At 71.4% G+C, this 228,523-nt stretch carries 208 protein-coding genes, 1 tRNA gene and 14 pseudogenes; 119 read left to right on the forward strand and 104 right to left on the reverse strand.

All coding sequences use genetic code 11. From position 1 onward, the window contains the following. Positions 1-554: 554 nt before the first annotated feature. A complete protein-coding gene (locus tag IE217_RS07940) occupies positions 555-1,919 on the forward strand; it encodes a Fic family protein (RefSeq protein WP_190177040.1) in 1,365 nt (454 codons plus the stop codon). A gap of 31 nt (positions 1,920-1,950) precedes the next feature. Here IE217_RS07940 and IE217_RS07945 read toward each other — a convergent pair whose 3' ends face one another. Then, a complete protein-coding gene (locus IE217_RS07945) occupies positions 1,951-2,091 on the reverse strand; it encodes a hypothetical protein (protein WP_190177041.1) in 141 nt (46 codons plus the stop codon). Between the two features lie 95 nt (positions 2,092-2,186). Then, positions 2,187-2,375, reverse strand: a pseudogene (locus IE217_RS35325) (Tn3 family transposase); the annotation flags it as partial. A 242-nt stretch (positions 2,376-2,617) separates the two neighbouring features. Here IE217_RS35325 and IE217_RS07950 point away from each other — a divergent pair. After that, the gene (locus IE217_RS07950) at positions 2,618-3,091 is read left to right on the forward strand and encodes a hypothetical protein (protein WP_190177042.1); all 474 of its coding nucleotides are present in this window, start codon (positions 2,618-2,620) and stop codon (positions 3,089-3,091) included. A 105-nt stretch (positions 3,092-3,196) separates the two neighbouring features. Here IE217_RS07950 and IE217_RS07955 read toward each other — a convergent pair whose 3' ends face one another. Both IE217_RS07955 and IE217_RS07960 read right to left on the reverse strand, forming a co-directional pair. Further along, positions 3,197-3,574: a fic family toxin-antitoxin system, toxin component gene (locus tag IE217_RS07955; RefSeq protein WP_190177043.1), complete on the reverse strand. Its 378-nt coding sequence runs from the start codon at positions 3,572-3,574 to the stop codon at positions 3,197-3,199. Beyond that, the gene (locus tag IE217_RS07960; RefSeq protein ID WP_190177044.1) at positions 3,574-3,813 is read right to left on the reverse strand and encodes a hypothetical protein; all 240 of its coding nucleotides are present in this window, start codon (positions 3,811-3,813) and stop codon (positions 3,574-3,576) included. The genes IE217_RS07955 and IE217_RS07960 overlap by 1 nt, the downstream gene beginning before the upstream one ends. Before the next feature lie 230 nt (positions 3,814-4,043). On the opposite strand from IE217_RS07960, the gene IE217_RS07965 reads away from it, so the two are divergent. After that, positions 4,044-4,460 carry a phage holin family protein gene (locus tag IE217_RS07965; RefSeq protein ID WP_190177045.1) on the forward strand — a complete coding sequence of 139 codons (417 nt, stop codon included), beginning with the start codon at positions 4,044-4,046 and terminating at the stop codon, positions 4,458-4,460. Then, positions 4,436-5,101, forward strand: coding sequence for a DUF3618 domain-containing protein (locus IE217_RS07970; RefSeq protein WP_190177046.1), 666 nt, complete (start codon positions 4,436-4,438; stop codon positions 5,099-5,101). The genes IE217_RS07965 and IE217_RS07970 overlap by 25 nt, the downstream gene beginning before the upstream one ends. Positions 5,102-5,895: 794 nt before the next feature. Here the strand turns inward: IE217_RS07970 and IE217_RS07975 are convergent. Beyond that, positions 5,896-7,116 carry a metal-dependent hydrolase family protein gene (locus IE217_RS07975; RefSeq protein WP_190177047.1) on the reverse strand — a complete coding sequence of 407 codons (1,221 nt, stop codon included), beginning with the start codon at positions 7,114-7,116 and terminating at the stop codon, positions 5,896-5,898. A gap of 62 nt (positions 7,117-7,178) precedes the next feature. On the opposite strand from IE217_RS07975, the gene IE217_RS07980 reads away from it, so the two are divergent. Next, positions 7,179-7,799, forward strand: coding sequence for a TetR/AcrR family transcriptional regulator (locus IE217_RS07980; RefSeq protein WP_190177048.1), 621 nt, complete (start codon positions 7,179-7,181; stop codon positions 7,797-7,799). Between the two features lie 337 nt (positions 7,800-8,136). On the opposite strand, the pseudogene IE217_RS35070 reads toward IE217_RS07980, so the two are convergent. From IE217_RS35070 to IE217_RS08010, 7 genes and pseudogenes are all read right to left on the reverse strand, one after another. Then, positions 8,137-8,456, reverse strand: a pseudogene (locus IE217_RS35070) (AAA family ATPase); the annotation flags it as partial. Continuing rightward, complete coding sequence (locus IE217_RS07985; protein WP_190177049.1) at positions 8,441-8,731, reverse strand: hypothetical protein; 291 nt, start codon at positions 8,729-8,731, stop codon at positions 8,441-8,443. The pseudogene IE217_RS35070 and the gene IE217_RS07985, both read right to left, overlap by 16 nt. Before the next feature lie 151 nt (positions 8,732-8,882). Further along, positions 8,883-9,611, reverse strand: coding sequence for a sulfite exporter TauE/SafE family protein (locus IE217_RS07990; protein ID WP_190177050.1), 729 nt, complete (start codon positions 9,609-9,611; stop codon positions 8,883-8,885). Beyond that, positions 9,608-10,099 (reverse strand): MaoC family dehydratase, encoded by a 492-nt coding sequence (locus tag IE217_RS07995; protein WP_190177051.1) that lies wholly within the window; start codon positions 10,097-10,099, stop codon positions 9,608-9,610. The genes IE217_RS07990 and IE217_RS07995 overlap by 4 nt, the downstream gene beginning before the upstream one ends. A 59-nt stretch (positions 10,100-10,158) precedes the next feature. Continuing rightward, entirely contained in the window at positions 10,159-10,428 is a 270-nt protein-coding gene (locus IE217_RS08000) for a YciI family protein (protein WP_190177052.1), read from the reverse strand. Between the two features lie 206 nt (positions 10,429-10,634). Then, on the reverse strand, positions 10,635-11,273 hold the full coding sequence (locus tag IE217_RS08005; RefSeq protein ID WP_190177053.1) for a DJ-1/PfpI family protein: 639 nt from the start codon (positions 11,271-11,273) through the stop codon (positions 10,635-10,637). After that, positions 11,273-12,244 (reverse strand): GlxA family transcriptional regulator, encoded by a 972-nt coding sequence (locus IE217_RS08010; RefSeq protein WP_190177054.1) that lies wholly within the window; start codon positions 12,242-12,244, stop codon positions 11,273-11,275. Before IE217_RS08010 ends, IE217_RS08005 begins: the two co-directional genes overlap by 1 nt. On the opposite strand from IE217_RS08010, the gene IE217_RS35330 reads away from it, so the two are divergent. Both IE217_RS35330 and IE217_RS08015 read left to right on the forward strand, forming a co-directional pair. Next, on the forward strand, positions 12,243-12,638 hold the full coding sequence (locus tag IE217_RS35330; RefSeq protein WP_373297989.1) for a transposase: 396 nt from the start codon (positions 12,243-12,245) through the stop codon (positions 12,636-12,638). The genes IE217_RS08010 and IE217_RS35330 overlap by 2 nt on opposite strands. A 774-nt stretch (positions 12,639-13,412) precedes the next feature. Further along, entirely contained in the window at positions 13,413-14,087 is a 675-nt protein-coding gene (locus IE217_RS08015; protein ID WP_229865178.1) for a polysaccharide deacetylase family protein, read from the forward strand. A 268-nt stretch (positions 14,088-14,355) separates the two neighbouring features. Here the strand turns inward: IE217_RS08015 and IE217_RS08020 are convergent. Further along, positions 14,356-14,754, reverse strand: a pseudogene (locus tag IE217_RS08020) (D-alanyl-D-alanine carboxypeptidase family protein); the annotation flags it as partial. A 215-nt stretch (positions 14,755-14,969) separates the two neighbouring features. On the opposite strand from IE217_RS08020, the gene gad reads away from it, so the two are divergent. After that, the gene (gene gad, locus IE217_RS08025; RefSeq protein WP_373297969.1) at positions 14,970-16,397 is read left to right on the forward strand and encodes a glutamate decarboxylase; all 1,428 of its coding nucleotides are present in this window, start codon (positions 14,970-14,972) and stop codon (positions 16,395-16,397) included. Between the two features lie 92 nt (positions 16,398-16,489). Beyond that, the gene (locus tag IE217_RS08030) at positions 16,490-17,359 is read left to right on the forward strand and encodes a class II glutamine amidotransferase (RefSeq protein WP_190177056.1); all 870 of its coding nucleotides are present in this window, start codon (positions 16,490-16,492) and stop codon (positions 17,357-17,359) included. A gap of 16 nt (positions 17,360-17,375) precedes the next feature. Here the strand turns inward: IE217_RS08030 and IE217_RS08035 are convergent. Continuing rightward, positions 17,376-17,567 (reverse strand): annotated as a pseudogene (locus IE217_RS08035) (transposase); the annotation flags it as partial. Positions 17,568-18,049: 482 nt separating this feature from the next. Here IE217_RS08035 and IE217_RS08040 point away from each other — a divergent pair. Next, entirely contained in the window at positions 18,050-18,604 is a 555-nt protein-coding gene (locus IE217_RS08040) for a DMT family protein (RefSeq protein WP_190177058.1), read from the forward strand. A 538-nt stretch (positions 18,605-19,142) separates the two neighbouring features. Here the strand turns inward: IE217_RS08040 and IE217_RS08045 are convergent. Then, the gene (locus IE217_RS08045) at positions 19,143-19,379 is read right to left on the reverse strand and encodes a hypothetical protein (protein ID WP_190177059.1); all 237 of its coding nucleotides are present in this window, start codon (positions 19,377-19,379) and stop codon (positions 19,143-19,145) included. After that, on the reverse strand, positions 19,376-19,756 hold the full coding sequence (locus tag IE217_RS08050) for a TraR/DksA family transcriptional regulator (RefSeq protein ID WP_190177060.1): 381 nt from the start codon (positions 19,754-19,756) through the stop codon (positions 19,376-19,378). Before IE217_RS08050 ends, IE217_RS08045 begins: the two co-directional genes overlap by 4 nt. Before the next feature lie 3 nt (positions 19,757-19,759). Here IE217_RS08050 and IE217_RS08055 point away from each other — a divergent pair, with 3 nt between their 5' ends. Continuing rightward, positions 19,760-20,086: a hypothetical protein gene (locus IE217_RS08055; RefSeq protein WP_190177061.1), complete on the forward strand. Its 327-nt coding sequence runs from the start codon at positions 19,760-19,762 to the stop codon at positions 20,084-20,086. On the opposite strand, the pseudogene IE217_RS34530 reads toward IE217_RS08055, so the two are convergent. The 3 genes and pseudogenes from IE217_RS34530 to IE217_RS08060 all read right to left on the reverse strand — a co-directional run. Then, positions 20,065-20,292: pseudogene (locus tag IE217_RS34530) on the reverse strand (transcriptional regulator); the annotation flags it as partial. The gene IE217_RS08055 and the pseudogene IE217_RS34530 overlap by 22 nt on opposite strands. Further along, entirely contained in the window at positions 20,181-20,603 is a 423-nt protein-coding gene (locus tag IE217_RS35335; RefSeq protein ID WP_373297970.1) for a DUF6009 family protein, read from the reverse strand. The pseudogene IE217_RS34530 and the gene IE217_RS35335, both read right to left, overlap by 112 nt. Positions 20,604-20,917: 314 nt before the next feature. After that, positions 20,918-21,091, reverse strand: a complete 174-nt coding sequence (locus IE217_RS08060) for a hypothetical protein (protein ID WP_190177062.1) — start codon at positions 21,089-21,091, stop codon at positions 20,918-20,920. 354 nt (positions 21,092-21,445) lie between these two features. On the opposite strand from IE217_RS08060, the gene IE217_RS08065 reads away from it, so the two are divergent. Continuing rightward, positions 21,446-22,162, forward strand: a complete 717-nt coding sequence (locus IE217_RS08065; RefSeq protein ID WP_229865105.1) for a class I SAM-dependent methyltransferase — start codon at positions 21,446-21,448, stop codon at positions 22,160-22,162. Between the two features lie 294 nt (positions 22,163-22,456). Here the strand turns inward: IE217_RS08065 and IE217_RS08070 are convergent, their stop codons facing one another. Further along, a complete protein-coding gene (locus IE217_RS08070) occupies positions 22,457-23,845 on the reverse strand; it encodes an MFS transporter (protein ID WP_268249134.1) in 1,389 nt (462 codons plus the stop codon). Positions 23,846-23,952: 107 nt separating this feature from the next. Here IE217_RS08070 and IE217_RS08075 point away from each other — a divergent pair, with 107 nt between their 5' ends. From IE217_RS08075 to IE217_RS08120, 10 genes and pseudogenes are all read left to right on the forward strand, one after another. Further along, a complete protein-coding gene (locus IE217_RS08075; protein ID WP_190177063.1) occupies positions 23,953-24,597 on the forward strand; it encodes a helix-turn-helix domain-containing protein in 645 nt (214 codons plus the stop codon). Between the two features lie 163 nt (positions 24,598-24,760). Beyond that, positions 24,761-27,358: a lantibiotic dehydratase gene (locus tag IE217_RS08080; protein ID WP_190177064.1), complete on the forward strand. Its 2,598-nt coding sequence runs from the start codon at positions 24,761-24,763 to the stop codon at positions 27,356-27,358. A 192-nt stretch (positions 27,359-27,550) separates the two neighbouring features. After that, positions 27,551-28,747 carry a B12-binding domain-containing radical SAM protein gene (locus IE217_RS08085; protein WP_190177065.1) on the forward strand — a complete coding sequence of 399 codons (1,197 nt, stop codon included), beginning with the start codon at positions 27,551-27,553 and terminating at the stop codon, positions 28,745-28,747. Between the two features lies 1 nt (position 28,748). Next, positions 28,749-29,843 carry an arginase family protein gene (locus IE217_RS08090; RefSeq protein WP_190177066.1) on the forward strand — a complete coding sequence of 365 codons (1,095 nt, stop codon included), beginning with the start codon at positions 28,749-28,751 and terminating at the stop codon, positions 29,841-29,843. Next, complete coding sequence (locus IE217_RS08095) at positions 29,840-30,892, forward strand: hypothetical protein (protein WP_190177067.1); 1,053 nt, start codon at positions 29,840-29,842, stop codon at positions 30,890-30,892. The genes IE217_RS08090 and IE217_RS08095 overlap by 4 nt, the downstream gene beginning before the upstream one ends. 8 nt (positions 30,893-30,900) lie before the next feature. After that, positions 30,901-31,827, forward strand: coding sequence for a PHP domain-containing protein (locus IE217_RS08100; RefSeq protein WP_190177068.1), 927 nt, complete (start codon positions 30,901-30,903; stop codon positions 31,825-31,827). Further along, a complete protein-coding gene (locus IE217_RS08105) occupies positions 31,824-34,409 on the forward strand; it encodes a lantibiotic dehydratase (protein WP_190177069.1) in 2,586 nt (861 codons plus the stop codon). The genes IE217_RS08100 and IE217_RS08105 overlap by 4 nt, the downstream gene beginning before the upstream one ends. Beyond that, positions 34,406-35,650 carry an MFS transporter gene (locus IE217_RS08110; protein WP_190177070.1) on the forward strand — a complete coding sequence of 415 codons (1,245 nt, stop codon included), beginning with the start codon at positions 34,406-34,408 and terminating at the stop codon, positions 35,648-35,650. Before IE217_RS08105 ends, IE217_RS08110 begins: the two co-directional genes overlap by 4 nt. Beyond that, a complete protein-coding gene (locus IE217_RS08115; RefSeq protein ID WP_190177071.1) occupies positions 35,643-36,551 on the forward strand; it encodes a phosphotransferase family protein in 909 nt (302 codons plus the stop codon). Before IE217_RS08110 ends, IE217_RS08115 begins: the two co-directional genes overlap by 8 nt. Before the next feature lie 35 nt (positions 36,552-36,586). After that, positions 36,587-36,712 (forward strand): annotated as a pseudogene (locus IE217_RS08120) (cobalamin adenosyltransferase family protein); the annotation flags it as partial. A 59-nt stretch (positions 36,713-36,771) separates the two neighbouring features. Here IE217_RS08120 and IE217_RS08125 read toward each other — a convergent pair. Beyond that, positions 36,772-37,482, reverse strand: a complete 711-nt coding sequence (locus tag IE217_RS08125; RefSeq protein WP_190177073.1) for a hypothetical protein — start codon at positions 37,480-37,482, stop codon at positions 36,772-36,774. 395 nt (positions 37,483-37,877) lie between these two features. Next, positions 37,878-38,128, reverse strand: a pseudogene (locus tag IE217_RS08130) (helix-turn-helix domain-containing protein); the annotation flags it as partial. A 470-nt stretch (positions 38,129-38,598) separates the two neighbouring features. Here IE217_RS08130 and IE217_RS08135 point away from each other — a divergent pair. Both IE217_RS08135 and IE217_RS08140 read left to right on the forward strand, forming a co-directional pair. Next, a complete protein-coding gene (locus tag IE217_RS08135; RefSeq protein WP_190177074.1) occupies positions 38,599-38,769 on the forward strand; it encodes a hydrophobic protein in 171 nt (56 codons plus the stop codon). Between the two features lie 573 nt (positions 38,770-39,342). After that, entirely contained in the window at positions 39,343-41,502 is a 2,160-nt protein-coding gene (locus IE217_RS08140; RefSeq protein ID WP_190177075.1) for an AMP-binding protein, read from the forward strand. Here the strand turns inward: IE217_RS08140 and IE217_RS35200 are convergent. Next, positions 41,397-43,199 carry a GNAT family N-acetyltransferase gene (locus IE217_RS35200; protein WP_308432696.1) on the reverse strand — a complete coding sequence of 601 codons (1,803 nt, stop codon included), beginning with the start codon at positions 43,197-43,199 and terminating at the stop codon, positions 41,397-41,399. The genes IE217_RS08140 and IE217_RS35200 overlap by 106 nt on opposite strands. A gap of 253 nt (positions 43,200-43,452) precedes the next feature. Here IE217_RS35200 and IE217_RS08150 point away from each other — a divergent pair, with 253 nt between their 5' ends. Next, positions 43,453-43,893: a DUF3761 domain-containing protein gene (locus IE217_RS08150; RefSeq protein WP_190177076.1), complete on the forward strand. Its 441-nt coding sequence runs from the start codon at positions 43,453-43,455 to the stop codon at positions 43,891-43,893. A 532-nt stretch (positions 43,894-44,425) separates the two neighbouring features. After that, a complete protein-coding gene (locus IE217_RS08155; RefSeq protein ID WP_229865108.1) occupies positions 44,426-45,991 on the forward strand; it encodes a TerD family protein in 1,566 nt (521 codons plus the stop codon). A 199-nt stretch (positions 45,992-46,190) separates the two neighbouring features. On the opposite strand, the gene IE217_RS08160 is transcribed toward IE217_RS08155, so the two are convergent. Further along, positions 46,191-46,646, reverse strand: a complete 456-nt coding sequence (locus IE217_RS08160) for an Lrp/AsnC family transcriptional regulator (protein ID WP_190177401.1) — start codon at positions 46,644-46,646, stop codon at positions 46,191-46,193. 76 nt (positions 46,647-46,722) lie between these two features. On the opposite strand from IE217_RS08160, the gene IE217_RS08165 reads away from it, so the two are divergent. Together IE217_RS08165 and IE217_RS08170 are read left to right on the forward strand one after the other, a co-directional pair. Then, positions 46,723-47,652 carry an SMP-30/gluconolactonase/LRE family protein gene (locus IE217_RS08165; RefSeq protein ID WP_190177078.1) on the forward strand — a complete coding sequence of 310 codons (930 nt, stop codon included), beginning with the start codon at positions 46,723-46,725 and terminating at the stop codon, positions 47,650-47,652. Between the two features lie 253 nt (positions 47,653-47,905). Next, positions 47,906-48,664: a MerR family transcriptional regulator gene (locus IE217_RS08170; RefSeq protein WP_190177079.1), complete on the forward strand. Its 759-nt coding sequence runs from the start codon at positions 47,906-47,908 to the stop codon at positions 48,662-48,664. Positions 48,665-48,857: 193 nt separating this feature from the next. Here IE217_RS08170 and IE217_RS08175 read toward each other — a convergent pair whose 3' ends face one another. Beyond that, the gene (locus IE217_RS08175) at positions 48,858-49,022 is read right to left on the reverse strand and encodes a NucA/NucB deoxyribonuclease domain-containing protein (protein WP_190177080.1); all 165 of its coding nucleotides are present in this window, start codon (positions 49,020-49,022) and stop codon (positions 48,858-48,860) included. 214 nt (positions 49,023-49,236) lie between these two features. Between IE217_RS08175 and IE217_RS08180 the strand changes: the two genes are divergently transcribed. Continuing rightward, entirely contained in the window at positions 49,237-49,944 is a 708-nt protein-coding gene (locus tag IE217_RS08180) for a DUF4232 domain-containing protein (protein ID WP_190177081.1), read from the forward strand. A gap of 599 nt (positions 49,945-50,543) precedes the next feature. Here IE217_RS08180 and rox read toward each other — a convergent pair. The 4 genes from rox to IE217_RS08200 form a co-directional block, all read right to left on the reverse strand. Next, positions 50,544-51,971, reverse strand: coding sequence for a rifampin monooxygenase (rox, locus tag IE217_RS08185; RefSeq protein WP_190177082.1), 1,428 nt, complete (start codon positions 51,969-51,971; stop codon positions 50,544-50,546). Positions 51,972-52,534: 563 nt separating this feature from the next. After that, a complete protein-coding gene (locus IE217_RS08190; RefSeq protein WP_190177083.1) occupies positions 52,535-53,248 on the reverse strand; it encodes an SAVMC3_10250 family protein in 714 nt (237 codons plus the stop codon). Between the two features lie 388 nt (positions 53,249-53,636). Next, positions 53,637-54,461: a restriction endonuclease gene (locus IE217_RS08195; protein ID WP_190177402.1), complete on the reverse strand. Its 825-nt coding sequence runs from the start codon at positions 54,459-54,461 to the stop codon at positions 53,637-53,639. A 639-nt stretch (positions 54,462-55,100) separates the two neighbouring features. Next, positions 55,101-55,778 carry an ArsR/SmtB family transcription factor gene (locus IE217_RS08200; protein ID WP_190177084.1) on the reverse strand — a complete coding sequence of 226 codons (678 nt, stop codon included), beginning with the start codon at positions 55,776-55,778 and terminating at the stop codon, positions 55,101-55,103. Positions 55,779-55,866: 88 nt separating this feature from the next. Here IE217_RS08200 and IE217_RS08205 point away from each other — a divergent pair, with 88 nt between their 5' ends. The 5 genes from IE217_RS08205 to IE217_RS08225 all read left to right on the forward strand — a co-directional run bounded on the left by IE217_RS08205 (position 55,867) and on the right by IE217_RS08225 (position 61,744). Next, entirely contained in the window at positions 55,867-56,085 is a 219-nt protein-coding gene (locus tag IE217_RS08205; protein WP_190177085.1) for a rhodanese-like domain-containing protein, read from the forward strand. After that, positions 56,082-57,329, forward strand: coding sequence for an MFS transporter (locus IE217_RS08210; protein ID WP_190177086.1), 1,248 nt, complete (start codon positions 56,082-56,084; stop codon positions 57,327-57,329). Before IE217_RS08205 ends, IE217_RS08210 begins: the two co-directional genes overlap by 4 nt. Before the next feature lie 459 nt (positions 57,330-57,788). Continuing rightward, entirely contained in the window at positions 57,789-59,957 is a 2,169-nt protein-coding gene (locus tag IE217_RS08215) for an ATP-binding SpoIIE family protein phosphatase (protein WP_190177087.1), read from the forward strand. Positions 59,958-60,330: 373 nt separating this feature from the next. After that, positions 60,331-61,044, forward strand: coding sequence for a class I SAM-dependent methyltransferase (locus tag IE217_RS08220; RefSeq protein ID WP_308432697.1), 714 nt, complete (start codon positions 60,331-60,333; stop codon positions 61,042-61,044). A gap of 22 nt (positions 61,045-61,066) precedes the next feature. Further along, positions 61,067-61,744 carry a class I SAM-dependent methyltransferase gene (locus tag IE217_RS08225; RefSeq protein WP_229865109.1) on the forward strand — a complete coding sequence of 226 codons (678 nt, stop codon included), beginning with the start codon at positions 61,067-61,069 and terminating at the stop codon, positions 61,742-61,744. 402 nt (positions 61,745-62,146) lie between these two features. On the opposite strand, the gene IE217_RS08230 is transcribed toward IE217_RS08225, so the two are convergent. The 3 genes from IE217_RS08230 to IE217_RS08240 all read right to left on the reverse strand — a co-directional run bounded on the left by IE217_RS08230 (position 62,147) and on the right by IE217_RS08240 (position 63,931). Next, positions 62,147-62,722 (reverse strand): rhodanese-like domain-containing protein, encoded by a 576-nt coding sequence (locus tag IE217_RS08230; protein WP_190177088.1) that lies wholly within the window; start codon positions 62,720-62,722, stop codon positions 62,147-62,149. 97 nt (positions 62,723-62,819) lie between these two features. Then, complete coding sequence (locus IE217_RS08235; RefSeq protein ID WP_190177089.1) at positions 62,820-63,569, reverse strand: sulfite exporter TauE/SafE family protein; 750 nt, start codon at positions 63,567-63,569, stop codon at positions 62,820-62,822. After that, positions 63,566-63,931: a rhodanese-like domain-containing protein gene (locus tag IE217_RS08240; RefSeq protein ID WP_190177090.1), complete on the reverse strand. Its 366-nt coding sequence runs from the start codon at positions 63,929-63,931 to the stop codon at positions 63,566-63,568. The genes IE217_RS08235 and IE217_RS08240 overlap by 4 nt, the downstream gene beginning before the upstream one ends. Before the next feature lie 484 nt (positions 63,932-64,415). Here IE217_RS08240 and IE217_RS08245 point away from each other — a divergent pair, with 484 nt between their 5' ends. From IE217_RS08245 to IE217_RS08250, 3 genes are all read left to right on the forward strand, one after another. Beyond that, positions 64,416-65,789 (forward strand): MBL fold metallo-hydrolase, encoded by a 1,374-nt coding sequence (locus IE217_RS08245; protein ID WP_190177091.1) that lies wholly within the window; start codon positions 64,416-64,418, stop codon positions 65,787-65,789. A 123-nt stretch (positions 65,790-65,912) separates the two neighbouring features. Next, positions 65,913-66,068 (forward strand): DUF8730 family Cys-rich protein, encoded by a 156-nt coding sequence (locus IE217_RS35575; protein ID WP_506004905.1) that lies wholly within the window; start codon positions 65,913-65,915, stop codon positions 66,066-66,068. A gap of 106 nt (positions 66,069-66,174) precedes the next feature. Further along, complete coding sequence (locus IE217_RS08250) at positions 66,175-66,462, forward strand: metal-sensitive transcriptional regulator (protein WP_190177092.1); 288 nt, start codon at positions 66,175-66,177, stop codon at positions 66,460-66,462. Between the two features lie 197 nt (positions 66,463-66,659). Here IE217_RS08250 and IE217_RS08255 read toward each other — a convergent pair whose 3' ends face one another. After that, positions 66,660-68,846, reverse strand: a complete 2,187-nt coding sequence (locus tag IE217_RS08255; protein ID WP_190177093.1) for a SpoIIE family protein phosphatase — start codon at positions 68,844-68,846, stop codon at positions 66,660-66,662. Positions 68,847-69,013: 167 nt separating this feature from the next. On the opposite strand from IE217_RS08255, the gene IE217_RS08260 reads away from it, so the two are divergent. Then, positions 69,014-69,541, forward strand: coding sequence for a DinB family protein (locus tag IE217_RS08260; RefSeq protein ID WP_190177094.1), 528 nt, complete (start codon positions 69,014-69,016; stop codon positions 69,539-69,541). Positions 69,542-69,640: 99 nt separating this feature from the next. Here IE217_RS08260 and IE217_RS08265 read toward each other — a convergent pair whose 3' ends face one another. Beyond that, on the reverse strand, positions 69,641-70,540 hold the full coding sequence (locus IE217_RS08265; protein WP_190177095.1) for a LysR family transcriptional regulator: 900 nt from the start codon (positions 70,538-70,540) through the stop codon (positions 69,641-69,643). A 248-nt stretch (positions 70,541-70,788) separates the two neighbouring features. On the opposite strand from IE217_RS08265, the gene IE217_RS08270 reads away from it, so the two are divergent. The 20 genes from IE217_RS08270 to IE217_RS08365 all read left to right on the forward strand — a co-directional run bounded on the left by IE217_RS08270 (position 70,789) and on the right by IE217_RS08365 (position 90,880). Beyond that, positions 70,789-71,682, forward strand: coding sequence for a ketopantoate reductase family protein (locus IE217_RS08270; RefSeq protein WP_229865110.1), 894 nt, complete (start codon positions 70,789-70,791; stop codon positions 71,680-71,682). Continuing rightward, entirely contained in the window at positions 71,682-72,632 is a 951-nt protein-coding gene (locus IE217_RS34540) for a VOC family protein (protein WP_229865111.1), read from the forward strand. The genes IE217_RS08270 and IE217_RS34540 overlap by 1 nt, the downstream gene beginning before the upstream one ends. A gap of 134 nt (positions 72,633-72,766) precedes the next feature. Then, the gene (locus IE217_RS08280; RefSeq protein ID WP_190177096.1) at positions 72,767-73,744 is read left to right on the forward strand and encodes an asparaginase; all 978 of its coding nucleotides are present in this window, start codon (positions 72,767-72,769) and stop codon (positions 73,742-73,744) included. Between the two features lie 314 nt (positions 73,745-74,058). Continuing rightward, positions 74,059-74,280, forward strand: a complete 222-nt coding sequence (locus IE217_RS08285; protein ID WP_190177097.1) for a hypothetical protein — start codon at positions 74,059-74,061, stop codon at positions 74,278-74,280. Positions 74,281-74,642: 362 nt separating this feature from the next. Then, positions 74,643-75,305 (forward strand): nitroreductase family protein, encoded by a 663-nt coding sequence (locus IE217_RS08290; protein ID WP_268249139.1) that lies wholly within the window; start codon positions 74,643-74,645, stop codon positions 75,303-75,305. Positions 75,306-75,566: 261 nt separating this feature from the next. Next, a complete protein-coding gene (locus IE217_RS08295; RefSeq protein ID WP_229865114.1) occupies positions 75,567-76,637 on the forward strand; it encodes an RNA polymerase sigma factor in 1,071 nt (356 codons plus the stop codon). A gap of 109 nt (positions 76,638-76,746) precedes the next feature. Further along, on the forward strand, positions 76,747-77,676 hold the full coding sequence (locus IE217_RS08300; protein WP_190177099.1) for an ABC transporter ATP-binding protein: 930 nt from the start codon (positions 76,747-76,749) through the stop codon (positions 77,674-77,676). Next, positions 77,673-78,443, forward strand: a complete 771-nt coding sequence (locus tag IE217_RS08305; RefSeq protein WP_190177100.1) for an MlaE family ABC transporter permease — start codon at positions 77,673-77,675, stop codon at positions 78,441-78,443. The genes IE217_RS08300 and IE217_RS08305 overlap by 4 nt, the downstream gene beginning before the upstream one ends. A 3-nt stretch (positions 78,444-78,446) precedes the next feature. Further along, a complete protein-coding gene (locus IE217_RS08310; RefSeq protein WP_190177101.1) occupies positions 78,447-79,271 on the forward strand; it encodes an MlaE family ABC transporter permease in 825 nt (274 codons plus the stop codon). Positions 79,272-79,282: 11 nt separating this feature from the next. Beyond that, on the forward strand, positions 79,283-80,536 hold the full coding sequence (locus IE217_RS08315; protein WP_190177102.1) for an MCE family protein: 1,254 nt from the start codon (positions 79,283-79,285) through the stop codon (positions 80,534-80,536). Next, positions 80,533-81,573, forward strand: a complete 1,041-nt coding sequence (locus IE217_RS08320) for an MCE family protein (RefSeq protein ID WP_190177103.1) — start codon at positions 80,533-80,535, stop codon at positions 81,571-81,573. Before IE217_RS08315 ends, IE217_RS08320 begins: the two co-directional genes overlap by 4 nt. After that, on the forward strand, positions 81,570-82,769 hold the full coding sequence (locus IE217_RS08325) for an MCE family protein (protein ID WP_229865115.1): 1,200 nt from the start codon (positions 81,570-81,572) through the stop codon (positions 82,767-82,769). Before IE217_RS08320 ends, IE217_RS08325 begins: the two co-directional genes overlap by 4 nt. Next, positions 82,766-83,875 carry an MCE family protein gene (locus IE217_RS08330; RefSeq protein WP_190177104.1) on the forward strand — a complete coding sequence of 370 codons (1,110 nt, stop codon included), beginning with the start codon at positions 82,766-82,768 and terminating at the stop codon, positions 83,873-83,875. Before IE217_RS08325 ends, IE217_RS08330 begins: the two co-directional genes overlap by 4 nt. After that, positions 83,872-85,173, forward strand: a complete 1,302-nt coding sequence (locus IE217_RS08335; protein WP_190177105.1) for an MCE family protein — start codon at positions 83,872-83,874, stop codon at positions 85,171-85,173. Before IE217_RS08330 ends, IE217_RS08335 begins: the two co-directional genes overlap by 4 nt. After that, entirely contained in the window at positions 85,170-86,444 is a 1,275-nt protein-coding gene (locus IE217_RS08340) for an MCE family protein (RefSeq protein ID WP_190177106.1), read from the forward strand. Before IE217_RS08335 ends, IE217_RS08340 begins: the two co-directional genes overlap by 4 nt. An 11-nt stretch (positions 86,445-86,455) precedes the next feature. Next, positions 86,456-86,929 carry an Rv1363c family protein gene (locus IE217_RS08345; RefSeq protein WP_229865116.1) on the forward strand — a complete coding sequence of 158 codons (474 nt, stop codon included), beginning with the start codon at positions 86,456-86,458 and terminating at the stop codon, positions 86,927-86,929. Positions 86,930-86,948: 19 nt separating this feature from the next. Beyond that, a complete protein-coding gene (locus IE217_RS08350; protein WP_373297972.1) occupies positions 86,949-87,743 on the forward strand; it encodes an Rv1363c family protein in 795 nt (264 codons plus the stop codon). A 206-nt stretch (positions 87,744-87,949) separates the two neighbouring features. Continuing rightward, positions 87,950-89,755 carry a sialidase family protein gene (locus tag IE217_RS08355; RefSeq protein ID WP_190177108.1) on the forward strand — a complete coding sequence of 602 codons (1,806 nt, stop codon included), beginning with the start codon at positions 87,950-87,952 and terminating at the stop codon, positions 89,753-89,755. A gap of 12 nt (positions 89,756-89,767) precedes the next feature. After that, positions 89,768-90,271: a hypothetical protein gene (locus IE217_RS08360; RefSeq protein ID WP_190177109.1), complete on the forward strand. Its 504-nt coding sequence runs from the start codon at positions 89,768-89,770 to the stop codon at positions 90,269-90,271. A 168-nt stretch (positions 90,272-90,439) separates the two neighbouring features. Next, entirely contained in the window at positions 90,440-90,880 is a 441-nt protein-coding gene (locus IE217_RS08365; protein WP_190177409.1) for an ATP-binding protein, read from the forward strand. Here IE217_RS08365 and IE217_RS34545 read toward each other — a convergent pair. The 4 genes from IE217_RS34545 to IE217_RS08380 all read right to left on the reverse strand — a co-directional run bounded on the left by IE217_RS34545 (position 90,852) and on the right by IE217_RS08380 (position 93,855). Then, positions 90,852-91,184, reverse strand: coding sequence for an FG-GAP repeat protein (locus IE217_RS34545; RefSeq protein WP_308432699.1), 333 nt, complete (start codon positions 91,182-91,184; stop codon positions 90,852-90,854). The genes IE217_RS08365 and IE217_RS34545 overlap by 29 nt on opposite strands. 113 nt (positions 91,185-91,297) lie before the next feature. Next, positions 91,298-91,834 (reverse strand): hypothetical protein, encoded by a 537-nt coding sequence (locus IE217_RS34550; protein WP_229865118.1) that lies wholly within the window; start codon positions 91,832-91,834, stop codon positions 91,298-91,300. 539 nt (positions 91,835-92,373) lie between these two features. Then, positions 92,374-92,733 (reverse strand): hypothetical protein, encoded by a 360-nt coding sequence (locus IE217_RS08375; protein ID WP_190177110.1) that lies wholly within the window; start codon positions 92,731-92,733, stop codon positions 92,374-92,376. 450 nt (positions 92,734-93,183) lie between these two features. After that, positions 93,184-93,855: a formylglycine-generating enzyme family protein gene (locus IE217_RS08380; RefSeq protein WP_190177111.1), complete on the reverse strand. Its 672-nt coding sequence runs from the start codon at positions 93,853-93,855 to the stop codon at positions 93,184-93,186. Positions 93,856-94,203: 348 nt separating this feature from the next. Between IE217_RS08380 and IE217_RS08385 the strand changes: the two genes are divergently transcribed. Together IE217_RS08385 and IE217_RS08390 are read left to right on the forward strand one after the other, a co-directional pair. Then, positions 94,204-94,623: a peptidase inhibitor family I36 protein gene (locus IE217_RS08385; protein WP_190177112.1), complete on the forward strand. Its 420-nt coding sequence runs from the start codon at positions 94,204-94,206 to the stop codon at positions 94,621-94,623. Between the two features lie 388 nt (positions 94,624-95,011). Then, a complete protein-coding gene (locus IE217_RS08390; protein ID WP_190177113.1) occupies positions 95,012-95,236 on the forward strand; it encodes a hypothetical protein in 225 nt (74 codons plus the stop codon). Positions 95,237-95,406: 170 nt separating this feature from the next. Here IE217_RS08390 and IE217_RS08395 read toward each other — a convergent pair whose 3' ends face one another. Continuing rightward, complete coding sequence (locus IE217_RS08395; RefSeq protein WP_229865119.1) at positions 95,407-96,783, reverse strand: hypothetical protein; 1,377 nt, start codon at positions 96,781-96,783, stop codon at positions 95,407-95,409. 224 nt (positions 96,784-97,007) lie between these two features. Further along, positions 97,008-97,136: a hypothetical protein gene (locus IE217_RS35075; RefSeq protein WP_268249135.1), complete on the reverse strand. Its 129-nt coding sequence runs from the start codon at positions 97,134-97,136 to the stop codon at positions 97,008-97,010. 434 nt (positions 97,137-97,570) lie between these two features. Between IE217_RS35075 and IE217_RS08400 the strand changes: the two genes are divergently transcribed. Together IE217_RS08400 and IE217_RS08405 are read left to right on the forward strand one after the other, a co-directional pair. Continuing rightward, positions 97,571-98,965 carry an FtsW/RodA/SpoVE family cell cycle protein gene (locus IE217_RS08400; RefSeq protein WP_190177114.1) on the forward strand — a complete coding sequence of 465 codons (1,395 nt, stop codon included), beginning with the start codon at positions 97,571-97,573 and terminating at the stop codon, positions 98,963-98,965. Positions 98,966-99,046: 81 nt separating this feature from the next. Beyond that, positions 99,047-100,165, forward strand: coding sequence for a PP2C family protein-serine/threonine phosphatase (locus IE217_RS08405; RefSeq protein WP_190177115.1), 1,119 nt, complete (start codon positions 99,047-99,049; stop codon positions 100,163-100,165). A gap of 253 nt (positions 100,166-100,418) precedes the next feature. Here the strand turns inward: IE217_RS08405 and IE217_RS08410 are convergent, their stop codons facing one another. Next, positions 100,419-101,294, reverse strand: a complete 876-nt coding sequence (locus IE217_RS08410) for an alpha/beta fold hydrolase (protein WP_190177116.1) — start codon at positions 101,292-101,294, stop codon at positions 100,419-100,421. Positions 101,295-101,668: 374 nt separating this feature from the next. Continuing rightward, on the reverse strand, positions 101,669-102,049 hold the full coding sequence (locus IE217_RS08415; RefSeq protein ID WP_190177117.1) for a YybH family protein: 381 nt from the start codon (positions 102,047-102,049) through the stop codon (positions 101,669-101,671). A gap of 148 nt (positions 102,050-102,197) precedes the next feature. On the opposite strand from IE217_RS08415, the gene IE217_RS08420 reads away from it, so the two are divergent. After that, entirely contained in the window at positions 102,198-103,097 is a 900-nt protein-coding gene (locus IE217_RS08420) for an AraC family transcriptional regulator (protein WP_190177118.1), read from the forward strand. Positions 103,098-103,162: 65 nt separating this feature from the next. Here IE217_RS08420 and IE217_RS08425 read toward each other — a convergent pair whose 3' ends face one another. The 4 genes and pseudogenes from IE217_RS08425 to IE217_RS35080 form a co-directional block, all read right to left on the reverse strand. After that, positions 103,163-103,642: a hypothetical protein gene (locus IE217_RS08425; RefSeq protein ID WP_229865121.1), complete on the reverse strand. Its 480-nt coding sequence runs from the start codon at positions 103,640-103,642 to the stop codon at positions 103,163-103,165. 214 nt (positions 103,643-103,856) lie between these two features. Beyond that, positions 103,857-106,028, reverse strand: coding sequence for a TerD family protein (locus tag IE217_RS08430; RefSeq protein ID WP_190177119.1), 2,172 nt, complete (start codon positions 106,026-106,028; stop codon positions 103,857-103,859). 107 nt (positions 106,029-106,135) lie between these two features. Further along, the gene (locus IE217_RS08435) at positions 106,136-106,432 is read right to left on the reverse strand and encodes an Lrp/AsnC family transcriptional regulator (protein WP_229865122.1); all 297 of its coding nucleotides are present in this window, start codon (positions 106,430-106,432) and stop codon (positions 106,136-106,138) included. Continuing rightward, a pseudogene (locus IE217_RS35080) lies at positions 106,433-106,546 on the reverse strand (AsnC family transcriptional regulator); the annotation flags it as partial. Positions 106,547-106,713: 167 nt separating this feature from the next. On the opposite strand from IE217_RS35080, the gene IE217_RS08440 reads away from it, so the two are divergent. After that, positions 106,714-107,514, forward strand: a complete 801-nt coding sequence (locus tag IE217_RS08440; protein ID WP_190177120.1) for an inositol monophosphatase family protein — start codon at positions 106,714-106,716, stop codon at positions 107,512-107,514. On the opposite strand, the gene IE217_RS08445 is transcribed toward IE217_RS08440, so the two are convergent. Both IE217_RS08445 and IE217_RS08450 read right to left on the reverse strand, forming a co-directional pair. Further along, a complete protein-coding gene (locus IE217_RS08445; RefSeq protein ID WP_190177121.1) occupies positions 107,511-108,191 on the reverse strand; it encodes a maleylpyruvate isomerase N-terminal domain-containing protein in 681 nt (226 codons plus the stop codon). The genes IE217_RS08440 and IE217_RS08445 overlap by 4 nt on opposite strands. A gap of 120 nt (positions 108,192-108,311) precedes the next feature. Next, positions 108,312-109,415 carry an alcohol dehydrogenase catalytic domain-containing protein gene (locus IE217_RS08450; RefSeq protein ID WP_190177122.1) on the reverse strand — a complete coding sequence of 368 codons (1,104 nt, stop codon included), beginning with the start codon at positions 109,413-109,415 and terminating at the stop codon, positions 108,312-108,314. Positions 109,416-109,516: 101 nt separating this feature from the next. Between IE217_RS08450 and IE217_RS08455 the strand changes: the two genes are divergently transcribed. The 3 genes from IE217_RS08455 to IE217_RS08465 all read left to right on the forward strand — a co-directional run bounded on the left by IE217_RS08455 (position 109,517) and on the right by IE217_RS08465 (position 112,226). After that, positions 109,517-110,410: a LysR family transcriptional regulator gene (locus tag IE217_RS08455; RefSeq protein WP_190177123.1), complete on the forward strand. Its 894-nt coding sequence runs from the start codon at positions 109,517-109,519 to the stop codon at positions 110,408-110,410. 137 nt (positions 110,411-110,547) lie between these two features. Continuing rightward, a complete protein-coding gene (locus IE217_RS08460) occupies positions 110,548-111,360 on the forward strand; it encodes a class I SAM-dependent methyltransferase (protein WP_190177124.1) in 813 nt (270 codons plus the stop codon). 32 nt (positions 111,361-111,392) lie between these two features. After that, a complete protein-coding gene (locus IE217_RS08465) occupies positions 111,393-112,226 on the forward strand; it encodes a class I SAM-dependent methyltransferase (protein WP_229865180.1) in 834 nt (277 codons plus the stop codon). Positions 112,227-112,249: 23 nt separating this feature from the next. On the opposite strand, the gene IE217_RS08470 is transcribed toward IE217_RS08465, so the two are convergent. Then, positions 112,250-112,690, reverse strand: coding sequence for a MarR family winged helix-turn-helix transcriptional regulator (locus tag IE217_RS08470; RefSeq protein WP_190177126.1), 441 nt, complete (start codon positions 112,688-112,690; stop codon positions 112,250-112,252). Between the two features lie 99 nt (positions 112,691-112,789). Here IE217_RS08470 and IE217_RS08475 point away from each other — a divergent pair, with 99 nt between their 5' ends. From IE217_RS08475 to IE217_RS08495, 5 genes are all read left to right on the forward strand, one after another. After that, positions 112,790-113,713, forward strand: a complete 924-nt coding sequence (locus IE217_RS08475; protein ID WP_190177413.1) for a quinone oxidoreductase family protein — start codon at positions 112,790-112,792, stop codon at positions 113,711-113,713. A gap of 230 nt (positions 113,714-113,943) precedes the next feature. Beyond that, positions 113,944-115,581, forward strand: coding sequence for a carbohydrate binding domain-containing protein (locus IE217_RS08480; protein ID WP_229865123.1), 1,638 nt, complete (start codon positions 113,944-113,946; stop codon positions 115,579-115,581). A gap of 76 nt (positions 115,582-115,657) precedes the next feature. Then, positions 115,658-117,007, forward strand: a complete 1,350-nt coding sequence (locus IE217_RS08485; protein WP_190177127.1) for a chitinase — start codon at positions 115,658-115,660, stop codon at positions 117,005-117,007. A 132-nt stretch (positions 117,008-117,139) separates the two neighbouring features. Beyond that, complete coding sequence (locus IE217_RS08490; RefSeq protein ID WP_190177128.1) at positions 117,140-118,138, forward strand: DUF1259 domain-containing protein; 999 nt, start codon at positions 117,140-117,142, stop codon at positions 118,136-118,138. After that, entirely contained in the window at positions 118,138-119,343 is a 1,206-nt protein-coding gene (locus IE217_RS08495; RefSeq protein ID WP_190177129.1) for a cytochrome P450, read from the forward strand. The genes IE217_RS08490 and IE217_RS08495 overlap by 1 nt, the downstream gene beginning before the upstream one ends. Positions 119,344-119,436: 93 nt before the next feature. Here the strand turns inward: IE217_RS08495 and IE217_RS08500 are convergent, their stop codons facing one another. Continuing rightward, on the reverse strand, positions 119,437-120,273 hold the full coding sequence (locus tag IE217_RS08500) for a PIG-L family deacetylase (RefSeq protein WP_190177130.1): 837 nt from the start codon (positions 120,271-120,273) through the stop codon (positions 119,437-119,439). Between the two features lie 695 nt (positions 120,274-120,968). Here IE217_RS08500 and IE217_RS08505 point away from each other — a divergent pair. The 3 genes from IE217_RS08505 (at position 120,969) to IE217_RS08515 (ending at position 124,935) form a co-directional block, all read left to right on the forward strand. Continuing rightward, on the forward strand, positions 120,969-123,260 hold the full coding sequence (locus IE217_RS08505; RefSeq protein WP_190177131.1) for a glycosyl hydrolase family 18 protein: 2,292 nt from the start codon (positions 120,969-120,971) through the stop codon (positions 123,258-123,260). A gap of 218 nt (positions 123,261-123,478) precedes the next feature. Beyond that, positions 123,479-123,952 (forward strand): carboxymuconolactone decarboxylase family protein, encoded by a 474-nt coding sequence (locus tag IE217_RS08510; protein ID WP_190177132.1) that lies wholly within the window; start codon positions 123,479-123,481, stop codon positions 123,950-123,952. A 59-nt stretch (positions 123,953-124,011) separates the two neighbouring features. Further along, positions 124,012-124,935, forward strand: a complete 924-nt coding sequence (locus IE217_RS08515) for an RNA polymerase sigma-70 factor (RefSeq protein WP_190177133.1) — start codon at positions 124,012-124,014, stop codon at positions 124,933-124,935. Between the two features lie 57 nt (positions 124,936-124,992). Here IE217_RS08515 and IE217_RS08520 read toward each other — a convergent pair whose 3' ends face one another. Further along, the gene (locus tag IE217_RS08520; protein ID WP_229865124.1) at positions 124,993-125,265 is read right to left on the reverse strand and encodes a hypothetical protein; all 273 of its coding nucleotides are present in this window, start codon (positions 125,263-125,265) and stop codon (positions 124,993-124,995) included. A gap of 431 nt (positions 125,266-125,696) precedes the next feature. On the opposite strand from IE217_RS08520, the gene IE217_RS08525 reads away from it, so the two are divergent. From IE217_RS08525 to IE217_RS08545, 5 genes are all read left to right on the forward strand, one after another. Continuing rightward, positions 125,697-126,503: a polysaccharide deacetylase family protein gene (locus IE217_RS08525; RefSeq protein ID WP_190177135.1), complete on the forward strand. Its 807-nt coding sequence runs from the start codon at positions 125,697-125,699 to the stop codon at positions 126,501-126,503. A 213-nt stretch (positions 126,504-126,716) separates the two neighbouring features. After that, complete coding sequence (locus tag IE217_RS08530; protein ID WP_190177136.1) at positions 126,717-128,270, forward strand: FMN-binding glutamate synthase family protein; 1,554 nt, start codon at positions 126,717-126,719, stop codon at positions 128,268-128,270. 214 nt (positions 128,271-128,484) lie between these two features. After that, complete coding sequence (locus tag IE217_RS08535; RefSeq protein ID WP_190177137.1) at positions 128,485-129,246, forward strand: SDR family oxidoreductase; 762 nt, start codon at positions 128,485-128,487, stop codon at positions 129,244-129,246. 102 nt (positions 129,247-129,348) lie between these two features. Further along, positions 129,349-129,564, forward strand: coding sequence for a 4-oxalocrotonate tautomerase family protein (locus tag IE217_RS08540; protein ID WP_190177138.1), 216 nt, complete (start codon positions 129,349-129,351; stop codon positions 129,562-129,564). Between the two features lie 295 nt (positions 129,565-129,859). Continuing rightward, positions 129,860-129,930, forward strand: a tRNA-Cys gene (locus IE217_RS08545). Between the two features lie 17 nt (positions 129,931-129,947). Here the strand turns inward: IE217_RS08545 and IE217_RS08550 are convergent. Both IE217_RS08550 and IE217_RS35340 read right to left on the reverse strand, forming a co-directional pair. After that, positions 129,948-130,196, reverse strand: a complete 249-nt coding sequence (locus IE217_RS08550; protein ID WP_190177139.1) for a hypothetical protein — start codon at positions 130,194-130,196, stop codon at positions 129,948-129,950. A 526-nt stretch (positions 130,197-130,722) separates the two neighbouring features. Beyond that, positions 130,723-130,902, reverse strand: a pseudogene (locus IE217_RS35340) (helix-turn-helix domain-containing protein); the annotation flags it as partial. Between the two features lie 112 nt (positions 130,903-131,014). On the opposite strand from IE217_RS35340, the gene IE217_RS08560 reads away from it, so the two are divergent. The 3 genes from IE217_RS08560 to trxB all read left to right on the forward strand — a co-directional run bounded on the left by IE217_RS08560 (position 131,015) and on the right by trxB (position 133,735). Further along, positions 131,015-131,305, forward strand: a complete 291-nt coding sequence (locus tag IE217_RS08560) for a thioredoxin family protein (protein ID WP_190177140.1) — start codon at positions 131,015-131,017, stop codon at positions 131,303-131,305. A gap of 136 nt (positions 131,306-131,441) precedes the next feature. Further along, complete coding sequence (locus IE217_RS08565) at positions 131,442-132,767, forward strand: S8 family peptidase (RefSeq protein ID WP_190177141.1); 1,326 nt, start codon at positions 131,442-131,444, stop codon at positions 132,765-132,767. Beyond that, positions 132,764-133,735 carry a thioredoxin-disulfide reductase gene (gene trxB / locus IE217_RS08570; RefSeq protein ID WP_190177142.1) on the forward strand — a complete coding sequence of 324 codons (972 nt, stop codon included), beginning with the start codon at positions 132,764-132,766 and terminating at the stop codon, positions 133,733-133,735. Before IE217_RS08565 ends, trxB begins: the two co-directional genes overlap by 4 nt. 242 nt (positions 133,736-133,977) lie before the next feature. Here trxB and IE217_RS08575 read toward each other — a convergent pair whose 3' ends face one another. Further along, a complete protein-coding gene (locus IE217_RS08575; protein WP_190177143.1) occupies positions 133,978-134,961 on the reverse strand; it encodes a helix-turn-helix transcriptional regulator in 984 nt (327 codons plus the stop codon). Between the two features lie 142 nt (positions 134,962-135,103). On the opposite strand from IE217_RS08575, the gene IE217_RS08580 reads away from it, so the two are divergent. Beyond that, positions 135,104-135,526 (forward strand): VOC family protein, encoded by a 423-nt coding sequence (locus tag IE217_RS08580; RefSeq protein ID WP_190177144.1) that lies wholly within the window; start codon positions 135,104-135,106, stop codon positions 135,524-135,526. A gap of 62 nt (positions 135,527-135,588) precedes the next feature. Here the strand turns inward: IE217_RS08580 and IE217_RS08585 are convergent, their stop codons facing one another. Continuing rightward, the gene (locus tag IE217_RS08585) at positions 135,589-136,548 is read right to left on the reverse strand and encodes an NADP-dependent oxidoreductase (protein ID WP_190177145.1); all 960 of its coding nucleotides are present in this window, start codon (positions 136,546-136,548) and stop codon (positions 135,589-135,591) included. 57 nt (positions 136,549-136,605) lie between these two features. Between IE217_RS08585 and IE217_RS08590 the strand changes: the two genes are divergently transcribed. After that, a complete protein-coding gene (locus IE217_RS08590; protein WP_190177146.1) occupies positions 136,606-137,214 on the forward strand; it encodes a TetR/AcrR family transcriptional regulator in 609 nt (202 codons plus the stop codon). Between the two features lie 21 nt (positions 137,215-137,235). Here IE217_RS08590 and IE217_RS08595 read toward each other — a convergent pair whose 3' ends face one another. From IE217_RS08595 to IE217_RS08605, 3 genes are all read right to left on the reverse strand, one after another. Next, on the reverse strand, positions 137,236-137,781 hold the full coding sequence (locus IE217_RS08595) for a cysteine dioxygenase family protein (RefSeq protein WP_190177147.1): 546 nt from the start codon (positions 137,779-137,781) through the stop codon (positions 137,236-137,238). A 104-nt stretch (positions 137,782-137,885) separates the two neighbouring features. Next, positions 137,886-138,791: a LysR family transcriptional regulator gene (locus tag IE217_RS08600; protein ID WP_190177148.1), complete on the reverse strand. Its 906-nt coding sequence runs from the start codon at positions 138,789-138,791 to the stop codon at positions 137,886-137,888. A 141-nt stretch (positions 138,792-138,932) separates the two neighbouring features. After that, the gene (locus IE217_RS08605; RefSeq protein WP_190177149.1) at positions 138,933-142,478 is read right to left on the reverse strand and encodes an indolepyruvate ferredoxin oxidoreductase family protein; all 3,546 of its coding nucleotides are present in this window, start codon (positions 142,476-142,478) and stop codon (positions 138,933-138,935) included. A 1,301-nt stretch (positions 142,479-143,779) separates the two neighbouring features. Here IE217_RS08605 and IE217_RS08610 point away from each other — a divergent pair. From IE217_RS08610 to IE217_RS08635, 6 genes and pseudogenes are all read left to right on the forward strand, one after another. Then, complete coding sequence (locus IE217_RS08610) at positions 143,780-144,250, forward strand: hypothetical protein (protein ID WP_190177150.1); 471 nt, start codon at positions 143,780-143,782, stop codon at positions 144,248-144,250. A gap of 40 nt (positions 144,251-144,290) precedes the next feature. Beyond that, entirely contained in the window at positions 144,291-144,983 is a 693-nt protein-coding gene (locus IE217_RS08615) for a hypothetical protein (RefSeq protein WP_190177151.1), read from the forward strand. A 77-nt stretch (positions 144,984-145,060) separates the two neighbouring features. After that, entirely contained in the window at positions 145,061-145,516 is a 456-nt protein-coding gene (locus tag IE217_RS08620; protein ID WP_190177152.1) for a hypothetical protein, read from the forward strand. 276 nt (positions 145,517-145,792) lie between these two features. Further along, positions 145,793-146,392: pseudogene (locus IE217_RS08625) on the forward strand (transposase family protein); the annotation flags it as partial. A gap of 45 nt (positions 146,393-146,437) precedes the next feature. Beyond that, positions 146,438-146,569, forward strand: a pseudogene (locus IE217_RS08630) (IS5/IS1182 family transposase); the annotation flags it as partial. 561 nt (positions 146,570-147,130) lie between these two features. Beyond that, positions 147,131-148,549, forward strand: a complete 1,419-nt coding sequence (locus tag IE217_RS08635; protein ID WP_190177153.1) for a M1 family metallopeptidase — start codon at positions 147,131-147,133, stop codon at positions 148,547-148,549. 294 nt (positions 148,550-148,843) lie between these two features. Here the strand turns inward: IE217_RS08635 and IE217_RS08640 are convergent, their stop codons facing one another. From IE217_RS08640 to IE217_RS08655, 4 genes are all read right to left on the reverse strand, one after another. Then, on the reverse strand, positions 148,844-149,845 hold the full coding sequence (locus IE217_RS08640) for an alpha/beta fold hydrolase (RefSeq protein WP_190177154.1): 1,002 nt from the start codon (positions 149,843-149,845) through the stop codon (positions 148,844-148,846). A 237-nt stretch (positions 149,846-150,082) separates the two neighbouring features. Next, positions 150,083-152,632, reverse strand: coding sequence for an ABC transporter permease (locus IE217_RS08645; protein WP_190177155.1), 2,550 nt, complete (start codon positions 152,630-152,632; stop codon positions 150,083-150,085). 3 nt (positions 152,633-152,635) lie between these two features. Continuing rightward, positions 152,636-153,424, reverse strand: coding sequence for an ABC transporter ATP-binding protein (locus IE217_RS08650; RefSeq protein ID WP_190177156.1), 789 nt, complete (start codon positions 153,422-153,424; stop codon positions 152,636-152,638). Next, a complete protein-coding gene (locus IE217_RS08655) occupies positions 153,421-153,672 on the reverse strand; it encodes a hypothetical protein (protein ID WP_190177457.1) in 252 nt (83 codons plus the stop codon). The genes IE217_RS08650 and IE217_RS08655 overlap by 4 nt, the downstream gene beginning before the upstream one ends. Positions 153,673-153,866: 194 nt before the next feature. On the opposite strand from IE217_RS08655, the gene IE217_RS08660 reads away from it, so the two are divergent. Both IE217_RS08660 and IE217_RS08665 read left to right on the forward strand, forming a co-directional pair. Further along, complete coding sequence (locus IE217_RS08660; RefSeq protein WP_190177157.1) at positions 153,867-155,165, forward strand: sensor histidine kinase; 1,299 nt, start codon at positions 153,867-153,869, stop codon at positions 155,163-155,165. Further along, positions 155,153-155,809, forward strand: a complete 657-nt coding sequence (locus tag IE217_RS08665) for a response regulator transcription factor (RefSeq protein ID WP_190177158.1) — start codon at positions 155,153-155,155, stop codon at positions 155,807-155,809. The genes IE217_RS08660 and IE217_RS08665 overlap by 13 nt, the downstream gene beginning before the upstream one ends. A 116-nt stretch (positions 155,810-155,925) precedes the next feature. Here the strand turns inward: IE217_RS08665 and IE217_RS08670 are convergent, their stop codons facing one another. Continuing rightward, entirely contained in the window at positions 155,926-157,044 is a 1,119-nt protein-coding gene (locus IE217_RS08670; protein ID WP_190177159.1) for a YeiH family protein, read from the reverse strand. 107 nt (positions 157,045-157,151) lie between these two features. Here IE217_RS08670 and IE217_RS08675 point away from each other — a divergent pair, with 107 nt between their 5' ends. Beyond that, positions 157,152-158,123 carry a LysR family transcriptional regulator gene (locus tag IE217_RS08675; protein WP_190177160.1) on the forward strand — a complete coding sequence of 324 codons (972 nt, stop codon included), beginning with the start codon at positions 157,152-157,154 and terminating at the stop codon, positions 158,121-158,123. 129 nt (positions 158,124-158,252) lie between these two features. Here the strand turns inward: IE217_RS08675 and IE217_RS08680 are convergent, their stop codons facing one another. From IE217_RS08680 to cuyA, 3 genes are read right to left on the reverse strand one after another with little or no spacing between them, the layout of a single operon-like run. Beyond that, complete coding sequence (locus IE217_RS08680) at positions 158,253-158,918, reverse strand: hypothetical protein (RefSeq protein WP_190177161.1); 666 nt, start codon at positions 158,916-158,918, stop codon at positions 158,253-158,255. Between the two features lie 40 nt (positions 158,919-158,958). After that, complete coding sequence (gene cuyB / locus IE217_RS08685) at positions 158,959-159,702, reverse strand: cysteate racemase (RefSeq protein ID WP_190177162.1); 744 nt, start codon at positions 159,700-159,702, stop codon at positions 158,959-158,961. After that, complete coding sequence (gene cuyA / locus IE217_RS08690) at positions 159,699-160,706, reverse strand: D-cysteate sulfo-lyase (protein WP_190177163.1); 1,008 nt, start codon at positions 160,704-160,706, stop codon at positions 159,699-159,701. The genes cuyB and cuyA overlap by 4 nt, the downstream gene beginning before the upstream one ends. A 168-nt stretch (positions 160,707-160,874) precedes the next feature. Here cuyA and IE217_RS08695 point away from each other — a divergent pair, with 168 nt between their 5' ends. Continuing rightward, positions 160,875-161,804: a GNAT family N-acetyltransferase gene (locus IE217_RS08695; protein WP_229865125.1), complete on the forward strand. Its 930-nt coding sequence runs from the start codon at positions 160,875-160,877 to the stop codon at positions 161,802-161,804. Positions 161,805-161,834: 30 nt separating this feature from the next. Here IE217_RS08695 and IE217_RS08700 read toward each other — a convergent pair whose 3' ends face one another. From IE217_RS08700 to IE217_RS08730, 7 genes are read right to left on the reverse strand one after another with little or no spacing between them, the layout of a single operon-like run. Further along, positions 161,835-162,506, reverse strand: coding sequence for a DUF4328 domain-containing protein (locus IE217_RS08700; RefSeq protein WP_190177164.1), 672 nt, complete (start codon positions 162,504-162,506; stop codon positions 161,835-161,837). A 52-nt stretch (positions 162,507-162,558) separates the two neighbouring features. After that, positions 162,559-163,620 carry a CU044_5270 family protein gene (locus IE217_RS08705; protein WP_190177165.1) on the reverse strand — a complete coding sequence of 354 codons (1,062 nt, stop codon included), beginning with the start codon at positions 163,618-163,620 and terminating at the stop codon, positions 162,559-162,561. Continuing rightward, positions 163,617-164,348, reverse strand: a complete 732-nt coding sequence (locus tag IE217_RS08710) for an RNA polymerase sigma factor (protein WP_190177166.1) — start codon at positions 164,346-164,348, stop codon at positions 163,617-163,619. Before IE217_RS08710 ends, IE217_RS08705 begins: the two co-directional genes overlap by 4 nt. Positions 164,349-164,392: 44 nt before the next feature. Continuing rightward, positions 164,393-165,142 carry a type 1 glutamine amidotransferase gene (locus IE217_RS08715; protein ID WP_190177167.1) on the reverse strand — a complete coding sequence of 250 codons (750 nt, stop codon included), beginning with the start codon at positions 165,140-165,142 and terminating at the stop codon, positions 164,393-164,395. Continuing rightward, positions 165,139-165,882, reverse strand: a complete 744-nt coding sequence (locus IE217_RS08720; RefSeq protein WP_190177168.1) for an amino acid ABC transporter ATP-binding protein — start codon at positions 165,880-165,882, stop codon at positions 165,139-165,141. The genes IE217_RS08715 and IE217_RS08720 overlap by 4 nt, the downstream gene beginning before the upstream one ends. A 1-nt stretch (position 165,883) precedes the next feature. Then, a complete protein-coding gene (locus IE217_RS08725) occupies positions 165,884-166,987 on the reverse strand; it encodes an amino acid ABC transporter permease (protein ID WP_229865126.1) in 1,104 nt (367 codons plus the stop codon). Further along, positions 166,984-167,886 (reverse strand): ABC transporter substrate-binding protein, encoded by a 903-nt coding sequence (locus tag IE217_RS08730; RefSeq protein ID WP_190177169.1) that lies wholly within the window; start codon positions 167,884-167,886, stop codon positions 166,984-166,986. The genes IE217_RS08725 and IE217_RS08730 overlap by 4 nt, the downstream gene beginning before the upstream one ends. 194 nt (positions 167,887-168,080) lie before the next feature. Between IE217_RS08730 and IE217_RS08735 the strand changes: the two genes are divergently transcribed. Continuing rightward, complete coding sequence (locus tag IE217_RS08735; protein WP_190177170.1) at positions 168,081-169,124, forward strand: LacI family DNA-binding transcriptional regulator; 1,044 nt, start codon at positions 168,081-168,083, stop codon at positions 169,122-169,124. A 239-nt stretch (positions 169,125-169,363) separates the two neighbouring features. Here the strand turns inward: IE217_RS08735 and IE217_RS08740 are convergent, their stop codons facing one another. Further along, on the reverse strand, positions 169,364-170,488 hold the full coding sequence (locus tag IE217_RS08740) for a serine hydrolase domain-containing protein (protein ID WP_229865128.1): 1,125 nt from the start codon (positions 170,486-170,488) through the stop codon (positions 169,364-169,366). A 315-nt stretch (positions 170,489-170,803) separates the two neighbouring features. Between IE217_RS08740 and IE217_RS08745 the strand changes: the two genes are divergently transcribed. Beyond that, entirely contained in the window at positions 170,804-171,703 is a 900-nt protein-coding gene (locus tag IE217_RS08745; protein WP_190177171.1) for a LysR substrate-binding domain-containing protein, read from the forward strand. Here IE217_RS08745 and IE217_RS08750 read toward each other — a convergent pair. The 4 genes and pseudogenes from IE217_RS08750 to IE217_RS08760 form a co-directional block, all read right to left on the reverse strand. Beyond that, positions 171,650-172,381 carry a TetR/AcrR family transcriptional regulator gene (locus IE217_RS08750; protein ID WP_190177172.1) on the reverse strand — a complete coding sequence of 244 codons (732 nt, stop codon included), beginning with the start codon at positions 172,379-172,381 and terminating at the stop codon, positions 171,650-171,652. The genes IE217_RS08745 and IE217_RS08750 overlap by 54 nt on opposite strands. A gap of 363 nt (positions 172,382-172,744) precedes the next feature. Beyond that, entirely contained in the window at positions 172,745-173,374 is a 630-nt protein-coding gene (locus tag IE217_RS34560; protein WP_229865129.1) for a class I SAM-dependent methyltransferase, read from the reverse strand. Between the two features lie 106 nt (positions 173,375-173,480). After that, a pseudogene (locus IE217_RS35205) lies at positions 173,481-173,972 on the reverse strand (type 1 glutamine amidotransferase); the annotation flags it as partial. Between the two features lie 10 nt (positions 173,973-173,982). After that, a complete protein-coding gene (locus tag IE217_RS08760; protein WP_190177173.1) occupies positions 173,983-174,468 on the reverse strand; it encodes a molybdopterin-dependent oxidoreductase in 486 nt (161 codons plus the stop codon). A 300-nt stretch (positions 174,469-174,768) separates the two neighbouring features. Here IE217_RS08760 and IE217_RS08765 point away from each other — a divergent pair, with 300 nt between their 5' ends. The 6 genes from IE217_RS08765 (at position 174,769) to IE217_RS08790 (ending at position 181,936) form a co-directional block, all read left to right on the forward strand. Next, positions 174,769-176,514 (forward strand): ABC transporter substrate-binding protein, encoded by a 1,746-nt coding sequence (locus IE217_RS08765; RefSeq protein ID WP_190177174.1) that lies wholly within the window; start codon positions 174,769-174,771, stop codon positions 176,512-176,514. A gap of 29 nt (positions 176,515-176,543) precedes the next feature. After that, the gene (locus tag IE217_RS08770) at positions 176,544-177,521 is read left to right on the forward strand and encodes an ABC transporter permease (protein ID WP_190177175.1); all 978 of its coding nucleotides are present in this window, start codon (positions 176,544-176,546) and stop codon (positions 177,519-177,521) included. Further along, positions 177,518-178,504, forward strand: a complete 987-nt coding sequence (locus tag IE217_RS08775) for an ABC transporter permease (RefSeq protein WP_190177176.1) — start codon at positions 177,518-177,520, stop codon at positions 178,502-178,504. Before IE217_RS08770 ends, IE217_RS08775 begins: the two co-directional genes overlap by 4 nt. 2 nt (positions 178,505-178,506) lie before the next feature. After that, on the forward strand, positions 178,507-179,565 hold the full coding sequence (locus IE217_RS08780) for an ABC transporter ATP-binding protein (protein WP_190177177.1): 1,059 nt from the start codon (positions 178,507-178,509) through the stop codon (positions 179,563-179,565). After that, the gene (locus IE217_RS08785) at positions 179,562-180,575 is read left to right on the forward strand and encodes an ABC transporter ATP-binding protein (protein WP_190177178.1); all 1,014 of its coding nucleotides are present in this window, start codon (positions 179,562-179,564) and stop codon (positions 180,573-180,575) included. The genes IE217_RS08780 and IE217_RS08785 overlap by 4 nt, the downstream gene beginning before the upstream one ends. 125 nt (positions 180,576-180,700) lie before the next feature. Further along, positions 180,701-181,936 (forward strand): S1 family peptidase, encoded by a 1,236-nt coding sequence (locus tag IE217_RS08790; RefSeq protein ID WP_190177179.1) that lies wholly within the window; start codon positions 180,701-180,703, stop codon positions 181,934-181,936. A gap of 81 nt (positions 181,937-182,017) precedes the next feature. On the opposite strand, the gene IE217_RS08795 is transcribed toward IE217_RS08790, so the two are convergent. The 12 genes from IE217_RS08795 to IE217_RS08850 form a co-directional block, all read right to left on the reverse strand. After that, positions 182,018-182,950 carry an ornithine cyclodeaminase family protein gene (locus tag IE217_RS08795; RefSeq protein WP_190177180.1) on the reverse strand — a complete coding sequence of 311 codons (933 nt, stop codon included), beginning with the start codon at positions 182,948-182,950 and terminating at the stop codon, positions 182,018-182,020. Next, on the reverse strand, positions 182,947-183,990 hold the full coding sequence (locus IE217_RS08800; protein ID WP_190177181.1) for a proline racemase family protein: 1,044 nt from the start codon (positions 183,988-183,990) through the stop codon (positions 182,947-182,949). Before IE217_RS08800 ends, IE217_RS08795 begins: the two co-directional genes overlap by 4 nt. A gap of 4 nt (positions 183,991-183,994) precedes the next feature. After that, positions 183,995-184,708: an ABC transporter ATP-binding protein gene (locus IE217_RS08805; RefSeq protein ID WP_190177182.1), complete on the reverse strand. Its 714-nt coding sequence runs from the start codon at positions 184,706-184,708 to the stop codon at positions 183,995-183,997. After that, positions 184,705-185,544: an ABC transporter ATP-binding protein gene (locus tag IE217_RS08810; RefSeq protein ID WP_190177183.1), complete on the reverse strand. Its 840-nt coding sequence runs from the start codon at positions 185,542-185,544 to the stop codon at positions 184,705-184,707. The genes IE217_RS08805 and IE217_RS08810 overlap by 4 nt, the downstream gene beginning before the upstream one ends. Beyond that, positions 185,541-186,644, reverse strand: a complete 1,104-nt coding sequence (locus IE217_RS08815) for a branched-chain amino acid ABC transporter permease (protein ID WP_190177184.1) — start codon at positions 186,642-186,644, stop codon at positions 185,541-185,543. Before IE217_RS08815 ends, IE217_RS08810 begins: the two co-directional genes overlap by 4 nt. Then, on the reverse strand, positions 186,644-187,543 hold the full coding sequence (locus IE217_RS08820; RefSeq protein WP_190177185.1) for a branched-chain amino acid ABC transporter permease: 900 nt from the start codon (positions 187,541-187,543) through the stop codon (positions 186,644-186,646). Before IE217_RS08820 ends, IE217_RS08815 begins: the two co-directional genes overlap by 1 nt. 74 nt (positions 187,544-187,617) lie before the next feature. Then, entirely contained in the window at positions 187,618-188,772 is a 1,155-nt protein-coding gene (locus IE217_RS08825; protein ID WP_190177186.1) for a branched-chain amino acid ABC transporter substrate-binding protein, read from the reverse strand. 302 nt (positions 188,773-189,074) lie between these two features. After that, positions 189,075-190,076 carry a proline racemase family protein gene (locus IE217_RS08830; RefSeq protein ID WP_190177187.1) on the reverse strand — a complete coding sequence of 334 codons (1,002 nt, stop codon included), beginning with the start codon at positions 190,074-190,076 and terminating at the stop codon, positions 189,075-189,077. A gap of 2 nt (positions 190,077-190,078) precedes the next feature. Next, positions 190,079-190,975 carry a dihydrodipicolinate synthase family protein gene (locus IE217_RS08835; RefSeq protein WP_190177188.1) on the reverse strand — a complete coding sequence of 299 codons (897 nt, stop codon included), beginning with the start codon at positions 190,973-190,975 and terminating at the stop codon, positions 190,079-190,081. Between the two features lie 85 nt (positions 190,976-191,060). Next, complete coding sequence (locus tag IE217_RS08840; protein WP_190177189.1) at positions 191,061-192,518, reverse strand: FAD-dependent oxidoreductase; 1,458 nt, start codon at positions 192,516-192,518, stop codon at positions 191,061-191,063. Further along, a complete protein-coding gene (locus tag IE217_RS08845) occupies positions 192,511-192,828 on the reverse strand; it encodes a (2Fe-2S)-binding protein (RefSeq protein WP_190177190.1) in 318 nt (105 codons plus the stop codon). Before IE217_RS08845 ends, IE217_RS08840 begins: the two co-directional genes overlap by 8 nt. Then, positions 192,825-193,991 (reverse strand): NAD(P)/FAD-dependent oxidoreductase, encoded by a 1,167-nt coding sequence (locus IE217_RS08850; protein ID WP_190177191.1) that lies wholly within the window; start codon positions 193,989-193,991, stop codon positions 192,825-192,827. Before IE217_RS08850 ends, IE217_RS08845 begins: the two co-directional genes overlap by 4 nt. A gap of 156 nt (positions 193,992-194,147) precedes the next feature. Between IE217_RS08850 and IE217_RS08855 the strand changes: the two genes are divergently transcribed. The 3 genes from IE217_RS08855 to IE217_RS08865 all read left to right on the forward strand — a co-directional run bounded on the left by IE217_RS08855 (position 194,148) and on the right by IE217_RS08865 (position 199,641). Beyond that, positions 194,148-195,815, forward strand: a complete 1,668-nt coding sequence (locus IE217_RS08855; RefSeq protein WP_190177192.1) for an aldehyde dehydrogenase (NADP(+)) — start codon at positions 194,148-194,150, stop codon at positions 195,813-195,815. A 56-nt stretch (positions 195,816-195,871) separates the two neighbouring features. Then, on the forward strand, positions 195,872-197,173 hold the full coding sequence (locus IE217_RS08860; RefSeq protein WP_229865130.1) for a PP2C family protein-serine/threonine phosphatase: 1,302 nt from the start codon (positions 195,872-195,874) through the stop codon (positions 197,171-197,173). Positions 197,174-197,313: 140 nt separating this feature from the next. After that, positions 197,314-199,641: an APC family permease gene (locus tag IE217_RS08865; RefSeq protein ID WP_229865131.1), complete on the forward strand. Its 2,328-nt coding sequence runs from the start codon at positions 197,314-197,316 to the stop codon at positions 199,639-199,641. Between the two features lie 19 nt (positions 199,642-199,660). Here IE217_RS08865 and IE217_RS08870 read toward each other — a convergent pair whose 3' ends face one another. Together IE217_RS08870 and IE217_RS35345 are read right to left on the reverse strand one after the other, a co-directional pair. Next, positions 199,661-200,023, reverse strand: a complete 363-nt coding sequence (locus IE217_RS08870; protein ID WP_190177194.1) for a DUF488 domain-containing protein — start codon at positions 200,021-200,023, stop codon at positions 199,661-199,663. A gap of 334 nt (positions 200,024-200,357) precedes the next feature. Then, positions 200,358-200,510, reverse strand: a pseudogene (locus IE217_RS35345) (hypothetical protein); the annotation flags it as partial. On the opposite strand from IE217_RS35345, the gene IE217_RS35350 reads away from it, so the two are divergent. Next, positions 200,454-200,693 carry a DUF2249 domain-containing protein gene (locus tag IE217_RS35350; RefSeq protein ID WP_190177419.1) on the forward strand — a complete coding sequence of 80 codons (240 nt, stop codon included), beginning with the start codon at positions 200,454-200,456 and terminating at the stop codon, positions 200,691-200,693. The pseudogene IE217_RS35345 and the gene IE217_RS35350 sit on opposite strands and share 57 nt — an antisense overlap. 12 nt (positions 200,694-200,705) lie before the next feature. Here IE217_RS35350 and IE217_RS08885 read toward each other — a convergent pair whose 3' ends face one another. Further along, positions 200,706-202,172, reverse strand: coding sequence for an extracellular catalytic domain type 1 short-chain-length polyhydroxyalkanoate depolymerase (locus tag IE217_RS08885; RefSeq protein ID WP_190177195.1), 1,467 nt, complete (start codon positions 202,170-202,172; stop codon positions 200,706-200,708). 343 nt (positions 202,173-202,515) lie between these two features. Then, complete coding sequence (locus tag IE217_RS08890; RefSeq protein ID WP_190177196.1) at positions 202,516-203,532, reverse strand: zinc-dependent alcohol dehydrogenase family protein; 1,017 nt, start codon at positions 203,530-203,532, stop codon at positions 202,516-202,518. 210 nt (positions 203,533-203,742) lie between these two features. Between IE217_RS08890 and IE217_RS08895 the strand changes: the two are divergent. Together IE217_RS08895 and IE217_RS08900 are read left to right on the forward strand one after the other, a co-directional pair. Next, positions 203,743-203,952 (forward strand): annotated as a pseudogene (locus tag IE217_RS08895) (MmyB family transcriptional regulator); the annotation flags it as partial. 265 nt (positions 203,953-204,217) lie between these two features. After that, positions 204,218-208,432, forward strand: coding sequence for a beta-galactosidase (locus IE217_RS08900; RefSeq protein WP_373297974.1), 4,215 nt, complete (start codon positions 204,218-204,220; stop codon positions 208,430-208,432). Between the two features lie 49 nt (positions 208,433-208,481). On the opposite strand, the gene IE217_RS08905 is transcribed toward IE217_RS08900, so the two are convergent. Continuing rightward, entirely contained in the window at positions 208,482-210,284 is a 1,803-nt protein-coding gene (locus IE217_RS08905) for a glycoside hydrolase family 15 protein (protein WP_190177198.1), read from the reverse strand. Positions 210,285-210,499: 215 nt separating this feature from the next. Between IE217_RS08905 and IE217_RS08910 the strand changes: the two genes are divergently transcribed. Next, the gene (locus tag IE217_RS08910; RefSeq protein ID WP_190177199.1) at positions 210,500-211,510 is read left to right on the forward strand and encodes a GAF and ANTAR domain-containing protein; all 1,011 of its coding nucleotides are present in this window, start codon (positions 210,500-210,502) and stop codon (positions 211,508-211,510) included. 31 nt (positions 211,511-211,541) lie between these two features. Here IE217_RS08910 and IE217_RS08915 read toward each other — a convergent pair whose 3' ends face one another. Beyond that, a complete protein-coding gene (locus tag IE217_RS08915; protein WP_190177420.1) occupies positions 211,542-212,456 on the reverse strand; it encodes a LysR family transcriptional regulator in 915 nt (304 codons plus the stop codon). 519 nt (positions 212,457-212,975) lie between these two features. After that, entirely contained in the window at positions 212,976-213,794 is an 819-nt protein-coding gene (locus tag IE217_RS08925) for a DUF6215 domain-containing protein (protein ID WP_308432707.1), read from the reverse strand. Here IE217_RS08925 and IE217_RS35210 point away from each other — a divergent pair. From IE217_RS35210 to IE217_RS08935, 3 genes are read left to right on the forward strand one after another with little or no spacing between them, the layout of a single operon-like run. After that, positions 213,729-214,154: a hypothetical protein gene (locus IE217_RS35210; protein WP_308432708.1), complete on the forward strand. Its 426-nt coding sequence runs from the start codon at positions 213,729-213,731 to the stop codon at positions 214,152-214,154. The two genes, IE217_RS08925 and IE217_RS35210, sit on opposite strands and share 66 nt — an antisense overlap. 12 nt (positions 214,155-214,166) lie before the next feature. After that, entirely contained in the window at positions 214,167-214,925 is a 759-nt protein-coding gene (locus IE217_RS08930; protein ID WP_190177200.1) for an SDR family NAD(P)-dependent oxidoreductase, read from the forward strand. A 37-nt stretch (positions 214,926-214,962) separates the two neighbouring features. Continuing rightward, entirely contained in the window at positions 214,963-215,694 is a 732-nt protein-coding gene (locus IE217_RS08935; RefSeq protein WP_229865133.1) for a class I SAM-dependent methyltransferase, read from the forward strand. Here the strand turns inward: IE217_RS08935 and IE217_RS08940 are convergent, their stop codons facing one another. The 3 genes from IE217_RS08940 to IE217_RS08950 all read right to left on the reverse strand — a co-directional run bounded on the left by IE217_RS08940 (position 215,695) and on the right by IE217_RS08950 (position 219,378). Beyond that, entirely contained in the window at positions 215,695-217,614 is a 1,920-nt protein-coding gene (locus IE217_RS08940) for a glycoside hydrolase family 5 protein (protein WP_190177201.1), read from the reverse strand. A gap of 196 nt (positions 217,615-217,810) precedes the next feature. Beyond that, complete coding sequence (locus IE217_RS08945; protein ID WP_190177202.1) at positions 217,811-218,629, reverse strand: alpha/beta fold hydrolase; 819 nt, start codon at positions 218,627-218,629, stop codon at positions 217,811-217,813. Positions 218,630-218,712: 83 nt separating this feature from the next. Continuing rightward, positions 218,713-219,378, reverse strand: coding sequence for a DUF4097 family beta strand repeat-containing protein (locus IE217_RS08950; RefSeq protein ID WP_190177423.1), 666 nt, complete (start codon positions 219,376-219,378; stop codon positions 218,713-218,715). 245 nt (positions 219,379-219,623) lie between these two features. Between IE217_RS08950 and IE217_RS35355 the strand changes: the two genes are divergently transcribed. Together IE217_RS35355 and IE217_RS08960 are read left to right on the forward strand one after the other, a co-directional pair. Then, positions 219,624-220,388, forward strand: coding sequence for a MarR family transcriptional regulator (locus tag IE217_RS35355; protein WP_190177203.1), 765 nt, complete (start codon positions 219,624-219,626; stop codon positions 220,386-220,388). Positions 220,389-220,683: 295 nt separating this feature from the next. Beyond that, complete coding sequence (locus IE217_RS08960) at positions 220,684-221,592, forward strand: COG4705 family protein (protein WP_190177204.1); 909 nt, start codon at positions 220,684-220,686, stop codon at positions 221,590-221,592. 195 nt (positions 221,593-221,787) lie between these two features. Here IE217_RS08960 and IE217_RS08965 read toward each other — a convergent pair whose 3' ends face one another. Next, positions 221,788-222,573, reverse strand: coding sequence for a polysaccharide deacetylase family protein (locus IE217_RS08965; RefSeq protein ID WP_190177205.1), 786 nt, complete (start codon positions 222,571-222,573; stop codon positions 221,788-221,790). Further along, complete coding sequence (locus tag IE217_RS08970) at positions 222,570-224,015, reverse strand: glycosyltransferase (RefSeq protein ID WP_190177206.1); 1,446 nt, start codon at positions 224,013-224,015, stop codon at positions 222,570-222,572. The genes IE217_RS08965 and IE217_RS08970 overlap by 4 nt, the downstream gene beginning before the upstream one ends. A 141-nt stretch (positions 224,016-224,156) precedes the next feature. On the opposite strand from IE217_RS08970, the gene IE217_RS08975 reads away from it, so the two are divergent. Together IE217_RS08975 and IE217_RS08980 are read left to right on the forward strand one after the other, a co-directional pair. Continuing rightward, entirely contained in the window at positions 224,157-224,567 is a 411-nt protein-coding gene (locus IE217_RS08975) for a BlaI/MecI/CopY family transcriptional regulator (protein WP_190177207.1), read from the forward strand. 4 nt (positions 224,568-224,571) lie between these two features. After that, the gene (locus tag IE217_RS08980; protein ID WP_190177208.1) at positions 224,572-225,588 is read left to right on the forward strand and encodes a M56 family metallopeptidase; all 1,017 of its coding nucleotides are present in this window, start codon (positions 224,572-224,574) and stop codon (positions 225,586-225,588) included. On the opposite strand, the gene IE217_RS08985 is transcribed toward IE217_RS08980, so the two are convergent. Next, on the reverse strand, positions 225,585-225,818 hold the full coding sequence (locus IE217_RS08985; protein WP_190177209.1) for an ATP-binding protein: 234 nt from the start codon (positions 225,816-225,818) through the stop codon (positions 225,585-225,587). The two genes, IE217_RS08980 and IE217_RS08985, sit on opposite strands and share 4 nt — an antisense overlap. 60 nt (positions 225,819-225,878) lie before the next feature. Here IE217_RS08985 and IE217_RS08990 point away from each other — a divergent pair, with 60 nt between their 5' ends. Beyond that, positions 225,879-226,316: a glutaredoxin domain-containing protein gene (locus tag IE217_RS08990; protein WP_190177210.1), complete on the forward strand. Its 438-nt coding sequence runs from the start codon at positions 225,879-225,881 to the stop codon at positions 226,314-226,316. Positions 226,317-226,459: 143 nt separating this feature from the next. Here the strand turns inward: IE217_RS08990 and IE217_RS08995 are convergent, their stop codons facing one another. Continuing rightward, complete coding sequence (locus IE217_RS08995; protein WP_190177211.1) at positions 226,460-227,209, reverse strand: TioE family transcriptional regulator; 750 nt, start codon at positions 227,207-227,209, stop codon at positions 226,460-226,462. Positions 227,210-227,278: 69 nt separating this feature from the next. Here IE217_RS08995 and IE217_RS09000 point away from each other — a divergent pair, with 69 nt between their 5' ends. Then, positions 227,279-228,481, forward strand: coding sequence for an erythromycin esterase family protein (locus IE217_RS09000; protein ID WP_190177212.1), 1,203 nt, complete (start codon positions 227,279-227,281; stop codon positions 228,479-228,481). The last annotated feature ends 42 nt before the right edge of the window (positions 228,482-228,523 follow it).

Consider the following 228,523-nt stretch of genomic DNA (forward strand, 5'->3'; position numbering starts at 1 on the left):
GGTCACCATCAGCTACACCCAGTCCTCCCGGACCGCCACCATTCTTAAGGGGTCACCATGCTGATCGTCACCCGTGAGGGCGACCGACGCGTCCCGGTGCAGATACGCCGCCGCCCGGTACACCGCCGCCGCCGGCAATGGCCCCCGGCTCCGCCGCCGAATCCAGCAGCCCGGCCACCTCCTGCGGATCACCGTTCACCAGCGGACCCGGATCCGCCCACCACACGTCGGCACCCGTACCCGCACTCACACCAGCCTCAAGTTCCTCTACTTCACCGGCAAGACAGTCCCGGCAGCGAACGGCCCCGAGCCGCTCGCCCTCGACCGCGTCCTGCCCGGCGCATGCGGTCCCTGGCCTCACAGGTTGGCCGGGGAAACGGGCCACGACCCCTACGGCTCGATCACCGCCCGGGTCTGGAGGCGGGTTCGCCCACCTGCCGCATCCCGGCGGGCATGGAAGTACGCCCGATGTCCCCGGTGCGGCCTGGTGAGTGTTCCGGCGCGGTTCGATAATCGGGTTGAACCAATAACCAGTAAGGCACGAGACTTGCGCGGTGTTCGTAGAGCTCTCGCCCCGCATCCTGACATGGGACGAGGTGGACCCCGCCCGTCATCCGTTCGACAGCGAGGCGGCGGCACGGGTGGTCAGATCGCTCGGGCCGGCCCGGCGGGTACCCCGACGCCCCGACCTACCGCCGGGTGACCGGGCCCTGTCCGACTGGGGCTGGGAGGAGGCCCGGCCCTGGGCCGATGCCATGACGCACGCTCTGGCCGAGCACTACGGCCGTTGGGTCGCCGGCTGGCGCTGGGCGCACGACGAGGGGGACTTTGACGGAGGGCCGGTCGGCAGCTGGTCCCGGCCCCAAGACTCGGTCACCACCCCGGACGAAACCCTCGACCGGGTCACCGCAGCACTGCGGGAGTGGCTGGAGGCCCTGGCCGCCCGGTTCGAGGCGTACCCGCTGGACCTGGCCGGCATCGACGACCAGCGGATCCTGTGGGACCGCACCGCCCGCAACCTCATCCTGCACGTCACCGACCGCACCGGCTGCGGCAGCGGCTGGTACGCGCACTGCCACCAGGTCCTGGTCTGGTTCCTCAGCCGCTGGGGCGTCCCTGCCGACGACGCCGAGTACCTAGTGGAGCAGGTGATCGGCGGCCGGTTCGAGAGCTGGACCGGCCCCGACCCGGTGCTGGTCGAGGACATCGCCGAACGCATCGCGGCCGGCGTACGGCGGGACGCGGCCGCCCGGGCCGGCGAGCCGACGTTGCCCGATCACCTGAAGCGCTGGCTCGCCGTGCGGGACGCGGTGCCATGGCATGAGGCCGCCGACAGCACCGGGGACACACCGGTGACACCCGTGCGCGACGGAATGGCGGAGGAGATCCGCACCTTCGACGCCATCCTGGACCCCGGCCGCGGACAGGGCCTGCTCGCCGCCCTGGAGCTGATGCGGGCCGACGCCGCGCGCGGTGCCCGGCTGGACTTCGCCCTCATCCAGCGCTGGCAACAGCATGTCCTTGCCACGCCCGGGCTGCCACCGCTGCGCAGCCTGCCCGCCTTCGCCAAGGGCGGCCGTGAACGCTACGGCATCGCCCCGGACACCCGCGCCCGTCTCGATTCCTGCCTCGCCGAAAGCGCAAAGGACACACTCCGGCCCCTGCCGCTGACTGCCCGGGCCGCACGCGCCTTCCTCGACGTGTGCTTCTTCCACCCCTTCGACGACGGCAACGCCCGCTCCGCCCTCCTCACCCTCCTCTTCGTCCTCGCCCGCGAAGACGTCGCACTCGACAGCGTGCAACTGCTACGCCGGGTCTCCTTCCACGCCGACGACCCACAAGACGCACTGACCCTCGCCCGGTACATCGACTTCCACCTGCGCGAAACCCGGCGACGAAGCTCCAACTCGGCCCCGTGAACGGACGGCAGCCTCGCTTTGGATCGCCTCGTCAGCGCGGCGGCGATCGGCAGCGCAGGACCGTGGAGATGTGGGTGATCCGGTCTTCCGGGTCCTTGCGCTCCTGCTCCTCGACGTGTTCGGCGAGCAGCTGGCGGACCGTCTCGTTCCGTGACGCCCCCCGCCGGGCCATGACGGCGGCCAGGCACCTACCTCCGCGACGCCCTCACCTGATGCCGGGGCCGTAGCGCGGCCGCCTCGACCACCCCGGCCCCGGCCGCTGACCCGGTACGGCGAGAGCCGGGCGCTTCCTCGTCGCGGACGTCGAAGCCGTCGGCGCGCGGCTGGGGGGACCGCGGCGTCCATGTAGCGGGTGTTGAACAGCGCGAGGGCCTTGAGGGCCAGGCTGAGCGCCCCCGATCCGGTCCTCCATGCCGTCCTGGTAGCGCGCTGGTACAGCTGCCAGGCCCGGCCGTATCGTAGGCGCGGACGGCCCCGGTGTGCATGGCGCCGCATCTTCTGGTCGGGCAGGCGCGAGCTGCGCGGCGTACGCGAACCCGCCCGGGGTGAGCAGGCCGAAGGCGATGTCGCTGTGCATGTGGACAATCCAAGTTGATCTTCCTTCGGCTTGCCGCTCGGGCCGTTGGCGGTGTTGATGCGGGCCGGAGAAGCCGCGCGCATAGAGTGAGATCTTCGATGGAGTGGCAGGGGTGCAGGCCGTGGAAATCACCGTCCAGTGGATATGGACGTCATGGACGAAAGAGGCCCGCGGAGGAGAGGCCGCCGCCCGTAGGAACGCGGCTCCGGCCGGCTTCACTGTCCCGTCCGTGCCGCCCTCGTTTGCCCACGTGGTCCGCATGCATGAACGCGACGGCTTCGAGCCCCGTGGCGTCGAGGAAGACCTGCGCAAGATCGACGTCCAGCTTCGCGAAGTCGACGGCCGGCTGCGCGTCCTTCCCCGACTGCAGCCCCTGTTCGCCATCCCGCCTCGGCCGCGACGGCCCCCAGCCGTGCGTCTTGCTCCCGGCCAGTGGCTCCGCTGGCAGCTCAACTACCGTTTCAGCAGCGCGGCGGGTGTGCGTGACTGGTCGTACTGGCTGGACACCTTCAACATCGCCTACGGCCCGGTGGATGCCGACGTGTTCCTGTCGGAGCCCACTGTCCACGTTGACGAGCAAGGACCGCTCCGGTAGCTGTGCCATGTGAAGGGGCCGTACGAGACCACCCGCGTACAGCTCGACCACCCCCTGCGCGCGTCTGCTCCCGGCGCCCGGAAGGTGGTGGTGGGCCTGCGGGCGTCAGGTGGCGGTGGGCCAGGTACGCAGCAGGGCTGCGATCTTCCCGGCGGTGCAGGCGGGGTCGAGGAGCAGGTCCTTGAGGGCGACGGCGTCCTCGCGGACTGGTTTGACGGTGATCCCGGCGGACTCGAGGTACATGACGCCGGACGCGGCGGCGACGGCCAGGTTGGAGCGCTCCAGCCAGCGGCACCGGCCCAGCGTGTGCACCAGAGCGGCGGCTTTGGCGTAGGGGCCGCCGTAGACGGGCTGCTCGAACAGCTCGGCCCGGTGGCGGGCGACCGCCGAGACGGGAACGCCGTAATCGTCAGGGGCCGGATCATTGGCCCCAGCGGCCTCGGCGACCTGCAGGATCCAGGGAACGTCGATGTGGAGATCCATCAGGCCCCGCGCGCTCCCCCAGGCGTCTGCTGGGCCTGTTCGGCCTCGTCGAAGACTGCCTGGTGTTCGGCCAGGAAGCGGGCGGCCGCGTCCACCGCACGGGCGCGCAGGCCGCTGGCATCGTCCTGTACGAGCCGGGCGAGGTAGTCCCCGATGCTCAGTCCCAGGTCGGCGGCGCGCTTCTTCGCGAGGTCCGCGACGTCCTCATCCACGCGCGCGCCCAACTGTGTCTTCGCCATACCGGCATGGTAACAGCCGTTACCGCGACGTGGGGCGGCGGCACCAGGAGCGGCGGTCTCCCCCGTCCGGTCACCATCTCCCGACATTCCGATGCCACCGTCTGGTGCCGGTCAGTGGACACCACCGCAACCGGTGTCGCCACCGGCAGCGCCGTACACACCGCCGCCCGTGCCGCCCACATCTCCGGCTGCGGGTGAAATGCCGGCGCCTCCGCATCCGGGGGTATGAGATGTCCTCGATCCGCCCGAACCAGGGCGGCCCGTACGGTGCCGACCAGTCCGTGGGTGAGCTGCTGTCTCAGGTGACCTCCGACGTCCAGACCCTCTTCCATCAGGAGGCCGAGCTGGCCAAGACCGAGATCAGGCAGGAAGCGACCAAGGCCGGCAAGGCGGCGGGCATGTACGGCGGCGCCGGTTTCGCCGGCTACATGACCCTGCTGTTCCTGTCTCTGGCCGCCGTCCTGGGACTGGCCAACGTGATGAACGCCGGTTGGGCCGCGCTGATCGTCACCGCCGTGTGGGCTGTGGTGGCAGCCGTGCTCTATGCGCAGGGCCGCGCCCGGATGCGCACCGTCTCCACCAGGCCCGAACAGACCGTCGAAACGATGAAGGAGAACACCCGATGGGCACGTCACCCGACCAGCTGAGGGCGGACATAGACGCCACCCGCGACCGCCTTTCCGCCGATGCGAACCGGCTCGCCGACCGGGCCAGGCCCCGCCAGATGGTCCGCCGCCGCACCGACCGGGTACGAGGCAAGGTCACCAGCCTCAGGGAGCGGGTCATGGGCTCCGCCTCCGACACCGCACAAAGCATCGCCGGCAACGCCCGGTCAGCGGCCGATTCCCTGCAGGAAGGCGCCGGACAAGCCACCGGCACCGCCCTTGACGCGGCCCAGCAGGCCGGTGAAGCCGTCAGGCAGGCACCCGAACAGGCCATACGACAGACCCAGGGGCATCCGCTGGCCGCCGGCCTGATCGCCTTCGGCACCGGCGTGCTGGCCTCCTCCCTCCTGCCGGCCTCGCAGAGCGAACAGCAGGCCGCCGCTGGCCTGATGGAACAGGGCCAAGAGGCCCTCGAGCCGGTGAAGCAGGCCGCGATCGAGTCCGCGCAGAGCCTGAAGGAAGGCGCCCGAGAGGCAGCACAGAGCGCGGCGGAGGAAGTGAAGGACACCGCTGGCCAGGCCGCCCGCGCCACTCAGAACGAAGCCCGCGATCAGGCCGGCACCGTCGCCGACCAGGCCCGCGACTCCGACCAGCACATCGCCGACCGAAGCCGGCAACAGTAATGCTCGTGTCACCGGCCCAAGCGGCTGCAGCTCCCTCACCAGGAGTGCCGACGGCCGGGCGACTGCGGGACCCATCGGGCCCAGGTTCCACAGCACAAGGCCGATCACGGCGAGTGCCAGGGCGCCCCCTCGCCAGGTAAGTCCACGACCAGGACATCGCGCGCCAGGCGGAGCTGCCGATTTCCGATGGCTTGCAAGGCCGCGGCCACCGCGGCACCGGCGGAACCAGACACGGGCGCCTGTGACTCCGTCGATCTGTTCGCTCGCTGGACGACTCCGCCGCCTGTCCGAACAGGAAGCGGGCCATCTCCGGCCGTATGAGGTCGGCGAACTCCTGGTCCTCCATGCCGGGTTGCTCCCCGCCGTACAGCGGGGCCGACGCCGTCACCCGCAGGCTCCCGGCCGCGGCAGCCGGGAGCGGGCCCCGGCGTTAAGAGGTCATCTCGATCTCACGCTGTCGGGCGTGCGGTGAGCGCGCCCTGAGCCGGTCCGGGGGCCCGAATCTGGTCCATCACCTACTCGAACTGGGTGTGGCCAGGCGGAAGGCCAGAGCACCCGCTGCTACCTGTTCGCCTTCCGGCTGGCCCACCCCGCCAAGGCTGTGCACCGCATCCCCCGCCCCTGCGGTCAGCAGGCATCTTCGAAGGATGCGTGCACTCGCTGACCACACTGGGCGGGGCGCGGCCGGGCAGATCCGCTACGGCAAACTCGCCTCCTCCCGCCGGGGGAAGCGGGTGGTCTTCCGCTCCGATCCGCGGAGGAGAACCGTGCGTCCCACCGCCCGAGAAGCCTTCTCAGAGGACGGAACCGGCTTTGATCACGTGCCGAAGGCGGCGCTCGGGGCGGGTGATGACGGTCAGGTCCGCGAGCGGGTCGCCGTCCACGACGAGGAGATCGGCGTGGGCTCCCGGTGCGAGGGTGCCGATCTCGCCCTCCATCCGCAGGAGGCGGGCCGCCGTGCTGGTGGCGGAGCGGATGACATCCGCGGCGGGCTGGACTTCGGCGCGCAGCGTGAACTCCTCAAGCTGCGCCGAGTGCAGCGGCCCGAGCAAGTCACTGCCGTACACCAGATTGACGCCCGCGCGGTGGGCTTTCTCCAGCGCGGCCAGCCCGTGGTCGCGGACCTCGGTGAGCTTGCGGTAGGACGACTCCGGCAGCCCGGACTGCCTGCTCAGTTTCGCCGTCTGCTCGTAAGCGACCAGGGTCGGCACCAGGAAGGCGTCCCGCTCCAAGAGCAGTTGGATGGTCGTCTCGTCGATCAGGTTGCCGTGTTCGATGCAGCGCACACCGGCCCGAAGGGCCCGGTCGATGGCGCGCGGGTGATAGGCGTGCGCGGTGACGTACCGGTTGTGGTTCTCCGCCTCCTGCACGGCGGCGCGTATCTCCTCCTCGCTGTACTGAACGGCCGCGATCTCGTCGTGCGGCGAGGCCACCCCGCCGGAGAGGAGCACCTTCAGATGGGCGGCGCCCTTGCGGAACTCGTCCCGGGCCGCTGCGCGGACGGCGTCGACGCCGTCCGCGATCCGGGCGAAGTGGGGACGGCTCTCGCAGCAGGGAACCGAGTCGTCCCCGAGGGGGCGCAGGTCGCCGTGGCCGCCGGTCTGGGAGAGCGCCTTTCCCCCGTGGACCAGTCGCGGGCCCAGAGCCAGGCCTTCGGCCAGGGCCTGGGCCATGCCGTGGTCGGCACCACCGACGTCCCGGACGGTGGTGAAGCCACGGCGCAGCATCCGTTCCGCCTCCGCGAGGGCCCGCACGGTCAGGTAGCCGGGCGTCCACGAGGCGACGGCGGTCATGTCGAGGGAGGTCACCAGCAGGTGGACGTGGGCGTCGATCAGGCCGGGCAGCACGGTGGCGCCGGCTGCACTGAGCACGCGCACATCCTGCCCCGCGCCGGGCGGGCGACCGGTGCCGGTGGCGGCGATCCGACCGTCGGCGACCTCGATCCAGGCGGGGTCCGTGCGGATACCGGTCTCGGGATGGAGCAGGTGGGCGTCGGTGATCAGCAGTCGGCTCATGGCGGTGGTCCTCTCCCCGTTTCAATACGACTCGTATTGAATACACTATGTATCGTGTTGTTGTGAACTCCTCCTCAGCCGGACCTTCCGCGCCCCGGCCCCCACGGCGCCGCGTCCACACCAGAGCCCGCATCCTCTCGGCGGCAGGCGAGTTGTTCCTGTCCGCGGGATACGCGCGGACGAGCATCGAAGACATCTGCACCGCCGCCGGCTACACCCGCGGAGCCTTCTACTCGAACTTCGCGACCAAGGAAGACCTGGTCCTGGCCCTGTTCGACGAGCAGGCGGCCGAGCGGATGAGCAAGCTGGAGCACCTGGCCGCCGCAGTCGGACCGTTGGGGCCTGAGGAACGGGCACGACGGCTGGTCGAGGCGCTGCTGCGCGTGGAGCCCGCGGAAACCGGGTGGATCCTCCTCTTCCTGGAGTTCCGCCTGCTGGCCGCCCGAACATCCGAACTCGCCCATCGGGTCGCCGCTCACGACCGCGCGGTGACGGCGGCGGTGGCGGTGCTACTGGAGCGGGTCCTGCCGGAGGTGCTACCGCGCGGGGCCTCCGCCGAGCAGGCCGCCGAGGTGATCCTGGCCGCCCGCGAGGGCCTGCTCGCCCGTACCGCCGCGGGCGGCCCCGCTGCTGAGGAGTTGCTGAGCGCGGCGACGGCGGTGCTGGCCGGGCTGCTGGGCTGACACGACGGAAGGGGCGGCCCCGTCACATGCCCGCCGTTCGCCGGTTCCGCATCCTCCTGGCTCTCACTGCGCGTCAGTGAAGGCCTGTCAGCTCCTGGGCCGCCAGGTTGCGCGGGATCCAAGGTTGTCGACCCAATACAACCTGCGCCCCGTCGGGGCGCGTGGAGGTCGGGTGCACGGGTGGCGAAGACGCCGGTGAGCGCTGGGCAGTTATTGAGCGGGGAGGCGGCCGCGCACGGCTGGTGCTGCGGGGCAACCCAGCGGTCACGGGTGCAGGCCGCGTTCGTACCTGCCCGGGCGCCCTACACCGTTGGATGCTGGGGCGCCGGGCGGTGGCTCAGGCCGGGAAACGGGCGGTGAAGGCTGACGCGTCCCAGTGGCCGCCCAGCGCCGGTGCAGCCAGCCGGGCGCAGCGGAGCGGAAGCCCTCGGGCGGCTGTGTGACCGCCCCGTCCGGTACTGCGCCCAGCAGGGGTGCGCCCACGTCTTTGGGGAGGTCGGTCAGACTGCAGCGGTCCGCGAGGTCCGGCGCTGTCGGCCAGCGCCCGATGACCACGCCGGGGCACGTGAGTCCGCGGGCCCGCAGTGCTTCGGCGGTCAGCTGGGTGATGTTGAGGGTGCCGAGCCCTGGCTGGGTGACCATCAGAGACCTGAGACCGCCACGTGGAGGAGGCGGCGGTGCAGGCCGTGGGCGAAGGGGGTGTAGAACCGAGCCCGCGTGCCCATCGCCGGCACCACGAGCGCCACCGGGGCATCCGGCCGCTCCGCACGCAGCAGCCCGACCCTGAACTCAGCGCCTCCGGACGACCGCACCCGCAGGGACTCCGCGGCAGCCGCCTCCTGCTTCCGGCCCACCGCTGGTCCCGCGCTGTCCGTCCGCGCCTGCTCCGAGGGCGCCCCGTCCTGTGACGTCTGCCGGTCATGATCCGTCATCTTCGTGCTCGTCCTCTCATCGATGTCGATTGGTCGCGGTCACCTGCTCGCGCTTCGCCGCCAGAAGGCGGCGTGACCCCAAGTGGCACAAGTGGCAAAGGAAGCGCCGCCGGCTGCCACCCATCCGGCCGGGTCGTTGAACGGTCCGGGATCACAGCACTCCCAGCCCCTTGGCCAGGGACGACACCCCGCCGGCCAGCGCGAGCAGCAGGACGAGCTGCCGGGCCCGCCTCTCCGGGACGCGCTGGGCGAGCGCCTTGCCCAAGACCGCGCCCACCAGCATGGCCACCACGGCTGTCGCCCACCCTGTCGAACCCAGCTGTGGCACGCCGTTGGCCCCTATGGAAAAGGCGTTCACGACGACGCCGTAGAACTGGGCGTTCGGCACGAACTCGTGGACGGTCCAGTCGGCGTTCATCGCGTAGATGGAGAGCGGAGGGCCGCCCAGTCCGGCCGAGGCATTCATGAACCCGCCCGCCGCCCCCGCGGCCACGGCCCCTTTGGAACCGGCCAAGGCGGACACACGCAGGCCGCGCATCACCAGCAGCACGGCCAGAGTCACCAGGAGACCCATGCCGACGAGCAGAACGGCCTGAGGCAGTTGGGCGGCCACCCATCTCCCGGCCGGGACGGTGCACGCGGAAGCGACGACCAGCGGCACCATGGCCGTGAGCCGTACCCGCCGCCAGCCGCCGACGAGCCCGGCGGCGCTGATCGCACCGGCCGCGCAGTTGGCCAGGGCGACGCCCTGGAGCGGACCGAGCAGCAGCACGAGCGCGGGCACGGCGGCGAGCGCGAAGCCCATCCCCGTCAACCACTGCACACAGGCCCCCACCGTGACGATGCTCGCGAGGAGCAGCTGCGCCGTCCCGCCGGTCATGCGCCGTCGCGGGTGCGCAGCAGGTTGACGACCGTCACCCGCAGCACCGGCTCGTCGTCCTGGTCGAGGAGCTCGGCGCGTGTGCGCACGACGCCCCGCCGCCGGTCCGAGCGAGAGAGGCGGGTGTCGAGGGTATGGAGACGCAGGCGGAGCCGGTCGCCGGGGCGCACGGGCTTGAGCCAGCGCAGTTCGTCCACTCCGGGGCTGCCGAGACTTGCGACCGTGGACAGGTAATGCTTGGCGAACAGCTGCATCATCAGGGCGGCGGTGTGCCATCCACTGGCGACCAGTCCGCCGAACGGCCCTTGCTTCGCCGCGACGGGATCGGCATGGAGGGACTGGGGGTCGTACTGAGACGCGAACCGGATGATCTCCTCCTCGGTGACCGTGACGCTGCCGTACTCGTAGGTCGCGCCCGCCCTGTAGTCCTCGAAGTACCGGTCCTCGATAGGAGCGGAGAATCCATCCGTGCACCGAGAGTCGTCCATATCTCCCTTACCCCTTTCTCTCTTTCCCGGTTGAAGCGGCGCGAGGAGCAGCGCGGCCGTTACTGGCACCGGTGACGGCCCGGTCCACGGCTTGAACGGAGGCGCCGCATGGCGCTCATCCATCGCCAACGAGTCCACCAGCCGGCCACCAGGTGGAGAAACGACGGCCCCACCCGGCACGGATGCACCCCCACCTCGCGCCGGACACCGTCGACCACGTACGGCTCCACGCGCAGCCATGCGTCCAGATCCTCGCGGGAGTCAGCGGCCACGACCAGCATCGAACCGATCACCACCGGGTGATCGTAGGCGATGACCAGGCAGTGCATTCCGTTCCTCCCCGGAGGGTGCCGCCACCCGACGTGCACAGCATGTGCCGCCGGGCTGGCGGTGACTTCCGAGCTGATCGGAGCCGTCCCGAACCCGCTGATGCGCCGTCAGCGACGCGCTTCCCGCCCCGCCGTACATGCCACAGCCCGATTCAAATCCGGCCTGGCCGACACCTGATCTCATACGAAGCAGCCTCTTGAGGGTGTCAGACGGCGCCGACGGCGAGGTCGCTCGCACGCAGGGCGGCGACGAGAGCGGCAGGGGCGGTGGCGACGGAACCTGCGTTGTACGGCGGCTGGGGGTCGTACTCGACGACGAGCTGAACAGCTCGAGCAATCTCGTCACCGGCCATGCGGCCGGTCAGGCTCAGGGCGAGATCGATTCCGGCCGAGACGCCGGCGGCGGTGGCGTACTTGCCGTCGACGACGACCCGTTCCCTTGCGGGAGAGGCGCCGAACGCCCAGAGGTGGTCGAGGCAGACCCAGTGCGAGGTCGCCCGGCGGCCGGTGAGCAGGCCGGCGGCCCCCAGTAACAGGGACCCGGAGCAGACCGAGGCGGTCCAGGTGCTGGTCTCATCGACACGACGGATCCAGTCAAGGGTGGGCTCGTCCGCAAGAAGGTCCGCGGTTCCGGGGCCGCCCGGCACGAGGAGGACATCGGGTGCGGTCACCTCCTGGAGTGCGGCATCGGCACTGAGGGCAAGACTCGTCATCTCCGTACGGACCGGGCCCGGCTGGGCTGCGGTGAAAACGACCTCCGCGCCGGGGATACGGGAGAGGATCTCGTACGGTCCGACGGCGTCCAGTGCTGTGAAGCGGTCGTACAGCAGAACGGCGATCTGCATCAGTCTTCTCCGGTTCGGTAAGTACGAAAGCGGCGTCGGTACTCGGTGGGCGCTACGGCGAGAGCGCGGACGAAGGCGCGCCGCATCGACTCCGGGGTGCCGAAGCCGCAGGCCCGGGCGATCTCCTCGATGCCGTCCTCGGTGTCTTCCAGCCGTCGGCGGGCCGCCTCCAACCGAACGCCGTCAACGTACCGGCCCGGTGTCACCCCCACCTCGGCGGCGAAGGTGCGCGCGAAGTGGCGAGGCGACAGGGCGCAACGCTCGGCGAGTGCGGTCACCGAGAGGTCGCCGTCGGGATGTTCGGCGATCCAGTACTGGACGTCGCGCAGCGGATGCCGTTCGGCAAGCTGGGCGGCGAGTTGGGTACTGAACTGTGCCTGACCGCCCGGCCTGCGCAGGAACACCACCAGGTGCCTGGCCACCTGCAGCGCGGCATCCCGGCCGAGATCCTCCTCGACCAGCGCCAAGGCGAGGTCGATGCCTGCTGTGACGCCGGCCGAGCTGGCGATGTTCCCGTCCTTGACGTAGATCGGTCCGGGATCGACGTCGATGTCCGGAAAACGCCGCGCGAGCGAGTCGCAGTACGCCCAGTGCGTGGTGGCACGCCGTCCGGCCAGCAGCCCGGCCTCCGCGAGCAGGAAGGCCCCGGTGCACACCGACACCACGCGCTCGGCCCCGGCCGCCAGTTGCCCGACCCGGCGTACCACCGCCGGATCGGGGGCGCTCGTGCCCGCACCGCCTGGCACCAGGAGCGTGTGAGCCGGTCCGACGTGGTCGAGGTCATCATCGGCCAGCAGCCGCAGCCCGCTGGACGTGCGCACCGGGCCGCCACCGGGGCTGGCCGTCGTGATCCGGTACAGATGCGGCTGACCCACGGCGGCACCCGCCCCGACGAAAGCCTCCAGGGGGCCGGTCACGTCAAGGCTCTGCACGCCCTCGTAGAGGACGATGACTATGCGGATGGACCTCATGCGGCTCAGCCTGACAGCGGGTCGGCACGGCAGCAATGACGCGTTTCCCACCTTTCCTGCCCTCATCGAGACGACTGACGCCCAGTGGGCCCGCTTCGAGCCGTTGCTGCCGGACCGGACTACTCGGCGGGGTGGGCGGTGGCTTGATCACCGGCAGGTGGTCGTCACGATCGCGTTCAAGTACCGCACTGGCAAGCGTGGATGGACTTGCCCGAGCATTTCGGTAAAGTCCCGTGCCCCCGTCAACCGGGCGTCCTGCTGCTACGGAGGGCGGCAGTCGGCGACCGCGCCGCCTGGATCGTCCAGCAGGGCGTTGCGGCCAGTGATGCGTTTACCGACCGGTTCCCGCCGTGCTTCGAAGGCCTGGCCGAGCGGCTGGGGCTCGGCGCAGTAAGGCACTGACGCATCTGCCGCATGCCGTTCGCCCATCACCGAGGCGGGTCAGGGCGCCCGGTGTCCCGGTCTGCTGCGAGGTGGTGCCCGTGTGTAGGGGCGGTCAGTCGGCGGGGGCCGGCAGCGGGACGGCCCACTCCAGAAGTGCGCCAGCGGGTTCGCAGGATGTGAGGGTGAGGGTGCCGCCGAGTTCCTCGGCTCGGGTACGGAAGTTGGCCGGTCCGTTGCGGCGGCAACTCGACGACATCCTCTCCCGCTGCCCGCAGATGGCCGCGCTCCGAGGACACGTCGAGTCCTTCGCCCGCATGATCTGCGACCGCACCGGCACCGCTCTGCTGACCGGATCCGCGCTGCATGTTGGTCGACCGTGGGGTGCACGAGCGGTGCGGCGCGCTGCTGAACGCGACACTGGGCGGTGCGGACAGCCCTGGCAGGTGACATCGATCGGCAGAGGCACGGCCGGCGAGGCGAGCATTCGTGGTCGGTCAGCTCGTAGACGGCCGTCTTTATCGCCGTCACCTTGAGCGCGTCGCGCAGGAGGTGGCCGGTGTCGCGGGGGACGCTGAAGGTCCAATGCGGAGGCAAGAAGGGGGGCGCGGTGCGGCGCAAGACGACACGGGATGCAGCCTGGGTGCTGCCCGTGCTCGGGGCGGTCAGCGTGCTGGTGGGAGCCGCGGTGCTGGGACTGCCAGGGCATGGGCATGGGCATGCGGGCGGCTCGACAGCAAGCCGATCGAACGGCCGGGGGCAGGCGACCGCCTCGTCTACGTCGTCGTTGCTCTACGACTCCGAGCGGCCGCCGGCGAATCAGAAGTCCGCACCCGATCCACACCTGCCCGCCCCGGTAGTGAGCATGGACATTGCCCACGCATCGGACAAGGGAACGCATGCCGTCAACATCACCATCGACGACGGCCCGGACCCGGTGTGGACGCCGCGCGTACTGCAGGTACTCAAGGACGACGGTGTCAAAGCGGTCTTCTGCATGATCGGGGAGGAAGCGGCCGGCTATCCCGCCGTGGTGCGGCAGGTCGTCGCCGACGGGCACCGGTTGTGCGACCACAGCCTTCATCACGACACGACGATGGGTCGTAAGCCACCTTCCTACCAGTACAGCGAAATCGTCAACGCGAAAGGGGAGATCGAGCGTGCCTCGGGAGGCGTGAAGCCGCTCTACTACCGCGCGCCGGGCGGCGCGTTCACCCCCTACAGTCGGCAGATCGCCGCGTCGATAGGCATGCGCCCGCTCGGCTGGAACATCGACGCCCGGGACTACAAGCGATCCGGTGCGCTGACGATCGTGACTACCGTGGAGCATGAGCTGCCCAACGGCCCCACGATCCTTTTCCATGACGGCGGCGGGGATCGATCGCAGACGGTCGCCGCGCTCGCCGCGCTCCTGCCCCGTCTGCGGCAGCAGGGCTATGCTTTCGGTTTTCCCGTGCGGTGAAATACGCAGCGCCCAGGAGTTGTGTTCCGTCGGGACCAGATCATCGGCGAGGCTGTGGAACGCCGGCTCTGAGCAGGCGGGCACATTCTGGAACAACACAATCGCGTCCCTGTGAGCCGAACTGCTCATGACCCCTGGGCTGGCGGAGCGGACGATGGAGAGTGTGCTGTCGTCAGCCGTGCTCAGGAATCGGTGATCCCTCTGGGCAAGTTGGCCTTCGGACGGATCGCCGTGGAAACGGACGACTCCCCCGGCAGGGCGCGGGGCGGGGACACGAGCGGCCGAGCGCGGCGCTCTGCGGTGGCACCAGTTCGCCCACCGGGGTCACCTTGCCGTCTGCTTGGAAACCCCGGTCGAGAAGCTTGGCGGTCTCCTTGTAGACCTCCTTGTGCTCGCGTTTCGCCGGGTGCATCACCGTGCCGATCAGCACCTTGCCGTTCCGCTGGGCGGCTCCGGTGAAGGTGGCGCCGGCGTTGGTGGTCTCGCCGTTCTTCACGCCTGCGATGCCCTGGTAGACGGGTACGTCGGTGTCGCCGCTCAGAAGCCGATTGGTGTAGGGGATCTGACGGGAGTCGAACGTGGCACTGACCGTCGAGCAGTAGTCGCGGAAGTCCTTCTTGTGCAGCCCGGAATAGCCGTCGGGCGTGACCACGTGCGTGTCCAGGGCATCCTGCGCGCCATCGCCCTGCTGGCCGCGGCGGCCGCACTCGGCCCGACGCCTGCGCCGCTGAATCAGGCGGCGCCATGTCCAACCGCCACCGCCACCGCTCGCGCGGAGGGGCATCGCCTTCTTCGATCCTTCCTCTCACTTTCTGCCGGGTTCGCAGCACGGGGCGGGGGAACCCCGCACAACACCACACCGACCAGGGCAGAAGGGACCGAATGCGGATGACGGTGAAGCGCGACAACCGCGGCGAGAGCAGGGACCTGGAAGTCAACCCCATCTTCAGCCGGGAGCCCATCCGGGTACCCCGGTATGCGCTGCCGGACGGGGAGATGGAGCCGGACACCGCCTACCAGGTGGTCCACGACGAGTTGATGCTCGACGGCAACGCCCGGCAGAACCTGGCGACGTTCGTCTCGACCTGGGCTGAACCCGAGGCCCGGCGGCTGATGGCCGAGTGCGCCGAGAAAAACATGATCGACAAGGACGAGTATCCGCAGACCGCGGAACTCGAGAACCGGTGCGTCCACATGCTCGCCCGGCTCTGGCACGCCGAGGACCCACGCCACGCGATGGGCTGCTCGACCACCGGATCGAGCGAGGCGGCGATGCTGGGAGGCCTGGCGCTGAAGCGGCGCTGGCAGCACAACCGCCGCGCCGAGGGCAAGCCGGCCGATAAGCCCAACCTCGTCATGGGCATCAACGTCCAGATCTGCTGGGAGAAGTTCGCCGACTACTTCGAGGTCGAGCCCCGCTACGTGCCCATGGAGGGCGACCGCTACCACCTCACCCCCGACAAGGCGGTGGAGCTGTGCGACGAGAACACCATCGGCGTGGTCGCCGTCCTCGGCTCAACCTTCGACGGCAGTTACGAGCCCGTCGCCGGCATCGCCGCGGCCCTGGACGACCTGCAGTCCCGTACAGGGCTGGACATCCCCATCCACGTCGACGGGGCTTCCGGGGGAATGATCGCGCCGTTCCTCGACCCGGACCTGAAGTGGGACTTCAGGCTGCCTCGGGTCGCCTCGATCAACACCTCCGGGCACAAGTTCGGGCTGGTCCTGCCCGGGGTGGGCTGGGCGCTGTGGCGGGACAGGGACGCCCTGCCCGACGACCTGGTCTTCCACGTCAACTACCTCGGCGGGGACATGCCGACGTTCGCGCTGAACTTCTCCCGGCCAGGCGCCCAGGTCGTCGCGCAGTACTACAACTTCCTGCGCCTGGGCTTCGACGGCTACCGGCGAGTCCAGCAGACCTGCCGTGACGTCGCCACCCGGCTCGCCGCCGAGATCGCCAAACTCGAGCCCTTCGAGCTGATCACCGACGGCAGCGACATCCCCGTGTTCGCCTTCCGGATCCGCGAGGACATCGACCACTTCAGCGTCTTCGACGTCTCCGCGGCACTGCGCGAACAGGGCTGGCTGGTGCCGGCCTACACCTTCCCCAAAGACCGCACCGACCTGGCCGTCCTGCGCATCGTGGTCCGCAACGGTTTCAGTCACGACCTCGCCGACCTGCTTCTTGAGGATCTGCGCCGCGTCCTGCCCCGGCTGGACAAGCAGCACGAGCCGCACCGCGACGACGAGCCCGGCGGCTTCGCCCACGGCGCCGAGACCAAGAACCCCCGGACGCCCGGCCGCCACTGACACCGACCCCCACCCACCGCCGGACACCGGCCCGTGCGCGCACCCCTGCAAGCGCCGGGCTGGCTGCCCGGCGACCAAGAAGAAGGAGAACCATGTGTCGCCTGTTCGGTCTCAGCAGCGCTCCGCAGCGCACCTCCGCGACGTTCTGGCTGCTGGACGCCCCCGACAGCCTCAGCCGGCAAAGCCACAAGGACCCCGACGGCACCGGTCTGGGCTACTTCTCCGCTGACGGCACCCCGCACGTCGACAAGGCCCCGATCGCCGCCTACCAGGACCGCGCCTTCGCCGAAGAAGCCCGGCAGGTCGAGTCGGCCACCTTCGTCGCCCACGTGCGTTACGCCTCCACCGGCAGCCTGGACACGCGCAACACCCACCCCTTCAAACAGGAGGAACGGCTGTTCGCGCACAACGGCGTCATCGAGGGCCTCGACAAGCTCGACGACCACCTGGGCGAGGACCGCTCCCTGGTCAAGGGCGACACCGACTCCGAACGGTTCTTCGCCCTGATCACCCGGGAGACGAGGCAGAACGGCGGCGACGTCGCCGCAGGCATTGAGCACGCCGCCCGGTGGATCGCGCAAAACCTGCCTGTATACGCCCTCAACCTCGTCCTCATCACCCCCGAGCATCTGTGGGCGCTGCGCTATCCGGACACCCACGAGCTATATGTCCTCGAGCGTCCGGCGGGCGGCCAGCACGGCAGCCGGCATCTCGATCACAGCGGCAGCCACGGGCGCATGCGCATCCACTCCGAGAACCTGACCGACCACCCGGCCGTCGTCGTCGCCAGCGAATGCCTGGACGACAATCCCCACTGGCGTCAGATGGAGCCTGGGGAACTCCTCCATGTCGGTCCCGACCTGCACACCACCCACCGCGTAGTCCTGCCGGGGCCCCCGGCACACCGGCTCAGCCTCCAGGACCTCAACCCCGACGCCGCCGCCTCACAGAAAGCCGCCTAGGTTCTGTCGTCAAACATCACGTCCACATCAGCAGGGCTGCGAGGGTGACGGCTGCTTGGTAGGACTCGGTGGTCTTGTCGTACCGGGTGGCGATGCCGCGCCACTGCTTCAACTTGTTGAAGCACCGTTCCACCACGTTGCGCCGCTTGTAGGTGTCGCGGTCGAAGGCCGGGGGCCGTCCGCCACGGCTGCCGCGGTTCAGCCGGTTATCGACGTCGCTGTCCCACGCGCAGAAACAGATCGCCATCGCCTGGCTCGCGGGCGAGAACCCCCGCCACTCCCCCGAGGTGCACGAGAGCCTCCACCAGTTGCCGAATGCTGCCTTCGACGCCGATTTAATCGGTACCTGGGAGAAGTGTCAGCGTCCCTACGAATTCGAAACCGTCGGCGGGCACTACCGGTTCGGCCTGCAGAGCTGAGCCATAGCGCCTGGTGAGGCCGCGGCACGCTCTGCGGCGCCTCCGCCCGGTCGCCCCCCGTAGGGATCGAAACGCTGTCCAGCTCACCACGCAACGCCCCGGCCGGTGCGGATACGTGGTTCCCCATCGCCCCGAGAGGAGGCCCATCGTGCCGACCGTCGTGTCACTGCTCCTTGCCGTGCTCGCGGCAGCAGCAACGCCCTGGGAACCGTGATGCAACGTCGGGCAGCCCTGATCGTGCCGCAGTCCAACGGTTTTCCGGATCGGCCTGATGTGGGACCTGTTGCATACGCCCGTCTGGCTGCTGGGCATCGGAGGCGTCGTCCTCGCGGTGCTGTGCCAAGGCGCCGCGCTGGCTACCGGTCCGCTGGCCGTAGTGCAGCCGACCTGCATACTGGAGCTGCCGTTCGCGCTGCTCGTCGCAGGCGTCGCCTTCCGCCGCCCGATGTCCCAGGCGGCCTGGCTTGGTGTCGGCGGCATCGTCGTCGGACTTGCTCTGGCGCTGTTCGCGGCCGCACCGGGCGGCGGCACCCTCCAGGCCCCCGCCTCCCGGTGGCTAGCGGTGATGACCTGCTGCCTGGGAGCCATGGCGGTGCTGTGCGCCGTCGCGGTCCAGCGCCCCATGGGCCGGAGCCGCGCCGCCTGCATGGGCCTGGCTGCCGCCGTCGGCTACGCACAGACCGCTGCCCTGATGAAGTCCTCCACCGACACCTTCAGCCGGCGAGGGCATCGCCGCCTGTTTCACCTCCTGGCAGACCTACGCCGTCGCCGCGCTGGGCGTGTGCGCTGTTCCTGCTGGAGAACGCCATGCAGCCCGGACCGCTGATCGCCTCCCAGCCGGCGCTGACCCCCGCAGGCGCGCTGGTGCTGCGGTGGCACAGGGACCTGGTTGCGCGCCGGGATGCCGCCCAGTCCCGGCCCAAGCGCCCGGGTCGGCTGCGGACCGTGCACTCCCTACGGGCCCTTGTACTCCGTCTCGCACGCGAGAATCCCCACCACCGGGGCCACTGGAGGATGAACGGCGAACTGCTTGTCCTGGGCATAAGGGTCGCCGCCTTTACGGTCGCGGTATTCATTCCTGAAGGGCCTGAACGAGGCCGGAATAGATCCAGCGCCCGAGCGTGGCTCCAGCACGTGGGCCGACTTCCTGCGCTGCCAGGCCGATGCCCTATGGGCCTGCGACTTCTTCGAGGCGGTCACCCTGACCGGCGCCCGTCTGCACGTGCCGGCCGAACATCGAACACGCCAGCCGTCGGCCGGCGGATCCGCGTCCTGGGCGCCGCCGCGCACCCGGCCGCGGCCTGGGAAGTGCAGGCGGCGAAGAACTTCGCAGGGGACCTTGAGGACCGCCACGCCCCGGTTTCTCATGCGGCGCTGGTGAAGGCCGAGGCGGAGCTGGATGTGACGGTGATGTCGCCGGAGCACCGGGAGATCATCGCCTTGTTCGCAGCCTCGGGGGCGGCGACGCGCTGCAAAGAGGTCTGCCAGCACCTGGGACTGAGGACCGAGCCGCGGCATGTCGAGGGGGTGCGCTCGAAGCTGGAGCGGCTGGTGGAGCGCGGGATCCTGGCCGAGCCTTTGTCCGGGACGGCAAGCCTCATCCTGCGGCGCAGCGTACGCAGGTGCGCGCCGCCGGGCGCACCTCCAGGCGTTGGGTCGGGATCGGCTCTCCACAGCCCTCGCACCGTCCGTAGTCGCCCTCCTCCAACCGCCCCAGCGCCCGATCCACATCGGCCAGATGGTCGCGCGCCTGCGCCAGCATGGCGGCGACATGGGCCCGCTCGAAAGCGGTGCTCGACCCCTCAGGATCGTGCTCGTCATCGGTTGCGACCAAGGCGTTCGCCTCGACCATTCCATCGAAGTCACGGCTCAAGGCCGCGATCTGCACCGTCGTGCCGGCGCGTTCGGCCGCCAGCAGCTTACGAAAGGACTCGTGCTGCAGCGAGGAAAATAGGGCATCTTTGGATGTTTCACTCATAGAGTGGCTAACGTCGGCACCAAGGGCCCATATTTCGGATGCCCGTGCACCCACCAAGCCGAATGCCGCGGTGTCCGGGAGACGGGTTCGCACGGTCCGAACAAGGCGGACCGCTTCGACCCCGCCACCCGCCGCACCTGCTGGAGCCTGGCGCTCTCCCAGCTCGACTACGCCGCCCGCCGCTGGACCCGTTACGGCTGGGACGCCGGCCACGAGAAGGCCCTTGTCCTGCTCACCGACAGCTGGATGCTGCTGCGACTCGTCTGCCTGACCATGTCGAACGGGTTCGCCCTGCTGTGCCTGCTGCCATTGAGGCGGGCCAGCAGGTAGCGGGCGGCGTTCTCCCGTCGCACGGAGCGGTAGGCCTGCTCGATGCGCTCCAGGTTCGCCCTAGACGGTGACCGTCTGCCATCCAGCCAAGCCTTCAGGGTGCGGTCGGTGACGGTCGGGCCGGCCTCGCGCGCCCGGTGGCGGGCGTGGTGGGTGCAGGTGAGGTAGTGCAGGCGGACGAGCAGGCTGCGCCGGGCGGTGGCGGGGTTGTGGTCTTGTCCAGGGCCTGGCGGACGTAGTCGAGGTTTCCGGGGTTCTCCAGCCACACCACCTCTTGCTCGTGGATAGAGGTCTTGCGATCAACAGCGAGCTCATGGCTGCAGCCCCTCCTTCGTCGGCCGGCTCCCTGTGGGCGGCGCGGCCCTCGTCTGGGCACGAACGTCTGTGGGCCACCGTCTGGGACTGGAACACCGCTTCTCGCAGAGTGCTGGTCAAGGTCGGGTTCACCGAGACCGATCGGAAGGAAGTGGACGCGGTACGCGGGACCACCTTGTTCACCACGAGACGGCTCTGACACATCCAACGTTTGGCCTTGCGGACGGATCCATGCAGTGGCGTCGGCGACAGGTGTCCCCCTTCGTGTCGGCAGGCAGAAGCGGATGCGGCACTCACTCCACGCCAGTGCGCTGGGGACAGAACATCACGGTGCCCGGCCGGGCCGTTCTCATGGGTTTCGCCGAGCGCGGTGACCGGATGGCGGTCGACTGAAGACGGGCGGCTCGGAGGGCGTGGCCCTGGCGTGAACTCGTTGATCGTGCTCTCGATGCCGGGATCTGACCGAGGAGATCCGTCAGGGCATCCGCGCGGCGAGTTCACGACAGTGGCTTCCTGTCACGCCGTGGTCCGCCGCACAGCGGACTGCGGCACGGCGGCCGCCGCGTCGGCCTGACGGGCGGCTCGTTCGGCCCGGGCCCGGCGCAGTACCAGGGCACGGGTGGCCTCGGACTCGCGACGGCGCGTAACACAGGTCGCCTCGATCGGGGTCGGCTGGTCGTCCGCAGGCACCTACGACTCCGGGCGGGGAGTTCCGGCCCCGGTGTCTTCACGATCACAGAGCGGACGCCGTCGGACGTCCCGCGCAGGAAGGCCGTGTGCGTAATCCTGGTGACCTACAAGCTCATCCGCTGCACTGCTCGGACCGCCGACCGTACTCGCCTCGGCGCAGCGGGAGTTACTTCCGCAGGCGGACGCCTCGGCCAGCCGGGCAGGAGAGCCTGGTCCGGTACCTGTGCCCGACGACCTGATGCCCCCCTCCGCCGGACAGCGGTGGCCGGTGACGACGCCCGTCGACGATGGCCGCGGCCGCTCTGGGTGTCACCGTTGGCCTCGGCCGTGCCCTCAGCCAGAAGGAGTGTCCTGGTGAACTCGATCACGCAACCGGACGGAGCAGAAGGCGAGCGGCTGGATCGAGTGGCCGCCGTACGCCGCGAGCTCGCCCAGCACGGGCCGCCTCGGAGTCCCGATGGGGGTCCGGACTTCGCCACCGTCACGCTTCCGGAGCGCGACTGTGATCAGGTACGTGACCTCCTGGTGGACGAGCGAGTCGGCACAGTCGTCGAGATCGGACTTGCCTATGCCAGTTCGGCGCTGGCGATCAGCGAGGCGCTGCTGCGCACCGGTTCACGGAACCCGCGGCATGTGGTGATCGACCCGTTCCAGTTCACGGCGTACGACGGTGTCGGATGGGAGCTGCTGCGCAGCGCCGGCCTGGACGACATCGTCGAGCTGGTGACCGAGCCATCGCAACGGTGCCTTGCCCGGTTGGCCGATGCGGGCTTCACCGCGGACGCGGCGTTCGTCGACGGCAGCCACCACTTCCACAACGTGTTCGTCGACCTTCACTTCCTGGGCGACATCGTCCGACCCGGCGGCGTCGTGCTGCTCGACGATGTCTGGTGGCCGTCGGTCGGCGCTGCCGTGGCGTACTTCGAGACCAACCTGGGGTGGCGTCCGATACCGGGCGCTCTGGCCGACGGGACCACCGACCCGGCCGGCGGTCGGCCGCGGACCAGCGCCTACCGGCTGCCCGATCCGCGCCCTACGCCGGACTTCAGGGAGTTCCGACCGTTCTGCTGATCCGGGTGGGGCTCGCGAGGCCCCCACCCTGATCGGCGACCGCGCGTCAGTCACAGCGATGGCGCCGCGTTGACCTCACCATCGTCGCCTTCGCCGCACACTGCACAGCCATCGTCTCGGCTGTCACATGACCGCTTCGGCGCAGGCCCAGACCCAACCCCCTCCTCGCGTGCTCAGCCACCCGAGGTTTGGGGGCAGGCATGATTCTTCGAGTTCCGGACCCGGCTACCCCGACGCGCTGCAACCCATCGTTGATCTGGCGAGAGCAATCGGCTCCGTTCCGACAGCGCCTCTTCACGTCTTCGACCGCGATGCGCGGGCCATGAGGACCAGGAGGAGTCCGCAGGCGGCGACCAGGATCCAGCCCGGGCGGGACGCGTGGGCCAGCCCTGCCGGGGTGCTGTTCGCCACCAGGCCGCCGGCGACGGCGATGCCGAGCGCGGAGCCGACCTGCCGCGCGGTGGAGGTGATCGCTCCGGCCACGCCGGCCCGGGCCGCGGGCAGCCCGCTGACCGCGGTGTTGGTGATCGGCGCATTGGCGAAGCCGAACCCGATGCCTGTGAGCAGGTAGGCGAGCAGGAGCTGCGGCAGGCTCGTGTGCCGGTCGAGCCCGACCAGGCAAAGGCCGCCTGCCATGGTGAAACCTCCGGCCAGCGTCAGTGGCAGCCGGGGTCCGAGGCGGCCGACAAGACGGCCGGACCAGGGGGCGCAGACGGTTGCGCCGACGGCCATGGGCAACGTCGCTGCTCCGGCGGCCGGTGGCGTGAGTCCCCGGGTCTGCTGCAGGTAGAGGGTGTTGAGCAGCAGTGTCACGTTCAGGGCGACGAAGACCGCTACGGCACCCAGGACCGCGCTGCTGAACACCGGGCTGCGGAAGAGCCGCAGATCCATCAGCGGTTGGCGTCGGCGGCTCTCGGCCCATATGAATCCGACGGTCGCCATGGAGGCGAAGGCGTAGGCGGCCAACGCGGCAGGCGCCGTCCAGCCGATGCGCGGCCCTTCGATGAGGACGCCGACCCAGACCCCGATGACCACGGTCAGCAGGACCTGGCCTGGAACGTCGAGCCGCTGCGCCCGAGGTCCCCGGGACTCCGGCACGAACACGGCGCTGAGCACCAGGGCGGCCACGATGACGGGAGCGTTGATCCAGAACAGGGCCCGCCAGCCGAGCGCCGCGACGAGGGCGCCGCCCGTGACCGGACCGACGGCCATGCTGAGCCCGAAGACCGAGGCCCAGATACCGATCGCCTGCGCTCGCTCCCGCGGGTCGGGCATCGCGTTGACCACGATCGCGAGAGCCACGGGACTGAGCATCGAGGCGCCGATGCCCTGAACGGCGCGGGCCGCGACAAGCGCGCCCACCGAAGGAGCCGTTGCACAGACCAGCGAAGCAACACCGAACACCATCAGGCCGGACTGGAACACCCTGCGGCGTCCGAAGCGGTCCGCCAGCGCACCGGAGGAGATCAGCAAACCGGCCAGGACGATGGTGTACGCGTCCACTGTCCACTCAAGACCGCGCGTCCCGACGCCCAGGCCGCGCCCGATGGCCGGCAGGCCCACGTTGACGATGGTGGTGTCCAGCCCCACCAGAAACATGCTCAGGCAGCAGACAGCCAGCACCGTCCAGCGTCTGCGCGCGCTCAGAGCGGGCGCAGCAGGATGAGTCGTCGTCGCAGTCACGGGTTGCCTCTCGCATCCGGGAGTACGTGCCCGGCAAGACTCAGTCAGGCTGACCAGCACCGACCAGCACTTTTGCGAGGACCGCAAAGAACCGCACACTGAGCCACATGGACGCGGAACTGGAGCAGATCCTCGACGGCATCGGACCACGGCTGCGCACGCTGCGCCGGGACCGAGGACTCACCCTGGAGGCACTGGCGGCCACGACCGGCATCTCGGTGAGCACACTGTCCCGTCTCGAATCCGGCAGACGGCGCCCAACGCTCGACCTGCTCATCCCGCTCGCGCGGGCGCACCGCGTTGCGCTCGACCAACTGGTGGCCGCACCGGCCACCGGTGATCCCCGGGTGCATCTCACGCCCGTGCGCAAAGGCAACGGCAGCATCCTCGTGCCCCTGACCCAGTACCCGGGCCGGGTGCAGGTGTTCAAACACGTACTGGCTCCCCGCGAGCCGAAGTTGGTGACGCACGACGGCTACGAATGGCTATACGTCCTCGCCGGCCAACTACGCCTCATCCTCGGAGAACACGAATGCACGCTCCACGCGGGAGAAGTTGCCGAGTTCGACACCCGAGAGCCGCACTGGTTCGGTCCGGCGGACACGAGTGCCGTAGAGATCCTGCACCTGTTCGGGCCACGAGGCGACCAAGCCGTCGTCCGCACGAGACCCCCGGCCACCCATCCCACATCGACGACCACACCCCCACCGCCGGAACTCTCCGGATACGTCGACACCGACGCCGGACGCTGAGCCCGCACCGAACGCCACCGCGTCCTCTCTCCCTCTACGGCATCGAATGATCGCCATCTTTGGCTTGATGTCAGTGAACCCGCGCATATGCCATTGAAGACGCCTCGTCGCATGACTAGCGTCACGCCGTGTTGCGGGCACTGAGCGGCCAACGGGGGCAGTCATGGACGGGCGCGGACAGCATCAGGACGACACAGGGCTTGGGGGCGGCAGCACCCTGATCCACGCCCTGGCCGACCATTCCCATGGCCGTGACGAGTGGGCGCTCGCCCCGATCATGCTGCTGCGCCACGCCGGATTTCCGTGCTCTCTCCTGCAACAAGTTGCCGATTCGTCGACTCCGAAAGCCGCTGATGCCGTACTGACCTGCTGCGACAAGGCGCTTCAGATCGGGCAACAGTTGAAAGCAGTGCTGCGCGAGGAGCGCGTGGGCACGAAGGGGGACATCGCCTCCGGGGTGGGCATGCTGCGATTATTCCCGCCGCGGGACCTCACGCGCTTGGAGGCGGACCTCAGCCCGGCGTCCATGGAGATTGTCAGGCGCTACCAGGACGCGGTTCTGGCCCTGGACAGCGTGTGGACTGCCTTCGAGAAGGATCACGCTGCCGCGCTGGCTCGCGGTCGCGAGACTGTCGTACGCCTCTTTCGCGACCCCGCACTCCAGCAGGTTCTGCTCCTGTCGAACGACGCACGCTTCGAGGAGTTCGCCGGCTGGATCGACGGTGGCGGAGGGGGATCGGACGGCCACGTCAAGCGCATGACCGACCTGCTCACCATGTACCTCCAGCGGGTCACGACGAAGAACGAGACACATTCGCACTTCGGTCCTCTCGCGGTGGCCCGGTTGGCACCCAACACCGCAGGGATCTCCTGGTCCACCGGTCCGCTCCGTCGCATCGCCTTCCTGAGCCACTGGGCAGGTGAGGCAATCGCCGAGGCGCTCAGCAGCCGCCCCGAGCACTTCGAGACCGTACGTCCGCGACGGCGGCCGCTCGCGTTCAGCCAGGACTCGCGTATCCGGTTGTACGCGTTCGAGACGCGGACTGGCATGCCGGACGACTGGCGCTTCGTCGAAGTGACGGCTGAGACGTTCGACGACGACCAGTCATGGCTGTGGGAACGGTGCGACGGCGAACGCACGGTGGCACAGTTGCGTGCCGCGTGGGCGCGACGCGACGGCACTCCACCCCGCCGTACCTTCGACGAGGTATTGCATGAACTGGTGCGCAAGGACTGGCTGACAGCCTGCTGGGAGATTCCCGTCGGGGCCGCCGATCCCCTCCATGCGCTGACCGCGTACCTGGAGGACGGGGCAGCCGATCTCGCGGTCGTGCGGTGGTTCGCCGACACGCTGCGGCAGTTCGCCGACGGCCCGATCCAGGACCGTGCAGCTCTGCTGGGCCGCCTCAAGGAGAACTTCGAGGAGATCAGCGGGACCGCGGCCAACCGGTCCCAGGGACTGCACTACTCCGACCGGAGCGTCCTCTACGAGGAGGCGTACAGCCCAGTCAGGAGCATGGCCCTCGGCCAAGACGTCGAGAACGTCATCAGTCGCGAACTGTCGGTGGTCTACGACCTGACGCTCCTCGCTCCCCGGCTCCGTGTCCGCCGCGAGCAGGAGATCCTGCACGGCTGGATGAAGGAACGTTTTGGCCTGGGGAACCCCGTCGCACTCCAGCACTTCTACGCCGGCTTCTTCGAGGACAAGCCGCGGCTCGCCCGAGAGTGCGAGGAAGTGGAACGGGACATCGCGGCGCTTGACCACGAGGTCACGAACGTACTGCTGACAGGGACCACCGGCGATCAGCACGAGACGGTCGTCGACCGGGACCGGCTGGAGGAACTGCTCGCACGCCATCCGGCCACACCACCCGCGCTGTGCAATCCGGACGTCATGCTTGCCGCGCGGGACACCGACGCGCTCGCCAACGGCGACTTCCTCGCCGTCGTGGGCGACTGCCATGCCGTCCGCGAGGCGCTCACCCACTCCAGCTTCGCCCCGATGATGCAGGCGGAGGCTCCGGACCTGCTGGACGAGGTCTACGCGCGGTACCAGAGCCTGCTGGACGAGGACGAGGTGCTGATCGACCTCTCCCGCGCGCATCCGGACAAAACTGCCGCCCAACTGACCTATCCCTGCCCGGACCTGGAGGTCCACGGACTGTCCCCGAAGAGCCGGGACGCCGTGCTTCACCCCCATCAGTTGTACGTCGTGGCAACCGCCGAACGCCTGGAGCTCCGCGCGCGGGGAGTGGAGGGCCGGCTGAAGCTGCTCGCCCCGCTGGCCGGCGGACCCAGCATCCGTCAGGACCCGTTGTCCCCGTTCGCCTTCCCCCGGCACTTCGGAGGCGTCGGAATACGCAGCATCGGCCACGACCATCTGCCCCGCATCCGCTGCGGCCGCGTCGTCCTCCACCGGGAGCGCTGGCGCATACCCGCGAACGCCCTTCGCGGATGGAGCCCCGGGACGCGCCCGGCAAAGGGGGATGCGGCCGAGTTCGCCGCCGCCCGCAAGCTCCGCCGTGGCCTGAGCCTGCCCCGCCACGGCTTCATGAAGATCCCCGGCGAGCCGAAACCGGTGTACGTCGACTGGGAGTCACCTCTCATCGTCAGACAGATCTTCCGTCTCGCCCGGAGGTCGGATTCCCCCTTGGAATTCAGCGAAATGCTCCCGTCACCGGAACAACTCTGGCTCGAGATCGACGGAGAACGCCACACGAGCGAACTGCGCTGTGCGGTCTTCTCCCGCGGTTCCAGCTGACCGCTCCACTTCGAGGATGCCCCATCATCATCGAGCAAAGGGACGACCATGCCCAAGAGCTGTATAGTCCAACTTCCTTTCCCCTCCAGTCATGACCCGGACCCCCACCTGTCGAGCTACTACGAGGACTACGACCGGAGGTTCCGGGCGTTACTCCCCGAATACTTCATCCCGACCGACGGCTTATGGGAAATGCCACTGTGGGTCGCTCATCTGACGGCCCTGCTGGACACCGCGGGCATCGACTCCGTCTTCCGTGACCTGTCGAGGACGCCGCCGGAGCCGGACGCCTGCTCCGAACCGCTGCTGGAGGCGACAGCCGTCGGCGATCTGGTCCTCATGTCACCTCTCGCCCAGAACTTCCGCCTCGCTCTGGACGTGGCCAAGCACCTGGAGCACGCCGGACGCCGCGTCGTCCTCGGCGGGAACATGGCCCCGCTCGCCCCGGACGGCGCCGTCCACGCCGTGCACCGCGGCCAGCTCGACGCCACCCTCGTGCGCAGGCTCGTGGGGCTCGCCTCAGGAGCGGGCGGGGACCTGGAGAAGCCTCTTCTGCCCGGGTTGGCGGCCGAGCGGATCAACTGGGCACCGGACTACCGCCATCTGGACGGCTACGGGGGCCGAGTTCCCCTGCTGCGGCTCAACGCCAGCCACGGATGCCTGTACCAGTGCTCGTTCTGCGGCGACGCCTGGAGCAAGCAGCTCACCCTTGTCGAGAAGAGTGCCCTCGAGCAGGAAGTGGACGAACTCACCGCCCGGTTCCCGGACACCCGGCTCTTCTACATCGGCGACAAGACGTTCGGCCAGTCACGCGAAGCAGTCGCCAACTTGCTGGACGTCTTCCGTGACCGGCCCGGATACCGGTTCATCGTGCAGACACATGTGATGCAGGTGAAGGACTGGATCGTCGATGCCATGCTGGAACTCGGCGTCGTCGCCGTGGAACTCGGCTTCGAGTCAGCCGACTCCCAGATGCTGAAACGGCTCAACAAGCTCTCGCGCGGCCTCGATGACTACACCACGAAAATCCACATGCTGAGCGACACCGGTCTGAAGGTCGTGCTCAACATGATGGGTGGCCTCGACGAGGAGACGGAAGCCGCACACGGCCAGACCGTCGACTGGATGCGGCAGAACAGTTCGGCGCTGTGGCTCTTCAACCTCTACAACTTCGTTCCCTATCCGCTCACCCCGGACTTCCCGAGGCTGCGTGAGCGCATATTCAACTGGGACTTCGCCGACTGGCGGGAGGACGTACCCGTCGTCTACCGGCCGCAGCACCTGTCCCCCGAAGCGAGCTGGGATCTGTTCCAGGACAAGATCGCCACCGCGCACGACATCATCCGCACCCCGGTGACCGTTCCCACGTCCTTGGCGCAGGTGAAGTGACATGACCGAGCTCCCCGACTTCGAAGCACTGCAGAACAGCGTCAAGGCCGAGGACTTCGAGGCGGACCCGCTGCCGGGGTGGGCCGGCGTCGCGACGCTCTTCGGTACCCCCACCACCAGCGCCGACCGGGTGGACGTGGGAGAGGACGGCTGGGTGGTGTCCGGTGTTCCCTTCGACGCCACCGCCAGCTCCCGGCCGGGAGCCGCGGAAGGGCCCCGGGCCATCCGCCAGGCAAGCCTGGTCTTCTCCAGCTATCTGACCAGTCTGGGCCAGTGGCGGATGCTGGACACCCGCACCGGCCAGGTCTTCCGCTACCGTGCCCCCCAAGTCGCGGACGCCGGTGACCTGCACGTCTACCCGACGGACACCGTGCGCACCTTCCAGGCCGTGGCGGCGGAGAGCCGCCGGCTGAGCCAGTCGGCGCCGCGCCTGATCTTCCTCAACGGTGACCATTCGTGCACCTTCCCCTCGTTCGCCGGCTTCCGTGCCGGGCGGCTCGACCGCGGCGCGGGGCGTGTGGGGTTCATCAACATCGACCACCACTTCGACTTCGGCAACTGGAGCACGCTGCACGGGCCCCTGTACCACGGCTCCAACTCCCGCAGGATCAGCGAGATCCCTCAGATGCGCCCGGAGGACATGGCCTTCGTCGGTGTCGGCGACGTGACCAAGTACGACCAGTACCGAGGGCTGATCGACAGTGGCTTCCACATCGTGCCGGGCTCCCAGATCGTCAGGGACGGCGCCGCCGCCGCGCTGCGCCCCCTCATCGAGGAACTCGGCTCGCGGTGCGACACGGTCTACGTCTCGCTCGACATCGATGTGCTCGACAGCGCCTCGGCGACCGGCACCGGCCATGTGACCATGGGGGGCATCAGCACCGGAGACCTCCTCGACGTCTACGAGGAACTCCGCGCGCTTCCCGTCGGCGCCGTCGACGTGGCGGAGGTGGCACCCCGCTACGACCCGTCCGGCGGCACCGCCCAGATCGCGGCACGCCTGCTCTTCGAGTTCCTGTTCCGCACCGAGTGCACACCGTCCACGTTCGCGCCCTGGTCCGACAGCGCCTCCGACGAACCCCTGGAGCAGCAGTGATATTCACGCCCACCGAGGCTCAGTTCGACTGCGCCGGTCTCGTCTCCGGGCCGCGGGACCGGCGCGAGCAGGCGATGGACGACCTGGCCGGCGCGTCCGTCGACGTCATCCACCGGGTCGGCTTCGCGGTGTTCCGCATCGGCCGCCTGCGGCTGGGCGTCGAGGAGAGCCGCCGGCTGTCGACGGCCCTGGCCGAACGGATCCGCGCGGCGCTGATCGCCCGTGGCGCCCCCGCGAAGATGCGGTTGGAGATCGACCGGCCGCAGCAGACCTACGTGCCTGAGGGGTTCTCCACCCGGACCCTGCTGCCCCACCACGACGGGCAGCACTGCTCGTACCTGACGCCCAGTCTTCAGGACGCGCCCGACTGGGATCCCGCCTGGCGGGAGTTCGGCAGCTCCGGCTACACCACCACTCCCGCGCACAAGATGTACCAGGGCATCTTCCTGCCCGACGTGGGAGAAGGACTGAGCGTCACCACGTACTACGACTGGCTCGGCGTCATCGACGACGTGCTCGACCGGCGCGGAATCGACGCGGGGGACGATCGGTCGGCCACGGCGGCACGCTGGATCGGTGACAACCTGCGCCGGGGGCTGGAGCGTCAGCCGGAGCACGGCTGCGCCTATCCGTCGTTCGGGGCCATGCTCGGGCTGGAGGAACCCCTGTGGCACGGCCTGTCCTTCCACCACAGCGAGGCCGTGCTGACGAAGGAGGAACGCATCCGCTACCCCGCCGCCGTACCGCTGGTCCAGCGCTGTGCCTGCGGGGAGTGCGAGGGCGAGGCGGCACGTCTCTTCTGCCACCAGGTGCTCATGGCCACCGGCCTGACCTGGACGCAGTTCCGGCGCCGTTGGGAAGTACTGGCACCGGGTGAGCAGTGCGACCTGCTGTTCGGCCACAACCTCACCATGCTCCACGGCGGCCTGGCCGGCGGCCCGGGGCGCGTCATCGAGCCACTGTGCCTGGTCATGGACACCCCGGCCGGCCCCGAGTACGAGCGATGGCTGGCCGCGTCCTGGCGGCGTTCCCTGCCCGGAGCGCAGTGATGCGGGGGGTGTCCGCCACTCTCGCCGGCCCAGTCGACCTGCACCTGCACACCCGGCACTCCGACGGGGACGACGCCCCGGCCGAGCTGGCACGGCGCTGTGTCGACGCGGCGCTGCGCGTGGCCGCCGTGACCGACCACAACACCGTGGCCGGCATCGCCGCGTTCGAGCAGGCCATCGGCGGACGCCTCACCGTGGTGCCGGCTTGCGAGGTCACCGCCACCTGGCGTGGCGAGGAAGCCCACTGCCTGGCCTACTTCGTCGACCCCCATGACCTGCGGTTCCAGAAACGGATCGGTGGCATCCACGACGCCGAACTGGCGTGGTGGCGCGCCTGGACCAACCGCGCGCAGGCCATAGAAGTGCCACTCACCTGGGACGATGTGGTGCGACGCCTCGGCGGCCACCGTGTGGCCTACGTCGGCGACTATCTCGCCCTGCTGCTGGAGGCGGCACACGGCGACCCGAGGTTCGCCGGCTACACGGCAGAGGCGTACGGCCCACTCGTGGCTGACTGGTGCCGTCCCGGCCGGCCGCTCCATGTGGAGCATCCTGAGAATCCCGACGTGGTCGACGTCCTGTCATGGATCGAGGAGGCGGGCGGGGTCGCCGTCCTGGCCCACCCGGGTCAGTTCGTGAGGGCCCTGGACGTTTCCGAGTGCGTGGCGCTGCTGGAGCCCTTGCGGGAAGCCGGACTGGCCGGGCTCGAAGTGTGGACGAGCTGGCACACGCCGGCTGACAGCCGCCACCTCGCCGATGTGTGCGACCGGCTCGGCCTCGTCGCGACCGCCGGGTCCGACTACCACGGGGTGCGGGTCAAACCCTGGGCGTCGCGGCCCGGCCTGCTACCCGAGCTCCCCGCGGATCCCCTGGCCGTCATCGACGCGCTGCACGACCGTCGTCCCGTCCGCACGAGCACCGAGGCAGGGCTGTGACCAGCGTCAACGACTCCCAGACCACCACGAGCACCGTCCCGGGCGGAGCGTGGAGACTTGTACCGATCGTCGTGCTCCGGCAGGCCGGCTTTCCGATGGAGGCGCTCGACCCCCTCGTGGACACCGCCGCCGTCGATGAGGCCCACGCTCTCCTGGAGAGCAGGAGCCGGCTGACTTCGCTGGCGAGGGACCTCAAGCCGGTGCTGCGGCAGCACCAGCTCCCCGGTTGCCCGCAGTCGGCGTCGCGGGTAGGCCAGCTACGGCCGCTACCCGGCCGTGAACTGCGGCGTGCCACCGCAGCACTGCCCGACGAGGCGGCGCGCACCCTGCACACCTACCAAGTGTCCGCACAGGAGTTCGCCAGGGAACAGGAGGCCTTCACCGCCCGGCACCGCACCCGGCTGGAGCACGCGAGAACCGCCGTGGCCGAGGCGTTCGGCGACGAGCGCCTGCGGCAAGTGCTGCTGCTGTCGAACGACGCCGCGTATCCGGAGTTCGCCGCATGGCTCGACACCTTCCAGGGGGACATGGGCCGGCACACCCGGAGGATGACCGACCTGCTCACGATGTACCTCCAGCGGGTGACGACGAAGAACGAGACCCACTCCCACTTCGGACCGTTCACCGTGGGCCGGGTCGGTGCCGTGCCGGGCATCACATGGACCTCGGAGCGGGAGATGGAGCGCCGGACGCTCTTCAGCCACTGGGCCGCGGAGAAGGTCGCCCAGAGCGCCGCGGCGGTCCCCGGCCTGTTCGACTTCGTACGTCCTCGCAGGCGCCCGCTGTCCTTCCTGCGCGACGGCCGTATCGACCTCTACGCGTTCACCACTCGGGACGGGCTGGACACCGACTGGAACTTCCAGCACCTCGGAGGCAAGGAGGTGGCAGCGCACGAGGAATGGCTGTGGCAGCGCTGCGACGGCGAGCGAACGCTGCGGGAGTTGCGCTCGGAGTGGGACACCGAGTTCGGTTCCCACTCCCCCGTCCCCTTCGACCAGGTGCTGAAGGAGCTGGTCGCGCGTGAATGGGTGGTCGCCGAGTTCGAGATCCCCGTGGGGGACCACGAGCCCCTGGCCGCCCTGCGCCGCCAACTGGACTCCGCTCCACCGGAGCAGGCCGGGCCGATTCTCTCGGCCATCGGTCACTTCGAGGAGGACCTGGCCCGCTTCGCGAAGCTGCCCCCTGCCGAGCGCCCGGCCGCGCTGGCCGCCACCAAGTCCAGGTTCGAGAAGCTGACGGGAACCGCCGCGAACCGCAACAGCGGCCTGCACTACGCCGACCGGAGCATCCTGTTCGAGGAGGCCCACGGCGAGCCGGCCGGCCTGACCATCGGCCCGGACATCGCCCGCTTCATCACGGACGAACTGTCGATCGTGTACGAGACCGTGCTCGCGCGTCCTCGGCTGCGCATGCGGCGTGAGCTCGCCATTCTCACGCGGTGGGTGGCGGAGCGCTTCGGCGCCGATGTCGAGGTCCCCCTGGACCGCCTCTACTCGGAGTTCTTCCGGGACCGGCACGCCCTCGAGGAGCAGTGCGCCGCCGTCGAGGCCGAGCTGGCGGCGCTCGACCGGGTGATCACCGACGCCCTGCTGGGAGAGGGGGATGTGGACCGGCCGGAGGTCGTCGTGGAGCGGAACCGGATGGAGGCGATCCTCGCCGCCCATCCCCGTACGCCTGCGGCTGTCGTCGATCCGGACGTGCTGTTCGCTGCCACGAGCCGTCAGGACCTGCGCGAGGGCCGGTTCACCGCGGTGATCGGAGACTGCCACGCCGTCCGGGAGGTCATCACCCACACCAGCTTCGGCCCCTTGGTCCAGGAACGCGTCCCGGAGCTGCTGCCGGAGGTCTACGAGGGCTACCTGTCCTTGCTGGACGACGGCGAGGTCCTCGCCGACCTGTCGCGGGGCCACCCGGACAAGTCGTCGACGCAGCTCGTCTACCCCTGCTACGACCTGGAGGTCTACGGCCGTTCCGGGCAGTCGCGCGACCGAGTGGTGCAGCCCTCCCGTCTGTACGTCGTGCTGCGTGACGGACGGCTGGAGCTGCGTGCCCACGGTGTCGTGGGAAGGCTGCGCCTCATGGCACCCCCGGCCGGCGGACCGAGCATCCGCCAGGACCCTCTCTCTCCGTTCGCCTTCCCGCGTCACTTCGGCGGGGCGGGGCTGGACGCCCCCGCCCTGGCGCACATTCCCCGTATCCGCTGCGGCCGTGTCGTCCTGCAACGGGAGACCTGGCGGGTCCCCGCCGCTCGCCTGCGTGGTGCGGCCGCCTTCGACGGCCCCACGGGACATACGGGCGGGGAGGAGGCCGCCGAGTTCGTCGCGGCCTGTCGGTTGCGCTCCGAGCTCGGCCTGCCCCGGCACGTCTTCGTCAAGGTTCCCAGCGAGCCGAAGCCGATCTACGTCGACTGGCACGCTCCGCTCCTGGTACGGCAGTTGTGCCGACTGACCGCACGAAAGGACGGCACCCTGGAGATCTCCGAAATGCTGCCCACGCCTGACCAACGCTGGTTGAGCGTGAACGGTCATCGCTACACCAGCGAGCTGCGGTGCGCCGTGTTCTCCTCGGGGGCCCCGAGGTGAGCGCACGCACCGCCTTTCGCTTCAGTTCCGGCTATCACCACGTGATCGGTGCCGCGAGCGCGTCGGCGGTCGGCGACGGCATGCGTTTCGCCGCCCTTCCGCTGCTGTCCGCCGCGCTGCTGCACGACGCGTTCCAGGTGTCCGCGGTCACCGCGGCCACGACCGTGCCCTGGCTGCTGTTCGGTCTGCCGGCGGGAGCGTACGCCGACCGGTTCGAGCGCGGTCGCCTGATGGTCATCGCCGACCTGCTGCGCGCCCTGACGCTGATCGTCACCGTGGTGCTGCTCGCCTGCGACCGGCTGACGTTCTGGCCCCTGCTGATCGCGGCGTTCCTGCTGGGTGTCGGGGAGGTGCTGTTCGACTGCGCCTCCTTCGCGCTGCTGCCGAGCATCGTTGCCAAGGAGAAGCTGGAGGCGGCGAACGGCCGGCTCTTCGCGGCCCAGACCGTGGGCCGCGATCTGCTGGGACATGTGCTCGGCGGTGTGCTCTTCGTGGCAGGCAGGGCGATTCCCCTCCTGCTCGACGCATTCTCCTTCCTGATGTCCGCAGCGTTGCTGACCGGCGTGCGCGGGCCGCAGCCCGAGCGGTCCACGGCCAGGCCGCGGCTCCTGACCGACATCCGCGAGGGCCTGGTCCACGTGCTGCGTGACCCTCTGCTGCGCGCGCTGACTCTCTCCGCGGGCGTCATCAACGCTGTCTACCTCGGACAGATCGCCGTCTTCGTCATCCTGGTGCGCGACGTGCTCGAGCTCCCGGACGCCGCATACGGGGCGCTTCTGGCCGCCGGAGCTGCTGGGGGCGTGGCCGGCAGCATGGCCGCAAGCCGTATGACCGGAGCGATGGGCCGGGTCCCTACCTTGATCGGAAACCTGGCCCTGATGGGTGTGGGAGGTCTGGCGGTAGCGGCGACCGACAGCGTGTACGTGGTCACCGTCGGCTACTGCGCCGCCGGGTTCGGCCTCATGGTCTGGAACGTCGTGGCCGTGTCCCTGCGGCAAGAGCTCATCCCGGATCGCCTTCTCGGCCGGGCGACCGGCGTGTACCGGTTGTTCGCCTGGGGGACGATGCCCCTCGGCGCGCTGATCTTCGGCTGGCTGAGCACGTCGGCGGGACCGCAGACGGCCTTCGCGGTCGGCGGCGCGGTCACACTGGTGATGTGCCTGCCCATCGCTTTCACCCTGCTGAAGGACAGCAGAATCACCGATGACCGCAAGACCCCCGAAGGTGTACATGATGAGTGAGCGATTCGCCGAATTGGACAGCCTGGCCGAACGGTGGGGCCTGAGCGACCTTGAACTGGTCGGTAAGGGCCTGGAGTTCTCCGTCTACAGGGCGCAGGGGCGCGACGGGCAGCCCGTCGCGGTACGGCTCGCCCATCGGCGGTTCGACTCGAACGCCAATGACCCCCATGTCGACACTCGGGCCCTGCTCCTGCAGGAGTACGAGATCGCGAGGCACCTGGCCGCCCATGGCCTGCCCGTCCCCGAGGCGAAGGAACTCGTCCTGGCGGACGAGCCGGCGTCCCCCGACGTACTGCTGTCCGCATATGTCCCCGACGACGGATCGCAACTCGACTCCTTCGCGCTCGGGCAGCTCCTCGCGCGGCTCCATCAGGTGCCGCCGCCGCGTCTGACGCCCGTCGCGTCGGAGGGAGTGCCCACGGCGAGTGCGATCGCCGCACGTATCGGGCGCCGTTGGGCCGAGATCGGCCACCTTGTCGAAGACTGGCCCGAACCGCCGGACGCGTCCCTCGTCACCGGACATCTCACCGGCCTTACCGAGGACAGCCTCCTGCACCTCGATGTCCGCAGCGACAACATCCGACGGCGGCGGGGGCAGACCGTCGCCCTGCTGGATTGGTCGAACGCCCTGCTCGGGTCCCCCTCGGCGGAGTTCGGGCGCTTGGTCGAGTACGCCCGGTATCCGGAGAACCAGCTCGACGTGGAAGCGATCCGCAGCGGATACGCGAGGACGGCAACGGTTCCGCCCGACAGCGATCCGTGCTTGTTGGTGTGCCGACTGGACGCCGCACTGATGCTGGCGCTCGTCTTCCTTTCCGAGGCGCCCGACCCGAGCCGCGGGCCGGCGACAGCCGACCACGCACGAGAACTCGCGCTCAGGGTGACCGCACGTCACGCGTAACCGTTCATTTCACTTCGGACCTCTTCGGAGTAGCCATGGTGAATCTCACCCGTATCTGCACGAAGACGGGAGACGACGGCACGACCGCCCTTGGTGACGTGAGCAGAACGAGCAAGCTGGGCACGAGGCTTGCGGTCTACGCCGACGTGGACGAAGCGAACTGGGCCGCTCCCTGGAACCGTTACGAGCGAGCGACCTCTCGACGATCCAGCGGCAGGGCCTAGCCATGAAGCCAGACCCGCAGCGGACCGATCGCCTCGAAGCCATGGCGGACGGCGGCATCCAGGTCCGCGCCGTGCTCATAGCCGACCACGGGCAGAGTCGGGAACAGGCGGTGCACTGCGTCCAGCACCACCGACCAGGCCCGGTCAGCGCCGCTCTCCACCGCGAAGACATTGGAGATTCCGACCACATGGTCGTTGCGGCTCGCCACCGCCCCAGCGGCCACCAGGCCGTCAGCGGAGTGTCCGACGAGCACGGACGTGGCTGGGTCATCGAGCAATTCAGGCCGGAAGAGGTCCGCGTTGCCGTCCCCGTCGTCCCAGGCAAGGGCCCAGGCCCGCAGCATGTCCGGGCTGCTGACCACATCCCAGGCGAGATCCGGTGAGCTGGTCGGCGCGCTCGCCGGGCGGTGGATCCACTGCGCGTCGAACAGCACCTTGAAGCCGGCCCCCGTCAGATCGAGGTCGGCGAAGCTGTCCTTGACGCAGGCGCCGGGAGCGGCGGTATCGATCCGGTCCACCAGCGCGGCGGCATCGGTCCCCGGCACCAGCGTCACCGCGTCGGGGTAGTACCGCGGCGGCCGGGACGGGAGGGCCCAAGCCTGCATCCCGAACTCGCCCGCCAAACCGTGCGATCGGCACATCGACGCGCACCACTCGGCGTTGTTGCGGGCCGCGGCCCGGATCATGAACTGCTTCTTCTCGGTCACGAGTGCGCATCATGGTCTGGACCGACCCGGTTCGTCGAACAGTTTCCGTCAGCCACAGGACGGAGGCCCCGGACACCCCGTCCAGCTCCTGGGCTATTACGTGACCGCAGCCCTGGGAATTACGTGACCGTCCACAGGCGGGGCGGACCCGGCGCAGGAGCTGGTCGGTGAAGTAGATCAGGGAGCGGTGAGCGAGGGCGGCCGCGTGCTGATGCAGCCGGTTCACCAGCGTCCCGTACCTGTGAAGGACGGACGCCGGGCCCACCGGTGTCCGTCACACGGCAGCGGTGGGCGCCGCGGCGGTCGCCTCGTTTCAAGGCCGGCAGCGGAGACCAAAGCGCGGGCCTGGCGTGCGGGACGGATGCGGTTCATGCCGACCGCGGCACGGACCCGGCCTTGCGCGCCGTACGGAGCGACTCGATACGGCTGACTGCCTCAGCGGGCGCGGCAGTGGGCCGGCGATTCGGTGCACTGGATCGGTCTTCGAGACCGAACTCACCAAACTGCCGATACCGGTTGACCCACTTGCTGGCACGTGTACGGGAGTTGCCATCTCGGCGGCGATGTGAACGATCGGGCGGTGTTGGCAGCGCTGGACGAGCCGTCGGCGTCCCTCCAAGGACAGTGGAGCGTTGCGATGGGTCACGGGAGTCTTTCTCGTGGGCGGGCGTGATGCGGTGTGGCGGTCATGACTGCTCAGTGGCGCGAGCCGGCTCGGTGGGATGCGAGCGCGTGCTCGGTCTCGCGGGCATGGCCCGCGGCGTGGGCCGAGCGACCATTGATCAGCTTCTCGTTGCCCGTAGCGCGTCCTGCTGCCCGGGCTCCTTACCCGACGGACTGCTCGGCCTTGGCCCTGGCCTTCTCGCTGGCGGACGTGCTGCTCGTTCTCCTCGGTCCGACTCGAGGTGCCGGCTGTGCGCATGACCCCTCATCGCGCCGACCCAAGCCATGACCAGACATTGAGTGATCGTCAGCGCGTGGCTGCGGCGCATCGGATGCCGGCGACGGGGAAGCATGAACGGCACACACCTACCCTCCACGCCCTCGAAGAAACTTCTCTTTTATGGGCTTGTAGGGAGAATGTAAGGGCATCCGGTGGTCAGGAGGTTGATAACGATGGTTCCCCTGCTTCTGGTTCTTCTTCTGGCTCTGATCCTCTTCGGTGCGGGCTTCGCGCTGAAGGCGCTGTGGTGGATCGCGGTGGTCGTGCTGATCGTGTGGCTACTGGGCTTCGTCGTCCGGTCCGCGGACGGCGCAGGTGGCAAGGGCCGCTGGTACCGCTGGTAGACACAGATCCTCAGCGTGAGGAACGCTACCTGTAGCGGAGATTGACGTGGGGCCCGGCCGGTAGGCCGGGCCCCACGTCGTGCAAGAGGCTCATCCCGCCCAGGCGGAGGGGAGAGATCAGGCATACCGGGCGTGTCAGGGGGTACGTGTACTGCGCATCGGCCCCGCAGAAGCAGCAGTGGAACTCTGCGCCTCCTGAATTCTGCGGGGCTGCTGCACGCTCCCGGCCTTTGAGCACCCGGCACGCGGCGCACACAAACCTATCCATCGCCATGAGCGCCCGACGCAGTCACCTGATGCAGTGCGAGGCCACCGCGGCCACCGCGGGCTTTTTGTGGTGCGTCCAGCCGCACACCCCGGTGGCGTGGTGTACACAGTAGCTCTTCGGTCCGCTGCCTGTCGTAGCCGGTGCTGACCCCGGCATCGCCAAGCTCCGTTCAAAGGTCAGCTCGAAGCGCGCTGCCGGTATTCACTGTCCGATTCAGGATGCGATGATGTCGTGAAGGTCAAGTACGGGGAATGCACGGGTTTCTAATGTGACATCAGTACTTGCGAGCTGGGGGGCGTCCGTTCATGGCAGATCGACTGGATCGCGTGTCGACGTGGGCGGGCGAGGGCGTGCACGCGCTCGTCGAAGGGCACGCCAGGACAAGGCCGGACGCGGCGGCCGTCATCTGCGGCCACCGCACCGTCACTTACCGGGCGTTGAACGAGGAGGCCGACAAGGTCGCGGCCCGGCTGACCCGCGTCGGCCTCCCGCCAGAGGCAGTTGTCGCCGTGCTCCTGGACCGGGGGACCTCCGTTCCCGCAGCCGTCCTCGGCGTACTGAAAGCGGGAGCCGCGTACCTGGCCCTGGAGCCGACCGCGCCCGCGGCCACGCTGCGCCGCCTTCTCGCGGACGCGGACCCCATCGCCGTGGTGACCTCCGAGCGCCACCTCGTCACGCTGGAGGGGGCGGGCGCCCACGCCAGGACGGTCCTGCTCGACGAGCCCGGCGAAGAGCGTCCCGAGCCCGGTGTCGGCGGCCCCGAGGACCTGGCCGCCACCGCACCACGCGCCGTCAGCGCCACCACCCCTGCCTGCCTCCTCTACACCGCGGCCAGCGGCGGCGACGCCGCCCCACGCCGCGGCGTGGTCGTCGACCACGCCGCACTCCTGGACGCCTACCACGACTGGCAGTGGCTGTACGAGCTGACCCCGCAGGACCGCCACCTGCAAAGCGCCGCCGTGGACTTCGCCGGGTTCACCGCCGACTGGATCCGGGCGCTGGGCTCCGGCGGCACGCTGGTCATGGCGGAGCACGCGGACGCCCAGGATCCCCGGAACGCGAGCCGGCTTCACCGGCTGATCACGCAGGAGCGGATCACCGTCCTGCAGTGCGACACCGGGACGGCCCGGGACCTGACCGAGCACCTGCGCGCCGAGGAAGTGGATCTAGCCGCTGTGCGCCTGATGTCCATCGCTGGCGACGTCTGGTACCTCGACGAGCAGTACGACCTGCGTCTGCTCGCCGGCCCGCACGTGCGGCTGCTCAACACCTACGGCCTCACCGAGGCGATCGGCGACGGCGCCAACCACGAGGTGCCCGCCCGGCCCACACCGGCGCGCGAGGCGTGGTTCACCGCGCCGATCGGCGCGCCCCTGCCGGGCGTCAGTCTCGCCGTCACCGGGGCCGGGGGCGCGTCGCTTCCGCCCGGGCTGGTGGGTGAGATCACCGTCGGCGGGCGGAACACCGCGTCCCGCCGCCTGCACGGCGAACCGCTCGGCTCCCGGCAGGGCACGGACGACCTGGGGATGCTCCGGGCGGACGGCTCACTGGTGTTCGTCGGTCGCCGGGGCGCATACAGCGAGGTCGAGGCGGTGCTGCGGGGCCACGCTCAGGTCCGGCACTGCCTGGTGAGCGAGGTGGCCGAGGACGACGGTCGGTGGGGGGAACTGGTCGCCTACGTGGTGCCCGTGGGCGACACGCAGGTCGAAACCACTGAGGTGCAGGCCTACCTGCAAGGACTCGTTGCGCCGGAGCAGATCCCGCACCGCGTGGTGTGCGTCCCGGCTCTGCCGCGTACCCGTTCGGGACGGACGGACCGCGGGGCGACGCCGCGCCCCGCCCGGCCCGGCACCGGCCGTCCCCGCAGCAGCAAGATCCCCCGCCCTCGCGCGGGGCAGGTGCGGCGCTTCCCGGCCACGCGCTCATCCGGTGGCTGGTTCCTGCTGGCCGCGTTTGTCGGGTCCCTGTTTGCGCTGACCACCACCCAGGCGCTGTGGCCGGGGTCGACCGACCTGTCCGGGGTGCCCGGTCCCTGGTCGCTGTTCTTCGCCGTGCTGTATCTCTTCGAGGACGTGGCCTTCGGCCTGGGCCTCGGCTTCCTCGTCATCGGACGCCGGGCGCTGCGACGACGAGGACTTGAGGGGCCGTCCGCGTGGATCCTTCAGCTGTCGGTCGTCTGGCTGCTGGCCTCCTGGTGGCCGCAGGACAACCTCTACCGGCTGGCGGCGAAGAACGACTGGCCCCGGCAGGCCGCGCTGGTGTACCTGTTCAACGTCCCGCTGATGATCGCGGGTGCCGTCGTGATCGTCTTCATCGCCTCACTGCCGGCCCGCACGCGCCGGGCGCGCGCTCAGCTCGCTCAACCCGAGAACGCGTCGGCCAGTGCCGAGCTGGAGCGCACCAGCAGCGCCTCGGCCGCGTCGAGCGCGTCGCCGGAGCGGGCGGCCAGGGCCACCCCGAGGTAGGGCCGGTCGTTTCCGGCGGCGGTGGGGATGGTCGGAAGCAGGGTCACGCCCAGGTCTTCGCAGGTTTGCTCCAGACGGTCCAGGTGCGTGCGCAGCGCCGCCTCGGGCAGCCGGGCTCCGAGCGGTACGCAGTCCAGTGTGCGGACCAGGTGACGACCGCCGTGCAGCCGGTCCATCCGGGCCTGCACCGTGAACGCCACCGCCGGGCCGGTCAGTCGGAGATTGATCTCGGTCGGGGCCACGCGGCCGTCCGGGCCGGCGACGAAGTCCACGTCGTACCAGCCCCGGTAACCCTCCGCCGCCAGAGCCCGGCCGACCGCCGCGCCGAACGCGGTAACCGGCTGCGCCAAGCCGTCCGGCACCGCGCCGGGGCCAACGGTGACGCCTTGATAGCCCGTCCCCACGATCTCCATCGCGCCCACGCCGACGGGGTGCACGCTGCCGTCGTCGGCCACGACGGCGTCAAAGGTGGGGGCGCGGAACGGCCCGCTGTTGGCCACGTGGTCCTCCAGCAGCCTCGCCTGCGGCGGCAGTCCGCGCACCATCCGGCGGGCCGCGCCCGGCCGCCGCAGCTGTCGAGGCGTCAGGATCCAGGTGGTGGAGCCCCCCACGCCGTGCTCCGCCTTGACCACGGATATCAAGCCCGCCGAGGCTCGCGCGGACAGCGCCCGCACAAGCTCGCGGCCGGAGCCGAAGCGTCGCTGCGCGGGCACCACCACGTCCGGGTGCCCGTCCGCGGCAAGCCGCAGGAACAACGCGTGCGCCGTCGCCTTCGACTCGTAGGCGCGGGCCACCCGCAGAGCCCGCCCTCCAGCGCCACCGCCCGCGCCTGGGCCTGGGCCTGGGCCTGGGCCTACGCCGGCCATTATCTGCTCGGCCTGCGCGGTGCGGCCCCAGGCGAGCACGGGGAGGCCGCTCGCGCGGATGCGCTCCAGCAGCGCCTCGCGGGCCGAGACGGCCTCGCACAGGCCGCCCGGGCCCGGCTCGACCGCGTGGACCTCGACCTGCCCCCAGGCGAGCCGCTCCGCCAGACCGCGCACCCACCAGTGCCCGACCCGCTGCGGCAGCACCACCATGGCCGGTCGCGGCCCAGCGAAGACCGCCATGCACGCGTAATGGTCGGCCTCTGCGCGGACAGGCGCCGCCACGGCGTCGAACTGCCTGTGGAACTCGGCCACATTGCCCAGGTGCACCGCGCGCCCGCCGTCCCTGCCGCCGGTCCATGCCGCCACCCAGCCCGGCTCCGGCCTGCGCGGAAACGCCATCATCGGCACCAGGCCCGGCTCGGATGACGCGCCGCCGCGCTGCGCCCCCATCCGCCGGTAGAAGCCCTCGGCGTGCGGGTCCGCGTCGATCAGCACCCGCTCGAAGCCCAACCGGGCTGCCTCCTCCAGCACATGGCGGTAGAGGCGGGTTCCGTGCCCGCGCCCGATCGCCGACGGTTCGACGAAGAGCAGTCCGAGGCGGCCGTGCGGACCGCTTCCCTCCAGGGTGGCGAACCCGAGCAGCCGTCCGTCCTGCTCGGCGACGGTCACGCGTCGCTGTCCCATCTCGTCGGCGGTGACCTCCAGTTGCGTGCGACCAGCGGCCAGAGCGGAATCGGGGTAGCCCCAGTGCGCCTTGGACCGCAGCGCAAGCGCGTTCAACTCGCCCGCCTCGTCCGGTCGTCCGGCCCGCAGCCGCGCTCCCGCCGTCATCATGCCCCCTCAGCCCACGATCACCGCCCGCTGTTCGACCCTACGGCCGGCCAGGTGACCACCACCAACGCGGCGACGCGGTGGCCAGCCCGTAGCCGCGCTTGCCGGGTACGGGGGTTGCGCGGGTTCTGGGGAGGGTTTGTAAAGTGCTCAACTGCCCCGAGGCGTGCGTCCGGGTGTCCGTCGTAGGGGATATCGCGTGAGCCAGTACCAGCCCGGGCCGTGGGCCGTCCGTCCGCCTGAGCCTGTCCGCATGCCTGATATCCGTCCGCTGCACAAGCGCAAGCGCGTGTGGGTCGGGGGTTTTGCGCTGCTCGCGGTCGGTGCCGCGTTCGGTGGTGGCAATTCCAGTGCGGCCAGTCCTGCTCCGCGCCCCGCTGTCACCGTCACCGCGACCGCCACGAAGACAGCCACGCCGGCCCCAACGGTCACCGTGACGAACTCGGCAGCTCCGGCACCGGCGGTCACCGTGACCAAGACGGCCAGGCCCGCGTCGGCGGCCACCCACGAGTCAAGTTCCGGTTCCTCGGGGAGCAGCGGCGGTGGTTCGTCGTCGGGCGGCTCGTCGAGCTCCGGCGGCACGTCTGACGCGGCCGGGGCCACCGCCTTGTGCAATGACGGCACCTACAGCTACGCCGCTCATCACCAGGGAGCCTGTTCCCATCACGGCGGTGTCGCCGTCTTCTACAGGTAGCAGGCTCCGCGGCCCGGCCGTCGAGCCGCAGCGCTGCGATTGCGGCTGCGGTTGCGGTCGGGGGAGATGGGGCAGCACCGGGGCAAGCGCGTCGGCTCGCCAGTTCTCACGGGTGGTTCGGACCAGAGCGCGGCCAGGTCGTGCTCTGCGGCCGGAGTGCGAGGTGGCCGCGGAGCAGTCGTCGTCGAGAACAACGGGCCTGCGTGTAGAGGGAGAACGGAGAGGAACCATGGCTTTCGGCTTTCGTGTGGGTGTGCCGGGGATGAGCGTGCGGGTCTCGACCCGGGGTGTGCGCACTTCCTTGGGGCCCCGCGCGGCGCGCATCAGCATGGGCAGCGGCGGCACGCGGATCTCTTCCGGAGTGGGTCCGTTGTACGCCTCCAGTTCCCTGGGCGGAGGACGCCGCCGTACCAGCACGAGCCGTGCGACCCGGTCGCGGGCCGTCGCCCCATCAGCAGCGCAGCTGGAGCGTGCTCGACGGCAGGCCGCGCGGGCCCAGCAAGAGGCGGAACGTGATGCGGCGATCGCCCAGTTGACGGAGCTGCGGCGGCAGACGACCAGTGTCCACCTGCAGTCCTTCACTCCGGCCCGGCCGCCGGTGGTGCCAGGACCCCAGCAGTTGAGCCTGGCCTGGGCCCTGGCGGAGGCCCAGGCCCACCACCTGGCGGGGCTGGGGGTCTTCGCCCGCGCCGCGCGGGCGGCGGCCAAGCGGAGGGCCGAGGAGGACGCTCCCGCCTACCTGACCGCCGAGCAGACCCGTCTGCAGGCCGTCCACAGCCGGCTGACCACCGAGGCCGGTCAGTGGTGGCAGGCGCTGCTCGCCAACGACGAGGAGGCTGTGTGCGAGGCGGTGAATTACGCCTTCTCCGACAACCCCGCCGCAGGCTGCGCGGTGGGAGTCGACGGGCCGGTGCTGTCCGTGGTGATGCGGCAGCAGGACATCGACTCGCTGCCCGATCAGACGCCTGGAGTCACCCCCAGCGGGCGCCCCACTCTCAAGACCCTGAGCAAGCGGGACCGCACCTTGTGGTGGTTCACGTCCATGGGGTCGAACGTCGTTGCCACGCTCAAAGAGGCGTTCGCCGTCGCGCCCGGGATCAGCGCCATCGACCTGGCAGTGCTCACGCGCCTGCCGGACACCCAGCGTCTGGGGTGCGTGGCCTACGGCCGCTGGACGCGCCAGGCCATCGAAGCGGGTCCGTGGCGGGAGACGACCGACGCGCTGCGGTTCCTCGACATCGGCCAGGATGTCGCCTGCTCGGTCACCACCACCGCTTCCGGGAACCTCTCCAGCGCCATCAAGCCCCTGGACATCAGCCGGCTGCCCGGCTTGCGAAGCCTCCTCGACCACGCCCAGGACGACACCGGATCCGGCGATGGGACCCTGGCCGGCCTCGACGGGGACCTGCGCGCCAACACCCCTGACGCCCCCTCCGCTCCCCTGCCGGATCCCTACCGGATCCGCCCCTTCGCTGAGTGGAAGACCCAGACCGCTCCTCCGACGCCGCCTGCTCCCGCGGCACCGGCCCCCACTCCCACGCTGCCGAGCCACTCCCCTGCGACCGCACTCATGCCGGGACAGAACCTGGTGCTGCCCGAGGCTGCCTGGCAAGAGCTGCGCATCGCCTTCAGCTTCGCCGGTGCCGACGCCGACCTGACCCTCTTCCTGACGGACACCAGCGGCCAGGTCACTTGCGACAAGGACTTCGTCTTCTACAACCAGCCCTTCGCCGCCCACGGCGCGGCCCGCCTGCTGGGCAAGCAGGCCGATGGCCCGCACACCGTCGAACGCGCAGCCCTCCACCTCGCCGCCCTGCCCGCCCACATCCAGCGCGTCACGATCGCCATCAACATGGACGTCGACACCGACCTGACTTGTGGCGCCCTCACGCACGCAGCCCTGTACATGGACTGCGTCACCGGAGCCGCCTGGACCTTCCAGCCACCCGCCGACCCCGACATCCGCGCCATGGTCATCGCCGAGTTGTACCGGCACGCCACCAACGGCCAGTTGGTCTGGAAACTCCGCGCCATCGGCCAAGGCTGGGCCGACGGCCTCGACGCACTCGCCCGCGCCCACGGCGTCAACATCACATAGCCAGACGACACGCTGGGCCGCCGCCCTGGCGACTCTGCCGCGCAATTCGGCTGGGTGAGCGTCGCGGTACGGCATGATCGCCTCGCGGTGTCCTCGTCCCGGGCTGCGGCAGGCGGCGGATCAGCCGCAGCAGCGTCGACCTGCTCACCGCGGTCGTCAGGGTGTGGGACAAGCGGGCGCCGACCCGGCCGGCTGGTTACTACAGGGTCGGCGACGGCGGGCGTTCGAAGAAGGTCTCCAGGGAAACGGTCGCCTGCGTGCCGCTCACGCCCTCGATCGCGTACAAGCGCTTCAGCACATCCTGTAGATGTTCGGTGGTGGCGGTGCGCACCTTCACCAGTACCGAGGCGTTCCCCGCGATGACATGGGCCTCCTCGATCTCCGGGATGGCGGCGAAGGCCGGAGCCGAATCCCCCATCCAGGCCGAGGACTCGACCATCACGAAAGCGAGGACGCCGAGCCCCAGCGCCCTGGGGTCCACCTCGACGGTCGTACGCCGGATGATGCCACGCTCACGTAGTTTCCGGACCCGTTCGTGCGTCGCTCCGGGTGACAGTCCGACCGCCCTGCCCAAGGCGGCGTACGGCTGTCCGGCGTCCTGCTGCAGCAGCGCGACCAGCGCGCGGTCGATCCCGTCGAGATGATCCAATGCCATGACACAACCATATCGCTTCCTGTCATACTTAGCCCATGCCGAATTGTATTCGGCATACGATCCGAACGGGAGATCGATGTCCATCGACAAGACAGTGAAGCTGTATGACATTCTGGACGAGCGCTTCCGCACAGGCAGGTGCGCCAATGGTGATCAGCGTCTGGAGAAGCTGCCCGCCGACTGCCGGTGGGCGGAGGGGCCGCTCTACCTGCCTGCCTGGCGTCAGTTGATCTGGAGTGACATACCCAACGACCGCATGCTGCGGTGGGACGAGGTCACCGGCACAGTGGGCGTCTTCCGCTCTCCAGCGGGCCACAGCAACGGCAACACACTGGACCGGGAGGGCCGCCTCATCAGCTGCGAGCAGGGCAATCGCCGGGTGATCCGCACCGAGCACGACGGCTCGATCACCGTTCTGGCCGACCGCTACCAGGGCAAGCGGCTCAACTCCCCCAACGACGCGGTGGTCCACTCCGACGGATCGGTATGGTTCTCCGACCCGGACTTCGGCATCACCAGCGACCACGAGGGCCTCCGCGCCGAGAGTGAGATCGGCGCCTGCGACGTCTACCGCGTCGACCAGAGCAGTGGCGAAGTACGACGTGTCGCGGACGGCTTCAGCGGCCCCAACGGAGTCGTGTTCTCACTCGACGAGCGGCAGCTCTTCGTATCGGACACCCGGGCCCGGCACATCCGCGTCTTCGATGTACGCGAAGGAGGCTTTCTCTCGGAAGGCAGGGTCTTCGCGGAGGCCCCGAGAAGCGGCTTCGACAACATCCGCTTCGATGACCAAGGGCGCCTGTGGGCAGCCGCCCTCGGCGACGGGGTGCATTGCTACGACCCGGACGGCACGCTGATCGGGCGACTACTCGTCCCCGAACCCGTCTCCAACCTCACCTTCGGCGGCCCGAAGAACAACCGCCTCTTCATCACGGCGACGACCACGGTGTACTCCCTGCTCATGTCCGTCACGGGAACTCACCGGGTGGGCCGGGCCCGCTCCTGAGTCACGAAGGGAATCGGGATCGCAGAGAGGGAGCGCCGGTCCGACGGCACCGCGCCCGAACAGGCCTCCACGTGGCTCGACTTCCGCTGCCCGGCGACTGACCTGCGCCGGCCCACGCGCCACAGAGGGCGTGTCGCCGGCGCAGCCGTCCCCGAGAGAGGTCTGGTGACCTCTGCTTGCGCTTTCCGCTGCGTCAACTTCTACGGTCAGCGGTGTGGCCGGAGAGACCGGCCCGGCGATGAAAGGCAGGGTCATGACCTGGCCCATCACGGACGTGGCCCGGATGTCCGGAGTGACGTCCCGGACGCTGCGGCACTATGACGACATAGGGTTGCTGCTTCCCTCCCACACCGGCAGCAACGGCCACCGCCACTACGACGAGGCCGGCCTGCTGCGGCTGCAGCAGATTCTGCTGATGCGGGAACTCGGCCTGGGACTACGTGAGATCGCAGCGGTCCTGGAGCGCCAGGTCGACCAGGTGGCCGCACTGCGAGAACACCACCGAAGACTGCTGGCGGAGCGGGACCGGCTCGACGTCCTGGCCGCCACAGTCGGCCGTACCATCGCCGAACTGGAGAAGAACGAGGACAGCGACATGACGGAGATCAGCAGGCCGGAGAACCTGTTCCAGGGCTTCGACACGGCCCGGTACGAGGCGGCCGCCCACGAGCGGTGGCCCCAGGAGGCAGAGCAGGCCAGGCAGTTCGCCGACACGCTCACCGAGGCCGACGTGACGCGACTGCGGCAGGAGGCCACTGCGGCGATGATACGCATGGCCGAGGCGATGGCAGCCGGCACACCGGTGACCGACCCGGCGGTGCAGAACGAGATCGACGCCCATTATCGCGCCATCTGCCGGATGTGGACCCCGACTGCGGCCGCTTACAAGGCGCTCGGGCAGACCTACGTGGATGATGCGCAGTGGCGCGAGACCTACGACCGGGTCGCCGTCGGGCTCGCCGCGTATCAGCGGGACGCTATGGCCGCTTACGCGGACGCCCGCCTGAGCTGACCGGCCGCCAGGGGTCGTCCGCGCCTACGATCAGCACCGATACTTTCCTCGTCGGGCCAGGTGTCCCAGAAGTCGCCCTGGCCGATGGTGGCGAGGCAGAGGGTGGGATCGTCGGCTCGCAGACTCAGCTCCTCCGCGGGTTCCCATCCGGTGCCGGCTTGTGGAGCCGGGGGGCTGTCGTGGACCTGGATGGTCATGTGCAGCGGGCCGGGCCGGCGCGGAGATGGGTGCCGCCTTCGCAGGTGGAGGCGAAGGGGTACTCGCTGCACGAGGTGCGGCCGGCGCGCTGCATGTCCGGCGGCGCGGTGCGCGGGCACACCGCCTTGCGGCTCGCGTCCGCCTGCTTCTCGTCGATCATCCAGTGCAGCGGCTCGCCGGCTCCAGACGGTGCACTGATGGATATCGGCGTGCCCGCACCCTTGTGCCTTGTTACCGAATGCGGACAGACCCGGGTGAACAACGCCCGCCCGGGCGTCATCTCACGGGGTGCAGTGAAACAGCCGATGCGGCCGGCCGCCCTGCGGGAGCAGGGCAAGGTGCCGCGTCCGACAGACCATGGGGGAACTTTCATCATGACCACGCATCGCGCCCGCCGTACCGCCCGTTCCGCCGCCCTGGCCGCCGTCACCGCCGCGCTGGCGCTGGGCCTGACCGCCTGCGGCACCGGCGAGAGCCCGAAGGCGGCGGGCGGCGACCACGCCGCCGGTACCGCGCAGAGCCGGTCCGGGTCCGACAAGAACGGCAAGGGCAGCGCGGAGCAGGCCGACAGCGGCGCCACGACCACGCAGGGGGCTCACCCGACGACCCTCTCCGGCGGGACGGACCAGGTCGCGAGCAAGGGCACAACGGCCGGCGTCCCGCAGTGCCGCGGAGACGAGATGCTGGTCACCGCGGTGCACCGGTTCGCCGGTCAACAGGGCGACCACCTGCTGATCACCGCAGTGAACGAGGGCACCAAGCCCTGCTGGGTCACCTCGTACCCGGCCGTGGTGCTCGACTGGAACGGCCACAACGTCGCACTGCCGCACTCCAAGAAGGACAACCCGGGCGGCGACAAGCACATCACGCTCCGGCCCGGCAACAAGGCATACAGCGCGGTGAACCTCTTCGACTACGGCTCGAAGAACCACACCGCGAACTCGCTCGCCATCGCACTGCGCGATGCCAACGGCCACCACGGCCCCTTCTACTCCGTCGTCATGAAGGGACAGAAGCCGCAGTTCAGCTGGAACGAGGCCGACGTGCTGAACTGGAACACCAAGAAGCCGTACGACTTCTGAGGACCCGTCGGCCAGGCCCATCGCCCGCTCGCACAAGAGCGGCGGACAGCGACTCGAGTCCGCACCACCTCAGCCTCCAGGAATGCCGGATCTTCGGTACGGATGGCACAAGGGCGCCGGTGTCAACCATCGTGCTTCGGCTCGTTGTTGAGCCGAAGCACGGTAGTCGTCACTAGCGACGGGACGGGTGGGGAAGCTGTTGTCGGCCTCGGGTGCCTTTCGGGTGGCTCCCCTGCAGGGTGGAATGACGCTGCCGTTCCTGCGGCGGATCGCGAATAGGTACGGCCTGACGGTGCGGAGTGTGCCGTCGTCGGATACCGACGTGGCCGGCCGGTAACGCGCCGCCGGCGCTCCCCAGGGCGACAGGGAGGTGTTCTTGCACGCCGCGACCCGGGACTGGGTCGCGGCGCTGTGCCGTGTGCCGCAGGCGGGCTCCCGCCGCGCGTTGCCGACCTGGATGCGCGAGGAGCCGCCTCAGGCCGTCGGGGTGGACGGCCTTTACGCACTTTCGGGTGACCGGCCCTGTCGCTGTAGGGGGGCGCAGTCTGGCGAGCGGGTGTCAGGGGCCGGTTCCTGCCCTTTCGGGCCCGCGTGCGCCCTCAGCCGGCGGCAGCGCCGAACCACTTGGGCAGCTGACTGAGCAGTTCCTGCTGGTCGTCACCGGCCCACGCCACGTGGCCGTCCGGCCGCAACAGCACAGCGGGCGAGTCCAGTTCCTCGCTGACGTCGACGACGTGGTCGATCCGGTCCGCCCAGCCTGCCACCGAAAGACGGCCGGTCTGGTCGAGCAGCAGTCCGCGGCCGCCGTGCATCAGCTCGTAGAGGCGCCCCCGCTTCAGCCCGACGTTCCGCAGCCGCTTGCCGAGCAGTTCATGTCCCTCGCCGAAGTCGTAGCGGACCCCGATCGCGGTGATCTTCTCGATCAGGTACCGGTTCGCCTCCTCGAAGTCCATCAGTTCCGACACCAGTCGGCGCACGGCCTGGGGGCCCGGCTCGGGCGACTGCAGCTCGACCTGCGCGCGGGTGGTGTCCAGCACGGCGGCGGCCACCGGGTGCCGTTCCGTCTGGTAGCTGTCCAGCAGCCCCTCCGGTGCCCAGCCGCCGACCTCGGCGGCCAGCTTCCAGCCGAGGTTGAACGCGTCCTGGATGCCGAGGTTGAGGCCCTGCCCGCCGTGCGGCGGGTGGATGTGCGCCGCGTCGCCGGCCAGCAGCACCCGGCCGACCCGGTAGCGCTCGGCCAGCCGGGTGGCGTCGCCGAAGCGGGAGAGCCAGCGCGGTGAGTGCACGCCGAAGTCGGTGCCGGCGAACACCCGCACCCGCTCCTTCAGTTCCTCCAGGGTCGGCGGGACCATGCGGTATTCGGCCACCTTCTCGGTGGGCGCGATGAAGCGGTACACCCGGTTCGCGAGGGGCATGGCGCCGAACCCCCGATGCGTCTTGCGGACTTCGGCCACCACGGCATCCAGTGTCTCCCGCGGCACGGCCACCTCCACCTCACCCAGCAGCCATTCGCGCCGGGCGGGCTCCCCGGGGAAGCCGACGCCGAGCACCTTGCGTACCGTGCTGCGGCCTCCGTCGCAGCCGACGAGGTAGCGCGAGCGTAGCCGGGTGCCGTCGGCCAGCTCGGCGCTCACACCGTGTTCGTCCTGGCTCAGCCCGACCAGTTCGCAGCCGCGCCGGATCTCGGCGCCGAGCTCGGTGGCGTGGTCGGTCAGCAGGCGCTCGGTGGTGGTCTGAGGGATGCCGAGGACGTACGGATGCGCGGTGTCCAGCCGGTCCGGCTGCAGCTTTCGGATGCCGGCGAAGAAACCGACGACCGGGTACTGCCGGCCGAGCGAGAGGAACCGATCCAGCAGGCCTCGCTGGTCCATCACCTCGATGCTGCGCGCATGCAGGCCGAGCGCGCGGACATGTCCGGCCGGCTCCGCCGACTTCTCCAGCACGAGCGTACGCACGCCGTGCAGCCGCAACTCACTGGCCAGCATCAAGCCGGTCGGCCCACCGCCGACCACGATCACGTCAATCATCAAACCCCCCACAACGAGACTGGATCTCGGCCAGCCAGTGCGCGCATTCCGGCGGCGCGCACGTCCGCATCGCCGCGCCGGGTGCCCGCGACCGCGCCACGGGTCCCACCGGCCTCGGCCGGAGATTCTGCGCCCCGACCCGGCCCTTGCCGCAAGGCCCCCCGTGCGCTATACGTTGAGAGTGGCAAGGATGTGGGTAACCTCCTTGCCTTCTTTTGTGTCGTCCGCTGTGGACGGACAAACCCCTCCCGCATCAGGGCCCGCGACGGACGGCCGGCAGCCGAGGCGTGGTCGCCGAAGGCGGCGATACCCGCCAGACCTCATCGCGTGCGAGGGCCGGCGTCCCGGCTGACTGGGTCGATCCCGGCGAAAGCGGCCGCACCGGGGCTGTCGGCCCCCCAATCACGCCCGTACGACAGGGGTGAGCTGCACAGACATGGGGACTTCGGCGAGGCGCGCGCAAGAGATGCCGCAGGAAAAGGCGCAAGGGTTGGCACAAGAGATGTCCGTGTAGCGGCTGCGGGCCTACCGCAAGGGTCGCCGCCGCCCACCGGATTCATCCATCAGCGTGATGCGTACTCGATGTACAGGGGCGTCGCCAGAATGCTGCGGGAGTCGTTCACGGCAAGGATCCGTGCGACTCCGGCAAGCCGTACTGGTGGTGTCCATCCTTCGGTATGCGGTGCCTCGAGTTCGCACAGCAGTGTCACGGCTGAGAGGGCGCGGTCAGTGGCGCCAAGCGCCGGGAGGTGTCCGACCCCTGCGTGTCCCGGGATCTCCTGCAGGGCACGAGCGTAGGCACGGATGGCTTCGACGTAGAAGTGACCGACCTGCTGGCCGTCCGGGGGCCCGTCGCCAGTCGGCCGTCGACGGTCCAGAAGGTGGGCCGACGATCCGACGAGAACGAACGGCGGCTGCTCCGGGTACTGTGCGGCAGCGAAATAGACGAGCCCCTCCACCACTGGATGGCCACGCGCTCCGTCACCGCCGGGCCACGCACTGCCGAATCTGAATTCCTCGTCGAACTCGATCCAGTGGCCGACCGCCAAGCCCGGTTCAGTCCGGCGTCGATGTCCGTACTTCCGCTCGATCATCTTCACTACGGCGTCCAGCGCACCGATGAGCGACGTCCGGCTGTCGCTGGCCATCGAAGCCTTCAGAGACAGCACGCCGGCATTGAGGCCCGCTTCGAGGCCGAGTCGGTCACGGACCCGCCCGGGAAGCTGAGGTACCAAGACCCCCATCTTCGACTCGGACAGGTACAGCAGATCCCGCATCGCAGGGCGTGCGCGGCGTAAGGGCATTCGTGCTTCCTCCTTCAAGGGACAGCGCCAGCAGCAGCTACACCTCAGGATGGCCAACGTACTCGGGCAGCAGGTGCCAACCTGGCACCTGCCCGGACTACAGCCGATCCTGTCCGGTGGATCATGTGACCGTCTGTCTCCCGAATCATTATTCTGTTCTGGCGAAGCCTGGCCGCCGGGTCGGACGGTGAGCGATCACCGGATGTGGCATGCGAGACCCTGCCGCCCCGGTGCGGGAGTCTTCGCCGTCGTCGCCGGGGACCGCGTTGGGCTGGATATCGATCCGTCCGTTGGTGCTGCCAACGCGACGCCGACGGGCGCCCAGCATGGCGATCCCTGGACTGGATCGAACCACGCAAGGTCAGCAGGTGAACTCCTCGGCGGTGACCTCCGCGACGGTCCAGGGCGCTGGCCCGGTGCCGTCGCTCCACGCCTGCAGGGCGGCCCGGTCCAGGCACAGGATGCCGCACTGGGCGGCGTACTCGACGGCCGGCGCGGTGAAGTCGCTGGTGGTGACAAGGGCCGCGACGTCGGCCTCGTGCACCGTGTAGCAGGTGCCGCCGAAGCGCTGCAGGTCCTGGGAGCCGACCCGGTGCCCCTCCGCGTAGCGCTTGCACTGGATGACGACGCGCCGTCCGTCCGGCGCCACCGCGAGCACGTCCGCACCGAGGTCACCGGCGCCGCCCACCACCTCGACGCCGGCGCACCCGTCCCGTTCGCACAGCACGGCCACGGCCTGCTCGAACTCGTCGGGGTCCAGTGCGTCGTAGTCGATGGGTGCGTCGTAGTCGACGGGCTGTACGAGCGTGGCCTCCTCGCCCGTGGCGGGGGACGCAGCGGCGTCACGCGGGCCGGGCTGGTGAGGGACGGGCGGGGACGCGACCGGCACACCGGGGGCCGTCAGTTCTTCCAGTGCCGTGCCGGTGCCCGCTTCCAGCGCCGCGGCGGCCCGTCGTGCGGCGCGCGCCGCCGAGACGTGCCGCCGTTCCCGCCGCAGCACCCGCACGCAGGCCGCGGCGAGCAGGCACAGGATCACCATCCAGACGGGGCGCCGCTCTGCCGCGGCGGCCGCGGTCCGCAGGGCGAACCCGAGAATGCACACGGCGAGGGCGATCAGGCCGCAGTCAAGTGCGGTGGCACGCAGGCTGAACCGCCGGCGGCCGCCCTCGGTGCGGCGTACGGGCATGGTCACGGTGACGTTCCCCTCCCTCTCCTGGCCGGTCTGCCGACCGGAACGAAGATCACGTTCGCCGTCTGCCCGCCATCCGGCGGTTCAGTGACGTCCGTCCCCGCCGACGCGGCGTCCGCCCTGGGCAGGACCAAGTGGCGCCGACCCTGCGGACTACCTGATCAACCACGACGCCGAGCGAGCAGTTGCCGTCGCAGCCCTGGTGGACGCATAGCACCCTGACGGCGAGCCCGCGTGCTGGCCGCACCGGACTCCAATGACCCGCAGAAGTTCCGGTAGTTCTCCACCACCGGCCAGTATCGGGCCCGGGTCAGGAGTACGCCGACGAGGCGGCCAAGTCCGCCAAGGACGCCCAGACCTCCGCCGGCCAGGCCGCCAGCGACGCGGCTACCTCCGCCGTCGGCGCAGCCCACTCCGCCCAGTGGACCCCCAGGCCTCCGCCGCTGCCGCCTACACCGCCGGCGAGCAGGCCCGCGTCTTCCACTGGCGTGCGGCTACGGCCGGTCACCAGGTCATCGCATCTGAACGCGGCTTCGTAGGTGAACACTGGGTTCTGGCAACAGACCCTGAGGACCGTCGCGGAGGGCAGACCGGCCCGTCAGCAAGCCCCGGAGGGCATGGACACGAGGCTGCCGGTCATGCCGGGTCCCCGGAGTCGACGGGCAGTTCGGCCAGGCGCCACTCCAGCATCCCGTCGTCGAGGCGGATCGCCCGCCGTCCGCGGTCGGTCAGCAGCCGCACCGCGTCGTAGGCGAGCACGCAGTACTCACCCCGGCAGTACACGACGATCTCCATCTCTTCGGGCAACTCGTTGATACGGTCGGCCAGTTCGTCGACCGGGATGGAGAGCGCACCGGGGATGTGTCCAGCCCGGTACTCGTCCGCCGGCCGCACGTCCAGCACCATCACCTCGCCTGCCGCCACCCGCACACGCAGTTCCTCGCGGCCGACCTCCGCGGCCCCGTCCTCACCGAGGTACGCGTCCCGTGCCACGGGCACGGCCGTCTGGTGGCGCTCGGCGACCTTGCGCAGCAGCGCCAGCAGCTGGGCGACGTCGTCACCGGCGAGCCGGTAGTGGATGCGCACGCCCTCACGGCGAGTGGCGACGAACCCGGCCTGCTTGAGCGTCTGCAGGTGCGCCGAGGCCGTCGTCAGGTTCAGGCCCGCCGCCTTGGCGAGGGCGTCCACCGTCCGCTCGCCCTGGGCCAGCAGATCGAGCAGTTCGAGGCGCTTTCCGCTGGCCAGCGCCTTGCCGCTGGACGCGAACGCGTCGTACAGCCGTGCCTTCGCACCGGCCGTGGTGCTTCCCGCCATGGCATCCTCCATAAATCCATGGAATATTGTAAGTGAAAGGGAGGGCCGTGACCACACGCCCTCTCGCACCCGATCCGTGGAGGACCCGATGGGTATCGCCGACGACCACCCGATACCGCTGGCCGACGCCGGGCTGGGCAACAGGGCCTCCCTCTCGGGCGCCGTCGTGCACCGCGGCCACGGCGGACGCGCGATGACCGCCGCCGACCTCCTCCAGCACGTCGGCCACCAGGACCTCGCCGTCCTCCAAGGCGGCCCTGCGAACAGGGCCGAAGCCGCCGGCCGCGCACTTCAGGAGGGCGAGTGACCACCACGATCTCCCCTGGCGGGATACGCCTCGGACTGCGCGCCAACCTCCCCCAGTTCCTCCTGCTCGTCCTCGTCAACGCCCTGGTCGGCGGCATGCTCGGCCAGGAACGCACCGTTCTGCCCCTGCTCGCCAACGACGTCTTCCACCTCTCCGCCTACACCGCCGCCCTCACCTACATCCTGGCCTTCGGCGCCACCAAGGCGGTCACCAACTTCTTCGCCGGCACCTGGTCGGACCGGTACGGCCGCAAGCCGGTATTGATCACCGGATGGCTGATCGCCATACCGGTGCCCGCGATGCTGGCCTGGGGTCCGTCCTGGGGCTGGATCATCGCCGCCAACGTCCTGCTCGGCGTCAACCAGGGCCTGACCTGGTCCACCACCGTCATCATGAAGATCGACCTGGTCGGCCCCGAACGCCGCGGACTGGCCATGGGCTTCAACGAGGCCGCCGGCTACGGGGCCCTCGCCCTCACCGCCATGGCCACCGGCGCCATCGCCGAACACGCCGGTCTGCGCCCCGAGCCCTTCCTGCTCGGCGCCGCCTACCTCGTGCTGGCCCTGGGCCTGTCGGCCTTCGCCGTCCGCGAGACCCGCGACCACGCCCGCGCGGAAGCCGCCCTCCACCCCGTACAGACCGGCACCGACCTGTCCACGGCGCAGATCGCGCGCCTCACCAGCCTCACCGACAAGGCCCTGTCCGCCGCGAGCCAGGCGGGCATGGTCAACAACCTCAACGACGCCCTGGCCTGGGGCATCTTCCCGTTGCTGTTCGCTGCGCACGGACTGTCCGTCGCCCGGATCGGCGTCCTGGCCGCCCTCTACCCGGCCGTGTGGGGTGCGGGCCAGATGCTCACCGGCTGGTGGTCCGACCACGTCGGCCGCAAGCACCTCGTCACCGCGGGCATGCTGCTCCAGGCCGGCGCCATCGCGCTCGTCGCCGCTTCGACCACCTTCCCCGCCTGGGCCGTCGCCCAAATCCTGCTCGGCATCGGCACCGCGCTCGTCTACCCGACCCTGCTCGCGGTAATCGGCGACGTCGCCCACCCCGCCTGGCGCGCCCGCGCCGTCGGCGTCTACCGCCTCTGGCGCGACGGCGGCTTCGCAGTCGGTGCCGTCTTCGCAGGAATCCTCGCCGACGCCTACGGCATCACCACCGCGATCTGGGCCGTCGCCGCCCTCACCGCCGCCTCCGGCCTGATCGTCGCGCTCCGCATGTACGAAACGCACCCCCGCTCATGACGGGCTGCCGTGTCCTTCCTGACGGCCACGGCATGAAACGGACAAGGGACAGGCGCCAACCCTGCCCATGCCTGCGGCTCGGCTGCGTGTCCTGCCGGGGCACACCAGGGCTGGAATCGGGCTCGGCAGGCTTCGGTTGTCTGCAGCGGACACACTAAAGGTCCCTCACCTGGGCATTGCACAACATCGAGTCCTGGCAGAGACCACCAAACGGCTCTTGCGGTTCAGTCGCCGAATACCGCAGGTGCCCCACCGTCCCGCCCGGACGGGAACGCAGGCACGCGCACCCCCGCCGCCCGCGCCACTCCCCACTGTCCACTTTGTTGCGCCATTCACTAATATGGGCGAATCCACCCCGGGTGTTATTCAATGAGGTGTGCGGTCAGGGGTCTCGGGGCCCGGGTCGCACGGGGCCGAGTACGCTCCCGGCGCCGCGTCGGTAATCGCTGAGAGAGCCGCATGCACTCCACACCCTCCTCTTCGTCCCCCTCGCCGTCGCCGTTCGAGATGGTCAGCGGCGCCCTGGAACGCCACATCCCGGGCGGCGGGGCGGCAGCCTCCGGCGATCCCGGCGACACGCAGGGCAACCACCTCACCAGCCGGCGTGTGCCCGACGACGCGGCAGCCGGCCGTCAGGACCAGATTCTCGGCGCGATCAACCTCGACCGGGAGCTGAGGGTCACCCGCTGCAATCTGCAGGCCCCCGTCTTCGCGGGGCTGGACGCCGTGGCGGGGAGCCCCTTCGTCGATCTCCTGCCTCCCGGGGACGTGCCGACGGTCACCCGGAGGCTGCGGCAGGTCCTGGAAACCGGTGAGGCGCACGTCGCCCGGATTCAGCGCCTGCGACGCGAGGACGGTTCGGAACTGGTGGTGTCGCTGAGCATCCTGCCCGCCGTGGCAACCCACGAGGGCCTGACGGTCTCCGTGATCGCCATGGCCACCAGACTTCACCTGTACGCCGCCGAGACCGCGATCGGCACCTCCCTCGACATCGGCCAGACCGCGCAGGCGCTGGCAGAATCCCTGCTGGCCTGGGGAGACGTGGCCGCCGTCGACCTCGACTACGCCGTATGGACGGGTGAGAAAACCGCCCGGCATGGGCAGGGGCGCATCCGGCTGCGGCGTGCGGCCCTGGTGCCCGACCGGGCGTGGCCCGAGGGCTACGCGACCCCGGGCGACGATCTTCCCGGTGACGCCAGCCGCCTGCTCGCCCAGGCTGTCCGGCCCGACGACGCCCCGCAGGCCATCGTCATACCCGACCGCGAGGCGATCGAACGGGTCCTCGGCAATCCCCGAGTCATACGTGCCCTGCTGCCCGTGGACCAGTCCGCGGGCGTGGCATGCATACCGCTGGTCCTGGACGGCACGCCGCCCCTCGTCCTGGGGGTGGCGGAGGTCTGGCGACGGGCGGATCAACCATTCCGCGACAGTGAGCTATTGGACCTGCAGGAACTGGTCGCCAGGACCGCCCACCACGTCGACCTGGCCCGTCAGCACCAGCGCGAGCACACACAGGTGCTGGCGCTGCAGCGCCGGCTGCTGCCCCGGACCGGCGGCGACACCATCGAGATCGCCAGCGTCTACCAGCCCGCGACCCCGGACAGCGCAGGCGTCGGCGGCGACTGGGTGAACAGCTTCCCGCTGCCGGACGGCCGTACCGCACTGGTGGTCGGTGACGTCGTCGGGCACGGCCTGGGGGCCGCGGCGACGATGGGCCAGCTCTGCATGGAGGCCCGCGCACTTCTCTGCGCCGGGCTGGCGCCCGACGAAGTGCTGGAGCACCTGGACGAGACGGTGTCCCTGCTCGACGAACCCGACTCCGGGCTCGCGGCCGGCTACAGCGCCCTCGGCTCGACCTGCTGCATCGCACTCTACGATCCGGTCAGCCACCACCTGGCGCTGTCCAGCGCCGGCCACCTCCCTCCGGTCCTGGTCCCCGCGAACGGGCACGCGGGTCCGCTCCCGGTCCGCCCCCATCCCGGGCTGGGCACCGAATTCGCCCTGCGCGAGCCCTTCCACGTCCACACCTTCGACACTCCCCCCGGCTCCCTCCTCGCTCTCTACACCGACGGCCTGCTGGAAGATCCGGCCGTGTCGATCGACGAAGGCATCAGCAGACTCACGGACACGATGTCCACCGTGCACCCCTGGGACCCGCTACAGCAGACCGCACGACACGTCGTCACCGCACTGGCGCCCGTGCCCCAGCGCGACGACGTCACCCTGCTGCTCGCCCGCATGATCGGCTACCGCAGAGAGGACACCGCCACCTGGCGGCTGGCCGCCCGCGACGACACGCCCGCGCGGGCCCGCGCGCACGCGTCCGCCGTGCTGCAGCGCTGGCAGACCCGGGACGACACCCGCGCCAACGTACTGCTGGTGATCAGCGAACTGGTCACCAACGCCGTCCGCTTCGCCACCGGACCCATCACCGTACGGCTGACCAGAAGGAGCCACAGCCTGCTGTGCGAGGTCGGCGACACCGGCAACGGCAGACCGCACCTGCACAGCGACCGCCTCCTCGCAAGCGGCGGGCGTGGCCTCAACGTCGTACACAAACTCACCACCCGATGGGGAGTGCGATGGACCGACACCGGCAAAGTGGTGTGGGCCGAAATCCCCAGATGACACGGACGCGTACACCGCACGGCCGACGAACACCGGCGAAGGGGCACACCTTTGGTCCGGCGACGCGGCAGACACGTGAGCCCGGACGTGGACCACGCCGGTGCCGGGGTCCCCTGCGTCCCTGGTGTGGACCCACACCGAGCCTGCGATCCCCCGCGCTCCGACCCCGCCGCCCAAACGCCTGCATGTTCGGCGTTTCGGCCACCAGCGCTCCATCCCCCGGCCCAGGGGCCGCAAGGGTCGATGCAATCCGCAAGCTCCGGCGCGCGCTCAATCCCAGGGTTACCAACACGACTGAAACACACGTGTTCGAAACTCCGGCGGGCTCGTTGAGCCAAGGGAGCAGCCACACATCCCATCAAGGGGGACCACGTTGGAGCGGATAGCCGCCAGCCGGTACCTGGCCACCGCCACTTCGGTCGAGCTGGAGGCCATCGAGGACCCGGAGTTCCGGCGGCTCATCGACCCCGCCAAGTACGGCGCCGGATCCGCCCGCCAGTCTCAAAGGAGCCGTATGGCGACAACCACAGCCACCGCCGATTACTGGGAGCCGCTCTGGGCCGGCGGACGCCGGTACCGGGAGGTCACCAGCACCGAGGCCACGCTGTTCATCGACCATGTCGGAGCGGGCCGCGGTCGCCCGGCTCTCGACATCGGTACCGGCGAGGGCTCCCTCGCCCGGCGCCTCCACCAGTTCGGCTACCGCACCACCGGCATCGACTTCGCCCCCAGTGCCATCACCGCAGCCCGGAGTGCCCAGCACGGCGAGGGGCCCACCTGGCACCTGATGGACTTCACCGCCGACGACCTCAGTGCCCTGCCGGACCCCGCGTATGCGGTCGTCACCTGCCGTCTGGTCTACCGCTGGACCGACGACAAGGCAGCCTTCCTCGGCCGCGTCCGGCAGGTCCTAGCACCCGGCGGGACCTTCTGGGTCGTCACCGAACTCGCCGGCCGTCGCGAGGCCGGTGATCCCTACTGCCACCTTGGGATGAGCCCCGCGGAAGCCGAGATCCTCACCGCGGGCTGGTCCGTCGCACGCACCGCCGATCTCGACGTACTGCGCTGCTACGCACTCCGCCCCTGAACTCGTCACGGGAGCCGACGTTTTGGACATCGAGCATCAGACGCGCCTCGCCTGGGACGCCTACGGAACACACCACCTGTGGCGCGGTACGCCCCTGACCGAGGTGGACCAGATCACCTGGGGCCCTGCCGCGAACGCGCCGGGGGACGCCATTCTCGGCGACATCAGGGGCCTGCGGGTCCTGGACATCGGCTGCGGCCCTGCCCGGCACGCCGCGCACCTGGCTCGTACCTACGGTGCACAGGTGGACGGAGTCGACGCTTCCCTCAGCCAGATCGAGAGAGCGCGCGGCCGCTACCCCGATGTACCGGGCCTGCGGCTGGTCCACGCCGACGCTGTCGAGTACCTGCGCAGGACAGCGCCGTACGACGTGATCTACTCCCTCAGTACCTTCCACTTCCTCAACCCGCACCGACTCCTGCCCGCGCTGGCCGTCGCCCTCAGACCGGGCGGACGGCTGTACTTCACCGTGTTGCACACCAACTCCGCCGGCCACGGCCCCACCTCCGCCGTCACCCCACGCCCGGAGATCCTGCGACTGGCCGACGGCGACGATCTCACCGTGCACATGTGGGTACTCACAGCCGAGCTGTGGGAAGACCTGCTCGTCCACTACGGCTTCCGCGTGCAGGGCATCACCGTCCTCGACACGCCGGAGGAGAACAACCGCGCCTCCTACCGGCTGTTCCAGGTCCACTGACCGGCCCGGATCACCACCGTGCTGCTCCCTGGCCTCCTCCTCGGTCGGAATCGGCCGGGCACGCGGGAGCTGCCCGGGGTGGCCGTGGAGCCGGGCGAGTCCTTGAAGGAGGCAGCGTGCGGAACTCGCCGACGAGACTGGCCATCGCAACAGCGCATGCTGTGAGGGCGTGATGGACCATGTCATCGACGGGTCCCGGGCGCCGACAAGACCTGCCTGCTGCGGGCGGTTGGAAGCACCGCCCGCAGCGGGCGATCGAGGCTCGCCCGCACATGCCGGTGCGTCGGTCAGGGGTCCACGTCTCCGGCGCTGGTCTCATGCGGTCCGGCTCGGGGCGGCGTTCATCGGCGCGGTCTCCGGGTGGACGTCCCGTGTGCCCCGGCACACGGGACGCCGTAGAGGTCAGGAGTTACGCAGGCGGGCGAGCGTGGCGTCCAGGTCGGCGGTGCGGGGCCGGTTGTGGGGAAGCTTGCCGAGCATGGCCGCCATGCCACAGGTGTTGGTCACGGCGGAGAACACCAGGCCGCCGGCCACACCGGCGGACAGCAGCCGGAAAGCCGGGTGCACGAACTCGCCGAGGGCCAGGCCCAGCAGGACCAGGGATCCGGCGGTGAGACGGACCTGGCGGTCCATGCTCCAGGCCGACTTGACGTCGCAGGCCGACGCGCGGTCCAGTTCGTGGCCGTGGGCGGCCCAGGCCCCGGTGCCGCCCGAGAGCGTCGCCGTGCGGATGCCCTCCGAGGCGAGTCGCACGCACGCCTTCTCGGAACGGGCGCCCGAGGCGCAGACCACGAGCACCTCACCGCGCTCGGCGGCGTCGCGGATGTCGGGCAGCGCGCGGTCGATCTGGTCCAGCGGGATGTTCAGGGCACCGGGGACGTGACCGCCCGCGTACTCGCCCGGGGTGCGGACGTCGATGACGACGAGTTCGTGCAGACGGGTCTTGGCCTGGCGAGGGTCGATGGCAGTGATGGTCATTGCAGTTGGATTCCTTGCGTGTTGATGTAGCCGCGGAGCGGAAGTGCCCACCTCCCCTATGGGACGGTGAGGGCGGTCCCGGGCCGCGGCGGGTCGGTCAGAAGATGGCGTCGAGGAGCATGAACGCGGCGACCGCGAGCAGGACGTACGCGAAGACACGCTGCAGCGTGCCGCCGTTGAGCTTCTTGGACAGGCGTTTGCCGTCCCAGGCGCCCAGAACGGCCGCGGCGGTGAACGGCGCGATGACGGCCCAGTCCAGGTGCATCCCGGTGCCGGCGCGGGCGCCGAGCGCGGCCAGCGAGTTGATCGTGATGACCAGCAGGCTGGTGCCGACCGCCCGGCGCATGGGCAGCCGGAGGACGTTCACCAGCGCCGGTACGGCGAGAAAGCCGCCACCCACGCCCAGGAAGCCGGTCACCGCGCCGAGGCCGGCCCCTGCGGCGCCGGCCTTGCCGGCGTTCACCTGGGCGCCGGACGAGGCGACGGCGGAGGCGGGTCGCAGCATCCGCACCGCGGCGAGTGCCGCGATGACCGAGAAGGCGACAGTCAGCAGAGCCTGGGACAGGTGGCCGGCGGCGGCCCCGGCGACCATCGCGGGCACGATGCCCGCCGCGGCGAACAGCAGTCCGGTGCGCCAGGTCACGTTGCCGTCCCGGGCATGCCCGGTGAGCGCGGTGACCGAGGTGATGGTGACGATGACCAGGCTGGCCGTCGTCGCCTCCGCCGGGGTGAAGCCCAGAAGGTAGATGAGGGCCGGCACGGCGAGGACGCTGCCGCCCCCGCCGAGACCGCCCAGGGCCAGGCCGACGAGGGCACCGGCGACGAGCGCGAGGATCAGAGCCGTCATGCTATCGAGCCGCTGTTCCCGGAGTCGTCCACGACCGGGTACCCGGCCTGGGCCCACGCCCTCATACCGCCCTCGACGTCCACCACCCGCGCACCCCGCGCGGCCAGCAGTTGGGCGGCCTGCTGGGAGCGCTGCCCGCTGCGGCAGATCACGACCAGCGGCCGGGCCCGAGCGGCTTCCGGCAGTTCCACCCCCGCCGTGAGTGCGGACAGCGGCGCGTACACGGCGCCGGGGGCGTGGCCGGCGTCCCATTCGCGCTGCTCACGCACATCCAGGAGAACGGCCGGAGCATCGCCGTCCCGGGTGCGCCGGACGGCCTCGTCGACGGTGACACGGTGCTCGCCGGTGGGGAAGAGGGACATCACACAACCTCTCGGAATGGGGAGGGGCGAAGCGGGAGGGGTGTTCAGCCGGTGGGGGCCGTCAGCGCCGCGGCAGAGGCAGCGGCCAGGCCGTCGTCCTCGGTCATCCCGTCCGGGCCGCGAGCGTGCGGCAGCCGGGCCTTGGCAGCGGCCCGTACACCGCGGTCGGCGAAGAGTGAGGAGACACCCCGCCCGAGTTACCCCCGGGGGTATATGTGCACGATAGCACAAGTACCCCTGGGGGTATTTTCCATCAGCACCACCACCTGGCGGACCCGATGACACCCGCCCTGCCTGCACCTTCGGCTCCGCGGCTTCAGCCCGGCCGGCCAAGAGGCCACCGAGGTCGGCAGGGCGACTTGCCACTGCATACCCCCCTGGGTATACGGTGGGCCCCATCGATACCCCCGTGGGTATCTGCCTGCATATCCCGTCGGGCGGCCCGGACTCCCGTCCCCGCATCACAGGCGCCAGGAGGCACCTCATGTACTTCGCGCAGCACTACCTCGACTGCCTGTCCCAGGCGGCTTACGTCATCGGTGACCCGACCAGCGGCAAGGCGGTCGTCGTCGATCCCCGCCGGGACGTGGACGAGTACGTCGCGGACGCCGAGGCGCATGGCTTCACCGTCGAAGCGGTGATCAACACCCACTTCCACGCCGACTTCCTCGCCGGCCACCTCGAACTGGCGCAGCGAACCGGCGCCTGGATCGGCTACGGCCGGCGTGCCGTCACGGAATACCCCATCCGCAAGCTCGCCGACGGTGAGCGGATCCCCCTGGGCGAGGTCACGCTCCAGATCCTGGAGACCCCCGGCCACACGCCCGAGTCGATCAGCATCCTGGTCTTCGAGAAGCCCGAGGACACCGTCCCCTACGGGGTGCTCACCGGCGACGCCCTGTTCATCGGCGACGTCGGACGCCCCGACCTGCTCGCCTCAGCGGGCGTCACGGCGCAGGAGCTGGGTGCGATGCTCTACGACAGCGTCCATCGCAAGCTGATGACCCTGCCGGACGAGGTCCGCGTCTTCCCCGCCCACGGCGCCGGCTCCGCCTGCGGCAAGAACCTCTCCACCGAACTGCAGTCGACCATCGGCATGCAGCGCCTGACCAACTACGCCTGCCAGCCCATGGACCAGGACACCTTCGTCCGCCTCGTCACCGCCGGCCAGTCCGCCGCCCCCGGCTACTTCTCGTACGACGCCGACCTCAACCGCCGCAACCGCGACCTGTTCCAGGCCCCGCAGGGCGCTCCCGCGCTGGACGCGACGGAGTTCGCCCGCCTGCGCGGTGCCGGAACCGTGGTCCTCGACGCGCGCGACCAGTTCGACTTCGCCGCCGGTCATCTGGCCGGCTCGGTCAACGTCCCGCTCGACGGCCGGTTCGCCGAGCAGGTCGGCAGCGTTCTCACGCCCGAGGACGAGCTCCTCATCGTCGCCCCCGAGGGCCGCGCCGAGGAGACCGTCACCCGCCTCGCGCGCATCGGTTTCGACCGGGTCCACGGCTACGCGGCCGAGCCCGAGCAGCTCTTCCTCGCCCTTCCCGAGCAGACGCGGCAGGCGGCGCGGCTGACCGCCGAGGCCCTGCGCGAGGAACTCGCCTCCGACCGGCCCCCGCTCGTTCTGGACGTGCGCAACTGCGGTGAGCGCGCGGACGGCCGTTCCATCGATGGCTCTATGCACATCCCCCTGACCGAACTGGCCAAGCGCCTCGACGAGCTCCCGGCCGAGGGCCCTGTGGTGGTCCACTGCGCCGGTGGTCACCGCTCGTCCATCGCCGCCAGCCTGATCCGGCGCAGCGGCCGCACCGAGGTCTACGACCTGCTCGGCGGCTACGGCGCCTGGGAAACGGCCGCCTGAGAAGACCCCGAGGACCGCGGGTTCGGGTGACGGTGCGGCCCCGAACTCGCGGTGATCGAACACGCACCCCCTTCCCGTCGCGAACGAGGCCACGGGTTCCCACCGGAGGAAAGGAAGTCCGCCATGTGCCGACGCGTCACCTGTTCCAAGTGCGGCAAGGCCACGTACGCAGGCTGCGGAAACCACGTGGAGCAAGTCCTCGCGGGCGTACCGAAGTCGCGGCGGTGCGACTGCCCGGCGGAGCCCAGGCGCTCCTGGTGGCCCTTCGGCCGCCGCTGAACACGCGGCACATCCCCTGCCGGGGCTGCCGGGACTGCCGGGAATCCACAGCGCCATACCGGACCGGAGTGGTAAGGTACCCCTGGGGGTATTGTAAGGAGTGATCGTGGAACTGGAGCTCGAGGGCGCGTCCCTGAAGTCCGTGCTGAACCGGCTGCGTCGCGCACAGGGCCAGATCTCCGGCGTGATCCGGATGATCGAGGAGGGCCGGGACTGCGAAGACGTCGTCCCGCAGCTCGCCGCCGCCTCGCGGGCGCTCGACCGTGCCGGTTTCGCGATCATCGCCACCGGACTGCAGCAGTGTGTGATCGACATCGAGTCGGGCCGCAAGGACGGCGAGAGCTCGGAAGCCATGCGCGCGCGCCTGGAGCGGCTCTTCCTGTCACTGGCCTGAGGGAGTCCCGGCAGGGGCGACAGGCCGTACGGTGGCGCCGTACGGTGACGGCGTCGCGGCTGGAGCCGGGGCCGACCCGGAACGCTGAGCGACGTATGCGGCGATGTCCCTGCGTGGCGGAATGAGGCGCTGCTCGTTCCGGCCGCCGCGGAGCGGTCGGGTGAAGACGCGCAGGGCCCCCTGAAGACGCGCAGGGCTCAGCCCTCGGGAAGCGCGACCTCCGCCCAGATGGTCTTGCCCTCGGCCCTGTGGCGGGTCCCCCAACGCCGGGCGAGCTGGGCTACGAGCAACAGGCCGCGCCCGCCTTCGTCGAAGGTGCGGGCCCGCCGCAGACGGGGTACGACGCTGCTGTTGTCGGACACCTCGCAGATGACCGCCGCGTCCCGGATCAGACGCAGTTGGACGGGCGGGTGGCCGTAGCGGATGGCGTTGGTGACCATCTCGCTGACGAGGAGCTCGACGGTGTAGGCGGTCTCTTCGAGCCCCCAGGCCGCGAGCTGCCGGGTGGCCTCGGCACGCGCGCCGGCCACGGCCGCGGGGTCATCGGCCACGTCCCAGCTGGCGACCTGGCGGGAGTCCAGTGCGCGCGTGCGCGCGATGAGCAGGGCGACGTCATCCGCGGGCGGGCCGGAGAGCAGGCTGTCCAGGACGGCCGCGCACACCTCCTCGAGCTGGTCCGCCGGTCCGGCCAGGGCCGCTCGCAGTCGCTTCAGGCCCGCCTCGATGTCGCGGCCGCAGGCTTCAACCAGGCCATCGGTGTACAGGGTGAGCAGACTTCCTTCGGGAAGCTCCCGCTCCACGCCCTCGAAGGGCAGCCCTCCTACGCCCAGTGGGGGGCCGGGCGGTACGTCGATGAAGTCCACCGTGCCGTCCGGGGTGACCACCGCGGGCGGGGGGTGACCGGCACTGGCGACGGTGCAGCGCCGCGAGATCGGGTCGTAGACCACGTACAGGCACGTGGCGATGAGATCGGTGGCGATCTCCAGGTCGTGGTCAATGGCCGCTTCCTCCTCGGCCGCGAGGTGGGGGACCAGATCGTCCAGGTGGACAAGGAGCTCGTCGGGCGGCAGGTCGACATCGGCCAGCGTGCGTACGGCGGTCCGCAGTCGTCCCATCGTGGCGGACGCGCGCAGTCCGTGGCCCACCACGTCACCGACGACCAACGCCACGCGGGCCCCGGACAGTGGAATCACGTCGAACCAGTCACCGCCCACTCCGGCACGGGAACGGGCGGGGAGGTAGCGGGTGGCCACCCGCACCGCTTCCTGCCCGGGCACGTGCTGTGGAAGCAGGCTCTGTTGCAGGGCCACTGCCGTGGTGCGCTCGCGGGTGTAGCGGCGGGCGTTGTCGACGGCGACGGCGGCACGTGCCGCGATCTCCTCGGCGAGGAACAGATCGTCCTCGGTGAAGGCCGCCCGGCTCCGATGGCGTACGAGTACTGCCACGCCCAGGGTGATACCGCGGGCACGCAACGGCACCACCATGACGGAGTGCACCCCGTGGGCGTGAACTGTCCGTGAGCGCTGCGGGTCGCCCGCCGCCCACCGCGCGATGTCCTCGTCCAGGGAGCGGTGGAGAGTGGACCGGCCGGTGACCAGGACGCGGGCGGGTGGCGAGGACGGGGGGTAGTGGTCCACCTCGCCGACCCTGATCACCGATTCGGGGACGCCCGGCAGGACCGACTGGTGCGCGGCACGGAGAAGGGCCACCCCCTCGGCGCCGGGCCTGGGCTCCACACCGCGGAAAAGCGAGTCCAGCAGGTCGACGGTGACGAAGTCGGCCAGCCGGCCCGTCACGACGTCCGCCATCTCCTGAGCGGTCTGCGCCACGTCCAGGGTGGTCCCCACCCGGGCACTGACCTCGTTCAGCAGGGCGAGGCGCTCCCGGGCCCCGTACTCCGCGGTGGTGTCCACCGCGGTGAACTGCACGTGATGGACCGTGCCGGCAGCGTTCCGCAGCGGGGAGAGCGTCACCGACCACACCCGCTCGCCGGGCTCCGACCGGGAGTCGGCGTACACCTCGAGGTGCTCGACCGCGCCGGTCTTGAACACCCGGCGCATCCCGCCTTCCACTTCCGCGTAGGCGGAGTCGGGCATGAACTGTGTGAACCGCCGACCGCGCATCTGGTCTTCGCTCAGGCCGGCCTCCTGGACCATGCCCCTGCTCGCCCGCAGGACCCTTAGCTCGGCGTCACATATCGCGACCGGTATGTGACACTGGGCGAACGCTTCCTCCACGGTGGCGTCCCGTGCGCGGTGATTCGGTTGCTCGATCGGCGTGGACACGCTCGGACCTCCGTGGACCGGTGGCGGACGCCCCCACCCATAGCCCTTTCTCTTGTGTACCGCCCTTTGCCCGCCCCCGCAGAGCGGGATCGGCCTCACCTTGAGGGCCGGACCACACCGGCGAGCGGCCCGCCTGACTCAAGGGCGCCGCTCCTGACTCACGGGCGTCGCTGCCGGCCCGACTGGACGCAGCCGCCACCCACCCGGCGTGTTCGTCGTCGGCGAAGGTGGCAGTGGGCCGTGACTGTCGCTGCCATGGTGTGCGGATGAAGACGACACCGGATGGACGGCCTGTCCCACCCCCGCATGCTGACGAGCGCACCATGCTGGAGGCATGGCTGGACTTTCACCGTGCAACTCTTGCCCTGAAATGTTCCGGCCTCGAAGATGCTCAATTACGGCTTGCTGCCGTGTCGCCCTCGTCGATGACCTTGCTCGGTCTCGTGCAGCACCTGGCCGAGGTGGAGCGCAACTGGTTCCAGCGTGTATTCGCAGGTCACGATGTGGCCCCGGTCTTCGGGGAAGACAACGTCGACGGGTATGCGCTGCGGCCGGACCGAGGGTTCGGCGAAGCGGTGGCTGCCTGGCAGGCCGAGGTGACCCGGGGGCGTGAGCTGATCGCTGACGCGTCGCTGGACGACTCCGGGCGCCTGTCCGAACAGGAAGCGGGTCTTGTCGGCGATCAGGGGGTCTCCCTGCGCTGGATCATGGTGCACATGATCGAGGAATACGCACGTCACAACGGTCATGCCGATCTCATCCGTGAGCAGATCGACGGAGTCACCGGCGCCTGAGGCTGGTTCCTGCCGGTGCCGCGGTGGCCGCGGTCTTGCGAAGCCTGCACGAGGCGGCGGCATGGGGCCGGTGGCCGGCGTGACCTGCCGGTGCCGGCTTCACTTTCCCGCGCGGCGGGCACAGTGGTGGTTGACCGTGTCGGCGAAGGCGCGGGCCAGCGGGGAGAGAGCGTCCCAGCGGCGGACGGCCCAGCCCGCGGTGAGCGCGGGGAGGGCGGGGATCGGAATCAGCCGCAGGTCGGGGTGGCGGGGGCCGGTCCACTCGGGCAGGGTCGGAACGACCGCATGACCGAGCCCGAGCTCGGCCAGCAGGATCGCGGTGTCCCAGTCGGTGACGCTGGTGTCGAAGACCGGCCGGATGCCCGATTCGGCGAGCCGTGAGCCGAGCTGGATACGCGCGGTGGAGTTCTCGGGCAGGCCGATGAGCCGGGCATCCTGCAGGTCGACGGGTTCGATGAAGGACTTGGCGGCGAGCGGATCGCCGGCCGCGACGGCGAGCGACCAGGGCAGGTGGACGACGGGGCGCTGCTCCACGCTGCTGCCCGCCGGCCGCAGTGTGATCCAGGCGAGGTCCACCGCGCCCATGGCGAGCGCGTCGAAACAGCCGCGGCTGGAGGTCTCGGTCTGGAATTCGAGGCTGGCTCGCGGAAAGCGCCGGCGGAAGTCGACCACGGCGGCGGCCATGAAGTGCCGTACGGTCGTGGCGCCGGTGGTGACCCGCACCGATCCGCCCTCCGCGCGGGCGAGTTCCTCGATCCGGCGCACGGCCTGGTCGATGCTGCCCAGGCCCTCGGTCACCGCCGTGTGCAACAGCCGCCCCGCCGGAGTGGGTGCGATCCCGCGCGGGTGGCGCTCGATCAGGCTGAGTCCCAACTCCCGCTCAAGACGCTTCACGTGCTGGCTGACGGCCGACTGCGTACAGCCCAGGTCACGGGCGGCACCGCTGAGCGAACCGGATCGGCAGACCGCGGCAAAGACACGGAGATCGTCAAGTGTCACGAGGCCCAAGCCTAAGCGGCAACCCCAAGGCAGAGCTTGGGTGTTCCCCAGCAAAGCCGTGGATTGACTTGGACCGCGCCAGGTTTGATCATCGTTCCGGGCCCAGGGCGGCAACCCGCCCACTGCGGCACCCGCGATCCGGACGCGGTGCCGCATGCGGGCGGGTGCCGACCCGTCACGGGCCCGACCGGCTTCCGGCCCCCGCCGCCCGGCCTCTGGATTCATCGGCTTCCCGGACAGGAGCACACATGAGCACACCCAGGATGACCGTGGCGGTTCTCGGCCCGGGCGGCGTCGGCGGCCTGGTCGGCGCGCTGCTCGCCCGTGCCGGACACCGCGTCGTCTGCGTGGCGGGGGAACAGACCGTCGCCGTGCTGCGCCAGGACGGGCTGCGTGTCGACAGCGATCGTTACGGGCAGTTCACCGCGGCCGTGGAGGCCGGCACCGAGTTGCGAGAGCCGGTGGACGCCGTCTTCGTGACGGTCAAGCAGACCACGCTCACCGAGGCGCTCGACCGCATCCCCGCCGAGGAGCTCGGCACGGCGCTCGTGGTCCCGCTGCTCAACGGCCTCGACCATCTCACCGTGCTCCGCGAGCGCTTCCCCTCCGCCCGGGTCGTCGCGGGCACCATCCGCGTCGAGGCCACCCGCACGGCACCCGGCCGCATCAGCCACACCAGCCCCTTCGCCGACCTCGAACTCGCGGCTCCCGTCGATGACTTCGCGGAGCTGCTGCGACAGGCCGGTCTCGGCGTGACCGTACGCGAGGACGAGAGCGCGATGCTCTGGGACAAGCTGGCCTTCCTCGCCCCGTTCGCCCTGCTGACCACCCGCCACCAGGCCGACGTCGGCGCCGTACGCGATCGGTACCGGCCCGAACTGCTCACCGTCCTCGACGAGATCGCGGCCGTGGCCCGCGCCGTCGGCGCGCAGGTGACCGCCGAGGGGCTGCTCTCCTTCTTCGACCGCGTCCCCGAGACGATGAGGTCCTCGATGCAGCGCGACGCCGAGGCCGGCCGGCCGCTCGAACTCGACGCCATCGGCGGAGCCGTCCTGCGCGCCGGAGCCGCCCACGGCATCGCCGTCCCGGCCACCGCCCGGCTGGTCACCGAGGTGGCACAGTCCGCACAGCGAGCGGCCTGATGGGACGGCTCACCCCGGCGCGGTGGGCCCGGGCAGAGGAGTTCCTGTCCGCCCGCGGCGCCGCCCGGACGGCCCATCCGGGCGGAACGCTCCTGGAACACCTGCGACGCGTCGCCCGCCTGCTCTCCGCCTGGGGCGCCGACCCCGACGTCCAGCTCGCGGGGCTGTGCCACGCGGCCTACGGAACGGACGGATTCGACGAGCCGCTCCTGGGCACTACCGAGCGCGCGGTGCTCGCCGGACTGATCGGCGATCGCGCGGAAGCCCTGGTGTACCTGTACGCGAGCTGCGACCGGGCGGCCGTGTATCCGCGCCTGGGCCACGGGCTTCCGGTGCTCTTCCAGGACCGCTTCACCGGCCGGGAACACACCGTGGCCGAGGCGGACGTGCGCGTCATCGTGGAGATCACGGCCGCCAACGAGCTCGACGTGCTGGCCCACGACGTCGGGCTGGCCGAACGTCACGGCCCGGCGCTGTACCGCCTGTTCGCCCGCTCACGCGATCTGCTGTCCGCGCCCGCGTGGAACGCCTGTGCCGAGCAGCTGGGCCGGTACGCCCCCGAGCCGGGGATCGTGATCAGCGGCCTGGACCACCTGGTGCTGACCGTCACCGACGTAGAGCGGACCTCCGCCTTCTACCAGCGGGTCCTCGGCATGCGTCCCGTCACCTTCGGGGAGGGGCGCCGCGCGCTGGGCTTCGGCAGCAGCAAGATCAACCTCCACCGGGCAGGCGGCGAACTCCTCCCCCACGCCGCACGGCCCACCCCCGGCAGCGCCGACCTCTGTCTGGTCACCCGGACCCCGCAGGAACAGGTGCTGGCGCATCTGGCCGCCTGCGGGGTGCCAGTGGAGGAAGGCCCGGTACCGCGCACCGGCGCCCTCGGCCCGATGCTCAGCACCTACCTCCGCGATCCGGACGGCAACCTCATCGAAATCTCCACCTACACCTGACCACTGGGCGGCGAGGCCGCTTCCCTCGGGGGACGACGCGGTGCCGCGGATCGGCGGCGGGGCTCGGGCGCGCCTGTAGGTTGGGGGCGCCCGGCGGGACCCCGTCCGGCGTGAGGCCGGGGAGGGAGCGGGCTGTGGGTGTCTTGCTGTTGGCTCTGGGGGGAACGATATCGGTGCCGGACGGCAAGCGGGCGGCGCGGTTGAGCGGGGCGGAGATCGCCGCGGCCGTGCCGGGACTGACGGAGACGGGGATCCCTCTGGACGTACGGGACGTGCGGGCCGTGCCGAGCGGGAGCCTCACCTTCGCGCAGGTCCTCGACGTCGTGGCCCTCGCCTCTCGGGCCGTGGCGGACGACGCGGACGGCGTCGTCGTCACCCAGGGCACCGACACGCTGGAGGAGACAGCCTTCCTGATCGACCTGGTGTGGCCGCACGATGCCCCGTTCGTGCTGACCGGCGCGATGCGGCAGCCGGCCATGGCCGGGGCGGACGGGCCCGCCAACGTGCTCGCCGCCGTGCGGGTGGCCGCGGCGCGGGAGGCACGCGGCGCGGGTGCGGTGGTGGTCCTCAACGACGAGGTGCACGCGGCGCGGTGGGTGCGCAAGACACACAGTACGAACCCGGCGGCCTTCGCCTCGCCGAGCACCGGCCCATTGGGGCATGTCGTCGAGGGCCGCGTACGGATGTTGCCGGCAGCGCCGCGGCACGCACCCCTGCCGGCGGGAGGGGACCCTGCGCGACTCGCAGCCGCCCGTGTGGCCCTGCACGTGGTCACCCTGGAGGACGACGGCGCACAGCTGGAGGGGCTCGAGGCCACGCACGCCGGTCTCGTGGTCGCCGGTTTCGGCGTCGGTCACGTACCGGGCGCGCTCGCTCCCCGGCTCGGCACCCTGGCCGAGCACATGCCGGTGGTGCTGACCTCGCGCACGGGCAGCGGTTCGGTGCTGCGGCACACCTATTACGCGCCCGGCTCGGAGGCGGACCTGCGCCGGCGCGGGCTGATCGACGGCGGCTTCCTCGACCCGTACAAGGCCCGGGTGCTGCTCAGACTGCTCCTGGCATCCGGAGCAGGACGCGACGACATCGCGGAAGCGTTTGCCGCGAGGGGCTGACCGGGCCCACGGCTGACTCGGCCGCCCGCCGGTCCGGCCGAGCCCTCGCGCCGGATCCGCCGACGCCCGCACCGGCGGGGACACGCCGGCACCGGAGTTCGATGCTCATCGTCGTGGCGGCTGTCGTCGGCCGGAGTCGGTGCCATACCGGCCCAGATGCGGCCGTCAGCCGCTGTCAGCGAAGGAGACCTGCGACCGATTTTCGCCGCATCTCAAGTTCGAAACCCCAGGTCAGCGGCATGACGTCGTGGATCCCTTCCGGATCTGTGCCGACGGCCACAGCGAAGGGGGTGCGCGTGGGCTCATACTGAGTCATGACAAAGTCCGCTGCGCCGAAGCGCCACTTGCCCACCAGCCCCTTCAAAGCCCCGGTCACACCGGCTCCCAAGCACTTCGCCGTGGGCGACCAGGTCACCCACGACGTGTACGGCCTCGGCCGGGTGATCGGCATCGAGGAGGGAGTCGCGGCGCTCGTGGACTTCGGCTCGACGCAGACGCGGATCCCGAGCCCGTACCCCAAGATGACCAAGCTGTAGAACGGCTGCGTCCGTTCGCGGCACACCAGGACTCCTTCAGGGGCCTGGAACGAAAGAGAGCCTCTCATCGATCTGACGTCGCTTTTCTCCGCGCCGGAAGGGCAACCTCGTTGCTCCACCGCGGCATCGCCGCCTCCGGCGACCAACCCGTTCCAGGCACCTGACTTCGGGGAGCAGGCACCTGACTTCGGGGAGGGCGAGCCCCTGCCGCTCGAGGGCCCCCAGGAGTCCGGCTCGGGCAGGCGTGCGGCGCGGCCCATGGCAACTCGGCGCCACGCATAACGGTCGGTACTCGTCGCGGAGATCACCGAGCCGCTCAAGCAGACCTTTTGAGGTGGACGAGGTCCTCCCCCGGTCTCCAGGTGCACCGGGGGGCGGCGGCCGGGCCGGGCCCGGGAGCTCCAGGAGTTACGCCTGAAGGCGGCCGACTCGACGGCAGGCGCAGCGTGCGGTTCTTCAGCGACGAGCCGGTCCCGCGCGCCTGCGTCGACATCGCTGTCGCGGCGGCCAACACCGCTCCCTCCGGGGCCCACTTCCAGCCATGGAAGTTCGCCGTGATCGGCGACGCCGAGACCAAGCACCGCATCCGGGTCGCGGCCGAGGAGGAGGAACGGGTCAACTACGAGGGCGGCCGCATCCCGCCCGAGTGGCGTGCCGCACTCGCGCGCCTGGAGACGAGTTCCGACAAGAGCTTCCTCGACGCCGTGCCGTGGATCGTCGTCGGCTTCGCCGAGAAGAGCACGGCGATGCCGGACGGTTCGCTGCGCAAGAACTACTACGTCAACGAGAGCGTGGGCATCGCGTGCGGCTTCTTCATCGCCGCCCTGCACGCGATGGGGCTCAGCACCCTGACGCACACCCCGAACCCGATGGGCTTCCTCACCGAGATCTGCGCACGGCCCGGCAACGAACGGCCCTACATCCTCTTCCCCGTCGGCTACGCCGCAGCCGACTGCGAGGTCCCGGACCTGGCCCGCAAGCCGCTGGCCGAAGCGATCGCCGAGAGCCCACGCCAAAGCGGCTGACCACTCGCCCGCCCGCACCGGCACGCCGTGGACGCGGGGCCTCGGGGATGAACCGCGTTTCGGGGAAACCCCCTGCAGGAGCGGACGGACGCTGCCCCGGGGGCGGTGTGCTGTCCGGTGCGGGCCTTTGACCACCGGCAACAGCTGGAACGTAGGGAGTGTCTTCCCCCTCCACAACGGCCACTACTCGGCGGTAATGTCACCGCCGCCGGAAGCACCGGACCGGCGGGCGAGTGCGAAGGGACCCTCATGGCGACGGACATGCCTGCGGACACAGCGGCCACCGACGAGCGTTGGCAGCGCATGTGGAGCCACCGCGAGCAGCTGCTCAAGGTGGCCCGGCGGCGATCCATGAGTCAGGAGGACGCCGAGGACGCCGTTCACGAGGCGATGCTGCGAGCCGCGGAACGCCCGGACCTCGACGACGAGCGGCTCGGCGCCTGGCTGACGACGGTGACGATGCGGCTGTGTGTCGACCGGTACCGGCAGGTCCACCGCGAGGCCGAGGTGGGCAGCCGCCCGACACTCGTGGCGCCGGGCCCGATACCCGTCGAGGAGGCGGTCTGCGACCGGGCCGAGGCGAAGTGGCTCGCCGTGCGCAGCGGAGAGCTGCCCGCCCGGCAGGCGGAGGCGCTGCGGCTGAGGTCCGAGGACCTGGACGTGAGTCAGGTCGCGATGCGGATGGGCCTCAGCTACCGGACCGTCGAGTCGCTGCTCGCCCGGGCCCGGCGGACGCTGCGCGCCTCGCTGGCCGGAACCCTCGGGCTGGTGCTGTTCCTGATCGGGCGCGGGCGGCTGCGCGGGGGCGGCAACGCCCAGGCGGTCGCGGTCACCTCGACGGCGGCGACCCTGGTCGTGGCGGGGTTCGTGCTGCCGTACGCGCTCGACGAGGGCGGAAGCGGGAACAGTCCGGCGCCGCGGCCGGCCGTGTCCAGCGACGCGCGGGCCGTGGGCGGCGAGGCCGCGGGCCGGGAGCCGGCCCCCGGGTCGCCCGCCCCCTCGCCCTCGGCGCCCGGGGCCCGGGGCCGGACGCCCATGCCCACGCCGACGCCGACCCCCACTGGGGGAACGGCCTTGCCGCTGCGAGTGGCGGTGCCGTCCCTGCCCGTTGTGTCCGCGTCGCCGCTCCCGAAGCTGCCGGTGCCGAAGGTGGCCGGGGTGCCGAAGGTCGCGGCCCTGCCGACAGCGGTGCCGGGCCTGCCGGCCACCGTGCCGGACCTCCCTACGACGTCGGCCGCCTCGTCGAGACCGTCACTTCCCCCGGCCCCGGCAGTACCGGCCGTTCCGCTCTCCGCCCCCGCCCCGACGACGCCGTCGCCGAGGCTGCCGTAGCGACCCGTTCGCGCGTCCGTGAAAAAGTCGCCGTTCGCCGCGACGGACGCCCTTCCCCTCCCCGTAGAGCAGATGTCGGAGCTGCTCCACGGGCGAAGGATGGAACCGGATGGGTGTCGAGATCTGTGTGGAAGGACTGACCAAGTCCTTCGGCCACCAGGTCATCTGGCAGGACGTCTCGCTGACCCTGCCCGCCGGGGAGGTCTCGGTGATGCTCGGCCCTTCGGGGACGGGCAAGTCGGTGTTCCTCAAGACGCTCGTGGGGCTGCTGAAGCCGGAGCAGGGCTCGGTGAAGGTCGCGGGCCGGGACATCACCCGCCTGCGCGAGCGCGACCTGTACGAGGTGCGGAAGCTGTTCGGCGTGCTGTTCCAGGACGGCGCGCTCTTCGGCTCGATGAGCCTTTACGACAACATCGCCTTCCCGCTGCGCGAGCACACCCGCAAGTCCGAGAGCGAGATCAGGCGGATCGTCCTCGAGAAGATGGACATGGTCGGGCTGATCGGCGCCGAGGGGAAGCTGCCCGGCGAGATCTCCGGCGGCATGCGCAAGCGGGCCGGGCTCGCCCGTGCCCTGGTCCTCGACCCGGAGATCATCCTGTTCGACGAACCGGACTCGGGCCTGGACCCGGTCCGCGTGGCCTACCTGAACCAGCTCATCGTCGACCTCAACGCACAGATCGACGCGACCTTCCTGATCGTCACCCATGACATCGCCTCCGCCCGCCAGGTCCCGGACAACATCGGGCTGCTGTTCCGGCGCGAGCTGGTGATGTTCGGGCCCCGTGAGGAGCTGCTGGCCAGTGACGAGCCCGTGGTGCGGCAGTTCCTGAACGGCCGGATGCAGGGGCCGATCGGCATGGCGGAGGAGAAGGACGCGGCCCAGGTCGAGCAGGAGCTGGCCCAGATCGACGAGGGAGGCCCGGCCGGTGCGCCGGCGCCCCGCCTGCTGCCCAGCCCCGGCATCACCCGCCCGCCCCGCTGGGAGGCGATCGCGAGACGCGAGGCAGAACTGCACGGGACGGGGGTGAGCGGCGCATGAGGCTCTCCCCGACAGGTGTGCTGCGGCACTCGGGCAGCCTCTTCACGATGGCGCTGGACGTCGTCCGGTCCCTGCCCCGCAGGCCCTTCCAGGCGAGGGAGTTCATCCAGCAGGCGTGGTTCGTCGCGAGCGTCACGATCCTGCCGACGGCCCTGGTCTCGATCCCCTTCGGGGCGGTCATCGCGTTGCAGATCGGCAGCCTCACCCGGCAGTTGGGCGCGCAGTCGTTCTCGGGTGCCGCGTCCGTGCTCGCCGTGCTGCGGGAGGCATCGCCGATCGTCACCGCGCTGCTGATCGCGGGCGCGGGGGGCACGGCGATCTGCGCGGACCTCGGGGCGCGCAAGATCCGCGACGAGATCGACGCGATGCAGGTGCTCGGCATCGACCCGGTCCACCGGCTCGTCGTTCCGCGGGTGCTGGCGTCGATGGTGGTGGCCGTGCTGCTCAACGGCCTCGTGTCGGTGGTCGGTGTCGCGGGCGGCTACTTCTTCAACGTCGTGCTCCAGCACGGGACTCCGGGTGCCTACCTGGCGTCCTTCACCACCCTCGCCCAGTTGTCGGACCTGTGGGCCGCGGAGATCAAGGCGCTGGTGTTCGGCGCCATCGCGGCGATCGTCGCCTCGTACAAGGGGCTGACGGCGCAGGGCGGTCCGAAGGGCGTGGGCGATGCCGTCAACCAGTCGGTGGTGATCACCTTCATGTTGCTGTTCGTGACGAACTTCGTGATGACTGCCGTGTACTTCCAGGTCGTCCCGCAGAGGGGTTAGCCGATGAGACCACGAGAACTCCTCGATCGCCCCTTGCGCTCGCTCGAAGAGCTGGGCTCCCAGCTGTTCTTCTACGGGCGCTCTTCGGCCTGGACGGGCCGCACCCTGCGCCGCTACAAGAAGGAGATCCTCCGGCTGCTCGCCGAGGTGAGTTTCGGACGCGGCGCGCTCGCTGTCGTCGGCGGCACGGTCGGCGTGATCGCGTTCCTGTCCTTCTTCACCGGCACCGAGGTCGGCCTCCAGGGCTACGCGGCCCTCAACCAGCTCGGCACCTCCAACTTCGTCGCCTTCCTGTCGGCGTACTTCAACACCCGGGAGATCGCCCCGCTGGTGGCCGGACTGGCCCTGTCCGCGACGGTCGGCGCCGGTTTCACCGCGCAGCTCGGTGCCATGCGCATCAGCGAGGAGACGGACGCGCTGGAGGTGATGGGCGTCCCGTCGCTGCCGTTCCTGGTGACGACGCGGATGATCGCCGGCTTCGTCGCGGTGATCCCGCTGTACGTGATCGGGCTGCTGTCGTCGTACCTGGCCTCCCGCACCATCACGACCAGCTATTACGGGCAGTCCACCGGCACGTACGACCACTACTTCCACCAGTACCTGCCGCCCGTCGACGTGTTGTGGTCCTTCGGCAAGGTGATCGTCTTCGCCCTGCTGATCATCCTGGTGCACTGCTACCACGGCTACCACGCCAGTGGCGGCCCGGCCGGTGTCGGTGTCGCGGTGGGCCGGGCGGTGCGGACCTCGATCGTCGCCGTCAACGTCCTGGACTTCTTCCTGAGTTTGGCGATCTGGGGCGCCAACACGACGGTGCGGATAGCGGGGTGAGTGCGGTGCGCATGCGCAGAATGAGACTCAGGCTGTACGGCATCGTGTTCCTCGCCGTGCTCGCGCTGCTGCTGTCGCTCGCGGTGGCCGTCTACCAGCAGGCGTTCACCTCCGTGGTGCCCATCACCTTGGAGGCCGACGCCCTCGGCAACCAGCTCGATCCACGCGCCGACGTCAAGCTGCGCGGGCTGCTGGTCGGCGAGGTTCGCCAGGTGCACGCCGACGGCACGAAGGCGACCCTCGACATCGCGCTCAAGCCGCAGTACGTGCCGTACATCCCTTCGGACGTACACGCACGGCTGCTGCCCAAGACGCTGTTCGGCGAGAAGTACGTCGACCTGGTCGCTCCCGCCGCCGCCCACGACCCGGCGCGGCCCATCCGCGCGGGCGACGTCATCACGCAGGACCGCACGAAGGCCGGCATCGAGGTGCAGCAGCTGATGAACGACCTGCTGCCGCTGCTCCGCACCGTCCAGCCGGGCCAACTCGACGCCACACTGTCGGCGTTCGCCACCGCGCTGGAGGGCCGCGGCGACCGGATCGGCGGCAACCTCGCCCGGGTCGAGGACTATCTGCGCCGCCTCGACCCGCACATGCCCTCCCTCAGGGAGGACATCACGCGGTTCGCGGACGTCGCCGAGGTGTACGGCGACGCCGCGCCCGACCTGATGCGGATCCTGCGCAACACGGTCACCACCAGCCGGACCATCGTTGAGAAGAGGAACCAGTTGGCGTCGGCTCTGCGCGCGACCGCCTCCGTGGCGGGCACGGCGAACGACTTCCTGTCCGAGAACGGCGACCGGCTGATCACCCTTGGCCGGGTCTCCCGCCCCACGCTGGAACTGTTCGCCCGCTACTCCCCCGAGTACCCGTGCCTGTTCCAGGGCCTGGTCCGGCAGGAGAAGGCCTCCGAGGAAGCGTTCCGGGGCGGCGAGATGCGGATCACCCTCGAGGCCGTCCGCCCGCAGGGGGCGTACCGGCCCGGTGAGGAGCCGGTGTACGGGGAGCGGTCCGGCCCCGACTGCCGCGGTCTGCCGCATCCCAGGGTGCCCGGGACGAAGCCCCACCTCGACGACGGTACGTCGGCCGGCGATTCCGGCGGCGCCCTCCCTGGAGGTGCCGGCGTGTCCGCCACCCGGGCCGAGCAGCGGGCCGTCGGCTCGCTCGTGGCCCCCGTCATGGGCGTCCCCGCGGACCAGGTGCCGCCCGTGGCGACCCTGCTGTTCGGGCCGCTCGCGCGCGGAACGGCGGTGAGTGTCGCATGAGCAGGCCGACAGTCCGGCAGACCGCCGCCCCGCTGGTCAAGTTCAGCCTCTTCGCGCTGGTCACGATCGCGGCGACGGCGCTGCTCGCCGCCACCATCGTGAACGTCTCCTTCACCCCCGAGGACACCTATCACGCGGTGTTCACCGACGTCACCGGGCTGGAGACCGGCGACGACATCCGGGTGGCCGGAGTGCGGGTCGGAGAGGTCGAGGGCATCCGGATCAAGGACCGGACACTGGCAGAGGTCACCTTCACCGTCAGCACCGACCGGCCGCTTTTCGCAGGGACCCGGGCGGTCGTGCGCTACCGCAACCTGGTCGGGCAGCGGTACATCGCGCTCACCGAGGGCACGGGCGACGTCACCGCCAGGCTGCGGCCCGGCGGCACCATCCCGCTGTCCCGGACCCAGCCGGCGCTGGACCTCAACGCCCTGCTGAACGGCTTCAAGCCCCTGTTCGCCGCGCTCAGCCCGAGCGACGTCAACCAGCTCGCCACCGAGATCATCCGGACTCTCCAGGGTGAAGGCGGCACGGTGAACAGCCTGCTCGCACACACGGCCTCGCTCACCAGCACTCTCGCCGACCGCGACAAGCTGATCGGATCAGTGATCGACAACCTCAGCACCGTCCTGGAGACGCTCGACAAGCGCGGTTCCCGCTTCTCCGGGCTGCTCACGCAACTGCGCCGGGTGGTTTCGGGGCTGTCCGCCGACCGCAAGCCCATCGGGCAGTCGCTGGTGAGCATCGGCGACCTCACGGACGTCACGTCGGGGCTGCTGGAGGACGCGCGTCCGCCGCTGAAGGACGACATCGCCGGGCTCGGTGATCTGACCGGAACGCTGAACAAGAACGAGAACTCCGTGGAGGGCGTCCTGAAGCGGCTGCCGAACAAGCTCGAGAAGCTGACGGGGGCCGCCTCGTACGGCTCGTGGTTCAACTTCTACCTCTGCGACTTCGACGGCCGGATCGTGCTGCCGAAGACCAAACAGGTGATCACCCCGGAGCTGCACGTGGCGCGTGCGAGGTGTGGCGGATGAGCATGCGCATCAGGCGGCGCGCTGTCCGCCGCCCCGAGCCGCTGGTGAAGGTCCGGGTCCTGCCGCCCAGACTGCCGAAGCTGCCCCGGCTGCTGCCCAAGCGCACGCCCCGCCCCGAACCCCTCGTGAAAGTGCGCGTCCTGCCGCCGAAGCTGCCCCGGATCCGGCTCGGGCGGCCCCGTCTGAAGCACTCCCGCGTCGGGGCACCTCCCACGCGTTTCAGGCAGCGCGGGAGCAACCCGGTCGTCGTCGGCGCCGTCGGCCTCACCCTCCTCGCGCTGCTCACCGTCGCCGCCTTCAACGCCGACAGCCTGCCGCTGATCGGCGGCGGCGACACCTACAGCGCGGCCTTCTCCGAGGCCGGCGGACTCAAGCCCGGCGACGAGGTACGGATCGCCGGGGTCAAGGTCGGCAAGGTCGAGGGCGTCGACCTGGACGGCGACCACGTCAAGGTGACCTTCAAGATCAAGGGCCACCCGGGGTTCGGTACCGACACGGGCGCCGCGATCCGAGTCAAGACGATCCTCGGCGCCAAGTACCTGGCCCTGTACCCGAAGGGGCCCGGCCAGTTGAAGCCGGGCAGCCGGATCCCGCTGCGGCGGACGGTGTCGGCGTACGACGTCGTCCAGGCCTTCAGCGACCTGACGACCACCACCGAGGAGGTCGACACCGACCGGCTCGCGAAGGCACTGGACACGATCTCCGTCACCTTCCAGGACTCCCCCGAGGAGGTGCGGGCGTCGGTCAAGGGGCTGTCGCGGATCTCCCGGACCGTAGCCGCCCGTGACAAGGCGCTGCGCGCACTCCTCGACCATGCGAACGGAGTCACCAAGGTGCTGGCCGGACACACGAAGGACTTCTCCGCACTGGTGAAGGACGGTGACGCCCTGTTCAAGGAGATCGCCAAACGGCGCACGGCGATCCACCAACTGCTCAAGAGCTCCGCGCTGCTGGGCATCGAACTGTCCGGCCTGGTCGACGACAACCGCAAGGAGATCGGGCCCGCGCTGAAGAACCTCGACACCTTCGTGACGATGCTCGAACGCAACCAGGCGAGCCTGGACCGCAGCGTCGGGCTGCTCGCCCCCTACGTACGTCTCTTCACCAACACCCTGGGCAACGGCCGCTGGTTCGACTCCTACGTCCAGAACCTGGTCGCCGCCCCGGTCGCGCCACGGACGGGAGGCACCCGATGACCCGCAGGCTCCTGGCCCTGTTCACCGTGCTCGCGCTCGTCGTCGGCCTCGCCGTCGTCCTCTGGCCGGGCCCCGGCCCGGTCCGTGTCACGGCGTACTTCCCGCGCACCGTCGGCATCTACCCCGGCTCCGACGTCCGCGTCCTCGGTGTCCGCATCGGCGAGGTCGGGAAAATCACCCCGGAGGGCGACCGGGTACGGGTGGAGCTGGAATACGACCGGGGCCGCGAGGTCCCGGCCGACGCGCGCGCCGCGATCATCAACTCCTCGGTGGTCAGCGACCGTTACGTGCAGCTGCTGCCGGTGTACCGCAAGGGCCCGGTGCTGCGGGACGGAGACGTCATCCCCGAGTCCCGTACGGCCGTCCCCGTCGAGCTGGACCGGATCTTCGAGAGCCTGCACACCACCGCCGAGGCGCTCGGCCCGAAGGGCGCCAACAAGAAGGGCTCGCTGTCCCGGCTGCTCGGGGTGAGCGCGGACAACCTGCGGGGACAGGGCGAGAACCTCAACCAGACGGTGGAGGACCTGTCCCAGGCGGTCACCACGCTGTCCGACGGGCGCGGCGACCTGTTCGGGACCGTGCGGAACCTCCAGGTGTTCACGGCCGCGCTGGCGGCGGACGACACCAGCGTGCGGTCGTTCGACACCGACCTCGCCGACGTGGCCGGGCAGCTCGCCGGGGAGCGCGAAGATCTCGCGGCCGCACTGAAGTACCTGGCCACCGCACTCGGTGACGTGGCCGGCTTCGTCAAGGGCAACAAGAAGGAGCTGGCCTCGGACGTGAAGGGCCTGGCCAAGGTCACCAAGGTTCTCGTCACCCAACGACAGGCTCTGGAGGAGCTGTTGACCGTCGCCCCCACGGGCTTGTCGAACCTGCAGAACGCCTACAACCCCGCCGCCGGCACCCTCGACACGCGCAACAACGCGCAAACCCCGCAGGATCCGTCATCCCTTCTCTGCTCGATCCTGAGGACGACCGGCGACGACCACGACAACTGTGCCGGGCTGAGGAAGCTCTTCGACTCCCTGCCCAGGGTCCCGTCGGCCCCGGCGTCGACGGGCACGGTCGACAGGACCCTCGGCGGGATTCTGGGGGCGCCGGCATGAGCGTGCGGCGCAAGGTGCGGTTGGCCGCCTGGACGGCGGTCGGCTCGCTGCTGCTGACCGGCTGTGAGTTCAACGGCTGGTACGACGTCCCGCTGCCCGGCGGCGCTGCCTCGGACGGTCACGCCTACCACGTCACCGTCGAGTTCCGGGACGTCCTGGACCTGGTGCCGCAGTCCTCCGTCAAGGTCAACAACGTCACGGTCGGCGCGGTCGAGAAGGTGGAGCTGGACGGCTGGCACGCCCGCGTGCGGCTCAGGATCGCCGACTCGGTGAAGCTGCCCGGCAACGCGATCGCCGAGGTGAGGCAGACCAGCATGCTCGGCGAGAAGTACGTCGCCCTGTCCGCGCCGGCCGGCGCGCGGCCCGTCGGACGGCTCCGCGACGGTGACCGCATCCCGCTGTCCCGCAGCGGACGCGACCCGGAGGTCGAGGAGGTGCTGTCGGCGCTGTCCGCGCTGCTCAACGGCGGTGGGGTGGCCCAGCTGAAGACGATCACCGTCGAGTTGAACAAGGCCCTCGGCGGCCGCGAGGACCGGGTCAGGTCCCTGCTGAAGCAGCTCGACACGTTCCTCGGGGGCCTCGACGGCCAACGGGCGGACATCGTGCGCGCGTTGAAGGGCGTCGACCGGCTCGCGAAGCGGCTGAGGAAGGAGAAGAAGACGATCGCTCTGGCCGTCGACACCATGCCGCCCGCCCTGAAGGTCCTCGCCGACCAGCGCAAGGACCTGACGAAGATGCTCACCGCCCTGTCCAGGCTCGGCGAGACCGGCACCAGGGTGGTGAAGGCCTCCCACGACGACACCGTCGCCGACCTGAAGGAACTCCAGCCCATCCTGGCGCAGCTGAACAAGGCGGGCGACGACCTGCCCGATTCCCTCGAAATCCTCACCACGTACCCGTTCCCGCGCAACGCCACGGACGCCGTCAAGGGCGACTACGTCAACCTCAAGATCACCGCGGACCTCGATCTGGCGGACCTCTACGGCAACGTCACCGGCAAGCCCGGCAAGGGCGGGAAGTCCCCGTCCCCCGGGACACCGCGTCTTCCCGGCGTCCCCACTCCCGCCCCGCTCCCGTCCCTTCCGTCCCTCCCGTCCCTGCCGGGCACCCCGTCCGTGCCTCCCGTGCCTCCCGTGCCCTCCCCGCCCACCGCGCCCTCGCCCCCCTCCGGCGGCGGCACCCTGCTGTGCCCGCCGGTGTGCGGCGCCGCCTACGGCACCGGGGGCAGTCCGCGCCGCCTTCCGCCGGGCGTCGATCCCGGCCTCGCCGAGCTGATGCTGAAGGGGATGCTGCCGTGATCACACGTACGGTCAGGGCCCAACTGCTCGCCTTCGCGACCGTCACCGCCCTCGGCGTGTCCTACGTGGGCGCCCGGTACACGGGTGTGGTGGACGGCCTCCTGCACCGCGGGTACACCGTGCGCGCCGACTTCGCCGAGTCCGGGGGCGTCTTCCCCGGCGCCGAGGTCACCTACCGGGGGGTGCCGGTGGGCCGCGTGGGCGATCTGCGGCTGACCGGCTCCGGGGTCTCGGTGGCGCTGAAGATCGAGGACGGCGCCCCGAGGATCCCGGCCGACACGCTCGCGGTGGTCGCCGACCGCTCGGCGGTGGGCGAGCAGTACGTCGACCTCCAGCCACGGCGGTCGGGCGGTCCGTACCTCAGGGACGGCAGCCCGATCCCGCGCAGCAGCACGCGGACCCCGCTGCCGGTCACCGACCTGGTCCTCAGCCTGGACCGGCTGGTCAACTCGGTCGGCAAGGACGATCTGCGCGTCACCGTCGACGAGCTGGGCAAGGCGTTCGCCGGCACCGGACCGAACCTGAGCCGGCTGGTGGACTCCGGCGACGCGCTGGTGGAGTCGGCATCCCAGTCGCTCCCCCAGACGGTCTCGCTGATCGAGGACTCGCGGACGGTGCTCAGGACACAAGCCGACCAGGGCTCGGCCATCAAGTCGTTCTCCCGCGATCTCGCCGCGCTCACCGAGCAGTTGAAGTCGAGCGACGGCGATCTGCGCCGGCTGATCGGCGCCGCTGCGCCCGCCGCGCTGGAGGTCGACTCGCTGCTGAAGTCGACGCGGCCGTACGTGCCCGTCCTGCTGACCAACCTCATCAGCGGCGGCCAGATCACCGTGGCCCGGCTGCCCGGCGTCGAACAGGCCCTGGTCACACTCCCGCTCAACGTCGCGGGCAGCTACACGGTCATCCCCGGTGACGGCACCACCCACTTCGGGCTGACCGTGAACGCCGACGACCCTCCCGCGTGCACCCGGGGCTACGGCACCCAGCGGCGCGACCCCGCCGACACCGGCACGCGCCCGGCGAACACCGACGCGCGCTGCACGATGCCGCGCGGCAGCAAGACCTCGGTGCGCGGAGCGCAGAACGCGCCCGGTGCGGCGACCGGCCGGCACAGCGCCGGCCAGGCCGCGTTCGTGGCCCCTTACGACCCGGAGACCGGCACCGTGACCGGCCCGGACGGAACGCCCGTCGAGATCGGCTCGACGGGCGGGGAACAGACCGTGTTCGGAAAGGACTCGTGGCAATGGCTGCTCGTGGGACCGATGGCATGAGAGGCCGGCGGATGAGACTGCTGTCGGCGGGGCTCGCCGCCGCGACCGTGCTGACGACCGTGCCGTGCGTCTGGGTGGGCCTGAAGCTGTCCGACCAGCGCGTGGCGGAGCAGCGCCGTCAGGACATCCTGGCGGCGGCCCGCCAGTCGGCGCTGAGCTTCACCTCGCTCGACTACCGGCACTACGGCCGGGACAGCGGCAACGTGCTGAAGGACGCCACCGGCGAGTTCAAGAAGGAGTTCGCCGCGCAGACCGCACAACTGACGAAGCTGGTCGCGCGGAACAAGTCGGTGTCCGAGGGGCAGGTCCTGGAAGCGGGCATCGTGCGGTCCGACGCGCGCTCGGCCCGGGTCCTGGTCGTGGCCGACAGCAAGGTGACCAACACCGCCGTGCCCGAGGGCCAGGCACGCACCTACCGGCTGCAGCTCGACCTCCAGCGCGTGGCCGGCCGCTGGCTGACCTCCGACGTCACGTTCGTGGGCTGACCCACCCGTGAGGCCATCGATGAGAAGAGACACCGTGGCGAACCCTCCCTCCCGCACCCGCGGCACCAGCTCCCCTGCCCGCGGCACCAGCTCCCCTGCCCGCCGCACGATGACCGCGGCCGCTCGAGCGGCAGCCAAGCGCGCCGGGCGGCCCGCGCACCCCGAACGCGGTTCCCGCCAGGAAGAGCAGGCTCCCGCCGGGCGCACCCTGCTCGTCGATCCGCCGGCGAACGGCTGGGAGGACCCGCCCGAGCCCGAAATACGCGAGCCGTTCGAGGAAGAGCCGGAGGACGGCGCGCCCCCGCGCAAGGCCGGGCGTGCCGTGCTCACCGCGGTGCTGGGCGTCCTCCTCGTCGCGGCCCTGGTCGCGGCCGCCGTACTCGGGTGGCAGTACCGGCAGGGACGGCAGGCCGAGCAGGCCCGCGGCGAGGCCGTCGCGGCCGCCCTGAAGGCGGCGCCGGTCGTGCTGTCGTACGACTACCGGCACCTGGACCGGGACTTCTCCCGCGCCCGCGCTCTGCTGACCGGGCACTTCCGCGACCAGTACGGCAAGACCACGAGCGCGGTGGTCGCACCGACCGCGGCCAAGTACCACGGCGTGGTGAAGGCGACCGTGGCCACACCCTCCGACGGCGGCGCCCCGGCGGTCTCCGTCGTGTCCACCACACCGGACCGGGCCGTCGTCCTGCTCTTCGTCAACCAGGTCACCCAGAGCACTCAGGTCCAGGCGCCCCGGCTGGACCTGAACCGGGTGCGCATGACGCTGACCCGGACCTCCGACGGCTGGAAGGTGAGCGGCGTCGACGCCCTCTGACCAGGCCCTCCGCAGGTGCCCTCGCGCGGTCGCGCGGGGGCACCTTCTCGTCCCGCTGCCCCCTCAGCAGCCGTCCGGCCCGTCTCGAAAAGAGTTCGGCCGCCCGCGACGGACGCCGCCTGGCTCGCCGTAGAGCAGACGAAGGCATCACCCGTACCGCCGCACATGACCACCCGTCGTCCGACTCGCGAACCCAAGAGGTGCCTGTGGCTCTCCTCTCCGCACCACGTCCTCACCACCATCCGCGCCGGCGGGGGCGTCTCGCCGTCGGGTTGCTGGCGCTCGTCGCCGGGACCCTGCCGACCGCGGCCGCCGACGCCGCCACCCCGCCCTCCGGCTCGGTCAGCGACACCGCACCCACGACCACGTGGAGCGCCGGTCCCTTCGCCGTCCCGAACGTCTCCGGCACCACCGGGACGGTGAGCTGCGGGAACGCCCAGCCCTGCGACGACTACGCCCTGAAGGTGTCGGTGCCCGCGGGCTACGACGCCGGTCACAGCCTGCGCATCGACGTCAAATGGCCCGACTCCGCCGCCGACTTCGACCTGTACGTCCTCGACGCGGGCGGCCGGGAGGTGGCCGCCTCGGTCTCTTCCAGCGACCCCGAGACCGTGCTGCTTCCGGCGGTGTCGGCGTCGTACACCGTGCGCGTGGTGCCCTACGCGCCCCTCGGTGACAGCTTCACCGGCACCGCGAGCCTGGTCACCGTCCCGGCCGATCCGCCGCCGAGCACGGCCACACCACCGACGTACGCGAACTCCTCGGCCCCCGACAACATCGCGGATGCGCACAACGCCGGTGAGCCCTCGATCGGCGTCGACCGTGGGAGCGGCGCGGCGATGTTCCAGGCGTACACCTCGACGCTCAAGGTCACCTACGACAGTGCCGGTGCCGCCACCTGGCAGGACAGGAGTGCGAGCGCGGCCAACGGCTGTCCCCAGGGAAGCACCACCAGCCTCGACCCGATCCTGTTCACCGACCCGGTCACCCACCGCACCTTCGAGTCGCAGCTCGCCGGGAAGACCGCCCTGACCTGCTACACCGACGACGACGGAGAGACGTGGACGCCGACGGGCGGCTCGGGCGTCAACTCCGGTGTGGACCACCAGACCATCGGTGGCGGCCCCTTCGCCGCAGGCGCTCCGGGTGCCGTCACGTCGTACCCGGACTCGGTCTACTACTGCTCCCAGGACATCGCCGACGCGTCCTGCGCGGTCAGCCGGGACGGCGGTCTGACGTACGGGCCCGCCGTGCCGATGTACTCGCTGCTGGACTGCGGCGGCCTGCACGGGCACGTGAAGGTCGCCCCGGACGGCACGGTGTACGTGCCCAACAAGGGCTGCGGTGGCAATCAGGCCGTGGCCGTCTCCGAGGACAACGGGCTCACGTGGACCGTCCGCAAGAACCCCTCCAGCACCCCCGGTGACTCGGACCCGAGCGTGGGGATCGGGTCGGGCGGAACCGTCTACATGGGCTACCAGAACAGCGACGGCACCGCGCGTATCGCCGTCAGCCACGACAAGGGCAGGACATGGCTGTACGACCAGAACGTCGGCGCGGCCCTCGGCATCAAGAACATCGTCTTCCCGGCCGTGACCGCGGGTGACGACAACCGCGCCGCCTTCGCCTTCCTCGGCACCACCACCGGCGGCGACTACCAGGACGCGGCCGGTTTCACGGGCGTCTGGCACCTGTACGTGGCCACCACCTACGACGGCGGCCAGTCCTGGGTCACCGCCGACGCCACCCCGACGGACCCGGTTCAGAAGGGGTCGATCTGCACGGGCGGCACCACATGCGGCAAGGACCGCAACCTCCTGGACTTCATCGACGTCACCACCGACGCCCAGGGCCGCGTGCTCGCCGCCTACGCCGACGGCTGCACCGGCACCTGCGCGGCCGGAGGCGCCCAGAACTACGACGCCCTGGCCTCCATCGCCCGCCAGACCTCGGGCAACACGCTCTACGGCGCGTACGACGCCGTGGTCCGCGGCAAGCACAAGAAGCCCTGAGGAAGCCACTGAATGAAGCCTTCGCCATGGGCTGCCGTACTGGCCGGGGCGGCCGTCGGCCTGGCCACGGTCACCGGATGCTCGGCGGCGCACAAGCGCCCCGAGCCGCCGGGGACGACGCCGTACGCGGCGACGCGGGCAACCGATTCGCCGGCCCAGAACGCAGCGGGTGCCACGCCCGGCGGATGTCCCACCACCGCCTCACTGCCGCTCCCCGAGGACTTCCCGGAGAACCTGCCGGTGCCCGACGGCGCGGTCGTGACCTCGGTGGAGCACCGCACCGGGGGCCGGCTCGTCGTCGCCACCGTCGTGCGGGGCGGCTTCGACACCACCCTGGCGTTGCTGCACAGGGAGCTCCCCAAGGCCGGCTACCTCCCTGAGGAGGGCGAAGTGGAGGAGGACGACGCCGAGTCGGACTTCTCCTCCACGACCGTCCGGGGCCGCTGGACCCTGCGGAAGATGCCCGACTGCGAGGGAGGCGTGTACCTGACGTACCTGACGTCCGCCGTCTCCTGAACCGGGCCCATGCCCATCCGCCGTCCGCTGGGCATGGGCCCCCACGACTGCCGGGCGCGGTGTTCCGCGCTGAACGGGTGCGTGATGGGCTCTTGCCGCGTCGCATGGCGTTTTGCGGGTATACGCGGCCGGTGGCGTCATGGCGGTGTGGAGAGCAGGGCGGGCCGTATGGATCAAGCGGCGGAGGATGGCGACTCGATGTCACCGGCCGGTGGGATCGTTTCCGTGTCCGCGGCGTTCGAGGGCAGCGGTGGGATCGCCGACGCCCGGGAACTGGCCCGCTCCTTCCTGACCGACGTGCAGGCCGGCCACGGGCTGCACGTGTCGGAGCGCGCGAAGGGCACGGTGCAGCTTGTGGTCAGCGAACTGGTGACCAACGCCCGTAAATACGCGCCCGGGCCGTGCCTGCTGGCGCTGGAGATCGAAGACGCCACCGTGCGGATCAGCGTGTGGGACAGCAGCACGACGTTGCCGGCGGTCTCGGCGCCCGACCCGTGCCGGGTGGGGCGGCACGGCCTGGAGATCGTGATGGCGGTCTGCGCCAGTTTCACCGTTCACCGCGAGCCGCCGGGCAAGCGGATCACCGCAGCGGTCGTACTGGCCGACTGATCGGGGCGGTGCCGTGTCCGGCTGGGCGGTGTCCCGGGTGGCGCGGCGGCGGTTGATTCCGAAAGATCGGACGGGGCCCGTACAGCACGGTCACCGAGCCGCGGTCGGTGCGGCCGGCGTCGTCCTGGCCGGGTGCGCCGATCGCGAGGTCGGCGTAACCGTCACCGTTGACGTCACCCCATGCGGTGGCGGCGCCGAAGTGGTTCCCGGGCGCGGAGGAGCCTGGCACACCGGGGCTGTCCTGGGTCAACGTCACGTGCTCGGCGGCCGCAGGTCCCCCGGGGCTGCCCGGGATGACGGTCACGCTGCCGGCGCCGCCCGATGCCTTCGGCGTGCCGGCGGCCAGGTCACTGGTGCCGAGCCTTGGCCTGCGAAGCCGTCTCAGCCTCGGCGTGCGGTGCCGTCGTCCGACGTCGCTCAGGCGGGTCGGGCCGGCGAGGACGTCTGCCGCTGCCGCAGTGGCAGGCCGGGGCGCGAACCGGAAGCGGGCACAGCGACGGCCGGGCGCGGCGGACCGGGCGCGGGCCCGGAGGGACGCGGCCCTGCGTCCCTCCGTGTGTCGGTGAGCGCCGAGCCGCGTTCCGGCGTGAAGTGGGCCACCTCGCTCGTGGGCAGGCCCAGCAGACGCGCGGCATCGCCTTGGCTGACGTGCAGCTTGCCCACGAGTTCGTGAACAGCGGCGGCGATCGCCTCGTCCTCGGCGGCGACCGCGGCCGCCCGACGCTGCCGCGCTTCGGCCACCGGACCGAGCACCGGCGCGAGTTCGGGCACCACCATCTTCGTGGCAATCACCTCCGCGGGAACCCCGAGGGCTTCGGCGACCATTCCGCGGGCCAGGTCCTCCGCACCTTCCAGCGTGCGGCACTGGGTGTGAAGGTCGAGGCTGGGAATGTCGACCGCCCACCACCGGCCGATGCGGCGCAGCAGGACGTGGAATTCGTCGCGCGGACTCATGCGCTCTGCCTCCTGTGCTTTCCGATCGGCCGGGATCGTGGCTCGCAGGCCGGCACGCGGCCCGCGAACTTCCGGGACTCGTTCTACCCCGAACGGCCGGGTGCAGGCATGGTCAGCTGAGACACCGCGCGGGCCTGCACTGACGAGGCCTTGGTCCTCGTCGGCGGCTTCGGCTGAGGCGGGCCGCGGAGGCCGCGGTGTCCCGGTGAGCCGTTGTGGCCGGTGCGGGGTTCGTCATCGTCGGGGCCGTCGGCCCGCTGCGGCACCCCTTACGGCTGCGACCCGCGCCACTCCGGCTGACCGGCCACGGCTGCTCGTGTGCCGTCGTCCCCATGACGGGCTTGCCGACCCGCATCCCGCCCCCTCAGCAATTCCGTCGCCTGATGCTGCGTGTGTTGTGCGGCACGCCGAGCTTCCGCGACGACGTCACCCCGTTCGCGTATCAGGTCCTCGTAGATCGGATTGTGGTCTTTTCCAGTAGAGCTGTGTGTCATGGTCGGCCTGCTTTCATGGCGATCAACAATCAGGTCGGTCCGCTGTCAGGCTCGGTTGAGCCGGGCAGCGATCCCGTGACCGATCAGCAAGTAGATGACGGCCGGGAGACCGTAATTGAGGACGACGCGCAGCCCCTCCGTGTCCATCGTGAAAATGTCCTGTGCCCACCAGGACAGCCGGCCCGCCGCGCCCCGCACGAATTCGACGAACACATTCGCGCGGTTCGCGTCGAGCAGGAACAGCAGGATCCACAGACCCAGCAGACCCGCCGCGATGTCGGCGATCGTGCAGATGGCGATGGCCGTGCGCCGTGCGGTGGCCTGACGCTGACGCTGCGGAGAGCGGTCCGGGGTCCGCGGCTCTTCGTATGCCTGGTATCCGGGAACCGGGTCGATGTTTCTCACAGGGATATCCGATCTGACGTAGTGGCGTGTCTGCATGCTGACGCCAGGGCACCGGATTCGGCCGGCCGGTACCCCGCTTCTCACTACTCCTGCGTTCCGCATACGTCGCAGCGTTACACCGGCGTCCGCGATGTCCCGAATATGGCTGCCTATGCCGGCACTTACCCGCTTGTTCGCATGCCGTGGCAATTTTCCGGACGGAATGGAGTGGCGTGATCGCGTGCCGCCGCAGTTTACCGGCAGCGGAGTTCGCGTAATGCGTGACCGAATCATGAAGGAGATCAGGGTATTCCTTCACGCAGTTGTCGTTCTCGCAACCATTCCGGTCTCCCCGCGGCATCGCCGACTTGCGGTGCGCTGGTGGAAGCGACCGGGGCTGGGGGCGCCCTCACGGTTGCCGGGCCAGTCGCGCGACAGCGGATCGCGACCGGGCGCCAGGTGGCGCGGGGATCAGCGCGTCACGGAACGCGCGATGCGGAATCCCACGTCGTCGACCCGGAACGTGGGGTGACTGCGCCGCCTTACGGACGCCCGGCAGCTCCAGTGCTCGTCGAACCAGCCGCCGCCTCGCAGAACCCGGTAGGTGCCGTACACCTCGGCGTCGTAGAGGTCCCAGCACCACTCCCACACGTTGCCGAGCATGTCATGGAAGCCCCAGAGGTTGGGGCGCTTGCCTCCCACCTCGTGGGTGGTCTCCGCCGAGTTGCCGCGATGCCAGGCGATCTCGTCGAGTAAGCCGTAGCGCGGCCCCGCCGTGCCTGCCCTGCAGGCATGCTCCCACTCCGCTTCGGTCGGCAGCCGGTACCCGTCGGCCGCCATGTCGCGTTCGATGTCCTCGCCGCCGACCCGCCGATAGGCGGGTGTGAACCCCTCGCGCTGCGACAAGGCGTTGCAGAATCGGACCGCGTCCCACCAGGAGACGCCCTCGACGGGCAGACGGTCCCCGTGCGCGGTACTTGGACGCTCGCCGGTTACGTGCGCGTACAGCGTCTGGGTGATGGGGTGGGCCGCAAGCTGGTAGGGGTCCAGTTCGACCGCCCAACTCCGTTGCGTCCGCCGGTCCGACAGTGTGACCTGCCCGGCCGGAACCGCGATCATCTCGGGCTCTGCACTCGCGTCCATGAGCAGACGACCTTACCGGCGCTTTCGCAGAACCGCGGTCAGGGCCGGATTGGAAGAGCCCTGACAGTGCCGGCCGCCGGCGCCGGCGTGGCGCGCGGAAGGCGAGTGGCGCGGGTGAGGGCCGCCCTTCCGCCGCTGCGCCACTGACAGTCCCACGCGAGAAGTCACCAACGGCCGCCGTACCGCCCAGGTTTACGTTCCTTACGCTCCCAGGTTGACGACCTGGTGCCCTGGACGCTGGCACCGTCGACATTGAGCGCGACGGTCCTTGGACGACGCCCGATGCTCCTCAGCATCGGCGTTCCCGGGGCGCGCGCGTCTGGTGAATCCACGACGTAGGGGGAACGAATGCACCTCAAGAGCAAGGTTGTCTCCGTACTGGCCTTCGGGTCCGCGGTGCTTCTCGCGGCGCCCGTCACCGCGGACGCCGCTTCGGCCACCTCGCAGGCAGGAACCTCGGTTCACGCGGCCATCGCCTGTCCCCGAGGGTTCGTCTGCATCTACCCCGGCATCAACTTCCGTGGACAGCCGTACGTCAAGCGCGCCTCGGACGGGAGCGTGAAGCACCTCCCGGACTACATCCGCAGCGACGGCAGTTCGGTGATCAACAACTCGAGCAAGACCGCACGGGTCTACCAGAAGGACAACTACCACGGACGTCGCGTGTGTGTCGGACGCAACGGAGGATCCATCCACGACCTGCGTTCCTACCAACTCAACGACACCACGCACTCCCTCAGGAACAACAACACGTCCTGCGGCGGCTGAGCCGGCCGTCGGCTTGAACTCGGCCAGCGGGGCTTATTGTCCTCGCTGCCGTGTTCCTGCCGGACCAACTCCACACGGCCCGCAGGCCGGAGGAACGAGAGCACCGTGTGACGGCGGGGCAGAAGCGGGCGGTCACGCCGGCCGCCCGCTCGGGCTTCCGCTCCGGCGTCGGTCCGTGTCGTGGCGGATGAACGTCTTGCCGGCGATCCGCCACACCCCTGTCCTCCCGTAACACCACTTCGACGGTGCCGAACCAGGGAGAACGACGACCTCGACATGATGGGCCATTCGCACGCCGTCAGCGGTGCGCTGATCTTCGCGGCCGTCCCCGTCACCCCTTCCTCGCCACACTTGCGCAACCGCTAAACTGTTGCCATGGAGTGCGCTGATGGCTGACGCGATGGGCTGGGAGACGGCGGTGCTCGAAGGAGGGCCCGCGGACGGATGGCGGATGAAGGTGTCCGACCGGCCGCGAGTGATCCAGGTGTCCTGCCCCTGCCCGATCGAGGCCGCGCCCCCGGGTGCGCGCGCGGAAGGCGTCTACATCTACCGGCGGGACTACGGCGTTAACAGGGAGCCGCTGCGTTACGGCTTCGACATCGCCAGCCCCTGACCCTGACCCTGCAGCACCCGGTGCCGCGGCGTCAGCCAGGCGGCAGTACCACGACAACCGCGTGCGCCACGATTCCAGGCGCGGCTGCCCGCACCAGCCGACCCGAGCGGCCCTCGGCACCTCGGGGGTTCCTGACCCCCGCGCGTCGGCCGGTGCCGCCCGGTGTCAGGTCACCAGTCGCCGCCGAAACCGCCCCCGCCGTCGGCTCCGACGTCACCGAAGCCGCCCTCGAAGTCGGAGGGGCTGAAGTCCGCACCGGAGAATTCGCCGCCCTCCGGCCGGCCCCCGGCGTCCGGGACGACGTCACCGGCGTCGGCGAAAGCCGGCCCGCTGAGCAGGCCGCCCAGCAGAGTGCCCGCGAGCAGACCGCCCACCACACCTGCCGAGACGCCGAAGTAGCCGCCCGCCCAGGGTGCGTAGGCCGGGCCGGCGCTCCAGTACGGCTGGGCGCCCTGGTCGGTGTGCACCATACGAGTCATCGGCTGGCCGCCATGGCTCATGATGGCCGCGTCGTCGGCGCAGGCGGGCACCATGCGCGGCGCACCGCCCGGCGGAGACCAGTTCACATCGCTGACCGAGGGCCCGTGGCGGGGGTCGAAGAAGCACGGGACGCGCCGCTGCGGCAGAGGCGCACCGGTGCGCCGGGCGGCGAGGACCGCCAGCGCGAACCGGCCGTCGGCGAGCGTCTCGGTCACCGGCCGCACGTCCTGCGGGTGCGTCGCCGCGTCCATCTGCCGCTTGGCCCGGTCGTAGGCGTCCAGGGCCCGGGTGTAGTCCTCACGCATCTCGTCCGTGGCGCCCGGCTCGGTCGGTGAGAAGTCGAGGCGGTCGAGTTCCTCGCCGAAGGCCGTGATGTCCTCGTCCACCACCAGGCGCAGCGCGCGCAGTTCGGCCCGCTCTCGCGCCTCGCGCTGCTTGCGCACGCGCCGGTACAGCAGAAGGCCGCCGCCTGCCACCCCGGCCACGACCAGTCCCGCGACCAGCAGGCCCGCGGTCGAGCCGCCGCCCGAGGACGCCTCCCAGGATGCGGGGGCGTGACCCTTGGCCTGCTGGAGCGCCTGGTCGACGAACGCGTTCACCTCCGCCGTCGCGTCGGCCGCGTACGAACGCCTCACCGCGCCCTTGAGGTTGTCGACCGCGCTGTTCGACATGACCTGGTGATCGGCGCCCGCGTTGAACGCGGTGCCGAGACGGACCGCGTACACGCCCGCGACGCCGGTCAGGGAGCGCAGGTCCCGCAGCAGGGTGGCGCGCGGGTATTCGGCCGCGTCGGGCAGCACGGCGACGAAGACGGGCTTGTCCGCCTTCTTGATCTTCTCGGCGAGTCTGTCGGCCTCCGTCTTCGGCAGCTCGCCGCCGACCCGGGGGTCGACGTACACGGGTCCCTGGCGGAAGGCGGCCGCCACGGCGGCGGGCGTACCTCCCGCGGGCGTCGCATCCGCGGCCGAGGCGCGGGCGGTCGGCAGCGTGAGCGCCACCACCGCCGCCAGCAGTGGCGCGGCCGCCAGTCGGGCGAGAGGGCGGGTCCGCAGGGTGGGCGAGATCAAGGGAGACTCCTGGTTCTCCGGGACGGCGAGTGAAAACACTTTACCAAGTGCGCAACTGAGCAATCCCCCTGCGGGGGCGGTCGCGAGTTCGCCCTCCAGTCCTGGACGAGAAGACCGAGGGCCGCCTCGTCCACCAAAGCCACCAGAACTCGTCCACCAAAGTCACCAGGACGAACGACCCCCGGCTCGCAGCAGACCGTCCGGCCGCCGCTCGGGCAGGCACCTCACCTGCGGAAGCCGCCGAGCACGAACACGACGGTGAACGCGATGCCCGCCAGGGCGACGCACACGGCGATCCGGAGCCCCGCGCCCGCCAGGAGCGGAGCGGCCAGGTCGTGGAAAGGGGTGGTCATCACTTACACCCAAGGCCCTTCTGGTGCGGCGCCGCCGCGTCACGCCCGCGCGCTTGCGGGCGGCGAGCGACAGCGCGGGGACGGGACTGTTGCGCAACTGCTGAACAGTAGCGCCGGGGCCGCACGAATCGCCCGTGGCGCGCCCCGGGTCACCGGTACAAAGGAGGGCGCTGCCGCAACCGGCGCCGCGCTCGCGGCAGCGGGCACAACTGCCACGCGACATTTGCCTGATTGCGCAAATGTACGAGTATGATGAGACGCCCACACGACGGAACCACAGTGGATCGCCCGTCGTCTTCCGACGCACATCACCACCATCGGGTTCAGGCCCTTTCCCGGTTCGTGGTGCCCCGAGCTGGAGGTTTTTGTTGCGGAGCCTGAGACAGACCGCTCCGCCGGCGCCGGAGACAGGCGACTCGGACGCCGAGCGAACCATGTCCATGGCGGCTTTCGCGCTCTCGCCCGACCGACGGCGTACGGAGGCGTTGCTGCTGGCGCTCGTCGTGGGGATCACCGTGGGCGGTTACGCGTACGTCGGCCTGTCCATGCTGGACCGGCTGCCGCCCGGATTCACCGGCTTCAGCGTTGCCGTCCTCCTGCTGGCGATCGTCCCGCACCTCGCGGTACGCCGGTGGGCGCCACGCGCCGACCCCCTGATCCTGCCGATCGCCCTGCTCCTCACCGGCCTCGGCCTGGTCCTTCTGCACCGCCTCGACATCACCTACGCGGCCAAGCGCTATCTGCGCATCGCGCAGGCGGGCAGCGGCCAGCTGATGTGGACGGCGATCGGTCTCGCCGTGTGCGTCGGCGTCCTGGTCGCGCTGCCCGACTACCGGCTGCTGCAGCGTTACCTGTACGTCATGATGGCGGTCGCCCTCGTGTTGCTGATGGCTCCGGCCTTCTTCGGTTCCGACCAGTTCGGCGCCAAGCGCTGGATCCTGCTGGGCCCGCTGTCGGTGCAGCCCGGCGAGTTCGTGAAGATCATGATCACGGTGTTCTTCGCCGGCTATCTCACCGTCAACCGCGACGCGCTCGCGCTCGCCGGCCGCCGGATGCTCGGCGTTCGGCTGCCGCCCGGACGGCAGATGGGCCCGATCGTCACCATCTGGGCCGTCAGCCTGCTGGTGCTCATCTTCGAGCGGGATCTCGGCACCTCGCTGATCTTCTTCGGCCTCTTCGTGATCATGCTCTACCTGGCCACCGAACGGACCAGCTGGGTGATCTTCGGCGTCCTGATGTTCGCCGTCGGCGCGACGGTCGTCGGCTCGATGGAACCCCACGTCCACGGCCGTGTGGAGGCCTGGCTGCACCCGATGGAGGCGCTCACCCCCAAGGGGCAGGCCGCGGGCATGTCCGAGCAGTTGGCCCAGGCCCTGTTCAGCTTCGGCAGCGGCGGCATCACCGGAACCGGCCTCGGCCAGGGCCACCCCGAACTGGTCGGCTTCGCCGGCAACAGTGACTTCATCCTCACCACCGTCGGCGAGGAACTGGGCCTCACCGGTGTGACGGCGGTCCTGGTCCTCTACGGCCTGCTCGCCCAACGGGGCCTGCGCACCGCCCTGGTGACCCGTGACCCGTTCGGCAAGCTCCTGGCCGTCGGTCTCTCCAGCGCCCTCCTGCTGCAGGTGTTCGTCGTCTCGGGCGGTGTCCTGGGCCTCATCCCCCTCACCGGCAAGGCCCTGCCCTTCCTGGCCAAGGGCGGCTCCTCCATGGTCGCCAACTGGCTGATGGTGGCCCTGCTGCTGCGCGTCAGCGACAAGGCGCAGCAGCGCCGGGAGCCGGAACAGCCGACCGCGCCGCAAGGCGACCCCCGCACCCCGGCCGGATGACGATGCGGGGGTGCCGGTGCCCACGCATGCGCCTCGGCCGCGCCCGGGCGGGAGCCCTGCGGCGGAGGTACAACGGTAGATATGCGTGTGGACCGCGTGTCGGTGGACCGTCTCCTGGAAGAGCCGTACGGCCGCAGGCTGGTGGCGATCCCTCTGGCCCTGATCGTCGTGATCACGGTGTTGGACGTGCGAACCCCCCAGGACGTCCATCTGGGGCCCTTCCTGGTCATCGCGCCGGCGCTCACCTCCTCGCTGGCCGGGCCGTGGCTGACCGCGGGTGTGGGGGCCCTGGCCGTGGCCGCTCAGGTGCTGATCGCCGTGCTGCACGGCGGGCTGACCACAGCCAACCACCTCGCGCAGATCGCCGCGCTGATCGTCCTCTCCGGCCTGGTCGTCTACGTCTGCCGGCTACGGGAGCGGCGTCACCGGCAGCTGGTCCGGGCACGGTCCGTGGCCGAGACGGCACAGTTGGTCCTGCTGCGGCCGCCACCCCGCCGGATCGGGCCGCTGCGCGTGGCCTGGCTGTATCTGGCGGCCGAGGACGAGACGCGCATCGGAGGCGACCTCTTCGCGGTCGTGCGCACCGACCGCCCTGGCAGCCGTGTGATCATCGGGGACGTCCGGGGCAAGGGCCTGGCCGCCATCGGTGAGGCGTCGATGCTGCTGAGCTCCTTCCGGGAAGCCGCTCACCGCTGTGCCACGCTGCCCGAACTCGCCGCCGCACTGGAGGTGAGCGTCTGCCGCAACCTGCGGGAGATGGCCGACACCGAGCACGACCTGGGCGAGCACTTCATCACGGCCCTGCTGCTCGACATCCCCGACGAAGGCTCCCAGGTCGAAATGATCAACTGCGGCCATCCACCGCCTCTGCTGCTGCACGATCACCAGGTCACGCTCCTGCACGCACGGCGCCCCCGGCCCCCTCTGGGCATGCCCGACCTGACGACCGCCGGCCACGGCGACGACCCCTTCGTCTTCCAGGCCGGCGACACCTTGCTCCTCTACACCGACGGCCTCGTCGAAGCCCGCTCCCCCACCGGAGCCTTCTACCCGCTCACCGAGCGCGCCGCCCTGGTCCCCACCTCCGGACCCGAGGCCCTGCTGCGCCACCTCCACAGTGATCTGGTGGACCACGTCGGCCACGAGCCGCAGGACGACGCCGCCCTCCTCGTCATCGAACGCACCGCCGGGCACCACTGAGCGCACGACCGCGGTGCCGTGGACGGGCGCCCCGCGGCCTTCCGCGAGCCTTCGGCCTGTCCCACATCCGCGTACGCGAGATGGCTGGTCTCAGTCCAGCCGCACACCAGCCTCCCGCTCCTGTACGGCGGTCGCCTCCGCGGCCTTCGCGGGCGCACCGTCCCCGCCCGCCAGGGCCTCGTCCGTGGCCAGCACCACCTTCTCCGGCTGCGCACTGGACGTCAGTCCCGCCCGGCCGGCGGGAGTCCCGCGGTCACCACACCGCCCGCCAACTGGGCGGGGTCCTCTCTCCGAGGGTGAGCATCGCCTCCGCGACCTCGCCGGCCGCCGCGTCGGGGATCGCGGTGGCGGCCTCCTCGAGGACGAGCAGCCGTGCACCGGGGATCTCGCGTGCGATCGCCTCGCCGTTGCCGACGGGGAAGAACCGGTTCCGGCGGCCGTGGACGACCAGTGTGGGGATCCCGATCCCGGGCAGGCTCTCGCGCCAGCGGGGTGCGCAGTCGAGCCGGGAGAACACCGTGCCCAGCTGGTTGGCCGTCTGGACGGCGGCTGACGTGCCCGGCGTGCGGTCCCAGACGCGTGCGGCGGTCACGCGCGCGGCGGCGGGATCGTCTCCCAGGATCTCCGCACCGCGCGCGGCGAACGAAGCGACCGCCTCGCGGTCGGTCCAGTCGGGCATCGGGCGCGCGAACAGCCGACTCATCGTCGCCTGGTCGTGGTCGGGCAGGTCGTCGTCGGGCGGCCCGGGGGCGACCGCGCGGGTGCCGGCCAGGGTGAGCGCCGAGAACGCGCCCGGGTGGTCGAGCACGGCCACCTGGGCGACCATGCCGCCGACGCCGATCCCCGCGAGGTGCGCGGGCCCGCCGCCGAGGACGCCGGCGAGGGCCGCCGCGTCGGCGGCGAGGTCGCGCAGGGTGTAGGCGGGAGCCTGCGGATCCGCCGTCGTCGACGTCCCGCTGTCGCGCAGGTCGTAGCGCACCACACGGCGGCCGCCGGCGGCGAGGCGCTCGCACAGCGCGTCGGGCCAGGACAGCATCGTCGTCCCGCCCGCGAGCAGGACGAGTGGCGCCCCCTCCTCACCGAACGACTCGATGCCCAGCTCGACCTCGTTCACGTTGACAGTGGTCATCGGATCACCTCGCGGCGTCGCAGGTCAGGCCTTCCGGCCCGTCGGCCACGTCGAGCAGGTGGCGGCCGAGCGCGACGGCGCCCGAATCGAGAGGGACCGGGATGTCATCGATGGTTCGAGTCATGCCAGGGCAGACCCGAGTTCCCGCCCGAAGTCATCGCTCCCCGTCGCGATGGACCGACGGCCCGGCAGCGGCGGACCGTGGGCCGGCGTCAACCGGCCGCCGCCTTCGAGGAGTCGGCCATCTGTTGGGGAACTCCCTCGTCCCTCGCCGACGCGGGCTTCGTCGCCGGTGTCGCCCACGACGGCGTGGACGACCCGACCGGCGGCGTCGGGCCGGTGGAGGCCGGCACATCGCGTGCTGGGGCCGCCGCTCAGGCTGTGCCGAGCGGATTGAGCACGGAGAACCGCCAGCAGCCGTCCGCTCCTCGGCAGGCGACGTTGGCGGTGGTGCCGGTCGGGGCGACGCGCCGGCCGTCGGGGGCGGTGACTTCGAGGGTCCAGTCGGTGACCAGCAGCGCCGCCTCGGCGCCGACCAGGGTGTGCCGGGGGATGTTGGTGAGCCGTCCACGGGCGGCGACGGTCCCGCTGATCTCCCGGCGCAGCGCCTCGTGGCCGGCGATGACCTCGCCGGCCGTCGTGCGCATGGTGGCGCCGGGGGCGAACAGGGCCAGGACACCCTCGACGTCACCGCCGTTCAGGGCCTCCTCGAACGCGCCGGGCAGCAGTGCGGGGTCGGTGATCGCAGTCTTCACAGTGGTGGATCCTTACTTGGTAGTGCCCATCGGGGCAGGGATGTACGAGCGCGCCGCGGGTCTCGACAACGCAGGCCCGCGGCACGAAGTGACGCCTTCACGATCCCCGCCAGGGGGCTCCCGCGGCGAGGTAGAGTCGGGACCCGTCATGGTCAAAGTTGGACACCGCGACGTCATCGACATCGCCTACCGCAATCCCGACCGTCCGCGGCTGGGCATCGAGGTCCTGCCGTTCGACGTCCTGCGCCGCCGTCTGAAAAGGGAAGTCGCCCGCACCGCGAGCCGGACGGACTTCCACCAACTGCTTCTCGTACGAGGCGGTGAGGCGACCATGATGGTCGATTTCGTGCCCCAGCCCTGCGCACCGGGCAGGCTTCTGCATGTGCGGCCCGGGCAGGTCCAGCGGTTCCCGGCCGACGCGGAGGGCCACCTGGCCGAACTGGACGCCGTGCTCGTGCTGTTCACCGCCGCCTTCCCACCGCGTCTGCCTCAGCTCGCGTCCCTCCTCGACGGCTTCGGGCCGGCCGCCTGGACGTTGTCCCCGGGCGACCACCAGGTCCTCGACCGGGCCATGGCCGAGATCGCGGCCGAGTACCACACCCTGGAGGGCTACCGGGAGGACACCGAGGCCGGTCTCACCGTCCCCCTGCTGCGCCAGCTCCTCGGCGCGGTGCTGCTGCGCCTGGCCCGGCTGCCCCATCCGGACCGCTCCACCTCGGCGGAGGCCGGTGACGAGGTCTTCCGCGCCTTCCGGTACGAGCTGGAGCGCTCCTTCGCCGCCACCCGCTCCGTACAGAGGTACGCCGCCCAACTCGGTTACTCACCACGCACCCTGACCCGCGCCTGCCAGGCCGCCACCGGCCGCACCGCCAAAGAACTCATCGACGCCCGCGCCGCCCTGGAGGCGCAGCGCCTGCTCGTCCACACCGACCTGCCCGTGGCCGCGATCGGCCGGATGCTCGGATTCTCCGAACCCGCCAACTTCGGGAAGTTCTTCGCCCGCGAGACCGGCGACGCCCCCGGCGGCTTCCGCACCCGCTGGCGCTAGCCAGGGACCCGATCCATTGTCGGACTGCCTTCGGACTGCCTTCCTTCGGCAAGGGCCGATGCACATCACTCGATTCCGAGGGGTCCGACGCCGAGGTCCTCACGCATGAGGCGACGCATCCGCGCCATGGCCTCGCGCCGCCGCTCTATCAGGGGCGCGTCGGCGGCGGAGCCGACAGCCACCCCACGGGCATAGGCGTCGCGGAGCGCGCGCATGCTGTGGAACGCCTCGTTCCCCGCCTCCACGACCTGCGGCGGGCCCACGAGCCAGAGGCGTTCGCTCGCCGTGTAGATGCCGGTGCCGCGCACGGCCTCTCGCACCGCCGCGTCGCGGGCCGACTCGGACATGTGGTCGCCCAGGGCGACGGCCCGTATCTCCTCACCCGCGGCCTTGAGGGCGGAGACGTACTCCGTGTAGACCTCGCGCCGTGTCTCCAGAGCGTGCCTGGCTTCCTCCCGCCGCCACCGGTTGCGGTCGGCGATCAAAGTGGCTGCGATGCCGATGACGGCGCCGCTCAAGGTGGAGAGCAGGGGTGTCCAGTCCATGTGCCGCAGCTTGGCGCAACCGGTGCGCCGGCACCAGGGGCTCCCTCTGCCGCACAGCACCACCATGCGGCTGCCGCACGACCGACGCGGGATGCCGCCGGATCGGCATCCCGCGTCAGCGGCGAAGTCGAGGGCGAGGAGAGCGAAGGGACTCGTTACAGGTGGAGTTGAGAAGGAAGCCCCTTCATGGCCTCGCCGTCGGCAACGCTAGCACTCAGCCCGGGATCAAGTCGCGCAGATTTTCCGGGGTGATGATCCGCGAGTCCGGATGCAGTCCCTCGGGACGCTCGAGGCCGATGTACGTCACGGGCTCGTCCGGGACCGTCCCGCCGTCCCACAGGTCCACGCTCGTGGTGTCGCCGGCCATCAGGTCGATCAGGTACCGCACCGTCAACTGCTCACGTTCCACGACGGCGCGGACCACCTTCGAGACGGACACCTGGTTCTCCTCGACCCGGTTGGCCGACGAGATGCCCTTCAGGTAGACGTGCAGCCACTTCGCACGCCACCGGCCGTCGTCCTCGCGCCGGAACACCAGCGGCAGCGCCACCCGGCCCGTTCCGCGCAGCTCCGACTTCATCCGCACCGTGCGCGGTTCGAACGGCCGGCCCTTCTGCTCGCCGTCGCGGAGCATGAAGCCGAAGAACGACTCCTCGACCTCCTCGAAGCCTTCGCCGGCGTAGATGTTGACCTGCGGAACGATGAACGTGCCGCGCACCCGGTCGAGGGACAGGTCGATGAACTCCGAGGCCCCGTCGGGCGCCTCGGTGATGTCACCCGAGTGCTTCCCGCCCGCGGCCGTGAGGGAGGTGTAGGAGAGCCAGGAATCAGTGCTGTAGTCGCTGCGGAGAAGCAGCCCCGAAAGGTCGTAGTCGGTCCGGTCCTTGGCCTGCTTCCAGTACACGAAGAAGCGCAGCTGTTCGCCGTCGACCGCGGAGACCGACCCGCGCGGCAGTACGCCGAGCCCGGCCGCGGTCGCCCGGCCGCTGAGCGGAAGGGCGACGTCGAGGACCTCGGGGTCGAGCAGCAGGCGGGCCGGCGCCGGGAGCCGGCGGCGCACCTCGGCGTCGAGGGCGGCGATCAGACGATCGCGGTCGGCGGCCGGTACCGGCGCCCGGAAGTCGGGGGTCACCCAGGCCCGGCCCCGGCGGTTGACGAAGATCCGGGGTGCGTCGCTCCCACGTGCCCGGTTGTGGAGATGCTCGCGCACCGAGAGCACGACCCGGCCGGAGACATCGGGAGCGACCTCCACCGCGGCGGCGACCACCGCGTCCCGTTCCTCCTGTCCGGCGGCGACGCGCAGCAAAAGGTCCAGGGCGCGGAACAGCTTGCCCGGGGCGGACTTCAGCAGCTTCACCGCGCCGACGACGTCGGAGGCGTCGAGCAGCTTCTCGATCCGGCTCTCGAAGGACGGGGCCTCCTTCTCGCCCCGCGCGACGGCGAACACGTCGGCGGCGTGCGGCCGGCCCGGGTGCTCGTGCGGGTGCAGGCGCTCGCCGAGCCGCTTGAAGGGCTCCCGGTGCGCGTGCACGTCGGCGAGCTTCGCGGGGTTGGCCGCGACCACGGCGTCCAGACCCGCGAGCAGTCGCCGGCGCACCGGCCGCGACAGCGACCGGAACCGGGTCGGCTCCCGCAGCGTCACGTCGCCGCCCGACAGCGCGCAGGCCAGCCGCAGCACATCGGTGACGGTGTCGAGGAGGAGGTCCGCGCCGACGCCGAGCCGGGCCTCGTTGACGGCCGCCCGGTTCTCCCGGACCGGGATCGCCTCTGGCTGGGGGCCCAGTGCGCACCGCGCGGCGAGCGTCTTGAGGTCGCGCAGGTCGTCCTCGCCGAGCGGGGTCGTACTGCCGGCCAGGGCCAGGTACAGGCCGGTGAGTTCGTCCTCCAGGTCCCGGCCGAGATGCAGGACGGTGATCCGGTCGCCCGCGGACGCGATCAGTTCGTCCTGCGCCGCGAGCATTTCCTCGTACGTGTGCTGGTAGCGGCCGTAGGCGGGGAGGCTGAGCAGGTCCAGCGCGCCACTCCGCAGCTGCGTCAGCACTTTCCCGCGCGACTTCTCGTCGCCGAGCGCTTGTGCCACGCACCGCGTCCAGAACTCTTCGGTGTCCGGCACGCTCGCCGGGAAGTCGATGAAGTAGGAGTTGTGCCGGACGTGGTCGCCCACCATCTCGCTCACGGTGCGCAGCGTCCGCCTGGCTGTGTGCACGACCGCGGCCTCGCACAGCCCCGACAGCCGCTCCAGCAGCTCCGCCGAGAGCTTGAAGCCCACGGACGTCAGCGCCGCGTCGAACTGCCGCGCCGCGATCGTCCCGTCTCCGGCGGCTCCCTTGGGGGACGGAAGGCGGTGGGTGTGCCGGATGACCAGCGATTCGAAACTGTGCGCCATTCGGCGATGATCGCAGAGGTGCGCGGGCCGGCGCACAGGAGTTTTCGCGCGCCCCAACTCCCTTGGCACACCTGCCATGACGCGAACGCCCTTTCTGAGAGCGGCAGTTACGGGGCCCCCACCGGCTTGACGGTTCCGGCGATGACGTTGGTCTCCACCCGGGCGATCCCCAGGGGCCCGAGCACATGAGCGGTGAAGTCGTAAAGGGCGTGCAGGTCGGGGCAGTACAGCGAGGCCACGAGATTGGCCGGGCCGGTGGTGGCCACGACGGCATGCGTGTGGGGATGGGCGGCGAGCGCCTCGCCCGCCGCGTGCAGATGAGCGGGTGGGACCTCCAGCCACAGGTTGGCGTCGATGGCCGGCCCGAGCAGTCGCGGGTCGATGACGGCATGGGTGCGGAGCATGCCGCTGTCGGTGAGGTGGCGCAGGCGCCGCCGGACGGTGCTTTCCGAGGCGCCGGTGCGCTGGGCCAGCGCGGTGTGCGGCAGGCGGGCGTCTTCGGTGAGCAGCGTGAGCAGCCGCTCAGGGCGCCGACGACACGTCGGTCCAGATCGTCGAGCACGATGCCGGAATCGCTGTCTGGCCGGTCATGAAGTCCTGTTTCCGCCGCCCTGTGGCTCGTCGCGTCGCCTGTCGTCGCCGGAATGCTACCCCTGGTGCGGAAGACTCCACCGGAAGGGAACGCATGATGTACCAGGAACTGCTGCCCGAGGTCGTCCGGATCGCGCGGGAGGCCGGCGCCTTCGCGCAGCAGCACCGCCCCACTGACGTGGGTGCCGACATGGCGTCGCTCATGGGGGTCTTCGCCCGGGTCGACGAGCCCGCTGGCGCGCTGCTGCGGGACCGCCTCGCGAAGCTGCGCCGGCAGGCCGTGTGGAACGAGGACGAGATAGGCACCACCGTGGCGGAACACGGCGAGGCATGGGTCTGCGACGCGGTGGACGGCGCCGTGCAGTACCTACGGCACCTGCCCTACTGGGGAGTGACGATCGCCCTGGTCGCCGACGGGGAGCCCGTGCTGGCGGTGCTGTGGGCGCCCGAACTCGGCATGCTCTACACCGCGGTCAAGGGTCGCGGCGCCCACCTCAACGGGCGCCGGATCACGGTGCCGGCGAGGGAACTCCCCGCTGCGCTGGCGTGCACGAGCCGGCCCCCGTTCAACCCTGAGCCCGAGCGCGCGGGCTCCTCGCTCACGGCGATGCTGCGGCACGCGCTGGCCGTCCGCAATCTGGGCCCGACCGCTCTGCAGGGCGCTCAGGTCGGCTCAGGCCAGGTGGATGTGTTCTGGGAGTACGGCCGGGACGCCAACAACCTCCTGTCAGGCTCCCTGATCGCCCGCGAAGGAGGGGCACTGGTCACCGACGTCGAGGGAAACCCGTGGACCCCGGCTTCGGCCGGCTTCCTCGCCGCTGCTTCCCCGCTGCATGCCCGCGTCCGCGAAGTGCTCGCCGGCCAATCCGGCCCCGGCCCGGTCGCTGAGGGCTAGTGTGCGTGCCTCGGTCCGGGCTGTGTCCGGGGTGTGCTGTCCCAGCGCCATGTGGTGAGTTGAGGGTACCCGGGGAGTTCGGCGCGTCCCGTGGCCCACAAGAGGGTGAGCCAGGCGTCCGTGGACGATGGCGCGTCCGGAAACAGCCGGGCGAGCACCCGCGCGCACAGACCGGCGGGCGGGCTCCATACGAGCCCGAGTCCTTGTGCCAGGTCGTGCGTGTGCACCAGGGTCTCCACGATCCCCATCGCCGCGAATCCCTCGGGGTCCGAGACACCGAAGGCGTGGTACGCGCGGGCCTGCGGAGACGCCGTGCGCACCATGGCGACCAGCAGCGCGCCGCTCGCTTCCAGGACCTCCAACAGGCCCGCCGGCCCCGCCTCACGGTCGGCGTGGATGGCGTTCGCCGGGCCGCCGGGCCGCCGGCTCTCCCACACGAAGGGCACCTCGCGATCCAACGGCGGTGCTTTGGGGCCCAGTTGCGCGGCGTAGGCGAAGAGGTCGTCGCTGAGATGCTCCACGGTCTCCCAGCAGTCCCATTCCAGCGAACCGGCCTTGCTCTCCCAAGCGGCTGGGGGCGCCTCTCGAAGCACCGCCACAGCGAGCCGCACGGCAAGGTCGAGGTCATCGGCGGTGACGGGGGACGGGGAAAGGCCGGCATCGGCTGATCGGGACATGGCAGGACCGTACCGCGGCCGGAAGGGGCAGGCACCGGATCGTCCCGTGTCCGCGCCCACGCCGGATGGCCTCGCCCTGATCAGCGGTGCCCGCGTCCCCGGGCGGGTGGCCGGGGGGGATCAGCCGGTCTTGTCAGCGAGCCCGCGGGGGGTGAGGACGGTGCGGTCGAAGGGGCCGCCGTGCGAGGCGGCGTGGGCGACGGCGTCGTTGACGGCGTCCAGGCCGAAGGCGCGGACCCGTTCGGGGGCGAGGTCCAGGGTGCCCGAGGCGATCAGCCGGACGATGCCGACGTTCGCCGTACGCGGGTACATCCACTGGCCGCGTACGGTGATCGAGTTGCGCATGATCCACGGGTACGGGAGTGCGAGGTCCTCGCCACCGAGCATGCCGACACCGCCCATGAGAACCACGCGGCCGTGCTCGCGTACGGTCATGGCCGCCGTGCGCGCCACCGTGCTGGGTGCGCTCGGCGGCAGCAGGTCGATCACCAGGTCGACCGGGCCGTCGGCCGCGGCGGACACCGCCGCGCGGTCGCCCGCCTCGTCCCCGGTGAGCACGACCGGGCGCACCCGCGGACCGAACCGGCCGGCGAGGAGGCCGAGCGCGGCCCGGTTGCGGCCCGGGGCGACGACGCGGCCCGCTCCCATGGCGAGCGCGACCGCGACGGCACTGCTGCCGAGGTTTCCGGTGGCCCCGCTGACGAGCAGCGTCTCACCCGCGGCGAGCCCTCCGGCCAGCAGCCCGCCGTAGGGGATGACGTGCACGCCCAGCGCTGCCCAGCGTGCCGGGTCGTCCCCCGCTGCGGCGGGCAGCGGGAAGACGTTCTCCGTCGGGACCCGCATGAGTTCGGCGAACGATCCGTCGTGCAGGTACTCGGCGAGCCGCGCGCCGCCCTCGCCGCGGGAACTCCAGCCCTGCAGCGTGATGTCGGGCGTCAGGGCGTCGTCCCGCGAGCGCACCGTGCAGTCGCACCACACCAGGTCGCCGGGGCGCAGCCGGGTGGCGTCCGGGCCCGCGTGGACGACCCGTCCCACCCCGCCGATCCCGGGCACGACGGGCGGGACGAGGGGGTAGTTGCGCCGGCCGCCGAAGACCTCGGCGGCGTACGGGGCCACACAGGTGGCGAGCACCTCCACCACCACCTCCCCACCGCCTGCCTCCGGGTCGGGCACCTCCCGCACCATGAGCGGGTCACCGAATCGCGTCAGAACCGCTGCTCGCACGTGAGACCTCCATGTCCGTCCGTGTGCGTCGCGATCGACACTACGAGCACGCCGGGCATGCGGGAAGCGACGATCCCGCATGCGTGGTATGCCTGTACCGCATGGACATCTCCAGCACCGGCCTGCGGGTCCTGCGGCAGATCGCCGAGTCCGGCAGCTTCACCGCGGCAGCCGCGCGGCTCGGCTACACCCAGTCCGCCGTCTCGCGCCAGGCGGCCTCCCTCGAACGGAGCGCGGGCGCCGCCCTGTTCGAGCGCCGCCCCGACGGAGTGCGGCTCACCCCGGCGGGGCTGACCCTGCTGCGCCACGCCCGCACGATCCTCGACTGCCTCACCGCGGCCGAACGCGATCTCACCGGCACCGCCCCGCGTACCGAAGAGGTACGGCTCGGACTGTTCCTGAGCGCGGGGGCGGCCCTCCTGCCCCCTGCGCTCACCCGCCTCGCTGCCACCGACCCGCAGATCACGCTCACCACGACCGAGGGCACCACACCCACCCTCATCCGGGCACTGCGCGCGGGCTCGACCGACCTGGCCGTGCTGACCTCCCGCCCGCCCCACCGGCCCCTGGACGGCGAGTCGCCGCGCCTGCACACCGAGACCGTCACGGACACCGAACTGGTCGTCGCGGCGTCCTCGACGGGGCGGTTCGCCGGCCGCACCACGGTGCACGTCGACGAACTGGCCGACGCCCCGTGGATCGCCACCCCGGCGTCCGCCTCCGAGCCCCTGCTCGGCGTCTGGCCCGGCCTGCCCGCACGACCCCGCGTCGTCCACCGCGCACGCGACTGGCTGACCAAGCTCCACCTGGTCGCCGGAGGCTTCGGGGTGACGACCGTTCCCTTGCGGCTCTCACCCGTACTGCCGCCCGGAGTGGGCCTGCTCCACGTCCAGGGCGCACCGCCCGAAATCCGCCGGGTTCTCGTAGCCCGACTCGCAGGCCGCCCGACACCGGCGATCACAGCCGTCATCCGGGCCATCACCTCGGCCGCGTGACACAGGCACCCCGGTGAGGTCAGAACTCGTGCTCCGGTCCACTGCCCGTGGTGATCGTCCGGCGCTGCCGTCGTAGTAGACGAGCCGCTGCCCGAACCGCCCGTCCTCACCGGCGGTCACGCACTACGGTGGGACACATGTCCGAGCTCTCCGTGCGGGATTTCTACGACGAGTTGGCCCACGACTACCACCTGGTGTTCCGGGACTGGGACGCGAGCATGGCCTACCAGGCCGAGGTACTGGACGGGCTCGTCCGCCAATCCCTCGGCGCGGGACCGCACACCGTCCTGGACTGCTCGTGCGGGATCGGTACCCAGGCCGTCGGCATGGCCCTGGCCGGGCACCAGGTCGTCGGCAGCGACCTGAGCCCGGTGGCCGCCACGCGCGCCGCCGCCGAGGCGGCCGCCCGGGGCGGCCGGCTTCCGGCCGCCGCGGCCGACATGCGTCAACTGCCCTTCAAGGACGCGTCGTTCCATGTGGTCCTCTGCGCGGACAACTCCCTCCCGCACCTGCTCTCCGGACCAGATCTCCGGGCGGCCCTCCTCGGCATGCGACGGGTGCTCCGCGACGACGGACTACTGGTGATCACTGTCCGGGACTATGCCGAGGCACGCCGTACCAGACCCACGGCGACACCTCCTCAGGTCTCGGAGACACGCGACGGCCAAGTGATCACCTTCCAGCTGTGGCACTGGCATGAGGACGGTGAGCGCTACGACCTGGAGCACTTCCAGCTCATCCCCGCGCAGAACACCTGGGACGTCCGAGTCCGCCGGTGCGCCTGCTGGGCGCTGACGCCCCCGCAACTGGCCAAGTTCGTGGCCGAAGCCGGCTTCACCGACATCACCTGGCACAGTGCGGCCTCCAGCGGGTACTACCAGCCCGTACTTACCGCGAGTTCAGGAAAATCCGGTGAAGCCGGCGGTCACGGCGCCGGGCCGGCGCGGTGATGGACGAGGAGGAGCCGGTGCGGCCGTCCGGAGTGTGGGCCACCGCGGTGGGGGTGGCCAGGGTGCGGGCCCTGGAGAGCGCGCGGGACAACGCCTTGTTCCGCGACCCGCTGGCCCAGGCCTTCGCCGCCGCCGGCGGCCTGTGGCCCTCCTCGCCGCCGCTGCCCGACGACGAGGGCGCGCGGCGCCGCCGGCTGGCCGTGGCGTTCTCCATCGTCATCCGCACGAAGTTCCTCGACGACCTGCTGCGGCAGGCATCCGCCTCCGGGATCCGGCAGGTCGTGCTGCTCGGCGCCGGCATGGACAGCCGGGCCTTCAGGATCGACTGGCCCGAGGGCACCCGGCTGTTCGAGGTCGACACCACGGCGCCACTGGACTTCAAGGCTTCGGTGCTGCGTCAGGAGCGGGCCGTCGCACGCTGCGAGCGGATCACCGTAGCGGTGGATCTGCGGGAGGGCTGGCCGGCCGCGCTGGCCGCCGCAGGGCACGACCCGGCCCGGCCGACCGTGTGGATCGCCGAAGGACTGCTGATCTATCTGCCTCAGGACGCGGTGGAACTGCTGCTGGCCCGGATCAGCGCGCGGTCGGCACCCGGCAGCCGGATGGGGCTGACGCTGGGCTCGCGAGGCGTGATCGAGCGCTTCGGCGCGGACGCGGCGCCGGGATCGGCGGCGTCCCTGTGGGTCTCGGAGATGCCCGACGACCCGGTGGGCTGGCTGGCCGGGCACGGCTGGCAGGCCTCCTGCCACACCCTGCGCGAACGCGCCGCCGCCTACGGCCGCCCCATCACCACCCCGCCAGGGCACGAGGAAGGCCCCGGCGGACTGATCTCAGCGGTCCGCCGACCACCTGTTCCGCGTGCGTGAACCGATCCGCGGGGCCCACGGGATCACCGTACTCCGCTGATCCTTCGCAGCATCTCCAGGAACTGCTTCCGCTCCGCCGCGGACAGCGGGGCCAGGAGCTCGTCGTTGGCCCGCTTGCCCGCCGCCGTGCACTCCTCCAGGCGCTGTGCGCCCTCGGGGGTGAGACTCACCGCGTTCTTGCGGCGGTCGGCCGGGTCGGGGGTGCGTACGACGAGGCCCGCCGCCTGGAGGTCGTTGAGGACGCCCACCATGTCCTTCGGATCGAGCGAGACCGCCCTGCCCAGCTCGGCCTGCGCGACGGGGCCGAGATCCGCGACCGCCGCCAGGACCACGTGATGCCACATCCTCATGTCGTGCTGCGCGAGCGCCGCCGAGACCAGGCCGCGTCCACGGGCCGCGGCCCGGCCGAGGAGCCAGCTCGGGAGGTCGCGGATCCGGCTGGGCGCCGACGGGTTCTCTGTCATCCCCGACAGCCTATCGACAAAACGTTGGGACTCCCAACGAGCTTGCAGCTATCGTTGGGATCTCCAATGAACCTGACGAGTGCCGGGAGGCGGTCGGACATGCGGCGCATCCGCTACGAACACAGCGGTGGACCCGAGAAGCTGTTCCTCGAAGAGGTCCCCGTCCCGGAGCCCGAAGCCGGCGAACTCCTCGTCAGAGCCGAGGCGATCGGCGTCACGCTCCCCGTCGTGCGCAAAGTACGCGAAAGCGCGCGACCCATCCCGCTCGGCGGAGAACTGGCCGGTGAAGTGGTGCGCGTCGGCGACGGCGTGAGCGGCTACGCGCCCGGCGACCGGGTCACCGGCCTCTGCTTCGGGCACGGGTACGCGGAGTACGCCCTGCTGCACACCGCCATGGCCTCACCCGTCCCGGCGCGCGCCACCGCCAAGGACGCCGTGGCGCTCGTCCGCAGTGGTGTGGTGGCGCTCGGCGCCCTGGAGGCCGCGCGTCCGGGGAAGGGCGAGTCGGTCCTCGTCACCGCGGCGGCGAGCGGGGTCGGCCATCTCGCCCTCCAACTGGCCCGGTTGAGGGGCGCCTCGCGTGTCGTGGCCGCCGTGAGCGACCTCGCCAAGGAGGAGTTCGTACGTTCCCTCGGCGCCGACGCCGTGGTCACATACGGGCAGCAGGACTGGGGCGAGCCGGTCGGCATCGTGCTCGACGCGGTCGGCGGCGGACTGCTCACACCCGCCGTCAGGGCGCTCGCACCCGGCGGAAGACTGGTCGCGTACAGCTCGGGCGGCGGCACCATCGAGGCCCACGACCTCCTCGCGGGCGGCAAGTCCGCCATCGGTTTCCAGGTGGCGGTCGTGGCGAGGACCCAGCCACGGCGGTACGCCGGGTGGATCGAAGAACTGTGGAGGCTGTTCGGCGAGGGTGCGCTACGGCCCGCGGTCCACGCGGAGTTCGCCCTCGCGGACGCCGCACGAGCACACGCGGCGATCGAGGCCCGGGCCAACCAGGGAAAGGTCGTCCTGGTCCCTTGAGACCAAGCCGCTCCAAGACACCTGGGGCCGGAGTTGGCGGCGTGGCTGCCTCGCGCATTCGTGCAGGACAGGGCTTCCCCCCACCTTTGGTCCAGACCTATTGACGAGCCCAGCCGCCCATCCTACGATCCCGACGGTCACACGGCCGCATCTCTCCGCTTCACCCCGAGCCGGGCGTCACACCCTCCACCTTGCCATGCCCATGGCATGTGGCGAGAAGGGAGCACAGCATGTTCCGTCGGAGGTCGCGCCCCACAGGTCCGGCCGGCAGCGGTCAGCCCCGCACAGCCCCACGCTCAACCGTCGCGCGACGCGTCCTCGCGGGAGCCGGCGCGACCGCCCTGGCCGCCGCCGGCCTCGCGCTGGTGAACTCCGGTTCGGCAGGCGCCGCGACGACCAATTTGGTGGCCAACCCCGGTTTCGAGAGCGGCCTTTCGAACTGGACGTGCTCAGCCGGGTCCGGCGCGGCCGCGGTGACCAGCCCGGTCCACTCGGGCTCCGGCGCCCTGAAGGCCACGCCGTCCGGCCAGGACGACGCTCGGTGCACCCAGACCATCAGCGTGCAGCCCGGCTCCCAGTACACGCTGAGCGCCTACGTCCAGGGTTCCTACGTCTACCTCGGCGCCACCGGCACCGGCGCGGGCAGCGATCCCTCGACGTGGACACCGGGCAACTCCGCGTACGGCCGGCTCAGCGTCGACTTCACCACCGGCGCCAACACCACCTCGGTGACGATCTACCTGCATGGCTGGTTCGGCCAACCCGCCTACTACGCCGACGACGTGGTGCTCAGCGGTCCCGGAGGAACGCCCTCCACTCCCCCGACCACCCCGCCCACCACTCCGCCTTCGACGCCGCCGACCACTCCACCCACGACCCCACCGACCACTCCACCCACCACCCCGCCGGGCAGCACCTGCCCGACGAAGCCCAGGCCGTCCGGCAAGGTCCTCCAGGGCTACTGGGAGAACTGGGACGGCGCCTCCAACGGCGTCCACCCCGGCATGGGCTGGATCCCCATCACCGACAGCCGCATCGCCGCGCACGGCTACAACGTCATCAACGCCGCGTTCCCGGTGATCCTCTCCGACGGCACCGTCCAGTGGCAGGACGGCATGGACACCGGCGTCAAGGTGCCCACGCCCGCCGAGATGTGCCAGGCCAAGGCCGCGGGCGCCACGATCCTGATGTCGATCGGGGGCGCGGCCGCGGGCATCGACCTGTCATCGAGCGCGGTCGCCGACCGCTTCGTGGCGACGGTGGTGCCGATCCTCAAGCAGTACAACTTCGACGGGATCGACATCGACATCGAGACCGGCCTGTCCGGAAGCGGCGACATCAACACGCTGTCCACCTCCCAGGCCAACCTCGAGCGCATCATCGACGGCGTACTGTCGCAGATGCCGGCCGGTTTCGGCCTGACGATGGCTCCCGAGACCGCGTACGTCACCGGCGGCAGCGTCACGTACGGCTCGATCTGGGGCGCGTACCTGCCGATCGTGAAGAAGTACGTGGACAACGGCCGCCTGTGGTGGCTCAACATGCAGTACTACAACGGCAGCATGTACGGCTGCTCCGGCGACTCCTACGAGGCCGGCACGGTCGCGGGCTTCACCGCGCAGACCACGTGCCTGAACAACGGACTGGTCGTCCAGGGAACCACGATCAAGGTGCCCTACGACAAGCAGGTCCCGGGCCTGCCTGCCCAACCCGGCGCGGGCGGCGGCTACATGGCGCCCAGTCTGGTCAGCCAGTCGTGGAACGCCTACGGCGGCGGGCTGAAGGGCCTCATGACGTGGTCGCTCAACTGGGACGGCTCGAAGGGCTGGACGTTCGGTGACAACGTCAGGTCCCTCCAAGGCCGTTGACGCCTCCTCCGTGCAACTCCCCTCTCTTTTCGCGCGCATCTCCCCCACTCCCCCACCCCCATGCCGAGGGACTGTCATGCACTTTGCCAAATGGGCGGCTTCCGCCTCCGCACTCACCCTCGTGACCGCCGGTACGGTCCTCGCCCTGGCCCCCAGCGGAGCGGCCGCGTCGGCCGACGTCTACTCCGTCGCCCCCTACGTCGACATGTCGAACAGCCAGGAAGGCATGCTCGACACGGCCATCACCGGCCACAACCTCAAGGCGTACACGGCGGCCTTCGTGCTCGGCTCGGGCTGCAACCAGATCTGGGGCGACACCCTCCCGATCGGCAACGACTCCTACACCGACCCGCTGATCGCCAAGGCGAAGTCCGAGGGCGCGTCACTGATCATCTCCTCGGGCGGCGCGAGCGGCATGCCGCTGGCCTGGACGTGCACGACCCAGAGCTCGATCGACGCCGGGTACCAGGCCCTGATCAACGACTACGGCGTCACGCGGCTGGACTTCGACGTCGAGGGCGCGGCGGTGGCGGACACCGCCGCCGCGGCACGCCAGATGCAGGCGATGAAGGACCTCAAGGCGACCAACCCGAACCTCGAGTTCTCCATGACCCTGCCGGTCCTGGCGAGCGGGCTGACCGGCGACGGCGTCAACATCCTCAAGGCCGCGAAGAACGCCGGCATCAAGATCGACGTGGTCAACATCATGACCATGGACTACTACTCGGGCACCGGGACCGAGATGGGTCAGGGGTCGATCGCCGCGGCGCAGGCGACGCTGGCCCAGATGCAGTCCGTCGACCCGGGCTACACGTACGCGAACCTCGGGATCACCCCGATGATCGGCAAGAACGACGACGGTTCGACGTTCACTCTCGCGGACGCGGCGACCGTGGAGAGCTTCGCCGCGCAACACGGCGTCGGGCGGCTGGCGTTCTGGTCGGTCAACCGCGACCAGCCGTGCAGCGGAAGCGCCAACTCGCTGCCGACGTGCAGCGAGATCAGCCAGAGCAGCCTGGCCTTCACCGACGCGTTCACGGCGTACGCGGGGGGCTCGGGGACGTCGGGCGGCACCACATCGGGCGGCACGACGTCCGGGGGTTCGACGTCCGGCGGCACCACATCAGGTGGCACGACGACCGGGGGCACGACGAGCGGGGGCACCACCACGGGTGGCACGACGAGCGGGGGCACCACCACGGGTGGCACGACGAGCGGGGGCACCACCACGGGTGGCACGACGAGCGGCGGGACAGGTGGCGGCTCGACCTGCACGATCGCCGCGTGGAACTCCTCGCAGGTCTACACCGGCGGCAACACGGTCTCGTGGAAGGGCCACAACTGGAAGGCCAAGTGGTGGACGCAGGGCGAGGAGCCCGGAACCACCGGCGAGTGGGGCGTCTGGCAGGACCTCGGCGCCTGCTGAACCCCGGCAGGGTGAGACTCCCCTGACGGACGACCGGGCCCCCGGCCTGTTGCTCCACCTGGCCGCACGTGCGGTGCGGGTCACCGATCTGTGCGAACCGTCGTGCTTCCATCGCGCCAGGAGGCAAACGACATGGCTGACGAGCGACAGCAGGACACCCGTTCCCGATTCACCACATCCCGGCGGTGGGTGCTGGCCGCCGCGGCCACGGCACCCGTGGTCACGGCGGGCCGGGCCAACGCCGACGCCCGGCCCGTCGGGACACGCGAGGGCACGCTGGTCCAGCCGGTGCTGACCAAGCCGGCGGACTGGGCGGACGTGCGCCGGGCTCTCGGCCGGCCCGGTGACATGAAGCGGTACATGTACCACACACCGTTCCCGCGCCGGGACCTCACCGTCTTCTCCCACGGCGTCCGGATCAGTCCCGCGCTCGCCCTGGGCACGCACGTCTCCTTCGTGCGCTACGCCGACAAGAGCACCCTCCTGATGGGCGACGTCGTTGTCACCGAGCGGGAGCTGCAGCACTTCGTGGACGTCCTGCAGCGGCACGGAATCATGCTGACCGCCCTCCACAAGCACCTGCTGGCGCACTCGCCGGAGGTGTGGTGGATTCATGTGCACGCCCACGGCCACGACCCGGTCGCCGTCGCCCGCGGTCTGCGCGCCGCGTTCGACCGCACCGGCACCCCGCCCGCCGTGCCCGCCACGGCACCGCCACCCGTCGACCTGGACACCGCCGCCATCGATGCCGCGCTGGGGGTCAAGGGCTATCCGGACGACGATGTCTACAAGATCACCTTCGTCCGCCGGGAGACCATCGCCGACGGCCACGTGATCCTGCCTCCGGGCCTGGGCTCGACCACTTCCGTCAACTTCCAGCCGCTGGGCGGCCGCAGGGCCGCGCTCAGCGGTGACCTGGTGATGACCGCCGACGAGGTCCAGCCCGTGCTTCTCGCCCTGCGGCAGGGCGGCATCGAACTCGTCGAAGTGCACCACCACAACCTGACCGACCAGCCCCGCCTGTTCTTCGTCCACTACTGGGCCGTCGGCGACGCCGTGTCCCTCGCCCGGAGCCTGCGCCACGCCGTGGACACCACCAACGTCGTACCCATGCCCGGAGGAGCCGGCTGATGACCGCGGACAACGAGACCGTCGCCTGCCCGTTCGACTTCAGCGAAGCCCTGGAGTTCGACCCGGCGCTCGAGCACCTGATGCGCCGCGACTCCCCCACCCGGATCCGGCTCCCCTACGGCGACGCCGACGCGTGGCTGGTCACCGGGTTCGACGCCGTCAAACAGGTGACCACCGACCACCGGCTCAGCCGGGCCGGCATCATCGGCCACGACTACCCCCGGATGACGCCGGAGCCCATCGTCTCGCCCGAGTCGATCAACGTGATGGATCCGCCGCACAGCAGCCGCGTCCGCCATCTCGCCTCCCAGGCCTTCACCCAGCAGAACGTCGAAGGCATGCGACACCGCATCACGCGGCTCGCGGACCTCCTGCTGGACGAGATGGAGGAACACGGCCCACCGGCGGATCTGGTCTCCCACCTCTCCGACACGCTGCCCCAGCACACGGTCCTGGACCTCCTCGGCATCGAACGCCAGGAATGGCCGCGCATCCAGGAGTCCGTGCACCAACTCCTCGTCGTCGGCGCGGACAACAAGGAAACCGCCGCCACCGCCAAGGCCGACCTGACCGCGTACTTCGCGAAACTCGTCGAACAACGCCGGGACACCCCCGGCCCCGACCTCATCAGCGCGATGGCGGCGGCGCGGGACGGCGAGGAACAGCTCGACGACAGGGAACTCGCGGTCATGGCCCTGATGCTGGCGCTCAGCGGCCAGGACACGGCGACCTGCCAGATCAGCAACATCACGTACCTGCTCCTGACACGTCCCGAACTGATGCGCCACGTCAGGCAGCGGCCCGAAACGCTCACCGACGTCCTGCACGAGCTGCTGCGCCACATCCCGTTCCGCAAGGGCGTGGGCATCCCCCGGGTCGCGCTCGAGGACCTGGAACTGGACGGAGTCCGGATCCGGGCCGGCGAGTACGTCCACGTCTCCTACCTCACCGCCAACCGTGACGCCGAACGCTACCCCGATCCCCACACCATCGACCTGAACCGCCCCAGCAGCCCGCACATGACGTTCGGCTGGGGAGGACACCGGTGCATCGCCATGCCACTGGCCATGGCCGAACTCGAAGTGGCCGTCGGACGGCTCCTGGCGCGATTCCCCGGACTGCGGCTCGCCGTACCACCCGAAGAGGTCCGCTGGGACACGAAGACCATCAGACGCTTCCCGCTCGAGCTACCGGTGACCTGGTAGGAAGCCGGTGCTGCGTTCCTCCGTGCCGTCGGACGACGTCGCGGAGGATGGCGCGGGCGGTGTCGCGGGCGGCGGCGAGGCCGGCCACGGGGGTCAGCGCAGCCCGGCGAAGAGGTCGTTCTCGGGCACGGCAGCGCCGGTTGCGTCCTGGACCCGGACGAAGGTCTCCACACCCATCAGCTCGGTGAACTTCTCCTTGCCCATCCTCAGGAAGAAGATGTTCTCCCCCTGGCTCGCGTGCGCGGCCAGCGCGTCGAACTTCTGTCCGCCGAAGTCGGTGGTGTCCACCCAGGTGGTGATCTCCTCGTCCGGGAGACCGATCTCGGGCGGTACGGCGGCCGCCTCCTCCTGATCCGGCTCCTCCCACTCCGCGCCCAACTCGCGCAGGATTTCCCCGAACCGCCGCATCATGGAGCGCGGCGCGGTCGTCCAGTACACCTTGGGAGTCATCGCGGTCATCGCCAGCGCCGCCATCGTGACGCGGTGCGCCTGGATGTGGTCGGGGTGGCCGTAGAACCCGTTCTCGTCGTACGTCACGACCACGTCGGGCCGGTAGCGCCGCAGGAGTTCGGCGAGACGAACCGCGCCCTCCTCCACGGGCGTCTGCCAGAAGGCCCCGGGGGCCTCGTTGGTGGCCCAGCCCATCATTCCGGAGTCGGCGTACTCCAGCATCTCCAGGTGGCTGACCTTGAGGACTGCGCAGCTCGCTTCGAGTTCTCGACGCCGCATCGCGGCGACGGCCTGCGGATCGTGCCCGGGCTCGCCCGGCTTGACACCCCCCGGCCCGTCGCCGCAGCCGCCGTCCGTACACGTGACGAGCACCGTGCGAATGCCCTCCTCCGCATAGCGCGCGAGGACACCCCCGGTTCCCGTGGCCTCGTCGTCCGGATGGGCGTGCACCGCCATCAATGTCAGGGGCCGGTCAGCCATGAAAAAGTCCTCCGGTCAGAAGTGCTCGGTCGAAAACCGCGATGTCAGGGCCGGCGCTCACCCGCCCCACCGGGTGACACAGTACGCAGGGCAGCCCCTCGGAAGGTGCAACGGTTTCGATCCGACGGGCTGTTCCCGGCCGCCCAGGGGACGCTCCGCGTCCGAACCCCGCGTCGCCTCGCACGCGGTGCCGGCGCCCCGCGAGACCACGCGGACCGCACCCGACGGCTGCCTGCCGCGGCCCCCGAAGTCGCAGGCGCGGCTCGGCGGGTGGTCCCGAGCGGACCGGGCCCGCGGCACCGCCTCCGACCCCTTGACCGGCCGGCACCACGGCGCGGCCCTGCCCCATGGAACACCGGCCGGACCGGCCCGGGTGCGCGCCACCGCGCGCCCGGGCCGGATCCATCTGCCCACAGGCGCGGCGCATGAGGACCGGCGGCCGAGCGGGACGCCTGTCGCCGTTCATGCCACACCAGCCACGGGCGACGGGCCGGGGCGTCGGACGGCGACGCCAGGCGGCCGGACCCATTGACGCATTGGTCCAGACCTTCTACGTTGTGGGCGCCCGACCGATGGCGGTGCCCGCCGTGACCCGGCCCTCCCCGCTCCTTACCCGCCGCCATCGTCCGGTGCCCGCATGCGCACACGCACGGATCACCTCACCCCTGTACCACCCCACCACCACAGGGAGAGCCATGTTCCACAGGCGCAGACCAGACATGCGGCGGCGGACCGGCGCGCTGGGCGCCGCGCTGCTCCTGCCACTCGCGGCGCTCATCACCCTCGCCTCCCCCGCCCACGCGGCCGGAACCCTCACGGCGACGTTCACCACCCAGGACAACGGCTCCTGGTGGAAGGGCACATACGTCATCCACAACAGCGGCTCGGCCGCGGTCAACGGCTGGACCCTGGAGTTCGACCTGCCCGCCGGGGTCTCCGTCAGCGGGAACTACAACGGCGACGTCACCGTCTCCGGGCGCCACATGACCGTCAAGAACGCCTTCTACAACGCGAACGTCCCGGCCGGCGGCAGCACCGAGCCGTACAGCTACTGGTTCACGGCGACCGGGACGGCCGCAACCCCGACCGGCTGCACGGTCAACGGCGACAAGTGCGACGGCACCCCCGACGTCCCGCCGGCCGCCCCCGGCGCCCCGAAGGCGACCGCGGTCACCGCGCACTCGGTGGCGCTGGCCTGGGCAGCCGCTCAGCCGGGCGACCACGCGGTGGCCTCCTACGACGTGCTCAGCGGCGACTCCACCGTCGCCACCACGAGCGGCACCTCCGCGACGGTCACCGGCCTTACCCCGGCGACGAGTTACACCTTCACCGTGCGGGCCAAGGACACGCGCGGGAACACCGGACCGGCCAGTGCCCCGCTGACCGTCAAGACGGTGGACCCGTCGACCGACCCGACCCCGCCGACCGCGCCGGGCAACCTGCGCTCCACCGGCAAGACCTCCTCCAGCGTCAGCCTGGCCTGGGACAAGTCGACCGACAACGTCGGCGTGGCCGCGTACGACGTCTACCGCGACGGCACGATGGCGAAGTCGGTCGGCGCGGACACCACGACGGCCACCGTGGACGGGCTCTCCCCGGCCACGGCCTACACCTTCACCGTCAAGGCCCGCGACACCGCCGACAATCCCTCGGCCGCCTCCAACGCCGTGAGCGTCACCACGGACGACGTGGCCGGCGCGGGCAAGCAGCTGAAGGTGGGGTACTTCGTGCAGTGGGGCATCTACGGGCGCCAGTACTTCGTGAAGAACCTGGACACCTCCGGCGCCGCGGCCAAGCTGGACGTCGTCAACTACGCCTTCGAGAACCTGGATTCGAAGGACCTCACCTGCAAGGCGGGTGTCACCAAGGGCACTTCCACCGACCCGGAGGATCCCGACCAGGGCACTGACGCGGGCGACGCGGACGCCGACTACGCGCGGCCCATGTCCGCCGACCAGTCGGTCGACGGCGTCGCCGACGACGGCTGGGGCAAACTGCGCGGCAACTTCAACCAGTTGAAGAAGCTCAAGGCCAAGTACCCCAAACTCAAGGTCCTCGCGTCGATCGGGGGCTGGACCTACTCGAAGTTCTTCTCCGACGCCGCCGCCACGCAGGCCGCCCGGGAGAAGTTCGTCAAGTCCTGCATCGACGTGTGGATCAAGGGCAACCTGCCCGTCTACAACGGCGCGGGCGGGCCGGGCACCGCGGCCGGCATCTTCGACGGCATCGACCTCGACTGGGAGTGGCCGGGCTCGGAGGGCCATCCCGGCAACCACTACGGCACCCAGGACAAGGACAACCTGACGGCTCTGCTCGCCGAGTTCCGCAAGCAGCTCGACGCGCTCGGCGGCCCGCACCGCCTGCTCACCGCGTTCACCCCGGCCGACCCGGCGAAGAACTCCGCCGGCTGGGACCTGAGCCGCATCTTCGACTCCCTCGACTACGCCGACGTGCAGGGTTACGACTTCCACGGCTCGGGCAGCGACAACTCCTGGGAGCCCAAGCGCACCGGCGACGCGTCCAACCTCTACACCGACGCGCAGGACCCGTACCCGTTCCACTTCAGCATCGAGAACGCGGTCAAGGCGTATCTCGGCGCGGGAGTCAACCCCCGTAAGCTGGTGGTGGGTTTCCCCTTCTACGGGCGCGGGTGGCAGCAGGTCACCGACGGCGGTGCCGGCGGTGAGTGGCAGGACGCGAACGGGGCGGCGCCCGGCCAGTTCGACACCGAGGCCGGGGTGCGCGGCTACGCCAACCTGATCACCAGCTTCCCGAACATGACCGTGCACCACGACGACCAGTCGGTGTCGACGTTCGGCTACACCGGCCCGAACGGCCAGTGGTGGTCGTTCGACGACGCCTGGTCGATCGGGAAGAAGACGGCCTGGATCAAGTCCAAGGGCCTGCTGGGCGGCTTCGTGTGGGAGATGTCCGGCGACACCCCCGGCGGCCAGCTGATGACCGCGCTGGACAGCGGCCTGAAGTAGCGCACCAGGTCCCGCGGTCGGGCTTCGGGACCGCGCGAAAACCCCCGGGCGGGCGGTCGGCGGACCGTCCGCCCGGGCTCCGTTCCGGCATCGGATCCGGCCCGCTCCAGCCGGAGGACGGCGGCGGGGAGACGCGGGTCACATTCGGCCGTGTCACAGGGCGACGGGCCACCTCGTCTCAGGGGGTGCAGCCACTGACGAGCACGGAGGAGCACACCATGGACGCGCGACTGGACTACTTCGCCGACCGGACGGCCGGCGAAATCCTGAAGTACCTCATGTCGACGGGCAGGGCGCTGAAGGACTCGCCGCTGCCCGCCGCGACGCAGGAGCTGGTGGCGCTGCGCGTGAGCCAGATCAACGGCTGCGCCGTCTGCGTCGACATCCACACCAAGGAGGCCGCCGCCGTCGGCGAGAGCCCCGTGCGGCTGAACCTGGTAGCGGCGTGGCGGGAGGCCACGGTCTTCACCGAGGCCGAGCGTGCCGCGCTGGAACTGGCGGAGGAGGGAACCCGGGTCGCGGACGCGGCCACGGGCGTCAGCGACCGGGTGTGGGCGCACGCCTCCGAGCACTACGACCAGGAGCAGCTCACCGCCCTGGTGATCCTGGTCTCCTTCATGAACGCGGTGAACCGGCTGAACATCCTCACCCGGCAGCCGGCCGGCGACTACGAGCCCGGACAGTTCGGCTGAACATGACCGCGCCGGCGAGTGCGGCAGGGTGGAATGCCTGCGGGGAGAGGGGTTTCGTCGTGAACAAGGTCGAGGAGTTCGAGGAGCTGCGGCCGTTGCTGTTCTCGATCGCCTACCGGATTCTGGGCAGCGTGGGTGAGGCCGAGGACGCGGTGCAGGAGACGTGGCTGCGCTTCGACGGCTCCGCGGCCCAGGTCTCCTCGGCCAAGGCGTTCCTGTCGGCGACGGTGACGCGGATCTCGATCGACGTACTGCGCTCCGCGCGGGTGAGACGGGAGGAGTACGTGGGCCCGTGGTTCCCCGAGCCGCTGCTCAGCGATCCGTATCAGGATCCGGCGCGTTCGGCGGAGCTGGCCGACTCGGTGTCGATGGCCGCGCTGCTGCTCCTGGAGCGGCTCAGCCCGCTGGAGCGGTCGGTGTTCGTCCTGCGGGAGGTGTTCGGCTTCGGGTTCGACGAGGTCGCCTCGGCGGTCGGGCGGTCGGAGGCGGCCTGCCGGCAGTTGCTCGTACGGGCTCGGCGGCACATGCGGGCCGGACGGCCCCGCTTCGAAGCGGACCGTCAGGAGCAGCGGGAACTGGCGGCGCGGTTCTTCGACGCGCTCAGGGACGGCGACGTGAGCGGGCTGCGGAATCTGATGGCCGCTGACGTGCAGTTGGTCGGGGACGGCGGCGGCAAGGCTCCGCAGCTCGCCAGGGCCGTCAGCGGCGGCGACAACGTGGCCCGGCTGCTCGCGTCCGTGTTCGCCCGTCTGGCCCGGGTCGATGTGACGTGCGAGCCGCGGGAGATCAACGGGCAGCCCGGCGCGATCTTCCGCGACCGGGACGGCAAGGTGCTCAACATCCTGGCCCTGGATGTGCTCGAGGGGCAGATCCGGACCATCCGCTCAGTGATCAATCCCGACAAGCTCGGCCACCTCGGGCAGGTCGCCGACGCCTGGGCCGTCGACCGCGAGGTGAAGCAGGCCCGCCGGCGAAGGAAGTGACCCCAGGACCGGCGTGGGCCGGCTCGCCCGGCGGCAGCGCACGCAGGCTGCCGAAGCTCAGCTCGTGCTTCCTCCGTACCGTGCGGTTATCCACGCGACGCCGCGCTGGGCCAGGGCGCGCCTTCGGCCCCGCCGGGTCCGACGCACGGTGGCCGAGCGCGGCTGCGACGGCATCGCCGCCGTGGCCGCGAGACGGCGGGCGGCGCGCGCCAGTTCGGCCCGCAGTCGGCGGCGGTCGGACGAGCCGGCCCGCAACAACGCCGAGTAGAGCCCCTCGACCTCGGCCACGGCAGCAGCCAGCCGCAGGTTCTCCTCACGCTCTCGCCGCATGTCCCCGGGCGTCACGACCGCCCTTTCTTCCCGATGACGGGGCAGCCCCCCTTACGCCTCAATTATTGCGCAACTCTGCAATCCATGGCCCGGGGGTCCCAGGGGCACCGCCGAGGACGAGGTGGCGGCGACGTGGAAGCGCCGGGGTGGCCTGCCCGGGCCTCCGACCGCCGCGTCGTACGGCATGCGTGGACAGGGGCGCGCGACCAGGGCGCTCGTGCGCAGACCGGCCGCGGGGACGGCGCTCCTGCCGCTCGTCGCCGACGTGATGTCACCGACACCACAGGCTATTCATACCTGTCTATTGATCTTCTCGTCGCATCACCGGGCTATCTTCCTGGTGGATCACCGGCACAAGGCAGGCGGGAGACGCGGTGGAGCGGTGCAGCGGACGGGTGAAGGCGTGCCGGGTCGCGGGCGGGGTGATCACGATGGCGCTCACCGTCGCGAGCTGCGGCACCGGCGGGAGCGGTGAGGCAACGGCCCCTTCTCCGGCCTCCTCACCGAACGGCACCCGCACGGTGCCGAGGGCTCAGCCCGAAGTCTCGGCCTGGCACAAGTGGGGCCTGTCCCCTCTGCCGGCCACCCCGCAACCGCCCGCCGACAAGCCGGTGAAGCTCTCCGCCACCGGAACGGTCCCGGTCCTCACCCGTATTCCGACCTCCCAGAAGGTCGTCTTCATCACGATCGACGACGGGCAGGAGAAGGACCCTCGCTTCGTCCGCATGATGCGGGACCTGCGGATCCCGGTCACGATGTTCCTGATGAACGACGCGATCAAATCGGACTACGCGTACTTCAAGCCACTGCAGGCCCTGGGCAACCACATCCAGAACCACACGCTGCACCACCCCGTGATGAGCAGCCTGCCCCTCGCCCGCCAGCGGGAGGAGGTGTGCGGTGACCAGCGGATCCTCACCGAGAAGTACGGCACCGCACCACTGCTGTTCCGGCCGCCGTACGGCGCGTACAACCACAACACCAGGATCGCGGCGGGCGAGTGCGGACCACGCGCGATCGTCTGGTGGCGGGAGTCCATGCAGATCCGCAACATGCAGTACCAGGCGCCGGACAAGAAGCTGCGCAACGGCGACATCATCCTCGCCCACTTCCGCGGGCCCAGTGAACTCAAGGGCACAACGATGACGCAGATGTTCGCCAATCTGCTCAAGCGGATCCGGGAACAGGGATTCGCCGTCGCGCGCCTGGAGGACTACATCCAACCACCGACCCGCTGAACCGGCACACCACTCCCCAACACGCCACCCGGCTCCGCGTTTTGCCCGCGCAGGAGCACAACACCCGGCCGCAGGCTGCGGGTATTGAGTCCCGACTGCGCCGGCCGCTTCGCCTCGTTCGGCAGGTGGCGGTGACCCCGCCGCAGTCCCCTGCCGCCCGTCTGCAATATCATCTGGCGTTCTTCGACGGACCCACCCAGTAGAGGAGCGTTCATGCGCGCCCGGAGCATTGGCACGGCCGCCGCCGCAGCACTGGCGCTGGTGGCCGCCCGCGATCTCGTCCAGAAGAAGCACGCGCTGCTCCGGAACTTCCCGGTCATCGGGCACGCCCGGTATCTGCTGGAGACGATCGGGCCCGAGCTGCGCCAGTACATCGTGACCTCCAACGAGGAGGAACGCCCCTTCAGCCGGGACCAGCGCACGTGGATCTACGCGTCGGCGAAGGAGGAGAACAACTACTTCGGGTTCGGCACCGACGTGGACGTCGAGCATGTGCAGGGGCACGCGTACCTGAAGCAGCGCACGTTCGCCGACGCGCTGTCCGAGGCGCGGGGCGGGCACGACCCGCAGGCTTCCCTGCCCTCCGCCAAGGTGCTGGGCGGGCCGCGCGGGCGGGCCAAGGCGTTCAGGCCGGCTAGCGTGGTGAACATCTCGGCGATGAGTTTCGGGTCGCTCTCCGGCGCGGCGATCACCGCGCTCAACAAGGGCGCGGCGCTGGCGGGCACGCTGCACAACACGGGCGAGGGCGGCCTGTCGCCGTACCACCGCAACGGCGGCGACCTCACCCTGCAGATCGGCACCGCGTACTTCGGCTGCCGCAACGAAGACGGCACTTTCAACCTCGACAAGCTCAAGGACGTCGTCGCCGGCGCCCCCGTCAGGGCGATCGAGATCAAGCTCTCCCAGGGCGCCAAGCCCGGGCTGGGCGGGATGCTGCCGGGCGCGAAGGTGACCGAGGAGATCGCCGCCATCCGTGGCATACCGGTGGGCAAGGACTGCGCCTCCCCGTCGCGCCACACGGCCTTCCGCGACGTCGACTCGATGCTGGACTTCGTCGAACTGCTCGCCGCCGAGACCGGTCTGCCGGTCGGCATCAAGAGCGCGGTGGGCGAGATGGGCTTCTGGCAGGAGCTGGCCACGCTGATGGCGCGCGGTGACCGGGGCGTCGACTTCGTGACCATCGACGGCGGCGAGGGCGGCACCGGAGCCGCGCCGCTGACCTTCGCGGACTCGGTGTCGCTGCCGTTCCGGATGGGTTTCTCCCGGGTCTACGGCACCTTCGCCGAGCGGGGGCTGACCGACGACCTGACCTTCATCGGCTCCGGCAAGCTCGGCCTGCCCGAGAACGCCGCCGTCGCCTTCGCCCTGGGCGTCGACATGATCAACGTAGCGCGTGAGGCGATGCTGTCGATCGGCTGCATCCAGTCGCAGAAGTGCCACACCGACAAGTGCCCCACCGGCATCGCCACCCAGAGCGCATGGCTCGCCCGTGGCCTCGACCCGGCCTCCAAGGCCACGCGGGCCGCTGTCTACCTCCGCACCCTGCGCAAGGAGTTGACGAAGCTCTCGGCGGCCGTCGGCGTCGCGCACCCCTCGCTCATCACGGCCACCGACATCGAGATCCTCAACGGCGACTACGAAGCCCGCTCCCTGGCCGCCGTCTACGGCTACAAGGACGGCTGGGGACAGCTCTCCCCGCGTCTCGCCGACGAGATCACCGCGCTGCTCGCCGCCGGGCCGGGCACCGGCCCGCAGTCTGCCGTCTGACCGGCCTGTCCTCCGGTACCGATCGCCCGACGGGTCTGCTCGGCCGGGAGCCGGCTCGGTTCAACTGCCCCCGCCCGAAGGTGCTCTGACGGTGCGTGAAGTGACCAGGCCGTCGAAGGCCGGCGGCCCGCTGCCGACCGGGTGGTCGGCGGGGTGCGGACACAGGGGATGGCGTCCCCTGGTTCCGGCGGCCGGCACGGTTCACGGTGGAGGCATGAAGACAACGTCACCCACGCAACCGTCGCCGGCACCCCGGGTCGCCGTCGTCACCGGAGGATCACGCGGCATCGGGCGGGCGGTGAGCCGGCGGCTCGCCCAGGACGGCCTGAGGGTCGTGGTGAACTACGCCCAGGACGCCGCCGCGGCCGAGGAAACGGTGGCTGAGATCGCCGCCGAGGGCGGTCAGGCCATCGCGGTGCGTGCCGACGTCGCGGACGAGGAGGCGGTCGCCGCACTGTTCGACCGGGCGGAGAAGGAGTTCGGCGGGGTGGACGTCCTCGTCAACTCCGCCGGCCGGCTCGCCCTGTCCCCCATCGCCGATCTCGACCTCGACGTGCTGGACTCCCTGCACCGCACCAACATCCGGGGCACCTTCGTCACCGCGCAGCAGGCCGCGCGCAGGCTGCGGCCCGGCGGCTCGTACGTGGCCTTCTCGACCTCCGTCGTCGGCACGCAGTTCCCCGCCTACGGGGCGTACGCGGCGAGCAAGGGTGCCGTCGAGGCGATGACACTGATCCTCGCCCGCGAACTGCGCGGCCGGGACATCACCGTGAACGCCGTCGCGCCCGGGCCCACGGCCACGGATCTGTTCCTCGAAGGCAAGACGGACGAGGAGGTCGCCCGGCTCGCCAAGGTCCCGCCCTTGGAGAGGCTCGGCACGCCCGTGGACATCGCCCATGTGGTCGCCTTCCTCGCCAGTGCGCAGGGGCACTGGGTGAACGGGCAGGTGCTGCGGGCCAACGGCGGGATGGTCTGAGGGCACGGCCGGCAGCAGCTCCGGGACCGACACCAGACCCCGACACAGACCCCGACGCATACGCACACTCACACTCAGACTCAGAGACCAGGAGAAGCAGCCATGCCTTTCGCCAACTTCAAGGTTCCCGCGGGCACCATCACCGCCAAGGACAAGAAGAAGCTCGTCGAGCGCACCACCGACCTGTACGCGGAGATCTACGGTGAGCGGGCCCGTGCCACCACCGTCGTCGTCATCGACGAAGTCGCCGACGGCGGGTGGGGTGTGGCCGGCAACGTCCTGACCGCGGCGATGCTGAATGGCCCGGCCTCGTCGTAGGCCCTCCGCCGGCCGGCCATCGCTGTCCGCGAGCCGGGCCGCCGTTCCGGACGCGCTGAAACCCACCATTTCCGCAGCGTTCCGGAACCGCGCCCGGTCACGCCGTCCCCGAATTCATGGCGTCTTTAAATTCTTTCGATTCGCGGGTCGGTCAAGTCATTCGAAGCTTCATGTCGACGGCTATGTCGAGAGGGTATGCCTCCTTGCCGAAATGGCATGGAGTAATCACGCCCCATTCAATCTCGGGACCGTCCGCATCTGTTATCTTTCCGGTGTCCGGATGTCATCCGTGTTCGGTGGAGTGGCCGAGAGGCGAGGCGACGGCCCGCAGAGCCGTTCACACAGGTTCGAATCCTGTCTCCACCTCTGTCCGGCGCCCCGGTTCAGGGCATCCAAGTGCCCTGGTACGTCGCGTGCACCGTTTCCGCCAACCGGGGCGCCCAGGCGGCGGCGCGGCTGTGCGGTTGCCAGACCAGCAGCAGCCAGTAGCGGGTGGCGGCGTCGGACAGCGGGGTGTAGACCACGCCGGCCGCCGGTGCGGGGTAGGGGTAGACGGGCAGCACGCCGTGAACCGCGCAGGTCAGCGCCGCGGCTGCGGCCTCGTCCGGCACCCAGCGCAGCGTGACGCCCACATCGGTGCGGCGTACGGCGGCCGTGAAGTGCCTGCGAAGTTCGGCATGGCGGCGGCCTTCGACGAGCAGGCACGTCTCGCCGTCGAGTTCGATCAGCGCGACCGGGGGGGCGGCCGGCCAGCGGGTGACCGGCAGCGGTGCCGAGCAGGAGGTTCTCCTCGGCGAGCACGGCGAAGCGGAGGCGTTCCGGCAGGGGGCCGTCCAGCAGGCAGGAGTGCCGGACCACCGCCAGATCGAGACGGTGCGCGTGGAAGAGGTCCAGCAGAGCGCTTTCGAAGTCCTCGCCCCGCGCGTCGCCGGCCGGCTCGTGCCAGACCTCAGGGACGACCTGCACCTCGATGGCCGCGGACGGCAGCAGGGCCCGGCCGTGGGTGGTGACCAGCGGGAGAGCGGGCGTGGGGACCGCGCCGATGCGCAGGCGCTCCGCCGACGGATCGGGACGGCTCCCGCGACCGCCGACGGCCAGGAGGTGGTCGATCCTGGGGAGCAGGTCGTCGGCGCAGCGCAGCAGCAGGCGGCCGGCGGCGGTGAGACGTGCCCCGTGGTGGTCACGACGCAGGACGACCAGCCCGGTGGTCCGCTCCAGGTGCTGGATGCGGCGCGTGACGCCGGCCTGGTTGACGCCGAGTGCGCGCGCGGCGCCCGCGAGGCTGCCGTGCTCCGCCACGGCCCGCAGCACCCGCAGGTCCTGGATTTCGATGTCCATGACAATTCAACAAACAGAGCCGGTCCGTGGCGCGTGGGCAGAGAGCAGCGACATCAGCTTCGGCATCAGCGGGGCCGTCCAACTGCGGTACGCCACCAGGTGGGTCACCCGCATGTCCAGGTCGGAGTGGTCGCGCACCAAGCCGGTGGTTCTCGACTTCTCCGCCGAGTGGTGTTACTGGTGCCAGAAGGAGAAGCCGTACCTCCAGCGGTACAACACGGCCGACAACGGCGCCTGGGTGTGGGCGAGGGTCGACGTCGACGAGAACCCCGACCTGACCCAGCAGTACCAGGTGGACGGCATTCCGGCACTGGTCGACATCAAGAACGGCACGGAGGCCGGCAGCCGCATGGTGGGCTTCGACGGCCCGAGCTCGCTGCGCGACTGGCTGAACAGGCTGTAACGCCCCGGTGCCGCCGCCGAGTGACGGCGGCGGCACCGTCGCCCGGGACGCGGCGGCACCCCACTTGCCGCCGCTCCCCGGGCGCTTCCCCCCTCTCCCGGCACCTCGCAGCGACAGGCGAAAGGCTCATCCCCACATGAACAAGCTCCAGTTGAGGGCCGTCACGGCCGCGTTCGTCGCGGCCGGCGTGGTCCTTCCCCTCCTGACCGCGGGCCCGGCCTCCTCGGCCACCCGGCTGGACAGGTCCCCGTCCACCGCGTCCTCCTCCGCCACCACCATCTACATCATCGGGGTCAACGGCACGCAAGCGACCGAGGAGGCGGTCACCCAGCGGGCCCATGAGCTGATCGCCGCGCACGGTGGCGAGTTGCGCAGGGTGTACTACGCCGCCTCCCAGGCGTTCTCCGTCTCGCTCACCGACGCGCAGGTGAACGGCTACTACTCGGACACCCATGTCAACTCGATCACCAGCGACCGCGTCTACCGGGTGGCCGGCCGGGTCACCGGAGGGCAACCGCGGGGCAGGGACACCGCGAAGCGGGCGGCCGCAGCCGAGGACGCGGGGCTGTCCGGCATCGAGTTGTCGCCGCCCTCGTGGGGGCTGGACCGCATCGACCAGCGCGACCTGCCTCTGGACGGCGTCTACGCCTTCCCCGGCACCGGTGCCGGGGTGGACACCTACATCGTCGACACCGGTGTGCGGGTGAGGCACTTGGAGTTCCGGGGCGGCCGCGCGCACGGCGCCTGGAACGCCATCGAGCAGGCCCCCGGCGGTGACACCGACTGCAACGGCCACGGCACCGCCTCCGCGGCCACCGCCGCCGGACTGTTCACCGGTGTCGCCAAGGGCGCCACCGTGCAGTCCGTGCGCGCCTTCGACTGCGACGGCACCGGCACGCTGGAGCACATCATGTCCGCCGTCGACTGGATCACCGCCCATGCCCACGGTCCCTCGGTCGTCAACCTGGGCTTCTCCGGCGAAGCGGGCTCGGTGCTCGACCTCCAGCTGTACCACATGACCAAGAAGGGCATCGCGTACACAGCCGCGGCGGGCAACGGCGACGACTCGGGCAACGGCAGGGAGTCCTGCGAGACGACCCCGGCCCGGCAGACCACCGCCATCACCGTCGCCGCCACCGGCCCCGACGACAAGCGCCCCGTCTGGTCCAACTACGGTTACTGCGTCCACCTGTTCGCGCCCGGTACCGACATCGTGACCGCCGGCGCGGGCGGCGACACCTCCTACGTCAAGCTCACCGGCACCTCGGCGGCCACGGCCGAAGTCACCGGCGCGGCGGCCATGTACCTCGCCGCCCACCCCACGACGACACCGGTCGAACTGGACCACGCGCCGGCCGCCGCCGCGACCAAGAACCATGTGGGCGACGCGGGCACGGACTCCCGGAACCTGCTGCTCCACACCGGTTTCTCCCCCGCCACGCAGGGCGGTGAACAGCGGTGAGCGACGGCGTACGGGACGTCGTCGTCATCGGCTCCGGCCCCGCCGCGTACACCGCCGCCCTCTACACCGCGCGGGCCGATCTGCACCCGCTGGTCCTGCGCGGCAGCGTTTTCGTCGGCGGCGCGCTGGCCACCACCACCGAGGTGGAGAACTATCCGGGCTTTCCCAAGGGCACGCAGGGCCCCTCCCTGATGGACGCCATGGCCCAGCAGGCCGAACGGTTCGGGGCCGAGTTCATCGACGAGGAGGCCGTCTCCGTCGCTCTCGCCGGGGAGGTCAAGACCGTCACGGACACCGTGGGCGGCGAACACCGCGCGCGGACGGCCGTCGTCGCGACCGGCACGGGGCATCGAAAGCTCGGCGTGCCGCAGGAGGACGAGCTCTCCGGGCGCGGCGTGTCCTGGTGCGCCACGTGCGACGGGTTCTTCTTCCGCGACCACGACATCGCCGTGGTCGGCGGCGGCGACACCGCCCTGGAGGAGGCCACCTTCCTGAGCCGGTACGCCCGTTCGGTCACGGTGATCCACCGGCGTGACGAGTTGCGGGCCTCCAAGGCGATGCAGCGGCGGGCGTTCGCCGACCCGAAGGTCTCCTTCGCCTACGACCGGAAGGTGGTCGCCCTGCACGGCGACACGGACACGGGCCTGACCGGTCTCACCCTGCGCGACACGGTCACCGGGGAGACCGAGGAACGGTCCGTGACGGGGCTGTTCATCGCGATCGGGCACCGTCCGCGCAGCGAACTGTTCGCAGGCCGGCTCGCCCTCGACGAGGCCGGGTACGTGCTGGTGGAACCGCCGTCGAGCCGCACCAGCGTGCCGGGGGTGTTCGCGGCGGGCGACGTCGTCGACCGCGTCTACCGCCAGGCCGTGACAGCGGCCGGATCCGGATGCGTGGCCGCGCTCGACGCCGAGCGGTACCTCGCGGGGCTGCACGACGGGCAACTCCAGGAGTCCGGCTCGTCGTGAGCCCACATGGCACGGGCATCGCGAGCCCGCACGGCACGGGCGTCGCGGGCGCCCGTGCCGTGTCAACCGGGTGACGCCGACCGTCCCGCGCCCCGGGTCGGCATCGGCATCGGCATCCGCATCCGCATCCGCATCCGCATCCGCATCCGCATCCGCATCCGCATCCGCATCCGCATCCGCATCCGAGGCTCGCCCCCTGCCGGACCCTTTGGGCCGTCCGTTGCGGCCCCAACGGCACCGTGTCACCCGTGGTTTGAGCCACGCCCCGCGTCGGCGTACCGCGCGGCGAGTCGGGTGAAGGCGTCGGACAGTTCCGGTGGTCCGACGACGTGGACGGCGGTGTCGAAGCGGCCGATGGCGGTGGCGAGGCCGGTCCACGACCAGGAGCCGAGGGTGAGACGGCAGCGCCCCGGTCCGAGTTCCTCGACGATTCCGTCCCTGGCGAGGGGAGCCACACTCCGGGCGGGCAGGTCGAGCACCACTTCGCCGCGGCAGGGCCAGTCGGTGGTGGAGCCGTCGGTTCCGCGGAACCGGCCGGTGACGAACCCCGCAACGTCCCCGATGGGCAGATCACGTGGGGTGAAGCGCGGGCCGGTGGGCGTGCGCGGGTGCACGCGGTCGGCGCGGAAGGTGCGCCAGTCGCCGCGGTCCAGGTCCCAGGCGACCACGTACCAGTGGCCGCGCCAGGTGACGAGGTGGTGGGGCTGCGCGCGGCGGGGTGGCCCCTCGCAGGCGGCGGCGTCCGGGCCGTAGTCGAAGCGCAGTTCCTCCCTGGCGTGGATGACGCGGCTCAGTTCCATGAGCCCTCGCGTGCCGGCCGGCGGGGCGCTGCCCTCCCGCACCGGCCGGACGGCGGTGACCCGGGCGGTGTCGATGCGGTGACGCAGACGCGGGGGCATGACCTGGCGCAGGGTGGCCAGGGCCCGTACGGCGTCCTCACCGATCGCCGGGTCGGTGGCGGCGGCCTGGAGCGCGAGGGCCAGGGCCACGGCCTGGCCGTCGTCGAACAGCAGGGGCGGCAGCCGCGAGCCGGCCTCCAGGCGGTAGCCGCCCGCCGGGCCCTTGAAGGCGCTGATGGGATAGCCCAGTTCACGCAGGCGGTCGATGTCACGGCGCACGGTGCGAGGGGTGACGTCGAGCCGCTCGGCGAGGTCGTCACCGGACCAGTCACGGTGCGTCTGCAACAGCGAGAGCAGTGCGAGCAGGCGCGAGGACGTTTTCCGCATGCCGCCACCCTGCCCGCAGTACAGGACACAACCTGTCCGCCACCCCTGCGAGCGTGGACACCGTCCGGCCCACGGACGCAGAAGCGCAAGCACGCAGCACAGGCACAAGCACAAGCGGCGAACCGTACGCGAGGAGAGAACCATGTCCGTCACGACCACCACACACCTGAACTTCCGCGGCCGGGCGCGGGCGGCGCTCGAGCACTACCAGTCCGTGTTCGGCGGACGCGTCACCATCGTCACGTACAAGGACATGGGCGACGTGCCGGACGAGAAGGAGGCCGACTGGGTGGTGTGGGGCGAGGTCGCGGGCGATGGCGGCTTCCACGTCATGGCCTACGACGTGCCCTCCCGGCTGCCCTGGGACCAGGGCAGCAACCCGTTCTTCGTCTCCGTGCGCGGTGACGACAGCGACGAGATCAGCGCCCTGTGGGAGAGGCTCGCCGAAGGCTCGACGGTGGTGCAGCCCCTCGCGCCGTCGCGGTGGGCCCCGCTGTACGGCATGCTCACCGACCGCTTCGGCGTGACCTGGGTCCTGGACGTGACGGCCCCCTACAACGGCTGACCCGCACCCCTCTTCCGCACGGCCGCCCCGGTCCGGCCTGCCCAGCGCTCGGGCCGGTGCGGCTAGAGGTCGATGACGACCTTGCCCCGGACATGCCGGCCGGCCTGGAGCTCGGCCGCGCGGCGGATGTGCTCGATCGGGAAGCTCGCCGCGACGGGCACCCGCAGTCGGCCCGCCGCGACCAGGCGGGCGATCTCCTCCAGGGCGCCGGGAGCGGCGTTCGCGCCGTTGGCCGCCGTCACGCCGTCGACCTGCGCGGCGACGGTGCAGATGCGGCTGTCCGGGACGCCGAGTTCTCTCGCGACGTGCACGGTGTCCACGCCGTGCAGGTCGACGGCGGCGGTGACGCCGCCGGGAGCGAGCGCTCGGACCCGGTCGGCCAGGCCGTCGCCGTAGGCGACCGGTTCGGCTCCGAGAGCGCGCAGGTGACCGGCCGATGCCGCCGATCCCGTCCCGATCACGCGCGCTCCGGAGATCCGGGCCAGTTGGACGGCGAACACCCCGACCCCGCCCCCGGCGCCGCCGATCAGCAGGGTGTCGTCCGGGCCGGGGCCGATGGCGGCGAGGGCGGCGGCTGCCGTGCGGCCCGCGATCGTGAGGGTGGCCGCGGTGCGGTCGTCGACGCCGTCAGGTGTGCGGTGGACCTCGTTCGCCGCGGTCTTTCCGGACGCGTCGACCACCACGAAGTCGGCGACCGCGCGGGACAGGGCGCCCCCGAACACCCGGTTGCCGGGCGCGAAGCCGCTCACCCGGTCACCGACCTGGTCGACCACACCCGCGTAGTCGGTCCCGAACCCGACCGGCAGGGTCAGGCCGAACCGGGCGGCGGTGTCCGCGTCGGCGGTCATGATCCAGTCCATCGGGTTCAGGCCGGCCGCGGTCACCCGTACCCGGACCTGTCCAGGACCGGCCTGCGGTGCGGGAACCTCGCGGACGTCCAGGACCTCGGGGCCGCCGAACGAATCCAGCTGGACCGCCCTGCTGCCGCCTGCGGGCTGTTGCTTGCTCTGTGCTGCCTGCATGTGCGCCTGTCTTCTCGAGGCGGGGGAACACGCCGAAACGGACTATGCTCCGTTTACATGAGCGACCGTAGCACAAACGGAGCGCGTTCCGTTTCCAGTCGGGCGGAGGTCCGCGCGCCACGGGCCGACGCCGCCCGCAACCGCGACCACTTGCTCGCTGTGGCGACCCGCGTCTTCATGTCGGCCGACGCCGAGCCGTCGATGCGTGCCATCGCCAGTGAGGCCGGGGTCGGCATCGCCACGCTCTACCGGCACTTCCCGACCCGTGAGTCACTGGTCGACGCGGTCTACCAGGACCAGGTCGTACGGCTGACGACCGGCGCCCGCGAGCTGCTCGGCCAACATCCGCCGGCCGCCGCGATGCGGCGCTGGATGGACTTGTTCGGGGACTGGATCGCCGCCAAGAACGGCATGCTCGACACCCTGCTCGCGATGATCGAGTCGGGCGAGATCACCCATGCGCGGACCCGGACCGAACTGCTGACGGCCATCACCACGATCCTCGACGCCGGCCGCGCGGCAGGCGACCTCCGTTCCGACGTCACCGCCGAGGACATCGCCGCCTCGCTCATCGGCATCTTCACCGTGGCCCCCCGGTCCGGGCGCGGAGACCAGGCGGGCCGCCTGCTGAACCTCCTGATGGACGGCCTGCGGCCCGCCCGATGACCTGCCTCGTAGGGCCGGACGTCAGTGGTAGACGCGCCGGACGCTGGAGCCGAGGCGTGTGATGTCGGCGCCGTAGATGTGCAGGGAGACCGCCTTGCCCGGGCCGGCGTTCCAGACCCGGTGGATGTCGCCGGGCGGCGCGAAACCGCAGACCTCACCCTGTTCGTTGACGAAGTCCCCGGTGCGGACCAGCCGGGCGGCGTCGCTGCCGGGAACCAGTTCGAAGCGGCGCTCGTGTTCGCGGCCCGCGTGGACTCCCGTGACGCACCAGGAGACGTGGTCGTGGATGGAGGTGCGCTGTCCGGGCAGCCACACCAGTGCGACGATCGAGAAGCTGCCGTCCTCCTCCGCGTGCAGGACGTGCTGGCGGTAGCGGTCCGGATCGCCCTCGCACTGCCGTTCCGTCAGCAGGTCGCCGGCGCCCAGGTGCGGGGCGAGGCGTTCGGCGACCAAGTGGGCCGTGCGGCTGGGGGGCAGGCCGCGCCGGACGACGTGTTCCACCTCGCGGACGAGAAGGCCGAGCCGGCTGGACACCTCGGTACTTGCGGGGGTCGTGGAAGTGGTCATGCCGGCAGCCTCCGGTGATCAACCCCCTTGTGTCCAACGACAGTTGCTTCGGCAAGCCCCAACGCGAGCTTATGGACGGGCACGGCCGGGGGGCGGCCGGCGGGTCAGCAGCCGACGCGGCGTTCGGCGGCCGCCTTGATCGTGTCGACGACGAGGGCGGTGGCCGGGACCCGCAGGTGTTCGCGCAGCACGTAGGCGGAGACGCGGCGGCGCGCGGCCGGCTGGAGGGCGCGGCCGGCGACCCGGTCGAGCCGCAGGAAGGACAGCACCAGGCCCGGCACCATGGCCACGCCCAGTCCCTCGGCGACCAGTGACTGCATCACCAGGCCGTCGTCGGTGCTGAAGACGATGTCGGGGGCGAAGCCCAACTCCGCGCACTCGTGCAGGAAGTGGGTACGGCAGCGGGTGCAGCCCGCTATCCAGCGTTCCCCGGTGAAGTCGGCGAGGCGTACCGCGCGCCGCCGGGCCTGCGGATGGCCGACGGGCATCAGCACGGTGAGCTGGTCCTCCAGGAGCGGGATCTCGACCACGTCGGCCGGCAGCTTCTCCGGGCGCCCGGGATAGGTGAAGGCCAGGGTGATGTCGCACTCGCCGCGCGCTAACCGCCGGAGCGAGTCGGGAGGCTCGTCGTCGAGCAGGCTCACCCGTATCCCGGGGTGGTCGGCGGCCAGTTGGGCCAGGGCCTCGGGTAAGAGGGTGGCGTTGGCGCTGGGGAAACCGCAGACCCTGACCCGGCCGGCGCGCAGCCTGGTGATCGCGGTGACCTGTTCCTCGGCCGCGGACAGGCTGTCGAGGATGGCCTCGGCATGCCGGGCGAGCGTCTCACCGGCCTCGGTGAGACGCATGCGCCGCCCGGTCCGGACGAACAGCGGGCTGCCCACCGCGCGTTCCAGGGCCTTCATCTGCTGGGTCACCGCCGGCTGCGTGTAGCCGAGGGCCGAGGCGGCCCCCGAGTAGGTGCCGGCGCTGACCACCGCGTGGAAGGTCTTGATGTGCCGTGAATCGAACACGCGTCGAATCATAAGCAGAAGTTGGGGTGCCGGCCGAGGGCGGCTCCGGCCGCACCCCCGGTCACGGCCGGACCCCGGTCACGGCCGGACCCCACCCGGTCACGGCCGGACCCCACCCGGTCACGGGCGGACCCCACCCGGTCACGGGCGGCTTTCCGCAGGGACCGGGGCGGCGCTCTCGCGCAGTTCGGCGACCACGCGCGCCATGTCGGCCCGGTAGCGCTCCACGGAGGCCAGTTTGACGTCCTCGTACCCGCGGACGGCATCGGGCAGTTCGGCCAGGCGGCGGACCACGGGCAGGTTCTCGGCCCTCAGCAGTGCGAGCGCGTCGCTGACCGACTGACGGTACTCGTCGACGAGTTCGCGTTCGAGGCGGCGTACGGGATGCAGGCCGAAGAGGTCCAGGCGGGTGCCTCGTACGCGCCGCAGGGCGTGCAGCAGTCCGAGGGCCGGACGGAACCAGGTCCCGAGAGTGATCTTCCGGTTCACGCCGGCGGCGCGCAGGACGGGCGGGTGAAGAAGGTACGAGCGCCGGCTGCCGCTGCCGAAGGCCGCGGTGATCTGTTCGTCGACGGCCGGGTCGAGGGCGAGGCGTGCCACTTCGTACTCGTCCTTGTACGCCATGAGCTTGTGCAGGTAGCGCGCGACCGCTTCGGTCAGCTCGGTCGAGTCCTCGCCTGCGGCGGCCCGCTCGGCCCGCGCGACCGCGGCGACGAACTCGGCGTACGTGCGGGCGTAGCGGATGTCCTGGTAGCCGATGAGGTCGGCCACGCGGATCGTGAGGAGGCGGTGCAGTTCGGAGTCGGTGGCGGTGGTGACGCGGGCGACGAGTTCGGCGGTGCCAGCGGGCAGGGTGGCCTTCGCGGTCCCCTGGGGCTCCGGGGCGGCCGTGGCCGCGCGCAGGGCGTCCGGGTCGGCGACGGCCTGACGGCCGCGGCGGAAGGCCTGGAGGTTGCGTTCGACGGCGACCCCGTTGAGGGTGATGGCCTCCTCGACGGCCGATGCCGACATGGGCAGCAGGCCGGTCTGGTAGGCGGCCCCGACCAGCAGCATGTTGGCGTACTGCTCGTCGTCGAAGAGCTCGGTGGCCAGTGCGCCGGTGTCCAGGGCGATGAGCTGGCGTACGGTGCCGTCGACGGCGTGGCGTACGGCGTCGGGAGCCGGGAAGCCGACCTGCGTGTCGACCACCATCTGCCCGGTGGGTATCTCGGTGGTGCTCATGACGGCGACGGTGTGGTCCGGGGAGGCGACGCGCAGGTACTTGGGGTCGGTGGCGACGAGCGGGTCGCAGGCGAGGTAGAGGTCGCACCCCTGGCCTGCGATCTTGGCTCCCTGTTCCACGGGACCGGCCGTGATCCGGAGGTCGGAGACGACGGCGCCGCCCTTCTGGGCCAGACCGGTCTGGTCGAGGCTGCGGACGTGGTGGCCGTCGATGACGGCGGCGGTCGCCAGCACCTGGGAGACGGTGACGATGCCCGTTCCGCCGATGCCGGTGATCCGCATGCCGAAGGAGTCGCCGCCCCCGGTGCTGCGGACCGGCTCGGGGACGTCGTCGGCGGCGAGCGGGGCGAGTTCGGGCAGTGCGGCGCGCTTTCGGCCGCCGGCGGCCGGGATGACGGTCATGAACGCCGGGCAGTCGCCGTCCAGGCACGAGTAGTCCACGTTGCAGGAGGACTGGTCGATGCGTGTCTTGCGGCCGAACTCGGTCGAAGTGGGGTGGACGGAAAGGCAGTTGGACTTGCGGCCGCAGTCGCCGCAGCCTTCGCAGACGCGCTCGTTGATCCAGACGCGCTTCGCCGGGGTCTCGGCCTTGCCGCGCCGGCGGGCCCGCCGCTTCTCGGCGGCGCACTCCTGGTCGTGGATGAGGACCGTGACACCCGGGGTGGCCTTCAGTTCGGCCAGCGCGTCCTCGATGCGGGCCCGGTCGAGCACGCGTACCGATCTGGGCAGGCGGGCCCGGGGGACGCGCTTCCGGTTCTCGGTGGTGATGATCACCTTGGCGACGCCCTCGTCGAGGAGCGTGGCGGCGAGCCGGTCGACCGGCAGGGCGCCGACGGCGTCCTGTCCGCCGGTCATGGCGACCGTGCCGTTGTAGAGGAGCTTGAAGGTGACGTTGACTCCGGCGGCGACCGCCGCCCGCACGGCCAGGCTGCCCGAGTGCATGAAGGTGCCGTCGCCGATGTTCTGCACGAAGTGGTCGTCGTCGACGAACGGTTCCATGCCGATCCACTGGGCGCCTTCGCCGCCCATCTGGGTCATGCCGACGACCGTGCCGACCTGTTCGGCGTCCATGAACAGGACCATCGCGTGGCAGCCGATGCCCGCGCCGACCAGCGAGCCGCCGCCCGCGGTGGTGGAGGTGTTGTGCGGGCAGCCCGAGCAGTAGTAGGGGCTGCGGTTGAGCAGCGGCAGGGACAGTGAGGCGCGGGGCCTGGGCCGGCGGCGCCAGGCGCGGGCGGCCTCGATGCCGAGCGGGGCGAGCACCTTGGACAGCCCGGCGGCCACGTCGTCCGCGTCGAGCTCTCCGGAACGGCTGAACAGGGGCCGCCCGTCCGGGCCTTCCTTGCCGTGGACCGCGGGGGCGCCGGAGCGGCCGTAGAGGATCTCCTTGACGGCGGCCTCGAGGAACGGCCTCTTCTCCTCCACGACCAGCAGGTGGTCAAGGCCCTCGGCGAACTCGGTGACGGCGTCGCGTTCGAGGGGGAAGATCATGCCGAGTTTGAGGATGCGGATGCCGTAGCGGGCGAGGTCGTCGTCGGTGAGTCCGATGAGGCGCAGGGCCTCGCGGACGTCGAGGTAGGTCTTGCCGGACGTCAGGATGCCGATGCGGTCCGAAGTGCCGTGCTGGACCACGCGGTTGAGGCCGTGCAGGCGGGCGTACTCCACGGCGCGCGGGAGCCGGACGTCGTGCAGGCTGCGTTCGAGGGCCATGAGGTTGGCGCCCAGGAGCATCGCGCTCGGCTTGTGCGGGTTGGGACCGGCGTCGCCGTCGGTGACCGTGATCCGGTCGGGGGCGACGAGCGCGGTGGACGCCGCGTCCGCCACGGCGGTCGTGATCTTCAGGCCGGCCCACAGGCCGCTGAAGCGGGAGAGGTACTGGGCGTGGATGCCGAAGTCCAGGACGTCCTGGGAGTCGGCCGGGTAGAGGGTCGGCATCGCGAGGTCGGCGAGGGTGGCCTCGCTGGCGCACGGCACGCTGGACGACTTCGCCCCCGGGTCGTCGCCCACCAGCGCGACGGCGCCGCCGGCGGGGCCGGTGCCGACGAGGTTCGCGTGACGCAGGGCGTCACAGGCGCGGTCCAGGCCCGGCGACTTGCCGTACCAGATGCCCGTGACACCGTCGTGGCGTGAGGTGCCCACCTGGCCAGCGAGTTGGCTGCCCATGACGGCGGTCGCGGCCAGCTCCTCGTTGAGGCCGGGCTTGTGCACGATGTCGTGCTCGCGCAACAGCGCCTGGCGGCAGGCCAGTTCGAGGTCGTAGCCGGCCAGGGGCGATCCCTCGTACCCGGAGACGAAGGTCGCGGTGCGCAGCCCGTTTCGGCGGTCGCGGGCGGCGCGGTCCAGCAGTACGCGGACGAGTGCCTGGACGCCGGTCAGGTGCACCAGGCCTTCCGCGCGGCGGTAACGGTCGTCCAGACGCAAGCGCCGGCCGGTCTGCTGCCCGACTTCGGTGACGGATGCCGTCATCGCCCTCTCCCTGCCCTCGCGGGGGCAAGGCCCCACCGCACAACTGGACTGATGGGCCAGGAGTATGCGGTTGACGGAGACCGGCTGACAATAATGCGCCGAAAAGTTGGGCCATTGGCCCAGTGAGGGCCGTACTCGGTGCCCGCCGGGCGAGCCGGATGCCCAGCGCCGGCGGGGCACCGCGGCGGGGCGTCGGTATCCACGCCCCAAGATCTCCTGGCGGAACCTGTTGATCATGTGACTGCCGGTTCGGCTGCCAGGCGGACAGAGGGCTCACTGTGCGCTCTGGCACGGGAGGGGTCGCCTCACTGTGCAACGGCGTCCTTCGCACCGCCTTCGTCCGCCGTAGTCTCTGCCGTGCCCGTCCGGCGCCGGACCCGGCAGCGCGCTGGGACGATCCCGCCGGGAGTACGAGGCGTGGCACCGCATGCGTGCAGAGGCGAACGACCACTCGCCGGCTTCTGTCCGAGTACAGGGGGAAACATGAGGAAGACCGTCAAACTCAGTGCCATCGCGGCGATGACCGCGCTGGTCATGGTCGACGTGAGCATGGGGACGGCCCACGCGAGCCCGGGGGACTGGCAGCTTCACACACCCTACGCGAGCAACATGTGTCTGGACGCCGCCTACGCGCCCGGCGACCCGCGCCAGGATCCCTCGAAGAACGGTGACAAGGTGCAGATGTGGGTCTGCAACGGCCAGGCGCAGCAGGGGTGGATCTTCCACCCCCGTCCGTACCCCCAGTGGCGTACCCGCGTTCACCATCACCAACCAGCGCAGCGGCCTGTGTCTGGACATGGACATCAGCGGTGGCACTTACCACAACATCTCCAACGACTACAAGGGACACGTGGTCCAGCTGTAAGCCTCCGCCAACCTGAAGCCGCTGGTCAAAAGGCTGGCGTGACGGGCCTGCGGGGTGCTCACGCTGGTCGTGGGCGGTGGTCTGCGGTGTAGACCGTTTGTCAGCATCTGACATGGCCGGATGACGCCGCGACGCCTTCTTTTTGCTTGAAGCCGCTGTTTGGCGATCTGTAGATTGCGCTGGTCTCTGCTGCCGCAGGCACCTCTGCCGGCCCTTTGACCACGGGCGCGGATGCGGAGATGCCCGGACAAGCCGGGCTGGCCCGGGCGTCCTGGACGCCGGTAAACGGGAGGGATCTATGCGTTCACGCTTCAAGAGGACGGCGTTCACAAGCGCCGCCACACTCTGCATCCTCGGCTCTGCGCTGGCTGGTGGGGCCCATGCACAGCCGGCGCCGGCTCCCCACAGCAGCGCCTCTCCAGCCAAGCTTCAGGTCATGTCGAACGACGAGTACGTCGCGCGCTTCGGTGTGAAGAAGGCGCTGGAACAGGGAGTTCCGCTGCCAGCTGGCACCACCGAGAACAGCCCAGCCCCGCCTCGGGATCCGGGCATTCCCTGGTACCACGTCTACTGGACGTCGCTCGACTGGGAACACCGCGACATACCGACGCGCCGCGGAAACAACGACTTCGGCCTGCATCATGCCTGCACGAAGCACAATATGTGTGGAAAGCACGCGATCACCGCTCCCTATAACGGCGAGCCCGACAGGGAGCACGGCACCCGGCTCGAGTACGACGGTGTCGTCACCGATGGCTCGAGCGTCAGGATGACTACTACCAGCGTGGCTGAGGAAGGCGAAAAGGGTCCCGGTGGGGTCCACACGCCCGACGGCCGCCCCATCGGCACGGTGACCGCCTTCTGCCGCGGACAGACCGTGTGCCCCGACTGGGTCAACAACCTCTGACCCAAGCCCGCAGCGCCAACGTCCGAGGGTAGGAGTTGCTGTGAAGGACATGCACACCACCGACGTTCTGCTGGCGCTGCGGCGCTTCATCGGCGTCCCTGTTCCGGACACCCGTCTACGCCTGCGTGGATTCGTCAGGTCAAACGACATTCTGCGATTGCGTCTGGCAGACCCAGAACGCTGCCAGCTGGTGCTCACCCTGCCCGTGCTCCAGCCCAATGAGGGAAACCCGATGCCTACTTGGTGGTATGTAGGCGCCCTCCGCCATGCCGCGCGATGGGCCGAGACCACCGGTCGGCTGTCCCCCGAAGGGCATGAGGCGCAGGTATTCGACGGCGAAACTCTGATCGCAGAAGGAGTGATTCCCGCTGCAACCGAAACGACCGCGGACGACAGTCTGGACTACGTGATCGGCGATCTCCTCGCTGACCCTGCCTGGCACAGTCAGCACAGTCCCGCTCCCGAGCTGTACCAGCTCATCGGGTTCGACCTTATGGCGGAAGACCGCATCCGGGTATACCTGGAAATTTTCTACTCTCGGCGTACGATCGGCGTGGACTTGGCTGTTGTCGATGACGAAACGGGCGAGCCGCGTTCGACAGGGTGGTGGGCCTCGGCCAAGCTCAACGCCATCCTCACCCCTGACGAGCCAACCACTCTCGCCGTGCACCAGGTGCCGAACGCATACGACCCGAATTGTGACACGGTCTACGACCTAACCCGTTGGGCGTAGCACGCTGCCCGCCTTGCGTGCAGGTCGGTTCCCCATTCCCGTCCACTGCGGCCGGGTCGGCTTCTACGATCCCGTGCATGCTGGATCCCGAGCTGCTGGAACGGGTTACCGCGCGGCGCGCGGAGCTGGAGGAAGCCGAAGAACGGCTAGCCAAGGAGTTGGCGGAGGTGCGGGCCGAGCGGGACGAGCTCGCCGTCGCCGAGCGGGTCCTTGAGCGGGTGAGCGGGCAGCTCGCGGACGAACGTGCCTCGGCCGCGCCGGCGCCCGGGCAGGTGGGCGGGCGTGCGGTGATGCTGATCCCGCCGCGTACGCAGGACGTGAACGACGCCATGCTCCCGCCGGACTACCAGCGCATTCTCGCCGCCGTGCGGCAGGCAGCGGGGCCTGTCATGGCCCGGCAGGTCGGTGACTCGCTGGGAATCGATGTCAGCGTTCGGTCGAAGCTGGAACCGCTGCGCGGCAAGCTGGTCAGACTCGCTGATCGCGGCTGGCTGCGCAAACTGCCCGACGGCCGGTTCACCACCCGCCTGTGACTTGCGCCGCCGCCTGCGGACAGCGCGAAGGAGACGTAACCACGGTGCCCCGGCGGCCGTTGGAATTGTGTGACGAAAACCAAAAAGCACGCCGAGGGCACCTGCCCGCTTGTCTACCAGTGCCGCCTGCCACTGTCTACGCGGACCGTCAACCACCTCGCCGACCTGCTACAGCGTCACCTGAAGGCGATCCAGTCCAGGTGGCGAATCCTGCCGCCCGGGAAGATCGCGGTGATCGTCCTGGCCGTTCTGCGCCACGACCAGCGCCTGGCCGACATGGCCGGCGGCAACAACGTGTCCGAGTCCACCGTCCGCCGCTGGCGCGACGAGCTGATCACCCTGCTCGCCGCGCAGGCACCGCGCCTGGACCGCGCCCTGAAGAAGATCGCCAAGCAGGGCAAGGAGGTGGTCCTGCTCGACGGCACCCTCATCGCCACCCAGCGCCGCACCGGAAAAGCCGACCGGCGCAACTACTCCGGCAAACACCACCATCACGGCCTACACTTCCTCGCCCTGACCGAGGAGGGAGGCCGCCTGATCTGGATATCCGCCGCACGGCCCGGCCGCACCCACGACAACACGGCCGCCCGCCACGACCGCATCCTGGCCCACCTGCGCGCCACCCGCCTCGGGGCACTGGCGGAGCTCGGCTTCCGCGGCCTGGACAACGACGTACTCGACCCCGTGATCGTCACCGGCTTCCACGCCAGCCGCACCCACAAGCTCACCCCCGGCGAGAAGACCGCCAACCGTGTCCTCGCCGTCGGACGCGCACCGGTTGAACACGGCTTTGCCCACCTCAAGAACTGGCGGACCCTGACCAAGCTCCGCACCGATCCCGCTCACGCCACCCGCCTCCTGCGCGCCCTGCTCGTCCTGACGAACCTCGCCCACCGGATCAGCACACCCAGGGCCGGGACCCGTGGCAAGGTAGAGGTCCTGGCGGCCATCGTGTTCGGCGCCACGTCAGGCTGCGCGTGCAACCAGCTCCCGCCCGGCTTCGGCCCGTCGGGCGTCACCGCGTTCCGCCGGTTCACCGATCCGTCGGACGCCTAAAGGTCTGCGCGTCCCAGCATGTCGGCGAGGGGAATGCCGGTTCGTGCCGCTGCGATTCGACGGGCGCGCAGCTGAGCTCGGGTGCGGGGACGGGACTTGGGTGCCTTGCCGCAGCCGCACGGTTCGCGGCCGTCGTAACGCAGTCCGGCGTCGAGAACGGCGGCCACGACAGTCCACGCCCGGGTGTCGCGGCGTCGCGGTGCCGCGAAGTCGTGGCCGGCACAAGCCATTGGCTCCGAGCATCGAGGGCATCGGTGCTCGCCGGGCCCGGGGTGCCGCTTGAACGCGACACGGCAACGGACGCACGCGTAGTGCAGCTTGTAGGGCTTCTCGGCGTAATAGCACACGAGATCAACCTATCTGGCAGTGCGGCGGCTTGCGAGACGGTTTTCGTGGCCGGGGCATGGCTGGGTGAGGATCCGGGCCCGGAGAAGTCCGAACGCGGCTGCCCGGCGGGATGAGCGGCGGGCTCGGACCCCGCACCGCCCCGGGAACCGCAATCCGCCGGTCGGCGTCGAAAGGCCGATGAGACCGATGGGGGACATTCGATTGACCACAATGGCCAGAATCACCGGACCGGTCACGATGCTCGTTCTCGTGGCGGCTGCCGGGTGCACGAGCACCGCCCGGCACCCGGACGAAACGGACAACCCGGTTCCGGCGGCTGAACGGGGCGCGGCGGGAGTGGGCGACCGGCTCTTTCCGACGCTGGGAAACGGTGGCTACGACGTCACGCACTACGATCTGAAACTGGAGTACGCCCCTTCGACCAACCATCTCAAGGGAACCGCGGTCATCACCGCGCGTGCGACGTCGAACCTGCGGAGCTTCAACCTGGATTTCGCCGGGATGAAGGTACGGAACACCAAGGTGGACAATTCCGGCGCCGCCTTCAGCCGCGCCAAGAACGAGTTGACGGTCACGCCGGCGAAAACTCTCAGGAAGGGCGATTCCTTCCGGGCGGAGGTCGCCTACGACGGCACGCCCCGCACGATCGACGGGGACGAGGGCTGGATCGAGACCGACGACGGCTCGACCGCCCTGGGCCAGCCCGTGGGCTCCATGGTCTGGTTCCCGGGCAACCACCACCCCTGCGACAAGGCGTCCTACGACATCACGGTCAGCGTTCCGAAGGACGAGTCCGGTGATCCCTACGATGTCGTCGCCAACGGGGAGCTGGTCGGCCGGAAGGACGAGGGCGACCGGACCACCAGCCACTGGCGCAGCAAGGAGCCCGCGGCGAGCTATCTCGCCAACGTCTCTGTCGGCTATTTCCAGGTGACCAAGGGAAAGAGCGCCGGGGGCGTGCCCCTCTACATCGCCATGGACCCGCGTGAGGCGAAGCACACGAAACAGCTCACGCGACTGGTCCCGCGGGTCACCGACTGGGCGGCCCAAAATTTCGGCCCGTACCCCTTCTCCACCACGGGCGCCGTCCTGGACCACCATCCCGGTCTCGGCTATGCCCTGGAGACGCAGACCAAGCCGTACTTCGACTCGGCGCCCGACGAGAAACTGCTGGTGCATGAACTGGCGCACCAGTGGTTCGGCAATTCGGTCACCCCGAAGAAGTGGAAGGACGTCTGGCTGAACGAAGGTCTCGCCACCTACGCCGAATGGCTCTGGGACGAACAGCAGGGAAACAAGCCGGCGCGGGACACCTTCATGTCGTACTACCGGGGCACCCATCCCGAGAGCGACGGCATATGGGACTTTCCCCCGGCGGACCCGCCCAGTGCGGAGGAGGTGCTGGATCCGCCCGTCTACGGCCGCGGTGCCATGGTGATCCACAAGCTCCGCGAGGCGGTCGGCGACGAGGTCTTCTTCCGGATCCTCAGGACCTGGACGAAGCAGCATCGCCACGGCAACGCCGACACCGGTCAGTTCATCGCCCTGTGCAGGCAGATGGCGGGGAAGGACCTGTCCAAGGTCTTCGACGTCTGGCTGTTCGGCAAGAACAAACCGTCACGCCCGTGAGTGCTCGCCCCCGGCGCTCCCGCCGCGGGCGCGGCACGGGTGCTCATGCCGGGGACGACGGGCGCGGTCTTGTCGCCCGACATGACGCTGATCTGCAAATGAGGCTCGCTTCGTACTCGTACCTTCCCAAGAGCGGCACGCTCATCCTCCGCTCCCCCCCGTGAAGGGACCGCCCCGTGTTGGCCGCCGTGGATACATGCCCCCGGGCAGGGATTCATTCCGCACGACGAAGTGTGCCGCGCGATTCCGTGGATCCGCACGGAGCCCGGCGACCGGCGCCGCCGGTCGCCGCCGTCACAGGGCGGCCAGCCAGCCGGTCAGGATCCGGTTGACCTCGTCGGGGCCTTCCTGCTGGATCCAGTGGCCGCAGCCGTCCAGGACGTGGGAGGAAATCAGGCCCGGGAGGGTGACCGGGTACGCCTTGATCGCGTCGGCCATCCAGGTGGTGGAGGCGTCCGCGCCGCCGCCGATGAACAGGGACGGCTGGGTGATGGGGGCGCCGTCGTAAGCGGCGAGGTCCTCCCAGTCGCGGTCCATGTTCCGGTAGCGGTTCAGCGCTCCGGTCAGCCCGGTGCGCTCGAACTCGCCCGCGAAGACGTCGAGTTCGTCCTCGCTCAGCCAGCCGGGCAGCCGGTTCGCCGGGAACCGGTCCCGCAGCTTGCCGTCCCTGCCGACGAAGTGCGGGTCGGGTGCGCCCGGTGCGGGCATGGTGTCGGCGGACAGGGCCGCGTAGATGCCGGCGAGCCAGCCGCGTACGTCGGGCTCGATCTCGGCCTCGGCACGGCCCGGCTCCTGGAAGTAGGAGACGTAGAACTCCTCGTCGCCGCCCATCCGGGAGAAGACGTCGCTGGGGCGGGGTCCACCGCGCGGTGCGTAGGGGACGCTCAGCAGCCCCACGGCCCGGAAGACGTCGGGCCTGAGCAGGGCGGAGTTGGCGGCGATGGCCGAGCCCCAGTCGTGGCCGACGACCACCGCCGACTCCTCGCCCAGGGCGTGCACCACCGCCACGTTGTCCTCGACCAGTTCGAGCATGCGGTACGCCTCCGTCGCGGCGGGCCTGGAGGAGCGGCCGTAGCCTCGCACGTCGACGGCGACCGCGCGGTAGCCCGCGGCCGCGAGGACCGGCAACTGGTGGCGCCAGGAGTACCAGGACTCGGGGAAGCCGTGCACGAGCAGCACCAGCGGTCCGCTGCCCTGCTCGGCGAGGTGGACACGACCCGCGGGCGAGGGCACCAGCCGGTGCGTGATCCGCCCGGGCTCGCCGGCTGCTCCGCGTTCCGCGATGTGCTGCGACATGTGTCTCCTCCGCAAGGGGCGGTCGTTCATGGCTCCCTACCGATCCTGCGCACAACCCCTGCCCCGGCCGAGCACATTTGCCGGTTCGGCAAACCGCGTCGGGACGGCCGGCACCCGGAAGGCTCATGTGGCACGCCCCGTAGGCCCGTTCTGCACCCGTGCGGCGCGGGCGTACGGCACCCGTGCGGGACCGGGGACGGTGACACCCCCGCCCGCTCCGTAAGGCGTGCCGCGCCCTCACGGTGCGCGCAGGGCGTCGGCCGGTGGGACGCTCAGCGCCCTGCGGGTGGGCAACTCGATGGTGAGGAAGGCCGTCGCCGCGAGGACGGCGGCGGTGACCGGCAGCAGCCACGCGGGGCCCGCCGGCCAGGGACGGCCGAGGAAGCCCTGCCCCAGCAGGGCCAGCGGCACGGCCGACAACACCAGTCCCGCACCCAGCGCCGCGGCCGTGATGACCGTCGCCTCGCGGCGCATCATGGCGCGGATCTGGGCGGGCGTGGTGCCCACCAGGCGCAGGGCGGCGATCTCCATGCGCCGCTGGGCCGTCGCGGCGACCAGTTTGTTGGCGATGCTGAGCAGCAGGTAGGCCAGCAGGACCACGACGACGGCCAGGTTGATCCACACCTCGGGCGGGGTGCCCTGCCCGCCGGCCGACTCGCGCGCGGTGTCCGTCAGGACCAGGCCGGGGCGGGCCGCGGCCAGCGCGGCGAGCCGGCGGGCGGCGGCCGGGCTGCCGTCGGTGCGCACCAGCAGGCTCCGCGCCGCCCCGCTGGTGTGACCGGCGGCGAGTTCCTGGGAGAGGACCAACGGACCGAAACCCAGTCCGCGGTCGTAGACGGCGACCACCCGGGCCGTCACGTGCGCGCCGTCTCCGAGGACCAGCCGGACCCGGCTGCCCACGCCGGCGTGGCGTTCGCCGGCCGCCTCACCGCTGACGGCGACCGTGGCGCCCTTCAGGCGTGCCGTGTCCCCCTGTCCTACGCCGAGGTCGAGCACGCCCGCCGCGCCGGGACCGAGGATCGTCGCGGACGCCGACTCGCTCGTCGTGTCGCCGTACACGCGGTACCGCCACACCACCGTGGTGCTGCCGACCGGTTCCGCGGCCCGGACGCCCGGCAGCCTTCGTACGGCCGAGAGAGCGTCATCGGGCATGCCGCCCAACAGCGGTGCGCTGAGCCGGTATTGGGCGAGGGTGCCCGTGCGGGTGTCCTGCCGGGTCGCGGCGAGGACGGTGGTCTGCGTCATCGTGTAGGTCAGTACGAAGACGACGCCCATGGTGAGCGGCGTGACGACGCCGGAGAAGCGCAGGGCGTGGGCGCGGATGTTGTTCACCGCCAGCCAGGTCGGCGCCGTCACTCCGGGGCGCAGTCGCCTCGCCGCCGGCCCGCCCGCGCCCTTGAGCAGGGCCGGGCCGCAGAGCGCGAGCCCGATGGCGGCGGCGATGCCCGCGATGGACGTGGAGGAGGCGCTCAGCACGGTCCGGGACAGCAGCGGCGAGACCGACAGCGCGAGCGCCGCCACGATGAGCAGCAGGCCGGTGCGAGTGCGGACGCGGGAGGGCTCGCGGGGTTCGCTGCGGGACTCGGCGACCGCCTCGGTGGCCGGCAGCCGGGACGTGCGCCGGGCCGCGGACCGGGCGGAGACCTGCACCGCCGACAGCATCAGTGCGGCGGTGGCGAGCGCGGGCAACGGGCCTATGGTCAGGGGCAGTTCAGAGGGCACAACGCCACGCGTGGCGAGCACGTGGTGGAAGCGGCCGGCCAGCAGGTAGCCGAGGGCGATCCCCGGGACCATGGCGAGGGCCGCGACGGCGGTGGCCTGGTGGGCGGCCAGGCGGCGGATCTGCCTCGGTGTCGCGCCGACCGCACGCATCAACGCCAGGTCGCGGCGCTGCCCGGCGACTGTCACACCGAGCGCGCCCGCCGTGACGAAGCCGATGACCAGCAGCAGGATCCCGGCAAGGGAGCCCGCGAGCAGCACCAGCAGGGAGCGCGCCGCGCTCACGCCGGGCGCCACGGCCATACCCCGGTCCACGCCGGTGAGCACCTTCAGGCCGGTGCCCGCGATGCGGTCGCGCACGGCGGCGGTCACCCGGTCGTGGGCGGTGGGGGCGGTGCGGAGCCCGATGAGGTCGACGGTGCCGGAACGGGGGCCGCCGCTGCCAACGGCCCGCCACGACAGGCGTATCGCGGTGTCGTCGGAGAAATACACCTGCGCTCCGGGGGCGTCCACCACCGCCGACACGCGGTAGGAGGACGGGGTGCGGGCGGCGGCCGGGGCAGCGCTGGTGACGACCTGGATACGGTCGCCCACCCGGACCCCGGCCGAGGCGGGCACCGCGACCTCGTCGGGACCGGCGGGCGGGCGCCCCTTGATGTGCGGGCCGGCCAGCAGCGCGGTGGACGACCAGCCGTGGCCGGCGGCCTGCGGGCCGGCGGCGGACGGCATCACCTGACCGCGGGCATCGACGAGCGCGGCCGGGAAGCCGATGTCGCCGACCGCCTCGGTGACTCCCGGCAGCGTGGCCAGGCGTGCGACGAGGCCGGCCGGGACCGTGGCGCGTTCGGGCAGCGCGATCGGCAGGTCGCCGCCCGGACGGAACTCCTGGCCGGCCGCTACGACGATGTCGGCGCCGGCGAGCCTGCCGGGCGGCAGGTGGGAGCGCAGGCCGGTCTCGGCGAGCACACCGGTGCCGGTGATCAGGGCGGATCCGCCGAGGACCGCGCAGGCCACGGCGAGCAGCGCGCTGATCCGGTGGGCGGCCATCCGCAGGGCGAGGTGCAGCATGGGTCAGCGCCCACCCAGTGCCACGAGACGGTCGGCGAGCCGGGGCGCGGTCGGGGCGTCCAGGACGTCGACCACGCGGCCGTCGGCCATCACCAGCGCGCGGTGGGCGCGGGCCGCGGCGGCCGGGTCGTGGGTGACCATCACCACCGTCTGCCCGAACTCGTCGACCAGGGCCCGCAGCAGGCTCAGTACCTGGTGGGCGCTGTGGAGATCGAGCGCGCCGGTCGGCTCGTCGGCGAAGACGACCGTCGGCCTGGCCGCCAACGCCCGTACGACGGCAACCCGTTGCTGCTGGCCACCGGACAACTCGGCCGGCCGGTGACGGAGCCGTCTCGCCAGTCCCACCCGTTCGACCAGCGCGTCCAGCCACTCCCGGTCGGGCCTGCGGCCCGCCAGACGCAGCGGCAGCGTGATGTTGTCCTCGATGCTCAGGGACGGAATGAGGTTGTACGCCTGGAACACGAACCCGACGCGGTCGCGCCGCAGTTCGGTGCGGCGGGCCTCGTCCAGGCCGACGATCTCTTGGCCGTCGATGCGGACACCGCCGGACGTGGGCGAGTCCAGTCCGGCCGCGCAGTGCATGAGGGTGCTCTTGCCGGAGCCGGAGGGGCCCATCACCGCCAGGAACGTGCCGCGCGGCACCGTCAGCGACACCTCGTCCAGGGCGCGCACCCCGCCGCCGTACACCTTGGTGACCTGTGTGAGTACGACGGCCGGGTGCGGGCCGGGGATGCCGGGTTCGGCGTGGGCCGCGCCGGGCCGGCGAAAGCCCAGGGCGCTCAGGGCGCTCATCGGCCGCTCCGCAGGCGGCGCACGACGAGCGCGGTGACGGTCAGCGCGGTGACCGCGCCGAACGCGAGGTGTGCGCCGAGGCCGGCGCCGGTCCAGGAGACGACGGTGTTGCCGATCACGCTGATCACCAGGGCCGGCCAGAGCAGGAACCGGACGACTCCCGGGTCACCGGCCCCTCCCCGCGCTTCGTCGGCGCCACCGGACGCGCCACCGGACGGTGTGAGACGGTAGGGATCGGTGTGCGCCATGCGAACTCCTTGGGGGTTCCGGCCTGTCCTGTTGGGAGCACCGACGCTACGGATCGGCGGCCTGCGGGCCGATCCCCTGGGCCGCCGAATCGGTGGTACAGCAGGCTGTACCGGTCCTCACCCGCCGCGGTCCCCGGCTTAAGGTGGCCGGCAGAGTCAGCGGATCGGCTCGGCAAGGAGTGGCGAGGAGGACCATGGCCACCCGGGAGAGGACCACCACCGGCGGACGCACCGGGCGGGGCGGCGAGAAGCGCTCGGACTCCCTCAAGCACACCGTCGTCACCGCCGTCCTGGCGGCGCTCCGCGCGCTCGGACGGCTCGTGGGCGGATTCGGCACCGCCCTGCCGGCCCTGGCTCTGCTCGGCTGGCTCGTCCTGACGGCCGTGACCTCCGTGGTCGGTGTCGGCCTGCTCATGACCCCGGCCGCGCTGCGCGCCCTGCACGCGCTCGCAGGGCGGGAGCGCGGCCGGCTCGCCCGGCACGGCTTCGAGATCGTCGCGCCGGATCCGCCGCCCACCAAGCTGCGGCTCGCCGTCGCGGACGCCACCACCCGCCGTGAGGCGGCCTGGGTGGCGGTGCACGCCACGTTCGGTCTGCTCCTCGGTCTGCTCGGAGTGCTGCTGCCGATCGCCGCCGTGCGCGACACCGTCTTCCCGCTGGTGTGGCCGCTGGCACCGCCGGACGCCACCAGCACCTCCGTGGGCATCGGGGTCGCGCACTCCTGGGCGGAGGCCGCCTCGGTGTCCCTGCTCGGGCTGGGCTGGACCGCCGTCGTCGTCGGCCTCGGCCCCGGCATGGCCCGCCTCCAGGCCCGGCCCGCCGTGCGCCTGCTCGCGGCCGGTCCGGACACCGATCTCTCCCTGCGCATCGCCGAGTTGACCGCGACGCGGGCCGCCGCGCTGGACGCCCACGCCACCGAACTGCGCCGTATCGAACGCTCCTTGCACGACGGCACCCAGAACCGCATCGTCACCGTCACCGTGTTGCTCGGCGCCGCCCGCCGCATGGTGGCCCGCGACCCGGCGGCAGCCGGCGAACTCCTCGAACGCGCCCAGACCGCCGCCGAGGAGGCCCTGGCCGAGTTGCGGACCGTAGCCCGCGGCATCCTGCCGCCCGTGCTGGACGACCGCGGACTGGCGGGAGCGCTGTCCGGCCTGGCCGCGCAGTGCGCGGTGCCCTGCCGCACCGACGTCGACCTGCCGCAGCGGTGCGCCGCCTCCGTGGAGGCGACCGCGTACTTCGTCGTCGCCGAGGCCCTGACCAACATCGCCAAGCACAGCGGCGCCGCCCACACCACGGTCACCGCTCGCGCCCGCGGCGACCGGCTCTGGCTGCGGGTCGAGGACGACGGCCGGGGCGGCGCCGACGAAGCCGGCGGCTCCGGGCTCACCGGCGTCCGCCGCCGAGTCGCAGCCCACGACGGTAGCCTTCGCCTGAGCAGTCCGCACGGCGGGCCGACCGTTCTCGAGGTGGATCTCCCATGCGGATCGTGATCGCGGAGGACGACCCGTTGCTGCGCGAGGGGCTCGCCCTGCTGCTGCGCGCGGAGTCCCTGGACGTGGTCGCCACGGCGGGCACGGCCGAGGAGGTGCTCGAGGCCATCGACACCCACCGGCCCGACGTCGCCGTCCTCGACGTACGGATGCCGCCCACGCACACCGACGAGGGCATCCGCGCCGCCATCGAGGCCCGGCGCCGCCGTCCCGGGCTCGCCGTCCTCGTGCTGTCCGCCTACGTGGAACAGACCTTCGCCACGGAGTTGCTCACCGGGGGCGTCGGCGGTCTCGGCTATCTGCTGAAGGAACGGGTCGGCAGGGTCGAGGAGTTCCTCGACGCGCTGCACCGGGTGGCGGACGGCGGCACGGCCATCGACCCGGAGGTCGTCGCGCAGTTGTTCACCCGCTCGCGCCAGGACACCCGGCTGGAGCGCCTCAGCCCCCGCGAGCGCGACGTACTGGCCCTGATGGCCGAGGGGTTGGGCAACAGCGCCATCGCCGAGCGGCTCGTCGTCACCGACGGCGCCGTGCACAAGCACATCCGCAGCATCTTCGCCAAGCTGGACCTGGCGCCGACCCAGCAGGTCGACCGGCGCGTCGCCGCCGTACTGCACTATCTGGAGGACGCACGCGGCCGCTGACGGGCCCTCCCAGTCCTCTGGGACGCGGGCGGTTGCGGGCGGTTCCCGGCCGCCGGTGACGTCGGCGGGCTTGGCCGCGCGGTGGCACCCGCCCGCGCCCGGTGTTGCCGTTCGGGTCAGATCTGCGCGGAGAGGTACTGCAGGCACAGGCTCGTGACCGACACCACGATCCACAGGCAGCCGCCCAGCAGCAGTGGGCGGTGGCCGGCGCGTCGGAGGCGAGCCATGTCGGTCGACAGGCCGATCGCGGAGAGTGCGACGGTGATGAGGAAGACGGAGAGCGTGCTCAGACCGGAGTGCGCGCGGTCCGGAATGAGCCCGGCGGTGTTGGCCCCGGCGGTGAGCAGGAAGCCGATGAGGAACCAGGGCACCAGCTTGAGCACGTTCACCCGGCCGGTGGGGGCGGGCTCGGCCGGGGCGCCCGGGTGTGCGGCGGCGCGGCGGCGGTTGGCGAGAGCGGCCAGGCCCAGGCAGATGGGGATGATCAGGAGGGTGCGGGTGAGTTTGACGACGACCGCGTACTGGCCCGCCTCGTCCCCGTAGGTGGTGGCCGAGGCGACGACCGAGGACATGTCGTTGACGGCGGTGCCGGCGAACAGCCCGAAGGCGTGCTGGCCCAGCCCCAGCAGATGCCCGAGGAAGGGGAAGAGGAGCACGGCGGCGATGTTGAACAGGAAGATCGTCGACACGGCGTAGGCGACCTCGGCGCTCGCCGCTCCGATGACGGGGGTGACCGCGGCGATCGCGGAGGCGCCGCAGATGCCGGTGCCCACTCCGATGAGGGTGCGCAGGTCACGTGTGATGCCCAGCTTGCGGCCCAGGAAGTAGGCGGCGGTCAGGCAGGCCACCAGCGAGCCCACCATCACCGGCAGCGAACTGCCGCCGACCTCGACGACCTGGGCCAGCGACAGCTGGCATCCGAGCAGGACCACCGCCAGTTGCAGGACGAACTTGCCGGCGGTGACGATGCCCGGCTGGAGCCGCTCGCCGGGGCGGCGCACCGCGGCGATCAGCACACCGGTCACGATGCCCGCGACCGGGCCTCCGACGATGGGGAGCCAGGTGCCCGCGACGGTCGCCACCGCGGCGACGGCCACACAGAGCGCCAGTCCGGGCAGCCGCCGGGTCAGGCGGCCGGGCCGGGTCAGGCCGGCCGTCGTGGCGTCCTGGCCGGAGGGTCGCCCCGGGGGCACGTCACGCCGGCCTGAGGCCTTCTTGCCGATGTCATCGCTCATGCACCAACTCTCGGCAACGTCATGATCAGTCCGGTAGCCCCGCGATCACGAGGAGGTCATTCCCTGCGGGCATGACCTCGCGCACGCGCCCTCGTTAGACTCCGGCCGTGGACATCGGCTGGCTGGAGAGCTTCCTGGCGTTGGTCGAGCACGGGAGCTTCACACGTGCCGCCGAGGCGCAGCACATGAGTCAGCCCGCCTTCAGCCGCCGGATCCGCGCGCTGGAGGGCTGGTTCGGTGAGCCTCTGGTCGACCGGTCGACCTATCCGGTCGGTCTGACCGAGGCGGGGGTGAAGGTCCGTGCCGGGGCGATCGAGACCATGGCGACGCTCAACGCGGTCCGCGACGAGGTCCGAGGCCGGCAGCGGACCCCGAGGAACGCCGTACGGGTGGCGGTGACACACACGCTGGCGACGACGTTCTTCGCCCAGTGGTGGGTGCGCTGCGGCGGGGCGGGGCCCGCGCCCTGCGTCCTGCTGCCGTCCAACACGCTGGAGGCCTACGACGCCCTGGTGCACGGCGGCTGCGATCTGCTCCTCGCCTACGCCGATCCCGCTCTTCCCCTGAACATTCCGGTCGCCGAGGCGGAGTGGATGGTGCTGGCGGACGACGTCCTCGCGCCGTACACCACGGTGACCGAGGGCCGGCCCGCCTTCCGCCTGCCCGGTACCGCCGCCGCACCCGTGCCCGTGGTCACACACAGCCAGGGCGCGTTCCTCGGACATGTGACCGAGCGCGTCCTGTCGGAGCGGGACGAGCGGGACCTGCACGTGCTGCCCCTGGCGCAGAGCGACCTCACCTCCGCGCTGGCCGCCCTGGTCCGCGCGGGCGTGGGCGTCGGCTGGCTGCCGGAACGGCTGGTGGCCTCCGAGCTCGCCGCCGGCACACTTCAGCGGGCGGGCGACCCGTCGCTGACGGCGAGGCTGGAGATCCGGCTGTACCGGGCACCGAACGACAAGGCGCCCGGCCGCGCTGCCGCCGTCTGGCACCGCGCGGCCGAACTCGCGCCGCACGGCCCACCCGAGCACGCCAACGGCCCGCTCCCGCCCGCGCCGGTGAGCGGCCCGTCGGCCCGCTGATCGCGGTACCGGAGCCGCGTAGCCGTGGTGCGTCCCGGCCGATCCCCTGGAACCGTCCCAGGCCGGCACACAACCATGGCCGCGAACAGCCGGTAGCGCCGGCCCGTCCACGCCCCCGCCGCTACCGGTTCACACCGGTGAGGGCAGGCGCACCGCGGGCAGGAGCCCGAGTTCGACCTCCCGGCGCGGCAGCGACAGCCCGAGATGCTCGCCCACCGCCGCGAACAGCCGCTTCGCCAGCTCCTCGTCCTCGTCCCCGGGGTCGTCGCAGCCGGGGAAGGCGTCCCGCACCGCCCCGGCCCGGCGCATGTGCAGGTCCAGCGCGGCGAACGCGCCGCGCCGGTCCTCCGGCGGGACCACGGTCGCCAGCAGGCTGTCGCCGGGCTCGCCGGAACTCAACTCCCCGGCGGCGTCGACGTAGCACACCCACGGGTGCTCGTGCAGGAAGCGGTCCAGGCAGACGAGTTCCTCGCCCGGCCCCACCAGAGCGTCCTGGCCCAGCCGGTCGAGAAGGATCAGGTGCCAGGTGGACCGCTCGACCTCCAGGACGTACGTCCACTCGCCGCCGCGGCCGAACATGGCCACACTGTCACCCGGATCCACGCTCAGCCTGTCGAAGTCCTTGAAGAGCGGCGGCCGTTCGGCCATGGCGCGGTCGGCGCCGAGGCGCACCACGAAGTCCACCGGGTCCACGCCCCGTACCGCCGTGAGGCTGATGTCGGCCCGCATCCCGTCCTTGGCGATCGCACTGCTGTACCAGTGCTCGCCGATCCACGCCAAGCCGTTGTCCGTCACCGTGGCACCGCCGAGCCCTCTCGCCTCGCCTTCGCACACACTAGTCCCAGCACTCCTGGACGACCCGGTCGGCGAGCACCTCCGTGGGGTCGAGGAGAGTCGCCGTTCCGCCTTCGGGCAAGTACCTGGCGGCCAGGGGGAGTTCGGTGCAGGCGAGGACGATGGGCGAAGGGTTTCTCTCGGTCATCGCGTCGATGGCCTTGCCGAGGTGCAGGCCCGCGGCCACCGGATCGCCCTGCTTGACCTTCTTGATCGCGAGGTCCACCTGCACCTGAGCCGGCTCCTCGGGCAGTACGACGGCGAACCGCGCGTCGTGCAGACGACGTTGGTAGAGACCGGTGGCCAGAGTGGCGCGCGTGCCGAGCAGCCCCACGCCACCGCCACCGCCACCGCCACCGCCACCGCCACCGAACGATGTGCCCGTCCGCTCGAGTTGACCGACCGTCTCGGCCACCATGTCGAGGAACCGTAGCCCCGAGTCCCGCACGAGGTCCGGCAGGAAGGCGTGCGCGGTGTGGCACGGCATGACGGCCAGGGTCGTACCGAGCGCACGCAGGTGCCGCGCGCCGGCCAGCATCGCGGGATAGGGGTCGGCGCCCCCGGTGCCGAGCACCGCACCGACCCGGTCCGGGACGGTGGGGTCGGCCCAGATCGCCACGCGCAGGTGGTCCTGGTCGCGGGTCGCCGGCGTGCGCTCGACCAGCTTGGCGTAGAAGGCGGCGGTGGCCGCCGGGCCCATTCCGCCCAGGATGCCCACCAGGTGGTCGCCGCGGGGCGCGCTCACGGCGTCTGGAAGGCCGAGCGGTAGCCGAACAGGGCCGCGCTCCCGCCGGTGTGCAGGAAGACGACATTGTCGTCCTCGCGGAATCGTCCCTCCGCGATGTTGCCGAGCAGGCCCGCGAACCCCTTCCCCGAGTACACGGGGTCGAGCAGGATGCCCTCCAGGGAGGCGACGAGCCGTACCGCCTCGATCATGGTGTCGGTCGGCACGCCGTACCCGCCGCCGACCCAGCGGTCGTCGACCAGGACGTCCTCGCGGGTGACCGTGCCCTCGGCCCCGATGAGGGCCGCCGTGCGCCGGGCCAGCCCGAACACGGCGTCGATCTGCACCTGTTCGGGCTGCCGGACGCTGACGCCGAGCACCTTGGCCGGGCTGTTCATCGCGCGCAGCCCCGCGACCAGGCCCGCCTGCGTCCCCGTGCTGCCGGTGCCGTGCACCACCCAGTCGACGGGGACAGGGGCCGCCTCGAGTTCCTGTGCGCACAGGACGTACCCGACCGCGCCCAGCGGGTTGGACCCGCCGCCGGGGATCACGTACGGCCGCCGCCCCTCGGCGCGCAGCTCGTCGGCCAGCAGCTCCATGGCCTCCTGCATGTCGGTGCCGGCCGGGACCCGGTCGACGACCTCCGCCCCGAGCAGCTCGTCGAGGAGCACGTTCCCGGAGAGCTCGTACTCCTCGTCGCGGGTCTGGCGCTTCTCCAGGAACAGCTTGCACTCCATGCCGGCGCGGGCCGCGGCCGCGGCGGTCTGCCGGGCGTGGTTGGACTGTGTGGCGCCCTGGGTGATCAGTACGTCGGCGCCCTGCTGGACCGCCTCCCCCACCAGGAACTCCAGCTTGCGGGTCTTGTTGCCGCCTGTGGCCAGTCCGGTGCAGTCGTCGCGCTTGATCCAGAGGTTGGGTGCCGAGGGACGGCTTCGGCGCAGATGGGCGGTCAGCCGTTCCATCGGTTCCAGGGCGGTCGGAAAGTGCCCCAGCGGAAAACGCGCGAAACGGGCCGTCTGAACCATGGAAGCTCCCCCTTCGGGCACATCAGGTGAATCCGTCAACAGTCAATCCGGTGAAGGATCAGACGTCCAATGTCGGTTTCGGCAGGGGTCATGCGCAGCGCGCATGGAGGGCGCGTCCTGCTCGCGAAGACACCGGCGCCGACCCGGCCGGCCGGTAGCCTCGGTGCCGTGGTGTCACGAACCGAGCTGCCGGATCTCGTGCCCGGGCTGCCGCCGGGATACCGATCACGGTCGGTGACCGCTGAGGACACCGCTGACGTCCATCGTCTGGTCGCCGCTTGCGAGCGCGAGCTGTTCGGACGGGCGCAGACCGATGCCGGTCGCATCGCCGCCGACTTCGCACGGCCTGGCCTCGTCCCCGAACTGGACACACGGCTCGTCACCGACCGGGCGGGGCGAGTGGCCGCACGCGCCTGGGTGCATCGGCGCTGCGAAGTGGACGTCCATCCCGATCACCGGGGCCGTGGCCTGGGCAGTGCGCTCCTGACCTGGGCCGAGACCCGGGCCCGGCAGACGGGCAGCCCGCGTGTCGTCCAGACGGTCCCGGACGGCGACACGAACGCTGTCGCGCTGCTGCGCTCGCGCGCATACGAGTCGATGGTGACCGAGTGGCTGCTGGAGTTCCGCATGCCGGCGCGGCCGGCCGTGCCCGATCCGCCTGCCGGCATCACGGTCCGGCCGTTCCGGCCCGGCGACGAGCACGACGCACATCAACTCGTCCAGGACGCCTTCGACGAATGGCAGGAACGACGTCAGAGCTACCAGGAGTGGGCCCGGCACACCGTCGATCGTCCCGCCTTCGCCCCCGCGATGTCGATGGTGGCGACGTCCGCCGGCGGCCGACTGGTGGGCGTCGCGCTCTCGCTCGCCCTGCCGGAAACCGGTGAGGGTTACGTCGAGCAGGTCGCCGTGCGCCATGACCAGCGCGGCCAGGGCATCGCACGTCTGCTGCTCCGCAGCACGTTCCGCGCGTTCCACCAGCGGGGGCGGCGGACCTGCACCCTGGCGACGCACTCGGAAACGGGGGCTTTGAACCTGTACCTGCGCGTGGGGATGACAGTCCGCCACAGCTCGACGGTCTTCCGCAAAGACCTGTGAGACGACGGCCGTCGCCGCTGTCTCACGTGCTCAGTCACGGCGGACGAAGACTGCCGTACGGGTCCGCTGGGCCGCGGTGAGCGTGCGTACCACCAGTATCGCTGCCACCGCCGCGGCCACCACCATCGCGTCGGCCGCCACCAGTTGCCACACGTCGGTGTACGCGCGCTCGATGACGGAGTCGGTGGTGCCCGTGTACATCAGCCCGGCTCCGCTCAGTGATCCGGCCAGCCACAGGCCCCACCACCAGTTCACGCAGCGCGGGAGCCGCTGTCCGGGTGCGATGGCCCGGTGGACGTCGACGACGACGGCGCGCGGCAGCCACAGGTTGGCGACGGGTGTCACCCAGCCCGCGTAGACCCAGGGCCAGGCGTGGCGGAGCGGCCGTCCCGAGAGAGCGGCCGCGTTGTCCCGGATGCGCAGCAGCCAGGCCAGGAAGGCGGCCGCGCACAGCAGGACGGCCGCGTCGCCCAGCGCGCTGACGAGGTGGTAGCTGTTCTCGAGCGAGGTCAGCGGCCGGTGGCGGCCGTCGCCCCGGTCGGGCGGGCCGGACGCGGGCGCCCCCGCCGCGGCGAGCCGTATCTGCCATGCCGCACGGGCCGCCCAGGCGGCGCCGACGGCCACGAGAGCGACGGTGGCCGAGCGGGCGGAGCGCCCAACAGGGCCCGCGAGAAAGGCGGGTTGAGGTTTCCGGTCGTCCATCCGCTCGTCCTCGCAGGCTGGTTAGACGGCTCCGCCACCCGATCCGGTGCGGTCAGCCCGTGTGGTCGTCGCGTGTTCCGGCCGTGCCGGGGGGCTCCTCGCCGGCCTTGTCCACGACCGCCGTCCGGATCTGGGCCGTACTGGACAGCAGCGTGCCGGCCCTGCCGTAGGGCGCGTCCTTGATGAGGTAGCTGCGGTAGCCGAGGAAGGAGAGGTCCTTCCTGTCGAAGACCCACTCGGTGTGGACGCCGTTGCGCTCGTCGTCGCGGGCGATGCCGATGCCCGGCCTGCCGGTCGCGTCCCAGGCCTGCGGGGTCCGGGTGACGCCGGGGATCCTGGCCGCGGCTTCGTAGAGGGCGGCGGCCGTGCGCGGTGGCATGACGCCGCCGAGCAGTTCACCGATCTGCTCGAACACCGCCTGGTCCCGCTCGCGGCGGTCGACCCGCGGCGTCCTGGCGTACAGGTAGTCCAGCAGCTTGGCCGGGTCGGTCGGCAGGGAGCTGAGCCACTGGTAGGTGGGGCGGCTGAACCCGGCCGGTGTGCCGTTCGTGTCACCGAGTTCGGCGTTGAGGGGGAAAGTCTCGCCGTCGCTGCGGATGAGGCCGAGCCTCTTGAGCGGCCCGGGCTCCTGCGCGATCCACTTCTCGTAGTCCTTCAGTGGGGACACCACGGCCTTGCCGCTGGTCAGGTCCACCTCGCGGACCTTCTCCCGGGTGTAGACGAACTGGTCGTCCCGGACGACCGGCGCGGCCTTCCTTCCGGCGGCGCCGGAGATCTCCCGAAGGAGCGCGGCCACGGGCCGCATGTCGGTGGCCGTACCCGGCGCCGTACCGGCGGCTGCCTCGCGGTCGCCGCCCTCGAGGGCGAAGCCGCCGGCCAGCACTCCGGCCAGGGCGAGGGCGGTCACCGGGACGAGGAGTGCGGGCCGCAGCAGGCGTCGGGACGGGCGCGCGGAGGCGGCCCGGTCGCGGTCGATCTGGCGCATCAGGAGTTCCTTGTGACGAAGGTGCCCCTCACGCGGAAGGTCCCTCTCGGCCGGGGCCGGCAGCAGGCGGGCGATCTCTTCGCGATCGTCGCGCCGCTCGGGAGAGGCGGAGGCCGTGGTGTCGTTCATGCGAGCTCCTTCCGCGCGGGCACGGCCGCGAGTGCGGCCGCACTTGTCATCTCTCCGCGGGTCGTGCGCGGTTCCGTGTCCTGCCCGGCGAGGTTCCGCTCCGCGAGGTGTCGGTTCGCGAGAGTTCGTTTCGCGCCGTTTCGGTCCGCGAGGTCCTGCTCCCCGAGCTTCTCCCCGGCGAGGTTCTCCTCGGCGAGCCGGGCCAGCTTCGTGCGGGCGCGCGAGAGGCGGGAGCGTACGGTTCCGACCGAGACGCCCAGGGCCTCGGCGGTCTGCTGGTAGTCCAGGCCGGACCACACGCACAGGGCGAGCACCTCGCGCTCGTGCTGGCGCAGCCGGCTCAGGGACGCCTGGACGGCACGCAGGCGCCGTGCGTCGTCGATGCGTCCGGCCGCCTGCGGCGCGAAGTCCTCGACCGTGTCCGGCCCGGGCTGACGGGCCAGGAACAGCTGCCGTCGCCGGGTGCTGCGGCGGGCGTTCTCCGCCTTGTGGGTGGCGATGCCCAGCAGCCACGGCAGCAGTGTGCCGCCGTCCTCCCGCACGCGGGCGCGGTTGCGCCACGCGGCGAGGAACGTCTCCGACATGACGTCCTCGGCCGTCTGCCAGTTTCCGGTCAGCCGCAGCGCGTGGTTGAGAACGGCGCGGGCGAACTCCTCGTACAGCTCGCCGAACGTCTCGCGGTCCCCTTCGCGCACGCGGCGGCGTACTTCGATGTCTGAGTCCCTCACATCTCGTTCTCTCCGCGGTGCCGCGGCCGTTGCGGTGATCTACCTCACTCGGCCCCGTCCCGACGCCGGCGGCGCGCGCTCACGACGGTGCCCCACCGCTCGGCCAGGCCGCCCCACAGGGTACGCAGTCGCTGCTCCTCGCGTGCCACGTGCCCGACGACCGCGTCCGGGTCCAGACCGAGGGCCTGGAGGGGGCCTGTGTCGGAGGTGCCCCAGGTGGCGATGTCGCCGGCCAGTACCTCGGGGTGGAACTGCACACCCCACACCGATGTGCCGATGCGGTAGGCCTGGTGGGTGCAGCGGGCGCTCGTGAGGAGAGGGACGGCGCCCTCGGGCGGGACGGACGTCTCCTCCCAGTGCCACTGCACGGCGCACGGCGGGGTGTCCGACTCGGTCAGGAAGGCGAAGAGTTCGTCCCTCGACGCGGGCAGCAGCGGGGTCAGTTCGCACAGGCCGACTTCCGGGTGCTCGGCGTGGCGGACCTTGCCGCCGCAGGCGACGGTGAGCAGTTCCATGCCTAGGCAGATGCCGAGGGTGGGCAGGTCGCGTGCGGCCGCCGCGCGCAGCAGGCGGCAGACCGCCGGCAGCCAGGGTGCGCGGTCCACGTCGTACGGTCCCATGGATCCGCCGAGGACCAGGAGCCCGTCGTAGCGGCCGGGTTCCCGCGGGACCCGGTCGCCGTCCCACGGGCGGCACAGGTCGAGGTCCAGCCCTTGCGCGGCGAGCCGTTCGCCGAACTGGCCGGGGCCGGTGCCCTTTTCGTGCTCCACGACGAGCACGCGCGGCGCGCTCACAGCCGCCCCGCCTCGACGATGCGGCGCAGGAAGGCGCGGGTGCGTTCCTGTCGGGGGTCGCCGAAGATCTGCTCGGGCGGGCCCTCCTCCAGCAGGACGCCTTGATGCAGGAAGCACACTTTGTGGGACACCTCCCGGGCGAAGCCCATTTCGTGGGTGGCCAGCAGCATGGTCATGCCGTCGGCGGCGAGTTCGCGGACGATGGCGAGTACCTCGGCGACGAGTTCGGGATCGAGGGCGGAGGTGATCTCGTCCAGGAGCAGGGCGCGCGGCTGGGTGGCCAGGGCGCGCACGATGGCCACGCGCTGCTGCTGTCCGCCGGAGAGCTGGTCGGGCATGCGGTCGGCCTTGTCGGCGAGCCCGACCCGGGCGAGGAGGGTGCGGGCTCGTTCCTCGGCCTCGGCGCGGGGAACGCCGGCCACCCGCATCGGCGCGAGGGCGACGTTGCGTACGACGTTCATGTGCGGGAAGAGGTTGAAGTGCTGGAAGACCATGCCGACGTCGCGGCGCAGCCGGTTGACGTCGGTACCGCGGCCGGAGGCGACCTCGCCGCCGACGCGGATCTCGCCGGCGCTGATGTCCTCCAGGCCGTTGACGCAGCGCAGTAGTGTCGACTTGCCGCTGCCGGAGGCGCCGATGAGGGTCACGACCTGGTGCTGTTCGACGCTGAGGTCGATGCCGCGCAGCACCTCGGTGTCGCCGTAGCTCTTGTGTACGGCGTCGATCTCGATGAACGGCATGTCAGGCTCCCTTGCCACGCCGCTGCTCGCGGGCGACCAGCCGGTCCACCAGCCGTGCCTGCGGGATGGTGATGAGGATGAACAGGCCCGCGACCACGGTGACCGCGGAGAGGTTGAAGTGGTTGGAGGCGAAGATCTTCGACTGGTTGAAGGCGTCGATGGTGCCGATGACGTTCACCAGGGCGGTGTCCTTCTGGAGGCTGATGAAGTCGTTGAGCAGAGGCGGGACGACGCGGCGGGTCGCCTGGGGCAGGACCACGTGGCGCAGGGTGGCGCTCTGGGACAGGCCCAGGGAGCGGGCCGCGGCAGTCTGACCGGGGGGTACGGACTCGATGCCGGCCCGGAACACCTCGGCGACGTACGCGCCGTAGGTGAGGGTCAGGGCGAGGATGGCGAACCAGACGGGGCTGAGCGAGCTGAGGAAGGGCACCTCGGCGAGCGGCAGTCCGAAGCCGATCAGGTAGATGATGATGATCGCGGGGACGGCGCGGAAGCCGTCGATGTAGGTGGTGGCCAGCAGGCGCAGCGGGCGTCCGGCCCGGCCGGGCGCCATCCGGGCGAGGGCCAGCGCCAAGCCCCAGGCGAGGATGAGGACTTGGGCGACGACGGCGATGAACAGGTTGGTGCCGAAGGCGGAGGCGGTCTCCTTGAGGCTGATGCCGATGACCTGGCCGTCGAAGAAGGTGCGCTGCACGGCTCGGTCGTTGGTGCACAGGAACCAGACCGCGCCGAGCAGGACGAGCGCGGCAAGACACCAGCCCAGCGCGGTCCAGGCGTCCTCGCGGGCCTCGGACGCGGCGCGGCGTGCGTCGGTGCGCCGCTGCTCGCTCCAAGCGGTGGCGGCTCGACGTGCCGAACGCACCGCGCGCAGCGCGGGCCTGAGCAGGGTGAGTACGGCGGCGGCCACCACGACCGCGCCGGCCGCGACCGTCGGGCCGGAGCCGGGCAGGACCCGGCTGACGGACGCGGCGGCGGTGGCGGTCAGCGCCACGGTGGCCAGGACGGCCGCCACCGAGGCGGCGGCCGTCGGCAGGGCGGCCGGTGGCGCGGCGCTCTTCGCGGGCCCGGCGCCAAGGGTCGTCAAGGTGCTGTGGCCGGCGCTCACTTGGCGCTCCACAGCGGGATCGCCGCCGGGTCGCCGCCGAACGCCTTGGCGAGGTACGTGGAGGAGAGCTTGGTGAGCGTGCCGTCCTTCTTCATGGCCTCGATGGCCCCGTCGAGGGCGGCGGCGTTCGCACTGCCCTTGGGGTAGAGGGCGCCGTAGGACTCACCGGTGTCGTACTGGCCGATCACCTTCAGCATGCCCTTGGACTCGTGGGCCTTGCCGAGCACGATCGCCACGTCCTGGAGCGCGGCGTCGACCTGGCCGGCCTGGAGGGCGGCCTGGAGTTCCACGTCCCCGGCGAAGACCTTGGGGGCCTTCCTGGGGTGCAGGTGCCTGGTGACGAAGTCGGCCCCGGTGGTGCCCTGCTTCACGCCGAGCTGGAGGCCGGCGATGTTGTCCTGGGTGGCCTTGGAGCCCGACTTGACCAGGACGCCGATGTTGGAGGCGAAGTAGGGCGCGGAGAAGTCGACGACCTTGCGGCGGGCGTCGGTGATGGAGATCTCCGCGAGCGCGAGGTCGAAGTTGTTCGTCTTGCCGGCGACGAGGGCGTCGAAGGACACGTTGCGCACGGTCAGCTTGGGCAGGCCGGCCCGGTAGGCGAGGTTGGCGGCCATGCAGTACTCGTAGCCGCTGTCGATCCGGCGGACGGTGTCGCCGTTCCACCAGCCGGGGCTCGGCAGGTCGCCGACGACGGTGAGGGTGTCCTTCTCGACGGTCTTGAGGTGGATCGAGCCGCGGACGCCGGTCACCTGGCACTGACCGTAGGTGCGCGAGCCCTTGGAGTCGGTGGTGTGGGTGGTGGAGTCACCGCCGGCGGACGCGGAGCCGCCGCACGCGGTGAGGGCTGCGAGCAGGGCGGCACTGAGTACGGGCACGGCGAGGGTGCGGGTGGCGCGCATGGAGCTCCTAGGGAAAGTGCCGGGAACCGGTGGTGCGCTACAGTGCCCAAAGCGTTTTGGGTACGTCAATAGTCAGAGCTCAGCGAGACCAAAACGTTTTGGGCCCCCGGGGTGGGGAAGCATGTCCCGCAGAGGGACGGGGATCCCGGCCGCCGGGCTGGGACCGAGGACGACGAGAGAGGGCGGCCAGGCCCATGACCAGCCGCAAGACGACACGCGCCAAGTCAGCCGCGGGCCGGCGCGTCGGCATCCGCGACGTGGCCGAGGCGACGGGCCTGTCCATCACCACCGTCTCCCACGCCCTGAGCGACAAGGGACAGATCGCGCCCGCCACCCGGGAACGGGTCCGCCGCGCCGCCGAGGAACTCGGCTACCGCCCCGACCCCGTCGCCCGCGGCCTGGTCTCCGGCCGCACCGGCATCCTCGGGCTCGTCGTCGGCCACATGTCGGACGTCCCCTGGGCCAGCACCTACCGCCCGTACTACGCCGCTTTCTCGGCCGGCGCCACCATGACCGCCGTCGAGCGCGACTACGCCCTCGTCGCCGTCCCCGGCGACCCGGCCTCGGGCCTGTGGACCCGCGTCCCCATGGACGGGCTCATCATCATCGACCCCGTACGGGAGGACCCGCTCCTCGCCGACTGCGCGCGCCGCGGCATGCCCGTGGTCACCGACGGCCGCCCCATCGACCCCGGCTACGACGCCGTGCCCACCGTGGAGAGCGACCTCGACCACGGCATGGCCGAGATCCTCGGCCATCTGCGCGAGGCCGGCGCGGCGCGCGTGGGCCTGCTGTCCGGCCCCGAACCCGACGCGTACACCCAGGACTGCGAGCGCCTCTACCGCCAGTGGTGCGCCGAGACCGGGCAGACACCCGTCGTCGAGACACCGACGGCCTCGGAGGACCCGGTGGACGCGGCCCTGCGCCTGCTGTCCGCCCCCGGCCGCCCCGACGCCGTGCACGGCCTCAACGAGACCTACGGGCAGGCGCTCATCGTCGCCGCCCGGCGGCTCGGTCTCGCCATCCCCGGCGACCTGATGATCAGCGTGATGCGGGAGAGCGACCACTCCGCCGGCGCCGCCGACTGGGAGATCCCCCTGACCGCCCTCAGCCTCGACGCCCGCCGCCTGGGCGCGGAATGCGTGACGACCCTGATCGACGTGCTCGACGGCAAGGAGCCGGGCGATGTGGTCGTCCCGTGCACGGTGGTCGTACGGGAGTCCACGCGCCGGGGGTGAGGGGCGGGGCGGGTGGGTTCGTCAACGCCTGGGCGGTGTAAGGCGGTTGTTCCTGAAGACGGCCGGCCCGCACGCCACAGTCCGCACGGGCCGCGATGAGTTGCCCCGCCGTGGTGACGGAGGCGGTCGCCAGGCTCGCCGCACCCAGCGGCACAAGTCCGGCCGGCATGCCCCAGCGGCGTCCGACCCGGTCGGCGAGCGCGCCGAGGGCCGGCGTCAGCCCGCCGAACACGACGGTGTCAGTCGGCGAGCGCGGCGTTCACGATCGCCTTGATGTACGGAAGGTCATCGCCGTTCCCCGTGGGGTTCAGGGAGTACACCACGTGGTGTCGGAGGTCCCGGGTGGCGAAGACTCCGTTGTCCCAGCCGGGGCGGGAACCGGTCTTGCCCCAGACGTACTCGCCGTTCGCCGTCTGGTAGCGCAGGAGTCCGCCGACGCTGTAACAGGCCGCGGGGCCGACGCAGTTCGTGTTGCCGGCGGCACTCGGCACGTTCGGCACCTCGAACACCAGCTTCTGCTGGGCGGGTGGGAGCAGGCGGCCCCGGAACAGCGCGGTGATGAAGCGGTCCAGGTCGGCGGCGGTGGAGACCATGCCTCCCTCGGCCCACGGGTATGGGCTCTGCTCGGTCACGTCCTGCCCGTCGAGGTACACCTCCGCGTGGGGTGAGGGGAGCACCGGCTCGTCGGCGGCGGGCAGGCTGGTCTGGCTCAGACGCAGCGGCCGGATGATCCTGCGCCGCAGTTCGCTGGTGAAGGAGTGGCCGGTGACCTTTTCGACGATCAGGCCGAGGACGATGGAGTTGAGACCGTTGTACTGCTGCTCGGAGCCGGGTGCGGGCGGCGCCTCGGTGGCTGCGGCGAACGAGTCGCGCAGGAAGTCTTCGGGGGTCACGGACTTGAGCTGCCATCCGGGTCCGTCGGCCGGGCCGGGGGTCGGGGCGGGCTTGGGCAGGCCGCTCGTGTGGTCGAGGAGCTGGCGCACGGTGACCCGGCCGTACGCCGCGGGCAGCTCCCGGGGGACGTACCTCCGCGCGGGTACGTCCAGGCCGATCCGGTGCTCGGCCACGAGTTGGAGCACCACCGTGTTGGTGAACACTTTGGTGACACTGCCGATCCGGAAGTGGGCGTCAGCGGTGACCGGGCCGGCAGTGGCGCCCACGCCGTCCCGTCTGATCAGCGCGCCCGCGACGACGTCATCGGGCAGGTGGTCGAGGATGTCCTGCACCGTGGGCTTTGCGGACGCCGGGGCGCCGGCAGCAGGCATGGCGGCGGCCGTGGGCAGGGCGGCGCCCGCGGTAAGAGCGGTGGCCAGGGCGAGGGTGGTGACGGCGAGGCGGATGCGCATCGAAGTTTCTTCCTCCACGGCGCTGATGGGAGTCGCTGACCACGCCAACTCTGGTGCGTGCGGCCGCCATTGCCCATCAGTGATCACCCTGATCACAACCCTGGACCGCCCCTGACAGATGCGTCCTGGTGTCGCCACCCCATCAGTTCGCCGGACGGGTCAGGCTGCGAGGGTCGGCGCAGTCCGGTCAGCTCTTCCCACGCGCGGGTGACGCGCTGGACGTCGGCGAGGCGGATCACTGCTGGGACAGCTGGACTTCCTCCGCATGATCACGGCCAACGGGAACGAAGGGGTCCGCTGACCGCGCCGCCGCGCTGCTCATACCCTTGGGCTATGAGTGGTCTGCCGGATGTCGAAGGGCTGCGGCTGCTGGTGCTCGTCGGGGAGCTCGGCAGCCTCGGCAAAGCCGCGATGGAACTCGGCATCGCCCAGCCCTCGGCCAGCAAACGGGTGGCGACCCTGGAGCGCAGGCTCGGTCTTGCGCTCATCGACCGCACCCGGCGCGGTTCCAGCCTGACGGCGGACGGGCAGGTGGTGGCCGCCCGCGCGCAGCGCGTCCTGGACGAACTCGCGGCGCTCATGACGAGCGTGGAGGCCCAGCGCGGCAAGCTCCGGGCCACGCTGAGGATCGCGGCGAGCATGACGGTGGCCGAGTACCTGGCCCCGCCGTGGATCAGCGAGCTGTGCCGCTCCCATCCCGACCTGCACGTCGGCCTGCACGTGACGAACAGCGAGCACGTCCGGGAGCTTCTGCGCGGCGACGAGGCGGAGATCGGCTTCATCGAATCGCCGCACGTGCCTCGCGGTCTGACCAGCAGGACGGTGTCCACCGACACGCTGGTCGTCGTCGTGGCGCCCACCCACCCCTGGGCCCGGCGCCGCACACCGCTGACGGCTCAGGAACTGGCGGCCACTCCCCTGGTCGTGCGCGAGCGGGGCTCGGGGACCCGGGTCGCCCTGGAGTGCGCCCTGCGACGCGCGGCCGCCGTGGAACCGCGTCCGCTGCTGGAACTGGGCTCCGCGACCGCCGTGCGCGGCGCGGTGATCGCCGGAACCGGTCCGGCCGTGATCAGCGAGCTCGCCGTACGGACCGACATCGCCGACGGCCGGCTCGTCCAGGTGAGCGTCGAGGGCATGGAGCTGCGCCGGTCACTGCGCGCGGTGTGGCCCGCCGGACGGTCACTGGTCGGCCCGGCCTCGGACCTGCTCCTGATCGCCGCACGCCAGCACTGAACGCGGCCCCTGGGCGCGGGGTGTGGTGAGGATGCCGTTGATGAGCATGTCGATGGTCCAGCGGGAGCGTTCCCCTGGTGTGCCGGAGACCAGGTCGGCGGCCAGGGCGTGGATGTGGGGGTGGGTGTCGGGGGATGCGGTGGCCAGGGCCCGGTCGAGGCGGCGCCATTCCTCCTCCGTGCGGGCGCTCTCGTCACGCGAGGAGTGCTCGGCGGCCGCCGCCGTGGCCGACTGGAGCAGGATGTCCACGCCCCAGGCGGCCTGGTCAGCGGGTACGCCGCCCTCGTCGAGCAGGCGCAGCAGGGTCTCCACCAGGTCGAGGTAGTGCGGGCCGCTGGGGCGGGCGACGAGGGCGGACTGGGCCAGGCTGGGGTGGGCGAACAGCAGCCGGGTGTAGCTGACCAGGACGGTGTGCAGCCGTTCGCGCCAGCCCTCTTCGTCCCCGGCCGCCGCGAGGTCGACCTGCCCGAGGAGGCGGTCCAGGATCGCCGCGTGCAACTCGGCGGTGTTGGCCACGTAGACGTACAGCGAGGCCGGACCGGTGTCGAGCGCCTGGGCCAGACGGCGCATGGTGACGCGCTGGAGGCCTTCCTCGTCCATGAGGCGCAGGGCCGTGTCGATGATGCCCTCGCGAGTGAGGGCTGGCTTGGCGGGTCGCTCGCGGCGGCTGATCGGCATGCGCCCAGCCTACGTGCGCCTAACGCGTTCGTGGCGAACGCGTTCTGACCCTGGGCAGGGTGGTCGTCAGGCGGGCGTTTCCGCTGTGGCGCTCAGGAGGGAAGGCTCCCTGTGTCGGTCCCGAGCCGGTCTCGTCGCCGGCCCCCCTCGGGGAGCATGTGACGCCGGCGGCGATGTCGGAGTGCCCCGCCCGGGGACGCCGGCGGCGCCGAGGTGGAATCCCACGGCGGCACCGCGACCCCGCATCGCCTCCCACATGTCGGGTGTGAGGAGTACGTCCAGGCAGGCATGCCCGGTCGCCCGGCCCGGTCGGGCTCGGGCTGACCGCCCGGGTGACCGTACCGCCCGTGCCGCCGGGCTGACTCAACGGGCTCGGACGGCGCGGGCCAGGAAGTGGTGGGAGGCGTCCTCGCAGCAGTCCATGGACCAGCCGGCCGCGTGCAGCGCCGGGCGCAGGTTCTCCTCGGCCAGCGGGTCGTCCGGGTCGAGGGGGCGGCCGTGGCGGGCGGCCCGCTCGGCGCGGCCGGAGGGGTGGTAGAGCAGCAGTACGCCTCCCGGTGCGGTGACCCTGGCCCACTCGCGCAGGGCTGCCGCCGGGTCGGGCACGTGATTGATCAGGCCCGCGCTGAAAATGCCGTCGACCGCCCCGGCCGCCAGGGGCAGCCGGCAGGCGTCGGCCAGGAGCAGCCGGGCGAGGCCCGCACGGCCCTCCCTGACGGTGGCGGCGAGCATCGCCGGGGTGAGCTCCACGCCGAGGACCATGCCCTCGTCGCCGACCTCGGCGCGCAGGGCCGGCAGCGCGCGTCCGCTGCCGCAGCCCACGTCCAGGGCCCGCCGGCCCGGGCCCAGGCCCATCCGCGCCACCGCCGCGGCGTACCGGGGGCCGTCGGCGGCGAACCGCTCCTCCCAGGTGGCGGCCCTCGGCGTGAAGAACGTCCGGGTCGCGCTGTGCTGGACGCGTGCCGCGACGAGTTCCGCGAAGCGGGAGTACACGGCGTCTCGATGGAACCGCGTCCCCCCACGCCGAGCCGCCGATGCGGAACGCCTGAACCGGGTCGTGGTCGCAGGAGGCCAGCAGTGTCGCTCCGGCGGGCAGGTCCAGGGTGTCGCCGTGCCAGTGCGCGACGGGCAGCCGTCCGGGGGTGCCGGCGAAGAGCGGATCGGTGTCCGCGTCCGGGGCGGCTCGTACCTCACCCGAGCCGACCCGCGGTCCCCGGCCGGGGCGGGCCTCGCCTCCGGCCGCCTCGGCGAGGAGCCGGGCGCCGAGCCGGACTCCGAGCACGGGAACCTGGGCGTCCAACGCCGCCCGCAGCAGCGCCAGTTCCGCGCTACGGCCGGGGCAGGCCTCGTAAGGCGACGCGGAGAAGTCCTCGCAAGCCGACGCCGGGAAGTCCTCGTAAGACGGCGCGGGGCCGCCCGTCACCACCAGCGCCACGGCGTGGCCCAGTGTCTCGGGCACGGGATCACCCGCCCAGGTCCGGCACGTCCGCACCGGCAGCCCGGCCGCCTCCAGCGCCGTACCGATGCCGCAGGGGCCTTCCGGCGGTGCGTGTTCGAGGACCAGGACGTCCGCGGTGGGAGGCGGGATCACTCGGTTCCCCTCATCGTGTCCACGAGCCGTAGCCTCCGTCCACGCGGAGGGAGTTGATCCCGCTGACGTACCGGGCGCCGCAGCGGTCCCGGGGCAGCACGAGCTGGGGACCGGCCCGGTCGAGCGGGGTGTCGTCGATCGTGGCGGCGAGCAGCACGCGTGCGCACCCGAAGTCGGGGTCGATCTCGGCCCAGGAAAGCAGCGCGTGGTGGCCGTCCGCTCCGGTGACGGCGATCAGGAAGCGCAGGCGGTCCTTGCGCCGGGCGGGATCGAAGCCGGGCCCGGCCGCCGACAGCACGTCGTGCAGGAGCGGTCCGGTGAAACGGTGGTGCTGGACGCCGCTGGTGGAGCAGTCGAAACTGACCGCCGCCGCGTGCTGGGGCCAGGCCAGCAGGTCGGCCACGGTCAGGCGGGACGGCCGGGCGAGGTCGCCTGCGACCACGACTTCCGCGCGCGGGACGACGGCCCTGCCGGCGGCTGCGAGGGACTGACTCACGGGCTACCACCTCCCGCATGACGGTACCCGAGCGCGCCACCCACGCAAACGCATATACCAACTCCAGGGACCGTTGTCCCTACTGATGCGGGACCAAACAGGCCTTTCGGCCTCGCATCTGCGGTGCGCGTCACAAGCGAGGCGTTTCGCGTGGGCGTGCGCGAACGCGACGACCCCTGCTGGACACAGCTCGATAAAGAGAGCGCACGGGACTTGTTCAGTGCAATTTCACATTACTATGTTACGGGTCACACCGCACCGGGGCGGCGGACGCCCTCCCGGCTCATGAAGGAGTGGCTGATGACCCGTCATACTCGTGCCATGTCCGCGTCGTTGGGCGCCTCACTCGCCCTCGCCCTGCTGGGCGCCTGCACGGGCAACGCCGATGACGACGGCGCGGGAAGGCACCAGCGCCCCGGTGTCTCCACCGGAACCGTCATCGGCGGCACCCCCGTGAAGGGCGGCACCCTCACCGTGCTGTCCGACCAGGACTTCGCCCACCTGGATCCCGCCCGCAACTGGGTCATGCCGACCATGGACTTCGGCTCCCGGCTGCTCTACCGCACCCTGACCACGTTCAAGTCCTCCCCGGGCAAGGTCGGCAGCGAGATCGTCCCCGACCTCGCCACCGACCTCGGAAGACCCTCCGACGGCGGCCGCACCTGGACGTTCACGCTGAAGCCGGGGCTGAAGTACGAGGACGGCACCCCGATCAAGGCCCAGGACGTCAAGTACAACGTCGAGCGCTCCTTCGCCCCGGACCTGGCCGGAGGCCCCGACTACGCCCAGCGCTACCTGGCCGGCGCCAAGGACTACACCGGTCCGCTGCAGGGCAGGCACCTGGACTCGGTCAAGACCCCGGACGACCGCACCATCGTCTTCCAACTGCGCAGGCCCGTCGCCGAGTTCTCCTACACGGTCACCCTGCCCACGTTCTCCCCCGTGCCCGCCTCACGGGAGAAGGGCGTCCAGTACGACCTGCGCCCCTTCTCCTCCGGGCCCTACCGGATCGACACCTACGAGCGGGGCAAGAAGCTGGTGCTGGTGCGCAACACGCACTGGGACCCGGCGACCGACCAGGTGCGCAAGGCCTACCCGGACCGGATCGTCGTACAGCAGGGCCTGAAGCGCGGCCAGATCGACGACCGGATCATCGCGAGCTCCGGACCGGACGCCTCCGCCGTCGAATGGTCCGACATGGACCCCGCCAGCATCGCGAAGGTGCTCCCCCGTCCGGAGGTCAGGAAGCGGCTGGCCGCCGAGCAGACCGGCTGTACGGACATGCTCGCGCTGAACACCTCCCGCGCCCCCTTCGACAACCTGGAACTGCGTCAGGCGATGCAGTACGCCGTGGACAAGTCGGCGCAGGTGACGGCGAACGGCGGCCCCGCCCTCAACGACATCGCCACCGGCTACCTCCCGCCGTCCCTGACCGGCGTCCGCCGGGCCGACTTCATCTACGGACGGTCGACCACCGGCGACGTGGAGAAGGCCAAGAAGCTTCTCGCCGAGGGCGGCAAGCCCGATGGCTTCCCCGCCACGATCACCGTGTCCACCGGCGACAAGACCCGCGCGGAAGCCCTCCAGCAGAGCCTGTCCCGGGTCGGCGTACGGCTCCAGATCCAGACCGTCGACCCGTCGGTCTACTACGACACCATCGGCGACACCAAGCACGCGCCCGACATGGCCATCAGCGGCTGGTGCCCCGACTACCCCTCCGGCTCCACCTTCCTGCCCTTCGTGTTCGACGGCCGGACCATCCGGGAGAAGGGCAACCAGGGCAACGTCTCCCAGTTCCGCGACAAGGCGGTGGAGAAGCGCATGGACGAGATCGCCGCGATGTCCGACGCCACCAGGGCCAACCAGGCGTGGATCGACCTCGACCCCTCCATCCAGCGCAAGTCCCCCGCCGTACCCCTGCTGTGGGAGCGCAAGCCGCTGCTGGCCGGTGACAACATCGCCGGGGCCTTCGGGCACCCGGTGTGGACCGGGCAGTTCGACTTCGCCGTGATCGGTCTGAAGGACCCCGCGAAGAGCCAGGGCTGAGGGCGGACCGCCGGACCAGGACGGAACCGATGACGACCATCCCGACGCAGAGCGGGGCGACTTCACCGTCCCCGCGGACGTCCGCACAGGCCGGCGGCCCCTCGCCGCTGCCCGAGAACCTCTGGCGGGCCACCTGGCGCAGGCTGTGGCGCGACCGGGGCAGCAGGCTCGCCCTGGCCGCCGCCGCGCTGCTGGTCCTGACGGCCCTCGCCGCACCGCTGCTCAGCCGCCTCGGCGGCTGGCCGCCCACCGAATTCGACAGCCACGCCATCGACCCCTACCTGGGCGGCATGCCCCGCGGCCCGCTCGGCGGCATCAGCGCCGAGCACTGGCTGGGCGTGGAACCGGCCACCGGCCGCGACCTGTTCGCACGCGTGGTGCACGGAGCACAGGTCTCCCTGCTGATCGCGTTCGCCGCCACCGCGATCGTGGTCGTGGTGGGCACCGCCACGGGCCTCGCGGCCGGCTACTTCGGCGGGCGCGTCGACACCGTGCTGAGCCGGGTGATGGACCTGACCATGTCCTTCCCCTCGCTGATCTTCATGATCGCCATGATGTCCGTGGCCCAGGACGTCAACCGGGTCCTGCTGATGACCGTGGTCATCGGGGTGTTCGGCTGGCCCGGCATCGCCCGCGTGGTGCGCGGCGAGGCCCTCTCGCTGCGTCACCGCGAGTACGTCGAGGCGGCCCGCGTCGGCGGCTCGGGCCCCTGGCGCATCCTCACCCGAGAGGTCCTGCCCAACATCTCCGGGCCGATCATCGCGTACACCACGCTCCTGGTGCCCGGCATGATCAGCACGGAGGCGGCCCTCAGCTTCCTCGGCGTGGGCGTGCGCCCGCCCACCTCCTCCTGGGGCCAGATGATCGCCGAGGCCGTCAGCTACTACGACACGGACCCCATGTTCTTCCTCATCCCCAGCGCCTTCCTCTTCGTCGCCGTGCTGGCTTTCACCGTGCTCGGCGACGCCCTGCGCGACATCCTCGATCCCCACGGAGGCCGTCCGTGATCGCCTACCTGGTGCGCAGATGCCTCGGCGTGGCCGGCGTGCTGCTCGCGATCTGCGCCGTCACCTTCGTCATCTTCTACCTGCTGCCCTCCGACCCGGCCTCGGCCGCCTGCGGCAAGACGTGCAGCCCGCAGCGGCTGGCCGAGGTGCGCCACTACATGGGCCTGGACCAGCCGGTGTGGCGGCAGTTCGGCGACTACCTCGTGGGCATCTTCGCCGGCCGCGACCTCGGCAGCGGACCGCACGCCCTGCACTGCGGCTTCCCCTGCCTGGGCTACTCCTACGACAACGCCCTGCCGGTGTGGGACCTGCTCATGGACCGGCTGCCGGTCTCCGCCTCCCTCGCCGTCGGCGCGGCCTGCATGTGGCTGGTGCTGGGGCTGGGCGCCGGGGTGACCGCCGCCCTGAAGAAGGGCGGGCTGCTCGACCGGACCCTCATGGTCGGCGCCGTGGCCACGGCCTCGCTGCCGGTCTACTTCACCGCCGTGATGCTCCTCTACGGGGTCGTCCGCGTCGGCGGGCTCCTGCCCTACCCCACCTACACCCCGCTCACCGGCGACCCGCTGGGCTGGGCGGCCAACCTGCTGCTGCCGTGGACGGCGCTGGCCCTGCTGTACGCGGCCATGTACGCACGCCAGAGCCGCAGTTCGATGATCGAGGCCATGGCGCAGCCCTTCATCCGCACCGCCCGGGCCAAGGGAATGCCCCGGCACGTGGTCGTGGTCAAGCACGGGCTGCGCTCCGCCCTCATGCCGGTGCTCACGATCTTCGGCATGGATCTCGGCGCCCTGCTCGCCGGAGCCGTCATCACCGAGTCCATCTTCGGCATCCCCGGGGTGGGCCGGCTCTTCTACGACGCGCTGCAACGCTCCGACCAGCCCGTCGTGCTCGGGGTCACGCTGCTGGCCGCCTTCTTCATCGTGCTGGCCAACGTCGCCATCGACCTGCTCTACGCGGTCGTCGACCCGAGGGTGAGGAACTGACCGTGCCGCCCACCACCACCGCCTCCGACACCCCTCTGCTGAGCGTGCGGGACCTGCGCGTCCAGTTCGACACCCCCGCCGGAACCGTCCGGGCGGTCGACGGGATCTCCTTCACCGTCGAGGCGGGCCGCACCCTGGGGCTGGTCGGCGAGTCCGGCTCCGGCAAGTCGGTCACCTCCCTGGCCGTCATGGGCCTGCACCGGCGGGCCCGCGTCAGCGGCTCGATCACCCTGGCCGGGCGGGAACTGACCGGCCTGACCGACCAGCAGCTCAGCAGGGTGCGCGGCCGGCGCGTCGCCATGGTCTTCCAGGACCCGCTGTCCGCGCTGCACCCCGCCTACACGGTCGGCGAGCAGATAGCCGAGGCGCACCGCCGCCACTTCGGCAGCGGCCGCCGGGCCGCCCACCGGCAGGCCGTCGACATGCTCGGCGAGGTCGGTATCCCCGAACCCGCCCGCAGGGCCAGGGAGTACCCGCACCAGTTCTCCGGCGGCATGCGCCAAAGGGCCGTCATCGCGATGGCGCTGTCGTGCGAGCCGGACCTGCTCATCGCCGACGAGCCCACCACCGCCCTCGACGTCACCGTCCAGGCCCAGATCCTCGAACTCCTCGCCCGGCTGCAGGAACAGCGGCGACTTGGCGTGCTGATGATCACCCACGACCTGGGCGTGGTCGCCCGTGTCGCCCACGAGGTGCTCGTCATGTACGGCGGGCGGGCCGCCGAACAGGCCCCGGTCGACGACCTGTTCCGGCAGCCCGCCCACCCCTACACCCGCGGCCTGCTCGACTCGTTGCCCCGGCTGGACGACCCCGACGACGCGCCCCTGCGCGCCATCGCGGGCAGCCCGCCCTCGCTCGCCGCCCCGATCCCCGGCTGCCCCTTCGCCCCCCGCTGCTCCCGGGCGGCCGGCGCCGACGCCGTAGTCCGCGCCCGCTGCGCCGGCGAACGGCCCGAGCCGGCCGGCCACGGCACCGGCCGGCTCGTCGCCTGCCACCTGCCCCTGCTGCCCACCGGCGCGGCCGGAAGCGGCGCCCCGCTCACGGCCGAGGAGACCCGATGACCCCGCCGAACGCCCCGGCCGCGACCGCGCGCCCGACCACCGCCCTGCTCTCCGTGCGCGACCTGGCGAAGACCTTCCCCGGCCGGCGGCGCCTGGGCCGGCCCGCCGCCCCGGTACGGGCCGTGGACGGCGTCGGATTCGACCTCGAGGCGGGCCGGACGCTGGGCCTGGTCGGCGAGTCCGGATGCGGCAAGTCCACCACCGGCCGGATGCTGGTCAGGCTGCTGGAGCCGACCGCCGGCACCATCGCCTTCGACGGCCAGGACATCACCCACACGCCCCAGCGCCGGCTGAGACCGACGCGGCGGCACCTGCAGATGATCTTCCAGGACCCGTACTCCTCCCTCAACCCCCGGCAGACCGTCGCCCGCATCATCGCCGAACCCCTGCTGGTCCAGGGCGGCTCCGCCCGGGACGCACGGGTGAAGGCCGCCGAGCTGCTGGACCTCGTGGGACTGGGCCACGAACACCTGGACCGGCATCCGCACGAGTTCTCCGGCGGCCAGGCCCAGCGCATCGGCATCGCCCGCGCGCTGGCCACCGGACCGCGGCTGATCGTCGCCGACGAACCCGTCTCCGCGCTCGACGTCTCCGTACAGGCCCAGATCGTCAACCTCCTGGAGCGGCTCCAGGACGAACTCGGCCTGGCCCTGCTGTTCATCGCCCACGACCTGTCGGTCGTCCGGCGCATCTGCGACCGGGTGGCGGTCATGTACCTCGGCCGCATCGTCGAGATCGGCACCAAGCGCGAGGTCTACGAGACGCCGGCCCACCCTTACACCCGGGCGCTGCTGTCCGCCGTGCCGTTGCCCGATCCCGTCGCCGAGCGCCGCCGCGAGCGCATCCTCCTCCTGGGCGACCCGCCCAGCCCGGCCTCCCCGCCCAGCGGCTGCGCCTTCCACCCCCGGTGCGCGAAGGCCCAGGACGTCTGCCGCACCCGGCGGCCCGTACTGGAAGCCGTGGGCTCCCCCACCCGGCAGGCGGCCTGCCACTTCCCCGACAGCCCCTGAGTGGCTCCCCCTACTCGGGGCGAGGCCCGGGGCGGCGGCACGGTGCTCGCGTCCGCCGCCCCGGGCCGGCACACACGGTCCGGCGGCACCCGGACCTCCGGCACCCCCACACAAGGAGGTTCAGCATGACGGCATTACCGGCACGCACGCGACGACGTCTCCTCTGGCCGGTCCTCGCCTCGCTCACCGTCACCTGCGCACTCGCCTCGCCCGCCGCGGGCAGCGGCGACCCGGACGCACCGCGGCTCAGCGCCTCGCAACAGGCCGCCGTGACCCAACTGGCCGCGGACCAGCACGTCTCCGCTCAGGAAGCGCGGCGGCGTGTGCTCCGGCAGGATCAACTCACCCATCTCGCCACCTCGTTGCGCAAGCGCCTCGGCTCCCGCTTCGGCGGGGCCTGGATCGACCAGAAGCACGGCGGCAGACTCGCCGTCGCCGTCACCGGGCCGGCGGCCTCGGCGCTCGTGAAGGACAGCGCGGCGCGCGAGCAGGCGCCCGACACGACGACGGTCGTCGTCGGCCGCAGCCTCGGGCAACTCGACCGCATGTCGGCCAGGCTGGCCCAGCGCATCACCGCGGCGAACAGAAAGGCCGCCCACGGCCTTCAGTCCGCGGTCGTGGTGCGGGACAACAAGCTGCGCCTGGACCTGCCCGAGGGCAAGGCGCTGACCGGCGCCCAGCGCTCGGTGGTGCGGTGGGCGAAGCGGACCTTCGGTGACGCCCTCGCCGTCAGCACCTACGCGCACGCGTCCAAGCCCTTCTACTGCGGCGGCCAGTACTCCTGCGACCCGCCGCTGCGTTCGGGGCTGGCCATCTACGGCGGCAACATCCGCTGCTCCAGCGCGTTCATGGCCTACGACTCGTACGGCTACTACATGATGACCGCCGGCCACTGCGCGGAGGCCGGCGCGTACTGGGAGGTCCCGACCTACAGCTACGGCTACCAGCAGGTGGGCGCCGTCACCGACTACGCCTTCGGCTACTACGGCGACTCCGCGATCGTACGGATCGACGACTCCGGCTGGTGGCAGCCGCGCGGCTGGGTCTACCCCTCGGCCCGCATCACCGGCTGGGACTACGACTACGCCGGACAGTACGTCTGCAAGCAGGGCTCCACGACCGGCTACACCTGCGGGCAGATCACCGAGACCGACGCCACCGTGTCCTACCCCGACCGCACCCTCTCCGGCATGACCTGGAGCACCGCCTGCGACGGGCCCGGTGACAGCGGGAGCGGGGTCTACGACGGCTCCACCGCGCACGGCATCCTCAGCGGCGGCCCGGACACCGGCTGCGGCATGATCCACGAGCCGATCAGCCGGGCGCTGCCGGACCGAGGGGTCACGCTGCTGTCCGGCTGAGCGCGTCGCCCGTCCGCGAGACCGGCCCGGGACCCGCACCGCGAGCAGGCCCCGGGCCGCACGGCGGCCGTGCGCCGGGACTCACGCCTTCCTGCCGCCCTGCCGGTACGCGGCGGCGGCGACCACCAGGTCCTCCCAGGCCATCCCGGTCGTCTTCACGACGAGGGGGCGGCCGGCGGGAACGACGGCACCCGACGTCAGCAGTTCGGCCATCGTCACCAGCGAGTCCGGATCGAGCCCCTCCTCCTTCACCGCGAGGACGACGTCACCGGCCTCGCGGAGTGCGGCGACACGGCTCTCGACGACGACCGTCGCCCGTGCCATGAGCGCACCGTCGAGTTCGCGGACGGAGGGCTCGTGCGAACCGACGGCGAGCACGACCGCCGAGTCGCGGACCAGACGCCCCTGCACGACCGGTTCACGGGCCGAGGTCGCCGTGACGAGGACGTCCGCGCCGCGGACACGGCCGGCGACCTCCGGGTCGCCGGCCGCCAGGTGACGGTCCGCCCAGGCCGGGGCCGCACCGCCGCGCCGGGTGACGACCACGGCCTCGGCGACCGGTACGTGCGCCCGGATCGTGGTGACGTGCCCCTCGCCCTGCGGGCCCGCGCCGAACACCACGAGCCGCAGCCCGCCGGGCGAGAAGCCGGCGAGAGTTCGCAGCCGGTCCAGGCAGGCGGCGACCGCGACCGCGGGCGTGCGCAGGGTCGTCAGGGCGACCCCGTCGAGGATCGCGGAGCAGGTGAGCGTCTCGCTGTCGTGCAGGAGGTAGGTCGCGTTGATCCGCGGCAGGCCGCGCCCGGCATTGCCGGGCGCGACCGTCGCGACCTTCACCCCGAACCAGCCGCCGTACTCCGACGGCATCAGCAGCCCTTGGCCGGCGGCCAGCGGAAGGACGGCGCGCGGCACGTCGGCGTCGGGATCGAGCCCGGCCGCCAGCGCGTCACGGATCGCGGCGACCGCTGCGACGGGGCCGAGCGCGAGGACGTCTCCGGCGTCGAGAAGCACGCTCATCGCAGCACGAACCCGGGAAGCAGCGCGTCGCGGGGATCGACGGTGAACCGGCAGGTCCCCACCGCGTGGGCCGTGCCCGTCACCGCCGTGATCACCGCGGGCCTGCCGTGGACCGTGGTCTCCCGCGTGATCCGTGCACGGAAGACCGAGCCCACCACGGACTCGTGCCGCAACTCGTCGCCGGGGCGCAGCTCCCCGCTGCCGGCGAGCAGCGCGACCCTGGCCGACGTGCCCGAACCGCACGGGGAGCGGTCGACCGCGCCGTCGGCGAACACCGTGACATTGCGCTGGTGCAGCAGCCGTCCGGTGCCGGCGTGCGGCCCCGGCGGGCTCACCTCCTCGGTGAACATCGTGCCGTAGATCCCGGACAGCCGGGCGTCGCCCGGGTGTCCGGCGGCGCGCGAGGCATTGAGCGCGTCGCGGATCTCCCGTGCCGCGCCGACGAGTCGGGCGACGTCCCGCGGCCGGACCCGCGCACCGACCGTCGCGGCCGGCAGCACCGCGTACATGGCGCCACCGAAGGCGATGTCGACGGTGACCGTCCCACGTGAGGTCGCGACCTCGACGGCGCGGGCATGGACGTAGGCGGCGACGTTGGTGAAGGTGACGTCCTCGACCAGGCCGCCGCGGGTGCGGACACTCGCCGTGACCCGGCCCGAGGGCACGTCGACCACGACGTCCGTCACCCCGTCCGCGGGGGCGGGGACACGGCCCGAGGCGACGGCCCAGGCCCCGAGGGCGATGGTGCCGTGGCCGCAGGCCGTGGAGAAGCCGTCCCTGTGCCAGAACAGGACGCCCAGGTGGGCGCCGGGGTCGTCCGGCGGCACGAGGAAGCCGCCGTACATGTCCGCGTGACCACGCGGTTCGCCGCACAACAGCGCCCGCGTCCACTGGACTTCGTCGCTGCGCATCGCGGCGAGACGCCGTTCGGCGACGGTGAGCCCTGGTCCGGTCAGCGCGGCCGGGCTGTCCGGGACGATCCGGAACGGCTCGCCGCCGGTGTGCCAGTCGACCGTCTCGATCGGTTCGCTGCGCGTCATCGCCTCACGCTCCCAGGTATGCCTCGACGACGTGCGGGTCGGCGCGCAGTTCGGCGGCCGAACCGGTCACCGTCACGCGGCCCGAGTCGATGACGTACCCGCGGTGGGCGATCTTCAGTGCGGCCCGCGCGTTCTGCTCGATGAGCAGGACCGACGTGCCGGCGCGGTTGATGGCCACGATGGCGTCCATGACTTGGGCGACGACCAGCGGCGCCAGGCCCATCGACGGTTCGTCGAGCATGATCAGGCGGGGTCCGGCGACCATCGCCCGGCCGATCGCGAGCATCTGCTGCTCACCGCCGGAGAGGGTGCCGCCCTGCTGGGCGCGGCGCTCGGCCATGCGCGGGAACAGGTCGTAGACCTGCTCGATCCGCCGGTCGATCGAGCGGGTGTCGGGGACGGTGTAGCCGCCGAGCTGGAGGTTCTCGTGGACGGTCAGCCGGGAGAAGATCCGTCTGCCCTCGGGCACGTGCACGATCCCGCGTTCGACGATGGACCAGGGGGGCGCGGCCGTGATGTTCTCCCCGAACGCGGTGACGGACCCGGCCCGGGACCGCACCACACCGGAGATCGCCGACACGGTCGTGGACTTGCCGGCGCCGTTGTTGCCCAGCAGGGCGACGATCTCCCCCTCGCCGACGGTGAGGCCGAGACCGCGCAGGGCCTCCACCTTGCCGTAGGCGACTTCGAGGCCGTGGATGTCGAGGACCGTGTTCACCGCTGCACCTCCGTCGTGCCGCCCGGGCCGGTTTCGGCCGCGATCCGTTCCGCCTCCACGTGAGCCTCCTCGTCCTCGGCGCCGAGGTAGGCCTCGATGACCGCCGGGTCGGACCGGACGGCGGCCGGTGTGCCCTCGGCGATCTCCTTGCCGTGACTGAGGACGACGATCCGCTCGGACACCTCCATCACCAGGCCCATGTCGTGCTCGATCAGCACCACCGCGATGCCGAGACCGGCGATGCGCCGCATGAGGTCGAGCAGTCGCGCCTTCTCCCCGTGGTTGAGTCCGGCCGCCGGTTCGTCGAGCAGCAGCATCCGGGGCTCCCGGGCCAGCGCCCGGGCGATCTCCACGCGCCGCTGCTCGCCGTAGGGGAGGTTGCGGATCGGCGCGGTGCGGTCGTGCTCCATGCCGACGAAGTCGAGCCACCGGTGCGCCTCGGCGGTGGCCGCGTCCTCGCCGCGCCAGTAGCGGGGGGTGTGCAGCATCGCGTCGAGGAAGTTCTGCCGGATGCGTACGTGCATTCCGGCCCGGACGTTGTCCAGCACCGTCAGGTCGCCGAACAGGCGCAGGTTCTGGAACGTCCGGGCGATCCCACTGGCCGCGATGACGGCGGGGCGCCTGCCGGTGACGCGGACACCGCCGAACGTGACCGAGCCCGCGGACGGCTTGTAGAAGCCGGTGATGCAGTTGAAGGCGCTGGTCTTGCCGGCGCCGTTCGGGCCGATGACCGACAGCACCTCGCCCTCGTGGACCCGGAAGGTCAGGCCGTCGACGGCGCGTACGCCGCCGAACTGGACGGCCATGTCCCGTACGTCGAGGAGCACCTTGCTCATGACGCACCTCCTCGCACTCGGCGCCCGCGCCGCCTCGCCTCGCCCGTGCGGGCCGGCAGCAGTCCCTGCGGGCGGAAGATCATGACGGCGATCAGCAGCAGCCCGAAGATGAGGTAGCGCCAGTTCTCCGCGCCGCGCAGCAGTTCGGGAAGGAGCGAGATCGCCAGAGCCCCGGTGACAACACCGGGGGTCGAGCCCATGCCGCCGAGGACGACGGCCATCAGGATGAGCGCCGACCACAGGAAGTTGAAGCTCGGCGGGGAGATCGCCGTCTGGTGCGCGGCGAACAGCACGCCCGCGATGCCTCCGAAGACCGCGCCGGCGATGTACGCGGCGAACTTCACCTTGTAGGTGTGGATGCCCATGGCCTCGGCGGCGTCCTCGTCCTCGCGGACGAAGCGCCACGCCCGGCCGAGCCTGCCGCGTCCGAGCCGGCCGGCGAACAGCACCGCGAGGCAGACGACGACCGCGGTGACCCAGTACAGCGCGATGTCGGAGCGCAGGCCGAAGTCGCCGAAGCCGGGGATGCCGTACAGGCCGTTGGGTCCGCCGGTGACGTCGAGGTTGTTCGCCGTGATGCGGATGATCTCCCCGAAGCCGAGGGTGACGATCGCCAGGTAGTCGCTGCGCAGCCGGAGGGTGGGACCCCCGATGAGGAGTCCGCCGAGGACCGCGGCCGCCACGACCACCGGGATCGTCGCGAGCAGCGGCCAGCCGAACCTCGTCGACAGCAGGCCCGAGGTGTACGCGCCGATCGCGAAGAAGGCGGCGTAGCCGAGGTCGAGCAGCCCGCAGTAGCCGACCACGATGTTCAGGCCGACCGCGAGCATCACGAAGATGAGCGCGTCCACCGCGATCTGGATGACGTACGTGCTGGAGTTCAGGTACGGCAGCGCCAGCGCGGCGAGGGCCACGCAGGGACCGAGCCACCTGCTCGCCAGGACGCCCGACAGCGCCCGGCCCGCGGTCGTACGGCCGCTGGCTGCCGGGGTGGCGACGCCCCGGCCGCCGAGCGCGACGTTCGCCGGTCCGCGTTCCTCCACGGCGCCGGCGTAGGCCAAGGGCTCCTCGCCGGCGCGCAGGGTCGACTCGTCGTTCATCACACACGCTCCGTGACACGCTCGCCGAGCAGCCCGGTGGGGCGCACGGTCAGGAAGAGGATGAGGAAGCCGAACGCGAAGACGTCTCGCCACTCGCTGCCGATGTAGGCGACCGAGAAGGACTCCAGCAGGCCGAGGACGACCGCGCCGAGGACGGCTCCGCGCAGGTTCCCGATGCCGCCGATGACGGCCGCGGTGAACGCCTTGAGCCCGATGACGAAGCCCATCAGGAAGTCGATCTTCCCGTAGTACACGCCGGCCATGACGCCGGCCGCGCCGGCCAGCGCCGAGCCGAGGAAGAAGGTCCGCGAGATGACCCGGTCGACGTTGACGCCCATGAGCAGGCACGCCTTGGGGTCCTGCGAGATGGCCCGCATCGCGCGGCCCGTGCGGGTCCTGCGGACGAGGGTGTCCAGGGTGATCATGAGGACGACCGCGATCGCCGTCATCGCCAGCTGCGCGTACGTCAGCCGTGCGCCGAGGACGTTCAGCGTGCCGTCGCTGACGCCCATCTGGTAGACCTCCGGGTTGGGGCCGAAGGCGACCGCGATGCCGTACTCGAGCGCGAAGCTCGCGCCGACGGCGGTGATGAGGACGGACAGGCGGGGCGCGCTGCGCAGCGGACGGTAGGCCACCCGCTCCAGGAGCACGCCGAGGCCGCCGGTCGCCGCCATGGCCACGAGCATGACGGCCAGGAGCGCGAGCAGTCCGCCGCCGAGCACGCCGGCGCCGGCGCTGAGCACGGTGAAGCCCGCGAACGCGCCGACCATGTAGAGGTCGCCGTGGGCGAAGTTGAGGAGTTTGATGATGCCGTAGACCATCGAGTAGCCGAGTGCGACCAGGGCGTAGAAGGAGCCGACGAACAGGCCGCTGAACACGAGTTGGATGAAGTGGTCCATGCGAGGTTCCCGGTGCATGAGGGGCGTGGCGGCGGGGTTCGGGGCCGGCCGGCGCGGGCCGGCCCCGGCCCGCGTCACTTGTTCAGGACGAAGGCGTCGTCCTTGACGACGAGGATGTCGAAGCCGCCCACGGTCAGCGTGTGCTGGATGGTGAACTTCAGCGGGCCCGAGAAGATCTTGAAGCCGTCGATCTGCTCGAGCGCCTTGGTGACGGCCCGGCCGTCGGTGGAGCCGGCCTTCCGGACGGCTTCGGCGGCGACGCGTACGGCGTCGTAGGCCTGGGTGGAGTACGGTCCGGGCTCGGAGCCGAACTTGGCCTTGTACTTGGCGACCCAGCCCTGGCCGCCGGGGATGGTCTGCGGGGTCTGGGTCATCGTCGCGAAGACGCCCTGGGCGTTCTTCTGTCCGGCGATCTTGATCAGCTTGCCGTCGACGGAGCCGTCCGCGACCATGACGCGGCCCTTGTAACCGGCGGCCCGCAGCTGCTTGATGAGCAGTCCGCCCTCCTGGTAGTAGCCGGTCCAGTAGACGAAGTCCGCCTTGGAGTCCATGACGGCGTTGACGGCGCCGGAGTAGTCCGACTCCCCCGCGGTGACCGACTGGTGGCCGGCGACCTTGACGCCGAGCAGCCCCAGCTGGTCCCCGGTGCGCTTGGTGATGTCGGTCGAGTACGAGGTGTTGTCGTCGATGAGGGCGACGCCCTTGCTGCCCTCGGCCTTGATGAACTTCGAGGCGGTCTCGGCCTGTTGGATGCCCGTGCCGTTGATGAGGAAGACGTTGTGGCGCTGCTGGGTCAGCAGGTCGGCGGAGTTGGCCGCCGGGATGATCATGGGGATGTGCGCCTTGTCGAAGATGCTCAGCGTCGGCAGGGTCGCCGAGGAGCAGTAGCCGCCGACGGAGACGTCGATGCCGGCGCTGACGAGCTTGGCGGCGCCCGCGGCGGCGGTCTTCGGGTCGCAGGCCTCGTCCTCGACGGTGAGGGAGAGCTTGCGGCCGTCGACGCCGCCCTTGGCGTTGATCTCGTCGACGGCGAGCTGGGCGCCGTCCTTCATGTACGGGCCGATGGCGGCCGAGCTTCCGGTCAGCGGGGTGAGCATGCCGAGTTTGAGGGTCGCGGAGCTCTTGCCGCCGCCGGAAGCGTCGCCGGTGAGGTCGCCACCGCACGCGGTGAGGGTGAGTCCCAGTGCCATGGCGGCCACCGCCGTGGTGCCGCGCCGAATGTGGGTCATGCCTTACTCCATCTCGCGTCTTGCAAGGTGTGACATTGCACTGTTGGTTGAGCACCAGGGAGGGTTGTTCTGGTGGAGGGATCCGGCCGGCGCCGGCAGCGGGTCATCGTGTGACACGGGCCGCCGCCTGCAGGCGGCGACGTCATCGGATACCGAGGTCACCCACCTGCAATGTGTGACATTGCACAGACCATAGCTCCCGCTGCCGCGGGGCGGGAGCCCTGTCGCCACTTGTGATGGAGGCGTGACTTTTCGGCCATCCCCGTGCGCCGCGCGAGCGGCCCGCGGGGGCCGCCGCGGCGCTAGAGGCTGAAACCCGCCGGGTAGGGGTCCGACGGATCGAGCAGGTACTGCGCGGTCCCGGTGATCCAGGCCCGGCCGGTGACGGACGGGAGGATGCCCGGCCGGTCCCCCACCGTGGTCTCGCCGAGGACGCGCCCGGTGAACCGGGAGCCGATGAACGACTCGTTGACGAACGGCTGCTGGACCGGCAGCAGCCCGCGCGCGTGGAGCTGGGCCATCCGGGCGCTGGTGCCCGTGCCGCAGGGTGAGCGGTCGAACCAGCCCGGGTGGATCGCCATCGCGTGCCGGGAGTGCTCCGCCGTCGATCCGGGGGCTTCCAGATAGACGTGGTGACAGACGTTGATCGCGGGGTTCTCCGGGTGGACGACCGGGTTCTTCGTGTTGATGGCGTCCATGACAGCGAGGCCCGCGTCCAGCATCCGCTGCTTCTCCGCCCGGGCGAAGGGGATGCCGAGATCCTCCAGGCGCACGAAGGCGTAGAAGTTGCCGCCGTAGGCGATGTCGTAGCGCACCTGCCCGTACCCCGGCACGTCCACGACCTGGTCCAGGGCGTGGCAGTACGAGGCGACGTTCTCCAGGGTCACCGACTCGGCGTGCCCGTCGCGCACCTGGACGCGGGCCGTGACGAGCCCGGCGGGTGTGTCGAGCCGGACCAGGGTCTCCGGCTCGGTGACCTCGACCATGCCGGTCTCCACGAGCACCGTCGCGACGCCGATGGTTCCGTGCCCGCACATCGGCAGGCAGCCCGAGACCTCGATGAACAGCACTCCGAAGTCGGCGTCCGGCCGGGTCGGGGGCTGAAGGATCGCCCCGGACATCGACGCGTGCCCGCGCGGCTCGCACACCAGCAGGGTGCGCAGGTCGTCGCGTTCGGCGACGAACCGCTGCCGCCGCTCGAACATCGTCGAGCCGGGCAGCACCCCGACGCCTCCGGTGATCACCCGGGTCGGCATGCCCTCCGTGTGCGAGTCGACGGCGTGGTAACAGACCTTCGAACGCATCGTCAGCGCACCCCGCTGTCGATCAGGGCCTGGGTGGCGGCGCGCACGACGGCCTCCGTCTCGGGGGTGAGCGGCTGCCGGGGCGGGCGGCACACGCCACCGCGCCGGCCGGTCATCTCCTGGCCGAGCTTGATGGCCTGGACGAACTCCGTCCTGCTGTCCCACCGCAGCACCGGGTGGAGTTGACGGTAGAGCGGCAGGGCCGTCTCCAGATCACCCGCGACCGACGCCTCGTACAGCGCGAGGCAGGCCTCGGGGAAGACCTGCGGATAGCCGGCGACCCAGCCCTTGGCGCCGGCGATGGCGACCTCCAGCACGGTGTCGTCGGTGCCGATCATGAGGTCCAGGCCGGGGGCGAGTTCGGCGATCTCGTAGCAGCGCCGGACGTCGCCGGAGAACTCCTTGACGCCCACGATGAACCCTTCGGCGTGCAGCTTGGCCAGCAGCTCCGGACGCAGGTCGACCTTGGTGTCGATGGGGTTGTTGTACGCGGTGACGGGCAGGCCGACGGAGGCCACCATCTCGAAGTGCTCCAGGAGCGCGCGGTCGTCGGCGCGGTAGGCGTTGGGCGGCAGGCACATGACGGCCTGGCAGCCCGCGTCCTTGGCGAACTGTGCGTGGCGCCTGGCCTCGACCGCGCCGTAGGCGCCGACGCCCGGCATGACGGTGAAGCCCTCGGGGGCGTTCGCGACGGCCGTCTCGACGACGCGGTCGCGCTCCTCGGTGGTCAGGGTCTGGTACTCGCCCAGCGAGCCGCTCGGCGCGACGCCGTGCAGCCCCCGCTCGGCGAGCCAGGCGACGCTCTCGCCGTACGCGCCGAAGTCGACCGCGAGGTCGGCGTCGAACGGCAGGCTCGTGGCGACGATGACGCCGTGCCAGGGCTTGCGGGTCCCGGTCATGATTGCTCCTTGTCGATTGCTGCTGCTTCGCAGTGCTTTTTCGTTTCGCCAGGTCGGCGAGTCCGTTTCACCGGGGCCGGTGAGTTCATTCGGTGCGGGCCGGCGAGTTCCTCCGGTCGAGGTCGGCGAGCGCACCGAGCGTGACGGGCGTCGCGACCAGCCGTTCGGCGGGCGTGTAGGGACGGCCCCGACCGGCGAGGCAGTGGACCGTCGGTCCGCACATCCGCCCCTGGCACCAGCCCATCCCGGCCCGGGTGAGCTGCTTGACCTGCCGGTGGTCGGGCGCCCCGCCGTCGGCGCAGGCGGCCCTCACGGCACCCGCGGTCACCTCCTCGCAGCGGCAGACGACGGTCTCGTCGGTCAGCCACTCGGACCAGGCCTCAGGGAGGGGATGGGCGAGGGCCATCGCCCGGGCGAAGGCGCGTTGCCTGGCCACGGTGGCCCGTACGGCGGCCAGGCGCTTCGCCCGCGCCGCGGGATCGCCCGGTACGGGAGCCGTCCCCGCGTCGGCGAGCACCGACTCGGCGGCGAGCCGGCCCTCGGCCACCGCGAGCGGGGCTCCGCCCACACCGCACACCTCGCCCGCGGCGTAGAGTCCGGGGACGGTGGTGCGCTGGCCGTCGTCGACGGCGACGACCGCGTTTCCGTCGTCGGAGGCGGTGAGGTCGCAGCCGAGGGCGACGAGCAGGTCGAGCTGGGGCGCGAACCCCCAGCCGATGCCGACGGCGTCGACCTCGATCCGGCGTTCGGTGCCCGGGCGCGGGCTGCCGTCGGCCGCCAGTGAGGCGATCCGGACCGCTGTCACACGCTCGTCTCCCTCCGCGCGGACGATCGCCGTACGGGGGCGGACCCGGACCCGGTGGCGGGCGAGCGCGACGGCGTACCCGGCGCCTTCGCCCCACTTGCCCGGGTTGCGCAGCAGCGGACCGGGGTGGCGCAGCCATGCGAGCGGGTTCGCCGCCTCGCACACCGCGACCACCTCGGCTCCGCGCGCCGCCAGCCCGGCGGCGACCGGAAGCAGGAACGGGCCGGTGCCGCCCAGCGCCACCCGGCTGCCGGCCGTGACACCGCCGCCCTTGAGGAGCGCCTGCAGGCCGCCGATGGTGAGCACGCCGGGCAAGTCCCAGCCGGGGAAGGGCAGTTGGCGGTCGTAGGCGCCGGTCGCCACGAGCAGTCTCGGCGCGCGCAGCACCACCGCCGTCTCGGCGGGCGCCTCGCGCCGGTCGGCCGCGTGGACCGCGAACCCGTCGTCCTCTCGGACGGCGGACCACACGTGGTGCGCGGTACGCAGGTCGAGCCGTCCCGCGGCGCGGGCCGCCGGCAGGGCGTCGGCCAGGGCGCGGTACTCGCGCAGGCCGTGGTGCAGGTCCTCGGTCGGGATGGCCGCTCGCGCGTGCTCCGGGGGGTGCCTCCAGTACTGGCCGCCGACGACCGTGCCGGAGTCCACGAGCGCGACGCGCAGCCCGCCGGCCAGGGCCGCGGCCGTCGCGGCCAGGCCGGCCGGGCCCGCGCCCACCACGATGAGGTCGCTCTGTTCAGTCATCGTCGCCTTCCTCGGTCGTCGCGGTCGTCGCGGTCGCGGCGGTCGTCGCGGTGGCGGCGGTCGTCATGGTCTCGCCGGTCGTGACGTTCATTCCCGGGCGGGCCGGCACCACGCAGGCGCGTTGGCCGCCGGCTCCGTCGATCGTCACGAGGCAGTCGAAGCAGACGCCGATCCCGCAGAAGACACCCCGCGGGCGATGCCCGACGCGGGTGGTGCGCCAGGCGACCCGGCCGGCGGCCACGAGGGCCGCGGCCACGGTCTGCCCTTCGGTGAAGGGCACAGGGCGGCCGTCGATGCTGAACTCGCTCACCGCGAGGCACCTCCCAAGGTGAGGAAGCGGTCCGGCAGGAGGCCGGTGTGGGCGGCCGGGTCGGCGCCGCGCCAGGGGCGGCCCAGGAGGTGGGCCGTCACCAGCGCGCCGGTCCCCGGTGCGAGGCCGATGCCCGCGCCCTCGTGGCCGCACGCGTGCACGACGCCCGGGACCCGGGGGTCGGGGCCGACGACCGGCAGATGGTCGGGGCAGTACGGCCGGAAGCCGCGGTAGGCGCGGATCATGTGGACCTCGCGCAGGAAGGGGAACAGCCGGCACGCCTGCGCGGCGAGCCGGGTGACCACCGCGGGGTTCATCGTCGTGTCGAAGCCCACGCGCTCCCGGCTGGCGCCGATGAGGACGGTGCCGCCGCGGGTGCCCTCGACCACGCAGGAGGTCTCCAGGCCGGCGTCGGACGAGGCGACGTTGGCGACGTAGTCGGCCGAGTAGACCTTGTGCCGGACCAGCGGCGGCAGGGGTTCGGTCACGAGGACGAAGCCCCGGCGCGGCAGCACCTCGACGGGGGCGCCGAGGCGGCGGCCGACCTCGCCGCCCCACGTCCCGGCCGCGTTGACGACGGCGTCGGCGGGCAGGAGGTCCCCGGCCGCCGTGCGGACGCCGGTGATCCCGCCGTCCTCGCCGGTCACGGCGGCGGCGACCTCGCCCGTGTGGAAGCGGGCGCCGTGCCGCACGGCGGCGCGCAGGAGTGCGGCGGCCGCGAGGACCGGCTGCACCTGGGCGTCCTGCGGGTAGTGGACGCCGCCGGGGATGCCGGGGGCCAGGTGGGGTTCGAGGTCGTGGACGCGGTCGACCGGTTCGGCGCGGACACCGGCCGCCTCCTGCCGGACGGCGAGGGCGCGCAGCGCCGCGAGGCCTTCGGCCGTGCTCGCCACGACCAGGCCGCCCTTGGGCTCGAACTCCAGGGTGTCCGGCCCGAGTTCGCCGGCGGCCTCGTCCCACAGGGCGCGGCTCAGCCGGGCCAGGTCGAGTTCGGGGCCCGGCTGCTTGTCGGAGAGCAGGACGTTGCCCTCCCCGCGGCTTGTCGTCCCGCCGCCCACGGGACCCCGGTCGACGACCGTGACGTCCATGCCGGCCAAGGCGGCGTGGAAGGCGCACGCGGCGCCGACGACGCCCGCGCCCACGACGACGACCTTCTGGGTCACCAGCCCCTCCTCCTCTGTGCAATGTCACATGCCATTGCCTAGGCTATACACCTGATCGCCCCGAAGACAACGACGTCGTCGGCGTGACTTCCGCGAGACATTCCGTCCCGCGTGCGCCGCGCGGCCTGCGCGGACTGCCGAAAGGAGCCGGAAACGATGAGAGGGCCGAGAACGATGGACCACACGCAGCTGACCGGGAACTCGATCGTGGCCGGCCGTGACGTTCCCGGGGAAGGCCCGGGCTGGCGCGGCGCCGTGGCCGCGACGGGGGAACCCCGGGGCCCGTGGCTGCGGGACGCCTCGCCGGAGCACGTCGCGGACGCCGCCCGGCTGGCCGCCGCGGCCGCGCGGGACTTCCGCACCCTGCCCGCGCCCCGGCGGGCCGCGTTCCTCGACGCCTGCGCCGAGGAGATCGAGGCGCTCGGCGACGGCCTGCTGGAGCTCGCGTCGGCCGAGTCCGGGCTGCCGAGGGCCCGCCTGACCGGTGAACGCGCGCGCACCTGCGGGCAGTTGCGCATGTTCGCCGCCCTGGTGCGCGGCGGGGAAGCGCTCGGTGTCCGCGTCGACCCGGCGCTGCCTGAACGCCTTCCGCTCCCCCGCCCCGACCTGCGCCTGCGCAGAATCCCCCTCGGCCCGGTCGCCGTGTTCGGCGCGAGCAACTTCCCGCTGGCCTTCTCCGTCGCCGGCGGGGACACCGCGTCCGCTCTCGCCGCGGGCTGTCCCGTCGTCGCCAAGGCGCACCCGGCCCACCCGAGCACCTGCGAGCTGGTGGCCCGTGCCGTCACCGCGGCCGCGGAGCGCACCGGCATCCCCGCCGGGGTCTTCTCGCTGCTGGTCGGGCGCGGCATCGACGTCGGCCAGGCGCTGGTGCGCGATCCGCGGATCACGGCCGTGGGATTCACCGGTTCCAGGGCGGGCGGACTCGCGCTGTTCGAGGCCGCGAACGCCCGGCCGGTGCCCATCCCGGTCCATGCGGAGATGTCGTCGGTCAACCCCGTGATCGTCCTTGAGGGCGCGCTGACCGACCCCGCGGCGCTCGCCGCCGCGTACGTGACGTCGCTGACCAGCGGCGCGGGCCAGTTCTGCACGAACCCGGGCCTCCTGCTGCTCCCCGCGGGGGACGCGGGGGACGCCTTCCGCGCGGCCGTGGCCGAGTCGGTGTCCGGTACTGCGGGACAGGTCATGCTCACCCCGGGCATCGCCGAGGCCTACACCAAGGGGTGGGGCCGGTGGGCGGCCGTCGACGGTGTCTCCGTCGTGGCACGGGGCGTGCCCGCCGAAGGCCCGTACGCGCCGGGCCCCGTCGTCCTCGAGTGCGACGCGGCGGCCTACGCGGCCCACGAGGACCTCGCCGGTGAGGTCTTCGGCGCCGCCGGACTCCTCGTACGGTGGTCCGGAACCGACGAACTGCTCGCCCTGCTGGACGGACTCGAGGGCCAGTTGACGGCCAGCCTGCACGGAGGCGACGCCGACCTGGCGACCGCCGGGCGTCTCCTTCCGGTCCTGGAGGAGCGGGCGGGGCGCATCCTGTGGGGCGGCTGGCCGACCGGGGTCGAGGTCTGCCACGCGATGGTGCACGGCGGACCGTGGCCCGCGACCTCCGCTCCCGCCACGACCAGCGTCGGCACCCTGGCCATCGACCGCTGGCTCCGCCCGGTCTGCTACCAGTCCTTCCCGGACACCCTCCTCCCCGAGGAACTGCGCGCCGCCAACCCCCTGGGCATCGCCCGCCTCGTCGACGGCACACCCGAGCCGGGCGCCGCCATGGACGATCACCGCGACGGTGTGCCGCCGCGGTCGGCCTCCGGCCCGGGCGGCGCGTAGTGTGACAGGGCAGGACGACGTGCCGAGGGCGTCCGGTGGTGCCGGGAGGAAGCACCGTGGTGCACAACCCGTGGCAGAGGCGGGGGCGGGACCAGGTGCGGGACGGCCTGGCCGTACGGCCGCCGCGGCGTGCGCTGGACCGGCACGGGCTGCGGCACCTGCTGGACGCGGTCTGGGTGGTCGGCGCCGACATGGACACCCGGACCGTGCTGCGCCGCATCGTGGAGGCGGCCACCGACCTGGTCGCCGCCCGGTACGGGGCGCTGGGGGTGCTCTCGGAGACCGGTGAGGTCACCGACCTGATCACCGTGGGCATCGACGACCCGCGGCTGTGCGCCGCCATGGGCCTGCCGCAGGGCCACGGCCTGCTGCACACGATGGTCGACGACCGGGAGCCCCTGCGGGTGGCGGACGTGGCCGGGCATCCGCGTTCCGCCGGCTTCCCGCCCGGGCATCCGGTCATGAAGACGCTGATGGGGGTGCCGCTCATGGTGCGCGGCACCGTCTACGGCGACCTCTACGTCGCCGACAAGTTCGACGGCACGCCTTTCGACGACGATGACGAGGGCCTGCTGACGGCTCTGGCGAGTGCGGCGGGCGTCAGCCTGGAGAACGCCCGTCTGTACGAGCAGCTCAAGCGCGCCGCCGAGCACTTCCAGCGCCGTATGCTGCCCGTCCTGCCCGACCTCTCACCGCTCGAGGCCGCGGCCCGCTACGAACCCGCCTCCGAGCTGCCCAGGCTGGGCGGGGACTGGTACGACGCCGTGATCCTGCCCGACGGCTCCACCTGCGTGGTGGTGGGAGACGTGACCGGGCACGACGTCGAGGCCGCCCCGCTCATGGGCCAGCTCCGCAACATGCTGCGGGCGCTCGCCTTCGACCGCGACGAGCCGCCCGGCCAGGTCGTGTCCAGGCTGGACCGCGCCCTGACGATGTTCGACGACCCGCCCACGGCCACCCTGGTGCTCGGCCGGATCGAGCACGGCCACGAAGAAGGCGGGCGGTACGGGTTCAGGTGGAGCAATGCCGGGCATCTGCCGCCGCTGCTGGTCGGCGCGGACGGCGGCACGCGCTACCTCGCGCCCGCCCGTCACGGAATCCCGGTGGGCATCGATGCGTCCGTCTCCCGGTTCAGCCACGAACACCCCCTGCCGCCCGGCAGCACCCTGCTGATGTTCACCGACGGACTGGTCGAGCGCCGCGGCCAGGACATCGACACCGGCCTCGACGACCTGGCCGGACAGGCGGCCCCCCTGGCCACGGCCCCACTGGACGAACTGTGCGACACGCTGATCAGCCGGAGCCGGCAGGTCTTCGACGACGACGTCGCCGTACTCGCCCTGCGCGTCCCCCGGTGAGGACCGGCCACCTGTGAGGGTAGGCACCCCAGGGGAAGCAGTGGCCCCGTACAGTGTGTCCCCGGCGTGGGAGTGAGGCGGCAGGCGTGGTCGATGCTCAGGGGCCGGTACGGCCGGGGTCGCCCCCGGTGAGGCCGGGGTTGCCGGAGTCGGCGGGCTACGCCCTCAAGCGGGTCCTGCTGGGCCGCCCGCTGGTCACCGAGCAACTGCGGCGCGAGCGGCTGTCGAAGAAGGTCGCCCTCGGAGTGCTCTCACCCGACGCGATCTCCTCCTCGGCGTACGGCCCGGAGGAGGTGCTGCTGGCGCTGCTGCCCTACGCCGGTGCCGCGGCGTTCACCCTGGTGCTCCCGATCACCGGGGCGATCCTGGTGATCCTGGTCCTGGTCGCCGCCTCCTACCGGCAGGTGGTGACCGTCTACACCCGGGCCGGCGGCTCGTACGTGGTGGCGCGGGAGAACTTCGGCCCGAAGACCGCCCAGGTGGCCGCGGCCGCGCTGCTCATCGACTACGTGGTGACCGTGGCCGTGCAGTCCTCGGCGGGCACGGTCGCGGTGGTCTCCGCGCTCCCCGCGTTCGGACCGTACAGCCTGGAGATCACCATCGGGGTGGTCGTCGCGCTGTGCCTGGCGAACCTGCGCGGGATCAGGGAGGCGGGAGGCCCGTTCGCGCTGCCCACCTACCTGTTCTCCGTCCTGGTCGGCCTGGTGATCATCGTGGGGATCGTCAAGTGGGCCACCGTCGGGCTGCCCGTCTACGACCCGGCCCACCTGCCCGGCACCGTGCCCGTGCACCAGGGGTCGGGCCTGGTGGAGGGCGCCACGGTGCTGGTGCTGCTGCGGGCCTTCGCCAACGGCGGATCCTCGCTGACCGGCGTGGAGGCCATCTCCAACACCGTCTCCGCGCTGCGCAAACCCGAGGGGCGCAACGCCCGCACCGTCCTGACCGTCATGGCCTGCATCCTGGGGTTCCTGATCGCCGGGGTGTCGCTGCTGGCGCACTTCACCCACGCCACCCCCTACACCGCCGGATACCCCTCGGTGCTCTCCCAGGAGGTCCGCGCGGTCTTCGGGTACGGCGCGACGGGGCACGTCCTGTACGCGCTGGTGCAGGCCGCCACGGCGCTGATCCTCTTCACCGGCGCCAACACCAGCTTCAACGGCTTCCCCTTCCTCGCCAGCTTCGTCGCCGAGGACCGCTTCCTGCCCCGCCAGCTGACCAAACGCGGTCACCGCCTGGTGTTCTCCAACGGCATCATCACGCTCACCGTGCTGGCCGTGGCCCTGCTCGCGGTCACCGGCGGCACGGTCAACGCCCTGATCCCCTTCTACGCCATCGGCGTGTTCACCGGCTTCGCCATGGCCGGGTACGGCATGACCAAGCACCACCTCTCCCACCGTGAACCCGGCTGGCGGCGCAAACTGGCCGTCAACTGCGCGGCGGGCGTCCTGTCCACCCTCGTCGTCGCCATCTTCGCCGTCGCCAAGTTCACCGAGGGCGCCTGGCTGGTCGTCGTCGTCTTCCCGCTCCTGGTCGCGGTGCTGATCCGCGTCAACCACGAGTACCGGGCCGAGGCCGCCATCCTCGAGGAGGTGCGCGGCAACCCGGTGAAGCAGACCAACTACTCCCGCCACCACGTCTACGTCTTCGTCAACAGCGTGGACCTGGCCGTCCTCGAAGCCCTGCGCTACGCGCGCAGCCTGCGCCTGACGGACGCCGAGGCGGTGCACTTCATGCTGGACGCCGCCCACGCCCAGCATCTGCGCGCCCGCTGGGACGAGCTCGGCATCACGGCCCCGCTGAAGATCGTGGACTGCCCCGACCGGCGCCTGGTCCACGCCGCCGCGCAGTTCATCCTCGAGGCCGCGGGAGAGGGCGAGAACACCGGTGTCACCGTGCTGCTGCCGCGGCGCGGCTACTCGCCCCTGTCCGGGCGGCTGCTGCACGACCGCACCGCCGACCGCATCGCGCACGCCATCAATCATCTCCCCCAGGCCGTCGCCACCATCGTCCCCTACGACGTCCAGGCCCGGATCCGGCAACGGTTCCCCCGGCCGGCCGAGGAACGCCTCGCCCGCCGCGTCGAACGTCTCCGCGACCGCCTCGCCGGTACGCCCCCCGAGCCCCTGACCGAGCACAACGCGCCGCACTCCCGGCCGGACACCACTCCCATCGCCTCCGTGGAGCCGGGGCGCCCGGTCACCGTGGACGGCAGACTGCACAGCCTCACCGACGAGGAGCGCGGCGACCGGCGAGTCCTCCTCGCCACCCTCACCGACAGCACCGGCAGCCTCAGCCTCGAATTCCACGCCGCCCACCCCGACCTCGCGGCCGGGCAACTACTGCGCCTGACCGGCCGGGCGCACACCCGCGCCGGCGACGGGGCACTGGTGATCAGCGACCCCGGCTACAGCATCGTGAAGACCACCGGCGAGGAGCCGGACACGCCCGGCGGTGACGACCGGGGCTGAGGACGCCTCACGCGGGCGGTCAGTCCTTGTCCGCCAGCCATTCGGCCAGTACGGCGGCCTGGCTGTGGTCCACGTCCCGGGTGGCGGTCAGCAGCGTCAGCCTGTCGTGCGCCGCGATGTCCCGCAGGTGCTGCGCCGCCTGCCGGTGCCCCGCGTCGCGCAGTTCGGCCAGGTAGCGGCGGCGGAACTCGGTGAAACGGCTGGGCTCGTGGCCGTACCACTTGCGCAGATCGGTGGACGGGGCGACCTCGCGCAGCCATTCGTCCAGGTGCGCCTCCTCCTTGCGCATGCCGCGCGGCCAGACCCGGTCGACCAGGACCCGCCTGCCGTCGGCGGGAGTGGTCTCCTCGTAGATCCGCCGGTAGGTGATCTGCTTGGCCATGACGGCACCCTCCGCACCAGATCGGCCGCCCCGGCCCGGAGCCGGCGGACGGCTCGTAGCACACCGCGTACGAGTGGTTCTGCCGCACCCAGTCTATCGGCGGACCGCACCCGCTCACCGGGCGACCAGAGTGCCCGTCGCGCCGCGTTCGGCGTCGGCGATGCGGCGGGTGGTGAAGGTGTAGGTGCCGGGCCCGGGCAGGGTGAACTCCACGAAGCCGCCCTCGCCCGGCTGGAGGTCCAGCGTCTGGGCCGCGCCGTGGGCGGCGTCGCCGGGCTTCGACTGGTACGCGCACGACGGCCCCGGCGCCGACGTCGACGCCGTAGACCAAGCCCAGGTTGACGACGTCGACGCCCAGTTCGGGGTCGATCACGTCGCCCAGCAGGTCGAGCACCAGATGACAAGGGCTCTTGCGAGCGAGGGAAGGACCATGACCACAGCCAGTACCGAGCTGGACGTCCGCCAGGAGATTCCCGCACGCCGGCACGAACTGATCTTCACCACCTACGGCTCGCTCGCCGCCGGTGAGCACTTCGTCCTGGTCAACGACCACGACCCGAAGCCGCTGTACTACCAGTTCGCCGCCGAGCACGCCGACCAGTTCACGTGGGAGTACCTGGAGCAGGGCCCGGAGGTGTGGAAGGTCCGTATCGGCCGCACCGCCGGCTGACCGGCCGCCGCTTCAGCAGCCGGAGTCCGCGAGGACGAAGTAGCCCGGGGAGGTCTCCTTCAGGGTGTGGACCACGGCGACGTTGTAGAGGCCCAGGTTCTGGTCGGAGCCGTTGGCGTAGGCGTAGCCGGCGCTCTGGTGGGCTCGGCCGGCGCGGACCTGGTCGTAGTTGTTGTCGGTGTAGCACCTGGGCGCGGCTCCGGTCGTCGTCGCCGTGACCTCCGCGGAGGGCGTTCCCTCGGCGCCCGAGGAGTCGACGGCCGCGACGGTGTAGCCGTAGGAGGTCGCGGCGGTGAGGCCGGTGTCGGTGTACGTGGTGCCCGTGGCGGAGCCGGCCTTGGTGCCGTCGCGGTAGACGGTGTAAGAGGCGGCGCCGCTCACGGGGTTCCACGACAGGGAGACGCCGGTGTCGGTGGTGCCGGTCACCGTGAGGCCGGACGGGGCGGGCAGTGAACCCGTGCCGCCCTGGCCGCCACCGGTGTCCAGGCCCCAGAACTTCGCCGTGTAGTAGCTGGAGCAGATGTAGTCCAGGTAGTAGGGGCCCGTGCCGCCGCACTGGTCGGCGCCCGAGCCGGGGTGCACGGCCAGGCCGTGCGCCATCCCGGAGACCGAGAACAGCGCGACCGCCGGCCTGCCGCCGCTGTCGCCGTAGTCGCTCTCCGTGGTGCCGCCGGTCAGGCCGCGGGTGCCGGACGGCGTCTGGCCGATGCCCCACACATCGGTCCACTGGTCGCGCAGCTCACCGCCGTTGACCGGGGCCACGGTGGTGTCGGCGGAACCCTGCCAGATGGCGACCCGGGGCCACGGGCCGGCGTACCCCGGATAGGAGCCGCGCACCTTGTCGCCCCACTGCTTGGGGGTCAGTCCCTGGTCGCTGTACTGGCAGCCGGAAGCGGCGGCCTGGGTGGTGGCGCACTGGGCGGGGAGGCCGGAGTCGACGGAGCCGCCGGCGAACACGTCGGGGTAGTCGGCGAGCAGGTCCGCGGCCATGCCGCCGCCCGCGGACAGTCCGGTGACGTAGACCCGGCCGCGGTCGGAGCCGTACCGGGCGACGGCGCTGTCCACCATCTGCTTGACCGAGGCCGCCTCGCCCTTGCCCCGGGCGTCCTTGGCCGAGTCGAACCAGCTGAAGCAGGACAGGCTGTTGTTGGCCGTGCCGGTCTGCGGGTAGACCACGGCGAACTTCCACTGGTCGGCGAACTTCTGCCACCCGGAGTGGGCGTGGTAGTCGCTCGCCGACTGGGTGCACCCGTGCAGGGCCACGACCAGCGGGGCGTTCGCCGGGAGGCCCACGGGGGCGTACTCGTACATCGTCAGGTTCCCGGGATTCGAGCCGAAGCCGGTCACCTGCTCGAGGGTGCCGGCCGCCGACGCGGGCGGGGCGAGCGGGGTGACGGCGGTCAGGGCCGCGGCGAAGGCGCCGAGGGCGGCGGCCGGCGCGGTGCGCCGGAAGAAACCGTGCCGGACGGAGTGAGACATGGGTGCGACTCCGGGGAGAGGTGGGGAGAGGGGAGGCGGGAGGACGCGGCACGGCCCCGCCGCCCCGTTCCGCCTCACCGGCCCCTGTTGCCCACCGGTCCCTCGCGGCCGACGCGGCACCGGGCCGCGCCCCGGCCCGCTGTCGTACGGCTTGCTCGAAACGGACCGTACGACCGGTCGGTCCACCCCCGACATGTGACCGGCACCCAGCAACCGAGCGCCCGCCATGGCCGCCGCACCCATGGTGCCGGGCGGGCGGCGGCCGGGATCAGGCGAGGGTCAGTGGCCTTCCCTGGGTTCAGGGGGACGGTGGCGGGCCTGCTGCCACGCGAGTCCGTGCGGGTCAGGGCTTGAGCAGCGTCTTGATGGCGCGGCGCTCGTCCATGGCCCGGTAGCCCTCGGCGACCTCCTCGAGGGGCAGGGTGAGGTCGAAGACCTTGCCCGGGTCGATCGCGCCGGTCAGGACGCGGTCGATCAGGTCCGGCAGGTAGCGGCGCACGGGCGCGGGGCCGCCGCGCAGGCCGACGTGGGAGAAGAACAGTTCCTGTCCGTCGACGGCCACGTCGTGGGGTACGCCGACGAAGCCGACGCTGCCGCCGGGCCTGGCCGAGTGCAGCGCCTGCCGCATGGCCTGGGCGGTGCCGACGCACTCCAGGACCGAGTCGGCGCCGATGCCGCCGGTGAGGTCCCTGATCCGGGCGACGCCCTCCTCGCCGCGCTCGGTGACGATGTCGGTCGCGCCGAACTCGCGGGCGAGCTTCTGCCGGGGCTCGTGGCGGCTCATCGCGATGATCCGCTCGGCACCCATCTCCTTGGCCGCGATGACCGCGCACAGCCCGACCGCGCCGTCGCCGACCACCACGGCGGTGGAGCCGGGCCGTACCTCGGCGGCGTCGGCCGCCCACCAGCCGGTGCCCATGACGTCGGACACGGCCAGCAGGCCCGGCCAGAACTGCTCGCCGGGCACCTCCTCGGTGGCGACCAGGGTGCCCTGCGCGTTGGGGATGCGCACGTACTCGGCCTGGCACGTGCTCATGAACTCGCGGTTGAGGCAGTTGGACTGGAAGCCGTTGCGGCAGTTGGGGCAGGTGTTGTCCGAGGTGGCGAACGAGCCGACGACGAACTGGCCCGGCCGGACCGCGGTGACCTCGCTGCCGGTTTCCTCCACGAAGCCGACGTACTCGTGCCCCATCGGGTGCGCGCCCTCGGTGGCGTCCAGACCGCGCCAGGGCCACAGGTCGGAGCCGCACACGCAGGTGACCGCCGTGCGGATGACCGCGTCCGTCGGCTTGAGGATCCTGGGGTCGTCGAGGTTCTCGAAGCGCACGTCGCCAGGGGCGTGGATCACTGCTCCGCGCATGGGAAGTCCTTACGTGTTCGGGGCGGGCCGCCGGTCCGGCGCCCGGTGCGGCCGTGTGCGGCCGCGTTCGCGGGCGCGCGCGGGCGGTCTCGCCGGACAGGACGCGCGTCCCGGGCGGCACTCCCGGTGCGGCGACGTGGCGCGGGCCGCGGCCGGGAAGGGCCACGTCCTCCAGGTAACCGGTTTCGCGCGCGGGGAACGAGTTACGGGCGAGAGGTGTACCGCCAGTACATCCCTGCGGCGGCGCGCAGGCCGCTGGACGCCATCACGGCCGGGCCCGCGTTCGTGCGCAACGCCCGCATGGACGTCCTGGCCTCCAACCAGCTGGCCCGCGCCTTCTACAGCGACCTCCACACCTCGCCCGCCAACCAGGCCAATCTCGCCCGGTTCAACTTCCTCGACCCCGCTTCCCGGCGCTTCGCCGAGCCCGGCTCCGCCTCGGAGGAAGGCCGGCCGGCCGGTTCGCCGGCGCGGCAGACCAGCGGCTGAGGCGTCGCGGCGGCCTCCCTGGGCGGGCCCGAGCGCCCCGGACGATCCGGAACTCGGCACGGCGTTCCAGGACCGCCTCCCGCACGCACTGGCCGAACCATTGCGGCTGTGTTCTCCCGCCCCATTGTGTTGTATCTTGCGCGGCTCTACTGTTCGACTTTGCCTGACCCTGTTGGAAGTTGATTGTTCAGCCGGTATGGAGGCCGCAGTGCGGAGTGCTCGGATCGGTTCAGAAGCTGCGAGACCCGGCCGCCGCCGGTGGTGGAGGACGGTGCTCTCGGCCGCCGCGACCGTCGCCCTGACCGCGGGGATGACGACGGGCGCGGCCGCCGGCGTCGCCGCGCCCGCCGCCGCGCGGGGCGCCGGAGGCACGGCGCCGCCCGCCACGGCTCCCGCCGCCGGCCCGCGGGCGCACACGGTGAGCCTCGACGGCTACTCGTTCCTCGTCGACGGCAGGCGCACCTACCTGTGGTCCGGCGAGTTCCACTACTTCCGGCTGCCGAGCCCGGACCTGTGGCGCGACATCTTCCAGAAGATGAAGGCCGCCGGCTTCAACTCCACGTCCCTGTACTTCGACTGGGGATACCACTCGCCGAAGCCGGGTGTGTACGACTTCACCGGGGTGCGTGACGTCGACAGGCTGCTCGACATGGCCGAGGAGGCCGGGCTCTACGTCATCGCGCGCCCGGCGCCGTACATCAACGCGGAGGTCGACAGCGGCGGCCTGCCCGGCTGGATGACCACCAAGGCAGGGCGCAACCGCAGTGACGACCCGCGGTTCCTGAAGTACGCGGACGAGTGGCTGACGCGGATCGACCGGATCATCGCCCGCCACCAACTGACCAACGGCACCGGCTCGGTGATCGCCTACCAGGTCGAGAACGAGTACTACAACGGCTCGGACGCCGGCCGCTCGTACATGAAGCACCTGGAGGACAAGGCCCGCGCCGACGGCATCACCGTACCCCTGACCGGTAACAACAACGGCACCTTCAACTCCGGTACGGGGGCCCTGGACGTCGACGGCCCCGACTCCTACCCGCAGGGCTTCAACTGCTCGACGCCCTCGAAGTGGAGCGGCGTCCCCGACATCAGCTACGACCACCCGGCCGGCAAGCCGCTGTACTCGCCCGAGTTCCAGGGCGGCGCCTTCGACCCGTGGGGCGGACCGGGCTACGACAAGTGCGCCCAGCTCATCAACGACCGGTTCGCCGACGTGTTCTACAAGCAGAACATCGCCGTCGGCGCGACCGCGCAGAGCTTCTACATGACCTACGGCGGCACCAACTGGGGCTGGCTGGGTATGCCGCAGAACTACACGTCGTACGACTACGGGGCCGCGATCCGCGAGGACCGCCAACTCGATCCCAAGTACTACGAGGACAAGCTGATCGGGTACTTCACCCAGTCCGTGGCCCCGCTGACCAAGACCGAGGCGATCAGGGCCACGCCGCCGGACGACTCCGCGGTCGTCGACACCGCCCGGATGAACCCGGACACCAAGACGCAGTTCCATGTGCTGCGCCACGGCGACTCCACCTCCACGTCGGCCGACAGCACCCACATCTCGCTGGACTTCGACGCCCAGCCTTCCGCCGACACCACCTACACCTGGGACGACCCCGACTCCGCGCTGCGGTACGCCGGTTCGTGGTCGCACGTGGCCGACCAGAGCTACACCGGCGGCGACTACAAGCACACCGAGTCCTTCTCCAACAAGGCCGGCGACTCGCTCACCGTCCCCTTCGACGGCACCGCGATCCGCTGGATCGGCTCGAAGACCGACAACCACGGTTTCGCCGACGTCTACCTCGACGGCGCCAAGGTCGCCACGGTCGACGACTCCGGCGGCGAGAACCAGGCGGTGATCTTCCAGAAGACCGGCCTGCCGGCCGGCGCGCACACCCTGAAGATCGTCGTGGCCGGACGCCACGGCTCCTCGTCCACGGACGACTTCGTGGCCGTCGACGCCATCGACGTCCCGACCGGTGACGCCGCCAAGGAAGCGACCTACCCGGTCGTGCCCCAGCAGCCGGGCACCGCGATCACGCTCGACGGACGCGACTCGCACGTCATCGTGGCCAACTACCGGCTCGGGGACACGCAGTTGCAGTACTCGACGTCGGAGATCATGACCCACGCGGCGATCGGCGACCGGGACGTCGCCGTGCTCTACGGCGATCCGGGCAGCGACGGCGAGACCGTCCTGCGCTACGCCGCCAGGCCCACGGTGACTTCCAGCGGCGGCCCGGTCATGACCACCTGGGACCCGGCCACCGGCGACCTGCGGCTCGACTACACCCACAAGGGCCTGATCCGCGTCAGCGTCAGCGGCGACGGCAAGCGCCCGCTGCTGCTGCTCGTCGGCGACAAGGCCACGGCCAGGACGTTCTGGCGCCAGGACACGGCGACCGGCCCGGTGCTCGTGCGCGGCACCCACCTGCTGCGCACGGCAGCGAGCGGGGACGGCGGCCGCACCGTGGCGCTCACCGGCGACAACGCCGACGACAAGGACATCGAGGTGTTCACCTCCGCCCGCCATGTCAGCTGGAACGGACGGGCGTTGACCACCAGGACCACCGCAACGGGCAGCCTCACCGGGCAGATACCCGTCGCGGCCCCGGTGCGCCTGCCGGCCCTGACGAACTGGAAGCACGCCGAGGAGTCCCCCGAGGCGGCCCCCGCCTTCGACGACTCCGGCTGGCAGGTCGCCGACAAGATGGCCACCAACAGCGTCTCCGGCGTCAACTCGCTGCCGGTGCTCTACACCGACGACTACGGCTTCCACACCGGCAACACGTGGTACCGCGGCCGCTTCCACGCCAGCGGCAAGGAGACCGGCGTCCACCTGGTCTCGGACTCCGGCGGCAAGGCGCAGGCGTTCTCCGCCTGGCTGAACGGCACCTTCCTCGGCAGCTCCACCACGGGCGGCGCCGACCTCACCTTCCCGGCCGGCTCGCTGAAGTCCGGGTCGGACAACGTCATCTCCGTACTCACCGTGAACATGGGCCACGAGGAGGACTACAACTCGGCCAACGGCAACAAGGCCGCGCGCGGCCTGACCAGCGCCTCCCTCACCGGCGCGCCGCTGACCACCGTCACCTGGCGGCTGCAGGGCGTGCGGGGCGGCGAGGACCCGCAGGACCCCGTGCGCGGGCCGCTGTCGACGGGCGGCCTGTACGGCGAGCGGGCCGGCTGGTCCCTGCCGGGCTACCCGGACGGCGACTGGAAGCGGGTGTCCCTGCCGGCGAACGACCCCCGTCCCGGGGTCTCCTGGTACCGCACCGACGTGACCCTGGACCTCCCGCGCGGCCAGGACACCTCGCTCGGGCTGACGTTCACGGACGACCCGTCGCGCAAGTACCGGGCCACGATCTTCGTCAACGGCTGGCAGGTCGGCAACTACGTCAACTACCTCGGCCCGCAGCACACGTTCCCCGTCCCCAACGGCATCCTGAACCCCAACGGCCGCAACAGCGTCGCCATCGCCGTGTGGAACCTGGACGGCGGCACCGGCGGACTGGGCCGGGTCTCGCTCACGGATTACGGCAGCTACGCCTCGTCCCTGCGCGTCGCGCAGAACCGCAGCCCCGGCTACGACCGCGAGAAGTACGCGATGCCGAAGCGCCCCGGAGCGGACGTCACCCTGAACGCGCCGGGCACCGCCCAGTCGGCGCGGGCCTTCACGGCCGAGACGACGGTACGGCTGCCGGAGAACGGACCGTCCGCCTCCCGGCTGACGGCCTCACTGTCCGCGCCCGAGGGCTGGACCACGACCGCCACGAGCCCCACGTCGGTCGAGCACCTGCGAGCGGGCGCCTCGGCCACCTTCACCTGGAAGGTGCGGCCGCCGGACGGCACACTGCCCTCCGCTTCCGCCCTCACCACCACGGTGCACTACACGCAGAAGGGACGGCAGGGCGTCGCCGGCGACGAGCGCATCGTCGGCGGGATCCCGCCGGCTCCCCCGGCCGGGCAGAGCGCCGTGAGCGACCTGCCGTTCCTGTCCTCCACCAACGGTTGGGGTCCGGTGGAGCGCGACACCAGTGTCGGCGAGCAGGCGTCCGGGGACGGCCGTCCCCTCCGCATCGCCGGCGTCGCCCACGCCAAGGGCCTCGGCACCAACTCCGTCAGCGACGTCCAGCTCTACCTCGCGGGCAAGTGCTCCCGCCTGACGGCGGACGTCGGCGTCGACGACGAGACGGGCGGCGCCGGCACGGTGACCTTCTCCGTGATCGCCGACGGCAAGACCCTGGTCACCACGCCGACGATCCGCGGCAGACAGGCCGCGGTGCCGATCGACGTCGACCTGCGCGGAGCCGAGGTCGTCGACCTCAGGGTCGGCGACGCGGGCGACGGCAACGGAAGCGACCACGGAGACTGGGGGACACCGACACTGACGTGCGGCTAGGCCGCCGGGTGGGGCCCGGTGACGGATCGCGCCAGGAGGCGTGGCTCCGTCACCGGGCCCCACCGCTCTGCGCCAGCGAGGCCGCCGCCGAGATCGCCGCCAGGTGGGTCAGCGCCTGCGGGAAGTTCCCGAGGAGTTCGCCGCCGGCCGGGTCGATCTCTTCCGTGAACAGGCCCAGGTCGTTGGCCCTGCCCGCGAAGTCGTCGCACAGCCGGGCGGCCTCCTCCGTGTGTCCGGTGCGGCACAGTGCTTCGACGAGCCATCCCGAGCAGGCCAGGAACGCGCCCTCCTTGTCCTGCTGCCCGGTGTAGCGGTACAGCAGGCATCCCCCGGCGCCGAGTTCGGCGCGGACCGCCTGGACGGTGCTGTGGAGACGCGGATCGTCACCTGCGCAGAACCCGGTGCGCGCGGCGAGCAGGGCCGCGGCGTCCAGGTCGTCCGTGCCGGCGTAGAAGGTGTAGGACTGCTTGGCGTCCGACCAGCAGTGCTGGTCGATCCACGCCCGCACGGCGTCACGCTCCAGCCGCCAGCGCTCCGCGTGGGAACTGGGCAGCCGCCCCTCGGCGGCCATCCGGACGGCTCTGTCCAGCGCGGTCCAGCAGCCGAGTTTCGAGCTGGTGTAGTGGCGTCGCTCGCCGAGCTCCCAGAAGCCGGAATCGGGAGTGTTCCACCGGTCGCAGACGTGGTCGGCCATGGCGCTCAGCATCGTGCCCGACGCCTGGTCCAGGTGGCCACGCCGTTGGCAGTACTGCCACACCGCGTCGAACAGATCGCCGTAGGAGCCCAGTTGTGTCTGGCCGGCGGCCGCGTTGCCCACGTGGACGGGGGCGGAGTGCCGGTATCCGGGGGCCGCTTCGACCTCTTCCATCGCGGCGGAGACCGGCTCGCCGCTGAGGGCGTACAGCGGGCGCAGGGCCGGTGCTTCCCGGCTGACCGTGTCCAGGAGCCAGGAGACTCCGGCGTGCAGCTCCTCCGACATGCCGATGCGGGACATGGCGTCCAGGGCGTACGAGGCGTCGCGGATCCAGGCGAAGCGGTAGTCGTAGTTGCGGGAGCTGCCGATCTTCTCGGGCAGCGAGGTGGTGGCCGCTCCGGCGATGGCGCCCGTGACGCTGGAGGTGAGGGCCTTGAGTGTCAGGGCGCCGCGTACGACCAACTGCCGCCAGGGCCCCTCGTGAACCACGCCGCCGGACCACTGCTGCCACGCGGCGATCGTGCGTTCGAGGCGGAGGACGATCTCGTCGGGCCGTGGCACGTGCAGCGGTTCCGCGTCCACCGCGACCAGGGCCAGCAGTGCCGTGCCGCCCGCTTCCAGCACCGCCGTGCCGTGGACGGCCCGGTCCTCGAGTTCCGGTCCGCCCAGCCCTTCGGCCACGACGGCGAGCCGCTGGTCACCGACTGTCAGCAGGGGCAGACCGTGGTCGAGGCGCGCCCAGGGCCGGTTGCCCGCGGCCAGCCGATGCCCCGGGCGCACGCTCCAGGCCATCGGCACCCGGCCGGAGACGGAGGTGACGACCCGGGCCAGCTCGGTCCACGGCAGCCGCCCCAGCGCCCCGAAGTTGAGCGAGTCGGTGACCCGGACGGCTCCCTCCCGCGTGGTGAAGGTGGTCTCCAGCACCATGGTGCCTTCGACGTAGCGCCGGCTGACCTCGTACGGCACCGTGGGCGCCAGTGTGATCCGGCCTCCTTCCGCGGGGTCCAGCAGCGCGGCGCAGACGGGCGGTGCGTCCAGCGCCGGTACGGCCAGCCAGTCGACGGCTCCGTCGGCGGCGACCAGTGCGGTGGTGCGCAGGTCGCCGAGAAGGGCGTAGTCACGCAGAGGGGCGAAACCCTCCGTTCTCGTTGGCGTCACGCATCCGTCCATACCCGATCCACGGCGCTCGGCGCGGCAGCCGCCCGGTTTCACACCTTCGCCTCGCCGACTGCCGCGGCCGGGTGGTCGCGGCCGCTCCGGTGACGGCGCACGTGACGCGGGAGGTGAGGGCCTCGACGCCCGGAAGGCCGGCGGCGGTGACGTTAGGCTCGATGGGGGTTGCACACCGCTACGGGGGCGAAAGGGGCGATCAGATGACGGAACCCGATACGCGCACACGTGCCGGGCTGCCCGAACCTTCCGGGCTGTCCGGGCCTGTCGAGCCTTCCGGGCTGCTCGAGCCCGTCGAGCCTTCCGGGCTGTCCGTGCCTTCCGGGCTGCCCGGGCACGGCACCGGCGTCCGCCCGGACGGCCCGCACGCCGGGCAGGAAGCCGGGTTGGCGCCGCGCAATCGGATGCTGGCCCGCGCCGCGGTCTCCTCCGCGCAGGACATCCTCCGACAGCGCTACGGCCTGCCCTCCGCGCAGGCGGGGTTCGAGCTGCTGCGCGAGGCCTCCCAGCGGCACAACGTCAAGCTGCACACCCTCGCCGACGCGGTCATCCGCGTCCCCTGCCCGGATCACGAGCGTGGCGTCTGGTTCCCCGGCCGCGCACGCACCAGCGCTCCCCCACTCCCCCGGATACCCCTGGCCGGTCACAGCGGCGACGCGGCCACCCAGGGCTCGGTCCTCAGCGGGGCACTGACCCGCGTGCTGGAGATCACGCAGACCGGCATGGGCAACGTCCAGCTCGCCGAGCACGGCCTGCTGCGGCTGGAGAAGCACACGGGACTGAGCCGTCAGTTCACCGACTTCTTCGCCTTCGTCGACCATCCGTCCACCTCCTGCGCCCAGGCGGCCCAGGACAGGGAACAGGTCACCGTCCGGGACGTGGCCACCGAACCCTTCTTCGACGAAGGCTCCCGGCGCGTGATCCTCCATGCCGGCAGCCGCGCCTGCCACAGCGTCCCCCTGCTGAACGAGCGCGGCGCTGTGCTCGGCGTCATCTCCTCGCACCACCCCCAGCCGCTCACCGGCTACTCCCGCACCCGCCTCGAAGCCCTGAGGACCACCGCGGCCACTGTCGGCCGCTGGCTGTCCTGGCACCGCCGCACCGTCGTCCTCGACGCCCTGGAAGACCTCCACTTCTCGGCCCGCCGGAAGAGGGGCGACCGCGACGCGGCACGCACCGCCCGCCCCGACGGCGGCGCGGTCCACAGCCCGTAGCGTCGCCGCCGTGCAGGGGCCGGCCCCGGCCTCAACCCACCGCGGGCCGTCCGTGCTGAACCGCCCGGCGGAGGGCGTCCCGGCAGGCCAGGATCGCGGGATGCCGGCTGCGGCCCTGGCGTACGACGGTGAAGACCCGGCGTGTGCGCCACCCGCGCGGCAGTTGCCGCAACGGCACGGCCGGCGGCCGCCCGCTCCAGACCAGGTCGGGCAGGAACGCGGCGGCGAGCCCCTGCTCGACCAGGCGGAGGTGGAACAGCAGGTCGGTGGTCTCGAACGGCACGTCGGGTTCGAAGCCGGCGTCACGGCACAGCGACACGGCCCAGCGACGCGCGGGCGTGCCCTCGGGCTCCATGACCCACGGGTGATCGGCGAGCGAGCGCAGCGCCGCCATCGGGCCGCCGGTGTCCGGGCCCCCGGCACGTCCGGGCAGGGCGAGACGCAGGGCGTCGTCGAACAGGTCCTCCTGCTCGAGTTCCGTGGCGCGCGGGCCGGGATCGCCGGCGTACTCCTCGGCGAGGACCAGGTCGAAGTCGCGGGCCTGTAGGGCCGGCAGGGACCTCTCCGGCTCCGACTGGGTTACGTGGAACCGCAGATGAGGATGCCGGTCGCGCAACAGGCCGAGCGCCGCCGGGATCAGGGCCAGGGCGGCGGTCTGTAACGAGGCGATGCGCAGGGTGCCGGTCAGGTCGGTCAGGGATGCGGCGATGTCCGCCTCGGCGCGCTCGAGGCGTTCGAGCACCGCTTGGGTGTGGGCGACGAGGATCTCGGCCTGCGCGGTCAGCCGCACCCGCCCCCCGGCCGGCTCCAGGAGCGGCACGCCGACCTCGGCCTCCAGTTGCGAGAGCTGCTGGGAGACGGGGGACGGCGCGTACGACAGCGCCGCCGCGACGGCGGCCAGGGTGCCGCGGTGCTTGAGCTCGCGCAGGAGGCGGAGTCGGTGCAGGTCGTACCGTCGTGCCCGGCCCCGACATGGCCGTGGTGACCCGCCGTGCCCTGGTGGCCGGGCGCGGGGACGCCCTGCGTACCGTGGGCGGGATCGCCACCGGGCTGCTGCTGTGGGCGCGTTGACCGTCGCCGGACTAGCGGCGGTGCCGGCCGCTTCGCCGGCGGCGTGCCTGGTCGTCAGGCTTCTGGGCGCCGGGTATCTGGTGTACCTGGGTGCGCAGACGCTGTGGCAGCACCGGCGTGCTGGGAACGTCGGCACGGCGGAGGCGCCTGCCGCCGTGCCCGCGGGGAGCCCTTGGCGGACCGGCCTGGTCAGCAACCTCCAGGCTGACCACCACCCCGCGAGCCGACACCCGAGCCCACCGATTGACTACCGATTGGTCCCCGAACCCGCAGACCCGCTGACCCAGTTGATCCGGACCGAGTCCGTCAACCCGATCTCCGATCTCATACCCGGCGGCGGGGGTGAGAGGGCCGTCACCGGCTTCTGCGGCTCCCACGCATCCGGGGCGGCGAATCAGTGGACCGTTCGTTCGGGGATTGCGGGGAGGACCTTTTCGGCGATGTGGAGGAGGACGTCGTCGTCCGGGAGGGCGCCGGATTCACTCCACACGGTGAAGTCGTAGGAGCCGCCCCGGTCCTTCGGGTCCAACGCCACCGACAGGGTCCTGGCCAAGGGGCCCTGTTGGACCGGTCCGCCGGTTCCGCCGCTGCCGAGGTTGATCTCGAACTTCATGGTGTGATCCGAGGAGAAGACCGCGGGCCGGCCGAGCACGGTGAGCGTCTTGACGTACTGCTCGCCACCGAGCTGCTTGAGTCTGATGTACTGAGCGGTCGTCAGCTTGTTGTAGGTGGCCGAGACGTTCACCGTGTACGTGTCGAACCTGACCTCCGCCTCCGGCTCGGCGACCTTCCCGTCCGTCAGGGCGGCGGTGTTGTTGCTGCTCGAGGCCGAGGTGGCGGTCTCTTGGGGGGTACCGAGGAGCCGGGCCAGGTCGGGCCGGTTCAGCGCCTTGCACAGCTCCTCACCGGTCACGGCCCGGGGTGTCTCCTTGTATGCCTTGGGCAGCTTCTCGTCCTCCCCGTCCGAGCACGAGGCCGGCTTCGGCGTGGTGTGGTCGCCCGGCATCACGTACGGGGCCACCCACAGCGCGCCCCCGAGCGCCCCGAACAGGGCAACGGCCGCGATCGCCTGCCCCCACACGTTGGGCTCCTTCTGCGGAGCACCTGGGCCAGGACGCGGCCCCACCGCGGCCTGAGCCTCCTGCGCATGCGCCTGCGCCTGCGCCTGCGCATGGGCCTGTGCCTGGGTTTCTGCAGGGACACCGACCGCCACGCCCTCCGCGGTCGCCGCCGGACTTCCGTTACGGCGTGCGCGAACGGCCCGTACCACCACGTACACGCGTATCGCGGTGAACACCAGGAACACCACGCCGAGCAGGGCCGCGACCTGGTCGTGATCGCGGACCGCGAGATACGTGATGCGTACGCCGAGAACGGACCCGATCAGGATGAGCAGGGGCTCACGGACCCAGAAGGGCAGAAAACGGAGAAGGAAACCGAGCACCCGGTGATCCCACCAGATCATGAACATGTTCGCCAGTCCGCCGTAGCCGCCGCGGTCGTAACAGGCCGGTTCGGGCAGCGACTTCCGGCTTCGGCGGGCGACCGGGTTGATCGCTTGGACATGTGCTGACAGGCTGCCGAGGTGGATCTGGGACTCGCGGGAAAGACGGCCTTCATCACCGGAGGGAGCAGCGGCATCGGGCTGGCCATCGGCCGGGCGCTGCGCGAGGAGGGGGCGGAGGTCACCGTCTGCGGACGGGATCCGGAAAGGCTGAGGGAGTCGGGGCTGCCCGGCATCCCGGCGGACGTCACCGATCCGGAGGCGCTGGCCCGGGCCGTCGACGAGGCGGCCGAGCGGATGAGCGGGCTGGACCTGCTGGTCGCCAACGCGGGCGGGGTGTCCGGGGGCGGGCTGCTGGACTCGACGCCACAGGACTGGCTGCGGACGTACGAGTTGAACGTGCTGCACGCCGCCCACGCCATCCGCTGCGCCGTGCCGCACTTCGAGCAGCGCGGGGGCGGGAGCGCGCTCGTCGTGGCGTCGATCACGGGATGGAAGCCGGGCCCGAAGTCGTCGTATGCCCCGGCGAAGGCGGCGGAGATCCATCTCGCCGCCACGCTCGGCCAGGAACTGGGCCCGCGCGGCATCCGTGTGAACGCGCTCAGTCCAGGCTCGGTGATGTTCGAGGGCGGGGGCTGGGCGTGGTTCCGGGACCACCGGCCGGAGCAGTACGAGGCCTTCGCCCGCGACGACTTCCCCGGTGGGCGGCTGGTCGAACCGCGGGAGGTCGCGGACGTGGCGTGCTTCCTGCTGTCACCCCGGGCCGGCGGGGTCAACGGGGCCAACATCTGCGTGGACGGCGCCCAGGACCATCCGAGCGCGGGCCGCTTCTTCCCGTGAAAGGGCTCAGGAAAGCTCAGAAGGGCTGAGAAAGGCTGTGACCTCAGTGGTGGAGAACGACTACGACAGCTTCGCCGAGGCGTACGTCGCTCATACCGAGAACAACCTCGTGAACGCCTACTACGCGCGGCCCGCGATGCTGGCCCTCGCGGGAGAGGTGGCCGGCCGCAGGATCCTGGACGCAGGCTGCGGGGCGGGCGCGCTGTCCGCCGCGCTGGTTCAGCGCGGGGCCGCCGTCACCGGTGTCGACGCCAGCGCCGGGATGCTGACACTGGCCAGGCGGCGCCTGGGCGCCGACGCGGAACTGCGCCTGGCCGACCTGAGCGGCCCCCTGCCGTTCGACGACGGCGCGTTCGACGACGTGGTCGCCTCGCTGGTCCTGCACTACCTGGAGGACTGGGGGCCGGCCCTTGCGGAGATACGGCGCGTGCTCAGGCCGGGCGGCCGGCTGATCGCGTCGGTGGACCACCCCTTCGTGGCCTACACGTTCGGGGATCGCCGGCCCGACTACTTCGCGACCACCAGCTACACCTTCCACTGGACCTTCGACGGGCAGTCGTTCCCGATGAGGTTCTGGCGCAAGCCCCTGCACGCGATGACCGATGCCTTCACCGCCGCCGGCTTCCGCATCACCGCCATCAGCGAGCCGCAACCCGACCCGGCCGCACACGAGTTGTTTCCCGAGGAATCCCGCGAACTTTCGAGCAGGACCTGCTTTCTGTTCTTCGTCGTCGAGGTGCCGCCGACGGCCGACGGCCCGGACGCCTAGTCAGGGCAGACGGCGGCACAGCAGGGCGGCCGGGCCGCGAGCGCTGCCCACGCGGGTGGTGAAGGCGATCCCGGCGGCGTACTCGTCGTCGGCGCACTGGCCCTTGTAGTCGCCGTAGGCGAAGTCGCCGCCGTCCGCGCCGGCGGGGCGGTTGTCGGAGCGGTCGAACCAGACGGTGCGCCCCGTACCGGCCAGGGGCGTGCGCGCCGGGGCGCACAGGGCGGCGGACAGCCGGCCGCCGCGGCGGCTGTAGCCGATGAGGTACTGCCCGGAGGGGCACTGGAGTTTGGTGTAGCCCGAGGCCCAGTCGCCCCCGGCGGGGACGTAGCGCTCGTCGGTGACGACGGTCTGGGCGTTGCCCTCGGCGCGCAGGTCGCCGGCGGTGACGTCGGTGCACAGCCCGCGTCCCGACGTGTGCCCGATGCCCGCCAGCCGCAGGCCGTCGGGACAGGCGGCCTTGTAGGCGCCCGTGTCCCAGTCGCCGCCCGCTCTCACCCGCAGCGACTGCACGTGGTCGCCGTGGTCGGTGGTGAGCATCCGCCAGACCGGGACCGGGGCGAGTGGTCCGTTGCGGGTCGGCGCGGTCACGAGGTGGTTCCACGCGGTACCGCGCCAGTCGCCGCCGTCGAGGATGCCGTACCGGTGCCCGCCCGTGTCGTAGCGCAGCAGGGCCCAGTCGTCGTGGCCTTCCCAGCCCACCAGCGGCCAGTACGCGAAGTCGGCGTCGTGGTCGGCGAAGTAGTCGGTGACGTTGCCGAACCACGCCCGCGCGGCGGCCCCCGTCTCACCCGCCCCGATGCCGAACTCGCTGATCCACACGGGTACGGTGAAGTGATTGCCGCTCTCCTGCTCGACGAAGAACGCCTCGTCGGTGAGGGCTTGGAAGAGCTGGTCACGGGTGAGGTCCTGGTAGCGGGCGTCGTGGGTCTCTCCGATGCCGGTCGCGCCGCTGTGACGGGGGCCGGTGTATCCGTAGAAGTGGGCGGAGTAGACCAGTTTATGGGTGGCGACGAGTGTGTGGGAGAGGGTGCGCGCGGGTGTGAGCAGGGGGCGGCCGTGCGGAAGCCCGTCGACGGGCAGGCCGGTCCAGTTGATGCCTTCCACGACGATGAGCAGGTCGGGGTTGGCCTCGGTGAGGATGCGGTCGGCGGCGAGCTGGGCCGCGGCGTACCAGTCATGGTCGTCGCCCAGCCCCCAGTTGGGGTCGTCGAAGACGTCACGGCGTACCTCGTTGTAGAGGTCGGCTCCGACCACGCGAGGGTCGGAGGCGTAACGGCGGCCCATGAACACCCAGTCGTCCGCCCACCGTGCGGTGGACTGGCTGCTGTTCCAGCGCTCGTTGCCGTCGATGCCGCAGCACCAGCGGGAGGTGTTGGTGTGGTTGTTGAGGATCACGGCGAAGCCGCTGCCCGTGAGGGCGGCCACGACCGCGTCGTAGACCTGCAGGGGTGTCCTGCCGCGTAGTTGGGGGTTGGCGGCGACGGCGGCGTCGGGCACCGGCGACGTCTCGTGGATCATCTCGTTGGAGAACGGCAGCCGGATGCTGTTGATGCCAAGGGCGTGGAAGTCGTCGAGGAGCCTGGACAGGGGCACCCGGTCCAGGCCGAGGGGTATGCCGTAGGAGTTCTGTCCGGCGTGCTGGTTGGCGGGGTCGGTGCTGCTGCCGCTGCCTGTCCATGATCCTTGTGCGCCGTCCCAGTTGGCCGCCTTCAGCCGGAAGCGGTTGCCCTCGGCGTCGACGATGTACCGGCCGCGAGTGGAGAGGGGCGGCTGCCAGGCGGTGGCCGCCGGGGCGGCGGGCTGTGCGGCGACCGCCGGGGCGCTGGACTGTGCGGCGACCGCTCCTGGTGCGGTTGTCAGGAGGAGGACGGCCGAGGCCAGCCCTGTCAGGTACCGGACAACTGCGCTCGTGATCGACATACGCGCGAGTGTAGGGAACAACCGCCCCTGCGCACAGGGCAGTTGACCGACAAGGGCGACCATGACGAGACCGACGAGACCGACGAGAAGGCGGAACGAGGACTGACGACCGGCGTGACACGTCCGGCCGTCAGCCCAGCGGCCACTGGCCAGTGGCGCCGGCCAGCGGCACCGGCCAATGGCGCCGGCCAGTGGTTCAGCGTTCCCCGCCGCCCAGTGCCGCGACCTCGCGCACGGCCCCGGCGATGGCCGGGAAGTCCTTGCGCAGGAGCGCACCGTGGTTGCTCGCGACCTTCGCGGCGATCTCGATGTGCGGGTTCTTCGCGGTAGCGGCGTCCAGGCCGGCGCGTATCTGCTCCTGCTCGTCGCCCCGGCTCCCGAAGGATGTTCCCGAGGCGACGACGTACCGGGTCGGGACGGTGATGCCGTCCAGTACGGGACCCAACTCGCCGCGTCGGGAGAGCCTGCCGAGCTCGATGTTGCTCTCGGCCTGCTGTGCGGCGGTCATCCGCGGGGTCAGGCCGGTGGGGCGCAGCAGCGGGGTGAACCAGCCCAGGCGCCGGAACAGCTTGCGGATGCGCTCCTCCATGGCGTCATCCAGCCAGTCGTACGGGAACGCGCCGTCGACCAGCACCGCGCCCACGGCACGCTCCGGGTTCCGGCACGCCCAATGCGCGGCGACGACCGCTCCGTAGGACCAGCCCACCACCAGCGCCCGGTCCACGTTCCTGGCGGCGAGGACCGCGTCGACGTCGCGGACGGCCGCCTCGAAGGAGTAGTCCGCCGAGCGCCCGGACTTGCCCCGGGCCCGCTCGTCGTAGGTGATGTGCCGCCACCGCGGCCCGAGTTCGGCGACGACCCGGCGCCAGTAGCCCTGCGTGGCGAACTGGCCGTTGAGGTAGACCACCGGGAGGCCGGCGCCGCCGGTGTCGGTGACGGCCAGGGCCGTGTCGTCGACCGGCACCATGCCGGTCCACTTCGAACCGGTCGCCGCCGATGTGCTGTTGTTCGTCATGCGTTCCCCCTGATCGCGTCGAGTCGCATTGCGTTGCGTCGGTGTGCGTGCGGACGTGCGGCCTGTCGCGCGGTTCCGCGCCGTCAGAGGCCGCGGGCGGTGATGTCGCCGTGGGAGGTGGTGGCGCGGATGTCGAGCTTGGCGGTGCCGTCGTTCTTGAGGGTGTTGCTGATACGGCCGTAGCCGGTGTCGGCGTCGAGGGTGGCCGGGACGCCGGCGGCGGCGCCGACCGAGATGTCGCCGGACTGGGTGCGAAGGGTGACGGTGCCGCACACTGCCTCGGCGATGCGGATGTCACCCCGCGTGGTGCTGATCCGCGCCGGACCGCCCAGCCGGCCGACCTCGACGTCGCCGTCGAGCGCGACCAGCCGGACGCTCGCGGCCTCGTCGATCTTGACGCGGTGGTACGCGCCCTCGAAGTCGACGTCGCCGAGGCGGCCGACCGCACGGAACTCACAGCCCTCGGTCTGGGCCTCGACGCGGGAGCCGGCGGGCAGCTGGACGGTGACCTCCACGGAACCGGACGGGCCGAGGAGCCGGTTCCCCTGCTCGGGGGCGTGGATGTGCAGGACTCCGTCGGCGTAGGCGACGGTGGTCTGCTCGGCGGCCTTGACGTCGCGCCCCTTGGCGGGGTTGGCGGGCCGGACCTCGACGGTGGTGTCCCCGCGGTCGGCGGCGATGAGCTGGACACGCCCGGCGGGGATGGCCAGGACGGCGGAGACCGGGGCGGAGGTGTCGAACTTCTGCATCATGCTCTCCTGTGCTCGCATCTTCGTTTCGTGTTTCTGATATTGGAAAAGCTACGTTGCTTTCCAAAGTGAGGCAACAAAATTGTTGCACTATCTCAGCATTTACGCAGTTCAGAGGTCAGAAACTGTTGCAATGTATGGATAGGCAACGCAACGTCTGTCCGCACCATCATTGCAATGAGTGATCAGTGAACGCTATGCTCCGAGCACAGGAACCGCCGCGAGACACATCAGGGAGAAGCGCGATGCCGGGAGGCAGACTCACCCAGCAGGAACGCCGGCAGATCGCGCTGGGGCTGGCCGACAGCCTCCCCTACGCCGAGATCGCCCGCCGCCTGGGCCGGCCGACCTCGACCGTCACACGCGAGGTGATGCGCAACGGGGGCCCCACCGCGTACCGCGCCGACCTCGCCCATCGCGCCACCGAACGCCGCGCCCACCGGCGCGGGGCCGCATCCGCCCGCGAGACGCAGCCGGTCGCCCAGCCGCACGGACGTGACGCCGAGGCCGTGGCCGAGTACGAGGAGACACTCACCACCGTCCTCATGGCCTCCGGCCTGCCCAAGATGCCTGCCCGAGTGCTGACCTGCCTGTTCACCAGCGACGCGGGCAGCCTCACCGCCTCCCGGCTCGCCCAGCGCCTCCAGGTCAGCCCGGCGTCCATCTCCAAGGCGATCGCCTATCTGGAGAGCCAGAGCCTGGTCCGCAGGGAGCGCGACGAACGCCGCCGCGACCGCTACATCGTCGACGACGAACTCTTCTACCAGGCGACCATCGCCAGCGCCCGGGCCAACGACCAGCTCGTCGAGACCGCACGCCAAGGCGTCGCCGTGCTGGGCGCCCACACACCCGCCGCGCACCGCCTGGAGAACATCGCCCGCTTCCTCGACTTCATCAGCGAAAGCATCACCCGCGCCGCCGAACAGGCCCGCGAAGTCCTCCACACGGCACGGAACACAGGACGGGACAGGTCACGGGACGCGGCGACAGCCCCGCACGACACCGCGTGACCCGCCTACTTGCCCGCGGCGCAGCCACAGCCCGGGGCCGGGTACGAGCAGGGCGGCGGCGCAGGCGAGGGCGACCGCGCGGCCGAGCCGGTGTCGCCGCCGGCTCGTCGCCCGCCCGGCCGACCCGACACGCGGTCCGACCTGCCGCGTAGTCCGTGTTCGGCATGGTTCACGACATTTGTGCCACGCTCGGGAATCTCGGCCACCGCCGCGGCCGACTCGTCCCGCAGGGCGCCCGTCCCACCTGTCTCCGGGGCGGCCGCCGTCGCGTCCGAACCGGACAGGAGAAGGTGACTTGGAGAAGTCGGAGGTCCTCACCGGTGTCGACGTGACGGGCACGTCGGGCACGGCCCGGTCCGTCGTGAAGAAGCTGCCCGAGGTCACACTCGCGTTCTGGATCATGAAGATCGCCGCGACGACCCTGGGCGAGACGGCGGGCGACCTCTTCGCGCAGACCCTGAGGCTGGGCTACTTCCTCACCACGATCGCGCTGTTCCTGGTCTTCGTGGTGACGCTGGCCGTGCAGCTGCGCTCCCGCCGCTACAACCCGTTCTTCTACTGGACCGTGATCCTGTCGACCAGCATGGCCGGCACCACGATGTCCGACTTCATGAACCGCGACGCCAGCGCGAAGTACCTGTCGGGCGGCGCGACTTCGCTGGGCTTCGGCCCTCAGGGCCTGGGGCTCGGCTATCCGGCCGGGGCAGCCGTCCTGGTCTCACTCCTCCTGGCGATCTTCCTCGTGTGGAAGGTGAGCGGGATGACGTTCCGGATCCGCGACATCGTGACGTTCCGGGGCGAGGCGCTGTTCTGGTCGGCGATCCTCGTGTCGAACACCCTGGGCACGTCCATGGGCGACTTCCTGTCCGACAGTTCCGGTCTCGGTTACGGCGGCGGCGCACTGCTCGTGACCGGCCTGCTGGCGGTCCTCGCCGCGCTGATGAAGGTGCCCGCGGTGCCGAACGTGCTGCTCTTCTGGATCGCGTTCGTGCTCACCCGCCCGCTCGGCGCCACCGCCGGGGACTTTCTGACCAAGCCGGTCGCCAAGGGCGGCCTGGATCTCGGCACCGCGGGCTCGTCCGCGGTCCTGCTCGCCGTGCTGTTCGGCCTGATGGCGTACGCGCAGGTGCGGGAGCGCCGGGCCGCCGGCCGTCCGGTGCGGGGTGAGCCGGCCCCGGTCACCCGGCGGGCAGGCCGGCCGTGAACCCGGCCCCCGGCGCGTGTCCGATGCCGTAGAACACCTCACCGCCGACGGCGCCGGCCAGGCGGCAGCAGGGGCCGTCCTCGTCGGACAGGCCGCGCCGCGGTACGTCGCGCAGGCGTGGTCGTCCTCGGCGATCCGGATTCTGGGCCGCATGCCACTGGTCCTCCGTCGGCCTTCCGCCGGGGTCGTCGGCGTCTACAGAACTGTGGACGAACGGCGCCCCGAACGCGTGCCCCGTCGACGGGCGTCGGGGCCGGCCCAGCCGTGGTCGCACAGCCGGCCGACCTCGAAGCCGCGCTCCGCGCAGGTGTCGAGGATGCGGGGCAGGGCGCCCAGGGCCGAGCGCCAGGCGCCCGGCGCCGAGGTGCAGTCGGAGTCGTGCAGGAGGACGGTACCCCCGCCGTCGAGGTCGCGGACGACGGTGCGGTGCACGGACTCGGGCGTGGCACGGGCCGTCCAGTCCTCGCCCCAGCACGTCCACAGGACGGGGGTGAGACCGAGGCGGCGGACGGCCAGGTGAGCGGCGGTCGACATGACGCCGTACGGCGGCCGGAACAGCGTGGGCTCCCGTCCGGTGATCGCGGCGACCGTGTCGCGGGCGCGGGAGAAGTCGTCGTAGGTGGCGCGGGGGCCGCGCAGGAGGAGCGGGCGGTGGAGCCGGCCGTGGATGCCGATCTCATGGCCTGCGGCGGCGATCTCGCGGACCAGGCCGGGTGAGCGGTGCGCCTGCCGGCCGAGCAGGAAGAAGGTGGCGCGCACCTCGCGCTCGGCGAGCAGGCGCAGGAAGTGCGGGGTGGAGCGGGGGTCGGGGCCGTCGTCGAAGGTCAGGGCGACGTGGTCCGGGCGGCCCCGGCCGGACAGGCGGGGCATGACGCGGTTGCGCAGCGGCCCGAAGGTGGACACGGCTGGGGCGGCGTGGGCGGCGGCGAGCACGGGCAGGGCGGCCAAGGCGGCGGTGCGCAGTGCGCGGGTGGTGTTCACGAGTGGTGGCCTTCCGGTCGGTGGCCGTGGTGTGGGGCGACGTCGTCCAGGTCGAGCCCGTGGCCTATGGCGTGCGCCAGGCCCAAGCCGTCGTACGTGGTCGCGATGCCCGTGCCGACGGCGCACGCCCAGGCGGCGCACGCCACCGCGACGGTGGCGGCCAGGCGAGGTGCGGGGCGCCGGCGGGCAGCGGGCCACCGGCCCGGCAGCCGCCCCGGCTGCGGGCTTGGCTGCCGGCCGGGTTGCGGGCTCGGCTGCCGGCCGGGCTGCGGGAGTCCGGCGCGGTGCACGCGTCCTATCTCGGCGGCCGGGCCCTCGTCCGGTGTCCCGGCGAACAGGCCGAGGCCGGTCTCGCGCAGGCGCGGCCCGAGCGGTCCCTCGATCAGATCGCGCAGGACGGTCTTGAGGTCGCCCGGATCGCGGATCCACACGGCCGCGCCGGCCTCGTCGAGGGCTGCGGCGTTGGTCAGCCCGTGGCCGGGTATGCAGCGGTAGCCGGCGACGGGCAGGCCGGACGCGAACGCCTCGAGGGAGGTGAGCCCGCCGGCGTTCTGGACGAGGACGTCGGCCGCGTGCATCAGGCCGGGCATGTCGTCCACCCAGCCGTACACGTGCTCGATGCCGTCGGCGCGCAGCCGCTCCGCCAGGGCCTCGTTGCGCCCGCAGACGACGACCGGCACGGCGGCGCCGCAGTCGCGCACCTCCCGGGCCACCTTGCGGACCGGCCCGACGCCCCAGGACCCGGCGACCAGCAGGGCGAGCGGACTGCGCGGCGGCAGCCCGAACCGGGCCCGCGCGCGGTCGCGTTCCGCCGCGTCGCAGGGCCGGAAACGCGGATCGGTGACCGGCCCGCGCACCCGTACGTCCCGCGCGCCGGCGGCGCGCGCCTGGGCGGCGGGCACGGCGTGGGCCGCGAGGTGGACGTCCACGCCGTCCGCCACCCACAGCGGGTGCACGGAGAAGTCCGTCAGATAGGTGAGGACCGGGGCGGCCAGCCGCCCGGAGCGGCGCAGATCGCCCAGGACGCGACTGGCCCCGGGGTAGGTGGAGACGACCGCGCCGGTGCCCGGGGCGAGGGCGCGCAGCACTCGGTCCTCGGCCGTGCGCAACAGCGCGCGTGCCGCGGGGCCGCCGCCCCCGGCGCGCTCGGTGCCGGCGTAGATGCGCTGGTAGGCCCAGGGCGCGCGGACGAGCATGCGGTGGTAGCCCTCCTGGACGGCGTGACCGAGGCCGGCGGGCAGCAGGTCCAGCAGGTCGTACCGGTCGACGGTGAAGCCGTCCGCGGTCAGCCGGCGGGCGAGTTCGGCGGCGGCGCCGTCGTGCCCGGCGCCGACGCTCGCGGAGACGATGGCGATCCGGCGGCCCGCGGCGGCCTCGCCCCGGGGGCGCGGTACGCCGTCCGCGAGGGCGGGCGCGGGCAGGGTGCGTCCGGCGTGGGGCATGGCTGGTCCTCCGGCCGTCGGGAGAGCTGGCGGCTCTACGACATGTAGTAGTTCACCTGTCGAAGCCCGGAGCATACCTCCTACAACTCGTAGGAGGTCACCGGGTAGCCTGTCGGCATCACAGGCGAGGAAGGGCGGACGGTGAGCGACCCGAACAACCCGGAGAATCCGGGCCGGCGTGCGCGCGGTGAACTGGAGAGCGACGTACTGGCGACGCTGTGGGCGGCCGACGGCCCGCTGACCGCCCGCCAGGTCATGGAGCGGCTGCCTGGCGATCTGGCGTACACCACCGTGCTGACGATCCTGTCCCGCCTGTACGACAAGGGCATGCTCGTCCGGCACCGGGAGGGCCGCGGGTTCGCCTACGCCCCCGTCCGTGACGAGGCCTCGCACACGGCCCGGCGGATGCGCTCGCTGCTGGAGGAGGGGTCCGACCGCGAGGCGGTGCTGACCCGTTTCGTGTCCGAACTCTCCGCGCAGGACGAGCAGTTGCTGCACCAGCTCCTGGCCGCGCACGAGGCGCGGGGCGAGGGCCCGGACGGGAAGCGGTGAGCCGGTGCTGATCAGCGTCTACGTCCCGTTCGCCGTCACGGCCCTCCTCACCCTGCTCGCCCCGCGCCTGGCCCGAGGCCTCAGTCCGCGCCCCGCCGCCTGGGCCCTGGCCTGCGCCGCGCTCGTCACGGCGGTCGGCTGGACCGGCTCCCTCGCCCTGCTGGCCTTCACAGGCGTCGCGCAGATCCCCCAAGTCGCCGCCGAGGGCCACTGGTCGGCGAGCGCGCTGCGCGCCGAGGACCCGGTGTACCTCGTCGTCGCCGCCGTCAGCGCCCTCGTCCTGACGGCGAGCGTCGCGTCCCTGGGCGTGGCCGCCGTCCGCCAGGTCCGCCTGGTCGTGCGAGCCCGGCGGGAGTGCGCCGCGCTGCCCGGCGACACGGAACTGGCCGTGCTCGACGACGACACCCCGGTGGCCTTCGCCCTGCCCGGCTCACCCGGCCGGATCGTGGTGTCCCAGGGGATGCTGCGCCGCCTGACCGACGAGGAACGCGCGGCCCTGCTGGCCCACGAACGGGCCCACCTGCGCGGCAGGCACCACCTCTTCCTCGCCCTGTGGCGGCTCGCGGCCGCCGCCAACCCGCTGCTGCGGCCCCTGGCCGGCACCGGCGCCTTCGTCCTGGAGCGCTGGGCCGACGAGGAGGCCGCCACGAGGGTCGGCGACCGGCCGGTGGTCGCCCACGCGGTCGGCCGGGCCGCCCTCGCCTCCACCGGCGCCGCCCGCCCCGCGCTCGCCGCGACCGGCGGCGAGGTCCCCCAGCGGGTACGGGCGCTGCTCGCGCCGCCGCCCGCCCGCAGGAGGATGCCCTTCCTGGTCGGCGCCCTGCTGCTGACCATGTGCTGCACCAGCCTGGCCAACGCGGCCTCCGACAGCGACCGCATGGTCGACACCGCGGAGCGCGCGCGGTGCGCCGAGCTGTTGATCAGCGCGAGCACGCCTCCTGTCGGCGATCACCGGCACGGCCCCGGCTTCTGCCGCTGTCCGCACCACAGGGGTGAGCGCGAGAGCGTGGCATACCGCTAGAGCCGCGCTCGGCCGCCGGCCGGCGCCCGGGCCTCGCAGCCGGCCTCCCGGACCGGGACCAGCGGGGTGAAGGTGGCCGGAGCCCTGCTGCTCACGGAGAGCCTTCCGCCCGGCGACAGGGCCGGCTCGTAGGCGAGGGCGAGTCCGATGCCCGTGCCGTCGCCGGTGCCGCAGCGCCCTCGGTCGAACAGCACGGGCCGCCCGCCCTCCATGGTTCGCCTGTCGGTCAACGTCCCTCCCGGCCCGGCGCGTTCGCGGTGTGCGCCCGGTCGTCGTTAGCCTGCGGTGTCATGAAGCGTGTCTGGGTGCTGCCGATCCTGTTCGTGCTGTGCGGCGTGGGCGCCGCCACCGCACTGGCCCTGCGGGGAGACGCGGGCACGGCCGCCGTGCTGCTGCCGCTGTTCGTGCTGTTCGCGGCGGTCAACTCGCCTGTGATCTTCCCGAGGTCGGTCAGCACCCAGGAGGCGGAGCGCCGCAGCGCGTTCGACGGCCGGCCGGTGGTCTTCTGGCGGCCGGGCTGCGCCTACTGTCTGCGGCTGCGCCTGCGGCTGGGCGTCAACGCCCGTCGGCTGCACTGGGTCGACATCTGGCGCGACGCGGCCGGAGCGGCACTGGTGAGGGAGGCCAACGACGGCAACGAGACCGTGCCGACCGTCTTCGTGGCGGGGCGACCGCACACCAACCCCGACCCCGCGTGGGTGCGCGAGCAGTTGTCCCGCTCGGAGTGAACGGCGGCCGGGGCAGGTTCAGATGACGTTCAGCCGGTGACCTGGACCGCCGACCGGCGCCACCGCGATCACTGCCGCTCCGACGCCTGGGACCCCTACCGGCACGCCCGACTCGGAGGCAGGGTCGTCCGGTAGCCGGTGTCTCAGTCGCGCTCGCGGAGGTACGCCTCCAACTCGGCGGCCCCGTGCAGCATGGCGCGGCCGCGGCCGGACAGCCGGGCGTGCCAGTCGCCCAGCGCGGCCTGCAGCGGCTCGAGCCCGCCGGCCGACCGCACCTGGGTGATCAGCGGGGCGATCCGGGCCAGGGGGTAGCCGCCCCGCCTGAGCTGGTGAACCAGCCGGGCGTCCCGTACGTCGGCCGCGTCGTAGACGCGGTATCCGGTCAGCCGGTCGCGACGCGGGCGTACCAGACCCGCGCGTTCCCACTTGCGCAGCGTCGCCGGCCGGATGCCGAGCCTCTCGGCCAGCGGACCGATGAACGTGCCGCCGGGACCGGCGGCCACGGGCGGTGCCGGCTCCACGCCGGATTCGGGTGCCGCGGTGGATTCCAGGTCACGCAGGGCGTTCTTCACGGCCGTCAGGGTCGCCCGGTCCTCCAGAAGCTGGGCGTGGCCCTCGTCGATGAGGCGGAACGCGTCATCGACGGCTCCCTGGTTCACGGCCCGCATGATCGACGCCGCCCGCCGGTGGCCATGGCCGGGCACCAGGGCGAGGAACGCACGCAGGGCGGCCGCGTGGAGCGAGGTGTAGGTGCGGTAGCCGTGGGGTGTGCGGCCGGCGGGCGGGAGGATGCCGTCCTCCTCGTAGTTCCTGACCGCCTGCGTCGACAGACCGTGCCCGCGTGCCAGGTCGACGGGCCTGAGCCGAGCGGAGCTTTGAGGGTTTCGCCGCATGACGGGCACCCTATCGCGGAGGATTCTCGGGAAAGTTTCAACCGAGGGTTCAACGATAGCGTTGAAGGCATGGCTACTGGCATCAAGGACATCGCCCGGCCCTTCGAGGCGGCCGCCGTCATGGAGCTGTTCCCGGCCCGGCCGCGGGTGCTGGCGCTGGGTGAGCCCACCCACGGCGAGGAAGCACTCCTCGGCCTGCGCAACGAGCTGTTCCGTCAGCTCGCCGAGCAGGAGGGACCCCGGACGATCGCGATCGAGAGCGACTGCGTGAAAGGCCTCGTCGTCGACGAGTACGTCACGTCGGGCACGGGCACCCTCGACGAGGTCATGGAGCGCGGATTCAGCCACGGCTGGGGTGCCTGCGCGGGCAACCGCGAGCTCGTGCGCTGGATGCGCGCCCACAACGAAGGCCGGCCCTCAGCGGATCAGCTCCGCTTCGCCGGTGTCGACGGCCCGCTGGAGATCACCGGCGCCGCCGCTCCCCGGCAGGCCCTCACCGCGCTCCACGGATACCTCACGGCGCGGGTGGACGCGGACCTTCTGCCGTGCACCGCCGAAACGCTCGATCATCTGCTCGGCGCCGACGACCGGTGGACCAGTCCGGCCGCGATGACGGACCCGGCCCGGTCCGTGGGGCAGTCGGCCGAGGCCGCCCGGTTGCGGTTGCTGGCGGACGATCTGGTGGCGCTGCTCGAGGCGCAGACGCCGCATCTCCTGGCGCAGACCTCGCGGGGGGAGGTGGAGCGGGCGCGCCTGTACGGGCGTACCGCGATCGGTCTGCTGCGCTACCACCACTGCATGGCCGACACCTCACCCGCCCGCATGACCCGGCTGTGCCAGCTTCGGGACCTGATGATGGCGCGCAACCTGCTCGCCCTGGCCGAACGCGGACCCGTACTCGTCCACGCCCACAACTCCCACCTCCAGCGCACCCGGAGCACGATGCGGACGTGGCAGGGACCGGTCCACTGGTGGAGCGCAGGCGCGATCGCCGACGCCCGGCTCGGCCGCGATTACGCGTTCCTGGCCACCGCCCTCGGCACGCTCCCCCACCGCGCAGTGGACACCCCGCCCCCGGACACCCTCGAAGGACTCCTGTACGCCCTGCCCGGATCCCCCTGCCTCATCGACGCGCGGCGACTGGCCACGACCCTCGGCGCCTCCCTGCCCGCCCCCCGCGCCACCCCCTGGTTCGGCTACGCCCCACTCGACCCCGCCCAACTCGTCGACACGGACGGGATCGTGTTCGTGAGGGACGTCCTGGAGACCTGAAGCCCTCTTCGGACCCAACCGCGCCTGTGAGTAGGCTCGGTT

Source organism: Streptomyces naganishii JCM 4654, from assembly GCF_014650575.1.
Classification (GTDB): domain Bacteria; phylum Actinomycetota; class Actinomycetes; order Streptomycetales; family Streptomycetaceae; genus Streptomyces; species Streptomyces naganishii.

Coding starts and splice junctions, on each gene's coding strand:
- IE217_RS08520 (WP_229865124.1), bottom strand. CDS start 125,265: ATGCGGCGAGAGCGTGAGGAGAACCTGCGGCTGGCTGCTGCCGTGGCC.
- IE217_RS08115 (WP_190177071.1), top strand. CDS start 35,643: ATGAGTGAGCGATTCGCCGAATTGGACAGCCTGGCCGAACGGTGGGGC.
- IE217_RS08495 (WP_190177129.1), top strand. CDS start 118,138: ATGACCGCGGACAACGAGACCGTCGCCTGCCCGTTCGACTTCAGCGAA.
- rox (WP_190177082.1), bottom strand. CDS start 51,971: ATGATTGACGTGATCGTGGTCGGCGGTGGGCCGACCGGCTTGATGCTG.
- IE217_RS08405 (WP_190177115.1), top strand. CDS start 99,047: ATGCGTGTGGACCGCGTGTCGGTGGACCGTCTCCTGGAAGAGCCGTAC.
- IE217_RS07970 (WP_190177046.1), top strand. CDS start 4,436: ATGGGCACGTCACCCGACCAGCTGAGGGCGGACATAGACGCCACCCGC.
- IE217_RS08720 (WP_190177168.1), bottom strand. CDS start 165,882: ATGCCGTTCATCGAGATCGACGCCGTACACAAGAGCTACGGCGACACC.
- cuyA (WP_190177163.1), bottom strand. CDS start 160,706: ATGGTTCAGACGGCCCGTTTCGCGCGTTTTCCGCTGGGGCACTTTCCG.
- IE217_RS08460 (WP_190177124.1), top strand. CDS start 110,548: ATGTCCGAGCTCTCCGTGCGGGATTTCTACGACGAGTTGGCCCACGAC.
- IE217_RS08490 (WP_190177128.1), top strand. CDS start 117,140: ATGGCTGACGAGCGACAGCAGGACACCCGTTCCCGATTCACCACATCC.
- IE217_RS08750 (WP_190177172.1), bottom strand. CDS start 172,381: ATGCCGATCAGCCGCCGCGAGCGACCCGCCAAGCCAGCCCTCACTCGC.
- IE217_RS08040 (WP_190177058.1), top strand. CDS start 18,050: ATGTGGGACCTGTTGCATACGCCCGTCTGGCTGCTGGGCATCGGAGGC.
- IE217_RS34550 (WP_229865118.1), bottom strand. CDS start 91,834: ATGAGTCCGCGCGACGAATTCCACGTCCTGCTGCGCCGCATCGGCCGG.
- IE217_RS08010 (WP_190177054.1), bottom strand. CDS start 12,244: ATGAGGTCCATCCGCATAGTCATCGTCCTCTACGAGGGCGTGCAGAGC.
- IE217_RS07945 (WP_190177041.1), bottom strand. CDS start 2,091: ATGGCCCGGCGGGGGGCGTCACGGAACGAGACGGTCCGCCAGCTGCTC.
- IE217_RS08075 (WP_190177063.1), top strand. CDS start 23,953: ATGGACGCGGAACTGGAGCAGATCCTCGACGGCATCGGACCACGGCTG.
- IE217_RS07955 (WP_190177043.1), bottom strand. CDS start 3,574: ATGGATCTCCACATCGACGTTCCCTGGATCCTGCAGGTCGCCGAGGCC.
- IE217_RS08135 (WP_190177074.1), top strand. CDS start 38,599: ATGGTTCCCCTGCTTCTGGTTCTTCTTCTGGCTCTGATCCTCTTCGGT.
- IE217_RS08090 (WP_190177066.1), top strand. CDS start 28,749: ATGACCGAGCTCCCCGACTTCGAAGCACTGCAGAACAGCGTCAAGGCC.
- IE217_RS08900 (WP_373297974.1), top strand. CDS start 204,218: ATGGAGGCCGCAGTGCGGAGTGCTCGGATCGGTTCAGAAGCTGCGAGA.
- IE217_RS08205 (WP_190177085.1), top strand. CDS start 55,867: ATGGGTATCGCCGACGACCACCCGATACCGCTGGCCGACGCCGGGCTG.
- IE217_RS08790 (WP_190177179.1), top strand. CDS start 180,701: ATGACGGCATTACCGGCACGCACGCGACGACGTCTCCTCTGGCCGGTC.
- IE217_RS08815 (WP_190177184.1), bottom strand. CDS start 186,644: ATGAACGACGAGTCGACCCTGCGCGCCGGCGAGGAGCCCTTGGCCTAC.
- IE217_RS08050 (WP_190177060.1), bottom strand. CDS start 19,756: ATGAGTGAAACATCCAAAGATGCCCTATTTTCCTCGCTGCAGCACGAG.
- IE217_RS08240 (WP_190177090.1), bottom strand. CDS start 63,931: ATGTCCCTCTTCCCCACCGGCGAGCACCGTGTCACCGTCGACGAGGCC.
- IE217_RS08745 (WP_190177171.1), top strand. CDS start 170,804: ATGAGTGGTCTGCCGGATGTCGAAGGGCTGCGGCTGCTGGTGCTCGTC.
- IE217_RS35575 (WP_506004905.1), top strand. CDS start 65,913: ATGTGCCGACGCGTCACCTGTTCCAAGTGCGGCAAGGCCACGTACGCA.
- IE217_RS08525 (WP_190177135.1), top strand. CDS start 125,697: ATGGCGCTCACCGTCGCGAGCTGCGGCACCGGCGGGAGCGGTGAGGCA.
- IE217_RS07995 (WP_190177051.1), bottom strand. CDS start 10,099: ATGGACGACTCTCGGTGCACGGATGGATTCTCCGCTCCTATCGAGGAC.
- IE217_RS08810 (WP_190177183.1), bottom strand. CDS start 185,544: ATGAGCAAGGTGCTCCTCGACGTACGGGACATGGCCGTCCAGTTCGGC.
- IE217_RS08945 (WP_190177202.1), bottom strand. CDS start 218,629: ATGACGAACAACAGCACATCGGCGGCGACCGGTTCGAAGTGGACCGGC.
- IE217_RS08190 (WP_190177083.1), bottom strand. CDS start 53,248: ATGCGGGATCTGCTGTACCTGTCCGAGTCGAAGATGGGGGTCTTGGTA.
- IE217_RS08000 (WP_190177052.1), bottom strand. CDS start 10,428: ATGCACTGCCTGGTCATCGCCTACGATCACCCGGTGGTGATCGGTTCG.
- IE217_RS08435 (WP_229865122.1), bottom strand. CDS start 106,432: ATGCTCCGCACCCATGCCGTCATCGACCCGCGACTGCTCGGGCCGGCC.
- IE217_RS08390 (WP_190177113.1), top strand. CDS start 95,012: ATGGCTGACGCGATGGGCTGGGAGACGGCGGTGCTCGAAGGAGGGCCC.
- IE217_RS08785 (WP_190177178.1), top strand. CDS start 179,562: ATGACCCCGCCGAACGCCCCGGCCGCGACCGCGCGCCCGACCACCGCC.
- IE217_RS35200 (WP_308432696.1), bottom strand. CDS start 43,199: ATGACGGCGGGAGCGCGGCTGCGGGCCGGACGACCGGACGAGGCGGGC.
- IE217_RS08230 (WP_190177088.1), bottom strand. CDS start 62,722: ATGACCATCACTGCCATCGACCCTCGCCAGGCCAAGACCCGTCTGCAC.
- IE217_RS08160 (WP_190177401.1), bottom strand. CDS start 46,646: ATGGCATTGGATCATCTCGACGGGATCGACCGCGCGCTGGTCGCGCTG.
- IE217_RS08605 (WP_190177149.1), bottom strand. CDS start 142,478: ATGACGGCATCCGTCACCGAAGTCGGGCAGCAGACCGGCCGGCGCTTG.
- IE217_RS07985 (WP_190177049.1), bottom strand. CDS start 8,731: ATGACGGATCATGACCGGCAGACGTCACAGGACGGGGCGCCCTCGGAG.
- IE217_RS08885 (WP_190177195.1), bottom strand. CDS start 202,172: ATGTCTCACTCCGTCCGGCACGGTTTCTTCCGGCGCACCGCGCCGGCC.
- IE217_RS08165 (WP_190177078.1), top strand. CDS start 46,723: ATGTCCATCGACAAGACAGTGAAGCTGTATGACATTCTGGACGAGCGC.
- IE217_RS08030 (WP_190177056.1), top strand. CDS start 16,490: ATGTGTCGCCTGTTCGGTCTCAGCAGCGCTCCGCAGCGCACCTCCGCG.
- IE217_RS08910 (WP_190177199.1), top strand. CDS start 210,500: ATGACGGAACCCGATACGCGCACACGTGCCGGGCTGCCCGAACCTTCC.
- IE217_RS08770 (WP_190177175.1), top strand. CDS start 176,544: ATGACGACCATCCCGACGCAGAGCGGGGCGACTTCACCGTCCCCGCGG.
- IE217_RS08890 (WP_190177196.1), bottom strand. CDS start 203,532: ATGCGCGGAGCAGTGATCCACGCCCCTGGCGACGTGCGCTTCGAGAAC.
- IE217_RS08300 (WP_190177099.1), top strand. CDS start 76,747: ATGGGTGTCGAGATCTGTGTGGAAGGACTGACCAAGTCCTTCGGCCAC.
- IE217_RS08470 (WP_190177126.1), bottom strand. CDS start 112,690: ATGACAGAGAACCCGTCGGCGCCCAGCCGGATCCGCGACCTCCCGAGC.
- IE217_RS08735 (WP_190177170.1), top strand. CDS start 168,081: ATGACCAGCCGCAAGACGACACGCGCCAAGTCAGCCGCGGGCCGGCGC.
- IE217_RS08870 (WP_190177194.1), bottom strand. CDS start 200,023: ATGGCCAAGCAGATCACCTACCGGCGGATCTACGAGGAGACCACTCCC.
- IE217_RS08140 (WP_190177075.1), top strand. CDS start 39,343: ATGGCAGATCGACTGGATCGCGTGTCGACGTGGGCGGGCGAGGGCGTG.
- IE217_RS08940 (WP_190177201.1), bottom strand. CDS start 217,614: ATGTCGATCACGAGCGCAGTTGTCCGGTACCTGACAGGGCTGGCCTCG.
- IE217_RS07965 (WP_190177045.1), top strand. CDS start 4,044: ATGTCCTCGATCCGCCCGAACCAGGGCGGCCCGTACGGTGCCGACCAG.
- IE217_RS08995 (WP_190177211.1), bottom strand. CDS start 227,209: ATGCGGCGAAACCCTCAAAGCTCCGCTCGGCTCAGGCCCGTCGACCTG.
- IE217_RS08655 (WP_190177457.1), bottom strand. CDS start 153,672: ATGGCGCACACCGATCCCTACCGTCTCACACCGTCCGGTGGCGCGTCC.
- IE217_RS07960 (WP_190177044.1), bottom strand. CDS start 3,813: ATGGCGAAGACACAGTTGGGCGCGCGCGTGGATGAGGACGTCGCGGAC.
- IE217_RS08485 (WP_190177127.1), top strand. CDS start 115,658: ATGCACTTTGCCAAATGGGCGGCTTCCGCCTCCGCACTCACCCTCGTG.
- IE217_RS35355 (WP_190177203.1), top strand. CDS start 219,624: ATGCCGGGAGGCAGACTCACCCAGCAGGAACGCCGGCAGATCGCGCTG.
- IE217_RS08475 (WP_190177413.1), top strand. CDS start 112,790: ATGCGGCGCATCCGCTACGAACACAGCGGTGGACCCGAGAAGCTGTTC.
- IE217_RS08610 (WP_190177150.1), top strand. CDS start 143,780: ATGTCGAACGACGAGTACGTCGCGCGCTTCGGTGTGAAGAAGGCGCTG.
- IE217_RS08565 (WP_190177141.1), top strand. CDS start 131,442: ATGAACAAGCTCCAGTTGAGGGCCGTCACGGCCGCGTTCGTCGCGGCC.
- IE217_RS08180 (WP_190177081.1), top strand. CDS start 49,237: ATGACCACGCATCGCGCCCGCCGTACCGCCCGTTCCGCCGCCCTGGCC.
- IE217_RS08650 (WP_190177156.1), bottom strand. CDS start 153,424: ATGAGCGCCCTGAGCGCCCTGGGCTTTCGCCGGCCCGGCGCGGCCCAC.
- IE217_RS08480 (WP_229865123.1), top strand. CDS start 113,944: ATGTTCCGTCGGAGGTCGCGCCCCACAGGTCCGGCCGGCAGCGGTCAG.
- IE217_RS08670 (WP_190177159.1), bottom strand. CDS start 157,044: ATGAGCGATGACATCGGCAAGAAGGCCTCAGGCCGGCGTGACGTGCCC.
- gad (WP_373297969.1), top strand. CDS start 14,970: ATGCGGATGACGGTGAAGCGCGACAACCGCGGCGAGAGCAGGGACCTG.
- IE217_RS08665 (WP_190177158.1), top strand. CDS start 155,153: ATGCGGATCGTGATCGCGGAGGACGACCCGTTGCTGCGCGAGGGGCTC.
- IE217_RS08635 (WP_190177153.1), top strand. CDS start 147,131: ATGGCCAGAATCACCGGACCGGTCACGATGCTCGTTCTCGTGGCGGCT.
- IE217_RS08175 (WP_190177080.1), bottom strand. CDS start 49,022: ATGATCGACGAGAAGCAGGCGGACGCGAGCCGCAAGGCGGTGTGCCCG.
- IE217_RS08645 (WP_190177155.1), bottom strand. CDS start 152,632: ATGCTGCACCTCGCCCTGCGGATGGCCGCCCACCGGATCAGCGCGCTG.
- IE217_RS08950 (WP_190177423.1), bottom strand. CDS start 219,378: ATGCAGAAGTTCGACACCTCCGCCCCGGTCTCCGCCGTCCTGGCCATC.
- IE217_RS08825 (WP_190177186.1), bottom strand. CDS start 188,772: ATGACCCACATTCGGCGCGGCACCACGGCGGTGGCCGCCATGGCACTG.
- IE217_RS08360 (WP_190177109.1), top strand. CDS start 89,768: ATGAAGCCTTCGCCATGGGCTGCCGTACTGGCCGGGGCGGCCGTCGGC.
- IE217_RS08830 (WP_190177187.1), bottom strand. CDS start 190,076: ATGCGTTCGAAGGTCTGTTACCACGCCGTCGACTCGCACACGGAGGGC.
- IE217_RS08330 (WP_190177104.1), top strand. CDS start 82,766: ATGACCCGCAGGCTCCTGGCCCTGTTCACCGTGCTCGCGCTCGTCGTC.
- IE217_RS08835 (WP_190177188.1), bottom strand. CDS start 190,975: ATGACCGGGACCCGCAAGCCCTGGCACGGCGTCATCGTCGCCACGAGC.
- IE217_RS08510 (WP_190177132.1), top strand. CDS start 123,479: ATGGACGCGCGACTGGACTACTTCGCCGACCGGACGGCCGGCGAAATC.
- IE217_RS08420 (WP_190177118.1), top strand. CDS start 102,198: ATGGTCAAAGTTGGACACCGCGACGTCATCGACATCGCCTACCGCAAT.
- IE217_RS08660 (WP_190177157.1), top strand. CDS start 153,867: ATGGCCACCCGGGAGAGGACCACCACCGGCGGACGCACCGGGCGGGGC.
- IE217_RS08325 (WP_229865115.1), top strand. CDS start 81,570: ATGAGCATGCGCATCAGGCGGCGCGCTGTCCGCCGCCCCGAGCCGCTG.
- IE217_RS08385 (WP_190177112.1), top strand. CDS start 94,204: ATGCACCTCAAGAGCAAGGTTGTCTCCGTACTGGCCTTCGGGTCCGCG.
- IE217_RS08195 (WP_190177402.1), bottom strand. CDS start 54,461: ATGCCCGTACGCCGCACCGAGGGCGGCCGCCGGCGGTTCAGCCTGCGT.
- IE217_RS08990 (WP_190177210.1), top strand. CDS start 225,879: ATGAAGCGTGTCTGGGTGCTGCCGATCCTGTTCGTGCTGTGCGGCGTG.
- IE217_RS08590 (WP_190177146.1), top strand. CDS start 136,606: ATGAGCGACCGTAGCACAAACGGAGCGCGTTCCGTTTCCAGTCGGGCG.
- IE217_RS08335 (WP_190177105.1), top strand. CDS start 83,872: ATGAGCGTGCGGCGCAAGGTGCGGTTGGCCGCCTGGACGGCGGTCGGC.
- IE217_RS08080 (WP_190177064.1), top strand. CDS start 24,761: ATGGACGGGCGCGGACAGCATCAGGACGACACAGGGCTTGGGGGCGGC.
- IE217_RS08445 (WP_190177121.1), bottom strand. CDS start 108,191: ATGTCCCGATCAGCCGATGCCGGCCTTTCCCCGTCCCCCGTCACCGCC.
- IE217_RS07975 (WP_190177047.1), bottom strand. CDS start 7,116: ATGAGCCGACTGCTGATCACCGACGCCCACCTGCTCCATCCCGAGACC.
- IE217_RS08535 (WP_190177137.1), top strand. CDS start 128,485: ATGAAGACAACGTCACCCACGCAACCGTCGCCGGCACCCCGGGTCGCC.
- IE217_RS08215 (WP_190177087.1), top strand. CDS start 57,789: ATGCACTCCACACCCTCCTCTTCGTCCCCCTCGCCGTCGCCGTTCGAG.
- IE217_RS08585 (WP_190177145.1), bottom strand. CDS start 136,548: ATGCAGGCAGCACAGAGCAAGCAACAGCCCGCAGGCGGCAGCAGGGCG.
- IE217_RS08455 (WP_190177123.1), top strand. CDS start 109,517: ATGGACATCTCCAGCACCGGCCTGCGGGTCCTGCGGCAGATCGCCGAG.
- IE217_RS08430 (WP_190177119.1), bottom strand. CDS start 106,028: ATGGCGCACAGTTTCGAATCGCTGGTCATCCGGCACACCCACCGCCTT.
- IE217_RS35210 (WP_308432708.1), top strand. CDS start 213,729: ATGCGCCTGCGCCTGCGCCTGCGCATGGGCCTGTGCCTGGGTTTCTGC.
- IE217_RS08305 (WP_190177100.1), top strand. CDS start 77,673: ATGAGGCTCTCCCCGACAGGTGTGCTGCGGCACTCGGGCAGCCTCTTC.
- IE217_RS08580 (WP_190177144.1), top strand. CDS start 135,104: ATGTCCGTCACGACCACCACACACCTGAACTTCCGCGGCCGGGCGCGG.
- IE217_RS08855 (WP_190177192.1), top strand. CDS start 194,148: ATGAGAGGGCCGAGAACGATGGACCACACGCAGCTGACCGGGAACTCG.
- IE217_RS08700 (WP_190177164.1), bottom strand. CDS start 162,506: ATGGACGACCGGAAACCTCAACCCGCCTTTCTCGCGGGCCCTGTTGGG.
- IE217_RS08575 (WP_190177143.1), bottom strand. CDS start 134,961: ATGCGGAAAACGTCCTCGCGCCTGCTCGCACTGCTCTCGCTGTTGCAG.
- IE217_RS09000 (WP_190177212.1), top strand. CDS start 227,279: ATGGCTACTGGCATCAAGGACATCGCCCGGCCCTTCGAGGCGGCCGCC.
- IE217_RS08170 (WP_190177079.1), top strand. CDS start 47,906: ATGACCTGGCCCATCACGGACGTGGCCCGGATGTCCGGAGTGACGTCC.
- IE217_RS08500 (WP_190177130.1), bottom strand. CDS start 120,273: ATGGCTGACCGGCCCCTGACATTGATGGCGGTGCACGCCCATCCGGAC.
- IE217_RS35350 (WP_190177419.1), top strand. CDS start 200,454: ATGACCACAGCCAGTACCGAGCTGGACGTCCGCCAGGAGATTCCCGCA.
- IE217_RS08005 (WP_190177053.1), bottom strand. CDS start 11,273: ATGCAGATCGCCGTTCTGCTGTACGACCGCTTCACAGCACTGGACGCC.
- IE217_RS08310 (WP_190177101.1), top strand. CDS start 78,447: ATGAGACCACGAGAACTCCTCGATCGCCCCTTGCGCTCGCTCGAAGAG.
- IE217_RS08295 (WP_229865114.1), top strand. CDS start 75,567: ATGCCTGCGGACACAGCGGCCACCGACGAGCGTTGGCAGCGCATGTGG.
- IE217_RS08800 (WP_190177181.1), bottom strand. CDS start 183,990: ATGACGCGCAGCGAACCGATCGAGACGGTCGACTGGCACACCGGCGGC.
- IE217_RS08795 (WP_190177180.1), bottom strand. CDS start 182,950: ATGAGCGTGCTTCTCGACGCCGGAGACGTCCTCGCGCTCGGCCCCGTC.
- IE217_RS08350 (WP_373297972.1), top strand. CDS start 86,949: ATGAGAAGAGACACCGTGGCGAACCCTCCCTCCCGCACCCGCGGCACC.
- IE217_RS08365 (WP_190177409.1), top strand. CDS start 90,440: ATGGATCAAGCGGCGGAGGATGGCGACTCGATGTCACCGGCCGGTGGG.
- IE217_RS34540 (WP_229865111.1), top strand. CDS start 71,682: ATGGGACGGCTCACCCCGGCGCGGTGGGCCCGGGCAGAGGAGTTCCTG.
- IE217_RS08320 (WP_190177103.1), top strand. CDS start 80,533: ATGAGCAGGCCGACAGTCCGGCAGACCGCCGCCCCGCTGGTCAAGTTC.
- IE217_RS08380 (WP_190177111.1), bottom strand. CDS start 93,855: ATGGACGCGAGTGCAGAGCCCGAGATGATCGCGGTTCCGGCCGGGCAG.
- IE217_RS08530 (WP_190177136.1), top strand. CDS start 126,717: ATGCGCGCCCGGAGCATTGGCACGGCCGCCGCCGCAGCACTGGCGCTG.
- IE217_RS08200 (WP_190177084.1), bottom strand. CDS start 55,778: ATGGCGGGAAGCACCACGGCCGGTGCGAAGGCACGGCTGTACGACGCG.
- IE217_RS35330 (WP_373297989.1), top strand. CDS start 12,243: ATGCGGCTCAGCCTGACAGCGGGTCGGCACGGCAGCAATGACGCGTTT.
- IE217_RS08705 (WP_190177165.1), bottom strand. CDS start 163,620: ATGAACGACACCACGGCCTCCGCCTCTCCCGAGCGGCGCGACGATCGC.
- IE217_RS08085 (WP_190177065.1), top strand. CDS start 27,551: ATGCCACTGTGGGTCGCTCATCTGACGGCCCTGCTGGACACCGCGGGC.
- IE217_RS08315 (WP_190177102.1), top strand. CDS start 79,283: ATGCGCAGAATGAGACTCAGGCTGTACGGCATCGTGTTCCTCGCCGTG.
- IE217_RS08345 (WP_229865116.1), top strand. CDS start 86,456: ATGAGACTGCTGTCGGCGGGGCTCGCCGCCGCGACCGTGCTGACGACC.
- IE217_RS08560 (WP_190177140.1), top strand. CDS start 131,015: ATGTCCAGGTCGGAGTGGTCGCGCACCAAGCCGGTGGTTCTCGACTTC.
- IE217_RS08620 (WP_190177152.1), top strand. CDS start 145,061: ATGCTGGATCCCGAGCTGCTGGAACGGGTTACCGCGCGGCGCGCGGAG.
- IE217_RS08235 (WP_190177089.1), bottom strand. CDS start 63,569: ATGACGGCTCTGATCCTCGCGCTCGTCGCCGGTGCCCTCGTCGGCCTG.
- IE217_RS08730 (WP_190177169.1), bottom strand. CDS start 167,886: ATGCGCGCCACCCGCACCCTCGCCGTGCCCGTACTCAGTGCCGCCCTG.
- IE217_RS08285 (WP_190177097.1), top strand. CDS start 74,059: ATGACAAAGTCCGCTGCGCCGAAGCGCCACTTGCCCACCAGCCCCTTC.
- IE217_RS35075 (WP_268249135.1), bottom strand. CDS start 97,136: ATGACCACCCCTTTCCACGACCTGGCCGCTCCGCTCCTGGCGGGCGCG.
- IE217_RS08245 (WP_190177091.1), top strand. CDS start 64,416: ATGTACTTCGCGCAGCACTACCTCGACTGCCTGTCCCAGGCGGCTTAC.
- IE217_RS08840 (WP_190177189.1), bottom strand. CDS start 192,518: ATGACTGAACAGAGCGACCTCATCGTGGTGGGCGCGGGCCCGGCCGGC.
- IE217_RS08540 (WP_190177138.1), top strand. CDS start 129,349: ATGCCTTTCGCCAACTTCAAGGTTCCCGCGGGCACCATCACCGCCAAG.
- IE217_RS08400 (WP_190177114.1), top strand. CDS start 97,571: ATGTCCATGGCGGCTTTCGCGCTCTCGCCCGACCGACGGCGTACGGAG.
- IE217_RS08820 (WP_190177185.1), bottom strand. CDS start 187,543: ATGGACCACTTCATCCAACTCGTGTTCAGCGGCCTGTTCGTCGGCTCC.
- IE217_RS08260 (WP_190177094.1), top strand. CDS start 69,014: ATGAAGACGACACCGGATGGACGGCCTGTCCCACCCCCGCATGCTGAC.
- IE217_RS08595 (WP_190177147.1), bottom strand. CDS start 137,781: ATGACCACTTCCACGACCCCCGCAAGTACCGAGGTGTCCAGCCGGCTC.
- IE217_RS08150 (WP_190177076.1), top strand. CDS start 43,453: ATGCCTGATATCCGTCCGCTGCACAAGCGCAAGCGCGTGTGGGTCGGG.
- IE217_RS08045 (WP_190177059.1), bottom strand. CDS start 19,379: ATGAGGCTTGCCGTCCCGGACAAAGGCTCGGCCAGGATCCCGCGCTCC.
- IE217_RS08425 (WP_229865121.1), bottom strand. CDS start 103,642: ATGGACTGGACACCCCTGCTCTCCACCTTGAGCGGCGCCGTCATCGGC.
- IE217_RS08440 (WP_190177120.1), top strand. CDS start 106,714: ATGATGTACCAGGAACTGCTGCCCGAGGTCGTCCGGATCGCGCGGGAG.
- IE217_RS08640 (WP_190177154.1), bottom strand. CDS start 149,845: ATGTCGCAGCACATCGCGGAACGCGGAGCAGCCGGCGAGCCCGGGCGG.
- IE217_RS08270 (WP_229865110.1), top strand. CDS start 70,789: ATGAGCACACCCAGGATGACCGTGGCGGTTCTCGGCCCGGGCGGCGTC.
- IE217_RS08410 (WP_190177116.1), bottom strand. CDS start 101,294: ATGACCACTGTCAACGTGAACGAGGTCGAGCTGGGCATCGAGTCGTTC.
- IE217_RS08765 (WP_190177174.1), top strand. CDS start 174,769: ATGACCCGTCATACTCGTGCCATGTCCGCGTCGTTGGGCGCCTCACTC.
- IE217_RS08505 (WP_190177131.1), top strand. CDS start 120,969: ATGTTCCACAGGCGCAGACCAGACATGCGGCGGCGGACCGGCGCGCTG.
- IE217_RS08970 (WP_190177206.1), bottom strand. CDS start 224,015: ATGCCCCACGCCGGACGCACCCTGCCCGCGCCCGCCCTCGCGGACGGC.
- IE217_RS07990 (WP_190177050.1), bottom strand. CDS start 9,611: ATGACCGGCGGGACGGCGCAGCTGCTCCTCGCGAGCATCGTCACGGTG.